We start from the raw sequence: 230,686 nt of genomic DNA on the forward strand, positions 1-230,686 counted from the left end.
GTGGTAAATCGTGGTTAGATATAAGCACAGGTATGCCACGTTTTTTTGAAGTAATCGCGGCTAACTCAGCGAGCCGCTCCTGAGAGTCTTGACCAAAGCTCTTCGAGGCATAGCTGGTAAATGCTGCTGTTTTGCTAATGGGCGCGTATGGGGGATCACAATAAATCACGTTACCACGTCGAGCTCTAGTAAAGACTTGCTCAAAGGGCAGGCATGTAAAGGTCGCCTTCTGTGACTTTTCAGAAAAAATAAACATCTCATTTTCAGGGAAATATGGCTTTTTATATCGTCCGAACGGTACATTAAATCGTCCTTGCAGGCTATATCTGCAAAGCCCGTTGTAGCCATGACGATTTAAATATAAAAATAGAATCGCCCTGTAATACTCATCTTTTGTTTGGTTGAATTCTTCCCGCAGTGCGTAATACATCGCTTCTTGATTCCGTTCAGCACAAAAAAACGCTCTTGCGTCATTAATCAATGCATCTGGTTGAGCTTTCAAGAAGTTATATAGATTTATAAGATCAGGATTAATATCGTTTAACAGATAGCGTTTATACTGTGTGTTTAAAAAAACAGAACCTGCACCAACGAAAGGCTCAATAAGTTTGTTGGCCTGAGGTAATCTGGCTTGAATATGTTCAACCAAGCTGTATTTGCCACCGGCCCACTTCAAAAATGCCCGGTTTTTCTTTTGCATCATGCTTAAACGTTACTACCTACTGGGAATGAAGACGGTGGTTACTCCTAACGTCGCCATTCTAGGCACTGCTGGGGAAGGGGTACCTTGAAGTTAACGATACAATTCAAAGCGTCACCACACTAAACGTAGATTGTAACTTTCATCGGTAAGCTGAACAACCAACAAGTGAAGTTAGATAATAAAATTGTACAGAGAGACTCACTATTTACGCGTATTGTGTCTTGAGCGTATTGATTTTTACTATGCTCTTTGTTCCGCTCAGCTTCTTTAAATTACTAAACCACGCTTAGGGCCTTTTAGCTTTCAAGCCTACTTAGTTCTGCGATAATTTGTTTGCCACTCTTAATGAATACGGCACTTTTGCCAGGAAAGTCTGGTAAAGATTTAATCGCAGCTCGTGCGTCAGCGCTACTTTTGAAGGTCTGATTGTACACAACGACATACCATTGCCCACCATAGCGCTCAGTTTCATATATACGCGTTGAAAGCGTTAAGTTATGGTCATTCAAGTATTGGGTGAGTACCGCTTTATTTTTCATGGCGATTAATTGAATTGTAAACTCTTGCGCATTAATCCAATTTTGTTCAGTAGAAGGCGGCGGGACGCTTTCATTTTCGCTGTCAAACGTATCAACGTTATTTGTTTTTTCGGTATTGCTCTGAGCTAAAGAGTTAACCTCTGAATCTAAAAGTGGCTTTTGCGCTATAGGTTGAGTTTCGCTATTTACGTTGTTAGCTGGTAAAGCAGATATAGCTGATTGCCAGTCCGTCACTAATGCACCTGATGTATTATTCTGTGTCGATTCGTCTTGCACTGCGATGCTGGTGTCGTCAGACTGAACTATTGATGTAGACGGTTCCTTATAATCTTGGACAATTTCTATGTTGCTGAGTAGCGAGCGTTGTCGTGACTGATTTTCCGGCAAACCCTCAGTGTCATTAGCCACGCTTTCATAGGCAGAGCCCGGAACCAGCAAATCTTCAGAAGGCGTTGCGTTGGTTACCTCTAAAGGTTGGAATAAAGGCGATAGCCTATCGCCATATTGCCAGTAAATAAGACCAGCAAAGGTAGAGATAAAAACGAGTGCTACCAAGACATACAACGATCTGCTTTTTAGTAAGTTTCTTGATGAAGTCCCACTGTTTAGCTTTCTTTTATCAAGATGTGCTTGAAATGCTTCTCGGCGAGACGCGATCATTTTATCTAAGTCGGACTGGATGACTGGCGCAGCATTCATTACAGACTGACTGCTTATAATAAGTGGGGTTTCTGTATTTTTGGCCGGTAGCCACTGCTTGGCGTTTTCGGCCCAAGCGGTGTTAGCAAAAAGCAAAACATTGAGGTGCTGTTTATTTCCCGCGAACCGACTTTGAAGAACAAGATCCCATAGTTCCTGCAGGATGATATCTGGCAAGTTGTGCGCTTGTGTTATAGCAATAAGAATTGGCCCGTTGTGGTTGTTCAGTTCACTGAGCAGTTCGTTTAAAGGACGAACGAAGCTTCCGACCACTTGTCCGAGCAACTGTCTGCAAAGCTGGCGACGGTAGTCTGACAGATCCATCTCATCTTGCGCTGCTACATAGGCAATTTCGGTGTCATCATGCTGCTGAAAAACGAACGCTTCGAGTGTTTTTTGTTGTTCAGCTATTGAATCTCCACTGACAAAAATCAGTTGAGAAGAATAATTTACCAGATATTCTAAACGTTCATGCAGTTCGTTGCGCACTATAGCCGCCCTATTTACCAGCCTCAGAGAAGATAAAATTAGCCTACCGGTTGAATTGGCTAACGGTCATCATCTATTTTCTGTTGATTTTGCTCTACAGATGAAGCATTAAGCGGGTAAAAAACTCAGGAGAGTATGTGCGTCAGTATGTCGTCAGTTACTTCTTTAGTAACGACAGCGCTTCCAATACCCTGTGGAATAACAAAGCGAATACTGCCTGCTTCCACCTTTTTGTCTCGCTTCATATGCTTAACATAATCGTCTTTGCTCATCGAAGATGGCCCTTCGATAGGTAAGTCAAATGCTTCACATAGCTGAGTAACACGACGGGTTTCCGACGCTGATTGCCACGCTAGTGCTTCTGCTACTTTACAAGCAATTATAGTACCAGCTGCAACAGCTTCACCATGTAGCCAATTGCCATATCCCTGCTCGGCTTCAATGGCATGGCCAAATGTATGACCGAGATTTAGAATTGCGCGCAAACCGCCTTCACGTTCATCCTTCGCTACTACTTCGGCTTTAATTTCACAGCATCGAAAGATTGTTTGAGACAGAACGTGCTCATCTAAAGACTTCAATGCGGTTACGTTTCGTTCAAGCCATGTGAAAAACGTCTCGTCATAAATAACGCCATATTTGATGACTTCTGCCATCCCAGCAGCGAATTCGCGAGAAGGAAGCGAAGAGAGCGACTTGGTATCTATTGCCACATACACAGGCTGATAGAAAGCGCCTATCATATTCTTGCCAAGCGGGTGGTTTACAGCCGTTTTTCCACCTACAGATGAGTCCACTTGAGATAGTAGTGTGGTAGGCACCTGAATGAATGGTACACCGCGTTGATATGTTGATGCGACAAATCCTGTTAGGTCTCCAATGACGCCTCCACCCAAAGCAATGAGTGTTGTATCTCGTGCAGCGTTTAGCTCCAACAATCGCGTCATTACAACTTCAAATTGTTCAAGATTTTTGTACTGTTCGCCATCAGGTAGGATGATTGACTCAACGTGAACGTTACCACAAGCCGCAATGGCTGTTTCTAGGTAAAGTGGAGCAACGGTTTCGTTTGTGACTATAACCGCAAGCGGCCCCTTGATATAGGGCTTGAAAAGGCCAGCTTGCGACAGCAAGCCAGGTTCGATATCAATAGGGTAGCTACGGTCTCCAAGATCCACGGTTAAGGTTGACATGGGCGCAGCTACTCCTGTTGATTGATGGATTTATAAACCGATTTTACTGATTATTTGACTTGCCACTGCTCTTGCAGATTGGTCGTCTGTGTCAACAACATAGTCAGCAACTTCTTCGTAAAGAGGATTGCGCATTTCAGCAAGCTCTCTAAGTACTTTTTCCGGGTCTTCATTTTGCAGTAAAGGACGGCGTTTATCGCGTTGTGTACGAGCCACTTGCTTGTCGATCGTTGTTTGCAAATAAACCACGATACCTCGTGCAGATAGACGATTACGTACAGCCTTAGTTACAATCGAGCCACCACCTGTTGCAAGCACAATTCCCTGTTTATCGGTCAGGTCATTAATGACTTGCTCTTCGCGTTTACGGAAACCATCTTCCCCTTCCAGATCAAAGATCCAGGCGATATCAGCTCCTGTGCGGCGCTCTATTTCCTGATCAGAGTCAAAAAAGTCTAAGTGAAGTTCGTCTGCCAGATGTCTACCGATGGTACTTTTGCCAGCACCCATTGGGCCAACTAAAAAGATATTACGTTTTTCAGCCATATTTGCTTATATCACAACTTAATCATGTTAGGGGCAGTGCACTGTTGCCTTACCAGCCTACCCATTGACTCGTGCCTATTTAGTGTCCAATAAGCACCACTCCTTTAACCTCGCTAAAATTTCGAGGCGGGGATTATCTCAGTTTCATATAAGGCGTTGCAAGTCTTGTAACCAACAAATAGCCGATCCCTTCAAATTTAGTTACAAAATTATCAGCAAGAATAAAAAAAACGCGCATAAATGCGCGTTTTTTGTCAGTTTTAAAAACCAATTAAAGTTTTTCTGTCACTATCTTAGGCGTAACGAATATAAGTAGTTCTCTTTTTTCCTGTAGTTGAGACGTGTTTCTAAACAACGCGCCTACCACTGGAAGGTCTCCAAATAATGGTACTTTAGATACACCATCAGAACTCGTTTGTTGGAATATGCCTCCCAATACGATAGTTGCCCCGTTTTCAACCAGAACTTGCGTTTTGATCTCTTGGGTATCAATCGCAACGGCTTCACCTGTTGATGTGCTTACAGTTTCACCCCGCGTATCCTGCGTAACGATTAAGTCTAAAATTATGCGGTTATCAGGCGTTATGTGTGGCGTCACTTTCAGTGAAAGAACGGCTTTTTTGAACGTAACAGCAGTAGCACCACTTGATGCTGCTTGTACGAAAGGAATTTCCGTACCTTGTTCAATGTAAGCTTCGTGTTGGTTGGCCACAGTAATACGTGGACTGGCAATAATTTCACCTTTGTTCTCTGCTTCAAGCGCGGATAATTCTAAATCTAAAATGGTACCGTCAATCAAGCTAGCAAGTTGAAATCCAATGGTACCGGCTGCGCCAGATACCGGTAGGTTTACATTTAAGCGCTGGTCGATTGGTGGCACTACCCCACCGGCAATGGTGTTCGCTCCTTCAATTGTACCTGAAACACCGTTGTCATTTTGGCGGTCACTAAAGCCCCAACGAATACCAAGTTGCTCGTCAACATTGTCAAGGACAGTTACCATACGACTTTCAATAAGGACTTGTTTGACAGGGATATCAAGCACCTTAATCATTTTACGCGCTTCGTCTATCGACGCCAGTGTGTCTCGTATGATTAACGTATTTGTTCTCTCATCTACGGTTACACCGCCTCGGTCAGACAAGATACCGCCTTCAGGTGATTTTAGAATAGCGGCAAGTGACGAAGCCTTGGCATAATTAACCGCAATATCAACAGTTTGAAGGGGAGCTAACTCAGAAACTTGCTGTTGTGATTGTAAAGCTTGAGCCTCACGCGCTGATAATTCTTCAGCGGGTGCAATCAGCAAAATATTACCTTCTAGTCGCTTATCGAGGCCTTTGACCCTAAGGATCATATCAAGCGCTTGGTCCCAAGGTACGCCGGTTAGGCTAATCGTTACGTTGCCTGACACTGTATCTGTGGTCACTAGGTTAAAGCCGTTTACCTGTGCGATTAGCTGAAGTACCTGTCGTACAGGTACGTCTTGAAAGTCTAATGCAATAGGTTCACCGGTGTAGCGTTTTTCATTTTCGATAGACTCTTGCTGTTGCTCAGTCATAGGTTTTACTTGTAAGCGCAAAACATTATCTACAATGGATTTTTCTACTACGACTCTACCTGAGTAATTTACTTCTACTCGTGCATCCGTCTTTTTCTGAAAGGTCTCTATTGTTGAGACAACCGTTCCAAAATTAGCAACATTAAGTTCGACGAGTTGGTCCTCTGCTAACTGCGTGTCCTCAATCGTGGCGACAAGCTTTCCCTGAGACTCGATCATCTGGACTTTCGGAGGCGCTCCTTCAAAAGTAATGAGTGTTACGGCTGTGTCTTTGCCAGCGAGCGTGAAATCGATATTCGTAATGGTCGACATGATAGGCTGCATCACTGCACTTTTCTCTGGATCGACCAACGTAGCTTCCTGCTCTTGTGCCTTCAATGGTGATGCCATGACGGCAACAGACAAGACGGTGGTAGCGGCAGCAAGCCAATACCATTTTGGCACTTTACGATTCAGAGATTTGTTAAATATGTATCGTTCAGCCATGTTTACTCTCCCGCCTTAGATGCTGTATTCATTGTTGTTGTTTTCCTTTGCCAGCAGCCTGCACCATCTGGTAATAATTGCCTTATAGTAATTGAATCTGTATTAACCTGCGTAATAGTTCCATAAAACACGCCAATTCTGCTCCCTGTTTTGGCCTTGTGTAAAATCCCGTCGTTGCTTTGAATCAACGCCCACTTTTGGCCTTTAATTTCTATATTACCCATCAATTCTAACGCATCTAATCCATAAGCCTCTAATGGCTCTTTTGCTCTTTCAAAATTTGGCTCAGAGCAATTCTCTATCCGAGGCTTTTTCAAAGGCGCTGCTGCACCTTCAGGAAATTTAAACGGGCTTTTAATATTGCTCGCAGTATACGCAAAAGGAGGCTGAGCTTTAAACTCTTCGTATGGCTCGATTTGCGGCTGCGCACGACTTTTTACATCCTGCGTGTAAGCTTGTAAATCATCTAGCTGCGGTGTGCAACCAGCTACTACGATAAGTGAGATTAGAGAAAGTGACTGACGTATCATTAGTTACCCTCCGTTAGAATAGAGGTATTTTCAGAACGATACGTTTTCGCTTGTAGCCTAAGCGATAACTCTCCGTTTGAACGCTCAATTTCGAAGTCATGGAGTGTAACGATTCGAGGCAAAGCCGCGATTTTAGAAGTAAACTCACCAAAGCTGTGATAGCCCCCACTTACTTCCATCTGAATAGGTAGTTCAGTGTAGAACTCTTTGGGAATTTCTTTTTCCCAATTGAGTAGCCTGAATGTTAATCCCGCTGAAGTCCCTACGTAGGTGATATCGTCTAGCAGGCCTGGCGTTTCATTGCTTGTAGGCAAGCTTCTTAACATCGATGAAAAGTCTTTCTTAATTTGCTCGAGTTGCTCTTCATAGGCTTTAAGGTTTGCTGCAATTCGATACTTTGCCTCAAACTGCAATTTAAGATCGCCTTCCTTCTTTTGAACAGATTCAAGTACCGGTAGTTTCGGATTAACTAAGCTGTAGTAACTCAACGCGCCCACAACAATTGATACAAAAATAGCCACAACAATACGAATTTCGTTTGGCCAAATTGCAATCTGTTCGAAGTCTAATTCATTTAATTCTTTTAGTTTTGTTACATCAAATTTCATAGCGCCTAGACTCCATTACCAGGCTCATTAACAGGAGCAATATTGGGGTTGATAGAAAACGTCAGTGTGAAGCTACTAATTGCTATTGCGTTCGTGTTATCCGATTTTATTGTAGATAACTCAGCGGCGACAAACGTATCAGAATCTTCCAGCGCACGCATAAAGTCGGACAGTCTGTTATTAGAGTCGCTCGTACCGTCAATGCTAATGCGGTTGCCTGTTCGACGCATACTTTCGAATGTTACTCCTGCTGGAACGATAGACGCCAGTCTATCAAAAACGATCGGTGCTACGTTTCTATTGGCCTGAAGTTGTTCTATCAATGACATCCGTTGTTCGAGAGCATTCTTACTCTCTTTAATCTTTTTGATTTCGCCAATTTCAGCATCTAACGCTGCAATCTGCTCTTCAAGGAACTTATTACGTGAGTTTTGGTTTTCAATTTGCTGAGTAAAAGCCTGCGCAATAAACCAAAATACAAGTCCTACAATCACAGCTAGAGCAACTAAGCCCAATAGGTACTGTTTCTTCTGATGTTGACGTTGTTGTTCACGCCAAGGTAAGAGATTTATATGTGCCATGGTATAAAACTCCTGCTTGCTAACCCTGCGGCTATTGTTAGCTGCGGCGCAATCTTATTTAGCTTAGCTACGTCAAGCTTAGGGTTGATTGACATTCCTCTAAACGGATTGAAACTGGTGACGTTCAACCCTAAGTCCTGGTTAAGAATATCAACGAGGGGGGCAATGTTTGCAGCACCACCACTTAGCAATATCTCGGTAGGGCGGTCGGCGTGTGTTGTACTCATGTACATCTGTAATGCTCTATTAATGCTTTGCTGGAGATTAGAGGCAAACATTGGAAGCGTATCTTCCACCCAATTACCTGGCAGCGTCCCTTCCATTAACTGACGTTCAGCAGTCTCACGCTCTATCATGTGAATGGCACTGATATCGCTGACCAGATTATTCAGTCCGAAAGAATGTTCTTTGGTGTAAATGGTATCGCCATTTTTTACAACACAAATCTGAAGCAGCGACGCACCAACGTTGATACAACAAACTGGCTTATCTTTGTCGCTATTTGAATGGAAAAAGTCAATGGAATTACCTAACGCATAGTTTTCCATGTCAACGATTTTGGGTTCAAAATTCGCCTCCCTTGTTAATAGCAAGCGACTATCGACAAGATCTTTATGTGCTGCTGTGAGCAACACGTTCATTTTGCCTGTATGCGTTTTGCTGGGGCCCAACTTTTCGAAGTCTAAATACACTTCTTCAATTGGATAAGGGATCAAGCTATCCGCTTCTATTTCAATCTGACTTTCCAGATCGTAGTCGTTTGGCTCGGGATCCATATATACTATTTTGCTTATTACTGAAGTCCCTGCTACAGCAATGTTTGCAAGCTTTGTTTTCGTTTTCAGTGCTTTGCGTATTTTTTTCAAAGCGACACTAATTGACTCGTAGTCTTTGATGTCACGCTCTGAAAATGCAATCTTACTAATCGGTTCACAGGCATACCCCTGAAGTACGAACCCATCCTTAGTTTGCTCTAGCCACACCGCTTTTATTTGACGCGTGCCTATATCTAAGCCCACAATGGGCGGCAGCTTTTTCTTAAACAGCGATTTCATTTGCTATTGTCCAGTTTCAAAGGTAGTTGCTCTAAAGTACAATGTTACTGTAATACGTTTATGCGTATGGTTCTATAGATAACACATACGTATAAAAAATGAGATAAATCATACGTATAAATTTTACATCAAATCAACAATTTTCTTGGTATTTGCTACAGTGAAGTACATCAAACCACTCATTTTACTTGTTTTTCTATCGGGACTTATCGGTAGTGCGGCATTGGTAGGTATTTATTTTTATATAAAACCAGATCTTCCAAGCGTTACTGTTCTTAAAGATGTGCGCCTGCAAACACCTATGCAAATTTACACCAGCGATGGCAAGCTCATCTCGCAATATGGTGTAAAACGACGCATTCCAGTCCAGCTTGATGATGTACCACAAGCGCTCATTGATGCAATACTTGCTACCGAAGATAGTCGCTTTTATGAGCATAACGGTATTGACCCAATAGGTATAGCCCGCGCTGCGGTAAGTCTAATTTTAACTGGAGAAAAACGTCAGGGGGCAAGTACGCTTACTATGCAGCTCGCCCGAGGTTTCTTTTTAACACGCGAAAAAACTTACGTTAGAAAAATAAAAGAGATTTTTATTGCGCTTCATATGGAGCAGGAGCTGAGTAAGCAGGAAATTCTAGAACTTTATCTTAATAAAATTGAGCTAGGGCATCGAGCTTTTGGATTTGGCGCAGCGTCTCAGGTTTATTACGGTAAATCACTGAATGAATTGAATTTAGCGCAAATTGCAACCATTGCCGGGTTACCCAAGGCACCATCGGTGTTGAATCCTATCAGTGGACCAGAGAGATCGGTCGAACGTCGGCGCGTGGTCCTGCTTCGTATGCTGGATGAAAAATACATTACAAAAGCACAGTTTGACGAAGCAGCCAGCGCGCCCGTTACCGCCAGAAAACACGGCGCCGAAATTGAAGTCGATGCACCTTACTTGGCAGATACTATTTATAACGAGATGGTAGAAATTTATGGTAAGGAAGAAGCTGAGACGGGAGGGTATCAAGTCTACGCTACTGCGTCTTCACAGTTGCAACTAGCCGCGCAGCAAGCGGTAGTGAGAAATCTTCACGATTATGATGAGCGTCACGGCTACAAAGGGCCACTGGGATATTTATGGAATATACCCGTGGTCGATAAAAAGGCGGACGCTTCTGCAGCGCCTAAGTTAACACTAGACACCAACGGTCGCGAACAGCGAGATGATTGGGATAGTGCATCAATACAAAGTATATTACGCGAAATCCCACACATTAAACCGCTGTTACCCTCGGTTGTGATGAAGGTAAACGAAAAGTCGATAAATGTATTATCAGTAGATGGGATAACGCGTGAAATAGATTGGGATGGCCTCGATTGGGCGCGTTCGTATATTACCGATTTTCGTCAAGGCAACGACCCAAAGACAGCGTCAGATATAACGCAAGAGGGGGCCGTTGTATATATTCGCGAGCAGGAAGGTGCTTGGCGACTATCACAACTTCCAGAAGTAAGTGGCGCTTTAATTGCCGTTAACCCCAAAAATGGTGCAGTAGAGGCCGTAGTGGGTGGATACAGTTTTTACCAAAGTCAGTTCAATCGAGCTACGCAAGCTAAAAGGCAAGTGGGGTCAAATATTAAACCTTTCGTTTACTCCGCAGCGCTAGACAGTGGTTACACCCTAGCCTCAATCATTAACGATGCCCCAATTAATCAATGGAATGCTGCTACTGGTGTGGCATGGAGACCGCAAAATTCACCGGCTGAATACGACGGTCCAATTCGAATGCGTAAAGCGCTTGGTAAATCAAAAAACGTGGTATCGGTTCGCTTGCTTCGCGGTGTAGGCCTTAGAGAAACGGCTGATTATTTAACCCGTTTTGGATTTAACGAAGACGACATTCCGCTAGATGAAACCGTTTCCCTCGGTTCGAGTTCTCATACGCCGCTTGAAGTGGCCAGAGGTATGTCGGTCATCGCCAACGGTGGCTATCTTGTAAATCCTCACTTTATCAGCAAGGTGCTTGATGAAAACGGCGATGAACTTTGGAAAGCAAACCCTGTTTGGGCTTGTAATCGTTGTGAAAATAATGGCGATCCGGAAATATACCCTGAAGACGAAGAAGCAGATATCGAAGCGTTACTTGCCGCAGAACTGAATCAAGACATTTTACTTGGCGATGTTGGCGACAATAATGAAAGCGCAGAAAAGGTGATAGCACCGCAGGTCATTACTGCACAAAATGCTTTTCTTGTGTCAGAAATGATGCGCACCGCTGTAAGAGCTAACGGGAATTGGAACAATAAAACCTATTGGTTAGGAACGGGCTGGCGTGCCAGAAATATTCTTCAACGAACCGATATTGCAGGCAAAACTGGTACAACTAATGACTCAAGAGATACCTGGTTCAGTGGATTCCATAAGGATATCGTGACTACAGTATGGGTTGGTTTTGACAATATGAGCAGGCAGCTTGGCCGCGCAACGCGAAACCAGAATTTAATAAATAAGGATCCAGAGAAGTTTAACTGGATAGGTAATGCGCTAATTGGTACTGAAGACGGCGCTAAAGCTGCAGGTCCAGCATGGATCAGATTTATGCAATTTGCCTTGAAAGACAAACCTCATTCACCTATGCCCGTTCCGGAAAATATAGTGCGGGTTCGCATTGATCGTACCAGTGGAAAGTTGACCAGACGAACAGACCATACGACACTATTTGAATACTTCCTGCAAGGAACCGAGCCAACGACTTATGTACGAGACGACGAAATAGTTGACCCGGCCGTGCAGGAGACAACGACGGCGCCAGAGCCAGAAGAAATATTCTAATTAAAAAGGTACATCAAAGATGTGCCGCTTCAGGCTTTCGGCGATGTATTTGCCTGAACATATTATCGGAAAACCAATGTCAGAAGATTCACAGCGATATCTTTATATTCCTCATGCCGGCCCTTCATTGCTGGAAACGCCCTTGCTAAATAAAGGTAGTGCTTTCACTGCCAGAGAGCGCGCCGCGTTTAACTTGACGGGTTTAGTGCCGCCTAGGTACGAGACCATTGAAGAGCAAGTCGAGCGCGCTTATATGCAATACAGCAGCTTTGATGAAGCCCTAAATAAGCATATCTATCTGCGCGCCATTCAAGACAACAACGAAACCTTGTTCTACCGTCTTATTCAAAAGCATATTGATGAAATGATGCCTATCATCTACACCCCTACGGTAGGTGATGCATGTGAGCAGTTTTCTGATATCTATCGCAGTTCCCGTGGTTTGTTTGTGTCGTATGAAGAACGTCACCAGCTTGACGATATCGTTCGCAATGCAACGAAGCGCAAAGTGAAAGTGATTGTTGTGACTGACGGTGAACGCATTTTAGGTTTGGGCGACCAAGGTATTGGCGGAATGGGTATTCCTATCGGTAAACTTTCGCTATATACCGCATGTGGCGGTATCAGCCCAGCCTACACGCTACCCGTTATGTTAGACGTAGGTACTAACAACGAGAAGTTACTAAACGACCCAATGTACATGGGCGCGCGCCATCCACGTATTGAACAGGACGAATACGATGAATTCGTCGATATGTTTATTAACGCAGTAAAGCGTCGCTGGCCTGATGTCATGATTCAGTTTGAAGATTTTGCGCAGCCAAACGCTATGCCGCTATTAAACCGCTACCGTGACAATGTGTGCTGTTTTAATGACGATATACAAGGCACCGCTGCTGTAACCCTTGGGACTATTTTAGCGGCGTGTAAAACTAAACAGCAAAAGCTACGCGACATGAAAGTTGTGTTTGTAGGTGCAGGATCTGCAGGCTGTGGTATTGCTGAAATGCTTATCCAACAAATGGTGTTTGAGGGTCTAACTGACGAACAAGCGCGTAAGCAAGTGTTTATGATTGACCGGTTTGGTTTGGTAACTGAGGGCATGGAAGGATTGCGCGACTTCCAGCAAAAGCTTCAACAGAAAAATGTAGACCTGAGTGATTGGACGTTCAGTGGAGATTACGCGTCGCTGTTAGATGTGATGCATTGTGCACAGCCAGACGTGCTTATTGGTGTTTCAGGCCAGCCAGGTTTGTTCACCGAACAAGTTATTCGAGCTATGAAGCAAGGCTGTGAGTTGCCCATTATATTCCCGTTAAGTAATCCTTCGCGCCAAGTTGAAGCCCGTCCAGAGCAAGTGATTGAGTGGACGGAAGGTAAGGTAATTATTGCCACAGGTAGCCCGTTCAAACCTGTAGAATACGATGGCAAAATATTTCCAATCGCACAATGCAACAACTCTTACATCTTCCCTGGTATTGGTCTTGGTGTAGTTGCATCAAAAGCCAAGCTAATCAGTGATGAAATGTTGATGGCTGCAAGCAATGCACTGGCCTCAGCGTCGCCATTAGTCAACACTGGACAAGGTTCATTGTTGCCACCACTGTCTGCTATTGCTGAAATTAGCCGAGAAATCGCTTTTGAAGTGGGTAGAGTTGCTATGGAGCAAGGGCTAGCCCTTGAGATGTCTGACGACGCACTGCGCGCCAGCATTGAGCGTAACTTCTGGAAAGCGGAGTATCGCCCTTACAAGCGAGTAAGCATCTAGTATCATTTAACGTTATAAAAAGCAGGCTTAGCCTGCTTTTTTGTACTTGTGAACAATGCTTTTACCATGACCTGCAACGCAAAAGCCAAAAGTAAGCAATCGTCTAACTGCTCGTAATTCATCCATTTCGCGACCGCACTCCAAACAAATGTAAAATGGTGTTGCCTATGCGCAACATTTCCTGTGTTTAGCTCACATATTTTTTGATGGGTTAGTGTCTAACCTATTGTTATTTATTGATTAATTGTAGTTGGCACAATGATTGATACACCTCCCTGTAGCAACAATAAGGAGCAAGGGGTGGTATTGATGATAACGTTCAAAAACAAGGTAAGTCCTTCACGCGCGCGAATTGTAAAGCGCTCATTCTCTACGTCATTAGTTATGGCCGCTCTTGCAACACTCTCAGCTTGCGATTCACCTAATGTGGATGATGCAGTACAAGGTGAAAAGACTGCTAAAACGGCTGCTAGTACAGTCTCAGAAAGCCCAATGGATGAACAAAGTGAAATGTTGGCATTTGGATGAATCCGACGTACTTGATGCCTACTGCGAGGTTGGGCAATACGTGGCAAATCTTTTTACACACTATCGATTCTGCCACGGTTATTTCTGACGAAAAGCTTTTTGGCAACTATCGTATAGTTTCAGTTTGCGGGCAAAGGACTGCTCGCCTTTTATTCCATAAAGTCGCGCTGTACAGAAAGCTGAGGCGCGGCTTTTTTATGTCAATAAACGTATATCGCCGTTTATTAGTCGACACCGTTGAGCTATAAGTCTTTAAAAGCTGTTCTTAGTAGCTATGTATTGCACTAACCTTAACGATAAAGTCATTTAAAGGAATTGCTATGTCGACAGAAAGTAACTACACACCACCAGAAGTTTGGACTCAAGCTGAAGATGATGGCAACAAGTGGGCCAGCATTAATCGTCCTGTGTCAGGCGCTACCCATGAGAAGGCTCGTCCTAATGGTGAACATGGTTTGCAGCTATACTCGTTAGCTACGCCTAATGGTCAGAAAGTTACCATCATGCTTGAAGAGTTGCTGGCTGCTGGCGTGAGCGAAGCAGAATACGACGCTTGGCTGGTTAACATTGGTGAGGGAGACCAGTTTTCTTCTGGGTTTGTTGACGTTAATCCGAATAGTAAAATTCCTGCTATGGTCGACACGACCACGTCGCCAGAAACCAAGCTATTCGAGTCGGGGTCAATTTTAGTTTACCTGGCGGAAAAATTCGGTAAATTCATTCCACAAGACGCTCATGCCAAGGCGGAATGTTTCAACTGGCTGTTCTGGCAGGTGGGGTCAGCGCCTTACTTAGGCGGTGGTTTTGGGCACTTCTACAGTTATGCGCCTTACCCAATGGAATATCCTATCAACCGCTTTACCATGGAAACTAAGCGTCAGCTAGATGTGCTAGACAAGCACCTAGCAAACAACGAGTACATTGCAGGTAGCGAGTACAGTATCGCTGACATGGCTATTTGGCCATGGTACGGCAACTTGGTGCTAGGTAATTTATACGACGCAGCCACTTTCCTTCAGGTGCACGAGTACACCAATTTAGTCCGTTGGGCTAAGCAACTAGAGCAGCGAGAAGGGGTTAAACGAGGCCGTATCGTTAACAAAACCTGGGGCGACGACGGCCAGTTAGAAAACCGCCACACAGCAAAAGATATCGACAACGCACTCGCCAAGGTTTGATTATAAGAGGGAACTAGTCTTTATTTCCCTTGAAAGCCGGAAGTATACGCTGTGGGGGTAACGTTATCGCGTTTACCCCTCATCTTTTGATGTTGAGTTAGATAAGCTCTGCCACACTCTTCAAATAGGCGTGTTGAAGTGGAGTGAAATCCCACTCGCTTAAAGCCTCATTAAATTCAAAGTTGCCCACGCGGCCTCGCCAGCGTTCGTTGGGTACTGCAGACCACCTTTTCATATACACCAGCTTTCCATGAAGGCAGTGAAGCACTTCAAGCTGCGGTTTTTCGTGTGTGCCGTAAAATACGCTCTCTGAAACCGTGGCGCCTTCTTCACAATCTTGGTTAAAAAACACAAAGCCGCGATAGCTTCCATCTTCTGTGATGGTAATAAGCGATGCATATTCTTTGCTTTCGGACACTTTCCGTAGCGCAGGCAAATAACCTTCAACTCGTTTTATCTGAAGCCCTTGTGATTTGTTATGCCACTGCCATCCTGAACTTCCCATAAAAGTAAGTTCGTTATTCTTACTGTTGATTCGGCTTAATTTGGCAAACGTATTCCACGACGCAACAAGAATTATGCACAACATCATAAAACCAGAAATGAAAATAATCGGTTTAGTCATTATACAAACCTAAGTCGTTTTCGAGTTTTCATCTTTTTGTTTACGAGTTATGACGCATGCTAGACCTTCATTGCAAAAAAGTAATACGCAGTGTCTCGCTTCAATAGCGAGCTCTTATTTGCACCTCATTGATGTAATTAGTCCTGATACTAATAATCTGCTGCAACCAATAAATGATCGAGTTTGATTTGAAATCACGATTATAACTATCTATTTTGTTCGCTTTAATTGGTATTAAGAATCAGCGAATATATTTCTAAACAGAAAACGTGATTAAAGATTCTTAGTTAATCACGCGTGTAACGCACAGTTTTAGTAAAGCTAACACTGTGACAGAGAGACAGACTAGAAGGAATTCGCAATGAGTAAGTGTCCATTTTCAGGTACAGCTATCAACCCCACCACGCTAACATCTAGCAATGGTGCGCCCGTTGCTAATGACAATCAAAGTCGAACCGCAGGACCACGTGGCCCCGTTACTTTCGACAACTACTATTTGTTCGAGAAGCTTGCGCACTTTAACCGCGAGCGAATTCCAGAGCGCGTAGTTCACGCCAGAGGCAGCGCAGCATATGGTACTTTCACGCTAACTAAAAGTTTGTCTGATTATACTATTGCTGACTTCTTGCAAAAAGAAGGGCAAAAAACCGATGTGTTCTTGCGATTTTCTACTGTAGGTGGCGGTCAAGACTCAAGCGATTACGCTCGTGACCCTCGTGGTTTTTCGGTGAAGTTTTACACTGAACAAGGTAACTGGGATATGGTTGGAAACAATACACCCGTATTCTTCTTGCGAGACGGCATTAAATTCCCTGACTTTATACACAGCCAGAAAAAGAACCCACGTACTAACTTGCCTGACCCGCAAGCGGTTTATGAGTTTTGGGCAAACAACCCACAGTCGCTACACCAGTCAACGATTTTGATGTCTGACCGTGGTATCCCGTATTCATACCGTCATGTGAATGGCTATAGCTCACATACTTTAAGCTTTTGGAACAATGCCGGTGAGCGATATTGGGTAAAGTGGCACTTTAAAACTAACCAAGGTATCAAAACGCTTACTAACGAAGAAGCAGCGAAAATGCCTGCCTATGGTGCCCAACAAGATCTTGTTGATAGTATTGATAACGGCAATTTTCCATCGTGGACAGTGAACGTGCAGATTATGACCGAAGAGGAAGCACGTAATTATCGTATCAATCCGTTTGATCTTACCAAGGTATGGCCGCACAGCGACTTTCCGTTAATTGAAGTAGGACAGTTGGAGTTAAACCGTAATGTTGATAACTACTTTGCAGAAACTGAGCAAGCCGCGTTCGCGCCGAGCAATTTGGTACCGGGTATTGGTGCGTCGCCAGACAGAATGCTTCAAGCGCGACTCATTGCATATCAAGATGCTCACAGATACCGTATTGGAGCCAACTACAATCAGATACCGGTAAACGCACCACGTTGTCCCGTACACAATTACCAGCGAGATGGCGCTTTTGCAGGGGTTAACCCAGCACTTGCAGGAAGTGGAGCTAACTTCTATCCAAACAACCGTGCTCGCATTGGTGAGCCTGCTGAAATGCCAGAGGTACAAGAGCCACCAATGCCTTTAGAGCAAGATGCATGGTTAGATATTTACGATAACCGTGATGAAGACAACTACTCACAAGCTGGTGACTTATACCGCATTATGAGTGAAGACCAAAAGCAGCAGTTGGTGAATAATATTGCTGACGGCCTAAGCCAAGCAACGCAAGACGTGCAAGAAGCGATGTTCGTGCAATACGATCTAGCCGACAGCGACTACGGTGCTCGTGTTAGAAAGGCGGTCGCCAGCAAATAAAGAACATGGGGGGCAGAGTATTTTATTAAAATATACTCTGCCTTCTTTTTTTACTGGGTAGCGACTAGGGCGTAAACGTGCAAGCGAATGGCCTGAAGTGCGCGTTCTTTCCAATTGTTCCAAGTAATACGGTTGCTAATTTCGTGCTGATTCAACGTAATATAACCATGATTTAGCGCCCATACCTGCATAGCTACATCTTGCTTTTCTTCAACAGACAGGTCTTTTTTAATTAACGCAGCGGTAAGCTTAGTTAGCGTGATAAAGGCTTTTTCACCTGCCTCGATAGCTTCATCTGATGGCGTATAGTCTTTCAAATTAGAAGCAAAAATTAGTCGATAATGGGCTGCATGAGTTTCTGAAAACGTTAAAATACGCTCGCAGCCATTAATCACTTTTTCTGCCGCAGTATTACCGTCGGCTGCCAACATTTCACGCTCTACTAGTTCGAAACCTTCGATGTAAAGCGCATCTAAAATACCCTGCTTACCTTTGAAGTGGCTATAGATGCCAATCGTTGACATACCTGCACCGTCAGCAATGGCGCGCACGCTAAGTGCATTCGTTCCGCCTTTCAAAAACAGCGCTGAGGCAGCGTCTAAGATCTTTTGTCGCGTATCTTTTTTCATTTACACATCATTTACATGTTGCGCTATATAACACCGTTATGTAAAGTGGTTTTATAACGCCGTTATATCTCTTGGTTTAACACTTAACCTGCCTGCCCGCAGGTTATTCATAAGGACACTATATATGAAAACTGAGCAATTAACCTGCGATTATTTGATTGTAGGCGCTGGCGCGGTCGGGATGGCATTCGCCGATGTACTGCTTCACGAAACAAATGCTAACATTCTGATTGTAGATAAAAATGCGAAGCCTGGCGGGCATTGGAACTATGCCTACCCCTTCGTCACCCTTCACCAGCCGTCAGCTTTTTATGGCGTGTGCTCAAAAGAGTTAAATCGTGGCGTTATTGATAAAACAGGATTGAATGAAGGCTTGATGGGATTAGCTTCAGGCCAAGAAGTTAGCGCGTATTTCGATGCGGTAATGAACGAAACCTTTTTGCCTTCAAATCGAGTGCAGTATTACCCGCTTTGCGAATACAAAGGAAATAAACAATTTATTTCCACCTTAAATGGCAAGCAGTATAACGTGACTGTGAACAAGAAAATTGTTGATGCCACTTATCTAAATACCAATATTCCGCTTACCCATACTCCAAGTTTTACTCGCGACAACAATGTTGCATTTACGCCAGTTAATACCGTGGTTGAAAATATTGAAGGCTTTGATAACTACGTGGTGGTCGGCGGTGGTAAAACAGGTATTGATACCTGCCTATGGCTGCTCGAAAACCATGTGGCCCCAAAAAACATCCACTGGGTGGTATCCCGAGATGCATGGTTACTTAACCGTAAAAATACCCAGCCTTTGGACGACTTCTTCTTCGATTCTATTGGGGCACAAGCAAATCAAATGGAAGCTATCGCTGCGTCAAGTTCCATCGAGGATATGTTCGACAAATTGGAAGAGCGGGGCGTTTTACTGCGTATTGATAAAAAAGTAAGACCCAGTATGTTTCACGGGGCAACGGTGAGCAAATTAGAGCTTAAAGCCTTACAAACGCTGCCATCTGTCGTTAGACAAGGTCGTGTTAAACATATCAGCCGCGAAGAACTGTGTTTTGAAAGTACAACATGGAAAATGCCAGATAACGCGTTGGTTATTGACTGCTCAGCTTCTGCACTGACTAACCTAGAGATGAAAGCGGTGTTCGATGGTGACACCATCACCCCTCAAACAGTGCGCGCTTATCAACCTGTTTTTAGTGCTGCACTTATTGCCCACGTTGAGGCTGCTTACAGCGATGAACAACAAAAGCAGATGCTGACACAAGTGGTCCCGCTGCCTAATCGCGACGTCGACTGGTTGCCAATGACCGCAGCCATGTTACGAAATATGCAAATTTGGGGTGAAGACCCAGCGCTTAAAGCGTGGATCTACCACTGTCGATTAGATGGCTTTTCAAAAATAGTACACGGCGTGGCAAAAGACGATATGCAAAAAATGCAGGTGTTAGGGCGATTGAAAGAGGCAGCGGCACCGGCCATGCAAAAGCTGATGACTTATATACAGGGCTTAAAAGCGAGCGGACAACTTTAATAGGTTAAACATAACGATGAAACAGTTTCAAATAGATAAAACGAACCCAAACTGCTTTCGAATAACGCAAGCAGAAGGTAGCCCCGATAACGCGCGAATAGAGGGTACTGAAAACACAAAAAGCCTAGTGATCAAAATTGAAAGGTTCGCGTTTACTGCCAATAACCTCACCTATTATATGGTGGGTGACAAGCTTGGTTATTGGCAGTTTTTTCCACCGATTAACACCAGCAGTAATGAAAATTGGGGTGTTATTCCGGTATGGGGTGTGGGCCAGGTAATAAGCTCTAATAATGATTCGGTAGAAGTTGGCAGTCGTTTTTTAGGTTATTTCCCGCCCGCTGAGTATCTGGTTATGGCCAACACAACGGTAACAAACAACAATTTAATAGACTGTAGCCCTCATCGTTTGAAGTTGCCCCAAGGGTACAATGTCTACCGACCACTTCCCGTAATAGCGGCCGATGCTAACGCTGAAGTTATCGCCAAGCAACACGAACAAGAAAACTTTCAGATGTTGTTGTGGCCGCTTTATGCAACGTCCTACTGTTTGTCGGAAGTGGTCGAATCCATACCCGCTTCAGCGCGAGAACAGTTGCTGGTGCTAAGTGCTTCAAGCAAAACCAGTTTAGGGCTTGCTTTTGCGTTAAAAGAAGCTGGTATTAGCGCGATAGGCGTCACGTCAGATAAGCATGTCGCACCCCTCAAAGGGTTAGATGTTTACAGCGCTGTTATTAGTTATGAACAGCTGGACATGTTGCAACTGAAAGGCACCGTTGTGGTCGACATGTCAGGTAATGCTCAGGTCAAAGCATCAATCAAGCATAGACTTGGTGAACACCTAACCAGATACATCAACGTTGGGCTTACTCACTGGCAGGACATTGAGCTATCAGGCGATGAGGAGTTTTTCTTTGCTCCTGCTCATATACAGCAGCGTATGTCTGAGATTGGGGCTGCTGAGTATCAGAAGTTAAGTAGCGGGTTTGTAGCAAAAGCCATTGCATGGAGCGCCGGTTGGCTAAACGTTAAAGAGCGTGAAGGGCTAAGCGCGCTACAAGATGACTTTAGCCAACATCAACAAGGTCATATTCCTTCAAATGAAGGAAGAATATACACACTTGCTTAGCGCGTAACCAGAGCACCCGTATCGAGTTCGAGCGCTTTGATATAAGCGCTCGTTCGAAGGTGATATCACACGTATTGATTAAAGTAATCGGTGACTTTAGGCCATAGATGTTGACATTTCCGTGAGAAAAACTTCATGTGGCCGATTTCTTTGACGTTGTTGGCCTGCGGGTCTAGCTCCTCCACCTCAGCTTTCATATTGGGGAAAACGCTAATCATATCGTGAACGTTATGAATATTAGCAATATCGTCGTCGTTGGCGAGTAACCACTTAGAAGGTATCTGAATGGTATCGTAGTGATGCTGGTTAATATCACTGCCAAAGCCAGTTTTTACGTAGCCTTTACCGTTACACCATTTCTGCCATTGGCGCGCCACTTTTTTAGGTAGTGGTTCGCCCATGCCTACCCACTGAGACTTAGTATGGCCAAACAATAAATTACTCACGGGAATATAGAAATTCATAAAGAAATGCGCTTTAAGCAGATAGCTTTTACGCATGTTTCTGAGGCTACCTGATGAACTGCCAAAATTACAAAAAGCAGTGAGGTCGTGTACGTTATACATCAACCCCAATAGCTGACCTCCCGCACTATGACCAACAAGAAAATAGGGCACATTAGGGAAGTGAATCTTTAGTGTCTCGAGCACCGCTGGCATATCTTGTTCGCCCCAGGTTACGAGTGATGCGTCACTTTGCTTAACGCTGCCGTTGACCGACCCGCCAATGCCACGGTTATCGAACGTGATAACGCCAAATCCTTGCTCACTCAAGTAAGTGGCAAATGCGCTATAGAATTGGCGTTTTATACCTGTTGCTGGGCCAATCATAATTGCTGCTTTAGCGGGGCGGACAGGAGAGTAAAGGGAAGCGGCAAGCGGTGTACTATCAGCACAAGTAACAGTGATATCTTTAACACTCGTACTTTTTAGGGAGTCGTGTTGCTTTATTTTGCTCGACATTGGTGATCTCGAAAACTCATCTGGTCTAACCAGTAAACCTTCTGCACCAATAAAATGCAATATCCTGACTATTTATTTTGTTGATAGTTAGTCCTGAGTGATAAGTGATAAGTGACGCGCAAATGCTACTGCTTAGCTGGGATGGTAAGCCATAGCATTCGCGCTAAAACGAAATTTTCTACACCGCCAAGGTAAATACTTTAGAATTGCGCTGGAAGTTATACAGCTCTTTCTTTACGGCAGGTAGCGCACTAATGTCTGCAGGTTCAAACCCTTGCTCTAAAAACCAGTGTGCGGTAACCGTGGTCAGTACAAAAATACTGTTAATACCGGCTTCTTTAGCACGCGCTCGTACTTCATCTAGAATCCGTTCGCCACGGTTTTTGCCGCGATAATCTTGATGGGTTGCCACGCAGGCTAACTCGGCACAGCCGTCTTCAGGGTATAAATACAAGGCTGCGCAGGCGATGATCATGCCGTCACGCACTATCACAATAAACTGGTTAATTTCGTTCTCTAAACGCTCTCTAGAGCGCTTAACTAACACGCCGCTTTCTTCTAGCGGTTTTATTAGCTTTAAGATCCCTCCCACATCTTCGATAGTCGCTGCACGCAGTTGTTCGTAATGGTGTTCCATTACAAGCGAACCCGTACCGTCACGGGTGAACAGCTCTTGAAGCAATGCGCCGTCCTTTTCAAAGCTGATGCAGTGAGCACGGGGCACACCGGCAGCTACGCTGGTGGTAAGAGCGCTTAACACCGTATCTTCGGTGGTAATGTCGCCTGCCATCATCAACTGTTCTAACTGAGGGCGTTCAATGGTGCGAAGTAAACGACCTTCGCGGTTATATACGCCATCAAAGTTCGAAAATACGATAAGTTTGTCAGCTTTAAGGGCTATAGCCGCCTGCGTAGCTACATCTTCGTGAGACAAGTTAAATACTTCACCTGTTGATGAATAGCCCATAGGCGATAGCAACACAATTGAGCCATCGTTTAAATGATCGTTAATGCCGGTGGTATCAATACGACGCACTAACCCGGTGTTTTCAAAATCAACGCCGCCTCGCACGCCCATTGGTTTTGCAACGACTAAGTTGCCCGAACACACGCGTATTTGCGAGCCGTGCATAGGTGAGTTGGGAAGCCCCATGGTAAGCAGAGCTTCTACTTGTGAGCGCACCGAGCCTGCGGCATCTTTTACGCACTCAAGAGTCTGTTTATCGGTAATGCGTACACCGCTTTCAAAGCGGCCTTCAATATTGCGAAGGGCAACGCGCTGATCTATCTGCGGGCGGGCACCGTGCACCACGACCACGCGCACGCCCAAGCTGTTAAGCAGGGCAATGTCGTGAATAATATTAGGGAAATTAGGATGCTCAATGGCTTCGCCACCGAACATCAACACAAAGGTTTTCCCTTGATGAGCATTAATATAAGGCAGTGAACTGCGAAACAGTTTTATGCCGTCATGATGCGCTAGTACCATCTAAGCAGTTCCTTGTCCTACCCTTGCTTATCCAAATCTTCCAACTCTTGATACAGTGCTTTAGTAACTGTTTCTTTGCTGGTTCCACCAAGGATATTGCGCTGGTTTACACCGTATTCCAATTGAAGTACTGGATAAACGTCGTCTTCAATTTTGTCGCAAATAGCCTGCATGTCGCTGAGTGGCAAATCTTCAATGGCGCAGCCTTTGTCGATGGCCTGAAGCACAACGCGTCCTGCAATATCGTGACCTGTTCTAAACGGTACACCTTTTCCTACCAGATAATCGGCAAGCTCAGTGGCGTTAGAGAACCCTTGGGTTGCCGCAACACGACAGCGCTCTTCGTTTAGCTGCAGTGAGTCAAGCACTTCGCTAGCAATGCACAAGCAAATGTGCCACTGATTTACCGTATCGATAGCGCCCTCTTTGTCTTCTTGCATATCTTTATTGTACGCAAGTGGAAGGCCCTTCATGGTAACTAACAGCGCTTGCAAAGAACCAAATACACGACCACATTTGCCGCGCATTAATTCAAGCGCATCAGGGTTTTTCTTCTGCGGCATAAGCGACGAACCAGAAGTTACGCTATCGCCTAACTGCAGGAATCCGGCTTCGCCAGAGTTATAAAAAATCATGTCTTCGGCAAGACGTGACAAGTGCATCATGCTAGTGCTGGCTACAAATAAAAGCTCTAGCACAAAGTCTCTGTCCGACACAGCGTCAAGGCTGTTAAGGCAGGGAGAGTCAAAGCCCAGTTCTTCAGCAATGGCATGACGGTCTACAGGGAAAGTCGTACCTGCCAATGCGCCAGAACCTAAAGGGCACTGATTCATGCGTACTTTTAAGTCATCTAAACGACTTAAATCACGCTTTAGCATTTCAACGTAAGCCAAGCACCAGTGTGCAAAGTGAATAGGCTGTGCACGCTGTAAGTGGGTGTAACCTGGAATAATGGCTTCTTGATGACGGCTTGCGGCATTAAGAAGCGATTTGATCACACCTAAAACATCAGCACGAAGTGAGGCAATATGTTCTCGTACCCACAGGCGAAAGTCAGTAGCCACCTGGTCGTTACGGCTACGACCTGTGTGTAGTTTACGGCCAATATCGCCAAGCTTTTCAATAAGCGCAGCTTCTACAAAGCTGTGAATATCTTCTTCGCTCGATGCGTTAAAGTCTAATTCTCCAGCATCGGCTTTCGCTTTTAACTTGCTAAGTGCTGCTTCAAGCTGAGCTTGTTCGTCAGCAGTTAGTACGCCTGCCTTTTGCAGCGCACGCGACCAGCTGATAGAGCCTTGAATATCTTGGCTTGCCATAACTTGGTCAAACGGCAGTGAGTCGTTAACCTGTTTAAACATACTACTTGCACCGGACTCAAACCGGCCACCCCACAACGCCATGCGATGCTCCTTAAATACTGTTTGTTGCCTTTGATACCTGCGCGTAGCTGCTAAAAGCTACGCGCGGTATACAATTAACCTTGATTTTTTAGTGCTTCAATACGACTTGAAAGACTGAATAGGCGGATAAAGCCCTCAGCGTGCTTCTGGTCGTAAACATCGTCTGCACCAAAGGTAGCAAAGTCTTCAGAGTAAAGGCTGTTGGGCGATTTACGCTGGGTAACCGTAGCTTGGCCTTTATAAAGCTTAACCACTATCTCGCCTGTCACTTTCTTAGCAAAAGACGCTGCACCAGCAAGCAGTGCATCGTTAAGGGCAGTAAACCAACGACCATCGTACATAACATGTGAGAACTCAAGACCAATCTGCTCACGGTATTTAAGCGCAGCTTTATCTAGCACCATAGTTTCTAGTGCTTTGTACGCTTTAAGCAGTACGGTGCCTCCTGGCGTTTCATAACAGCCACGAGACTTCATACCTACAAGGCGGTTTTCAACAATGTCGATACGTCCAACACCGTGTGCCGCGGCTACAGTATTAAGTTTAACTAGCGCTTGATAAGGCGAGAGTGCTTCACCATCAACGTGGGTCAGTTTACCTTCGTTGAACGACAGGGTTACGCGCTCAGGTGTGTCAGGTGCATCTTCAGGATCAACGGTCATGGTCCACACTTGCTTGGTAGGCTCTTGCCATGGATCTTCTAGCTCGCCGCCCTCGTGTGAGATGTGCCATGCGTTTGCATCACGGCTGTAAATTTTGGTTGCTGACGCTGTGGTTGGAATATTGCGCTCTGCTAGATAAGCCAATAGGTCTTCACGGCTTACCATATCCCACTCACGCCATGGCGCAATAACCGTAAGATCAGGGGCTAGAGCAGCAAAGGTACTTTCAAAGCGTACCTGGTCGTTACCTTTACCCGTACAGCCGTGGCATAGTGCGTCGGCACCTACTTTACGCGCAATCTCAACTTGCGCTTTGGCGATAACCGGACGTGCCATTGACGTACCCAGTAGATATTCACCTTCGTAAACCGCACCGGTAGTGATAGTTGGGAAGATATATTCGCTTACGAACTCTTCTTTCAAATCAACAATGTGGCATTCGCTTGCGCCAGATGCGATAGCTTTTTCATGAAGGCCTTCTAGTTCTTCATCACCTTGACCCACATCTGCTGCAAACGCGACAACTTCACAGCCATAGTTTTCTTTAAGCCATGGAATGATGGCTGATGTATCAAGCCCGCCTGAATAGGCCAGCACGATTTTTTTAACGTTTTGCATCTAAATAATCCTTCTAAGCGTCTTTTTAAGCGTCTTTTTAAGCGTTAAGTAATTGAGTAAGAATGGCGTTTTGGCCATGCATTCTATTTTCGGCTTGCTGCATTAATAGCGATTTATCGCTATCAATCAACGAGCCCGTAATTTCTAAATCGCGATGGGCAGGTTGGCAGTGCATAACGTAGCTAGCACCGGTTGCTTCCATCAACGCTTCGTTCACCTGATAAGGCATGAACTTTTCTTTAATCACTTCAAGTGGCGTCTCGTCACCCATTGAAAGCCATGTATCTGCATAGATAACGTCTGCACCGTTAGCAGCACTAAGCTCTGTGCTTTCAACAATCGATACACCCGTTTTCTCGGTAATTGCTTTCGCTTGCGCCACAATTTCAGGTGCCGCTTCGTGACCCTCTGGCGTAACTACAACTTGGTTGCAACCTAAAAGCGCCCCAACTATTAACAGAGAATGGGTTACATTGTTTCCGTCGCCCACATAAGCCATGGTAAGACCTTCGGTTTTGCCGAAGCGTTCAAACATAGTAAGGTAATCAGCAAGGCCTTGGCACGGATGATATTTATCACACAATGCATTGATAACAGGCACATTTGCAGCCTTAGAAAAGGTTTCTAGCGTCTCGTGAGAAAATACACGAGCGACTATGGCGTCAGCCCAGCATGCAAGGTTAGCAGCAGTGTCTACTGCGTCTTCACGGCCGGCTAATTTGCCCGACTGTACATCTAAATACACCATGTGGCCGCCAAGCTTGTTAATACCAATATCGAAGCTTACACGGGTTCGCAATGACGGCTTTTCAAACAGGGCAACAATTGATTTCCCCGCTAGCACGTTGCTGTAACTTGCTGGGGCTTGTTTAATTTCTACAGCCAATTGCAGCAAGTTTTTCATTGCGTCGGGTGTCCAGTCTGCAAAGGTAAGTAGGTCCTGTTTCATTGTACTTCTCCGGCATTGCCTTTTGTAAAATCGGTGTGGGGTAAGTCAGCGTTTGTTGACGGTGTATTTGTCAGCGCTGCGGGCAGAATTTGTGTACCCGTTTTTTTATTTAAGATGTCGTTGATGTCGGCGGCCCAGCTTGCGATATAAACCGCGCGGCCTAAATTCTCTGCAGACGCTAGTGCCGCATCTACTTTCACTTTCATTCCGTCGGTGATAACGCCTTCATCTGCGTACGTCGATATACTTGCTGCGTTAAGTTCGCTAATTAGCAATTTGTTGCCGTCTAGCACACCGTCAACATTGGAAAGGAGTAAAAGTTCAGCGTTAAGAAGCTCGGCAATAACCGTAGCCGCTTGGTCGGCATTGACATTCAGCAATCGGCCTTGTGGGCTTGAGCCAATTGAGCTAATGACAGGAAGGGTTGACTGCGCCAAAACGTTTTTTAAAAACGAAGCGTCTGCCGTTGATGGCACGCCAACGGCGCCATACTGGTCTGCCAGTGGCTCGCACACCACCATATTGCCGTCTAATAACGATAAGCCAACTGGCGTAATACCAGCAGCAAGCGCCGCAGCGCAAAGCTGTTTATTAGCAGAGCCCGCTAGCGCCCCGCAGATATAAGGCATGTGCTCGTCGGGCGTAACACGTAGACCATCAATTTTTGTGCTTTGAAGGCCAAGGCTCGCCATCAGTGTTTCCACTAACGGGCCGCCCCCATGTACTACCACAACCGGGCGTGTTGCTTGAACGTCTTTTACGCTTAGAAATAAGCGCGTCATTGCCGCCGCATCATCAAGTAATGCACCGCCAACTTTAATTACAATTGGTGAAACACTCATAGTACTAACCCTGTCTCTACTGGCTGTTTCGTCATTATGTTTAGGCACTGTATAGCTTGAGAAGCAGCGCCCTTCATTACGTTGTCGATTGCAGCGGTAATCACTGCGTATCCAGATGCCTCATCTAACTTCCAGTGAAGATCAACAAATGGGGTATGAGCAACGTCGTCAATTTTTGGAAAACTCTTGCGCAAACGCACAATGGGTTTATCAGCATAGGCGCCAGTGTACGCTTGTTCAAGTTGCGCGCTGGTGGTACCAGCTTTTACCTTAACGGTTACTGTGGCCAATATCCCACGTTTAAAATTACCTAAGTGCGGCGTAAAGATAACAGGCGTGCCTAGATACGCTTCAATTTCAGGCGTATGGCGATGACCAAGTACGCCATATGCTTGAAGACTGACCTCAAAAAAGCTGGTGGTTAGGCTAGCTTTTCTACCAGCACCGGAAACACCCGACACGGCATTAATTACAGGGCGTACGCTCTCATCAAGTAGGTTATTTGCAGCAAGTGGTTTAAGTGCGCTAAGACTCGCAGTGGGGTAGCAACCAGGCACAGCAATAACATCAGCACTGGCAATTTGCGCTTCGTGCCATTCGGCAAGGCCGTAAACAGCTTGGGCTAGGCTTTGCTTTTGCGTATGGGGGAAGCCGTAGAACTGTTCAAAAACGTCGGTATCTTTAAGTCTGAAGGCCCCCGATAAATCGAGTACTTTGGCTTTGCCTGAGGACAAGATAGGCATCCAGTCGTGGCTTGCTTCGTGAGGTGTGGCAAGAAAAATAAAATCGACGCCATTAGCCATCTCTTCTAGCGCTGCGTCTGATATAGGTGTGAGCGTAGCGTCTACGTGAGCTAAAGTGCCGTGAAGTTCTGCAATACCTTTTCCCGCATCGCTACTATTCTGTGATACGTAAGTACCTGCCAAAACTAGTTTAGGGTGTTGAATAACCAACTGAACCAATTGTGCCCCTGTGTAACCACTGGCACCAATAATTGAAACGCTATACATAATTTAAAAATTCAATAAAAGGAGAAAAAAATCACTTTTTACCTTTGTAAACTGGTTTGGCGAAAATCCATGCCTAACCGCGACCACATTACAAAGGTAAAAAGTGTGCTACCGAATAAGCATAGATGTGCACACGCATCGTCGTGCGCTATGCAAGGTGTAGCCAGCCAGGGGAGAGGTAAACTCTTTATCGTTGTCAGTGATTGAACCAACAACGCGAGTTGGTTGTGTCATCATCAATTCCTATCATGTTTCAACCCTAATTTTAGGGTTAGATGCCTTAACCGAGGACTAGTGTATCCTTTCTGAATTATTATGCAATAATAATGTATAAATATTTTTTTGTTGTCGTTACTGATTGCGAATAATTCAGATTGCAAATAATATCGGTGTAGTTATGACAATATGTTGACAAGCGATAAAATAAAACTGAATAGTTATGTTAAGTGCTTATTAATATCACTTTTTCAAATTAGCCGCTTTTTATGCCTGATGAGCAATAAAAGGTATACGATTTTAAAAAATCGACAAAAATTGCTGTATTGAATGATATTTAGTGCTTAATCTAAGTTGAAAATAGAGTGCATTTGATAATTGGGATGGACCAGGAATTGGATAAATGAGCAGGCTTACCTTAGCGTTAGTAGCGCACGACCATAAAAAACCGGAGTTGCTAGCATGGGTGAAGCAGCATATTGACGTACTTAAACAATGCAATTTAGTAGGAACGGGAACAACAGGTGGTTTGATTGCCTCTGAAACTGGATTAGACGTCACACGGTATAAAAGCGGTCCGCTTGGCGGGGATCAACAGATAGGCGCGCTTATTGCCGAAAACAAGCTAGACGCGCTATTCTTTTTTTGGGATCCGTTAAACCCTGCACCTCACGACCCTGATGTAAAAGCGCTGCTGCGTTTATGTTCAGTGTGGAATGTGCCAGTAGCGTGTACTCCAGCAACAGCAGATTTAGTCATAACATCTCCGCTTTTCTTGTCACCGGATTACAAGCCAGTCAAACCAACGTTTGAATAAAAAAGGCTGGTTGGGACCAGCCTTATCACTATATTGAAATTTTGATTTCCATTACGAGCGGAATAATTCACGTAGCTTTCGTCTCTCTTCGCGCTGTGCGCTTAACTTTGCTTGCTGCTCGGTTGTGAGCACTGCAAACATTGCTTGGCGATGCATCGCTTTTTGTACGCCTGCATTAACAAGGTCGCTTTTGTATTGAGCAACAAGTGCGCTCCATGTTTCTTCTGAGAAAGACGCACTTCTAATTAATTCACGTTGGGCGTCCCTGAAGCTATGTAACACTTCTCTATTCACTTTAGCGATCTCCTTGAACGATTCGCGAAGCTCAGCAAGGCTTGTTTTCTGAGCGTCGGTTAGCTCAATACCCCTAAATGGTATGCCGTCATGTTCATGGCGCAGTCTGTCTCCTACACCATGATCGCGAGACCTTTTACCTTTTGCCTCTCCATGGTTTGCCACTCGAACGCTTTTCTTCTCAAGCGCGTCGCGACGTTTGTCGCGCCTCATTTCTCTTTTATATTCTCTTTTCGACTCGCGTGCTAGTACGGTTGCTTGTTGCTCTGCATTAAGCACGTTGAAGATATTGTGGCGAAGTTCAGCCAGAGCAAATTGTTTTGACTCGCGTTCTTCAAGTTGCGATTGAACAAATGCGGTAATTTGATCTTCAGAAGCGGTTTCAAAGTCAAAGTCTGGTTTTTCGCGACTCGCACTAGCTAAGCTAGGGTTAGCGCTTTTGAACGCACTTATGAATGTTCTAATTTCTCCAAGTTGAGCATCACTTAGGCTCAAGCCACGAAGATGTTTAACAATTTCTTTTACCGGTTGCTGGTGACGCATTTCTGGGCCTGAAGGCTTTGCGTTAGAAACGCCGCTGATACTCATTGCCGCTACTGTTACACTTGCTATTAAAAACCTTTTCATTGTCGTCTCCTGTTTAATCGGACAAGACTAGATTAGCGAATACACAGATAAAAGCAGTCAAGAGAACGTAAAGCTTATGTAAAGGCCGAACTCAACAAAGAATGTAAAGGTCTGAGAAGTTATAGTACGTGTTTATTGTTTAGTAGAAACCGCTAAAGATTGTTCACAATATATTTGAGCGTGGCGACATTTGGCATAAGGCATTAAGATGAATTTAGCCGTAAAAGAGTGTAAAACCATGAGTTCTGATTTCCATTTGCAGTCAATACTGATTATTGATGATGATATTGAATTAACAGAAATGCTCTCTGCTTACCTCACCAGCATGGGCTACCAAGTGACCGTAAAGAATGACGGTGAAGCAGGCCTAAGCGAAGCATTGTCGGGTAACCATTATGATCTGGTTCTTCTCGATGTAATGATGCCAAAACTCGATGGATTTGATGTACTGAAGAAACTTCGTGCAAGCCACAGTACGCCAGTACTTATGCTTACCGCACGCGGTGACGACTACGACCGCATTCTTGGCCTTGAAATGGGAGCGGATGACTACCTTCCGAAGCCCTTTAACCATCGTGAACTGGTTGCGCGCATTAAAGCTATTGTACGCAGGCACAACATAGCCACTTCAGGTGGTGCAGTTGAGCAAGATTTACGTGTTGAAAATGTTCACCTTAGCCCAAGTAGTCAAGTTGCAAAAATTGACGATATCCCACTTACACTTACTTCAACGGAATTTTTAATCTTACGCTTATTGATGCTTCACGCTGGTCATCGTGTCACCAAAGAAGAAATTAGCCTCAAAGTACTTGGAAAACCTCTTCAAGCTTTTGACAGAAGTATAGATATGCACGTGAGTAATCTTCGCAAAAAAATAGCTGAAATAACAATAAATGAAAAAATTAAAACCATCCGTGGTGTTGGCTACATGCTAATGATGAGTGCTGCAAAATAATGATGATTCTACGCCGGTTAAATCCTACTCGAGCCATCGTAGGGCGCCTTTTTTTATGGTTTTGGGCAACGTTTATCGTTACGGCTTTACTTGCTATCTGGGGAAGCCGTCTGTTTTTTGAAGATCTGCAGGTAGTTGAAATAAAGCCCATGGAACTGAAAAACCTTCAGGCGGTTGCGCAGCGGCTTACGAGGGAGAGGTTTATAAGGTTCCCTCTAGAAGACGCATTAAGGCGAAATTCACGAGGGATTAGGGGACGCTTAATAGCCGTGAATGTCAGTACAGGCACCGTCATTTCATACAATGGCCCGCCGCTTCGCGAGAATGAGAAGCGAGACTTGCTAAGGCTAGTAAATCAACAAGCACCAATAGGTATAAAGCGCGGCGCGTTGAAGTTAATTGGGCCAGTTTTCTTCGAGAAGCAAAATCAGCAATACGCATTATTTAGTGCGAAGCTGGATATGTCAGAGAAGCAAACCCCACCGGTACTTTTATTTCTTTGCATTGCACTGATAACCACTGTACTGCTCAGTTGGCTGTTTGCCCGCTCTTTAACAAAACCGCTTTTGCAAATTCAAAGCTCTGCAAAAAGGTTGGCAGAAGGAGAGTGGCAAACCAGAGTCAATATTGGTTCAAAGAGGCACGATGAGCTCGGTCAATTAGCTCGGGACTTCAATGTTATGGCAGCACAGCTAGAGAATATGTGGGGAGCGCAGAAAAGGTTACTTGCGGATGTTTCACATGAACTGCGCTCACCCCTAACACGACTGCAAATGGCATTGGGACTTGCCTACCAACAAAATGTGGACATTAATACGCTCGAGCGCGTGGAACGCGAAGCTGAAAGGATGGAAGCACTCATATCACAGCTATTAACGCTCAGTAGAGCTGAAGCGGGCAGCGCTAACATTAAGGCATGCTCGCTGTCTCAGATTCTTGATGATGTATTCAAAGATGCAAATTTTGAAGCAGCTACCTGCAGCAAACAATTACAAATAGAAACCGTGCCACAAAAGACCGTATTGGCTGACGGTATTATGCTTTGTAGAGCCGTTGAAAACGTACTTAGAAATGCTATACGGCACAGTCGCTTGTTAACTAAAGTCAGTTTTGGTGAGGATGAAGCCACGTGGTTTATTCGTATAGTTGATGATGGGGAGGGGTTGAGCCTTGATGAATGTAAGCGTATTTTCTCGCCGTTTTATAGGGCGTCACTGGCAAGAGAGCGTACGTCGGGTGGTGTAGGACTCGGTTTATCCATTGCAAAAGCTGCGGTTGAGTTGCATCATGGACGCATCGATGCTGTGCCCATCTCTGGCAGTGGGTTGCAAGTTACGCTAATTTTTCCAAAAGAATTGAGCAGCGCCCCTTAAATGGGCACCTAGGTAACCTGTGAAGCAGTAGAAGTAATAAAGCGAGTAGACAGTTGAAAGGTGATCTATGGACTGGACGTTGACGTCTGAACAAAACTTGGCATCTACGTTTGCCACTGAGATAAATCCATTTTGGCAGCGCTCTGTTAGTCAGGGTGAGTTTATTGGGAAAGATGATATAACCGTACGCTATGCATATTGTATCCCAGAGACGCCGCGTTCAACCATAGTTATAAGTTCAGGTCGAATTGAGTCGTATTTAAAGTACAAAGAGCTCATCTTTGACATGTTCAATAACGGTTTTGCTGTTTTTATCCTTGATCACCGAGGTCAGGGTTTATCCGGAAGAATGACGCATGATCGTCAACATGGTTATGTCGCCGATTTTAGCGATTATGTTGACGATCTCGTAACCTTTGTCGAAACAATTGTAAAACCGCGTCAACAAGGCGATTTACAGCTTGTGTGTCACTCAATGGGAGGCGCAATTGGCGCTTTGACCTTACTTCGACGCCCCCATCTTTTTACAAAGGCTATTTTCGCTTCACCGATGTTTGGAATAAAACCATCTTTGCCTAATTGGCTGGCAAACGGTCTTATTCGAACTGGGCTAGCCGTCAACAGGATGAAGAAAAAGGAATCTGGATATTTTTTCGGACAAACACCCTACATTGCGTTTCCTTACTCGTTAAATAAGTTAACACACAGCAAAGTCAGGTATGCGTTATTTAGAGAGTTGTACGATGAAGAGCAAGATATTCAGCTTGGCGGTGTGACGACAGAATGGTTACGTGCGGCACACGAGGCCATGAATACCATAGAGGATAGTGCCGGCGGCATATTAACACATTCGCTTGTTTTGAGTGCGGATGACGACACCATTGTTGATAACAAGCGCCAGCGAGTAGTCGCCAAAAGAATGGCAAACGCAACATTAGAAATTATACCGCGCGCTTATCATGAGCTATTTACTGAATCTGACGAAATTCGAGATCGTAGCCTAAAGCGCATGTTTGATTTTTTAACAGAAAATTGAGCGTACACGACAAAGCCGCAAGGTGTAAAATGCCCCAAAATTAGCACAGTAGGTAAACCGAGAGCATGCTAGATATTGTACTTTATCAGCCTGAAATTCCGCCCAATACGGGCAATATCATTCGTTTATGCGCAAATAGTGGTTTTACGCTCCATTTAATAGAGCCACTAGGCTTTGAGTGGGACGACAAACGGGTACGCCGAGCAGGCTTAGATTATCATGAGTTTGCTCACGTTAAGCGCCATGCAAACTTAGAAGCCTACCTTGAGGATGCGAAGCCGAACCGAGTATTTGCTTGTACAACAAAAGGCAAAGCGTTTCATAGTGATGTGTCTTATCAAAAAGGTGACGCCCTCATATTTGGCCCAGAAACCCGTGGTTTACCCGATGAATATATTCAGTCACTGCCGCCAGAACAGCGGGTTCGTATTCCTATGCTACCAGACAGCCGAAGTATGAATTTGTCAAACGCCGTTTCGGTATTTGTGTACGAAAGTTGGCGTCAATTTGGCTACGAAGGTGCGAGGTAGCAAAACGCGGACAAAAGCCACCGGAAGAATCTCTATCTTAAAAAGCCCTGTTAACAGGGCTTTTTTATGCCAATTGTAAAGAAAGCGTAAAGCGTATCTGAGTCAGTTTTCGTTCAGCTTCACTCATTAATATAGCCTGTGAACATGCACGAATGAGTTAGGAGTAGCATTATGAAACGTATAACATTGACTATTATTACCGGCGTTTGCTTGATGGTTGCAGGCCAGGCTAGCGCGCATTCAGGTCACCATTCTCACGCTAAAAAAGGTGCGAATAATACGGTAACTGTTATTACGCAACCTGCTCGTCCGCTAATTGACGTAGCCATACGCGTTCCTAAAATTGGACTATTCGTTAACGTGTTGCCAGGTGCACATAGGGTTGAAGTGGTCGATAACAACCGTTTTTACGTTGCGAATGGCCATTATTATCGAAAGCAGGGTAATCGCTATGTTGTCGTTGACTCCCCTTACAAGAAGGTGAAAAAAGTGAAGCGTATTCATGACAATTACCGAGGCAACCAAAAAGTGGTAGTGGTTAGGGAAGGGCGCTAGTTGCTAAGTAAAATAAAAGAAGCGTAATATGATTACGCTTCTTTTTTGAGGTCTCGGCCAAGTAGGGCCAACGCCGCCTCTTTGGGGGATTTCCCGTGGTAGAGAACCGCGTAGATTTGCTCGCAAATAGGCATTTCAACGCCTACTTTCTTAGATAATATGTGTACTTCTTCAGTATTGCGATATCCCTCAACCACTTGTCCGATTTCTTCAATAGCCACATCGACACTCTTGCCTTGACCCAAAGCCAGTCCAAAGCGACGATTGCGCGATTGATTGTCTGTACAAGTTAGAACTAAATCGCCAAGACCCGCCATGCCCATAAAGGTTTCTGGATTTGCACCCAGCTTCACGCCCAACCGGGTAAGCTCTGCTAAACCTCGGGTGATCAGCGCCGTTCGCGCGTTTGCACCAAAGCCAAGGCCATCGGCCAAGCCCGCGCCAATTGCAATAACGTTTTTCACCGCGCCACCAAGCTGTACACCAGTAAAGTCCGAGTTTTTGTATACCCGAAAAGACTTCGCACAATGAAGCTTTGCTGCAAACTCATCACTTAAGCTATCGTCGGTAGAAGATAATGAAATCGCAGTAGGTAGCCCCGCTACCATTTCTTTCGCAAAAGTGGGGCCGGACAAAACAGCCAAAGGATAATGAGTCCCTAAAATTTCTTCCGCCACATCGCGAAGCAAACGGCCGGTTTTAGGCTCTAGCCCTTTAGTGGCCCAGATAACGCGCTGGTGCGGTTTTAGCAATGGCTTTAAGCTATGAAGCATCGCCGCAAATGCATGACTAGGTACAACAACCAAAATGTCTTGGCTTGAAGACACCACCTCATCCAAATTCGCATTAACGGCTAGGGGAGCTGGAAATGTTGCGCCGGGAAGATAACGTGCATTTTCACGACTTGCCTGCATTTCAGCAATATGCTTTTCATCGCGGCCCCACAGTAGCGTTGAATTACCGTTTCGAGCAAGACAAAAAGCGAGGGCGGTGCCGTAAGACCCCGCCCCTAATACCGAAACAGACGTTGAAACCGAGTTCGACTTCATGTCTTCGTGTTTCATACTCACCTAATTAGGCGTCCATTTTGGGTGCTTCGCCCTGTGCTTGTTGAGCGCGTTTTTGCACGTAAGCTGCAAAAATAGCATCGAAGTTTACAGGCGCTAGATTAAGTGGAGGGAACGTACCACGGTTAACTAAGTTCGAAATTGCTTCACGCGCATATGGGAAAAGCATGTTTGGGCAGAACGAGCCCAATGTATGTGCCTTGTTCTGGTCTGGCATGTCGCCAATTGCGAAAATACCGGCTTGTTGCACTTCACACAGGAATGCAGTTTCTTCACCAAGTGTTGCTGTAACGGTAACCGAAAGCACTACTTCAAAAACATTTTCTTCCAGCTTGTTCGTGCTAGTGTCGATGTCTAACTTAATTTCAGGCTTCCACTCTTTGGTGAAGATTGCTGGTGCGTTTGGAGATTCAAAAGAGATATCTTTTGTGTAAATGCGCTGAATATTAAACTGCGCTGTTTGCGGTGCCTGAGTACCTGCTGCTTCGTTGTTATTTGTCTGATTCTCGTCAGCCATGATCTATCCTATTTATATTTAATTGTCGTTTTAATGTGATGTAGTGCGTTGCTGTATGCGCTGACGCTTATGCTAAACCCAACAATGGATTGAGTTTGTTCTGTGCTTCTAAAGCCATCATATCGTCACAGCCACCAATGTGCTGATCATCAATGAAAATTTGCGGTACAGTCCAGCCGCCGTTTGCGCGTTCGATCATTTCGTCGCGCAGCTCAGGCTTAACATCTATTGGGTATTCAATAAATTCCACACCTTTTTGTGACAACAGTGCCTTGGCACGATGGCAGTATGGGCAATGCCCTTTGGTGTAAAGTTCTACTTTGCTCATAAAGGTTACCTGCTATTTAGAGACGGGAAGGCTAGCGCTTTGCCACGCGTTCATTCCGCCTTTTAATACATTCACATTCGCGAAGCCGTCTTTAAGCATCGCATTTGCTGTACCACGAGCCTGATTACCCATAGCGCATACTACGATAATGGGTTTGTCTTTACTGTTTTCAAGCTTCTTGAAGTTTTTCTCGCGTACTTCTTCAGGCTTAATTTGTCTGGCACCTAAAATGTGGCCTGCTTTAAAGTCTTTTGCAGGACGCATATCTAACACTATGGCATCGCTTTTGTTCATGAGTAGCGTTGCTTCGTGTGTGCTCAACTCTTTTACTGAAGATGTCCATGCACTGATATAACTAAATATCAACATGGCAACCAGCGCAACCCAAATACCAGCAAGCACAATATTGTTGCCAGCAAATTCTATTAGTTGATCCATTACCTCTAACCCTGTCTACAGACCGTAAAATGAGTGCAAAGTATATAGAAAAATGGGCGAGAAACCAGCCTACCTTCAAGTTATACCAGTGGGCATGGATAATTGCCCATTAAGAACGTAATTGTGTACGCCTACTGGTAATAGCAAAGAAATGGAGACAACGTTTCTACGGTTAATACTTTAGATGACTGATATTACGAATAAATTGCACTGGGCATATAATCGGCCGTCAGATACACTGAAACGTGTTATAAATGGTGCTAATGCAATACGGTACGCTTACACCTAAACATAGAGGTTTCGAGAATACGTTATGTCTGTACGATTATTTCTTTCAATCATTCGCTTTTTGGTAGCGATGACTATTTTTATGATTGAAAGCAATGCCTTTGCGCAAGACAATGCCCCGAATGCGCAAATAGAAAAATTGGCTGAGCTACAGGCTGAATTACGTGCAAGGCAGCAAGTATTAGAAAATAGTAAGGCCAGTGCGCAAGAGTTAGAAGATGTACTTAAAGCGTCTGAATTGGAAATAGCGAAAGTTGCGAAGGCATTAGCTATCACTCGCCAAGAGCTGCAGAACATTGAAAAAGAACAAGCTACGCTAGAAGGCGAGCAGGAAACCCTCAAAGCGGCTATTCGCAACCAGCAGTCACTGTTATCTACGCAATTAAAAAGTGCCTTCATGGCCGGTCACTATGATTATGCAAAATTGTTGTTTTATCAAAACGATGCGAATACGTTTGAGCGTGTGATCACGTACTATCAATACGTTGCAAAAGCGCGTCAGCAAGAAATTGAAAGTTTTAAAAACAATGTGTCACGCTTAGAAGAAGTGAATGCCGAGTTGAGTGAAAAAGCGCAGTCTTTGTCTGCGCTAAAGCGAGAGCAGGAAGGGCAGCGAGCGGTGTTGATTACAAGACAGGACGACCGCAAATCGACACTTAAAAAAATTACAAAGACAATAGCGACAGAAAGCCAGCGGATAGCCTCTTTAAGAGCAGATGAAAAAGCGCTCAAGAATGCTATCGAAGCTGCTCGCCTTGCAGCTGAAAGAGCAGCCAGACAAGCTACTGTCGAAATGGTAGGGCTGTCAAAACTAAGGGGTAAACTCGCTGCACCGGTTAAAGGAAGAATACGTAAACTCTTTGGTAAACGTCGGCAGGGCCAAGTGTCTTGGAAAGGTGTAATTATTGATGCTGCTGAAGGCGAGCCCGTGAATACAATCGCCCCTGGTAAAGTACTATATGCCGATTGGCTTAGAGGGTTTGGTTTAGTCGCCATCGTTGATCATGGAGATGGGTATATGAGCGTATACGGTCACAATCAAGCGCTTTTAAAGCAGGCTGGCGATGAGGTAAAAGAAGCAGAACGTATCGCGCTAGTCGGGCGAAGCGGTGGACAAGAATATCCTAACCTTTATTTCGAAATAAGACATAAAGGTAAAGCATTAAATCCTTCAGCATGGATAAATTAAACGTAGGTATAACAATATACCGGTTGAAAGCAAATCATTAGTTGGTATGCTATTCGCTGCGCTTTACTTGCAAAAAAACAATAAAAAATGGACTAGCCCAGATGCGCCTGCGTCTTTTGACAATCTTTTTCAGTTTTTGGCTTATTGGACTTCTGCCAAGTGCAGTATTAGCAAAGGCCAACCTCATTATAATTTTAGATGACCTAGGATATCGGCCGTCTGACATTGCCGCTTTCTCGCTTCCCAAAGAAGTCGCTTTCTCGATACTACCCCAAACACCGCTTGCTGCAAAAATTGCAAAACGTGCAGACCGTGAGGGTAGGTCGGTAATGTTACACATGCCTATGCAGGCCAAAAGTGGCCTCAAGTTAGGCCCCCTTGGGCTCACTACAGATATGTACAAGGGTGAAATCACTCACACAGTAAAAGCGGCGCTTCGCAGCGTGCCTAACGCCGTTGGATTGAATAACCATATGGGCAGTGCGTTTACATTGCAGGAAGAGGCAATGGAAGTGCTGATGGAGGAAGTAAAACGTCAAGGCTTGTTTTATATAGACAGTCGCACTACGGTGTTAAGTAAAGGTGAAGCTGTAGCCAAGCGACTTGGTGTGCCTAATGCGAGCCGACACATCTTTCTTGATCATGAACTAACAGAATCATTTCTTTCAAAGCAGTTTGAACGAATGAAACATATAGCTAAACGAAACGGCGTGGCCGTGGCCATTGGCCATCCGCACCCAATGACTGTTAATTTTCTTAAAAAGCATCTTCTAACGCTCGAGAAAGAGGAATTTAACCTTATGTCGTTAGATGAATATTTCTCTTACGCCCCTAAAGTAGCGAAGCGGAAAGAAGATGCACTACAAATAGCGGAATTTGGTCGCGTTACTACACATCAACAAAGCACAGCCCTTGAGGAACCTAAGAGTAATGTGTTGATGAACGCGGTTGCAAGCAGCAAAATGACAGAAGTTGCTTTGAATGATGAGTGACAGGCATAAGCTAGCTGTACGTTAGTTCTTTTCGGTCAGTCTTTAGTCTATTTTCATCTCAATAAGATCAAAATTTAATGTGGGAACGTTTTCTAATTCGCATAGTCTGTTATAATATAACGTCTCTGACGCAAGTAGCATGATACAAACGAGTAGAAAAAGGTAACATTAAAGTAATGACGCCAATTGACGAGAACCCAACAAAACTAGACAAACTTGGCATTTGGGTGTCGAGCTTGTGCGCGTTGCATTGCCTCGCGTTGCCTGTTTTGGTGCCTTTACTACCGCTAATTGGTTCTAGTTTCTTTGCACAGGCGTGGTTTGAAAGAACAATTCTCACCTTCTCATTAATTGTAGGTGCAGTTGCACTGGTTAGCGGCGCAATTCGTTATCATGGCAAATACTATCCTCTTGCACTGCTGTTTTCAGGCGGTGCAATCTATTGGCACAAAGATATTTTTGGGCATCACTACGAACCTTTTACCATTGCAATCGGTGCAGCGCTTATTGTAGCTGGTCACTGGGTTAACATGCGTTTATGCAGACAGTGTAAGTGTTGCAAAAATACAGTGTTCTCAGAGCATCTATCTACTGAATTTAAATAGTGATAGAACCGTATATAAAAAAGCGAGCCAGTGGCTCGTTTTTTTATATGTGATATTTCTTCAACACAGTGTTTTTTGATAAAACGCTGTTTAATCCGATAGCACACGAAGCGCAACATCAGGCACATTTGTAAATATGCCATTCACGCCCCACGCTTTTAGCATAAGCATGTCTCTAGGCTCATCTACTGTATAAACGAATACGTCGAATCCATCTTGCTGTGACGTTTGAACAAATTGCTTATCAACGGCGTCTAAAGCAATATTTACAGAGTAAGCGCCAAGTGTTTTTGCACTAGCCGTGCAGTCTAGTTCATAGCTTGCAGTCAGGGCGCCAATCTTTATATCGGGCCACTGGTTTGAGATAGCCTTGAGCCAATGATGATTAAACGAAGAGATAAGCAGCTTATCGATATTAATACCGCTGTGTTGCACCGCATTTTTGACCTCTTTCACCCAACTATCAATGTTGTTTAAGTGCTTTATTTCGATGTTACACCACTTATTTTTTGGCACACAACTAAGCGTTTCGTTGAGGGTGGGTATACGTTCTCCATCGCCGATGTTCATTGTTTTTAAGGAATGCCATGGTGTGTCTAGCAAAAAGCCAGTTTCTCGTGCTCTGCGCGCAAGCGTTCTATCGTGAAAAACAATAATGCCACTTTCGTGTTGATAAGTATCAAACTCAACGCCGTCAGCGTTTTGTTCGAAAGCCAGTTTAAACGCCTTCACTGTGTTTTCTGGGGCGGCTTTGCTAGCGCCTCGGTGAGCAAAAATGAGCATAGACATTTCTTCCTTAAAGATCACAGTACGCGTTAATCTTCGTTTGCGCTATGTAACTTATGCGTGTTGAGCGTTTCATAAACTGATGCTGAGGTAATAAGAATTCCACCGAGTAATGCACTTAACCCGGGTTTTTCGTTGAGCAAAATAATAGCGAGGAAAACACCGTACAATGGCTGCATGCAGGCAATAAGCGAAAACGTTTTTGCCCTAAGGTGTCGTAGGCTTGCGGCAATGAGCGCGTGAGGAAGTGCAGTAAATACAGTGCCTAAAAGCAATAGCATAAGCCAAGCGCTTGAAGACGCAGCTACTATTTCTGCACTGCCTATCGGCAGCATTAAAATGCTGATAACCAGGGTTTGCCACGCCATGGCCTGCGCACCACTGTAGTGTTTAAAGTGCTTGCGGTGGATAAGGTTTCTAAACGAATACAAGATGGCAGATGCAATACCAATAAGGACACCAAGGGTAATGTCATTTTCTAGCGACGTTTCAGGCACAATTAAGTAAACGCCAATAACCACGGTAAGGGTAGATACGATGTCCTGCCAAACTAATCTTACTCTTTCGAAAAAAGGTTCGATAAGCACTGTAATTACAGGAAAGGTAAAAAGGGCAATCATCCCCACAGATACCCCTGCATATTGCATGGCGGCAAAGTAGGTAACCCAATGCAGCGCCATCAATACGCCTAAGCCTAAGGCAACGCCATAGTCTTTTTTGGAATTCAACTTTATTTTGTTTTTTGCCAACTTCAAAAAGGCGAATAATGCTATGCAGGCAAATACCGAGCGAACCAGCGTTATATCGCTGGCACTCAGTGGTACAAGCCGAGAGAAAAGAGCAGTACCACCCAGTAAAATTACCGTGAAATGAAGTGAGATCAGGCTTTTTTTAACAGCATCCATAAATTAGCTGTCAGCGTCCTCTGTTTTGGTCTCGCTCTTCTCATCACTCATCGTTTCATTCGCCACTGGCATATCTTCGCCAGAAGGCTGTGTCGTTGATTTAAGCGCCATAGGCTCGCCAAGACGAGTGACCATGCCAGGGGCCAGGTCTTCAAAATCAATTGCATCTTGTTCGAAACATACCACAATGGTAGAGCCTAGCTTAAAGCGGCCAAGTTCAGCGCCTTTTTCCAAGAAAACCGCTGCTTCGCTATCTTTTTCATATGACCAGTGCTGAACATTTTTACCCGCAGGAGGCGTTACTGTGCCTGCCCAGACGGTCTCGATACTTGCCACTATGGTAGCGCCAACGAGCACCATCGCCATTTTGCCAACAGGCGTGTCAAACAGCGCCACAACACGTTCGTTGCGTGCAAACAGACCTGGAATGTTTTGTGCGGTAAGCGGGTTCACTGAAAATAGTTCGCCTGGCACATACAGCATATCGGTAAGCGTGCCCTCAACTGGCATGTGAATTCTGTGATAATCCCGTGGAGCAAGATAGATAGTCGCGAATTTACCATTTTTGAATGGCGCAGCTACCTCAGGCTTACCACCTAATAATGTGGTAAGGCTAAAGTCATGGCCCTTCGCCTGAAAAATACTGTCGCTATGAATGTCGCCAAACTGACTTACCGTACCGTCAACAGCATGGATAAGTACGTTGTCGCTCTGATCTATGGTACGTGCTTCTGGCTTGAGCGGGCGCGTAAAAAACGTATTAAAGCTTCTGTAATGCTCTGGCTTTTCATGCAATGCTTCGGTCATATCAACGTTATATTGCTTGATAAATAGCTTGATGAAAAAGGTGGTAACGCTACCCATTTCTGCTTCCGCAAGTTTTCCCACAAGGCGTGAAAGCAGGTGTTTTGGTGTAACGTACTGTAAATTAACTTTAAGCCAATCTAACACAAAATATCTCCGTTTCTTTTGTGCAAGCAGTAATGCATTGCACCAATAGCGTTATTGTATCGTAAGTCGTGATACTAAGAGCAACTTTAGGGTTATGAATGCTTACACAAAAGCATAAGCACAACATTAACTTTGTTTACGGTTGTAAAGGAAAAATGTTTATGCACCAGGCGGAAGACTATGACTGGGGCGCTGTTCTTCCATGGTGGTTAAAATTCGGTGGTAGCTTTCGAAGCGTTCAGCGCTGATTTTCCCTTCTTCTACGGCTTCTTTTAACAAACATCCTGGGTCGTTAAGGTGTTTGCAGTCTCTGAATTTACAGCCGCCTAGGTAATCTCTAAATTCTATAAAGCCCCATGTAATTCGTTCGGTAGGAATGTGCCACAAGCCAAATTCACGTACTCCAGGAGAATCAATTAAATCACCGCCGGCCGGCAAGTGAAGCAATTTAGCCGCTGTAGTCGTATGTTGGCCCAGTCCGGAGTTATCCGAAATATCACCGGTTAATTCATCGGCGTCGGGGAGAACTTGATTAATTAAGCTTGATTTGCCTACACCCGACTGCCCTACGAAAACGCTGATGCTATCGTTGAGGTATTCATTGAGCTTGCTAATGCCTTCACCGGTTTTGCAACTGGTGAAGAGCACTTCGTAGCCCAAGTTCTCGTATGTTTTAAGCTGCTCTGCTACGTTTGCGCGTTCCTCTTCACTGAGCAACTCTACTTTGTTGAGGACAATCAGAGGCGTGATGCCTATGTCTTCACAGGCCACGAGATAACGATCGATAATATTTAGTGAGAGGGTCGGTAATATAGCGCTAACTACAATAATGCGGTCAATATTCGCGGCGATAGGCTTTATACCGTCGTAATAATCTGGGCGAGTTAGGACAGAGTGCCTGTCTTTTACAATTTCAATAACCCCACTTACACCTGACTCAGCGTCATCCCCTTTACTGAAAAACACTTTGTCGCCACACACCACAGAGTCTACTGTGCGGCGAATGTGACAGCGAGATACCGCACCGTTTGCGTCTTCAACGTCTGCGTGTTTACCAAAGCGGCCGATTACCGTGCCGCTTTCTAGCGTGCTTTCATCAAGGTTCGCCGCGCCCTTTGAGGCGTGCTTTTCACGCAAGCGTTTGCTTCTATTAGCTGCCACTTGTCGTTTCTGTCGTTGTGTAAGTTTTGGTTTTTTCGCCACGATTCTTTTCTAGTTTCACGTATACTATGTCAATAATACCGTTTGTAGGGCATGGTTGCCATGTCTGTAGCGCAAAGAGGAAAGTAATGAGTAAACACGACAGCAACCTTGTCTGGATAGACATGGAAATGACGGGGTTAGATCCTGAAACTTGTGTAGTAATGGAAATTGCAACCATTGTTACTGATGCACAGCTAAATATTTTGGCTGAAGGCCCCGTAATAGCGGTACATCAAAGTGACGACGTATTAGATAATATGGACGAGTGGTGCACTCGCGTGCACGGTGAAAGTGGTTTAACTGCGCGCTGCCGAGAGAGTAAAATAAGCATAGAAGAGGCTTCTGCACAAACTATTGCTTTTTTAGAACAATGGGTAGATGCAGGAAAATCACCACTGTGTGGAAACACTATTGGGCAAGACAGACGCTTCATGGTGAAGTACATGCCCGAACTTGAAGCGTACTTCCACTATAGAAATATTGATGTAAGTACAATAAAAGAACTAACGCGCCGCTGGAAGCCTGAAATTTTAGACGGCTTCGAAAAGAAAGGCGTACACCTGGCGTTAGATGATATTCGCGAGTCTATTGAAGAAATGCGCTATTATCGTGAGAAAGTGTTTACGATTTAGGCGTTCGGTCCAAGAGGTACAAAAAAAGTAGAATTAATGGTTGCGTTACCCCAAAATTTTTGTAAAATGCGCACCACTTCAAACGAAGTACCTCTTTTGTTGCGGGAATAGCTCAGTTGGTAGAGCACGACCTTGCCAAGGTCGGGGTCGCGAGTTCGAATCTCGTTTCCCGCTCCAAATTTTAAAGCTGATAGTAAACTTTACTTTCAGTGGGCGTGAAAAGCGCGACCCCTAGTGGGCCCGCGACCGAGTGTCGGCCAGTTGGCGAATCTCGTTATCGATGCGACCCCTTAAAGGGCCCGCGACCGAGTGTCGGCCAGTTGGCGAATCTCGTTTCCCGCTCCAAATTTTTCATACACCTCGAAAATCAAAGCTTATCTAGTTTTTAAGTGCGACCCCTTAAAGGGCCCGCGACCGAGTGTCGGCCATTGCTTCGCAACGAGTCAGCAGATGTATCGATGCGACCCCTTAATGGGCCCGCGACCGAGTGTCGGCCATTGCTTCACAACGAGAATAAATCTGTTTCCCGCTCCAAATTTTCAAACATCACGAAAATCTAAACATTAGCAGATGTGTCGATGCGACCCCTTGATGGGGCCGCGACGGGATGTGAGTTCTCGCTTTGTAAGAAAATTCTAAATTGCTTGGACAAAAATCTAGTGAAAACTGATTACTTTTCCTAGAAAATGATTCTATTGCGTCAGTAACTTGTCCAATCGTGTAAAAAGAGCGTTCAAGTTTAGCTTCAAAATTTGCAGTAAGGCTTCATATGTCATCAGACAACACAGTTTCAATTTATAACCAAGCAAGTTTATTGGTTCAGAAGGCAGACTATGCAAATGCGCTCAAGTTAATTTATCCGACCGTAAAATCACATCCCACTTTTTTTAAGGGATGGTTGCTTTTCAGTAGGTGCTTGTATGCGATTGGTCATGTCAAAGAGGCCGTAGATATTGCGCTAAATGCGGAAAATGTCGACCCAATGAAAAGGGAATTTGAGCAAATATCATTGCTCATGGAGCAGCAGGATTATAGTGCTGCTGAACAAATAGCATTGCAAATGTTGAAGGAATTTGGGCCACATCCGAAAGCATATTTCACGTTAGGTCGTATTTTTTTACAAGTAAATCTGCCAGAAGAGGGAATAGAGGTTTTAGAGCAAGCGGTGGAACATTTACCCAGTAACCTGTCTATTCGCAAGCTTCTTTCCGATGGTTACGCCAGTGCTGGGCAGTATCGCAATACGATTGAATCTCTGAAAACATTAACAACATTGGATGAATGTTTTGATACGCTTTGGTTATTGATAACGCACCTATTAAAGTACGGTCAATATGAGGATATTGAGCAGTATTGCCAACGCGCGTTAAACCATGCGGCAGGTGACGCCGAAAAAGTCAGTCAGATAAATTTAGTTTATGGTCAGATGCTGCGCATTGTGGGGCAGCGAGACAAGAGTATAGCAACAATAAAACGCAGCCTTGAGAGTAATCCACAGAATATGGAAGCGTGGTGGGCGCTGGCAGACTTCAAAAATTACCCCTTCAATGAGGGGGAAATGCAAAAGTTAAATGCCTTAACGCGCAGCAACCCGCCAAGTTTATCTACTAGTCCGCTTTATTTTGCCCTCGCCAAAATGCGTGAAACTCAGGTAATGCCAGAGCAATCAATATCAGACTACCGTGTTGCCAACGCATGTAAATCCGCGGGGCATTTTAAAGTCGAGTCTTTAAAGCGTGAATATGAACAACGGCAAGCGGCGTACACCGCTAAAGCTTTACAACTGCAAGCGCCTATCCAAAACGATTCGCCAACCCCTATTTTTATAGTTGGGTTGCCCCGTTCGGGCTCCACGCTTTTAGAACAAATGTTGGCAACGCACAGTAAAATAGACGGCACTATGGAGCAACCGACGCTTCCAGATGTTGAAGCGGCAGCTCAGCGCTATGCATTGAAGCAATATGGCGTAAGTTTGACACAGGCACTAGAGCGCTTTACCCCTGATGAGTTGTCGATGTTTAAAGAGCAATACCTTCGCGAAAGTGCAATTTTTCGCTCGGGAACAGCCCCATTTTTTATTGATAAACAACTTTTCAACCACCGATTAGTGGGGTTTATTCATAAAATACTGCCTGAAGCCGTTATTATTGACGTTCGTCGCGATCCTTTTGACTGTGCAATCAGCTTATTTAAACAGTATTTTCCATCAGGTGTTGAGTTTAGCTATGATTTTCAAGATATCGGCACGACGTATAATGCTTATACCGCACTCATGGATTATTGGCATTGCGCCTTACCTAACCGTGTACTGACTGTACATTATGAGGCGTTGGTGTCAGAGCCGGAAAAAGAACTCACAAAAATATTCAATCACATTGGCCTGCATTACGAAAATGAGTGCCTCCAGTTTAGTCACACCAAACGGCCCATTCATACCGCGAGCAGTGAGCAAGTGCGCGAACCGCTCAATACTAACGCTATTGGGAGATGGAGCGACTACGAGCTTTACATCGACAAATCGTTCTTAACTGAGACTTAAATTAATCTTAAGTTTGTCTTAACTAAATTGGCAGAGAATCTTTAATAGTTGCAGTTATTCGCATATTATTGGTGCAACGGCTGCACACCAATAGTGCAGTGCGACCAGATGTTTGTGCCCGCATTTCTGAAAAATTGGCTAAAACGCCAGATAATTAAACTAATTGACTATGCTGGTACAGACTGTGCTGTGATACAACAGTAAAGGTAAAGATCCAACCAACAACTAACAATAAAAAGTTGAGGAAATCCCATGGGTAAGCACACACACCCACATACAATGAAACGCTCCATTATTTCGCTTTGCATCACTACAGCGCTTGGTTTGAGCTATAGCTCAAATGCAGCCGCGCAAGAAGCAGAAAGTGAGGAATTGAAGGAAGTTGAAGTTATCGACATTACGGGGTCTCGCATTCCGACAGATCCTAACGTATTGTCTTCAGTTCCTGTTCAATCATTGAACTCAAAAGATATTGCCATGTCGGGTGAACTCAACCTGGCTGATGTTGTGAATGACATACCCGCGTTGATATCGTCATTAACAGCGGAAAATACCGATACAGGCTCGAACTCGTTGAACCTTCGTGGTTTGGGCGCTGACCGCACGCTAACCCTCGTCAATGGCCGTCGTCATGTGGCAGGTTTTAGGGGCTCTCAAGCTGTTGATATTGGTACTATCCCAAGAGCTCTCGTAGAGCGTGTTGAGGTTACGACCGGTGGTGCATCAGCCGTTTATGGTGCGGATGCGGTTACTGGTGTAGTTAACTTTATTCTTAAAGACGATTTTGAAGGCGTTCAAATTAATGCAACTGGTGCTGTGCCAGAACAGTCTGGCGGTAGTTCTTTTGCACTTGATGGCGCGTTCGGTAAAAACTTTGATGACGACAAAGGAAATATCGTATTAACGCTGTCTGTTGAGCATGAAGAAGAACTGCTTCACGGTGACAGAGACTGGTCTAGAAACAATGGTATTTCTTCTATTGTTCCAACAAGCCCAGATGATCCAACCAGAATACTAGCAAGCGATGTGAGATACTGGCTAACATCTAACGAGGGGTCTATTGCGCCAACGTTTGGCGGTCGTGAGACTACTTATGTCGATATCAACAATAACGGCATTGCGGATTGTCAGGAGTCACGTGGTGGACAAACGGGTTTCTTAGCGGGTTGTTGGATAACAAATCCTGATGGAACGGTAAGTGTAAACCAAGATGGCCCAATTTATGACGGTCTTTTAAGTAGCGGTGGCAACGGCGGTAAATTCAACTTTGACAACGATACGCTTATGCCGAATACCGACAAGTTTATCTTAAACTTAAACGGTAACTACCAGCTTACTGACGAATTAAATGCGTTTTTCGAAGCAAAATACGTAAGAGCAGAGACCAGCTTCTTTGCTGAGTATGATTCATACTATGACACGCTATTTATCATGCCAGATAACCCGTTTATTCCTGAGCAGTTACAGCCCGTTGTTGACCAAACTGGTGGGCTTCTTTTAACTCAGGACGCAATAGGTTGGGACCAAGACGAAACAAACTATACACGTGAAACGCAGCGCTTCGTGGGTGGTTTTACTTGGGATTACGCTTACGATCACTCACTTGAGTTTGCTGTGAACCACGGCCGTTTCACCAATAAAACGGAATACTCAGCCCAATACACAGACCGTATTTTCGCGGCCATCGACTCGACCGTAGATGAGAATGGAAATGCAGTATGTCGCTCTGACCTTGACCCATCTGCCGCTTACGAAATCGACTATTTCTTGTTTAACCAGAATTACGCGAATGGCGCGTTCTCTAGTGACAGATATTACACCTTCACGCCAGGTGATGGTCAGTGTGCACCGTTGAATCCATTTGGTACATTTGCAGCGAGTAAAGAAGCGCAAGACTTTATTACTGCAAGACTACAAGACGAGCTAACTGTAGAACAAACTGTGGTTACATTAACCGCGGTTGGTCAGTTCGATGTATTAGATAGTGTGTTGGACGGCTCACTTGGCTATGCGACTGGCCTAGAATATCGCGAAGAATCGAGCGATAACAGATTGGATCCTATTTCGCGGGGCGTACTACCTGAAGGCACGCCATTCACAGCAGGACAGTTAGTGAATGAGGTGTCTCCTTGGTTAAATATCTTAACGGGTATCGATAACGTTCAGCAGTTCAATAGTGGCGGTGAGTATGATGTTGTTGATGCATTCTTAGAAGTGCGTTTACCCATCTTCCTAGACAGAGAGTTCGCTTATGAATTCACCGTAGACGGTGCGATACGTGTAGCTGACTATTCAACGCTTGGCCAAACGACGACTTGGAAATTAGGTTTCTCATATAGCCCAATTGAAGACTTAAATGTTCGCGGTACTTTGTCTGAAGCGGTTAGGGCACCAAATATCACTGAGTTATTCAGCCCTCAATTACCTATCACGGTTAACCTGAATGTCGACCCTTGTGACCCTCAAAATATCAATGCGGGTACGTCATCGCGTCAGGGAAACTGTGTAGCAGATTTGCAGGCCAATGGTATCCCAGTAGAAGAAATTCTTGATGCCAACGGCAACTATATTTGGGAAAACCCACTGACTGCGCGCTTCTCGGGAACGTCTGGTGGTAACCCAGAGTTGGATGTTGAAACTGCTGAAACGGTAACCATTGGTACGGTTTACAGACCTTCTTTCATTGAAGGGCTAACGGTGACGGTGGATTACTGGAGCGTTGAAATTGAGGATGCAATTTCAGCGGTTGGGTCTGCGGACATTCTTAACGGATGTTATGACTCGGCCAATTTCCCAAATCTTGGTTTTTGTGACCAGTTCACTCGACGCGCTGATGGTGGTCTTAACAGCCTAACAACGGGTGAGATCAACTTTGCACGCGTGGAAGCTGAAGGTATCGACTTCTCTGTTAATTATGTATTTAGCATTGATGAAAATGACTTTGGGATAAGCGTTGTAGGAACACGCCAAAATACCCTAGATCGCTTCTTTAACCCAACGGATCCGTCGGACGTTGATGTTGGTCTTGAAGAAATTCAGTCTCCGAAAACCGCAGGCAATATTGAGTTGAGCTGGAGCCGTGGCGATTTGTCAATGGCATTCCAAACAACCTACCAAAGCCGTCAGGCTTATGGAGAGGTTGAAAACTCACTGGGTCTAGGTGATGCAAACCAAATCTATGGTACTGGCAGTGGCTTCTTTGGCAGCACAGTTATTCACGATTTGAATGCAAGCTATCAAGTGGATGACTCATTGTCAGTATTCGGTGGTATTAACAACCTTACCGACGAAATACCGTTTGCTACAGAAGAAGCTTGGCCTACAGGTCCACGAGGCCGGACATTCTTCTTCGGCGTAAACTACACAATGTAAATTTACCGGTAATTAATAGACCCTACGTTTAGCGTAGGGCAAGTCAACAAGGGGTTGGTCACCAATGCGGTGTCAACCTCTTTTATTTTTTGTACTACAACCTTTCAGCCGAATTGATACGAAGCATATCAAGCGGGCGCAACCGATTTTCCCCTCTTCTGTTGCACTTGCGTACGTTTCACTTTATGTTACTGGTCTAACCAGAGCTTTCAAAGCAAGCCACCCACATATTGGTTGCTAAAGGCTAAAACTTGTCAATGAGCGTGAAAATTATGTCAAAGAACTACGTACTCAGTACATATAATAAATTCCTGAAACTGCCCTTTGGGAAGAAATTATTCAGTTGGTATTCGGCACGTAGGGCACCCTATTTTTCGACGGTGTCACCACTTATAACAGACATTAGACCCAACTATTGCGAAGTGTTAATTAACAAACGCAAGGCTGTAGAAAATCATATTGGAACTGTACATGTGATTGCAATTTGTAATGGGCTAGAAATGGCCATGGGCTTTATGTGTGAAGCATCAATACCTAAAAACCTTAGGTGGATCCCGAAAGGTATGGAGGTGAAGTATCCGGCAAAAGCAGACTCTAACATCCGCTGTGTTGCTGAAGTACCTGATGATGCATGGAAACCGGGCGATTTACCCATATCGGTTAAAGCATACAACAGCGAGGGTACCATTGTTGTCGACGGAACGATCACTGTATGGGTGAGTGAAAAACGTTAGTGCGTGTTAGTTGGAATAAAGCCCGAATGAGTATCTCGGGCTTTTCATAACGGGCTATTTAGAAAGCGTAGCGCAGATTAAGGCCCATAAAGTCGATATCATCCCACAACTCGTAAGTTGCGCCTAACGCAACATCGTCAGTTACGTAATAATACGCCGATGCGCCGAATGCTGTCTCTGAGTCGTCATCGATATCGATATAGCCGATTTGCGCACTAACCTCTAGCTGGTCTACAACCATAGAACGAACACCAACCGCTGCACCAAATCCATTTTCGTCGTTGGAGTCGGATTGACCTTGTGCTGAAGCTGTTGCCTCCAAGTTTTCAAACGTTACTTGTGCAAAAATATCAGTTGTGTTTGTTATCGCGTATTTGTAACCGATACCTGCTGACAATTGTGATAACTCGATGTCTACACGTATATTGGAAATCTTTTCTTCTTCACTCACGTCACGGTAACGACCAGTTAGGTAAAAATTGTCGCCGAGTGATTTTAGAACCGCAGCGCCAAAACCTGAAGGCGAGCTGTCATCTGCGTCTAAGTCTGCTTGAACATAGCCCGCTTCAACAACATCCCATTTTGGACCATACCCGTTAATGTTATCAGCTAGCGCAGGTGATATAACGGCAAAAAGTGAAGCGACCGACAGTGTGATTTTATTTCTACGTTTCATTTATACATCCTTTTATATTTTAAAAGCACAAAAATAGTGCGGCGCGAAAGATATCACTACTTACTACTTTGGTCTATATCTCCGTCCGCATGAGTGTTATTAGCGCGCGAAATGACACGTAGCAACGCGTGGTTAAACAAGGAAGTTCTACAAAGAAAAGTGCTAAAGATTAAAGATTGTCTATTGCAATACTTTATGTTTGACAGTGGTAAAAAACCAAACTAATTATATCGTGTTGATCAATAAACACGCTGTCTGGTCAATCTGGTTCCTTTAGATGTTTGTGTCTTATTTTTACATGATAAATTCGTAGTGAAAGAGGTTTGGATGTCTGTTATTACCAAAGAGCAAGTTGCAAGAAAGCCGTTCATGGATAAGAAAAACTATCCCTATGGGTTCGCTCGTTCGGGGGACTTTTCAATTAATGAAAGTAAACTTTTACAACAACACGGCAGTTTGTTTGCCGCGCTTGTCGATGGCAAACTTGCCCCGGAAACTGACGAAGAGCAGATGTATTTAGAATCGGCGTTAGGTCACAGAGAGCCAAGTACGCCACAGGAAAAGGCGTGGCTAAAATATCAAGCTAGAATCAATCGCCCAAAAACTGCCAGTATTTATGGGTCTAAAAAAGCGGCTGTTGAAGACGTAGATGATGATGACGAATTAAGTGACAACAGCGATCTCGATATCAGTCTTGAAGACGATTAGAATCTGTTGGCTTGTGCAGCCTGAATCAGATTAGGGCTACAAAATTCGTTTAATAGAAAAGGTTGCAATTGCAATAGTACCCAAGGCGTAGTTGCATCCTAAATATTGTTAAATCAATGTAAATTTTCATCCTATAAATCTCGAAAAATACGCCAAAGTCGAAATATTTATCCTAATTATTGTGAATATGGGGATATATATCTCACTTTTACGCAATTTAGTGTTTTATCTTCCTAACTCCTTAGTTATAGTCGGGGCTAAGTCAACGAAAGCTGACAAACCCCCAACCTATTACAGGAGAAAGCACTGTGAAAATGATGTCGGGCGCAGCCATGGTGGTTGAAGCGCTAAAAGATGTAGGAGTGACACATGTGTTCGGTTACCCAGGTGGTGCCGTACTAGACATTTATGATGCGCTGTTTGCGCAAGATGATGTCAAACACGTCCTCGTACGTCATGAACAGGCAGCCGCGCACATGGCGGATGGGTATGCACGTTCAACAGGCAAAACCGGCACAGTGCTCGTCACATCAGGTCCAGGCGCTACGAATACTATTACGGGTATTGCTACCGCCTACATGGACTCTATTCCGATGGTTGTATTATCGGGACAGGTGCCGTCGAAGCATATTGGTGAAGACGCATTCCAAGAAACTGATATGGTAGGGTGTTCGCGTCCTATCGTTAAGCACAGCTTTTTGGTAAAGCGCGCGGTTGACATACCAGAAGCAATTGCTAAAGCCTATTACATTGCAAATACAGGGCGTCCTGGCCCGGTGGTTGTAGATTTGCCAAAAGATATCGTGAACGTAGCAGAAGAACACCCATATGTGTTCCCAACTGACGTAACCATGCGTTCTTACAATCCAACTGAGAAAGGCCACCCTAAGCAGGTTAAAAAAGCGGTTGAGTCGCTACTTAAAGCGGAGCGTCCGGTACTATACGTAGGTGGTGGTGCTGTAGCTTGCGAGGCGTCAGCAAAAGTTATTGAATTAGCAGAAAAGCTTAATGCGCCCGTAACCTGCACGCTAATGGGCCTTGGCGCTATGCCGGGTACACACAAGCAATTTATCGGCATGTTAGGTATGCATGGTACGCTTGAAGCGAACAAGACCATGCATAATGCCGACTGCATCATTGCACTAGGTGCACGTTTTGACGACCGTGTTACCAATAACGTTGATAAGTTCTGCCCTCATGCAGACATTATTCACGTTGATATTGACCCTGCGTCAATCTCAAAAACGGTAAATGCACATATCCCTGTTGTTGGTTCGGTAGATAAAGTACTTGATCAAATTTTAAGCCAGGTAAACAAAAAAGATTTATCAGGCCAGAGCGAAAAGCTTACCGATTGGTGGCAGCAAATTGAAACATGGCGTTCTCGCGAGTGCTTAAACTACGCACAAGGCGAAGAAGTTATTAAGCCTCAGCGTGTTATCGAAGCTTTGTACAAACACACAGACGGTAAAGCCTACGTAAGTTCTGACGTTGGTCAGCACCAAATGTTTGCTGCGCTTTATTATCCGTATGATAAACCGCGCCAGTGGATTAACTCAGGTGGCCTTGGCACCATGGGCTTTGGTTTACCAGCTGCAATGGGCGTGCAGTTTGCGCACCCGGGCTCAACCTCTGTGGTAGTAACCGGTGATGGCAGTATTCAAATGAATATTCAAGAGCTATCTACCTGCTTGCAGTACAACTTGCCTATTAAGATTATTTCATTGAATAACCGTGCGTTAGGTATGGTTCGTCAATGGCAGGATATGATTTACAAAGGACGTCACTCACACTCTTACATGGATTCAATGCCTGACTTTGTGAAGTTGGCAGAAGCTTACGGACACGTAGGTATTAAAGTAGACAAGCTTCACGAGCTAGACGCAGCAATGGAGAAATGTTTCAGCTACACAGATCGCTTAGTGTTTATGGACATAGCAGTAGACCAAAATGAACACGTATATCCTATGCAAATTAAATATGGCGCGATGGATGACATGCGCTTAAGCAAGACGGAGCGAACCTGATGAAACGTATTATCTCTGTATTAATGGAAAACGCCCCTGGCGCACTATCTCGTATTGTTGGTGTATTTTCACAGCGTGGTTATAACGTTGACTCACTATGTGTGGCGCCAACCGACGATGCAAGTCTTTCACGCTTAACAATCATCACACATGGTGACGATAAAGTTATAGAGCAAATCACCAAGCAAGTGAATAAGCTTATAGATGTGCTAAAAGTGGTCGACCTTACTGAGGGTACGCACATTGAGCGCGAATTAATGCTGATTAAAGTTGCTACGCGCACTGAATCAGTGCGTGCTGAAGTGAAGCGGAACTCTGATATTTTTCGTGCGCGCATTGTGGATGTGAATGTAAACAATTACACCATTGAAATTACAGGCACCACAGACAAACTTGATGCATTTGCAACGACGATGGGGCAGTGTGCTGAAATTATCGAGTCATCACGTACCGGCGTGTGTGGTCTGGCTAGAGGTGATAGGGCACTTCGCCCTTGAGTTGCGTGAACATCGACTCTATACATCGTAGTTAATAAACGAAAAAGGGCGCTTGCGCCCTTTTCTTGTATAAGAGCAATTAGTGCGATGCAAAGCTTGTCGTGCAGGTTTAGTTATTCAAACGTGCCTTTGACCAAAGCCGTGCCATCCTGAACCATCTGCTTACCTCTAGCGATAACGTGCACGATATTTAGCGTAGTCTTTTCACACAGCACTATATCGGCGTCACAGCCAACTTTTATTTTTCCCTTGTGATGTAGCTTGAGTCTTTTGGCAGGGGTACTACTGACAACAGCAATAGCATTCTCTAGTGATACATTGTGTTGTAATACCAGTGCTTTAAATGCGTCAAATAAACTGCCTACTTTACCCACTTCTAAGCCCACAAGCTGGCCATTATCATCGAATACTGGAAGGCTAGCGTTTCCGTCTGAACTCATACTTAAACAGCTTGCAGGTACACCCTGATTGAGGCAATAGGCCACGGCTTCCGCTGCAGGTATTTCACCGTCTTCAATAAATTGCTCGTTGGTGCTGGTGGTCATATCAATAACGCCGCCTTTTTGCGTCCAAGCAATGCCTGCATCTAGTAAACTCTGGTTTCTATTGATGTGAGTGGGATAAAACTGACTTGCCGGAATATCTGTATTATCAACCACATCATGTAATACAGAAAGATGGCGCTTTCCCTCGCCAGTATGAATGTAAACGATACCTGCTTTGCCAGAAATCATGCCACCAGTTCGAGCTTGTGCTGCAACTTCTGCAAGCGCCTGAACAGTCGGTTCTGCAGCTCTATGATCAGCAATAGCGACTTCTCCGACCCCAATTATGCAGTCGATTAGTACAACATCGTCAGTGACGTTGCCTGTAATGGTTCGGGCTGGCAGGTGATAGGAGCCAGTGTAACAATACGCGCTGATCCCCTCTATGTTTAGGCTTTTTGTCTTAGCCACCAAATCAGGAAGCGTTCGCGTAGTTGCATCGGTACCTAACGCACCGATGACGGTTGTTACTCCGTGTAAACTTGCATCAGTTAGCGACATTTGTGGCGTACGAGTGTGAAAGCCACCCTCGCCGCCGCCACCAGAAATATGCACTAAGCTGTCAACAAGGCCTGGAACTGCAATCAAATTACTACCGTCGATAATGTTTAGAGAAGGCGAATGCATCGAAATGTTGGCAGCAATATGTGCAACAGCGTTGTTGGCAATAAGAATGTCGACCGTGCCTTTAGGTGAAGGCGAGTAGCATTCTACATTTTTGATAAGCGTTAGCATTTAAGAGAAACCTATTAATACGGCGGTGATAACAGTGAGCGACGCAAGTGTGAAAAGTCCGGCGCAAAACTTTGCGATAAATTTTACCCATGTTGTCCAACTTACGCCAGCCACACCTAAACAGCCTATCAGCGAAGCAGAAGTTGGAATAATTAAATTAGTCAAGCCATCACCTAGCTGAAAGGCTAGCACCGCAACTTGGCGAGTCACGCCTACAAGATCTGATAACGGGGCCATTAAAGGCATGGTGATCGCAGCCTGTCCAGAACCAGAGGCAATAAAGAAATTAAAAATGCTTTGAAACAACAGCATGAGCCAAGCGCTCATTACAGCACCGGTTTGTGCTAATGCGCTACCAGTGTGATGTAGCAAGGTGTTTAGCACAGAAGGTGAAGTCACTTCGTCACCGCCAAGCACTAATACAATGCCTTTGGCCATACCTACAATGAGGGCTGCAGGCAGCAGCGATTGTGCACCGCTAACAAACGCCGCACTAATATCGTTTAAGCACATACGCTTGCCAATCCATGCGATGGCACCAATGAGGATCCCCATACAAAAAAACTGTGAGGCAATTTGTGGGATGTAATAAGCATGAATAATCACCCCCCACATTACCCAGCAGATACAGGCAAAGAAGGCGACAAGTATAAATTTGTCTGTAACAGAAAATTGCGGCTCAGTGAGCTTATTTGTTGATGCGGTAATTGCCTCGGATTCCAACGAAGACACTTGGTTACTATTTTTTAGCTGTTTTGCATAACGCAAAGTGAAGATTAAGCCAAAAGCGGTAAAGAGGGCCCATATGGCCATGCGAAAATATTGGCCCGACATTAGCGGCACCTCGGCAATGCCTTGTGCTATGGCCACAGAAAACGGGTTCATCCAGCTTGTAGCAAAGCCGATTTGCGTTGCCACATAAGTGACAAGCACCGCCATGATGCCGTTATAGCCCATGGCGGTCATTAGTGGCACTAACACAATACAAAATGCAATGGCTTCCTCACCCATTCCAAAAACCGCCCCACCTAATGAGAAAAGCAAGAATAAAGCTGGGAGCAAAAGGTTATCGGCGTGTTGGTAGCGTTTTATCAACGCCATAATACCGTTGTTGATAGCGCCTGTTTGCATCACTATGCCGAAGGCGCCGCCAACGATAAGAATAAAAGCGATAACACCAACTGCAGCACCCCATTTGTCGCCCGAGACCATGCCATCAAAGGCATAGTTAGCTATTCCCGTTTTGTTGCCTGTGCCATCGAATAACATAAAGCCATGGCTTTCTTCTGCATATCTGAAGCTATCGGCATCGAGCACGGTTTTAATGTTGCCGTCTGGTGTGGTGATATTTTTTGTTTCAAAGGTACCAGCAGGAACAAGCCAAGACACTAGCCCTGCAAGCAGTATTACAAAGAATAAGATGACGAATGCATCAGGCATTCGCGATGTTGAAGGTGAATGTTGCAACCTTACCTCCGAAAGTGAAGAGGGCTCAACGCCCTCTATCGTCACTTAGTGAAAATAGTAACTAAACGCAAGTGTGTAGCGCGTACCAAACGGGTCGTGGTTAAAGGCATCAAAACCTCTACCAGAGCCATAAGCCGTAGGGGCATCTCGGTCAAAAACGTTATCAACAGTAAGGCGCAAGTCAGCATTCTCAAAGTAATAGCCAGCGCTGAGTGTTACGGTAGTCCAGCTGCTTACATCGCGGGTATCATTTTCATCTTCAATGGCGCCCAATTCGATTAACTCATCGATTTCTCTGCTGCGTAAACGAATGATATCGTCGTCATAGCTGCTAGTATAGAAAAGGTAAGCACCTACGTACCAATCCTCTTGAACATAGAAAAGTTCGGCTGTAGCAACGGTTTCAGGGTAAAGGAACGTGCCCGCTAATGATTCAATTTCATCAGAGCCTGGCCTATTTCGGTCGTAGGTTAGGTAGTGAGTGCCAGAAAACCCTAGCTCCAACGTGCCACTATCTAACTGAAAGTCGTGGTCTATGTCCCAGTCGATACCCTCGAGTTCTTGAGTGCCCGTATTATCAAGCAATAAAATATGATCTCTAAACAGCGGTAACTCATCAAAGCGGGGGGCGTCAAATTCCACCCAAGCATTAAGAATTTCAGTTAAGTTAGCGCCCTCATCCTCAATGGTATTCCCTGCGTTATCGGTAACCAAACATAGGTCTTTCAAGTACGAAATGCCTACCTCACCCTCATCCAACACACCGCAATGGCGAAGTGAAGCATCGGTAATAGCACGATCTAAAACCCCCGTCATATTGGTATCAACAATGTCTTCGTGATCGAAAGTCCAGTAATCAATCGTAATCGTGGTGTTGTCAGTTGGGCTATAGGCAAAACCAAAAGAGTACGTTTCTGACTCTTCAGCGCGCAAAGCAGGGTTACCAAGCTCAAGTACGTTATTGCCGCGAACGCTGCCTTGCCCTTCGCAATACAAATCAGCAACGGCGTCGTTCACTGAACAGTCGAAAGACGCGCGAGTCGTTCGCAGCTGCACGCCTGCTTGAGTCAGAGAGGGAGCACGGAATGCTGTTGACCACGAACCGCGAAGTACTAAGTCATCAATTGGGCGGTAGGTGAAGCCCACTTTTGGATTAAACGTGCTGCCAAAATCGTTGTAATCGTCGAAACGGCCGGCAAGACTAATATCAAATTGATTGGTAACAGGAATAAAGAGCTCGGCAAAAATGCCCATCTGATTTCTGTCTGCCGCAGAGGCACTTGAACCGAATCCAAAAACATCGACAAGAAAGCTATTTTCCGCTCTCGCTTGTGAGTCTAAAGACGGCAAGTCAGTGATTTCTTCCCGTCTGAATTCAACCCCAGCAGCTAGCAACACAGCATTGCCATTCCACTGCGCTATTTCACCGTTAATTTTGGCATCTAGGCCGAACATTTCGCTGGTTCCATCACGAGTGGGGCGTGCTTGTGTTAGGCCCAAGATAGCGTCGTTTTGCGCATCGCCTACTAGAAAAGGGTTATAGGCAGATAACAGTGCGCCGTTGCCACAGCTTAAAATATCGTTTGTGCTGTCATACTGCGCAATCTCAACCGTATCACAGAGCTCTCCGTGAACGGCAGCTGTGTAGAGATAGCGGTTGTAGATACCTTGTGTAGCCACCTGTTCAGACTCACTGCGAGAATAAAGGGCGCCAGCTTCCCATTCCCACTCACCAAAGTACCCTTGTAAGGATGAAACTAGGCGGATAGCATCAGTTTCTATTTCGACGGTACGTGGGGATACAAATCGAGCATCGTATTGAAGACCTTCAAGTTCTCGACCTGCAACAGTATCAAAAGAGCTTAAGTACAAGTTGTTAATAATTGCGTTACGGGCCTCGTCCTCGAGTACGTTAAGAGCATTGGGCTCTATCCATGCTCCTTCTTCATCGTTTACCTGATTAATCGGTGATGGTGTTGAGAATGACGTTGATTTGGTATGCGAGGCAAGAAGATCTGTCCGCCACGTAATGTCGTTACCTTGGTAGGTATAAGTGAAGCCTCCTGACAAGGTTTCTAGTGGCGTTTCGAAATAGTCATCTTCATTGGCATAGTATGCACAAATTTCCTCATCGAGCTCCGTTATTGTGAGCTCATTAGGACAGTTAGGCGCAGGCATTTCATAGCGGTCTAGTGTGCTATCAAAGTAAATGTTGGGCTGCCCCTTGGCAAGATATGAGTAACTACTTTCTAAAACAGGATCGCGCGTTTGGGAAAAGTCGGTTGCCCTTATCGCTTTTCTGTCGAAGTAGTCGAAAAACGCCGTTAAATTACTGCCGTTATCAAAATTTTTACCCCACAGCATTTGAGCATTGAAGGCACCATGGTCGTTGCTGTTGGTGGTGTTCTCGTAATTAGTTTGAAGCTCTAAGCCTTCATAATCGTTTTTGAGAATATAGTTGATAACACCTGCAACGGCGTCTGCACCATAAATCGCAGATGCACCCGTCGCTAGTACCTCTACGCGCTCTACTGCTGAGGCAGGAATGCTATTGATATCAACAAAATTTTCAGTGCCAGAAGCAAATGAGCTTGCTGCAATTCTGCGTCCGTTCACAAGCGTTAATGTTGAAGAGGGCCCAATGCCTCGAAGTGATGCCGCCGCTTGACCAGGTGGTGTAGAGGTAGACGTTGCCCCACTTTGAGTGGTGTCAAATGTACCAACGCCACCACGGGTTTGCGTTACCGTGCGCATTAGCTCAGAAATGGTAGATGCGCCTGTGCGTGCAATATCTTCTGACGTTAATATGGTAAGCGGTTGTGCGCCTTCCATATCTGCGCCGCGGATATTGCTGCCGGTAACTTGTATACGCTCTACAATTTCTTCTTCGCTTACTTCTTGTGCAGATAAAGCCTGAGAAAATATGCCGCCAAATATGCAAAGTGAAAGGTAGCTTAGCGTGCCAACAGACACACCTGTTTTGTGATGTAACGTTGATGTTTTCATTATTGTGATCCCTGTAACGCGCACGATCTATTGCCGCTTTTCGCGCGATTCAACACTTGTTTAGATATAAATTTGCTGCAAGACGCAGCGTGACCGCTTCAATGAATTGAAGGGCGAGAGCGTTACTCGTCGAACCACTCCGACAAGTAAAAATTTTGATAGCGATAGTTGCCTAGGTTGGCAGCTTTCTTAATCATTTATAAAAACCAGTGTTGTGACGATTTATGCATTTCGTCTGGGTAAGAATTTGCTGTACGACACTTACTTTGCCGTTGACATTGATTATTAGTTAACACTACCGTGAATAAAAGTCAATCAATAAAATATTCCGTTGGTTCAAATGAAAGTAATTTTTTTATACACTTTTTTTAACTGTTTCAAGAATAGATTGAAAACACTACTTCAATTGCTTTTCTTTTTTTATGTTGCTGTATTTTCAGTGTTTTGTTTTGCTTCTCCGAACCTGGTTTTGGCGGGAGGAGCATTAAAAACATGTTCAAGTATGTCTAATCAAAACTGCACGTCCCCGTCGACCTTTTCGTCGGGAAAAGCGGTGATTCTGTATGAATTAAATCAACAGTCACTGCTCAGGTATCAAGAGTTAGCGAACCAATACTCACAAAATAAAGATTTTTTATATTCATATTTGGTGAATATTAATTCATCTGAGGGTGACCGGCTTTATACAAAGAATGCGCTGCTAGATGCCCTCAATGATGTTGGCTTCTCAGACAGCAATATTCGTTCTCTTTCAGACACTGATTACTTCATTTTGTTAGATGCGCTAGAAGCGCAGCAAGTAGACGAGCAAGGTAATCGATTACAAGAGCAAGTGTCGTTGGCAGATACAAAAGCTGGGGCGTCAGTTGATATCTATACTGCGTTTATTGAAGCTGCCCATGCGAAACGACAAGCCAAAATTGCGGAGAAAGAGAACGCTGATACAACTGCTCGAACGATCATAGGTATTGTAACGGCATCGTCACGCGATCCATTTGAAGCGGTAGACTTCTACAAAGGCGTTTTTCAACAACCCAACGTAGAAGTCATTTGGCTTCCGTTAACTCCCGCTTTTCAACAGGCCGTTTATGTTAAAGAGTTGGGAGGTCAAAGTTGTAACAACCTCGCGTTTTTCAGGGCGCAGCATTCGCTGTTTGATAAAGAGAGGTTATATCCGGAGCGTACGAGCAAACAACGCTCATGGTGTGAAGATAACCAGCTGGCGGTGAATACACTATCTCGCCTTGACGGTCTTTTCTTTAACGGTGGAGACCAAAGTAAAACACTGGCAGCACTAAGTACACCTACAGGAAGCCCCAGCGATTTTCTTAAAACGTTACGTGAACGGTGGAGGGACGATCAGCTAGTTGTAGGTGGGACCAGTGCAGGAACAGCCGTGCAGGCTGGTGGATACAAAAACCATCGGCCTGTCCCTATGTTAACAAGCGGCGATTCGAAAGGGGTTTTATCCGGCGGTGTATATGGTGTTAATCCTACATCACAACGCTGCGAGGCTGGCGCTCAATGTGAAAATCGCCTTATCGATGGTGCAATGACCATTAAACCGGCAGGTGGCTTAGGACTTTTCAATTGGGGCTTACTTGATACTCATTTTTCGGAACGCGATCGTGAAGCCCGTCTTATCGCTGCGACAGCGTCTAGTGGACAATCATTTGGTTTCGGTATAGATGAAACTACAGCATTGATTGTCGATGCGAAAGCGCCCTTTGAAGACGCGTCTTTTAGCGTAGTTGGGGAAGGCGGAGTATTCATTGTAGATATGAGCTACGGCAAAGAAGACATCTCACATTCATCTAAAGGCCTCAAACGTATTATTGCAGGTGAAGCGAGTTATTTACCAAGCGGCACGTCTGGAAAGATTACATCGGGTGAATTGAAACTCATACTCGAACCATCAGAAAAGCTTACTACGTTCAAGCGCAGTGAGCGGGGCAGGTGGCGACTTGAGTCGCAAGATCTATGTCGCTCAAAAGACACGATTCGCTGGCAGGACAGTGGAAATACACATGTGTTGCAATCATCAGAAGCATCACGTTTTCATAACCTGCGTTATTGCGCTTATAGCAGGGTTCCGTTTGTAATTTACGAGTAGACTGTGCTTAGGTATCTCGCCCATAATAAGCCTCCACGCGCAAGGCTATGCCATAAGAGGTTTTGAAGTCCTCTTCTCGTAGCCATAACACGAAGGGCTCTACTTCAAAGAAAAGCCAGTCGCGTAACATATTGTTTCGCCATCTAAATCCGCCATAGACTTCTTCTACGCGATAATTGGGCTGGCTTAACCCTTCCACCATGAGGTGAGGTATAACAGCGTTATGCTTGTCAACTGAAAACAAGTGGTGGACTTCGTGGCGCCACAACCAGTCGTTAGTATCATCGCGAAAGTAAAAGCGGTTGTTTTGCCGGACGAGGTGCTTTTTGTTAATTTCATACTGGAGTGCTAAACCAAGTTCGGCACCCAACCTATCTCGCGTGTAGTAGTAGAGTTCAGCGTCATAAAGCATGGCCCACTGTTTAGAAAAAGCAAAAGCATCTCTGTATCGGGTCATGGCATATAATTGGTCACGACGTCCTGCACCAATTCTAAACGAGTAGTGGGAATCTTGCTCTGGGCGAAACCGCAGCGCAATAGTCGTTCTGTCTCGGTCGTTATTACCAGTATCTCTAGCTGCACGTATGGTATTGTTCTGCGCTTCGTCTTCATTATCGCTTAAAAGTAGGTCAACGCGTTCTTTCAGTGCAGGCAGGCGTACTCGAATGCGAAAGCGTAAATCAGTATCAGACAGCATGCCGCTCCTTGGCTCCCAAGCAAGTTGAATACGGCCCTCTGCCCTGGCTTCTTTGTGTTCTAGCGTATCTGCATCTTCATCGCGTTCAAACAAGCCATCAAGTTGCTTCACCGTAAAGTCCATCGTATCGGTAAAGCTACGCTGCCAAATGTCGAACCATTGTTGGTCGTGCGACGATGTGTAAGGCTGTACGTTATCTTCAAATGCATCATCCCGCATGCGCGTGGCGTCCTGCGGGTCTTCAATGCGATGATAAGCTGCACTTCCACTTGTCGTATTTACGGGTAGGTTCACCGAGGCATAGTTTATATTCAGCGTTGTGGGAACAGTGAGAAATAAATGACAATAAACAGCGGTAAAGCATAGCATTGCTCACTAACTCCTTGTAAAAACGTGAATAGTTGTATTAAACAACGGTTTGCTAATTAGATACACAGAGCATGGATTGTCATCAGTAAAACGTCAATCTTTATTCATTGGGACAAATATTCAGGTGAAAGCATCAGCGGGCAATGGCATACTGTACGTGAGGATGTTACGGAGATTAATTTTATGGGTGGTATTAGTATTTGGCAGCTGCTGATCATACTAGTAATCGTAGTACTATTGTTCGGTACAAAACGACTCAAAGGTATTGGTACTGATTTAGGCGGTGCGATTAAAGGTTTTAAAAAAGCAGTAACCGAAGAAGAGAAAGACGCAGACTTTGACCAAAGCAAGCGAGTTGAAGAAAAGTCAGCGGCAGAGCCTGTTTCAACTAAGACACAGAGCGACGTTAAAGAAAAATCCTAATGTTCGATATTGGCTTTTGGGAGTTATTGGTTATTGGTGTTCTGGCACTCCTAATTTTAGGGCCGGAAAGGTTACCTGGTGCCATGCGCTCAACAATAAATACAATCCGCAGTGTGCGCAACGTAGCGACAGGCTTCAAGCAAGAAGTAGAGCATCAGTTGCGCGTACACGAATTGCATGAGAATTTAAAAAAAGCCGAACAACAAGGGCTTAAAGATCTTTCACCCGAGCTCGAACAAAGCGTTGATGAGCTTAAAAAAGCCGCTGAGTCGGTTCAAGAACCTTACAAAAAACAATAGATGTCTGACGCTAACAACTTAATATCTCACTTAATCGAACTGCGTAGCCGTATACTCAAAGCGTTATTGAGTGTGCTTGTTGTGTTTATGTGTTTGGCGGCGTTTGCGCAGGACCTTTATCAATTGTTGGCAATGCCACTACTTGAATCACTGCCTGAAAATGCATCAATGATTGCTACAGATGTTGCGTCTCCTTTTTTCGCCCCTTTCAAATTAACGCTTGTACTGTCATTTTTTATTGCAATTCCCTATGTGCTTTACCAAGTGTGGGGGTTCGTTGCGCCCGGGCTTTATCGCAATGAAAAAAGGCTAGTTGCACCGCTGTTATTCTCAAGTACGTTGTTGTTCTACGCCGGTATGGCCTTCGCATACTTTGTAGTATTTCCCATTGCGTTTGCGTTTTTTACCAGTGTTGCGCCCGAGGGTGTTACGGTTAGCACAGATATATCAAGCTACCTTAACTTTGTGCTCAAGCTCTTTTTTGCTTTTGGGGTATCGTTTGAAATTCCCATCGCAATCATTCTTATGTGTTGGACGGGCATTACCGACGCGAAATCGTTAAGAGCAAAGCGCCCTTATGTCGTGGTGGGCGCATTTGTTGTGGGAATGTTACTGACACCTCCAGATGTTATTTCGCAAACACTGTTAGCGATTCCAATGTGGATCCTGTTTGAGATAGGTGTGATTGTCGGGGGGCTTTATGCAGGTAGAAAACCACGCGACGATGACGAGTCTGAAGACGCGGAAGATGCCAACGCAAGTAAGTAAAGGACGGGTTATGACGTTACGCACACTAATGATTGCTATGTTGATGTCTTTGTTGGGGCTGAACAAGGCTTATTCTCAATCTCTGCACGATGCGGTAGAAGATTGTCGAGAGATTGTTGATGATACCCAACGTTTGGCGTGTTTCGATAAAATGGCAAAAAATGTCGAACGTTATACCCATGCTGCGCCCATAGCGACAACTGAGAAACAAGGCCTGAAGTCTGAGGTTGCTTTATCTCGCGACGTTGAAAAGGCGCCGATAACCCAACGTAAGGTGGAACAGCCAAGCGTTGAATTTGGTTTAGAAGGGCGACGAGATCGAGAAAATTACATCGATGAGAAGTCGCTTATCATCACGTCGATATCTCAGACAGTCCGCGGCAAAAATAGGTTCACGTTTAACGACAACTCGGTATGGCAACAAACCGATAATAAGTTTCTCAAGCTTAGCGTGGGGCAAAAAGTGCAAATTGAACGGGGTATACTGGGCGCTTTTTATTTAGGTGTAGAGGGGCTTAATAAGCGCCTTAAAGTAAAGCGGCTAAAATAAATGCCTTGGTTCGATGCAGGCGTAAATCTTCTCGACAAACGTTTTGACGCTAATGACATAATCGCTCGGGCAAAAGAAAATGGTGTAGATAAGCTCTGTATCATCACAACACACCCTGACGAGTGGAGTGAGGCAGAAGCCCTGTATCAAAGGTTTCCAGATAGCTGCTGCTATACAATTGGCGTACATCCTCACAACGCAAAAGTGGTAAACGCAGAACATTATTCACTTTTGGAAAAATTTGCGCAAAAGCCAGGTTGTGTAGCAATTGGCGAATGTGGCCTTGATTTTAATCGCGACTTTTCACCGAGAGACACTCAAAAGCAGGTTTTTGAGGCACAGCTGATTATAGCGAAAGCGCTTGATTTACCCGTATTCCTTCACGAAAGAGATGCGTTTAACGACCAGATCCAGCTTTTAGAAAAATACAGATCCTGTATTAGAGGGGGAATAGCGCATTGTTTTACAGGCAATGAAGCGCAGGTAAAAGCCTATCTATCGCTGGGCCTATATATTGGTGTTACAGGCTGGGTTTGTGATGAAAAAAGAGGTGAGGCACTTCGAGGTGCTGTAAAACAAATACCTCTGGACAAAATTATACTGGAAACAGATGCGCCTTATCTCTTCCCCAAAACCCTCAAGCCAAGAAAGCGCAATAACGAGCCGGCGTATCTACCACATATCGCTGAGCAATTAAGCAATTATTTAAACGTCGACAATGATAAATTACAGTCAAGCAGTTATGCTAATACTTGCAAGTTGTTTTGTATTGAATAGGACCGTATGCAAATAAATTCTAATGCAATACGAAGGTACGACATAGGGCTTATCGCCACTACACTTATTGCTGTTTTTGCATTCATTATCGTTATTGTTAATCTCTCGCCGGTTGCTGAATCGGCCCCACGCTACTCTCAGCTTAAGTACTTGAAAAACGAAAAGGGCAATGATTATAACTTCAATAATATTGCGCAGGTGCCGGCGTCGGAATGGTCAACAATATCGGCGCCCGTTAATTTAGGTATGGACGGTGATGTGCAGTGGTTCTCGCTTGTCATTGCCCCTACACAAAGTGATGAAAGTAGGTTTATTCTTCATATCGACTACCCGTTACTTGATACGTTAGACGTGGGCGTTTTTCAACTTACGGGGAGCAAACCTACGGCGTTATATTCAGCGGGAGATGGCCAGTCTTTGTCAGAAAGGCCAATCTTGCATGCTAAACCCCTTTTCCCATTGCCAAATAGTGCCGAATCTCAACGTGTTTTTATCAAAGTAGAGACGTCCGGCACGGTTCGCTTACCTATAAGAATTTGGGAAGAAAAAGAATTTATTGTTTACACCTCAAGCCGCAACGTTGCCTTAGGCATATTTTTCGGCATCCTTATAGCTATGGGGATAAGCAATGCATTTCTCACTGTAACAGCACGCAAACTATCGTTTTTATTTTATTCTGGTTACGTTTTTTCTTTAGCATTGACGCTAATCACATTGCATGGTTATGGCTTTGCGTATCTATGGAAAGATAACATTTGGTTTCAAAGTAAAGCCGTGGTCGTATTTGCCAACGCCACTATAATGTTTGCCTCCCTATTTACCCGAAGTCTTTTGCCTGTAAGGGAGCACAGTACTAAGCTTGACCGCATATCCAAAGGAATTAGCTGGGTTTGTGGCGCCTCCATCATAGTGGGTATGGCGGTGCCATACTATGTGATGATTAAATTATTCCTAGTTCTACTCAGCTTGATAGTTATTTTTACACTCGGCCTTGGGTTATGGCTAGCAACCCGTGGAGTGGTGGTTGCGCGATACTTTTCTGTTGCTTGGGGGTTTCTCCTTGTTAGTGGATTAACGGCGAGTTTAGATAACGTGAACCTTATTCAATTACCCATTGGTTCGAATAACTTACTCATCGTGGGTGGCGCTGTTGAAACGATAATTTTGGCGTTGATCCTCGCTATCAGCTATAGCCACAGTCGTGACGATTTGATCGAAGCGCAGCAATTTGCATTAGACCAAGAGATGCAGGCAAATATCGCAAAGGAAAACTTGCTAGAAGTACAAAAGCGTTATCAAGATGATTTGGAGTATAAAGTAGAGGAGCGCACGCTCGAACTCGAAATTACGTTAAGAGAGCTATCAGAGGTAAACCAAGAGTTAGAGCGATTAAATGCAATCGACCCGCTTACTGGTGTATATAACCGACGACACTTCGATAAACGTTTGCGCTCCGAGGGGCGAAGAAGCCGTCGTGAACAAACACCGCTTTCACTTATCTTAATGGACATAGATCACTTTAAAAACATTAATGACACGTATGGCCATGACGGGGGCGATGCGTGTCTTATACATATCGCACAACTGTTCCAAAAGCACATCCACCGACCAACTGATGATGTGTGTCGTATAGGTGGTGAAGAATTTGCTATCATTTTGCCTAACACCGACCTAAGCGGTGCGTATCACGTGGCACAGACTATCCGAGAGGCTCTTGAGGGTGCACCGCTTAACTATGAGGGCCAGAACATTGATCTTACAGCGAGTGCGGGTGTATCCAGCACTATAATTGAAAACGAAGATCACGCGCAATTGTTGTTAAGACACGCAGATGCATTGCTTTATGAAGCAAAAGCAGGTGGGCGTAATAACGTGAAATATAAAACTTTACAGGAATATATATGACATCTTCTCCATTCCCTTTGCGCCGGATGCGCCGACTCAGAGCAAACGAAACGCTGCGAGGGCTTGTAACTGAAAATGTTCTTACAACTGATGACCTAATTTATCCCGTATTTGTGCTTCCTGGCGAGAACGCAAGGGAGTCAGTACCCTCTATGCCAGGTGTAGATAGGCTGTCTATCGATTTGCTAATACAAGAAACAGAAAAGTGGGTAGATTTGGGGATTAAAACGCTCGCACTGTTCCCCGTTACGCCAATGGATAAAAAGTCAGAGTGTGCAAGCGAGGCGTTCAACCCAAATGGCCTAGCTCAAGAAGCGATGAAAGCACTTAAAAAGGCGTATCCAGACGTTATGTTAATGTCGGATGTAGCACTCGATCCTTTCACATCACATGGACAAGATGGTCTTCTTAACGAAGATGGATACGTGATGAACGATGAAACGGTAGAGGTGCTGATTAAGCAAGCGTTATCTCACGCTGAAGCGGGCGCAGACATTGTTGCGCCTTCCGATATGATGGATGGCCGAATTGGCAAAATAAGGGAAGCACTTGAAAAAGCAGGGCATATTAATACATGTATAATGGCGTACTCAGCAAAGTATGCATCTGCCTATTACGGCCCATTTCGCGACGCGGTTGGTTCGGCAGCTAATATAAAGGGCGGCAACAAAAAAAGCTATCAGATGAACCCTGCAAATACGGACGAAGCATTACATGAAATTGCGTTGGACTTAGAAGAAGGCGCTGACATGGTAATGGTCAAGCCAGGCATGCCTTACCTTGACGTTGTTAGACGTTGTAAAGAGACGTTTAACGTACCGACGTTTGCGTATCAGGTAAGCGGTGAATACGCCATGCACCAAGCGGCGTTTGCAAACGGATGGCTTGAGGAAGATGCGGTTATCCTTGAGTCGTTATTAGCATTTAAGCGCGCAGGAGCTGACGGTATTTTAACTTATTTTGCACCTAAGGCAGCTGCACTGCTGCAAAATTAATAGCGGTGCAGTCTTAGCTATTCGCAAATGAGCTCAAAGCCAGCCTTATGCTGAAGCCAACATTCGTTTGCAAGTTCTGCGTTAATCAGAGGGTGTGCTTTTAGCCAGCCCTCTGGGAAGCGCAAAGTCCATTTATCCTCTTCACATAATAAGCGCAATTCCGGGATGTGTTTGTTTTGTCGACGAAGACAAAGCACAACTGATAGGCGCAAAATACGCAGCAGTCCTTTGAGCATTGGCTGATAGTCTGCATGGTATTTATCGAAGTTTTTAGTATTGATGTTCAGGCGATGTTGAGCTACCAGGTCACGTATAGCAGTGCGCTGAAGCCGAGTAAAGCCCGGAAGATCAATATGGCTAAGCAGATATTCGCCATGCTCATGGTGGCGTTTGTACTCGATATGTAATCCTATTTCGTGGAGCTGAGATGCCGCACCCAAAATAGTTTCTGTATCAAGATGGCAGATATTTTGCTGAGCACATAGCTGATGACATAGCAAAGACGCAACCTGTTTCACTGTGTTGGCATGACTCGTATCAATATGATAACGATGTTTAGTTTGATTAAGTGTCTGTTGACGTCGGTCGTTCTCGGTCACATTATCTAACATGCCATAAATGAGGCCTTCTCGAAGCGCGCCACCAGAAATATTCATGTGCTGAATGTTAAATGCTTCAAATAACGCAATTAAAATAGCAAGCCCTGAGGGGAATATTGCTTTGCGACTTTCTTCAAGACCATCAATGTCGAGTGACTGCATAGTTGAGCACTCAATACACTGCTTTTCCAAGTGGTAAAGGTAATCGATGCGAATGGCATCACTTATTCCTTGGGCAACCAGTATTTCGGTAATCGCTTGAGGTGTACCCGAGGCACCAAGGCAATTATCCCAGTCAAAACACAAAAACGCGTCAGCTACATTAGCGATAAGCGCATGGGCCGCTTGCTTCGCTTTGTCGAAGTTATCTTGCGTTATGTCGCCATCTTGAAAGTAACGTTCCATGAAGGTTACGCAGCCCATATCTAAACTTTTTAGATGGATTGGCTGCATATCGTTACCGATAATGATTTCAGTGCTGGCCCCGCCAATATCAATAACTAAGCTATTCCCTTGATTAGCCGACGTATATGCAACACCTAGATAGATCTGCCTAGCTTCTTCCTCGCCACTAATAACATCTAATTTATGATTGAGTACTTGTTCGGCTTTGCGAATGAATACATGTGCGTTAGTTGCTAGGCGCAACGTCGCGGTAGCAACTATTCTTATATTGGAAGGAGGAATGTCTTGCAAACGTTCCGAAAATACTTGCAGGCAGTTCCAGCCGCGCTCCATGCTGTTCTCATCAAGCGCAAAATTTTCATCTAACCCTGCGGCTAGGCGCACTTTTTGTTTAATTTTTCCTATTATTTGCACACTACCATTGACGACGTGAACAATAACCATATGGAAGCTGTTTGAGCCTAAGTCTACGGCGGCATAGTACTCGCCGTAGGTCTGTGCATCGTGCTGAAGTTCTGCCTGCATAAATTCTCGATTCTCAATTACTGCGCTTACGCTTTATTACCACGCTGCTGTGGTTTACCGCGACCTCTTCCGTTGCCGCCTCGTCGAGAACTGTTGCGGTTGTTTGGTGCGCGTCGTCTGCGCGGTCTTGGTGGTGTTACATCATCAAGAAGTGCACTTCGGTCGTAATCGGTAACTGGGATAGCCTTTTGAATGTACTGCTCTATTGCGGGTAAGTTTAACGCATATTTTTCACAGGCAAAACTGATTGCAACACCACTTTGCCCTGCGCGGCCGGTACGTCCAATTCGGTGTACGTAGTCTTCAGCGTCGTCAGGTAGATCGTAATTAAATACGTGGGTAACAGCATCAATATGAAGACCGCGCGCGGCAACGTCAGTTGCTACCAGAACGTCTACGTTGCCGTTAGTAAAGTCTTCTAAGATCCCTAGGCGTTTCTTCTGCGGTACATCACCGCTGAGTAAGCCTACGCGGTGCCCGTCAGCAGTAAGCCAGTCGGTGACTTTTTCGCAGCTATTTTTTGTATTAGCAAAAACAATCGCTTTTTCTGGCCACTCTTCTTCAAGTAGCGTAAGAAGCAGTAGCATTTTGTCATCATCAGACGGATAGAACAGCTCTTGAGAAACGCGTGTTGCTGTAGTTTGTTCTGGAGCAACCTGTACATGTGTAGGGTTATTCATGTGTTCGTAGGCAAGCTCTTGTACGCGATAGCTAAGTGTCGCAGAAAATAGCATGCTTAGGCGCTCGCTTGCTGGCGGCATACGACGAAACAAGAAGCGGATATCTTTAATGAAGCCTAAATCGAACATACGGTCGGCTTCATCGAGCACGGCAACCTGAATATTATTCAGTGTAAACACATTCTGCTTATAGTAATCGAGAATGCGTCCTGTCGTACCAATTATAATATCTACCCCTTCTTCCAACGTTTCACGTTGACTTTGATAACCTTCGCCCCCATAAATCAACCCAAGCGACAATCCAGTATGCTCACTAAGCAGTTTGGCGTCGTTGTAGATTTGTACGGCGAGCTCTCTGGTCGGCGCCATTATAATAGCGCGAGGGCCATTTGATTTGCTGTTATCTGCATTTTCTGCTTTGCTTAGCAAATAGTGAAATGTAGCCACCAAAAAGGCAATGGTTTTACCGGTCCCGGTTTGTGCCTGACCCGCAATGTCGTGCCCCTCTAGTAAAGGGGGCAGTGCAAGTGCTTGAATTGGTGTACAATGTGAAAAATTAGCTGCCGCCAAGGCGTCAACAACCTTGCCGTTAATCGGCAAATCGGAAAAGTGAGTATCAGTTAAGTGAGTAGGCATAGCTTATAGCTTATCGGTGCTTGCATTAAAAAACAGTTTCTATATAACACTTATGGTCGTGCTGAGACAAATCAGCGGCAGACCAATAATGGAGAAAAGAATGAGCGACAAAATTATCCAGTTATCTGACGATAAATTCGAGGCAGATGTTATCAATGCTGAAGGTCCTGTACTGGTTGACTTCTGGGCCGAATGGTGTGGCCCGTGTAAAATGATCGCCCCAATCTTGGAAGAAGTAGCGACCGAGTTTGATGGCAAGTTAACAGTTGGCAAGTTGAATGTCGATGAAAATAACGAAACTCCACCGAAATATGGTATTCGTGGTATTCCAACATTGCTACTTTTCAAAAACGGAAACGTTGCGGCAACTAAAGTAGGTGCGCTATCTAAAACGCAGCTAACAGAGTTCCTTAACGAAAACCTTTAAGTAAAAATTACTATTTAAAAAAACCGGTGCTTTCGTTAGTACCGGTTTTTTGTTTTTACAGTTCTATTGATTGTTTCCGGCAGCGCTAGCGATAAATATTTAACATTTGAGTAGTAAAAGGCTGGACGTTGGTTAAATATAGTGCTAACTTTTGATTAGCGCTCACCCGAGCAGCATTCTGCTTACGTCCACATCCGGGCGAAATCAAATCTAAACTAGAACAGAGTGACTATTAGTCCTGTAAGCGAAGTTCAAGCACAAAGACCCACCAGTATGAATTTAACTGAATTAAAGAACAAACCAATTAGCGAGTTGGTTGCCCTGGCCGAAGAAATGGGCCTGGAAAACATGGCACGCGCCAGAAAACAAGACATCATTTTCTCTATACTGAAAACACACGCGAAAAGCGGTGAAGATATTTTCGGGGATGGAGTTTTAGAAATATTGCAGGACGGCTTTGGCTTTTTGCGTTCAGCTGACTCTTCGTATCTTGCAGGTCCAGATGATATTTACGTCTCTCCTAGTCAGATTCGTCGCTTTAACTTGCGCACGGGTGATACCATTGCTGGAAAAATACGCCCTCCGAAAGACAGCGAGCGTTATTTTGCCCTTTTAAAAATTCGCGAAGTAAACTTCGACAAGCCTGAAAACTCACGCAACAAAATCCTTTTTGAGAACCTTACACCGCTGCACGCGGCAGACCGCTTACGCATGGAGCGTGGCAATGGTTCGACAGAAGATATTACCGCACGTGTGCTCGACCTTGCGTCGCCAATTGGTAAAGGCCAGCGTGGTCTTATTGTTGCACCGCCAAAAGCGGGTAAAACTCTTCTTCTTCAGAATATCGCACAGTCAATCGCCGCTAATCACCCAGAATGTGAATTAATGGTGTTGCTTATTGATGAACGCCCAGAAGAAGTAACTGAAATGCACCGCCTTGTGCAAGGCGAGGTCGTCGCTTCAACCTTTGACGAGCCAGCTAGCCGTCACGTTCAGGTTGCTGAAATGGTTATCGAGAAAGCCAAGCGCCTTGTAGAGCACAAAAAAGACGTAGTTATCTTGCTGGACTCAATTACACGTCTTGCTCGTGCGTACAACACGGTCATCCCGTCATCGGGCAAGGTGCTTACTGGTGGTGTTGATGCGAATGCTCTGCACAAACCAAAGCGATTCTTTGGTGCGGCGCGTAATGTAGAAGAGGGTGGTAGTTTAACTATTATCGCAACTGCGCTAATCGACACCGGCTCTAAAATGGACGAAGTTATCTACGAAGAGTTTAAAGGTACGGGTAACATGGAACTACACCTTAACCGTAAAATTGCGGAAAAGCGTGTGTTCCCAGCAATCGACTTTAACCGCTCAGGCACTCGCCGTGAAGAATTACTTACTGCCCAGGACGAACTACAGAAAATGTGGATCCTTCGCAAAATCGTTCATGAGATGTCAGAGATTGACGCGATGGACTTCTTGATAAGTAAACTGTCGATGACAAAAACGAACGATGAGTTTTTTGATGCCATGCGTCGTCAAAAAAGTTAATCAATGTATCGTTAAAAAGACCTGCCTACTGGCAGGTTTTTTTTTGGCCCACGTTTTTACATTTCTTTGACAGATTATATTTCGTAGCAGATGTCTTATCTGCAAATTTAGTTTAGTCTAAATTACACCGGACCCTTCCATAACAACAAGAGAGCGACTATGAAACGAAAAATGCTATCCCTCCTGCTATCTATCGCCTGTGTTCCTTTTGGCTTTGCGAAAGTCGATGTCGATGCTATGGCAGATAATGTCGAGAGTGACGTGATAAAGTGGCGTCACCACTTCCATGAATTTCCTGAGTTATCTAATAGAGAAGTCAATACGGCGAAGTATATTGCTGACTATCTCACTAGCCTTGGGTTAGATGTTCAAACCGGCATCGCTAAAACGGGGGTAGTTGCAATTTTAGATTCAGGCAAACCCGGGCCGGTGGTTGCGCTTCGTGCTGATATGGATGGGTTACCTGTTAAAGAGCAAAATGACTTGGCATATCGTTCAACTCAGGTCGGCGAATACAATGGTAACGAAGTACCAGTGATGCACGCATGTGGCCATGACACGCATATGGCAATGCTCATGGGCGCAGCAAAGATCTTAACCGACATAAAAAGTGAGTTAAAAGGTAAAGTTAAGTTTATCTTCCAGCCTGCTGAAGAAGGGGCGCCAGCTGGTGAGGTCGGCGGAGCAGAGGTTATGGTCAAGGAAGGCGTGCTTCGCAATCCTGACGTTGATGCTATATTTGGTTTACACATAAATGCTAACACAGATGTTGGCAAGGTACGCTATAACTCAGGCGGGACTATGGCCGCTGTCGACCCCTTTAAGATAGTGATTAACGGAAAGCAGGCGCACGGTGCTTATCCCTGGAAAAGTGTTGACCCTGTTGTCACTGCCGCACAAATGATCATGTCTATACAAACTATCGTTAGCCGCGAACTTAAGCTTATCGATGACGCCGCAGTAGTGTCTATTGGTTCCATTCATGGAGGAAATCGTTCGAACATTATTCCTAGTGAAGTTGAAATGGTTGGCACTATTCGAACCCTTAATAAAGCGGCGCGTGAGCATATTTACGAGTCACTACCGCGCAAGGTAAACGCCATAGCCCAAAGCATGGGGGCTGAAGCAGAGCTTACTTTGCCTTTAGACTACTCCTATCCGATCACCTATAACGATCCGGAATTAACAGCGCAGATGCTCCCAACAATCCAGCGAACAGCCGGAATACAAAATACGCTGCTATCGAAACCGGTCACTGGTGCCGAGGACTTTTCATTTTTCCAAGAGCAAGTCCCGGGCCTTTATGTGTGGGTAGGTGGTAAACCGTTAGACGTATCTGAAGAAGATAGCCCCGCTCATCACACGCCGGAGTTCTATGTAGACGATTCGGGTATGAAGCTTGGCGTGAAGTTGTTAACTAATTTTACGTTAGATTACATGGCACAACATTAGCAGCATTGTTCTCGTTAGCTGCATAGATACACTCTTTTGTTGCTGTTAAGTACGATGAGTAAATGGCGGCATAGTTGCCGCCATTTAACAGGGGTTTAGCGAAAACTCGTAGACGAGCTAGTCAACCGTATTACCGGTAAACTTACTCGCATTTGCAGCGACCTTGTGGTCTTTCTTATTATCACTGACGAGTCTTAACACAATGAAACCTAAAGTCGCAGAAACCAGAGAGCCTGCTAGAATGCCTACTCGCTCATCGAAAATTTGATTAATTCCCGTTTGTGCAAACGCCAGGCCCCCAATAAACAAGCTCATAGTGAAACCCACACCACAAAGCAGAGCACAACCATAAATATGCTTAAAATTTAGATCTTCCGGCAGTGTGGCTAATTTAAGCTTAACCATCAGGTAGCAGAAGCCAAATACACCTAGTTGTTTTCCAACGACTAGGCCTAAGAAGATACCAAATGTTACGGGGTGAAAAATCCCCTCGGGGCTTATATTACCGAAGCTAATGCCAGCATTCGCGAAAGCGAAAAGTGGCAATATGGCAAAGCTTACAGAGCTATTTAAACTATGTTCGAGACGGGTAACTGGTGAATACGAAGGATCTTTATCGTCTCTCATTGGTATGAAACCCGCCAGCACCACACCTGCTAGTGTGGCGTGGACACCTGATTTTAGCATGGCTACCCAAAGTACTATACCAACCAATATATAGGCTGGAATATCCACAACGTTCCGCTTGTTCATTTGCCACAACAATGCCAAACAGCTCGCTGCAATAATAAGCGCACCAGCGGTAATGTTCTCTGTGTAGAACAGGGCGATAATGACGATCGCTCCAATGTCATCAATAATTGCAAGTGTGACAAGAAATATTTTCAAACTGGTGGGTACACGACTTCCTAGAAGCGCTAGTATACCTAGCGCAAATGCAATATCAGTGGCGGCAGGAATAGCCCATCCTGCTATCGCTACGGGGTTGTCCCAGTTAATACCAACGTAGATTAGCGCGGGTATGATCATACCCCCTATGGCGCCGGCGGTAGGCAACACAATATCCTTAGGGTTTGCAAGCTCTCCTTCACATACTTCACGCTTTAGCTCTAAGCCGACGTGAAAGAAAAAAATGGCCATTAGACCATCGTTTATCCAAAGTAAAAGAGGCTTATCAATGATAAACGAGCCTGCGGAAATCTGTACGGGCATACTGATAAGTTTGTCATACAAAGTATCAAGGGGAGAATTTGCAATTATGAGTGCAAGTAACGTGGCAACCATAAGTAATATGCCGGGTGCCGCTTCTCTGTTTAGAAAATCAGACACCACATCGTGAACTTCTTCAATAACTTCATCGATGACATCGGGTTCATGCTGTTTAGACATTGGATAACCTCTTGTCTTTTACGCAACGAGGAGTGAAAGAGGCCGGTATACACACTCTAGGATTTAGCCCCCGTTTACGTACTATTCAGTAGATTAATTAAAGTTAATACGGCGCTAAATTTGAATATAGATCACCTCCTACGGAGAACGGAGATTTACGATTAGCCTAAGTCACGCTATACGCTATCGAGCCATTAGCGGTGGGATTTTAAACGCTTTTACGCTACAATCGCCGCCTTTCAAAGGTTGTCCACTTTACCTACCCGAGGATCTCTAGATGGCAAAAGTCGCGATTGTGATGGGTTCAACTTCAGACTGGCCTACAATGCAGCAGGCCGCAAAAATGCTGAAGTCGTTTGGTGTTGAATTTGAAGCTAAGGTGGTGTCGGCGCACCGTACACCAAACTTGCTAGTCGATTTTGCAGAAAGTGCTGCTGATGAAGGTTTTAGCGCTATTATCGCAGGTGCCGGTGGCGCCGCACACTTACCAGGTATGATTGCTGCCCACACACACTTACCCGTGTTTGGCTGCCCGGTTAAATCAAAAGCGCTTAACGGTTTAGACTCGCTGCTTTCTATTGTTCAAATGCCGAAGGGCGTTGCGGTCGGTACACTAGCGATAGGAGAGGCTGGTGCAGCAAATGCGGGTCTTCTAGCGGCTCAAGTAGTTGCGTTGCAAGACGAGCGCGTACGCGATGCCGTAATTGCATTTAGAAAAGCACAAACAGATACCGTTTTGGCATCAAGCAATACCTTGGAGCTAGACGAATGAGAGTTGTAGTTTACGGCGCAGGACAACTTGCACAAATGATGTACTTAGCGGGAAGTCCCTTAGGTATCGAAGTTCAGGCTGTGGACGTAAGCAACGAAACCGTTGTACATCCCGTAAGTAAAACACCACTAGACTTATCACTAGAACAAGCGTTAGAAAGTGCAGATGCATTAACTGTCGAGTTTGAACATGTACCAGAGCGGCTGTTAGAAGACGCTGCAAGAACCAATAAATTGATGCCTAATTTTGACAGCATTCTGGTGGGGGCAGATCGCGTTCGCGAGAAAAAGCTGCTTGAGAGTATGCAAGTTGCAAACTGTGAGCACAAAATCGTTACCGAACTTTCCCAGTTAGACGACTGTGTAGCGCAACTTGGTGATAAACTTATCTTAAAAGCCAGCCGTGATGGCTATGACGGTTACGGTCAGTGGCGTTTAACTGATAAAACTGACTTACCCGAGTTAAAAAATGCGCTTCAAGGGTTAGATTTAAAGGCTGTTCCGTTAGTCGTCGAAAAAATGGTCGCTTTCGATAGAGAGTTGTCGTTAATAGGTGTGCGCAATGCGAATGGTGACGTAAGAACCTATCCGCTTGCCGAAAACCTGCATCACCAAGGCCAGCTTCATGTGTCGGTGGCGCCAGCCACTCACGTTGACAACGCACTTCAGACTCAAGCCCAGGATATTTTTACGAAACTGGCGACCGGTATGGACTATGTTGGTGTACTAGCCGTAGAACTATTTCAAGTGGGTGATAAACTGCTTGTCAATGAACTTGCTCCGCGCGTACATAATTCTGGTCATTGGAGCCAATCTGGCGCCGTCACTAGTCAGTTTGAAAATCACTTGCGTGCAGTATGCGGCTTACCTCTTGGCGATACATCAGCTATTGGCCCCAGCGCGATGGTAAATATTATTGGCTGCAGCAGCTTTTCACGGGATTTGTTGAGTATTGATGGCAGTCATCTTCACTGGTATGGCAAGTCAGTTCGTGAAAAACGTAAGATGGGGCATATCAATGTCACGACTAATAGCTACGAAAGCCTAGGTGAAAAGCTTATGGCACTGAGCAATTATTTACCACTTGAGTACTTTCCGAAATTAATTAGCGAAGCAACGCGATTAAAGGGTTGACACCCTCAAGTTTATCGCTAGAATACGCATCCGCTGTCTAGGCAGCGGTTTTTAAAGTGTGCCGACTTAGCTCAGTTGGTAGAGCAACTGACTTGTAATCAGTAGGTCGCCAGTTCGATTCCGGCAGTCGGCACCATCTCTCTTTTTTCCTATGCCAAACTTACGTACACTTGCTATCGAGTACTTTTTCGGAGCAGACTGTATGTCATCTTTTGTCAAACCGCTACAACCTCTAGTTTTCGTCACCGGCTTATTTCTTATAGGCGTGTCTTGCCTTGCAACTGTGCATGCTGACGAGCACGGAAATCACCAAAAGCACGAAAAACACCACGAACATGCCAGCAAGCAATCGGATATTATGGTAATGAACGGCTACGCCAGAGCAACCTTTGCGTTGGCAAAAACCGGCGCAGTTTACTTTACTCTGCATAACCACAGTGACGTCGATAAAACATTGGTTTCTGTCTCAGTATCCAGCGATATAGCTAGCGAAGCGCAAATCCATACAACGGTTATGGAAGACGATGTCATGAAAATGCGTGAGCTCACTGACGGTGTCATCATAAAAGCAGACGAGATGGTGTCGTTTGAATCAGGCGGCCGCCACGTCATGTTGATGGGATTGAACAAGGGGCTAGAAGAGGATGGAGAGATAGCACTAACCCTCAAGTTTAGCGATGCGAGTGAACTGCAGGTAACTCTGCCGGTTAAAAAAGAAGCCGGCGAAAGTCACCATAATCACCATTAATATGGGGCTAGGTCAGGACGCAGAGAGTCATCAATGAATACGATGCACTCAATCAATTAAACCGTTAATCTGAATCAACACTTCTGTAGTATTATTATCCTATATTATTTAAACCCATGTTTTTCATCTACCATAAGTGGACTGATGAAAAATTCAAAAACGGTTTTAACGTTAAGGAGTGTGACATGAGCAAGATTGATATTGGTATTTCTGAGAGCGATCGTAACGCAGTAGCAGAAGGCCTAAAGAAGCTGTTGGCCGACTCTTATACATTGTACCTTCAAACGCATAATTTTCACTGGAATGTGGAAGGCCCACAGTTTCGAGAATTGCATTTGATGTTTGAAGAGCACTACACTGAACTTGCCGAGGCCGTAGACGAAATTGCAGAGCGTATTCGTACTCTAGGTGTTGCGGCTCCAGGCACATATAAGTCGTTCGCTGAGCTTAGTTCAATTGAAGAAGTGGAAGGCGTGCCAGAGGCAACAGAAATGGTTAGGCTGCTAACACATGGTCATGAGCAAGTAGTGAAAACTTGCCGTGAATCGCTAAAACTAGCGCAAGACGCTGACGATGAATCATCTGCAGCATTAATTGGTGATCGTATGCGCGTTCACGAAAAAACTGCGTGGATGCTTCGCGCAACTTTACCAAAGTAAATTGATTATTTGCACGTCGCTTAAGTAAACGTGTTAACTACGATTGAACCTAGGCTTAATCGACAAATCATTTTTATCGCATAAGCGAGTAAGTTAATCATAAAGGGTACAGCAGCGCTGTGCCCTTTTTTGTATACTGTGTTCAACTAGAATAATAAAAGAAGCCTGTGTGGCAGGAGCACAGCTTCTTTACACGAGGCTCCTAGTGATGAAACCATCCAACATATTATCTGTACCTTTCAAACCTATTAGTGCGATAGCACAGTCGATTGCTTGTGTAATGGCGCTAACAGTGAGCCAATCTGCTTTGGCGCATGGCGATCACAAGCATGATGAAGCTCACGAAATCACCGACAACGACATAACCGTAACTACGCTGGCTGAAGGGCTGGCACATCCATGGGGTATGGCATTTTTGCCAAATGGTGACCTGTTGGTAACGGAACGTGCAGGAGGCATTCAGCGTTTATCAAAAGATGGCACCTTATCTGGGCGCTTAAGCAATGTACCTGAAGTTGTTGCGCAGAACCAAGGTGGAATGCTGGACATCGCTATCGACCCAGATTTTGCCAGTAACAATACTATTTACTTCTGTTATAGCAAAAAAAGTGATGTAGAGGGAAAACCGGGCAGTAGTAGCAGTGTTGCAAAGGCTCAGCTCAATAGCTCAGGCCTTGAAAATGTTGATGTTATTTTTAGTGCCGATTCTATTGTCGATAACGGCTTTCACTTTGGGTGTCGTTTAACGTTTGATGCTGACAAGCATTTGTACGTCACAATGGGCGACCGCTACAAGTACATGAAAGAAGCGCAGAACACCGACAACCACTTTGGTAAAATTGTGCGCATAAACCGCGACGGCAGCGCGGTAGCAGATAACCCTTTCATTAGCGGCAAAGCCCCTGAGATATTCAGCTATGGTCACCGAAATGTGCAAGGTGTAACTATTCATCCTGAAACTGGAGCTGTATGGGCGATGGAGCACGGACCGAAAGGTGGAGATGAAATCAATATCCTTGAGCGTGGCGCTAACTACGGCTGGCCGGTAATTACCTACGGTGTTGACTACAGTGGCGACATTATCAGTGACAAAACCCACATGGAAGGCATGAAGCAGCCATGGGTTTATTGGGACCCTTCTATCGCCCCAAGCGGACTAGCGTTTTACAAAGGCGATATGTTTAAAGAATGGAACGGTGATGTATTAGTGGGCTCACTTAAGTTCACGCATCTTCGTCGCATAAAGGTTGAAGATGGTAAGCCCGTTGAACAGTTTGAATATGTTCGCGACAATCACGATCGGATCCGCGATGTTGAAGTTGCTCCAGACGGTGCTATTTATCTATTAACTGATGCACCTAACGGTAAAGTGCTAAAGCTGACCAAGTAGCGTCAAACCAAAAATAAAAAAGGCGCCGTAGGCGCCTTTTTCAATAGTTAATAGATTGCGTGTATTTTCAACGTATTATTCACTATCGTCTTTCTTGTAACGTTCAAACCACGCCACAATATTACCTACTTTCTGGATCAGGCGTGAAGGACGACTGGCGATCCCATGAGAAGCACCTGGAATTCTTACCATAGCCGCATCTATGCCTTGTAATTTCAATGCTTGATAATACTGTTCCGTTTCACTGATCGGCGTGCGATGGTCTGCTTCACCAGTAAGCAACATGGTAGGCGTTTTCACGTTTCCAACCAAGCTTAGTGGGCTGCGCTGCCAAAGTTTATCAGCAATAGTCCAAGGCATACCTTCCATCCAATACTGGCTAAAGTACGGGTATGCGTCTGCGGTCAATGTGAAGCTCATCCAGTTAATAACGGGCTTTGCAACAACAGCGGCGCGAAAGCGGTTTGTTTTACCAATTGACCACGCAGTAAGCGTGCCGCCCCCCGAGCCCCCGGTTATGAACAGGTTTTCAGTATCAACATAGCCTTTTTCTAATATGGTGTCGACTACGTCCATTAGGTCGTTATAGTCTTCTGATGGGTAATTGTGATGGATCAAATTACCGAAATCTTCACCGTAGGAACTGCTGCCTCTTGGATTAGACCAAACCACAACGTACCCCTGTGCGGCCATAAGTTGTATTTCCATTGCGAAGTGGGGGCCGTAGGCGGCATGAGGTCCGCCATGAATTTCTAATATTAGCGGATACTTTTTATTCCTATCAAAACCGGGGGGCAAAGCAACCCATGCGTCTATCGCACGCTCGTCCACACTCGACACAACCGCTAGGTCTTGTACTTGCGCTAAAGTTTTATGACCCAGCGCATCGCGATTTAAATCGGTAAGTTGTTTATCCTCTTTACCTTTTCTGTAAAGTGCGAGGTCGCCAGGCATTGTGCGTCCAGCCGTGGTATATATAACGTGTCCGCTTTGACTCATCGTAAAATCGCCTGACGTGTAAGGACGTCCAAGAGCTTGTCCACCAAGCGTTACATCCATAGGCTTTACATTGCCTTTCAGACCGACCATGGCAAGCTTCGTCTCGCCGTGATCAAGGTATGAGAAGACCAACCCGCGACTGTCTTGACGCCATATAAATTTACCTAGGTTTCTATCTAACGATGTTGTTAAACGGGTAATTTTTCCGCTTTCAAGCTCCAGTATTGTCAAATCGCTATTTTGATAAGAGAGTTTTCTATCATCTAGCTGAGTAAACGCGAGGTATTTGCCGTCAGGGCTCAAAGTGGGTTTGCTCTCCGCTCCTTCAATATCGGTGACTTGTTCAATAGCTGCCGTATCAACGTGTACCTTAAAGATGTCGCTGAACGTTGGGTGCAGCGCATAGTCTTCGCGGTTCGGGGTGGCAAAATAAATCCAGCTGCTGTCGCGAGAAAAAGAAAGGGTACCGCCGCTAGGGAATTTTCCTGTTGTTAATTGACGAGGCGTGCCGCCTTCAACGGGTAATACAAAGATTTGATCGAAACCTTCGCTTAAGTACCCCCTGCCGTCGCCTCTATACTGTACGGCATCAATGTATGCGCCCTGCTTGGCCCACCGTGCGCCTTTAGGCTTCTTTGGCATGCCAGTGAATAAGGGCTTTTCCTTAACTTGCACAAATTGTGTAAACGCCAAGGTTTTGCTGTCGTTGGACCATGTTAATTGACGAGGTGTTGCGCTGGTATTGGTTAAACGCACAGACTGCATAGTGTCCAAATAGTAAAGGTATATTTGTGCGCGACCATTCAACGATTTCGTGTAAGCCACCATTTTTCCGTTTGGAGAGAGAGTAGCTTGTGACACGTTTTCATCTAAATCTATGAAGGGGCGATGCTCGCCTGACTTTACATTTACCTGCCATAGTCTGCTTTGCCTACTATCGGTCATAATATCCATACTCTGACGAGCATAGATAACGGTGTCTTTATCAATAAACTGCGGATTAGCAACAAATTCGAGGTTAAAAGTATCCTCGTAGGTGAGCGAATTTGGCTCTGATACATTTGCAGGCTGGGCATTGGCATGGTTTAACCCTAAACCTAACACTAACAGCGACAATGCTGTCGAACTATTAAATAAGCCCTTGCGCATGGGACGTGAAGCGAAACGAGACGCAAACATGTTTGTTCCTTTTATTTTTTGCGCTAAGCGCAATAGGTAGAATGTTCGCTATCAAGCGTTTAACGTAAACCTTAACGAAAATGTAGCAAGCTGCGAACGTTCTTCTAACCATATCGCTTTCATTTCTTTTATGTAAAGCATGTGCGGTGAAGAGGCTGGATTGGTCGTTAAAAGCGCACATCTCAACATTTATCGCATTACTGCCCCTCGCATGTAGCGCATGAGTGCTGTCGAAATGAACGTAGGGCTGGGCGCCAATTAATCTTTGAGCACTTTATTCGCCTTTAAGACTAATTTTCCCGACAAGAATATCTTTGAACATGACCCAGTCGCCCATCAAGCTGTAAAGCGGGTGTTTAAACGTCGCAGGGCGATTTTTTTCAAAAAAGAAATGACCAACCCAAGCGAAGCCATACCCGACAAGCGGAATAAACCATAGTAGCGTCCAGCTAGCCAAAAATATGGCTAGCGCTATAACCCCGAGTACCAACCAAGAACCGATAAAATGAAGCGTGCGGCATTTGCTATCTCTGTGTTCATTTAAATAAAACGGGTAAAACTCTTTGAATGAAGCAAAATGAGTATCAGCACTGGCTTGTTCAGACATAAATACCTCTCGGCTAAAATCTTATAGTTTGCAGGAGCGAAGTAGCATAATTTAGGTTATTTACATAACATTAACACTTTGCTCTGCATTAAATTGTCGCGAATACGACAAAAAAAGAATGATTTTTTACACGAAGATGTAGACTGGCTGAAACTGGACAAAAGATAAGATTAACCGGTGACCCAGCGCAAGACCAAAGGAGAAAGATGGCCGATGTTAACCTTGTAATTTAAAGCCGCCTGCCCCATATTCCTCTCAGTATAAGAAATTTAAGGCCTGCGTTATGGAAAATATCGTTGCAAATAGTCAAGCAACCATCGTAGATATTACGGTAGAAAACTTTCAGCAAATCATAGTCGAAGCATCGCAAGACAAAGTAGTACTCATTGATTTTTGGGCTGATTGGTGCGAACCCTGTAAAGACCTTATGCCCATATTAGAAAAGCTGGCGGGGGAATTTAGCCAGCATCTAATTTTGGCTAAAGTAGACTGCGAAGCGCAGCAAGAAGTGGCTGCACAGTTTGGTATTAGAAGCCTGCCAACGGTAATGGTTGTGCAAAACGGCCAGCCTGTTGATGGTTTTGCTGGCGTGCAACCAGAGCAGCAAATTCGCGAAATGCTCGCTAAATATTTGCCCAACCCAGAAGATGATTTACTAGCTACTGCGGGTAAAGCAATTCAGCAAGGTGAGTATGCAGAGGCATTACCTGCGGCAAAAGAGGCCCTTGCTCTTAATCCTGACAATATAAACGCTAAATATATGCTTATCGATTGCTATATTGAGACGGGTTCTATCGATATGGCAAAGGCTTTACTGGAAGAAATTAAGCTGGTGGACCAAGACTCGCGTTACAAGAGTTTGGTAGGCAAAGTTGAATTGGCAGAACAAGCCGCAGACACCCCGGAAATTCGTCAGCTTCAAGCAGCAGTAGAAGCGAACCCAGATGATTTGCAGCTTAAAGTGGATTTAGCGGTACAGCTGCAGCAAGCCAACAAAGCACAAGATGCACTCGAACTTCTCTATAGTGTACTAAAGAAAGAACTTGGGTTTGGCGATGCTAGAAAGCTAATGATGGATATGATGAATGCATTGGCCGATGGTGATCCGCTCAAATCAGAGTACCGAAGGAAGGTCTACAGCCTACTTTATTAGGCAATAGGTTATCACAGGGTTGCAAGGTACAATGCCGTTGCGACCCTCTTACTGGCCTTTCGAAAGTATTGGAGAAAAGCCTTGTTGGTCGAGCCAATTCAAGGCATCAAAATATTTTTCAAAATATTCTCTCTCATAATTATCAGTGTCGAGCGCTTTCATGTGTCCTGGGTGCGTTCTTTCAAGTTGTGCACGCTTTACCATGCCGCTGTCTAATACATAAGCCGACCGGCAAAGCCCTTTACCGATATTTACTTTTATAGCATCGGCAAGACAACGTTGGCACTCTGGTGTTGATAAAACCCAACGGCGACCATCCATCAACGCCGCCCATGGCTTTCCTTCAAATCTCTCAATTAAGCTATGCATTTCTTCAACGAAGAACTCAGTGGTTTTTATATTCCACGCGCCCGTAGCGTAAACTTCAAGAACATTACCTGAAATATCAATGGAGAAATTTCCATACTTTGGAAAACGCATACAAGTCCTGTAAGTACGAAGGTGTACAATATCGTATGTTAATTTATACGCAAAGCAATATTGTATAGCAGTTTTATGGGTTGTGTAAGCACAATATGGTATAAAAAAATATACTCATATAGTGTTGGTGGCCAGAACTATTTACACCCTAGACAACCCTTTTTTGGTCTATCTCAAGGGTAGGATCATGCTTAAAAATTGCAAGTTTGCTAATGTTACGCGGACTATCAAATGGCATAAGAGTGGCAACAATGGCTTACCAAACATTGTACAAAGGCTTTTTAACTGCAAGCCGGGGGAAGCAGCACTACGCGTGTCACAGCCATTATTTTTGGCCAGACTGTACACGCGAGGCAATGCTTAACTACTGGGATGACAGCGCTAAGTATGTTGACGAAAAATGGGGATTCTTTTTTCAAACGTTGGTGCCAGAGCTACAGCAGCGTATTAGCAACATACTTAACACCGGTGCGCCACAGCAAATCGTTTTTGCGCCTAATACACACGAGCTGCTGTATCGTATAATGAGCTGCATTGAGAGCGCTGCACCATATAAAGTCGTGTCGACAGATAGCGAGTTTCACAGTTTTCAGCGCCAAGCGAGTAGGCTGCAAGAGCAGGGTGCGATAGAACTTATTACCGTACCTACAAAACCCTACAATACGTTTGCGTCGCGCTTTAAGGCAGCAATTGCGGAACATGATCCAGAGCTAGTTTTTTTTAGTCAGGTATTTTTTAATTCTGGATACGTGGTGAACCATGTTACAGATATCGTAAACAGCGTAACAAACGATAATACCCTTATTGTGGTTGATGGCTACCACGGCTTTATGGCAAAGCCCACTGACTTAGCGCCGGTTGCACATCGTATTTTCTATCTTTCAGGCAGTTATAAATATGCCCAGGCAGGAGAGGGCGCATGTTTTGCGCATGTACCAGTGGGCTGTGAGCTAAGACCGGTATATACAGGCTGGTTTGCAGAGTTTGGCGAGCTAGATAAGCCTCGCAAAGTAGGCGGCAAAGAGGGCGTTCAATATAGTTTAGATGGAATGCGCTTTGCCGGTGCGACCATGGATTTTACTGCGCTCTACAGACTAAGAGCCGTGCTTCGTATGTTCGACGACAATGGCATTGATGTAGCCACTATCAACGATTACGTAATGGGCATGCAGCGCACATTTCTAGAGAAACTTGCTACCTGCAACCATCCCTTGTTAAATGAAAAACATCTAGCAGTAAGTGATGAAGCAAACCGAGGGCACTTCCTTACCTTTGAATTAGAAAGTGCCGATGAAACAAAAGCCCTTGCGTCAGCGCTCAAAGAACACCATATTCTTACCGATTTTAGGGGAAATTGCTTACGGTTTGGTTTCGGTTTGTACCACACCCCAGAGTATATTGATTTAACCGCGCTGAAACAGAAAGCGTAAATCGTTGCGCTAAGACTACGCAAATATTAACGTCACACTTATTTAAGGATAGTGTTATGGAGTGGCTATTACCCGCTTTCGCTTTGGTACTTATTATAGAGGGAATAGGGCCGCTTCTTTTTCCAAATAAATGGCGCAACTATTTACTTCAGATAAGCCAGCAGCCTAGCAATCAACTGCGCCAAATTGGCGGAACCCTTGTGATTATAGGTGCACTACTGCTGTTTTATTTCAGCTGAGTTAGCGTCCAGAACTAGGTATTAAGAGGCATTAAGTGGCGTGAAAACGAACCTCACCAAACGCTGCCACACGCTTTACCATAATACATAGTACGAAAAGGAGTATGACTTTACCGTTGACTAAAAAGTGTGCGCTTTAGCCTGTATTCAACATTCAGAGGTATATTTTCAGCCCTTTGAATACCTCATAAGCTTTTAAGCGTCCAATGCCCGCGAATAATAGTAAAACATTATATAAATGGGCGCAGTGCAGACTGGGGTAGACCGTCTGTTCAGCTTTTATTCCAGGTAATGTTTAGAAAGCTTTAAAAATTAGCGTCTTAGAAAGTACGTTTCGAAAAGTACAAAGCCAAGCCTTATTTCAAAAAGGCTCGAGCGGCAGTGGGGCATCTTTGTGATTTCAAAAATAAAAATAAAATAGTCGTATTTTTGTTCGAAAAAGAGATGATCCTTGCCCTAGAATTTTGTAGAATCCCCGCCTAATTTTCTTACACATATGATTCATGGCAAAGAACGTTGTGGTACTCGGCACTCAATGGGGTGACGAGGGTAAAGGCAAGGTCGTAGACCTACTCACTGATCGCGCAAAATATGTTGTTCGCTACCAAGGCGGGCACAATGCAGGTCACACTCTAGTAATCGACGGTGAAAAAACCGTACTTCACTTAATCCCATCAGGCATCCTACGCGATAATGTTACCTGTATTATTGGTAACGGTGTTGTGCTTAGCCCAGACGCACTAATGAAAGAAATGACTATGCTTGAAGAGCGTGGTGTTCCAGTGCGCGAGCGATTAAAGATTAGTGAAGCTTGTCCGCTTATTCTTCCTTATCACATTGCACTAGACGTAGCGCGCGAAAAAGCCCGTGGCGCAAAAGCAATTGGTACAACCGGTCGTGGTATCGGTCCAGCGTACGAAGATAAAGTAGCCCGTCGTGGATTACGCGTTGGCGATTTATTTAATGCTGAAGACTTCGCAGCAAAGCTGAAAGAAGTGTTAGACGTGCATAACTTCACGCTTACACAATACTATGGCGAAGAAGCAGTAGACTTTGATGAAACCTTAAAAGGTGCAATGGAAGTTGCTGATATTCTAAAAGCAATGGTTGTTGATGTAACTGACGAACTAGACAAAGCACACAATGCTGGCTTGCCTATTATGTTTGAAGGCGCACAAGGTACTCTTCTTGACATCGATCACGGTACTTATCCTTATGTGACGTCGTCAAACACTACCGTTGGTGGTGTAGCAACGGGTGCTGGCTTTGGCCCACTTAAGCTAGATTACGTACTGGGTATTGTTAAAGCATACACTACGCGTGTAGGCTCAGGTCCTTTCCCTACTGAACTAGAATGTGAAGTAGGCCAACACTTAGGTGTTAAAGGTCACGAGTTTGGCGCAACCACCGGTCGTAAGCGCCGTACAGGTTGGTTCGATGCGGTTGCAATGAAACGCGCAGTACAAATCAACTCTATTACAGGCTTCTGCTTAACTAAGCTTGACGTACTAGACGGTCTTGAAAGCCTTCAAATTTGTGTAGGCTACAAAGATGCAGACGGTAACGTGAAAGACGTTCCTCCTATGGCGGCTGACGGTTACGAAAAAGTGACGCCAGTATATGAAGAAATGCCGGGTTGGACAGACAACACCTTTGGTGTAACTGAGTTTGAAGCGCTTCCACAAGCAGCGAAAAACTACATTAAGCGTCTTGAAGAGCTAACGGGTGTGCCAGTTGACATCGTTTCAACAGGCCCTGACAGAAACGAAACTATCGTTTTGCGCAGCCCATACGACGCGTAATAGTTACATATTAAATACGTTTGAAAGCCCAGTGTTTACTGGGCTTTTTTTGTTGCACACAAACTTTACCTCTTTTTCACTTGCCTTTATCACGCGTCATTTTTTAGCACCTGCATTTTATTCCTATAAGTCCTACGTTTAGGGCCTAAAACGCAATCGCATTAAACATTAATTAACAATTTAGTTGCGTTGTCTTCGAACATCCCTATTAATATAAGATAGTATCAGTTAATTATTGTGCTGCTTTGCCCCACAACATGTTTAAGACGATCCATAGAATAGTTGTAGTGGGTGTTATGCTTTCGGAGCCTTTTTATGCCAAATAGACCTTCTCTTCACGCAGTGGAAACAGGCGTGTGTTTCGTTGACGTTGTTCACAAACTTAACGACAGTTTCGATTCAGGGAAAACCCAGTCCCTGGAATGGCGCAAAAGCCAGTTAAAGGCGCTAGAAACCTTATTGAAAGATAACCAGCACGACATTTTACAGGCCCTTAAAAATGACTTGGGCAAATGTAAGACCGAAGCCATGGTGGCCGAACAAGGGTTTCTGCTATCTGATATCAAGCATACGCTCAAGCATTTGGATAAATGGGCAAAGCCGCGCAAAGTATCTACGCCCATGGTGGCATGGCCGGGCAAAAGCTTTCGCAAGCCCGAGCCGCTTGGCACTGTGCTTATTATCGGAGCGTGGAATTATCCGCTCCAGTTATTGCTTGCCCCCTATATCGCCGCTATAGCAGCGGGCAACTGTGCGGTATTGAAGCCCTCTGAACTGGCTGAAGAAACCTCGTCGCTGGTGGCTAAGCTTATTCCCCAATATATGGATACTTCATGCGTTGCCGTAATAGAAGGCGGTAAAGATGAAGCCACGGCGCTACTTGCTTGCAAATGGGACCATATTTTTTATACCGGTGGTGAAGTGGTAGGCAAAATTGTCATGAGCGCCGCGGCCAAACATCTAACGCCAGTAACCCTTGAGCTTGGCGGTAAGAGTCCTTGCTTTGTTGATAAAAACACAAACCTTGCTGTCACCGCGCGCCGTTTAGTGTGGGGTAAATGGATGAATGCAGGCCAAACTTGTATTGCGCCAGACTATGTCATTGTAGAAAAAGGCTTTGAGCAAAAGCTTATTGGTGCAGTTAAGAAAGAGCTGAAAAAGCAATACGGCAAAGTGCCCTTATCGTCACGAGACTACGGTAATATCGTTAATCATCGACACTTAAAGCGCCTTGAAAGTTACCTCGAAAATGTCAACGTGGTGTATGGCGGCGAGCTAGATGAATCTCGTCCCGCAATGGCGCCCACCCTTGTACTGGAGCCATCGCTAGATAGCCCGCTAATGAAAGAAGAGATTTTCGGCCCTATTCTACCTATTATCACTGTCGACAATATGGAGGCGGGTATTAAGTTTGTGAACAGCAGGCCTAAGCCACTCGCACTTTATGCATTTAGTGATAAGGACGATGTGCTTGATAATATTATCAGCAAAACCAGTTCAGGCAGTGTGTGTACTAACGACACTATGCTGTTTATGACTAACCCTGAGTTGCCGTTTGGTGGCGTAGGAAGTAGCGGCATGGGTAGCTATCATGGCCAAGCAGGTTTTGATACATTCAGCCATATTAAAACGGTAATGAAACGTTCATTCGCCCTTGACGTGTTCTTTCGTTATGCGCCGTTTTCTAAGTTTAAGCTGTCGTTGCTTAAGAAGTTTTTATAACAGGAGTTTTCATGGTTCAACCTTTTCATCTTGCCATTCCGGTCACTAATTTAATCGACGCAGAAGCGTTCTACGGTAAGTTGTTGGGTTGTGAAAAGGGCCGCAGTGATACCCAGTGGATAGATTGGAACTTCTTCGGCCATCAATTAGTGACCCATTGTGTAGAGGCTATGCCGTCGCCGCCTGCCTATAACGGGGTAGACGACCATGCTGTGCCGGTGCCGCACTTTGGCGTTGTGCTAACCATGGACGATTGGCAAGCACTGGCAAGTAAACTAAAGGCTGCCGATACCGAGTTTGTTATCGCACCTTATATTCGTTTTAAAGGTAAGCCGGGTGAACAAGCCACCATGTTTTTCAAAGACCCTTTCGGCAACGCGTTAGAGTTCAAAGCGTTCGCCGATATTTCTCAGCTTTTCGCTTCATAATAATGGGGGCCGTTGCTCTTTGCTGTATATCAAAGCGCTGCCTGATACTAGGCTAGCGCCTCTTCTTTTTCGGTTTGAAGCGCTTATATAAAAGCGCAACACCGGTAAGGGTGAATAAAAAGGCGCTGCCCGAAAACGCAATTAACCACGGCGTGTTAAAGTTACTCCTATCTTTATAATCCATTATGTGCAGCATCCACATGAAATCGAACAGCCGCCATGTGTCGGTACGCACGCGCACAACGCTGCCTGTGTTTGGGTCGATATAAAACCGCGAATTAAGGTCGTCATCGAAATTTACCTGCCATAATGGCGCAGACAGGTTCTGCACCTCTTGAGGTAACACGCTTAATAGCTTGGCCTCATCAATATCGCCAGTGCCTGCGTATTGCCCTTTTGCTGCTTCACGAATAGCGATCTCTGGCATGGTTTGCAAAGCTTCACCTGTTAATGCGCTGTAGCGATAGGCAATGTTGTCATCCACGACATGATAAACAGGAATAGCATCAAGCGTGTGTGGGATAGCATGGCCTACTTCATTTATGCGATGGGTGAGTGAAAGTACGGCAGCGCTGCTGTGGTGGCGCAAAATATCAGAAGGAGTAACGGAAGCGCTGTGCCATGATGTGGTTACCCTGTTCCTTAAATGGTTCCCTCTTACTTCATCGATAGGTAACCACGCCATAACCAGACCACTTAAGAACCATAGACCAATTTGAATGAACAGTATTAAGCCTAGGTAGTTGTGCGCCTTGCGCATAAATTTCATCATCAGGTTTTTTGGTTTTATTATCAAAAGGCTATAACATCAGAAAACAATAACCGAGTAAACCGAAGAAGAGGGTAGTTTTGAATAAAGCATTAGTGCTGGTAGACGTACAAAACGTGTATTACACCTGCCGTCAGGCGTACAAACGTAACTTTAATTACAACCAGTTCTGGCGTGAGCTTACCTACAACTTAGACATAGTACAGGCTTTTGCCTACGCCATAGACAGGGGGGACAGCAAGCAACGTGAATTTCAAAACATTCTTCGTGCTATTGGGTTTGAAGTAAAGTTAAAGCCTTTTATTCAGCGCGCTGACGGCTCGGCGAAAGGCGACTGGGATGTAGGTATAACGGTAGATGCACTTGAACACGCCGACGATGTTGATGAGATCATTTTGGTGTCGGGCGACGGCGATTTCGATATTCTTGTAGACGCCCTTAAAGCAAGAGGGAAAACCGTAACGGTGTACGGCGTTCCTGCATTAACGGCTGAAAGTATTCAAAAAGTGGCGTCTAAGTACGTGCCTATCGACGCCACGGTGTTGCTGTAGTTTTCAGCTTTTACCTTGTTCAAGGCTGGACTAGTAACGCTGAGCCTCTATAGAGCTACTAATCGTGCTCAGCTAACAGCCCTGTACTAATACGGTTGTACTAGGCTTTTACCCCGGCCGCTTTTTTCAGATGCGGCTTCTACACCCTCTTTAGTGCGCTTAATTAAATGCACATCACCAAAGCGACGGTTATCTATGATATAGCCCATTGCTTTCAGCTCATTTACCGTTGCCTCTGTAAAGCCGTCGTGCATACGAATAGTGTCTTTGGGCAATAGCTGGTGATGAAAACGTGGTGCGTTCACGGCTTCTTCAGCGCTCATATCGTAAAGCAGTGCATTCAATAGCGACTGTGTGACCGACGAAATAATGGTAGTGCCGCCAGGAGAGCCTGTTACCAGAACCACTTGGTCGTCTTTAGTGACCAGCGTTGGTGTCATAGAAGACAGCATGCGCTTGTAAGGTTCAATAGCATTCGCTTCACCACCCACTGCGCCAAAGAAGTTAGGCACGCCAGGCTTGGCACTAAAGTCGTCCATTTCATCATTCAACAAAAAGCCAGCACCAGTCACAACAACACCGCTACCAAACGTAAGGTTGATGGTCGTTGTATTGGCAACCGCGTTACCCCATCTGTCCATAATGGAGAAGTGTGTAGTATCTTCGCTTTCTTTTAAACCAGGCTTAACGCTTGGGGTATCAGAAATGCTGGTAGGCTGAATATCTGCTGCGCGTTGAGTAATATAGTTAGCGTCAGTAAGCGCTTTTACCGGAACACTAACAAAGTCAGGATCGCCCATGTATTCAGCGCGATCGGCAAACACGCGCTTGCCTATTTCAGACATAACATGAATATATTCGGTGCTGTTTTGCGCTGGCAGGTCGTGCGTTTCGTCATAGGCTTCTAGCATGCCAATCCACTGGGCAACGGCAACACCACCAGAGCTTGGAGGAGGTGCGGTCACCAGCTCATAACCTTGCCAGTTTAGGTGTAGCGGTTTGCGCCACACGGCTTTGTAAGCTTGCAAATCTTCATAGGTAATAAGGCCGCCGTTTTGCTGCATAAAATCAACAATATGCTTTGCTACATCGCCTTTATAAAAGCCATCCTTTCCCTGTTGCTGAATAGCTTTAAGCGTTTTCGCTAGCTCTGGCTGTTTGAAGGTAGTGCCTGCTTTGGCGTGTGCAAAATACTCGCTAAAGTTGTTATTGATACCTGCTTTTTTGGTACGTTCAATATAGCGTCTAATGTTATTAGCCAGCTTCTCGTGAACCACAAAACCTTGCTCGGCCAAATCAACCGCTGGTGCGAGTAGACGCTCCCAATCCAATGTGCCGTATTTTTTGTGCGCGGCCCACATGCCGGCAACGGTACCGGGAATGCCAGACGCTTTAGCGCCAAACAATGACTCATATGGCTTTACGTTACCTTGCTCGTCAAGATACATATCCCGATGCGCATTTTCAGGTGCCATTTCGCGGTAATCAAGAAAGTCGGTGCTATCTTCGAACTTTATTGTCATAAAGCCACCACCGCCTACGTTGCCCGCCTCTGGCAGTGTCACGGCCAACACAAATTGGGCCGTAATGGCAGCATCAATAGCGTTGCCGCCTTCTTGAAGCACCTGCATTGCGGCATCTGCACTGTAGCTGTCAGGCATGGCAACGGCCTGTTGGCTAAGCCCTACTGTATTGTTGCTAGCACTATCAACAGGTGGAGTTGGCGCATTGGAGCATGCTGCCACCACTGAGATAAATGCTACGATTAATGTGATAAAGCCGACGTTAGCTGTCCGTTTTTTCATTTTAAAACTCCTTGCTACAGCGTTGCTTTTTCTTTGCGACCAGCAACTGACTATCAATAAGCTTCAATCAAGTTATAAACCAGGCGTTTAGCCAAGCATGACCAAGCTTGCTACGAAATAGGCAATAAGCGTAAGTGCACCTGCAAATAATGCATAGGGAAACTGGGTTTTAACGTGGGTTAATACGTCAGTACCCGCTGCTAATGAAGATACGGCAGTCGTGTCGGAAATGGGCGAACAGTGATCGCCAAATATACCGCCACCTAAAATAGCGCCAATAACCAGTGAAGGGGGTAACCCTAAACTTTGGATCAGCGGTACCCCTATGGGGATAAGAATGGCGAATGTCCCCCATGACGTGCCTGTGGTAAAAGACATGATTGCGCCTGCAATAAACAACATGGGAACAATCAGTACTAAAGGAAGGTACTCTCCCACTATGCCTGCGACAAAAACACCTGTTCCAAGCTCCTTAAGGCTATTGCCTAACGTCAAAGACAATAACACTATGGTGACCAGAGGAAGAAGTTCACCCATCCCTTTAAAACCAATTTCTACCGCTTCCTTGTGGGTAAAACGTTTGTGGATCAAGAGCAGACCATAGGCAATGGCAGTGGCTAAAGCCGTAGCATAAAGTACAGACTTGCTGCCGCTGCCTTCAGACAATACGCCATTACCCGTCCAGAACATAAAGCCAATCATGCTTAGTACCATTATTATTAGCGGTACTAACATGAAACGAGCCTTGGTGGCAGGTTCAGTAGTTTGGTTAACCTCTACATGCGTGAGCGCTTTTTCTTCTTCAGCCATGGGGCCGTGCACTTTGTCGGCAGAAATAGTATAGGCCACAATGAGTAAGGTGAAGATCGCGTAAAAGTTAAAAAAGACGCTGCCCCATAAAATTGAGGCCGACGAAGCTGGTAGCTCGTAGGCATCGAGCAGGCTGAGTATAAATGCCCCCCAGCCGTTCAATAAAATCAAAATACAAACGGGCGCGCTGGTGGAGTCGATGATGTAGGCTAAGCGCGCGCGACTCATGCCGAAACGGTCAAACAGACCTCTGGCGAATATGCCGGCAGTGAGCACACTTAAGTTTGATTCTATGAATACCGCGATACCAGTAAACATGGTCAAGCCGCCAACTTGTTTGCGGCTTTTCGCTACCCCTTTGTTTACAAAAAAGTTGACCGTTGCCGTTACTCCGCCAGAGTCACGTATAAATGCGAGCAACGCGCCTACAAGCACGGAGAAAATAAGTACTCTTGTATTGCCTGGGCTTGCAGCGGTATCAACCACGCGTTCTATAGCATTTATGGGCGCCATATAGGTTGTAGCGATATCAGCATTGACCAAAATTAAGGCCTCCGCGCAGAGCACCGCCAGTGCCAAAGCGAGGATAACTTCTTTTTTCCAAAAAACGACGGCAATAGCCACAAGAGGGGGGATGACTGACATCCAATCCATACTTATTTCCAACTTAAAATTTATAGGTGCCTAGGGCCTGTAAACCTTCGGTTTTGTAACTAGGCTTTTACTTGCATTGCAGGCATGTCTATTTGCGAAACAGGAACGCTAAAATTACACATAAAAAGACGTGTAATTGTATTTCATATTGGCAAACACACCGCTTTAATTTGTGATAGCGTACCGTATTGTGCTTCGTGTTACCAAGGATTAGATAAACATTGTTCTTTCAGCATATTATTTATAAAAAGCGCGCTTCTTTAATGGCTCTAAACCTCATTTTTCCAGGTATTTTTATCTTAATAAGTACCTCTTTGTTCACGGCAGGCGCAATTGCACAACCTGCAAATGAAAAGCCTTCGGATAACATTAAGCCCAGTGCTAGTGCTGAAACTATTCACGCTGTAAAAGACATGCTCGGGCAGAAGATTATTTTGGATTTTCGCTACTTTTGTGAAGACAATACGCCGTCATCGCGCTGCCGTACGCCTATGACCGTAATTCCACCGTCGCTTTTAAATGTGCTCAGTACGCACAACATCGGCGGTGTTATTTTGTTTTCAGAGAATATTCAAAATACCGAGCAGTTAATTAGGCTTAACTACACCATGCAGCAGCATATGGTAAAAGCCGATCGGCAGCCTTTGTTTATTGCGGTCGATCAAGAAGGGGGAAGGGTAGCAAGGTTGCCTTCAGATATGCTTACGCCCTTTGCGGGTAATATGGCTATTGGTGCTACCTTTCATCAACGGGGCAGCGCATTTGCGCAAAGTGTGGCAGCGCATATTGGGCAAACGCTTTTACCGCTGGGGATAAACACCAACTTTGCGCCGTCGGTTGATGTGAATAGCGAGCCAAAGAACCCAGTTATAAACATTAGAAGCTTTTCGGAAAACCCAGAGCAGGTAGCCGCACTCGGGCAGACATTTGTCAGTGCTATGCAAAGTACAGGCGTAATGAGTGCTATCAAACATTTTCCAGGTCATGGTGATACTCATGTAGACAGCCACAGTGGCCTGCCGCGAGTAAAGCATAGCAAAGCGCAAGCTATGGCGGGCGACATCCTTCCTTTTGCGAATATTATTAATAGTGCAACGCCTCCAGCAATGGTAATGAGTGCACACATTCAGTACCCGTCTCTAGACGACACCACCATTATTGATAAGCATGGTAAGTCGCAAATTGTTCCTGCTACTTTGTCGAAGAAGATATTAAGTAATTTGCTTCGCAACCAATTGGGGTACCAAGGCCTTATCGTTACCGACGCGTTAGACATGGCTGGTATTACTCAGTTTTTCTCCCATGAAGAAGCGTTAGTCAGTGCATTTAGCGCAGGCGCTGACATCGCGCTTATGCCCTTTACCATAAGAACCAAAGACGACATAAAAAAGTTCGCGTCACTTTTGGATAATGCAGCAAATCGAATGTCAGAAAGCGCTTTCTTGAGAGCGTCTCATAACCGTATTGTTAAGGCAAAACAACGCTTTGCGCTACAGGAGTTTGCTTCTAAACCCATTACTTGGTGGCTTGATGAAGCAAAAGAAAATGCGTTAATAAGTAACCCCAACAGTTTGAATAACAGAGGGGAGCAAATTGAAAAAGCCCTTTCTAGAGCGTCAATTTCATTACTATTCGGAAAGGAAAAACTGCCGATAACGTCAAGTCGCTGGTTTGCGCTTATGCCAGATGCCGCTAGGTGCTTAGCATTTGAAGCTGCGCTAGCTGGTGCTAACACTAAAACCACCAACGAGCCTTTGGAATTTGCTTGCTTGCCGTTAACTGCATTGCCGAAAGCTCAATTAGCAATGAACTTACTAAAACAAGCTGATGTGCTGGTGGTTGGAAACATTAGTCCACTTCATGCGAACTATGAGCTAGGTGGACTTGATTTACCTGAACATGTAAAGCAACGCGCAAACGAAACTGATGTGATGGCATTCAGTAAAAAGATAATGGCTGCGGCGAAAGCACAGCATAAAACCGTGGTCTTTGCACCACTGCGAATGCCATATAAAGCGCAGGACGTGAAAGAGCTAGCTGATGTAGCTATAGCTACATTTAGTTATGCAGTGAATATTCCATCGCAGAGTAAGAGAGAAAATCAGCGGGTTACCAGTTATGGTCTTGATGCGTTAGTTAATGTGTTACTTGGCAACACGGTTGCTGAGGGGCGTTCACCCGTTTTGTTGAAATAGGTGGCCACAAGAAAGCAGAGGCCGAAACCAAAGATTTTACCCATTTAAGTGCGAACTAAGAGTCAAGCAAAAAGCCATTTTAAAAGGAGTTATCGTGAATACAACAAACACATCAGGCGCTACGCAAGCCTCATTAGTTGATGCAGTGTTAAACTTGCTACTTCCATTTGCGCCACTTCTTATCGCAATTGTAATGGTAATAGGCACGCTCATCGCATTGCACTACCTTCTGCTAGCTAAGCAGAGCCATCTTACCAGTGAGCAGAAATTACCGCGTCAAGTAGGAATGTTGGTACTTACTATCATTGGAGCGGTTGTAATAGCGATGACTCTACCGGTAAGTGAAAGCACAAGAAACCAAGTTATCGCGCTTATTGGTGTACTTATATCAGGCGTGATTGCCTTTTCTTCTACCACCATGGTGGGGAATTTGATGGCCGGGATCGTACTTCGAGTAAACCGCCCGTTTAAAGTGGGTGACTTTATCAAGGTAGAAGGCTACAGCGGTCGTGTTACCGAAATGGGCTTGCTTGATGTTGAACTTCAAACCGAGAGCAGAGAGCTGATTGCCTTTGCCAATACGCTAATGGTTAACTCACCCGTATCTGTAACCCGAGCGTCTGGCGCAATTGTTAGTGTGGATATCAGCTTAGGCTACGATATTCATCACAGCATTATTGAAAAGCATTTACTTGTTGCTGCTGATAATGCCCAGCTGTCAGAGCCATTTGTACAAGTGGTGGGGCTAGGCGATTTTTCAGTAAGCTATCGTATTTCAGGTCTCCTCACCGAAGTTAAAAGCTTGCTGAGTGCGCGTTCACGGCTTCACAAAGCCGTACTCGACGCTTTGCATAATGCCGATATTGAAATTGTTTCTCCTAGCTTTATGAATCAACGCCCCCAACCCGACGGTTTGAAGATGATAGCTAAATCGCCTGGTTACACTAAACAAGAAGAAGCATCGCCTGAAGACGTTATTTTTGATAAAGCCGAAGAGGCCGAGCAAAAAGAAAAAAGTAAAGAAATGCTGATGCAGACGATTGCCGATATTGATGCAAAAATTGCAGAGAGTGGTGATGAAAACAGAGACGAGCTTAAACATCAAAAAGCTACCGCTGAAGCTCAGCTCGCCGCTTTGGTAAAAACAAAAAATGAAGAAGGTTAGTTTTCACTAACTTTTTTGGCTTACATTGCATTTGGGCTTGTGTGGGTGTGAGTGTTTACTTACATGTTATCTAGTAAGTTTGGACCGCTAACGCTTCCTCCACATTTACCTCAGTAAAACACCTTAAATCCTCAAGGCTAAAGGCGTTTATCTGTACATCAATCCGCGTCTTCATAAAGCAAATATGCCTTTCGTTTTTCTCTAAATTTCTCTAAATCTTTCTGCCAGCTTTGGCGAATTTCTGCAGGCGTTTTGCCAGTCTGAATTTGAGCTCGCAGCGTATCAGTCCCTGCCAATTTGTCAAAAAAGTCAGGGCGAGTAAAGAAGGTTTCCTCAGAGCCACCACTAGCGTTGACCCCTTCGTTATATTCAGAGAAACGAGAATAGGCATCTATCAATGTAGCGATATCTAAGCCACTAATTGGTGAGCGCTTGTGAGTTGTTTGCTTAGAGTCAGAGCCTTCCAAGATCGTAGGATCAGCATAAGAAAAGACATGTGCACTTAGCAGAGAGCCTTCATGTTTAGGGTGGAGCGCTGCACTATTAGCTTTTACCGGTATTGCGGTTTTACCGAACTCAACAAAAGGGTGACCAATAAGCTGGAAAGGAGAGTCAGTACCGCGACCTATACTCACGTCGGTGCCCTCAAAAAAACACAGCGTTGGGTATAAGCGTATAGATAAATCGTTTGGGAGGTTAGGGCTAGGCGCTACGGGCAATGAATAATGTGCAGTGCGCTGATAGTTCTGCACTGGGACAACGGTAAGCTTAGCGTTGTTATAATTGCTTGCGTCAATATCTAACCACTGTTCCCCCACAATCATTTGAGCAAGTTCGCCTAAAGTCATACCGTGTAAAACGGGAATAGGATGCATGCCAATGAACGACGAAAATTCAGCTTGCAGTACTGGCCCGTCAACATAACTACCGTTAGGGTTTGGCCTATCCAACACGATAACGTCGATATCGTGCGCAAAGGCCGCTTCCAACACATAGTGCAAGGTGCTTAAGTAGGTGTAAAAGCGTACGCCTACATCCTGAATATCGAAAACAATCACATCGATGCCTTCCAACATGTCGGGGGTAGGCTTTTTGGTTGCGCCGTAAAGGGAGTAAATAGGTATACCGGTTTTAGCATCAATATTGCTATCAACCTTTTCGCCGGCGCCTTTGTCTCCTCTAAATCCGTGCTCCGGCGACATGATACTTACAACGTTAACACTGCGTTGAAGTAGGGCATCAAGCAGATGTTGATTGCGCTGGCTTGTCTTTATCTTAGCTAACCGCGCTTTAGGCCTGTTGCTTGATTCGTATTTTTCAGGCTCAACCGTGCTAGAAGGCAATGCGCTGTGGCTCGAAACCAACGCGCTTTGGTTTACCACTAAACTAACTCGTTTTCCTGCTAGCAAGGGCAAGTATTTCGTATAGCGTTCAGCGCCTACAGTAATCTGTTTGGTGCTTGATACGGGCTGCTTAGTCCCTAGTGTAGGCTGCTTCGCTTTGCCATCCGTATCACTTGTATATACATGTGAAGACAAGCTTTGCTGTGCACAGCCGTTAAGCGATAAGCTAATTAGAGCTAGAGAGAGTAGTGCAATGAATGCGCTCGTCGTTAGGCATCTAAAAACCTTGTTCACTTTGACCGAAGTTAAAACCTTCATAGCATTAGTTTACCGTGGTTATTCGCTTTTATTTGCAGCGGCACGTAAATACCCACCGTTAGCATCTAACTGAGCGGCAGCCTGTTCGGCAGTTTGCCCTGTTAATACCATTAAAATAGCAACTTTAGCTTTGTTATTACACGCGCCAAGCGCTGCTAAAGCGGCTTTCTCACTGCAGTCTGTAGCCTGCATAACAATGCGAAGCGCACGGGCTTTTAGTTTTTCGTTGGTGGCATTCACATCTACCATTAAGTTTTGATAGGTCTTCCCCAGTTTAATCATTGCGCTGGTGCTAATCATATTAAGAATTAGTTTTTGCGCCGTACCCGACTTCATGCGCGTACTGCCAGTAAGTGCCTCAGGCCCAACAACTGGGCATATAGCTACATCCGCATGGGTAAAAATAGCGGCGTTAGGGCTACATGCAATAGCGGCGGTAAAACAGCCAAGCGAACTGGCATATTCCAGTGCGCCACTTACATAGGGCGTGCGCCCGCTTGCTGAAATACCAATAACGGTATCGTTGTGGTTTAAAGACAGCGCTTCAAGATCAGCACGCCCCGCGTCGACGTCATCTTCTGCACCTTCTACGGCGTGCTGAATGGCTTTTTCACCGCCAGCTATTACACCAATAACCAGTTCATCAGGCACACTAAACGTAGGGCGGCACTCTACCGCATCAAGTATGCCCAGCCTGCCGCTAGTCCCCGCGCCTATATAAATAAGCCTGCCGCCATTTTTAATGCTAATGGTTGCGCCATCTACCGCTTTCGCTATTTGCGGAATTTGCGAGGTAACTGCGTTAGCCACTTTTGCGTCTTCGTTGTTAATGCGGGTAAGAATGCCTTCGGTGCTTAGCGTGTCTATATCAAGGGTGTCTGGGTTTCTGCCTTCTGACACAATTTTATTCAGTGACTGGGCTAATTCGTTAACGGTGGGTTTATTTCCTGCCGCTTGATTGTCAGTAGTGACGTTATTTTTAATACTGGCGCTTGTGGATGATTCTGAAGTAGAAGGATTGTGCGAAGACATTGAAAACCTTGGGGCAACGAAATTGTGATAATGAGCTAGCGCAAAGCATAACGGTATTTTATGCCATAAGAAACCTTGCGTTAGATGGTACGTTTTTCATTATTAATCCTGCGCAGCTAATACGCTTCTCGTGGTACACTTTGACTTTCGATATTCTTTCTCATTAAACATTTAAGGAACGTGTTTTTCTGTGAGCCGACAAACGCAAGCTATCATTCATGCTGACGCCCTTTTACATAACTTTAAAGCCCTTGCTGCTTTAGCGCCCTCAAGCGAGTCTATGGCGGTAGTAAAGGCCGATGCTTATGGTCATGGAGCAGTAAATGTAGCGCGCATTCTTCAGCATGTTTCTTCGCGTTTTGCCGTAGCCATAATTGAAGAAGCCATTGCGCTTCGCGACGCGGGAATTACTGCGCCTATTGTGGTGTTAGAAGGGGCACATCAGGCAAAAGAATGCCAAATGGCGTTTCAGCATAACTGTATATTAGTTATGCACTGCGAAGAACAGCTTACGTGGTTAGAAAGCTGCCCCGAACAGCAGCGCCCGCACATTTGGCTAAAAGTGGATAGCGGCATGCACCGATTGGGTTTTGCCCTTTCCGATATCGAAGGGATTGCTGCTAAGTACAATCATTTACTTAGCGAGCAAACGGTTATTGCTACGCACTTTGCGTGCGCTGACGATGTAGATAATAACTTTACCAACACGCAAATCGATGCGTTTAATCAAGTAGCGAGTAAATTGGGCTTGCCAACCAGCGTGGCTAATTCTCCCGCCACGGTAAACTGGCCCGTAAGTCGAAACGCTTGGAACCGTTTAGGTGTGGGGGTTTACGGCGGTGCCGTTTCTACCTCTCAAAATATCGATGTTGAAATCTACCCTGCCATGACACTTCGTTCCAGCGTATTAGCGGTACGAAGCATACCAGCAGGCGAGGGAATTGGTTATGGTCAAACCTGGGTAGCAGATAAGCCTAGCAAAATTGCAACCGTAGGCATTGGCTATGCCGATGGTTATCCGAGGCACTGCAAAAACGGTACACCGGTAATGATCAGAGGTAAGCGTGCTTATTTGGCTGGCCGCGTGTCTATGGACATGATCACTATCGATGTAAGCCATATCGAGAATGTCGCAGTGGGTGACGAAGTTGAGTTATGGGGGCAGAATGTGTCGATTCAGGAAGTTGCAGCCAATGCCGACACTATTGACTACGAATTAATGACACGCGTTTCTCAACGCGTACCGCGTATTGTTAAATATCTCTAGTTTTCAAAGTGGTACCAATCTCACGCGTCTATATAAGTTTTAATGACCTACTATTCATTAAAAAAATGAGACTTTTCCCCCCATTTTGGGCCTATACTGTGAGAGCTTGGTTGCGGGATTGCGGTGAATGTTTCGCCTCCAACTGTGCTGAGCAACAACTCATAAGTGAGGTTTGTATGCGTACTTCGTTTTCTCGTCCAAGAGTAAATCGTGGAGTAGTAAGTCGACCGTCAAGACCTGTTCAGAAGAAGCAATAGGTTTGTAGTAGGCGTCTAGTAATACAAATAAAAGATACAAGAAAGCCCGGTTAGGTTGTACCTAGCCGGGCTTTTTATTTCATACTGATACCCTTCATGGCACGGTGTTAAACACCCCGTTCACCAACTTAGCCGTTTTGTGCGCGAAGCTCGCTGTCTAGGCACTGTTCTAGACTGCTGTCGGTGCGGCTTTCCCTGTGATTCCCATCAGTGTTGTTTGGCTCAGCATCTGCCTCTTTTAATGCAGATTCGCCTTGCACAGGGAAGTAGCGCTCTGGTCTATGGTTAAGCGAAATAACCATGTTCAAACAAAATGCCGCTAGAATTGAAATTAGCACTAAAGGCCAGGCTATAAAAAACAGCGCACTAAGCAATATACAGCTATCTACAGTTAACTGGAACGTACCGGCTCTAATATTGAAACGCTGTTGTAAGTAGAATGCCATAATGCCAACACCGCCAAGGCTTGAGCTATGACGAAACATCATTAGCATACCTACACCAATTAAAATACCGCCAAATACCGCTGCAAAAAACGGGTTTACGTGGCTAATATCCACAAACGCTGGAATTTGCTCGGTGAGTATAGAAACCGTGGTAACGGATATAAAGGTGTTAATGGTGAAACGCTTGCTAATTTGCGTCCAAGCTAGGGTGTAAAACGGTAAATTAATCAGGAAGAATAATAAGCCGAAATCCAAGTCAAAAGCATAGGTTCCCAGTAGCGCTAAACCTGCTGCTCCCCCAACCATTAAATCTTGAGACTGAAATAAGTATACGCCAAAAGCAACAAACAAGCCGGCGCTTATCAGGGCAAAAACGTCCTCGATGACACTGTGTTTTGTTGTTTGCATGAAAATCAATTTGCGTTAAGAAGACACAGCGTAATTATACGTTTACAGCACATTAGGATACAGCGAGATAAAAAGTTAAGTTGGCGTACTAAATGGAAGAGGGTAAGTCTGCCTTTACGACTTTTAGCGCAGCGGTGAATAGGGTGTTGCGTCAATGTAAACGTTGCACCAAGCTGGTTCAGGCCAAGTGCCATGGGCAGCGTTTCTCACAATGCAGATTTACTCGACAATAGAAAACACCACGATATCTTGTTTATTGAATTCTACGCTGCATTTCATAATGCCTAAATGTAGAGGGCTATATGCTTCGATTTTGCTGCCATTTGCCACGAACTCAGTATCCCATAGCAATAAATTGGCAGTATCAAGTTGACGTTCAACACTTTTCTTTGAAACACCCGGCGTAAAATTATCGCAAAGAATGATGACTTCGCGCCTTGCCTCTATCCAATAAAATGTAATGGTGATTAACAGTGCTATCGCCGCTATTGCAACAACATCAGCAATAATGGAACGTTTCATGGCCTGCACGTGTTTACCTCTCCTTCTTTAAATTTTTCGCTTTACTCTTTGAAGCAAGACTGGCCTGTGCGGCAACGCGAACTTATTATAAAGTGCAACTAGGTAGTTTGGATCAAATCCCATTTATTGCCAAACTTATCTTTAAAGATGGCGACCGTGCCGTATATTTCTTCGCGCGGAGTTTCCAAAAACAGTACGCCCTTACTTTGCATGGCGTCAAAATCGCGCCAAAAGTCATCGGTATTTAAAATTAAAAATACTTTATCGGCGGCTTGGCTGCCAATGAGTGCCATTTCTGTGTCATTTTTTGCTTGCGCCAACAACAAGCTAGTAGCACTGTGTGGTGGGGTTACTAGAACAAAACGCGAGTTTTCGCCGGTTACTTTGTCTTCGGTTAGCGTAAAGTTTAAAACCGTGGTGAAGTATTCAATTGCGCTATCGTAGTCGTCTACAAAAAAAGTAATGGCAGAAAGGTTATGCGTCATAAATCAGGTTCACGTTATAAAGTTAAGCTATGTTTACTGCGCATACTACCTAAAAGCTAACTGTGCTGAAATGCGGGTTGTCAGTTATTGCATGTAACTGAGCGATTTCATTAAGCGCAATTTTTTGCGTAGTGCCGTTAATGAACATCTCTATACACTCTACGGGCACGTTGCTACTTTTATCTATAACTGTTGTTAGTGCCTTGCCGCTTTTCATTTCGCCGTCTTTTAACACTGCACTCACTTCAAGGTTATACATACAGGCAATCTCGATATAGTCGTAAAGCTGGCACGCAATGTTCATAAAACCCCCATTTTCTCACTGTGATGAAATAAAAATGCTGTTTAATTTTTAGATAGGACCTGCCGCTCACAGCAAAAATTTCTGCGTCTACCGTGCATACATCGCGCTTCACTTTTCACAGCAAACGGCCAATGTTTAAATGCTGCTGCCTGTCAGGGGCTGCTATATATACGAGGAGCAACTTAAAGGTTAGGCCTTATCAAATGATCTTTTTTTAAGGTTTACTCAGTATTGTTAGTACTGAAGGATTTATTTTGGTGCGCGATACACCCAAGCGTTTACACGCCCCTTTAATTCATTAGAGGCTAATTTTAGCAAAGGGTTCCCGCCAGAAATTCAATACAGGAACAGTAATGATTAAGCTACTATCCGCATTTTCTTTAGTTTCAATAGCCGCTGGTATGCCAAGCTACGCTAACGCCGACGAACTTCCTTTTAATTTGAGCGGCCATGTTAGGGTGAATTACGGGCATCAAGACTGGCAAATTCCTGAGTTTAGAGATGGCTTCGAGTTCGAATCATTCAAACTTGGCGTATCAGGTGAGTCGGACCAATTTAGTTATAAAGCAGAATACCGTTGGTACGAAAATACTGACTTCGATACCATTCGATTTGCTGACTTGACCTATCACTTCGATGATCAAACCGAGATTACAGCAGGTATTACCCAGACCCCGTTTGGCCTGCAACCCTTTGCCAGTAATAACTTCTGGTTTTCAGTTAACTATTATCTTGGTTTCGAAGATGACTATGACGCAGGGGTAAAAATAAACCACGACTGGGGCAACTGGGATTTTCAAGCCGCTTACTTTATGAATGACGAATACAATGATGCCGCTGAATTTGGGCGCTATTCGTTTGACGTGGCAGACGACGGCGAATATCGCAATAAAGAAGATGGCCAGTACAACGTACGTGCAAACTATTCAGCAAACTTTATTCGTGGTGGCACTACCGATATTGGTGTGTCTTATCAATATGGCAATATTTTAAACCTTGATACGCTAGATGATGGTGATATGAACGCTTATGCGGTTCACATGCGACATACGCAAGGCGACCTAAAGGTCGAACTGCAGTATATCGATTATGAATATGAACTGGCTGTGCCTGACGGGCAGTCAGACGATCGTATAGCACTATCCTCCTTCACCTTTCCATTTCTTGCTGCTGCTGATGGTAAAACTTATTCAGCAAACCTTGTTTATTCAGTGCCATACGAGTTTAGTCATATTGAATCACTTACCTGTTATTCAGAGTATAGCGTGGCAAAAGGAGAGGGGAGTGAAGGGAAAAACTCTTCGCAATGGATAAACGGTTGCAGCTTTGGCTGGGATAAACTTTTTGTATATGTAGATAGTATCCAAGGCAAAAATATGTGGTTTTCAGGAGGCCCTGGCGTTGGGCTAGATTTAGGTGGTAGACAAGAAACTACCCATCGTTTGAACATCAACCTTGGCATTTACTTCTAATTACTCACAGGACTTTGACATGCGATCACTACTTATAGCGACATTTATATTAGCGCTAATTCCAATGCAAAGTTTTGCCCATGCATGGATGAAACTGCGAATAGCGACCACCGAATATGCGCCTTACACATCAACTGATATGCAGCATGATGGCTATATAAACCACATAATTGCTGATGCATTTCGAGAAACGGGCGTTATCGTTGAATTTGTTTCTCTACCTTGGGAAGAAGCGTTAGATGCAACGCTTAGGGGAGAATACGACGCGCTTTCGTATGGAAATTTTGTGCGCGCAAGGGAAAGTGAATTCTTCCACAGCGCCCCCATCAGTGCTGAAAACCTGGTTTTTTATGTGAATTCTGAAAAAGGGCCAGACACCTGGTCAGATCTTACCGACTTTAAAGACGTTAAAATGGGTATTACCGAGGGCTACTTATACAATGATGAGCTTGCTGCACACATTAAGGCAAACAATAACGTTGTTGAGAACGCGACTGACAAAGACAATCTGCAAGCACTGATTAACGGCAACATTGATGTATTCCCTATCGATGAATTAACCGGATGGTACCTACTGCAGCGCGATTTCACTAGGGCCGAGCGTAACGACGTCATGCCTATCACGCCTTTCATCTCAACAGTGACAACGCATTTGTTAGTGCCAAAAGGGCAAAGCGATAGTCAGCTTATTTTGTCTTTATTCAACAAGGGGTTGGAAGAGCTAACGCTAGACGGAAAGCTAACGCGTTTTAAGCGTTTGCTTAAAGAAGGCTATTATCAACATCCCAAGAAGAAAGTGAATTTTGACCGGCGTTAGTTCGCAACAAAAGCGCGAAGAGCAATGAAACCGCCTTAAGGCCACTTAGCAATAATCCAATATTTAAACTAAAAGGGCAGTGCTATAACGAAAATAACCTATATACTTCAATGCACTTTTTATTGTTGTATGGGTTTATAATGCACCGCCCGCTATTTGTGCGCCCTTTAGTGAGTCAAAACCTTCTTGCTTTGCTCAGCAGATTAATTCTGTTGACGCTTATTGCTGTAAGTACGCTGGCCAGTGCAGCCCATGATGAAGTGACGCTTGATGTATCAGGCTCGTTTAGAGTACGTTACGAATCGCTGAACAATCCGATATTTCCTTCTTACTCAAATGCGCGAGAACAAAGTAATCAGCGTCTTTCGACACGATTAATTGTAAGCTCGACGCTGCATTACCGAAATGTCGCGGCTACGGTAGAAGTGCGTGACTCGCGAGTGTTTCTCGATGAAAACGATCCAACGTTGACGGCCAATCAGGTTAATACCCTGGAGCCAACGCAGTTTTTTATTGCCTACCAACCGGCGAATTTGCAAGGGCTTTTCACAGTAAATGAGATAAAAGTTGGGCGAATGGAGCTTGACTACGGCAGTCGCAGATTACTAGCAAAGACTGCCTATCGTAATGCCACTAATACCTACGACGGTATGGTGGTTGAGGCACGGGTTGCTGATTGGCAAGTTCACGGCATTTATGTGCTGCCCGTATCTCGCTTTCCTTCTGACAGCGCGCGCCTTGACGCGAACAAACGTGCGTTTGATAGAAGCTATAGCGACAGAAAATTTTTTGGTTTTTATGCCGCGTCAAACGACAACAACATTAAGCTGCAGAGCTATTGGTTAAAAGAAAACGATGCTAAAGCGCTTGCCACCAAAAACCGTGATCTTTACACACTTAGTGTGGACTATACCCAGCCTTTCGATAATGGCGTAATAACGAATATAGAGGTGGTGGGGCAAACGGGCACTTCTTATCAAACCGCGTCTGCTGACGATATAAACGAAAAAGACGTTCGTGCGTACATGATGTTTGGCTACGTAGGAAAACAGATTACAGACAATACGTTTCTTCGCGCAGAAGTTGATTATATCAGTGGTGACAACGACAGTAGCGACAACACAATCTCTGACTTTGATAGCTTATATGGTGTGCGGCGTTTTGATTTTGGCCCCACCGATGTATATCAAGCTGTGCCACGCAGAAACCTAAAGACTATTGGGCTTCGAAGTGTGTCTAAATCTTCAAAAACACACAATATTATGCTGGGTTACAAAGCAATGTGGTATCAAAAAGCGCCACAAGATGTGGATAGCTTTATTGGTCATCAAGTTGAAGCACGCTGGCGTTATCAAGTTAGGCCAGAACTGCGATTAGTGTTAGGTGGAGCCTACCTTAAAAAAGGTGACGGTTTTGCTCGAGGTGACTACAGCGATAACAGTGCCTTTTTATTTACCGGTGCGTTGTATACCTTTTAAAAAAGGAAGGAATTACGCTGCGGCAGACTGGGTGCAAATGCTTACATCACAAGCTTTGCAGATGAGCATGTACTCTCTTTTCTGTTTATTACATTACTGATATGGTTAACGGCTAATTTGAAATGCCCATTTAGAGGTTGCCTTGTCGTATTCAGCAGAAACATCGTTCTTTGCCCGTTGTATTGCACTATTAAAGTTACTCGGTCCCGGCGTGCTTATGGCAACCGCGGCGGTAGGCGGTAGTCATTTAGTGGCATCAACACAAGCTGGGGCGAAGTTTGGCTGGCAGCTGGCGCTACTTATATTAGTAGTTAACCTACTCAAGTATCCGTTTTTCAGGGCAGGTGTTAGCTATACCATCAGCACCAAACAAACCCTCCAGCAAGGTTACTTAGGAATGGGAAAGCGGTATTTGGCTATTGCTTTGGGCTTGAATTCCGTTGCATCGGTGGTCAATGCAGCTGCGCTGCTGTTGTTTGCTGCAAGCCTATTGTCGTACTTTATCCCTTTTAACATTGCTATAACGTTATCAGCGTCGGTGGTATTGGCACTTATTTTAATCATTTTATTAGCTGGGCATTTTGAAGGGTTAGACAATATTGCCAAAGGCATCATGGCCGTGCTTGTGATCGCAACTGTTGCCGTTTTCATAGTGGCACTTAGCAATTATTCTGTTTCACCAGCACCTGCTGTGGCTGCGCCTTCACCGTGGACGCTCGCCACGTTAGGCTTTTTAGTCGTAACGATGGGGTGGATGCCCGCGCCAATCGAAATATCGTCGATTACCTCACTTTGGCTAAAGCGTCAATGTAAGGGCCAAGCCGTAACGCCAAAGTCCGCGCTTTTCGATTTTAATTTAGGTTATGCAGTGACTGTGTTACTCGCATTGCTGTTTTTGGGCTTAGGCGCACTAATTTTATATGGCAGTGGTACAGAACTGAATACTAGTGGTATCGGCTTCTCTCATCAGCTAATTAGTATGTACTCATCAACCATTGGGCAGTGGGCCCACTGGCTTATTGCACTGGTTGCGTTTCTATGTATATTTGGATCGGCGCTCACCGTTTACGATGGCTACGCTCGTGTCGTCGCTGAAGCAATAGCGCTGCTTTTTAACAAAGATAAAAACGCAAGAAATACGCTAGTCACTCCTGTGCTATTGTTTATGGCAGTGGCGAGTTTTATCATTGTGTTATTCTTTAAGTCTGCGCTATTGGCAATGCTTGGTTTTGCCATGACGCTTGCCTTTGTGACTACTCCAATGTTTGCCTGGCTCAATCATAAGCTTGTTGCGCAAACGCAACTCCATCCGGATGCTTCTCCTAATTTTGCGATAAAACTATTAAGTTATGTTGGCTTAGCATATCTATTTGGGTTTCTTTTTGTTTTCGTATGGTGGAAGTGGTTCCTGTAATACTTTGTTATATGTTGATGTAGTCAATTAGTGTAAAGCGGTATGGCTGATTCAAACTAAAGGGAAATATTAATCTATACTAAGAGGCAGATCTGTCATGGAGCACGCTACTTGTTTTCTACCTACAATGCATTGATGCCTGTTAAGAAACTCATAATCTTTGCTACCTATATTTTGTTAATTACCACCGTTGGCCTATCTGTGGCAGGATGTTCAAAAAGTGCTGAGCGCGTGGCGGTATGGCAAAATGCATATGATATCGAGCGTGAATTGTATTTACTGGGGCAACAAGACGACCCTCGCGAAATTTACAGGCGTTTACAAGGCATTAAGCAGCAAGCCTCTATGCAACTTTCTCAACTTCGAGAGCGTGGTCGACGCGATCCTTTACTGGTTGAATGGTTGGAATCTCTAACAATTAGTTTGTCTATGGCCCCTTTGTATAGTGATAAAATAGCAACCTGTGATATTTGGAAAGCTGCTATGGAAAAAGCGTGGGGAGTAAGCGTTAGTCAGTTCAACGAACGAGCAAAACTCGTTTGGCGGGTAATGGTGGCTACCTGCAACGCACGAGTTCGCTCCTTATAACTCAATAACCTTGTTAAACGTAAACAGGGCGAGTTGCGGTAAGGCTAGCGACCTTATCCCTGATATTCTGCACAACGTTGTCGTCTTCAGGCGTTGTTAATACATCGCAAATCCAGTGAGCTAATTGCGAACAGTCGTCTTCGCTAAAATTACGAGAGGTTACTGCTGGGGTACCAATGCGAATGCCGCTTGTCACAAATGGCGATTGAGGATCGTTAGGAACGGTATTCTTATTGACCGTTATATTTACACGGTTTAATAGAGCGTCAGCTTCTTTTCCCGTCATTCCTTTGCTTACCAAGCTTAATAGAAACATGTGGTTGTCGGTACCGTTAGATACTACCTCAAACCCTCGCTTCATAAATACATCAGCCATTACACGCGCGTTTGTTATTACTTGCTTCTGGTAAATTTTGAACTCAGAAGACATTGCTTCTTTAAAAGCAACGGCTTTAGCCGCTATAACGTGCATAAGTGGGCCGCCCTGAATCCCCGGGAAAATAAGAGAATTAAACTTTTTTTCAAGCTCAGGGTTAGACTTACACATAATAAGTCCGCCACGGGGGCCGCGCAGCGTTTTATGAGTCGTAGTAGTAACAACGTGTGCGGCGTTAATTGGTGATGGGTAGAGCCCCGCTGCAACTAGGCCAGCAACGTGTGCCATATCTACGAGCAAATACGCACCCACGCTATCGGCTATCTCTCTAAACTTCTGCCAGTCAACCACGCGAGAATATGCGGAAAAGCCTGCAACTATCATTTTTGGGCGATGTTCTTTTGCAAGTGCTTCTACTTGTGCGTAATCAATTTCCCCTGTCTCTGTGTTCAGTCCGTATTGGATGGCGTTGTAAAGCTTGCCGGAGAAATTAGGTTTTGCGCCATGGGTTAAGTGGCCGCCATGGTCAAGACTTAAGCCCAAAATGGTGTCGCCAGGGCTTAACAATGCCATGTAAACAGCAGTATTTGCTTGAGACCCAGAATGCGGTTGCACGTTAACATAATCAGCTTCAAACAGTGCTTTAGCTCTGTCGATAGCTAGCTGCTCTATTTTATCTACAGCTTCACATCCGCCGTAATAGCGTTTTCCCGGATAACCTTCAGCATACTTATTTGTTAATTGACTACCTTGTGCTTGCATAACCGCTTTGCTGGTGTAGTTTTCTGATGCTATGAGTTCAATATGATGCTCTTGCCGTTTATCTTCTTGCAAAATTAATTCAGCAATAGCGGGATCTTGCTTATGCAAGCGTTCATTAAGGGGGGACATAATGGCTCCTTGGTTTCATCGTTGTATGCTTGATACTAGATTTGAGTAAAGAATAAATAAAATTAATAAAAAATATGGCATTATAATTTTATTAAATGAGTGAGGCGGTATAGTGAGGCGATAATTACCGCTGTTTGGCCAAATTAGTAGTCAAAATAAAGAACGCCACAACGTTTCACCCGTAAAGCGAAATAGTTTGGGGTTATTGAAACGTGGAGTTGAGACAACGACGGTGTAATGCAAAGTAATGAAGAATTTGTCGATAGATTTTTTGCGTTCGTTTGTGCTTATTGCTCAAACGGGGAGCTATACTCAGTGTGCCGAGCAACTGCAGCGCACTCAACCTGCTATTAGTTTACAGATTAAAAAATTAGAAGAAATAATAGGAGAAAAGCTGTTTTCGCGAGAGCACAACCGCTTAACTCTAACGGGGGCGGGCAGTCGGCTTCTGTCATATGGTGAACAAATAGTTGCCCTAAACGACCAAGCGATGGCTGAGTTTGGAAAGCCTCAAGTATCAGGAAATATTAAGCTGGGCATTCCGAGCGAGTTTAGCACAACGCTTATGCCTAAAATCATACGACGATTTACCCAAACGTACCCTGAAATATCGTTAGAAGTACACTGCGCATTAAGTAAGGATCTCCTAAGCGAGCCACTTAAACATCAATTCGACCTTATTCTTTCTTTGCAAGAAACGCCCGATCCTCAGCAGGACGGCTATATTATTTCAGATCAGCTTGTTTGGGTTGGAAGTCAGCGGTTTGTTAATAGTGTGCCTGCAAAACTCCCGATAATAGCAGCTCCTGCGCCATGTATTTACCGGAAACGAGCGACCAGTCTACTCTCAGCCATCAAAAAGCCTTGGCAAGTGGTTTATACCATTGCTGATCTGAATGGCATTCAAACAGCAATCAATGAAGGGCTGGGTATAACCGTATTGGCAAAAAGTTCTGTACCTTCTGGGTTACACATATTGGCTAACTCAGAAAGCTTACCTGAGTTGGGCCACATAGGCGTGTGTCTGGTAAATCCTCAAAACGTGTCTTCGCAAGCTATCAGTTTATTAACAGAAACGATTACGAACGAAGTGGCTAACTTCTAAAAGGTACAATGTAAATGAACGGAGGGCATGCAAGGCGTGCCGGCTCCGACACGCCTTGCTTATAGACTAGGCCTTTTTGACAAATTTTGCGGTTAGCATCATTTCACCGGCGCCATCTACTTTACAATCAAGCTGGTGGTCTTTGGCATCTTTAACATGGCGAATAGTTGCTTTGGTGCCAATTTTTAGCACCAGCGAACTGCCTTTTACTTTCAAGTCTTTAGCCAGCGTGATCTTATCACCGGCCACTAATGGCGTACCGTTATAGTCTTTTGCAGAGACTTCCTCTTCTACCTCGTTCGGGTTCCATTCGTGTCCACATTCGGGGCATATAAGTAAAGATTGGTCTTCGTATACATAGTCTGATTGACAATGCGGGCAAGGAGGTAGCGACATTTAAAATTCTCTTTAAAGTTATGAGGTTTGCGAATGGATCAGGTAGAAACTGTTGCGGTTAATTGCTTTACTACCAACAAAAAACGGTTCCTACATAACCTTCCGCCCAGCGACGTAGTAGCCTTTAATGTAATTCAACATTGGCTTGTCTTAAGCTTCTGAAGGAGCACGGCGACTAACCCGCATATTTTTACATGAACCAAAGAAAAAAGTAATAACCAAAACATGCCATCTGGTGCACTTGGCTGAGGTGACCCTGTGCCGCTGCAGCAGAAATTGTCTACACGCTTTTTGAACCTATTCTTACTACCACTATTAAGTATATAAGCCAGATTACAAACGATGAAGCCAGTAGCCAATTAGCGTGCCAAACTACGCTAATTTCTCCTGTCCGAAAAACGGAAATTACAAGAGAAGCTGCACCTTGTAAAAGGATTAAAAGCCCTAAGGACTGCAAATATAGCCTAAGCGGATACATGAGCTTTTGACTTGTTATTCTATAGAATTCTTGTTGAATAAATTGCTTCATTATTTAACTTCTTCGATAAGTGGACAGGTGCAACAGTTTAACCATTTCTATTTTGTTAGGTTTTTCTATGTTTCAGTTACACCAGTTTCGTCGCAGTGTTGCCCATTGGTATATGTTTTTATTTTTCAAGGCGTTAAGTTCGCTTAACGTTTATTCGCTAATACTTTTTTTTTTACCTGCCTCCCAATACCAGAGAAGCACTTTTAGGGAAATGTTTTTTGAAATACGTCGCCATCAATATACACACGACTACCGTCGTTATAGGGGTGAGAAGCCAGTATATAGGGTATGCGATAGTACTAAAAAAGTGAGTATAAACAAACCAAAAGAGCAATATCAGTGGGCCGTGAGCAAGAAAAGTAAAGAAGCTGCAGTGACTGTATTTATACAAATATTCATATACCTTTGAGTGTTGTATCAACGATAGTGCAGGCCACACCATAAAAGGCGACACCAATCGAAGTAATTCTCTATTTTCAATTTTATATGTGACTACGAAAAGACAAAGCGCTACAAAGGCGGTAGCTAGCCAAACGGCATATTTGTCTAGTGCCGTTAAATCCCAATTCTTGATGGCGGCCAGCCCGCCTATGTAAAAACTAACCAACATACTGTTTCTGAGCACAATATCGCCATCTAGGTTAAAGAAATATATACCTGATATCAGCGCTAGACCGAGATAGGGGGCGCGGTTCAGCACAAACCCAAACAATGGTGCTAAAAGAGAAACGGCAAATAAGTCTCTGAGAAAGTTTAACGGGTAATTTACCGGCGAGCTGAAAAGGCCAGTTAACGCGTCAATCCAATTTATTGGTTCAATTGGATATAATTGCGCCGAAAAGTTGTGTGAAAGTAAGTTGTGTTTCTGTGACAAATAGATAATAAAAACAAGGGGAAGGTTCCAAAGTAAAAGCGGTATCAATACAGACTTAGCTTTCTTTTGAACAAGATTTAAGGGCGTAAGATAGAGGCGTGAGCGAAAAACTAAATAACCTGAAATGACCGTCAACACGGGCACTGTCGCTCTAAAAATGCCATGTGAAAAAAAGGCTTTCACATACTCAAAAGCAGTTTCTACCTCGCGCAGTGGTTGGTATTCGGGTAAATGTAAGACAATAATGCCTATTACCATGAAATATCTAGTGGCCCAAATACGCTTACTTAACTCACTTTTCAATGGTATCTCCACTTTTCAATTAAATTGAATCCTATCCAGCTGCACCTACAAAGTGAAGGGGCTTCAAGCGAGTGCTCAACGCCAAAAATTGCAAAGCTTGTTTCTTTTTTTGTATCACACTTTTATCGTGTTTTTGCATACTTTCGTTTTATGCCGTATCTATTCTCGGTCGAGAAGAGCAAGCGTGCTTTGATCAAAGCGTATTTGCATTGGCGTGTTTTGTTCATCCCAAGCGCCAATATGAATATGAGGGTTCCTGCTGTAACCATTGTTACCTACTTTAGCGACAGTTGTTCCTTGTCTTACGGTTTCACCTTCTTTAACTGTTACGTCTCTAACGTGCGCTAACAATACCGATGAACCATTTTTGGTTTTAAAGGTTATCGAGCTTGCTCTCCCGGGCGTCATAATGCCCGGCTGATTGGTGATTGGGTTAATGTAGATTTTTGTGACTATACAATCACAGGGGGCAAGCACGTCTTTTTGAAAACCAAACCAATCTTCGTTTTTGAAGCCGCTATTTGTATACGTTCTTTGAAATAGCCTTTTGTCGTCTTCATACCAGCCTCCTATAACACAATCTGTACCTAGGGCGTCGCCAGCATAGTTGAATTGTCCGTCCCAATGCTCTGTACAAGAGAATGTTTCTTTATGAATAGCGTGAATTTTTATCGCCTCGTGTGCCGAAGTGGCAAAAGGAATTATGGTCGCTAACAGTAGTAATTTTATGTAAAACCCCATTCTTCTTGTCCTTAAGTGTCTTTCTCTCATAATGCAAAGTAATTGGCGCCGTGAGATATCAGCAATCACAAATGTGCAAAATAGCCATAGCGTTCTATCTAGACTAAATCTCAAGCAGTAAAGCCCTTGATATTTCAGTTTTCGCTTTATGTCTGCGTAATTAACCTAAGCTCCAAAAGTGAACAAATCAAATAGCTAACAAGGCCAAAAGCATTGCAATTAAAAAGCTAAACTAGCCCAGTAGTTTGGTTAAAAAATACGTGCCCTGTTCACTTAAAAGCCAAATAAACACAGCAATATTGATACAAACCGTCACCCAATATGTTGTCTTAAATGCTTCCTTGCTTGATTTATGCTTCAACGTATTTTGTGCATAAAAAGCGCCGGGCCAACCGCCTACCAAGCTTATCAAATGTAAATGGCTTTCGGGTGTCCGCCAGCTGCCATTCTGCGCAGATGACTTATCAATGGCATAAAAAATATAGGCAACAACGCTTGCTGCAATATAAACAAAAATAACCTCTACGGGGATTTGTTTTAGTAGCGTTGTTGTAATCAAAACCAGCCAAAAAGACGCTGAAATTACAGAGCCTAACTTACGCGACCGCCGAGGAGTAGTGGATCTCAACCTGCGCTCGCGCGCGAATCTTATGTTTAACGCTTTAAACTTACCTTTAGCATCTTTGACTTGTTCATAGACAATGATGTCGCCCTCGACAGGCCTTCTAGAGGGCTTATGAAACGACTTAATATGAACAAATGATCGATTTCCACCTCCATTGGGCTCTACAAATCCGAATCCTTTATCGTCGTTCCAATTTTTTATTCTTCCTTGAAACCGCAATTAACTAATCCTTCTTAAATAGATGCTGCTTAAATTGGCTGTAACACTCACTTACCGTCTGATCGTTTGTCTGCCTATAAAATTGGGCTGCAAATTTTAAGAATTACAGCTTGAACGGCGTTAAACGGGCTTATTCAGTAAAAAAAGTACCAACGCTTTATACTCTTGCATTGTCTTAATGTTCTTCGTTTCCGGCTTGTATTTTCCGTTTATTATTAAAGTAGGTACGCCCGTAAACCCTTGACTTCTTATTTCCTTCGTATTTTTTTGCATCATTTTAGCTTTTGCATTAACAGAGAAGCTCGAAAATATTTTATCGAATTTTTCGGCGTTCACATTGTTAACTAAAAACAAATTTTTAATGTCTTTTTCGTTGCTAAAATCTGCTTTATTTACGTGGATATATTTGAAAATTGCGGGAACAAGTTGTTCTTCAACCTTCAGGTACTCAGCAGTTATTAGCGCTTTGGTTAATAAATTTTCAATATCAGGCTTTCTACCAGGCATACCGTCCACGTGATTTTTCTTAAATACGGCATCGTCGGGAAGAGCGGCTTTAAGCTCATTCATAAAGCCTTCTTGTCTGTAACAAGCAGGACAATAGAACGAGAAAAACTCTGTTATTTCTTTTGATGTGCTAGGCTCTCCCTCTATTTTTACGTAGTGATCTCCCTCAGAAAATTGTTGGGCGTCAACCGTAAAACAAAAAAGCAATGACACAATAACCATTATTAACTTTTGATGCATAGTACTTCCTTTTTTTAGTCCATTTTGTGCTATTAGTGCTGGAGCGAGCGGATTGAAATCGCAATGAGTTGCGCAGTACATTCGCGAAGCCCCTCGAAACCACAGGTGGTAAATAGTTGTTTTTTGGTCGTTACCCTGCCAAGTAAAGTGAGAACACAAACAACCACAAGACTTGAAAACCGTAGCTAAGCCTCTGGTGTATACCAAGGTTCGACTTGTTTTTAAACGCATTTGCCAACGTGTATGAAAAAACAATGCAGCCTGAAATACACGCGACCGAAAAGGCACGTAACCATATAGGATACGCGTCTTCGAACGCGGCGATTGCTGGCGCAATTAACAAAGACAGCAACATAACTACACCAGCCAACGAGTGAATCTTACAACTATTTGATGGGGTTTGTGTGAACGGATCGCTGTCCATTGGATAAGCGCCGGCAACCCAGGTGCCCAGACCGTGAGCGACAATCATAATTCCTATAAATAACTCGCCCATAGAAAGTGAGTTTATCAATACATTAATGCCAAAGGCGCAGAATAGCGCACCCAATGGATAGTTGTTAATTAATGGGGAGAGTCTTTGAGTGGGGCTGTTAAAGGCGCCTAACTCGCTACAGAATTGCGTTTTGTGGCAATAGTTGGGATAAAAAAGCGAAGCAATATAAATACCGATAACTATCCATACCGATGCAATTGCGCCTGTGTAGGCAAAAAAGGGTTCCAACTGGCATTCCTCCGTGTCAATTAAATCACAACGCTTAAAAACAATTCATGGGCAGCTTAATATCAGGCCTCCCAGCTTTTTACACCAACATAAGCAGCAAAACTATGCCAGTAGCTGCAGCTATACCAGCAAAAAACACATGATCCTTGGCGTTTCTATGTAACGGTGTAGTAGGGTATCTGCCGAAAGTTATGATTTTTAGCGAGATATAACCTAAACCGTAAACAACTCCTTCAATAATAATCTGCTGAACAACAAAGCGGATAAAACTGACGGTAAACCTAAATATTGGTTCTATTAATTCTTCCATTTTTGCTTCTACATCTCAGAAATACACGCCCATACGCAATAATTAACAAACTCACGGTAGAATGAAGCGATGTTATCGTTTGATTACGGCTTTAATTAACTTGCTCAGTGCTTAACATTTTACTCACTTCACAGACATGCCGTACGCGTCTGCGACTATTTTTTTATATTCATCCAATGGAGGAAGGCCAACTTCAGCCCGTCTTTTGTCAACATGCTCTTCGTCAAAAATAGGGTCAAAAACCAGCTCGCCATCTAAAATGTTTAACTGGGTACCATATAGCTGTAGTTTGTTTTGATGAACAAGGACCCTATCTTGTAACAGAGCGAATTCTTGCCCTGACACACCTTCCCCATTCAAAAACGATCGTTTTAAGTGAGGAAGCATAGCTTCCTGAAATTTTAAATCTGATGAATGTTGCACAATTAAAAATGCCGCTGATACGCCGCTTCTACCCACTAAATTCTCATTAACCCATGCGTGTTGCTCAATGATTTCTTTGAGCCTTTTTGTATTTTTCGCATCAATGAGACGCAATTTTTCGAGTAACTCAGGGGGTGGGGCGTTCCACCCTATCTTCGCTATGTCATTTCTTATGCTTTGGTCTGACTGCGCCATCGACACAAGTTCATGCTGCAGCTGGATATTTGACGCAGCTAAGCTATTGAATGAAAAAAGTACAAGGAATAAGAGAGTACGCATTTATACAGTATTTTTTGTTATGCAATATTTTACTCTGAAAATATTGTCCTATTGCTATAAAAAATGGCCCGTAAAATCAAAGGGCCTCATAAAGGCCCTAAAATGGCCACTGGTGGAGCCGTCGCGCATGAGTTACTCAGGCGTAGATGTGTATTTATGTTCACAAGACACGACGGCAGCGCACAACCCACTAAAAGCCAGAACAAAAATAGAAGTGAATATACCCCATAAGGCGAAAAGCAACGATGGCAATGTGGTTCCCGGCGCTGACATGGTCCCGTTGATACCACCGAAGTTCATCGTTCTGGGTTGGTCTAATATAACGCCGAATGCACCGACAACTATTGAGAATATTATTAATACAAGGCCTAAAAAGCCTAAACATCGCGCTGCAAATAGTAAGAGTTTCAGGTTTGTAGTCTGCAATTTTGAGTAAGGATAAAGCTTCATAAGTCTCCTTTTGAGCTGTGCGTATAGCAAAGTAATCGTTCGTTATACTGGTTTTAAACAGCGTTCAGTACCAACAAGCTATGTTATAAACGGTGTAAAAAATAACGGGAGTGTGTTTATTCGTTTTACGCTAAAGCACCGTTTAACAGCATACCCGGCATGAAAAAATAAAAGGCCCAGAAGCCTGAACTAGTGAATAACAACGCAACTGCACAGAACGACGCTTGTAAGAAAAACACGGAAGGTTTAGCGCAAGCGCTATGTTTTAAAGCAATACATGAAGTGCTTAAACAGGCTTTCACATTTTGATATTTGCTAGACACCCAACTAAGAAATGGCGCTATGCTGGCAAATACCAAAGCAAAAGCGACGTCTATACCACCTAGTTGAACGAGGAAGGCAATCTCTGGCAAAAGCGCTGCCGCAACAACCAGGGAAACCCCTATAACGGCGCGTTGTAAATTGGTGAGTTCATTCCATGATTTCATAATATTCCTTCTATAACGCACTACTCGAAAAACAAGCAGCAATCTCTTGGTACATTATCAAGCAGAGCACAAAAAGCCTATACATTTTTTAGTGAATTACGTGAACAGTTTTATTGGCTTTTCACAGCACTATGTCCAAATTCGGCCATGTTTTTAACCAGCCTTTAGATGTTACTCGTTGTAAAAAAACGTCTTGTGAACGTTGGGGATTAAATGTAATACAGCCTTTTAACAACGAGTCAAAGCCAAAAGCAGCGACGCACTCATACTTATTCGATTGTAATTGACGAATGGCAACTGCCGTTTCCTTTTCTGGCCAGTAGCGCATTGCATCTATTGTGCTCTGATAGGGTTTATCACCGTTACGCTCATGCATCTTCGCTTGATTACGAACCTGCCAATTGAGGGTGGGCATGCGGGCTTTAAGTAGTGATTCGTATTCTAAAAAGGCTTGAGAGCTAGACTCTGTGGGGTCGAAATAAATGACATCTACGTCATTTAACACAGTGGGGGTTTTATAACTGTGTATTGCGTCCCAAACTACGTTTCGAACAAAACCGGCAGCAATATAGCACTGCGGCAAGTTGAGTTTATATACTTGAGAAAGCGCTTCTACTCTAATTGGATCTTGCTTTATAAGGTTTACAATTTTGTTCATTTTAGACCCGTGGCATAACGCTTTATTGTGGACAGTAGCGCGTTGCTACAATCGAAAGGCGAACCAAGCCAGCTTTATCAATCGTTTACTGCAACTTGTCTATTTTAGTTGCTGTTAATGCGAACGTGACAATTCTGCTGTTATCTCACTGCTCTTAGCCACGTCAAACGCTGTTTTTCCTTGGTTGTTTTTGAGTGATACATCTGCACCATTGGCAAGCAAATAACGCAAATTTTCAAGCTTGCCTAAGTAGGCTGCGTCGATTAGTGGTGTATCTCCGTTATTATTAGCTATATTCACATCGGCTCCATTTGAAACCAGTAGTTTAACTAATTCAAAGTTGTTTGTGCTCCATCCCGCAATAATCAGCGCTGTATCTCCTGCCATGGTTTGAATATCAAGGTTGGCGCCTTGGTCTATGAGTAATTTAGCCCCGTTCAGTAAATAAGCCTCTTTTCTGAAATTAGAAATAAACAAGGGGAGAACAATGCTATTTGAGTCATGGATTTTTTTACTGTTTGTTGCTAAATCCAGCAGCATCTGAAAATATTCTTTCCTTTTCATTGCTAGCGCAAACGCAAATAGTGAATCGTTATTGATGCGAACATCTTCGAAATTTGCACCATATTTAATCAGGGATCTTGCCAACTCAACGCGGTTTAACATCACAGATTGATAGAAAGCTTCGGTAATAATCTCTTTTTTGTGCAGTACCGACTCGGTTACTGCATTGTTCAATGCTTCGAGATCATTATCTACTATTGCGTTAATAACTGGATGACTAGGGGGTACAGCCGGCTTAGCATTATTTATAACGCTTTGTAACCAAGAGTAAATTGAAGAGACTCTTGTGTAATATTCTCCTACACCATAGTGACCTTCAGCAAAGCCGTGTCCGTCTTGATAAGAACTTATTCCAATAACTACCGGTTTGTTATTAACAATTAGAAATGCTGGGCCACCACTATCTCCTCGTGAACTTATCCCTTCGTACTTGGTCGCTTCCCCAGGGCTATTAAAGATAAATTCAAGCACATTTTCATTCGCGCTAGCTACGGTATTTGTTGCGCCTCGCTGCTTAGCATCATCGCGAATTAAGCCATCCCGACCGTTGCCAAAAGTGCCTCTACCTACAAAAATAACTTGCTGTCCTACTTCGTTTCTTTTCCGGTTTAGGATAGCTGGTTTACCGTGTGCTATTGGGTCTTTAAGTTGCACCAGTGCTGCATCGAAAACTTCATCATTTATCCGGTTAAATCTAGGGTGAATAAAGATATTTTCTACTCGATAAATATAGTCGTCATGTCGAGCCGAAAAAACCTCCTCTTCTTTTCCTTCTACGCAATGTGCCGCTGTTAACAACCAACTCTTATCAATCAATGTTGCGGCGCAACCTGCTATGTAAGCTACAGAGCCAGAATATTCATCGCCAAGTGCTACATACTTTTTATCCTCTACATCATGCCTTATCACTATTCCATTAGCGGTTGAGGTTGTTATGAGCGCGGCTAACAAAATGATTGTATTGCGTATCAAAATCAGTATCCCTATTTCCTGAAGGTTGAACGTATATAAGACTGTAATGGAAAGCTATTCAGCGCTGGCATGTGAACTTAATTTCAAGTTAAAACCCAAGGTCACATGGTTGCGCATCTCAAAAAACGAGCTGATGTTTGCTACAAGTTACTTTTTGCTTTACTTATTGCAGCTTGAAGAGCGGGGTTAACGGGTAGCCGTTTAAAAGGGCTGATATTTGCGCCACCAGTATTTCCAGCAGGAACTAACCCTATGGCTGTTTTTGTTGCAGCACCGAGTATACGAATAATTTGGCCTATGGCCTCTTTGATGTTTTGTTGATCTAGCGCCCATAAGAACATTAAACAATGAACTCGTACATGCCACCATGTAGATTCTTGCCCTAAAACGTGGGCGTTTTCCAAATGAATGAAAGCCTCCGTTGGTTTGTTTGCCAACGCTAAATTTTTTGCATTTGCTATTTCTGCCTTCACGAAGGGGGCAATGTTTTTAGAAAATTTACTGATCATATTGTTATCCCTTTCAAAACGCTTAAGACTTTTCAGAGTTGTGTGAATTGAGCGAAGCACAAACGCAAGGCAGTGGTTTTATGCTTGTTTACGCCATTTTTTACATACTATACGGTTAAAATGAAAGCAAAAACAAATGCGACAAAAAATGACACTAACGTTGCTTTTAGCGTTAAAGGGGGAAATTTATCTCTCATCATGCATAAAAATGTTGGCGCTTTATCAATTGAAGACGCGTCTTTTTCAATAAGCTCGTGTGCCTGAATATCAAAAGCAGAGCATATTGACATGATTGATTCGGGTGACGCGCTCCCCGATTTCTCGATGCGTTGGACTGTTCTTAAACTGATCCCTGCAACTTCCGCGAGATGTGATTGACTCCACGCCTTAGACTCTCTTAATTGCTTCAATCTTTGAATGTTTAATTGCATTTCCATACTGACTTCCTCAATGATAATTTCTTAAATAATTATCGTGATAAAGCCCCTACGTTGATACGTCATCCATATGACATTGAGTGACAAAGTCGCGCCAAGCGAGTTAAGTACTATGTTAATTGTTTTGCGTTAAAGTCAATAAAGACAGCACCTGTAGCGTATTGTTAAGCGCCGTTATCATGCCGGTGTTTCTTAATAGATTTGGAAATGGCGTTTGTTTTTTCTCTGGAGCGTCTGTGGCACGCTTTTCTATCGTCAGAATGGCCTGACGAACAGTTAGAACCTTCTCCTTTTATAATAGCTGAGGTGGTGTTGTAGATGGCGTCTACACCATCGTTCGGTGTGTTAATAGTGCCGCAGCCACCAAGGCTGAGTAAAAGAAAAAGTGCTGTTGAGTATTTCACTAAGCTAAATCCTTTTTTATAAGCTAACTTTCAGAATATGCTTTCCATTCGAATCATGGTTCTAAATTTATACTTCTCTTTTGAATATTGCTAGCACCTAGGTTGATGCGCCCTATGCCAAATTTGTATCTGGTGCAAAAAAACGTTTCCATCCCGGTTGACGTAGCGCATTCAAGTATTTATCTCAATTTAAATCATCAAGCTTGCCATCAAAAAGCAAGGTCAGTAGGGCAATTTACTCAGAGAAACATGAGGCGGTTTATCTGTTAAGCGTTTTTTATGCCGTTCCACTATAATTAGTAAACCCTCTCATTGGCGCTCTGTTCGTTCCTTTACAGCAGACGCTAATAAAGAAATAGAAGCCGCATAGGTGAAGAAGAAAAGAAAATACCCAATGGCCAAGCAAATTACCCCGAACACACTGCTTTCAATTGAAATGCTGTATATCAAATAAACTGATATGGGTAATGGATAAATCGAAACAGGTTTGGTTTTAACGTAAGTGACCAGCTTATTTCTTATGACGGGGGCGGCTAAAACCACAATAGGAATGAACAGCAATCCTACGAATAAAATATCTATCTTCATACCACACCTTGCTCAAAATTGGGTAATGCAGCCAATTTATGAACCCATTGAAGTTGAGACTCACAATAAATATTGATTGCTGGTTTAATTTCCGGAGCCTTATCTATTGACCCTAGGTATAAAATTTTAAGGCCAGCAAGTTTAGAATTTTGATTATAAATCGGCGTGCCGCAATGCTCACAGAAACTTTTAGAAGCGTTTTCTGACACTTGCACAGTTTTCAATGAGCCACTTTTCAAAATAAAAGCTTCACTGGTAACAACGGTATATGTTGAAAATGCACTTCCATTCATTTTGCGGCAAAGATTGCAGTGGCAATTAACAATAACGCTAATTTCATCCGACGAGCTAAACCGAACGCTTTGACAGTGACAACTTCCTTCCATGAATTATCCTTTTAGAGAAACAAACGGTGTAACACTCAACTACAGGGCGATAGCACATGGGCTAAATGTTGGGACAAAGTGATACCGCCCATGTGTTTGTGTTCCGCTGAACGAAGTGAGCACCAACAGTTGTTTGTAATCGTTAGTTTGTTATAACTTCCACTTGGGTTTTTGATGTAGCTGCGAGCTCGATTACTTCGCCATAGGTTAAGCCATCAAGCTTTTTGCTTAGTATATCGTAGTTCATACCTGACATCGCAGGGTCGTCAATCATATCGTATACACTATTAACATCAGAAAACTGGATAGCTAGCAAAGCCATCAAAAATTCCTGCTTTTTATTTCTTGGCAGTTTTTTTAAGAGCGTATTGATATCACTTTGAATAGACTTACTGCTGTTACCATTAAACACAAAATTGTCTGGAACACTGGTACAACCAAATGAAATTAGTAGAGCGAGGGCTAAAACGAACTTTTTCATAAACATCCTTTTAAATATAACGCCCTGTTCATGGGCTGAAAAATGCGTAGCTAAAATGTGTAGCGAAGCGAAACTAAGCTAGACTTTAGCAGTTCCGCTTGAACTGATTTTTATAACGATTTTTCAATAGGCTTTGAAATTTCTTGCCCACCAAGTATAAAAGCTAACATAAACGCTAACTCATCTATTAGCCATAAATTAGCTAATCCTGTCAGGAGTAATACCACTATTAAGGCAAAGCCAGGCATGAGAAATGTGAGAAAACTATCTTTTCTTTGGCTTGGAAAAAGGGATAAGTATAAAAAAGCTAATGCAACGCCACAAAAGGCTGATAGTAAATAAGGCATTAAGTTAATAGGGGTTATCTCAATTTCTGAATACAAGCCACGCATGAAAAAAAGCGTCAATGCCGTTACGACTGAGATTATAATTGTTGATTTTATATTTTTCGGTGTAAGAAGCATCGTGAATTTCCTTTTCGGTATAATGCTAAGCTAACGGGCACCTTACTTTATTTCACTTTTGCCTAGGGCGTAAATAAAACCGCGTTTATCGGTTGGTGAAACAAGAACGACGTTACCGTTACCATAGGTTATTAATAACCTATCCAAAGATAATGCTGCTGCGGATGCTAGTAGACGAGAAGGTTTTACCGACTTGATTTCGTCTAGTGGAATACTCCAACGGAACGGTCCGCAAGTGATTTTTAAAGATTCCTGGTTAACTTTAAACCGAAGTGACACTAAAAGCCAAATTGGAAAGAAGAAGCCAATTAACAATAGTAATATAGCAAGAAATAGCGACTCTGTTGATGTGGACTCGCTTAATATACGAAAAACTCCATAAAGACATATGACGCTGGCAAAATAAGTTATACCGACTATCCAGTTGCCCCTCTTCGATTTAAATTCCTTCATCTAATCTCTAAGTAGAATATAGCTTACCAATAACGGACGCAGGCACGTGAGGCATAATAGCGGAGCCGCCCCCCGTGTGTCTGCGCCCCAGCGTACGAAGTGAACGAGTTAATTGGGCTGTTAGCTGCCAGTTTCATTTTGACTATGTTTGATGTTTTTCTGTGCAATATTGCTAGCTAAGTAAAATATAACACTAAACATAACCAAGGAAAGCAACATGGGAGCGACAATTGACGGGCCTATGTTTCCTAAGACTCCAAAAATCGAAAAAATGGCAAGGAAGATAAACCCTGTGCGGACATGTGACTTTAGTGAAACGTTGGGGGTTGAACTGGCAGAGAAATACCATTTAAAACCGCAATAAATAATACTAAATACTGCGACTAAGTTAGCGATGAAGGAAATAGGCTTTAATATATCTATGAGTAAACTAATAGCGGAAATAAACACCGAACAAGCTAATAAAGCTAACATGAATTTGTTGGGGTTAGTGTCTGCAACTTGCGCAGACGTGTTAACGTTTAAGCTCTCTAGCGAGATTTGAAAAGTCGCAGCTAAGCATACTTTTGTTTCCATTGATGCTTTGCTTTCAGATTCTACACGTTGAATTGTGCGCAAACTTAAGCCAGCCGCGTTAGCTAGTTGTTCCTGAGACCAACCAGACTTTTTTCTTAGTGCTTTTACAACAGTTGAATTAATCATTAATTCTTTTTCCATTTTTTGTTTCCTCTGAATTTATGTAGAGGAATTAAATATCCAATATTTGTTGCATTAATCTACGACAGTTACCCGCCATGGTATGCCAGATAGCCGCCAAATGCTGTGGCAGCTAACGCTCAGCCTTGATGCCTAATATACTAGCGAAGCGAGGAAGCTCATGTATTCGTGCCCCAACGAACGCAGTGAGTGCCAATAATTGGTTGTTAGGCAAGTACCTAGAGCATACTCGAAATTTGTTTGCATATAGATACGTCATTAGCCCTAGCACTACTATATTTTTCTCCATTGTTTCTGAAAATTAACTTACAGCTTTGGCTTCTGCCATCCGGAGCGAAAGTTGATTTTGGATTATTCAATACTATGCGCTTATTTGCAGGGTACACATAAGTTAATTCGATAGTTCCATTCCCCTTGTTATTAAGGGCGTAAAAAACGTCAAGATATTGTGTGTAGCCATAGTAAGTAAAAAATATAGGTGCCACAGGACAAAACAAAATTATTTTATATAAGCGTAAAGCTGTATCGTATTTAATCTTATAAATTAGGCCAATAACAAGACTAAAAAATGCCGCTGCAATGGAGACATTTTTGATGACCTCAAAATGGAAGAGAGGTATAGCGGGATCTGTTAATGTGATATCCATGACAAGTGTCTAACTTTTCAATAACGGGGGCAGGCACATAGTGCATAATGGCGAAACCGCCCAGCGTGTATGCGTCCCAGCGAGCGCTAATTCGTTTGTTATATTCCAGCCATGCTTTGCAATGCGCATCTGTATGCGTATACTTGGTTGTGAGATTAGTTGGAGTGATACAATGCAAGATTTATATGACGTCCATGCCCCCAAGAAAGCGACAAATCTAAGCTTAAATAGCGACTTATTGCAAAAAGCTCGAAGTTTAAAAGTTAACCTGTCTGCGACCTTAGAGCAAGCACTTAGGGACAAGCTAAAAAGTATTGAAGCGGAGAAATGGAAAAAAGAAAACAAAGCTGCCATAGCTGCATATAACGAGTTTGTTGCTGAGAACGGCTGTATAGGTGATGAATACAGGAACTTCTAATGGCGCAATTTGATGTTTACAGAAACCCAAGCAAGAAAACTGATAAAGCTTACCCTTTTCTTGTTGATGTTCAAAACTCTGTAATTGACCAATTGGTAACAAGGCTGGTTGTACCGTTAACAACTAGCAATACTAAAAACAGTTTTTACATGAAGAAGCTGACGCCGGAAATAGAATTCGAGGGCACTACATATTTATTTCTAGCACAACAACTTAGTTCCATACCCGAAGACGTGCTCAACGAACGCATTGGTTCGTTGGAGCAATCCAGAGAACTGCTGATAGATGCAATAGACTTCGCTATCACTGGAATATAACACCCGCATAAAGGGCGATAACGCATGGGCTAAAATAGGAACGAAGTGAACCAGCCCATGTGTTAGCGTTCCAGCGAGCTTGCGAGCGATTTAATGCGTTTGTTATAAGCCGCCCCGCTCCCAAGCTAATACTGACTTTACGACAGGTTTAAAACCCGCCCGACAATAAAACTGCGAAGCTGAGTCCGTACTTAAAGTGAACTTGTTTACTGCAGTCAACTCAGGTGCATCAAGCAATGCCGTTAACAATGAACTACCAATTCCGGTATTTCGCAGACCATTTAAAGTAAAGAAGTCCATGATGTACGCATGAGTACAATAGTCTGTTACAACCCTTGCAAATGCAACCTGACATCCCTTTGAATAAGCTGCAATACAAAAGGAGTTTTGGATAGTGTTAACCACAGTTTCTAAAGAACGGCCTTTCGCCCAATACGAATCTTGAGACAAGAAACGATGAATTAACTCAACGTCGAGCTTCGTTTTATCAGATGAGATTTCAATTTCCATAGCTCAACTCTGGTAAGGCTTATAACTTTTCAATAACGGGCGCAGGCACGTAGGGCATAATGGCGAAGCGGCCCACATGTTTGCATCCCAGCCCGCGCAGCGGGCGAACTTGATTTGTTTGTTATATGCAAAAATACAGTCAATTGCTAGTAGTTGATTGGGCATCGTTTTTTACGACTAGAACAATTAAAAATATGAGTGCTACAGGCGGCAATAGTGCAGTGAAGAACGCGATGACCGCTGTAAGAATAGGTGTTTGAGTTTTTCTTTTACCCAAATAGTAACCAAGTACAGCCATTATAACTGCCAGAACAATAACAACTTGGCCGAAGAGTGTTGCATTTATATTCATTGTACAAATTCCTTTTGCATATAACGCTAAGCTTTGGGGCGCTAGCGTGTGGGCTATAATCCGAACGAAGTGAGTTAGCCCGCATGGTAGTGTCCCAGTGACCGGAGGGATTGGCTTGAGCGTCTTGTTAGCCGCGTTCGTGCCAATACCCTGGTTTTCGGTGGTTTTGCATAATAGCTACCACACTAATTTACTTGTTTTCGATAATTTTATAAATAATAGAGTATGGAACCTGCTTAAGACAAAGCGTAGATGAGTTTGCCCCATTTTTGTCCATGCCAATGGCAAAGAGCTAACTGAATCGATGGCTTCCTTGAGTTCTTGAGTAAATTCGTGACCCAAACCCAATGACTGTTCTTTATACCAATTAAACGACTCTTTTATTTCCCTTTTAACCTCTGGGTGAAAGGAAACAGGCAGCATCTTTTAATTAAGATCCTTTTCTATCTCTTCCCAACTGATGCTTTTTACCGCACCAGACTATAGCTCTGCGCTGCGAGATTCCGAAAGTTTTACCCAGTCCGATTCCACATCGCTATCAACCTTGATATCCATAGCCGTTAAAAGACAGTGGGCAGCAAGTGATTTCTCTTTAGTACTGAGTTGCTCGATATTTTCAAGCATCACTTTCAATGCATCAGACATAAAGTAACTCCCATTGGGTATGATTTGATATTACCACTAAAAAAAAGAAGTGAAAGGCTGGATTTACAAGTAGCGGCTAACACCCGCATAAAGGGCGATAACACGTGGGCTAAAATCGGAGCGAAGCGACTGAGCCCACGTGTTATTGTCCCAGCGAGCTTGCGAGCGATTTAATACGTTTGTGATGCGTCAACGCCGACGATACAGAATATCGAGTGAGCCTTTAATCCAAACTTCCTTGAAGTCTGAACCAACCTCGAATGTACTAAAATGTGATTTTGATACATCAAGTTTAACAGGCTCATCTGAGTTGGGAAGTAGAACGTAAACATAATAGCTTGTTCCGCCTTTAGTACTTTTATATGTGTCCAGCTCGACAACTTTACCTGAAAGAAAAGCTTCTTCTTGGCTTCCAACTAAAGCGTTAAATAAAAGAACATAACCACCGCTAAATAATAACAATAAGGCTGCAACCATTGATGTCCATGCAACGCCTTTAAGTTTACCAGTTTTGCGTCGAAATTCTGGTAATCTAAAAAAATAGATGTATAAAGATCCGCAAAATATTGGAATGGACAAATATTTAAACGCCCAATGATATGGCGCATTTAGAACGGTGTCATACAAGTACGTTGGTATGACGCCTCCAATTGCAGATAACATGAAAAGCCAGCTTCCATACTTTTTTAGGTAGAACTCCAAAGTTACTCCTTTGACGCATAACGCTAAGCTTTGGGGCGCTAACATGGGGGCATAATAGCGAAGCGGCCCCGTGTATGCGTCCCAGTGAACGGCTTGAGCGCCAACAGCGTTTTGTTATATTTTCGTTTCTGGTGTTACTTGTAGCTTATAAACTTTCAGTCCTTCTTGGCCAATTTCGATAGTGGCTTGCTCATTAGCCTGGACAGTAAGCACAGGGCGAGCTTCCTCGCTAAATGCACCTTCAGAGTATGTATAATAAACAGTAGAGAGTTTTACTTTTCCATTTTCAATGCTTGGTGTAATTTCATACTTTACTTCATTGTCAATCTGGGCGGAAAAGCCCTCAGACAGTTCCCCATGCAACACTACCGGCTTTATAAGTTCACCGTTAATAAACATATCTAGTTTTAACGTGATGCTTTCGCTCGCGTTCGCAGTTGAAGCCAATACAAGCAAACCAGTAAAAATAGTACGCTTTAGATTTTTCATAACACTTCCTTAAACATTATTGTGTAAACAACCTAGAGAAAATATAACGCCCCATCGAGCGAGGCGAGAGCCTTAAGTGGCTTGTTATACATTACTGACTAACAAAAAAAATCATTCTTCCAGCACTTTTAGGATCTTAAGTGCTAGGGTTTTATTGGAAGTAGATAGCTGCCTGTAAGTCGAAACTAATTTTAGCTCATCGTTTGTTAGCGAAATTTCCGCTCGAAAATTGGATTCTTCAACGCCAGATTCTAACCAAAATGGGTCAACATTAAGAGACCTTGCTATTGATAGAAGATATGACGTATTTTGGGTTTCGCCATTCTCAATACTAGCGAGCGCCTGTTGACTAGTGCCAATGAGTTCAGCGAGTTGAACCTGGGTTAACTGACATCGTTTCCTGACTTCCCGAATCCTTTCTCCAATAGACATCCATATTCTCCAAAAATGTATAACGGCCCGCATAACGGGCAAAATACGTAGGCTACAATACCAAGCGAAGCGAAGGGAGCCTACGTGTTTATGTCCCTAGCGAGCGCCAGCGACCGAGTTAATGCGTTTGTTAGTTGCCGTAAATTCAATGGGCGTGCTAACATTTGTGTGTACATTTCATAAGGAGTTTACCATGGATACCCGTATTCAGTTTAGAGTAGATGAAGAAACTAAACGGCTAGCTCAGATAATGGCCGAAAGCCAAGGACGCACTTTAAGTGACGCTTGTAGAGAGCTTACGGAAGAACTCGCTGAACAGCAACGAAAAATAATGAATCATGATCAGTGGCTTACTGAAGAGGTTAATGCTGCGTTCAGTAAATTAGAGAGTGGGCAAAGTAAATTTGTCAGTCATGAAGAAGCGAACTTGGACATGGAAGCTCGAAAAATGAAAATTAGGAATAAAGCCAAAAAATGATCTTATGGGAAAAAAGTTCGTTGGACGATCGTGAGGCTATTTTCGAGTTTTTATACGAATTTAACCCATTAGCAGCAGAAAAAACTGATGCAATAATTGAGAAGAAAGTTGAAAACTTGAACCAGCAACCTCTTATGGGAGTGGAGAGAGAGGGTATACCGGGAAGACTGTTAATAATTCCAGAGGTTTCAATGATTGTTTCATATTTTATAAAAGACGACATTATTCACATTCTTCGAGTTTTACACCAAAAGCAAAAATTTCCTGTAGGCAGCTAACGCTAAGCTAACGGGCAGTGACGTAGCGGCATAATCGGGAAGCGCCGCTGCGTTACTGTCCCAGTGAACGAAGTGAACGTGTTAAGCGCCTTGTTATACAACTCACTACTCCTGCCCTATGGGTTCCTTAAACTGCACTTTGATTGGCTTGAAAAAAGAATAAAGCCAAAGTCCGAGCACAGTAAAAAACCAAATGAAACAGGCAGAGAAGAATCCAGCCACGGGACCAATTAGAAAACTATAAAACAGTCCTTCTACTCCAGTACGATATACTCCATTCCACTCGACAGTTTCTGCGCCAAATAAAGCTGCGATACCGCACAAAATTGCAAAAATACTAACCCCAAAAGTAAAACCAATGGCAAGTAATTTGAATAAAGACTTTTTTGAAATTTTTTTTGCTGTAATTTCCATTCTATAAATATCTCCATTGAGTTGTATAACGTCCCAGTGCGCCCTGGCGCGCGACATAATTTGCTTGTTATGTGCATTGCTCAAATGGAACTCGCGCCGCTCTAATACTTCCATCTGTTCTAAACCCACAAAAACTGTTCAAACTACATTCGAATATTACACGTCTGATGCGTGTTGTTCCTATGCACACTTCAAACTCTGACCCCAGTTGAATAACTTTAGTTATTTTCGACTTGTCTATAAATAAACGCTCTACAGGAGAAGAGTCAGTTGGGCCAACGATAATCCCTTTATCCAAGGCATTTAAAAGCTTTTCACAGTCGCTCGTTGTGCATAGGTCATTCTCTGATGCAAAAATGCCCAAAGAAAAAAGTATAGAAAAAATAAATAATTTCAAAGTTTTCATTTGCACATAACGCCCGCATAATGGGCGGTTAATTGCTGGCTATAATTTGCGAGTAACGAGCACAGCCAGCAAGTAACCGTCCCAGTGAGCGAAGCGAACGAATTGAAGCGTTTGTTATATTTATCTACAACTCCCATCATTTAAAGTCTCTACGTTTGAGTTAAAGGTTTCTAGACGTCCAGTGAATTCATGTGATGGCACAATTTCAGTTCTAAGTATTTCTCTTAGTTTTTCTCCATCTTTATGACTAGGCATAGCTTTGAAAGAATTAACTTTCTCAAGGGCATTTTTGAATTCCGGATATTTAAGACTTAGGTCTTCCTTTACCTCAGGGCTCAAATCAACCCATTGGTTTATAGCTTTCTGTCGTTGGATCTTTTCAGGGCTAGTCTTTAAATAGATACTAAAAGCCACAAACCTTTGTCTTATGAGTGCTAGCTGTTGCTTTTTGTTGCGTTCAGCAACATCAGATAGTTCAGGAAATTTAGAAACAATAAGTTCGGTAAAATCTTTTTGCCACTCAACTTGAAGATTGGCGTAAGTTTCAAATCTTTGATACAAACAATCATTAGCAAATACTTGGGTAGTGTAAGCAATGAAGAATAAAAGAAGACCAAAAAATTTCATACGAACTCCCCAATTAATATAACGCTAAGCTAAGGGGCGCGAATGTGCGGCGATAATGGCGAAGCCGCCGCGCGTTTGCGTCCGAGCGACCGAAGGGAGTGGTCTTTAGCGCTTTGTTATAAGCAGAGCCAGTTCCTTTGGTCTTTTTAAAAACTGTTGAAGCCAGCATACGATTGATTGTTAACACAGACAAGAAAAACGACTGTGCATTGATGTTTTTGATTTGACTGAAGCTAGCCTCCATTTGAACTGTATAACGCATTGGCGCTGGTTGACGTTGAATAATAACTTGGCGATAAAGCGCCTAATGAGCAACCTTTGAATTGAGAGCGGCGGATTTAAACCTACCACAAGCCAGAGCGATGCTAATGAAAACAGGTGAGGGTAGTTTTACGGAGATTTTTATAAAGCCAAACGGAGTTTAGGCTGACGCCTTATAACTTTTAAATAAGGGGCGCAGGCATGTGGGCTATAATGCGAAGCCGCGCTGCGTTTGTGTCCCAGTGACCGAAGGGAGCGTGTTAAGCGCCTTGTTAGAACTCATTTCTTGGACGAGCTCCTAGCCTTTATCAAAGCATACAAACAATACCCAATTACAAACAAATCTACTCCCAATAGGAAAAGAAACATGTTCGGGGAAGAATGATAGCTGTATGAGTTACCACGACGGCCGCTAATAGTGCCCGAGTATACTGCATTAAATGCCAGCCAAGTGAAAAATAAAGCGATTATAATCAGTAAGAATTGGCTCGTCGGACTTACTTCTTTTTCTAATTTGTTTGCATCCGTTTGCGTATTGAATGTTTCCGAGTTATTCCTTTGGGAAAGCTGTTGTTGAATTAGTTTTGTGCGTTCAGGGTAAGCCTCTTTATCTATAGACTCCAAAGCTTCGCGTAAGTCACGAATAGAGTATCTCGAATAGTCCGGTTCCATTGGAAATTTCCTGTGAGTTCTAACGCCGCACTAAGCGGCAAAAATCAGTTGGTTATACTTTGTGAGGCACGAACAAAAGCAACTGTTTTTTGTCCGTTTAAGTGCCTTGTTAGGTTTTTTTTACCGACTTTAAGTGTTCATGTATTTTTTTACCTACTTCTAAGTGGTAAGTGATCACACTATTTACCCAAGACAATGCCTTAACCTCAATATCTTGTTGAGTGCTTGAAAAGTAATCTCTACCTAGGTATCTATGAGGTTGACCATTATCGAAACAATCTCGCGAATATTGAGCAGAGTAATAGAGAGGTAGATCGTTTATCTCTTTATGACCAATGCCCACAAATATTTTTTCGAGTTCAAGAGCTGAAGTTGAATGAATTAAGTCATTTCTAAACTGAATCAATTCAGGTAGTTCGATTGCAGTAGATTGTAGCGTAACGATATCTTGAATAAATTTACTAGGGAAGTATATAGGGGAGAGCTTCCTTACTTCGTGGTGCTGTTTATCTCTAGCGCCTTTAAAAGACAATTTTTCAGGCTTAATTGAGTTAATATATTGTATTAACTTTGCAGATAAATCTAATGAAGAGCACAACGAGATCACTAAGGATGTTATTTCTGTTGCTACTCGGTATGAGTTTTGACCGCTATGGACTATTTCTGAAACATTAAGCTGGTGTAAAGCTGTATGAGATTCATTGATGCAATCACGTTGGGCTACTAATAAATTTGAATAGCCTGTAATAGCGCGATTTAACAGAGACATAATGTCACTGCATATTCTAGAAACCTGACTTTTTATTAAAAATACGGTTAAGTCATTTTCGTTCAATGGACTCCCTTCATTAGAGCAAGCCTCTTTGAACTGGTTATGTATTGATTCGAAAATCTCTTTAGAACCCTCACCATGACCGCATTCACTATACGCTAAAGGAAATAGTCCCATAAGTGAATGAAATCGTTCTTTTTCTTCAGGAGCCAAAATAGAATTTAAAAAAGAGTAATTAATATGAGCTATGTAGTAATACTCAAGGTCTTGCCATTGAAAATCTGAAAGATCAGGGAATTGATTAGTGACACCCAAAGTCACCAATTTTTGAAGATTCCAATTATTTTTTAGGGTTTCATTTAGTTTATCTTCAGTTGTTTCAAAAGGCATAGAACAAGTACCCAATATATCTTCAACTACATACCGATCTTTGCTGATATTCCTGACGAAAAGGCCTTTTGATGTAAAGTAATTCATTATTTAAATTTAATTTCCAATTGTGGCAAATATAGGGGGAAAACCTAACACCCACATAAGGGGCAGTAATACGTGGGCTAAAATCCGAGCGAAGCGACAGAGCCCATGTGTTACTGTCCCAGCGAGCCTGCGAGCGACTTAATGTGATTGTTATAACCGTGGCCAACTTTGAGTGAATTCACTGATAATTCCATTTGCGACCTTGTCATAACCTCTATTTAGAATTCCCCAAGACAATGGTGCTAAATTGTCGGCTTTTGTAGGTTCACCAAGTACAGCTAAACACGCTGCTAGTTGCAATTTTATTGACGGGAATCGCCCAACATTTGAACTATAGTATTTTTCTGAAAGTGCGAAAGATCCATTATCTTCTGAAATGTACTGGAGTAACTCAGGTTCATTTATTGTATGTAAATATTCTTTGAGTTGGTCAAGATCACATAACTTCTGTGAATTATTCAAACTAAATCCTCTAAAGATTATAACACCCGCATAACGGGCAAAAATATGTAGTCTAGAATACAAGGAGCGCCAGCGACTGCGTTAATGCGTTTGTTATGAGCCTAATCGCTGGATCGTCCTTTTACAGCAATTAGAACAGCATAGATAATACTTGCCACTGAAATCATGAGCACAACCACTGACTCAGAAATTTGAGCACTGCAAAATTGCCGCATAACGTGCCATACAATCAAAGCAAGCCAAATCAATACTGTAAAGTCACTTAGGGCAATAGTAACCTTGCTAACGGAGTAATTTCTTGCCGACAACCATGATGTACCTTTACATTTGCTTTCTCGCTTTGTAAAAAGAGAACCTGTTACTTCATCCTCTAGATCTGCGACTATTAATTCCCAATTTTCCTGCCAGCGCTTACTGCCACGATTAACAAGTGCCCACGCGAAAGAGCAAACAAAACCGAAACAAGCGATTACAACGGACAGGCCTGAGCTAGCTTTAATTAAGGAAGCATAACCAACAAAAGATGAAGCAATAAACCCCCAGAAAAACACCGACCTCTTCCAGAACAATTCAATTTCAAAGTTTCTTGTCGCAAGAGCAACTTCAAATGCTTTATCTTGTGTTTTTTTATCGTCACTCATATCGACTTCCATCCATGATCTCAAGAGGCTTATAACTTCCAAATATGGGGCGCAAACACGTGTGCAATAATGGCGAAGCCGCGCACGTGTTTGCGTCCCAGCGAGCGGCAGCGAGTGACATAATTTGTTTGTTATGCCTCGATGATGCCGTGCTCAATAAGGTACTCAATTCCTTTTGCGGTGATTACATAGCGCGCAATAAGGTCTCTTTCTAGCATTGCTTCTTTAATAGCTGTATTTAAGTAGCGCTCTAATGTAAGTCGATGCATGGAGGAATATTGCATCAGGTCTTTGATTGTAACATGCTGATTGGCTGTTGAATTAAAAGCATCTGAAACAGTTTTCATAGTCTCTTTCAGTCCATCTGATACACGATCTGGTTTTGATTGTTCGAGAGGCTTAAATGGATTTGAGCCAATTTCTGGTTTTTCGAACAGAGGGGAGTTCAACAATGTTCTTAAAAGTTCATCAAGGCTATATTCAACATCTTTATCTTTTGAAAAATCTATATATAACTTGGAACCCATAAATGTTGGTACAGACTTTTGAGGGTTCTCTCTGATTATAGGAATAACCTTACTGCTATCGATCGTTTTTAATAGGGAAGATGTCATAATCATTTTTTCATAACCAACTCCACCTTGGCCCGCATTCGCTTTTTCCACGTAACGTTCGGAGCAAATCATTAGCGCAAAGTCTGAGCTTGCCAATTCAGTTTCCATAAAGTGAGGCAGATCGTTTCCAGGCTTCAAGTCCCACTGATCAAGAACCGCATCGACACCGCGCTGCCTAAGTGTAGTTGCGAACGACAGCACCCACTCTTTATGCTGCGCAGAGTCATGAGAGTAAGAGATAAAAACTCTAGGAGGCTTCATTAATATTTATTTCCTTTAGGTCTGAAATTAATGCATAACGCTAAGCTAAGGGGCCGAAATGCGGCGCTATAATGCCGAAGGCGCGCCGCGTTTTGGTCCCAGTGACCGAAGGGAACGACTTTAGCGTTTTGTTATGTGCCACCAAGTTAATTAAAACAACGAAATAGTTAGCAAAACGTTAAACAAATTGTGACCAAAATGCATTGCAAAACCAACTAGAATTGCTGTTCCGGTTGAAATTTTTTTCCATTGTAAAAAAGCTAAAGAAAAAACGAAAAATGGCCACAGTACAATAACTCCGTGTAGTGGTGAGCGCAATGCATGAAGCAAGGCCCACAATAGACTAGATGCGAGAACTATGTATTCTTTTGAACGGAATACTTTACTTAGAATCGATATGCCAATGGCAAGTAGCAATGTTTCTATTATGGGGGCAATAAGAACTATGCCGAAGAAAAGATTTAAAAAATCGTAGGAATATTCTGGTTTTTTAGATTCTGGAAAAAGATTTGAAAGAAGTATACTCAGCAATAATGCTGGAATTGCCGTAATTACGACAGATTTTAAGACATAAGTGGTTTTAGCCTGAGATACGTCTAGTAAAAATTTAAATGGAAAAAGAGCAACAATTTTTTCCTTAAATATCATGAAACTTCCCTACTGCCTAGCAGCACATAACGCCCTGTTAATAGGCGGATTACGCTTGGCTATAATTAGCGACGAAGGAGCACAAGCCAAGCGTTATACGTCCTTTTAAACAGCTTGTTATGAAACTTTTTCTGTCGCGCTATAACCTTCTTTAAAGCCACTTATAAAATCAGGACCAGCCAAGCCGAGAAGTAAACAAAGGGATGATGCTAACATTATGTTGCGGTTATTTTTTTTGTAACCGATAGTCATTAATACAACAAAAAGAATAAGCGAAACAACTTCTAAATAGTACATTTTAGTTCCTTTAATTAATTTAGATAAACTACTTTGAGTTTCATAACGCCCTGCTTAGGGGCGGAAACACATGGGCTAAAATTTAGGAGCGAAGCGACGCAGCCCATGTGTTTGCGTCCCAGCGAGCCTGCGAGCGACTACAGCAGATTGTTAGGTGAACACTCATTTACGACCGCCAAGCCCAAATCTATGTTAGCAACAATATACCCATATTCTTTTTTGGACAAATTGCCGGTTCTGTATTGCGTTTTGGCTGATTCGTGATCCCATGCCTCTCCGCATTTTGCCTCTGGTATTTTGAGGTCTAGGGTAAGTAGATATTGTTGATCTGAATCGATTGTATGACCTTTTGGGGTAGAGCTTTTTGCGCAAAGGCTTAATGCGTACTCGACTGCAAATTTGTCTACGCTGGGTAATCCAACAAATTCTACATCACAGGCTAACACTCTCTTGCCTGAAGTTTCGGTGTAATACAGTTTCCCAGTTGTGCATGCCGACGATAAAAAGAGCGCTACAAAAATTATTAAAAACCTATGAATCAAAAGATTTCCCTGTTCACCTAACGCTAAGCTTTGGGGCGCTAGCACGTGGGCTAAAATCCGAGCGAAGCGAGCAAGCCCACGTGTTAGCGTCCCAGCGACCGAAGGGAGTGCCAACAGCGTTTTGTTAGGCGTACAAAGGAAAGTACGCAGCTTTGCTGCCACCACTAGCCAAATAGACCGCGTTTTTAAATTATTGAAATTAAGATAAAACAACCCTGTGCGAAATGCCAGATGTTAACGACATTGCTGGATAAAAGAGCGAGTTAAAAAAGCTGATGATGCAGAGTGTTGGGGTTGCGAAGTTGATGAAAAGGGCGTTGCTAAAGCCATTGAAGCAACCGAAAAAGTAAGCCGTAAAGACAACCTAGCGAAACAACCTTGATACTGGAATGTCACGCCTGAACCCACTTTTTAAAGCTGTAAGTAAATGACGCCTAACTTCCGTTTAAGGGGCACAAATGCATGGGCTACAATGCGAAGCAGCCCATGTGTTTGTGTCCCAGTGTGCGATAGCACACGGCTTGAAACGTTTGTTATACGTTTTCATTGATCTTCCTTTAGAGCTAGTATTTGTTTTAGGTATTCAGTTCTTTGAATTGCGGCATTTCCGGTTATAAAAATATTGGCAGCCAATAGAAGGGCAATGTAGGTATTGTTAAGCGGATTACCGATAAAGTTTGTTGCAAAAATACAAGCGATTACTAGCAGAAAAGCAATTCCGGGAATGTAATAAACTTTAGAGTATTTACTTTCCAACTCTTGAATTTTGTTTATGTTTTGAAGCTTTAACTTAGCGTCAATATTTTCCATTTATTTATTCCTTTGGGCCCACCCAGACGTATAACTTCCCACTAAGGGGCGATAATACATGGGCTAAAATTAGGAACGAAGTGACGCAGCCCATGTGTTAGCGTCCCAGCGAGCGAAGCGAGAGCCTTAAGTGGCTTGTTATACATACACTACTCGGTTATCTCTGAGAATCGACCGGGAGATCCTGAACTAGGCGATGTTCCTGCAAATCCCAAATCTACAGTATGGTTTGTAAGACCAAACTGCTGACGAATTCTTGAAGCTGCGTCTTGTAACTTAACTTGCTGGGCATGTACCAACGTATCCGAAGTCTTTTTCAATACTGCATCCGCAATATCATGCAAACCTTCACTTCTAAGGGTTTCAATCAGAGCTGACTTTAATTTTTCCACCTGAACTCTCCATGTATGTATAACGCTAAGCTTTGGGGCGCTAGCACGTGGGCTAAAATCCGAACGAAGTGAGTCAGCCCACGTGTTAGCGTCCCAGCGACCGGAGGGAGTGCCAACAGCGTTTTGTTAGGCGTACAAAGAAACGTACGCAGCTTTGCTGCCACCACTAGCCGATACGGCCACTTATTTAAATTATTGAATTTAAGATAAAACAACCCTGTGCGAAATGCCAGATGTTAACGGTAATGCTGGATAAAAGAACGAGTTTAGAAGACTGGTGATGGTAAATGTTGGCGTTGCGGTGTTTATGAAAAGCACGTTGCTAAAGCCGTTGAAACTACCGAAAAAGTAAGCTGTAAAGACAACCTAGCGAAACAACCTTGATGCTGGAATGTCACGTCTGAAGCCACATTTTAATGCTGTAAGTAAATGACGCCTAACGCCCTAATTTGGTGTCACAAACCGTGGGCTATACTGCGAAGCAGAGCCCGCGTGTTTGTGTCCCCAACATTAGATTGTTAGGTGCTCTCTTTGCATTTACTTACTTGGACAATTAAAAAACTAGATAAAAACAATAAAACTATACCAAGCGAGATAATTTGCCAATTAATATGAAGCAGGTCTAGACTATACCTGTATGAGGCATAACGAGTACCATCTTCATTATAAATTGGGGACGCCAACCATCGGTAAACTCGAAATAGCTCTTTATATGTGCCAGCTAACAAAAAGCAAACGCCAGCTAAAAATGAAAATCTACAGAACCAAATAACTAACTGTAGTTGTGGATGAGTTACTTTACTGAAAGGTAACACAATCAATTATCCTCCTTGAACCTAACGCTAAGCTAAGGGGCGCGAATGTGCGGCGATAATGGCGAAGCCGCCGCGCGTTTGCGTCCCAGCGAACGAAGTGAGTGGCTTAAGCGTTTTGTTATATGCCATGCTGAGAAGTGCTACGCATTAGATTGCTGTTTCAATGGGGCCAATAGCAAATAGAAGACCCATGCAAACCAAGAGATGAAGATGACTGCTAGTATCCATGCAACTTTTTCTCCTCCATGGGTTCTGTCTGATTTAGCAATCATTATGAGGGGGATGACCCAAAATAAAGCGAGTATTAGAAAAGAAAATAAAACAGATATACCCATGACTCTTCCTTGTTCTACTGTGTAAATCTTCGATTTCCACTTAGCATAAAATTAAATCTAAAAAATGTCATTTATCTTTGACTATATAGAGGCATATAACAATTTAATGTACGGAAAAAATCCTTTATGCAACGTGGATAAAATCCGTATATCACTTTAGTAATTGTTTAACTTTCGCACGTTATGTTATCTACATCAATATCCTGCACTTTGTATCTGAAAGCACTGTACTAAAGTACCGAATGTTTCCTCTTTATTTTACGGTGCACCAAAAAGTTGTAATGCTGTGTTTTTATACAAATTAAAAGTGTCAGCAAGTGAAATCAATGTTCATGCAAATGGTGGTTGAGCATATGCGTAATCGTCGCTATGCCAAACGCACGATAGAGCTTTATAGCAAATGGATAGTGAGCTTTATCCGTTTTAACGGTAATAGGCACCCATCAGAGATGGGGGATAAAAACGTAGAGTTGTTTTTATCTTATTTGGTCAATAAAAAAGACGTCGCTCCCGCTACACAAGCGAGTGCGCTTAATGCATTGGCTTTTCTGTACCGTGATATTTTGGAATGTCCACTGTCATTAGAGCTAGACTTTGTTTCAAGTCGAAGGCAGGCCAAGTTGCCTGTTGTACTAACCCAAGAAGAAGTTGTTTCTCTTTTCGAACAAATTCCTGCAAACCTTAAATTGCCTATATCTTTGTTATACGGCAGTGGGTTAAGACTGATGGAAGCCGTGAGGCTACGAGTTAAAGACATTGATTTTGACTACAACGCTATTCGCATTTGGGATGGGAAAGGCGGTAAGCATCGCATTGTTACGTTGGCTGCGGAACTAAAGCCGGGTCTTACGCGGCAAATCGCTATGGTGGAAAACTTCTTGGCGGCTGATTTAGAAAACCCCAAATATGCAGGCGTTTATCTACCTCACCGATTACGTTTGAAATACAAAAACGCGCCCAGAGAGTTAGGCTGGCATTATTTATTTCCCTCTTCTCGATTATCTGTCGATCCTGAAAGCAAAACAGTACGACGACATCATATTGATGAATCAAATATACAAAAAGCAATCCGAAATACAGCTAAAGCCTGTGACATCAAAAAGAAAGTTACGCCTCACACACTGCGTCATTCCTTTGCCACGCATTTGCTGCAATCGGGCGCTGATATTAGAACGGTGCAAACGCAATTAGGGCATTCAGATGTAAAGACCACGCAAATTTATACTCACGTGCTTCAGCAAGGTGCGCAGGGTGTGGTAAGTCCTTTATCTCGTGTTTTGAAGTAATCTGAAAAGTAATTAAGAGTAACAAAAAAGGGCCCGAAGGCCCTTTTCAATATTTAGCTTTAAAAGCGCATATTCAAACGCTTATACACGCTCAAATACAGTAGCAATACCTTGGCCTAAACCAATACACATAGTCGCTAAGCCTAGGCTTACGTCTTGCGATTCCATTAGGTTAATAAGCGTACCCGAGATACGTGAACCAGAACAACCTAGTGGGTGACCAAGTGCAATTGCACCACCGTTAAGGTTAATCTTAGTATCTAGGTGGTCCATCCAACCTAGTTGCTTAATGCACGATAGTGCCTGTGCCGCGAACGCTTCGTTAAACTCAGCAAGTTCAATATCGTCCATAGTAAGGCCAGCGCGCTTAAGGGCTTTTTGTGTTGCTGGCACTGGGCCGTAACCCATAATTGCTGCATCACAACCAGCTACTGCCATCGAGCGAATTTTCGCACGTGGCGTTAGGCCAAGCTCTTTCGCACGGTCTGCCGACATAAGCAGCATAGCCGACGCACCGTCAGACAGCGCAGAAGATGTACCCGCAGTAACCGTACCGTTTACTGGGTCGAACACAGGGCGAAGTGCCGCCATGCTCTCAGCTGTGCTCTCTGGGCGAACTACTTCATCGTAGTCAATTAGCTTTAATACGCCGTTTGCGTCGTGACCTTCAACAGGCACAATCTCGTTAGCCCAGCGGCCTTCAAGGTGTGCTTTGTGCGCTAGCTGGTGCGAACGCGCACCAAATGCGTCTTGTTGCTCACGAGTAATACCGTTTTGACGGCCAAGTAGCTCGGCAGTCATACCCATCATGCCCGACGCTTTCGCCGTGTACTTAGCAAGGCCAGGGTGGAAGTCGATGTTGTAGTTCATCGGTACGTGACCCATGTGCTCAACACCACCAATCATGTAAATGTCACCACGGCCGCTCATGATGCCGCTTGTTGCATCGTGAAGGGCTTGCATTGATGAACCACATAAACGGTTTACCGTTACCGCGCCAGTTGTGCGTGGAATTTGTGTTAATAGTTGCGCGTTACGTGCAACGTTGAAGCCTTGTTCTTTAGTTTGCTGAACACAGCCCCAAATGATGTCTTCAATTTCCGCTGGGTTTACGCCAGGGTTACGCTCTAGTAGCGCGGTCATTAGTGCTGCAGAAAGGTCTTCTGCACGCACATTTCTGAAAACACCGTTTTTTGAACGACCCATTGGGGTACGTACGCAATCGATTACGACCACTTCTTTCATTAGTTTTTCCTCCGGGTCTTATGCGAAATAGGATTTACCAGAAGCGGCCATTTCACGAACGCCGTCTGAGATCTGATAAATAGGACCAAGTTCAGCGTACTTGTCTGCCATCGCAACAAAGTTCGCCAAGCCAATGGTTTCAATCCAACGGAAAATACCACCGCGGAATGGAGGGAAACCTAAGCCGTAAAGTAGCGCCATATCTGCTTCAGCTGCGCTATCTACAATGCCTTCTTCTAGGCAGCGAATTGCTTCGTTTGCCATAGGGATCATAAGGCGTGCAATAATGTCGTCAGCTTCAAAATCTGTCTTCTCAGCTACGTGAGGTGCCATTAGTGCATATGCTTCTTCAGCAGGTGTTTTCTTAGGCTTACCGCGCTTATCAACACCGTAGTTGTAGAAACCTTTACCGTTCTTCTGACCTAAACGCTCTTCTTTATAGAACAGTGTTACAGGGTCGTTGTCTAGGCGAGCCATACGCTCTGGAATACCCGCTGCCATTACGTCTGCTGCGTGATCGCCCGTGTCGATACCCACAACGTCCATTAGGTAAGCCGGGCCCATAGGCCAGCCGAAGATTTTTTCCATTACTTTATCAACCGCAACAAAGTCAGCACCGTCGATAAGAAGCTTACTGAAGCCTGCAAAGTATGGGAACAATACGCGGTTTACCAAGAACCCTGGGCAGTCGTTAACCACAATCGGGGTTTTACCCATTTTAAGGGTAGCGGCTACTACTGCATTGATGGTTTCTTCAGAGGTTTTTTCGCCACGAATAATTTCAACTAGCGGCATGCGGTGCACTGGGTTAAAGAAGTGCATACCACAGAAACGCTCTGGCTTGTCTAGGCTTTCAGCTAGCTGGTTGATAGAGATAGTAGAAGTGTTTGAAGTGATGATAGCGTCGTCAGCTACATTGTCTTCTACTTCTTTAAGCACAATACCTTTTACCTTCGGGTTTTCTACAACCGCTTCAATAACAAGGTCTGCATCTTTAAGTGTGCTGTACTCAAGGGTAGGCGTGATTGCGTTAAGTGTTTGCGCCATTTTGGTCGCATCAACTTTACCGCGCTTCATGCCTTTACCAAGAATTTTGGCTGCTTCTGAAAGACCAAGGTCTAGTGCACCTTGATTAATGTCTTTCATGACTACCGGTGTGCCTTTCACAGCGCTTTGGTATGCAATACCGCCGCCCATGATACCTGCACCTAGTACAGCGTTAAGCTTAGATTGCTTAGTAGCTGCTTTCGCTTGCTTCTTACCTTTACTCTTAACTAGCTGGTCGGCAAGGAAGATACCAATTTGTGCTTTTGCTGCGTCGGTTTTCGCAAGTGCCACAAAGCCTTCGTTTTCAAGCTTAAGTGCGCCGTCACGGTCTAGGCCCGCTGCTTTTTGAACAGTCTCAACCATTTTGTGCGGTGCTGGGTAATGCTTACCTGCTTGGGCAAATACCATGGCTTGAGCAGTGCTGAAGCTCATCATCGCTTCGTTTTTGTTTAGCTGTAGCGGGGCTTTCTTAACCGCACGACGTGCTTGCCAGTCAAACTTGCCTTCTGCTGCGTCTTTCACCATTGAAAGCGCGCCTTCAACAAGTGCTTCTGGTGCTACAACAGCATCAACTGCGCCTTCAGCAAGGGCTTTCGCGCCTTTTCTGTCACGGCCAGTGGTCATCCACTCAAGCGCGTTATCTGCACCAATTAGACGAGGTAGACGAACCGTACCACCAAAACCAGGCATAAGGCCTAGCTTAACTTCTGGCAAACCAATTGAAGCGGTAGTGTCTGCAATACGCATGTCACACGCCAATGCCATTTCACAGCCGCCGCCAAGCGCGAAGCCGTTAATTGCAGCAATGGTAGGGAAAGGTAGGTCTTCGAAGCGGTCGAATACTTGTGACGTATTGGCAACCCACTGTAGTACTTCGGCATCGTCCATGGCGAATAGGCCAGTGAACTCGGTGATATCTGCACCTACGATAAATGCAGGTTTTGCGCTGCGTACTACTAAGCCTTTAACATCGCCTTTAGCAAGTAGGGCTTGAGTTGCTTCGTCAAGTTCGCTCACCGTTTGGCGGTCGAACTTGTTTACTGAACCTTGGGCGTCGAATACCAGCTCAGCAAAGCCGTCATCTAACAGGCTGACGGAAAGACTTTTGCCTGTGTATATCATTATCATCTCCTTCGGCATTGGCCAGGATGTTAGTGAAGTAATCCAACTAAAAAGAAGGGGCGTATGCATTCACTAACGCGTTAGGGTGGCTAGATTCTTTACAAAGCCACACAAAATTTCAACAAAAAATCAAACAAGCGTTTCAATTTGTCTAAGGTAGTGGTCCGATGACTTAAATTCAAGTGCAAATATCGAATTCAAGCTTCATTTCGGCATGGGTGGTTGTATAATGAGCGTTATTGACGTAAAGCGCCAATCCAGCATAAGAATAATCTACAATCACGTCGTCTATGTGTGTAAAGCATAGCTAACGACAGCTGGCACAACATCTTATTTGGCAAGGAGCCAGACTGAAAGTTTCACTTTGTTTTTTATAAAGTGCAGTGGCTCAGTCGCAATGCTGCTTTTCAGCAACATTTTATAATCAGCTCGGTTTGGCCTTAAAGCCAGCGCGTAGCAGCGCTAAAAAGCAGAGCAGGGTAGGAGTTTTATTGTGTCTGGTTTTCATATTAGTTCGTGGTTAGAACAGCATCTATCGGTAAACAAAAACAGTATTGTTTCCGTGTTGGTATCGTTAGTTGGCGCATTTTTTTGTTCTGCTGCCGGTGCTACGCAGCACTTAACGTTGCCTACCGACATTTTTGAAAAAGAACGTGCTCGTTATCTAGAGGTTGAAAAAAAACTGCAAACGTATTCTACACGCAGTGTGCAACATCTCGACAACGACATCCACGAGCTTGCTAATTACCCACTTTACCCCTATTTACTGCGGCTTAAGCTAGAGCGCACAATGTCATTGAAAACAAAGCGCGATGTAGAGCAGTTTCTCAATGATTTTAGCGGCCAACCTGTAAGCTACGGTGTGCGTTATAAATGGTTAAACTACCTGGCGAAGAATAACTTTCGCGATACATTTTTAGCCAGTTATCGACCAGGTATGGGGGCTAGGCTTACTTGTATCGCTCTGAATTATCGCTTGAAAGAAGGCGAAGATGAGAAAGTAATTTTACCCGAGGTTGATGCATTATGGCTTAATGGGCAGTCTCAACCAGACGAATGCGACCCACTTTTTGCTAAATGGAAAAAAGCGGGTTTGATGACGTCTGAAATGGTCATTAAGCGTATTGAAATTGCTGCAAAAGAGGGTAACCGAGGCATCATTTCCTACCTTAAACGCCAATTACCTCGTGAGCAGCAGTATTTAGCTGATGCGTGGCTGTCGGTAACACGAGACGCGAGCCGAGTCAGTAAATCTGCCCTTTTTCCTTTGAAAAGCACAGCACACGAAGCTGAGGTGATTGTTTGGGCAATTAAAAAGTTGGCGTGGCGTAACCCAGATTTAGCGGCAAAGGTATTTACTCGATATCACGCAAAAAACGTGTTCTCAAAAGCACAACTTCACGATATGAAAAGAGCAATTGCGCTCAGCTATACGTTAGATCGTCTTCCTCAGGCTGATCATTGGCTTGAACTGGCAGATGTAGATGGCGCAAGTGAAGATGTAAAGTTCTGGCATATTTCTCATTTATTGCGAAAGAAACAATGGCAGCAAGTAATAGATGTGATTGACAACGCGCCAGACGAATTGAGGCGTGAAGAAAGCTATCGCTATTGGAAAGCTCGCGCCCTAGAGGCCCTAGGTCAAACAATGCAAGCAACCGTGCTATATAAAGCGCTGGCTCAAGAACGGCATTATTATGGCTTTATGGCGAGTGCGCAAATAGGTGAAATACCATCGTTAGCACATGCGCCCGCGCCCCGCGATACGGCAGCCATTGCCAGTGTAGCAAAAACACCAGCTACCATGCGCGCAGTTGAGTTTTTTAGACTAGATAGAGCTACTGAAGCGCGCCGAGAGTGGTTTTACCTTCTGTCACACTTACCAGAATCGAAAGTTACCGATGCGGGCATTTTGGCCTACGAGTGGGGGCTTTACGACCAAGCAATTACCAGCTTTGCGCAAAGTGGCTATTGGGACGATGTAGAGCGTCGATTCCCGCTCGCATTTAGCGATGTTTTTAGCGAAAAGTCACAAGCCTATAGCATTTCCAAATCTTTAGCCATGGCCATTGCTCGTCGCGAGAGTTCGTTTAGAAGCGACGCTATTTCATCGGTTGGAGCCACAGGGTTAATGCAGCTTATGCCGGGTACCGCACAGTATGTGGCGAAACGAAAAGTGAGCCGCAATACACTGTTTAAGGTTGACGATAACGTTGAGTATGGCGTGCAGTATCTGCGCTATCTTATGGATAAACTTAATAACAATCCGGTTTTGGTGTCTGCATCATACAATGCAGGGTGGCGAAAGGTATTAGAGTGGCTGCCAGAAAACGACGCGTTGCCAGTGGATATATGGATAGAAAATATTCCATATAAAGAAACCCGTGCCTATGTGAAAGCGGTGATGGCATATCAACACATTTACGATCAACAGTTAGGAGGGGAAGACAATATCTTTCCACAATTAACGCAAGATGTTATTCCATCAGTTGATGCCGTTAGCACCCATCCTGTTACGGGGTTAATACAGCTGGCTCCTCGTTAAGTTGACAGAGAAAAATCGGTAAAAGTGAGGCTTGCATGCAGAAGGCACAAGCCTCGTGATACACTGGCAAAAAGGCAAACCATCTAACACGTTCAAACACAAGAGGGGCTATGTCGCAACATAAAGCAACCTATCAACAGCATATCGAAGAGCTTCAAGCTCGCACTCGCGAAGCATTGCAGCGAGAAGGGCTAGACGGACTCGTGATCCATTCGGGGCAAGGCAAACGCCTTTTCTTAGACGATAATCATTATCCGTTTAAGGTTAATCCTCAGTTTAAGGCCTGGGTTCCGGTAGTTGATAACCCTAACTGCTGGTTGGTAGTCAATGGGGTAGATAAACCTACACTTATTTTTTATCGCCCAGAAGACTTTTGGCATAAAGTGCCGCCAGAGCCAAACGATTTTTGGACCGATAGTTTTGACATTAAGCTATTGCAACAGGCAGATGCTGTAGAGAAGCTATTACCTTACGATAAAAGCCGTTTTGCCTATGTGGGAGAATATATTGAAGTCGCGAAGGCGTTGGGTTTCGACAACGTCAATCCAGACAGAGTATTACACTATCTTCACTATCAACGCGCTTATAAAACCGACTACGAGCTAGATTGCATGCGTAAGGCTAATAAATTAGCCGTTGCTGGGCACAAGGCCGCCGAGCAAGCTTTCCGTGAAGGTAAAAGTGAATTTGACATAAACCTTGCCTATGCATCTGCATGTAGACAGGGTGATAACGATGTGCCCTATACCAGCATTGTAGCGCTCAATGAGCATGCTTCTATTTTGCATTACATGCAGTGCGACAACGTAGCGCCTACACAGTCGCGTTCGTTTTTGATTGACGCCGGAGCAAATTATCACGGCTATGCGGCTGATATTACGCGAACTTACAGTCAACAGTCTGGCAATGCAGCCATGTTTAGTGATCTGATACAGGCCGTAGACAAGGTAACGTTAACGTTAATCGATGCTTTGAAGCCGGGAGTGGCCTATTCCGATATTCACTTAATGGCACATGACGGTATTGCACAAATTCTTCACGATACTGGCATGGTCAACCTAACGCCATCTGAAATTGTTGAAATGGGGATTACGCGTACGTTCTTCCCACACGGTATTGGTCACTTTCTAGGGTTACAAGTACACGATGTAGGTGGATTGGTCGCTGACGATAGAGGTACACCAAAGCCAGCGCCTGATGATCATCCATTTTTACGCTGTACACGCGCCGTAGAAGCTCGTCAGGTATTTACTATCGAGCCTGGTTTATATTTTATAGACAGTCTACTCCGCGATCTTAAAGCAACACCGGCGTCTAAGTACATTAACTGGGATACTATCGATGCATATCGACCTTTTGGCGGGATCCGCATTGAAGACAATATTATTGTGCATCGTGATAAAAACGAGAATATGACCCGAGATTTAGGTCTTAACTAAATAAATTGCGTATCTGGTTGAGCCAGACCATAAGTGATTTCGTTTTTAACTTATAAAAAAGAGCAGCATCCAGCTGCTCTTTTTGTTTGGTATATGGGCAAACCGAATGCGATATTTATTGTAAATAAGAAAGGAGTCGTTATGCCACACGGTGACATTGTAGGTTTATTGATAATGGCAACATTGGCTGGCCTTGCTATGCCGGCCGGCGCTATTTTAGCAACTTACCAAGGTATTCAGCCAAAATGGTTAGAAAAAGAGTTGCGTCATGGCATTCTCGCGTTGGGGGCTGGTGCACTTATTTCGGCAGTAGGCCTTGTGCTTGTGCCGGAAGGGATAAAAGACGTAACACTCTTTGCTGCCACCACATGCTTTGTTGGCGGTGCCTTAGCATTTATGGCACTAGATGTTTATTTAGCTAAAAAGAAGACTGCAGGTAGCCAGTTAGCTGCTATGCTCAGTGATTTTGTGCCCGAATCAATTGCCCTTGGCACAACGGCGGCATTGGGTGGAGGTACTATGTTATTAGGCGTATTAATTGCGGTACAAAATCTACCCGAAGGGTTTAATGCTTACAGAGAAATGTTGCCTAAGAATAAGCAGCGCAGCACCAAACTCATTGTTGTTTTTGTATTGATGGCGTTACTTGGCCCTTTGTTCAGTATGTTAGGGTTTTTCTATCTTGCACAGTTTCCTGTTGTGATGAGCGGTATCATGCTGTTTGCCGCAGGTGGTATTCTTTATTCGGTATTTCAGGATATTGCCCCGCAAATTCGAATGAAAAATCATTGGCTTCCACCTCTTGGCGGTATTCTTGGTTTCTTAGTAGGTATGGTTGGTTTCATGCTAGAAGGCTAGGGTTTTAGCAGTGAGCCTTTCTGCCTGGCTGTGCTTAAGCAATAAACAGGCGCGTTGTAACACGCCTTTTTGCAATTTTTAATGGTAGTTAGGTCTGCTTACTTTCTGTGTATCTTAGCAGCGGGCCTTCTGCCATCTAAACAACGTACTAGCTTGTTCGTTCTATTGAGATATGTGCCAGCGCAATTAACGCTTCTTTGTATTTAGAATCTTCAATAACGTTTAAGCTATCGATAGCCATTTGAACTTCTTTCTGGGCACATTTACGCGTGTAGTCCAACGCGCCAGTTTCTTCCATAATGCCTTGAATTCGCGTTAGATGCGCCAGCCCATTACTCTGTTCAATCGCCTCTTGAATAAGTGCTTTATCGTCGTCATTTCTCGCGTGCCACATCGCGTAAAGCAGCGGCAGCGTAGGCTTACCCTCAGCTAAATCATCACCGGCATTCTTGCCCATTTCTTCACTATCAGCCATGTAGTCAAGGATATCGTCGGCTAATTGAAAAGCCGTGCCTAAGTGCTTTCCATATTCTTGCATGGCGTGTTCAATGTCTTTATTTTGGTCGGTTAGTACTGCTGCTAGCTGTGTTGCAGCCTCGAACAAACGGGCAGTTTTACCGTAAATAACATCAAAGTAACGAGCTTCGGTTGTGCTAGGATCGTTACAATTCATCAACTGCAACACTTCACCTTCAGCAATTTGGTTTGTGGCTTCCGACAGTATTTCCATAACGCGCATGCGTTTAAGGCTTACCATCATTTGGAAAGAGCGGGTGTAAAGAAAGTCGCCCACTAACACCGATGCTTGATTACCAAAAATAGCGTTAGCGGTTTCTCTGCCTCTGCGCATGGTCGATTCATCGACCACGTCGTCATGTAGAAGCGTAGCGGTATGAATGAACTCTACAATAGCTGCAAGGGTGTGATGGTCGTTGTTATCAATGCCCATCGCCCGCGCACTTAACACGGTAAGAAGTGGGCGCAAGCGCTTGCCGCCACTGTTTACAATGTAAAAACCTAGCTGATTGATAAGTGCAACGTCAGAATCGACTTGTTGCTGAATCAGTTGGTTAACCGCCTGCATATCATCATTCGACAGGTTGCGGATTTGATCAATATCCATAGGCATGGCAATAAATACTTACTCGTTACGTCTTAGGCAATTGTTGGTGGCGATTGTACCCTAATCAACAGCACTATCCACCAAATTGTCTTAAAAAATGACGGCTTATCGTTTTTATGAGTGTTTGGCACGATACGTTAAGCACAATTAAAAGTTAAAGTGCCAACGTAAACTCCTGAACGTGGCGTGGTTTGTTTTTTCACTCTTCCGTGGATTGTGATTATAGGTATTATTTCCACTTTTTCCTGCAAAAGTCTTATTTTTCCAAGTTTAATGTAAGAACACATTGTTCATGAACGGCATTATGCGCTCGAATTTGTGTTTTCACGGTCTATGCGAAACGGCGTTGGTGTTGTTAACTACGGCAATACTTACGGACAAGTTATCGCGCTTATAAATTATGCGCCAGTCGTCTAGCACGACAACATTAACGCTAGAACAGCGATGAATGTAAGCGATCAATCTGCGATCGCAGCGCGATCTTAACGGTAAGATCCGTTCTTCTTTCAAGCCAAATTTTTCCATATCTGGCCACGTCCATAGCATAATTTTTACAAAGGCATGCGTCTGCGTTGTTGCTGTTTTATAGAAAAAAGTTGATATTTTTCACAGGTTTTTGTGCATTTGAAGCTGCATCAAATGAGCAATTGGGGCATAATTCTCTCCATGTTGGAAAAATAATCATTTTTTCTGCGAATCGGGCTTGTGATTTACGGATGTTTCACGTACAATTCGCGCCCTGTTTTTTGAATTGAAGCGTCAGTGGACGCAGAGCGGAGTTAACTATGTACGCGGTTTTCCAAAGTGGCGGTAAACAACACCGTGTGGCCGAAGGCCAAACCGTTCGTCTTGAAAAAATCGAAGTAGCCCCAGGCGAAACGGTTGAATTTGACAAAGTTTTAATGGTAAGCAACGGTGACGACGTAAAAATCGGCACACCAATCGTTGCTGGTGGTAAGGTGACAGCTGAGGTTGTTACACACGGTCGTGGCGATAAAGTAAAAATCGTTAAGTTCCGTCGTCGTAAGCACTCTCGTAAGCAAGCGGGTCACCGTCAGTGGTTCACAGAAGTGAAAATCACTGGTATCAACGCATAATAGGAGCACGAACACATGGCACACAAAAAAGCTGGTGGTAGTACCAAAAACGGTCGTGATTCAGAAAGTAAACGCCTAGGTGTTAAGCGCTTTGGCGGTGAATCTGTTCTTGCTGGTAACATCATTGTTCGTCAACGTGGTACTCGTTTCCACGCTGGTGACAACATGGGTATCGGTAAAGACCACACGTTGTTTGCACTAAAAGACGGTAAAGTTCAGTTCGACGTTAAAGGACCGAAGAACCGTAAATTTGTGAGCATCGTAGCTGAGTAAGCGCGAAAGCTTCTCGCCGAACAGGCTTAGAAAAACCCCGCGCTTGCGGGGTTTTTTGTTTTGTGAAACCTTTCATTCTTTTTCTGCTCTTATTTTACAGCGTTCAAGTTCTAGAAAGGACAAGCGCTAGGCAAGGTTTTACTTCTCGTTTTTTAGAATGCTAAGCAGACATAAAAGCGCCGATGGACAAATTGGTGTAAACTTAGTATTCGCGTCTTTAAAGTTAACAACCCACGGCATAACAGCCCGGAGTGATAAATGAAATTTGTAGATGAAGCTGAAATTCGCGTTGAAGCCGGTGACGGCGGCAACGGTACGATTGGCTTTAGAAGGGAAAAATACGTACCTAAAGGTGGCCCAGACGGCGGCGACGGCGGTGACGGCGGCAGTGTATTTTTACAAGCCGATGAAAACCTAAATACATTGATCGATTATCGCTTCGAGCGTTTTCACCGTGCAGAGCGCGGCCAGAATGGGCAAGGCGGCAACTGTATCGGTAAGAAAGGCAAAGACCTTACTGTAATGGTGCCTGTGGGAACTCGTGCAACAGATAGCGATACGGGTGAAGTGCTAGGCGACTTAACCCGTCATGGTCAAAAGCTCAAAGTTGCTCAAGGTGGTTTCCACGGTTTAGGTAATGCTCGCTTTAAAAGCAGTACGAACCGAGCTCCACGTCAAAAAACCAATGGTACGCCAGGTGAAATTCGCAACCTTAAGCTAGAGCTTATGCTTCTGGCTGATGTTGGCTTACTTGGTATGCCTAACGCAGGTAAATCAACCTTTATTCGTTCTGTATCGGCCGCCAAACCAAAAGTGGCTGATTATCCGTTTACAACGCTTGTGCCTAACTTAGGCGTGGTTCGTCAAGACTCACAGCGCAGCTTTGTTGTTGCAGACATTCCTGGTCTGATTGAAGGCGCTGCTGATGGCGCTGGCTTAGGTATTCGCTTCTTAAAGCACTTAGAGCGCTGCCGTATCTTGCTTCACGTGGTAGATATTTTCCCAGTTGATGAAACCGATCCAGCCGAGCACGCAAAAGCGATCATTGAAGAGCTGGAAAAATACAGCCCTAAGTTGGCAGAAAAGCCTCGTTGGTTGGTATTCAATAAAGTCGATTTGCTGCTTGAAGAAGAAGCCGAAGAGCGCTGCCAGCATGTTATTGATGCATTAGAGTGGGAAGGCCCAGTTTATCAAATATCTGCGTTCCAAAAGATGAACCTTGATCCTTTGTGTAACGACATTATGGACTTTATCGAAACCCTTCCAGCAGAACTGGAAGAGGAAGAAGAAAAGAAAGAAGTAGAATTCAAGTGGGACACTTACCACAAGAACACACTTGAAGCCCATGATGAATTCGAAGATGGCTTAGGTGATGATCTCGATGACGACGACTGGGACGAAGACGATTACGACGTGGAAGTTGAGTATCGTCGTTGAGAAACAATCGCTGAGAAACAGTCGTTGAGAAACAATCGCTGAAAGGTATTGGTTCAAAAGCGTTCATTATGAATTGCTAAAAACACAAAAAGCTCGCACGTTGTTTAGACTACGTGCGAGCTTTTTTAATGTAGGCTTGCCATTTTTACACAGCGAAGGGCAGCGGTATCGTGTTATTCGAGACATTTTTAGACGCGTTTATCACCGCGTGCGCTTTGTCTACTATGGCATTTCTGTGATGAGTCAGCTTCAGGTGAAAGTAAATCTCATCAAGTAAGCTGGTTAAGCCCATAATTTTTTTAACCATTATACTGTTTTCACCGCCGTCAACTTCAAGCAATATAACGGCGATATCGAATGCGCAACCAAGGTAGGGGATAGCGTCACTTAACTGTCCTCCCTGCATCAACATAGTACCTTGCATTTCGTCTCTTGCCATAACGTGTAGCGCTTGCTCTGGATTGCTATAAACCCAGTCTGCGTGTTTGGGGCATAAGTAATTTATAAGCATCGTTGCCACCTCCTTTTCCTACACTAAAATATCCTCCACTTAATTGCAAATGGCAATTGTTATCATTTACTTTGTTGGTGTTGTGACGCTTTTCCCTTTCGATGTTGGTATACTCCTTAGACCAAAATAAAACTCAGCCTTAAGGTGTAAAAATGAAAATAGCGATGATTGCTGCAATGGCAAAAAACAGAATTATAGGTGCCGACAACGATATGCCGTGGCATTTGCCTGCTGACTTAAAGCATTTTAAAGCTATCACCTTGGGCAAGGCGGTCATAATGGGCCGCAAAACTTATGAATCTATAGGTAGGGCGCTTCCGGGGAGGCCGAATATTGTGATCACGAGTAATGAAGATTACAGCTTATCTGACGCTACTGTGGTTGACTCGCCAGAATCGGCATTTGAGGTCGCAAAGGTATTAAGCAATAAAAGTGGCGAGAATGACGAAGTAATGATCATTGGTGGCGGCACTATCTATCAGTCATTTTTAGATAAAGCGGATACTTTGTATCTTACGCATATCGATCTGACCGTTGATGGGGATACCAAATTTCCAGACTTTAATGCGGACGGGAAGTGGAATGAAGTGTTTAGAGAAGCACATAACGCCGATGAAAAGAACGCGCATGCTTATACCTTCGTTACGCTTGTAAGAAATAAACAAGTCTAAAGGCTAGAAATCGCGAAGCTCTTCAAACTGAGAATAAAAAATGCCAGCATTGAAACGCTTGTTTAAGAGCGTTGCAACACTGGCATTTTAGCTTTGTTTAGCAATGTTCGCGGTAGCTATTTCATTTGGTCGAACAAGTTCTCTAATGAAAGACCTTGATGACCCAACATATCGCGAAGGCGGCGAAGTGCTTCCACTTGAATTTGACGAACACGCTCACGTGTTAAACCAATTTCCGCACCCACATCTTCAAGGGTTGAAGGTTCATACCCCATAAGACCAAAACGGCGAGCAAGTACTTCGCGCTGCTTGGGGTTTAATTCTTCAAGCCAGCTCACTATATTACTTTTGATATCCGAGTCTTGTAAGCTCTCTTCAGGGCTAAACTCTTTCTCATCAGCAATAATATCGAGAAGGGCTTTGTCGTTTTCTCCACCAATGGGGGTATCAACAGATGTGATACGCTCATTTAGGCGAAGCATCTTAGTGACGTCTTCAACTGGTTTATCTAGCGCAGCTGCAATTTCTTCTGCAGTGGGCTCATGGTCAAGCTTTTGTGAAAGCTCGCGCGATGCGCGTAAATACACATTCAACTCTTTTACTACATGAATAGGCAAACGAATGGTACGTGTTTGGTTCATGATAGCGCGTTCGATGGTTTGTCTTATCCACCACGTGGCATATGTTGAAAAGCGGAACCCGCGTTCAGGATCAAACTTTTCTACGGCGCGAATTAGGCCCAAATTACCTTCTTCAATAAGGTCTAATAGTGCTAAACCACGGTTGTTGTAACGGCGTGCAATTTTCACAACAAGGCGAAGATTGCTCACAATCATACGTTTACGAGAGGCTTCACAGCCTTTCAGTGAACGGCGTGCAAAATAAACTTCCTCTTCTGCGGTAAGCAGTGGTGAAAAACCAATTTCACCCAAGTACAGTTGCGTTGCGTCTAAGTTTTTTGGTTGGTCATCCTGACTGAAAATTGCATCATCATTTTCCAGTTCGGCGTCGTTTTCTAAGGTCTCGTCAGCTTTCATATCGGCTGGCATGTCGATGACATCTAAGTCATCTTGCTGTTTTGATTCCAAGGCTTTATTTGACTTACCCATCATGAATCTCCTGCTACAAGGTTTACCTTATGACGTTTCTCCTTTGTCTTTTCTTATTATTATTTATTTTTATTATCTTAATGTTGGCAGGTATTTCATGGGGTCTAAAGATTTCCCTCTATACCTAACTTCAAAGTGAAGTTTTACCGAATTCGTTCCGCTGTCACCCATGGTCGCTATTTGCTGCCCGGCAGATACCCATTCTCGCTCTTTTACTAAAATGGTATCGTTGTATGCGTAGGCGCTTAAAAATGTGTCGGTATGTTTGATGATAACCAAGTTACCATAACCCCGAAGTGCGTTACCCGAGTAAACAACTTTTCCGTCTGCTGCCGCTATTACCTTACTGCCTCTAGCACCAGCAATGTCTATTCCTTTGTTGCCAGACTCTGCCTTGTTGAAGGTTGCAACAACTTTACCTTCTGCAGGCCATAGCCACTTATCGACTTTGTCAGGAAATCCTTTATTCGTCGCAGTTTTGACGCTTTGTGACGATTTCTTGACATACCTATCTTTTTGTGGCTTAACAACTTTTTCACTTTCACGATACGCCTGTGACTTGGGCCGGTCAATCAAACTTTTGTCTACCGATGGTGAGGTCGGATCTGTTGACTGCTTGGTCACGTGAGAGGAAGGGGCGGGTGTTTTGATGGGCTCAGGTTTAGGGGTTACACGCAGTACTTGGCCCGGTTGAATAACGTAAGGGGCTGATAAATCGTTATATTCTGCTAAGTCTCTATAGTCATTACCAGTATACCAAGCCACTGCATAAAGGGTGTCGCCACGCTGTACGGTATAGGTTTTTTTCGTATATTCTTCACTGCCATCATTAACTTGACTATTCAACAGTAATACTGGCGCAGGCGCGCTTCTTCCCGCACATCCTGATAATGTGGCGATAATACATAGACTGGCTGTTAAATAAACTGTGCGCTGAAGCATGTCATCGCAGTATTAAGTATGTTACAAACGCAAGTAGCACAACAAGCCACCCTAATACCTCAACATATTGCCTAAGTTTTTGCTCCATTGCTGATCCTCCCCATCGCATAAGCCCTGCAACTAAGAAAAATCGCGCACCGCGTCCTACCGCTGAAGCAAGTAAGAAAGGAAGGAACGCCATCTGCAAAAAACCGGCACTAACGGTGAATAGCTTATATGGAATGGGTGAGAAACCAGCGAGAAACACTACCCAAACACCATATTCAGTAAACCAGCGTATTACGGTTTCAATCTTATGTGAGTAGCCCCAGCTTTCAATCAATGGTGAAAGCCACGCGTCGAACACAAAAAAGCCAAGCCAATACCCCGCGATGCCTCCTAACACAGAAGCAACGGTGGTTATAAGTGCAAACTGCCATGCCCTACGTGGCTGAGAAAGGGCCATCGGTGCGAGCATTACGTCGGGAGGGATAGGAAAGAATACAGACTCCGAGAAACTTAACCCACCGAGAAATTTAGTTGCGTGACGATGCTTCGCCCAGCGTAACGCCATGTCATAGCAAGCCTCAAAAAGCCTCACATTATTTCTCCTGCAACGAGGGGAACGAATCGGACTGACTCGATGGTCGATGTTTTTAGTTCTCCATCAACCCTATCAATACACAGTAGCGATTGCTGTTCATTGCCTACAGGAATAATTAAACGTCCACCTTCTTTGAGCTGATCGCATAAATCTTGCGGAAGGCTGGCAGCGGCAGCGGTAACAATGATGGCATCGTAAGGCCCTTTTGACAGCCATCCCTTCCAGCCATCACCATGCTTCATTGCAATATTGTGTAAATCTAACTGATTCATTCGGCGCTTGGCTTGAAATTGCAATGACTTAATGCGCTCAACGCTGAAAACCTTGTTAAACAATTGAGCGAGTATCGCTGTCTGATAGCCGGACCCTGTGCCGATTTCCAGCACTTTCTCTGGCTTATTTGGGCTAGCTAACAGCAGCTCCGTCATTTTAGCCACAATGTATGGCTGTGAAATAGTCTGTCCTTGGCCAATAGGTAGCGCTGTATTTTGATAAGCTTTATGTTTTAGCGCATCTGGCAAAAAGCTTTCTCTTGGTGTACCAGCAATTGCGTTAAGCACAGCTTGTGAACGTATTCCTTCGTCATAAAGCAATTGCGCTAACGCGTCTCCTTTTCTAGAAGCTCTCATAGTGTTGCGTACTTTCCTATATTCTTATAAACGGCTACGCGGTGTTGTTTTAATACGAGCTTACGCCGTGGTCATTATTAAACCCGATTGATCGGGGAAAGTGTTTCTATGCATTCCCTTAACACTGAAGTAGCAAAACATCCGCTCGGCAGTGAGAATGAAATAGTAAATGTATCACCCTTACTCAGCCATTCAAGCTGTGACGGCCAAATTTTTATTGCTCGTCGTTCCTGCTCGAAGCCGCTTTGGCTAAGGAAGTCAACAACTTCACTGTGCTCTGATGCCACGCTTTGTTCTAGAGAAAGTGCGTCGTTTTGCGTTGCTAATTCGCCTTTCCCCCAAAGCGGTGCAGAGGGGCTTAGGTCGCTTTGTTCATAGCGTGTCTGCGTGGTTGAGCCGGTTCGTTCTTGCTCTTGTGCATTGTTAATAAAAAAACTATTCGAGCCGGTTAATATAAGCGCATCGCCGTTAAGTACTTGGTCAAATTGGGCAGTGGATAAGCGCCTTGAAAGCACTTCATTAAACATCCAACTGCGCAAAGCTGACAATGCCATAGAACGTTTATTTCTATGCCTTATTGTTTCTCCATTAACCATGCGCTCAGCCATGACAAGATTACCGCCGCGCTGAACTTCTCCCATATCGTTAAGCCTCATAACACCAAATCGTTGTTCTCCATAATAATTTGGTACGCCTTTACGTGCGATTTCTTGAAGTCTTTCTTCAATGGCTTCGGGGTGAAGTACCTGTCTAAGCGTAATAGTAAAGTGATTACCCTTCAGTTGCCCTGTTCTGAGCTTTTTATTGTGACGAGACTGTTTAAGTATCCGTACCCCATCGAGCTCAAAATTACTAAAGTCGAAGTCTGGTTTACCGGGGGCGTGGATGCCAAACCATTGTTGCGTAACTGCGTACTTATCTTTTCTGCCCGCGTAGGTAATTTGTCGCAACGGCAGATTAACAAAACGGGCAATTTGTTCAGCTACGAAAGCCGTATTATTATTTGTTTTTTCAACAAAAATGAACTGGTGCTCGCCTTCACCGCATGGTTGATATCCTAAATCCTCAACGACAAGGAAATCATCTGCTTGAAACTTAAAAATCCCAGTAGATACGGGTTTCGCGTAGTAATACTGCCAGTGATCAGTGTGTAACGGCTTCATAATTTTTCCAGTAAAACAACGGCGTGAGAGGCAATGCCTTCTTTGCGGCCCGTATAACCTAATTTTTCAGTAGTTGTTGCTTTTACGTTGACGTCGTCAAGCGTTACGTCGCAGTCATGGGCAATGATCTCGCGCATTGCAGAGATGTGCGGCGCCATTTTAGGTGCTTGCGCCACAATGGTCATATCTGCGTTGCTTAAGCGGTAGCCTTTCTCTTTTACTACATTAACTACGTGGCGCAGCAGTACGCGGCTGTCTGCGCCGGCGTAGGCATCATCGGTATCTGGGAAGTGTTTGCCAATATCGCCAAGTGCAGCAGCGCCGAGAAGGGCATCGCAAAGGGCATGGAGCAACACGTCACCGTCGGAATGCGCCAGCAAACCTTGTTTATAATCTATTTTTACGCCACCGATAGTAATGGGGCCGTTGCCACCAAACTTGTGAACGTCAAATCCGTGTCCTATTCGCATTACGGTTTCGCCTTTTAAAAATTATTCGCTTCAATCAGCGTACAGTACATTTCTGTTGTAAATAAAACGAAGCAAGTGGAAGGTCGGCCGGGTGAGTAACTTTTATGTTTGCAGGGCTTCCATTGATCATGGCTACTTTGTAGCCCGCAAGTTCCATTGCCGATGCTTCGTCGGTGATATTTTCGCCCTTCGCTAGTCCTTCGTTTAGAGCCTTACGCAGCAAATCGGCAGGAAACAATTGGGGCGTTAGTGCATGCCAAAGACCCACTCTTTCTTCAGTATGGGCAATAATATTTTTATCATCTGAAGATAACGTGGCATTTAAGCGTTTCATTGTATCTCGCACTGGTGTTGCCAAAATCCCACCTGTTACCGAAGTATCATCAATAACCTGCATCAAATTTGTAATGTCACGCTCATCAACACAGGGGCGCGCGGCGTCGTGCACCAGTGCCCAATCGGTATCGTTAAGTTGTAAAATACCGTTTAATACACTATCTGCACGCTCTTTCCCTCCTTCAATCACACTAACCGGCTTGCGATGAAGCCCAAGCGTTTCAAAAAAAACATCGTCTTTACTGATTGCCACAATAACGCTATCGATAAGCGGGTGAGAAATGAGAGAGTCAATGGTGTGTTCCAGAATGGTTTTGCCATTAATTTTTAAATATTGTTTTGGGCGGTCGGCTTGCATCCGACTCCCCACGCCAGCAGCCGGCACAATTGCAACAACGCGGGGTTTAGAGATAGTTTTCATTTAGATTCTGCGGGTAAAATACGGTAAAAAGTTTCGCCTTTTTTTATTAATCCTAGCTCGTTTCTGGCCCTTTCTTCGATGGCTTCTAAACCAATTTTTAAATCGTTTATATCGGCTTTTAATAGGGCGTTCCGCTGGGCTAAATTGGCATTTTGTAGAGCTTGAGTATGCACTTCTTGTTTACGATTGTAGTAATCAGGGATACTGTTTTTTCCAAACCAAAGACGGTATTGCAACAGCCCTAGCAGTACTATCAAAATGATGGGAAGCCATTTATTTTGTAACACAGGTTTACCTACCCTTGGTTTCATGAAAAACACAGAGGTGTGAACCCCTGTGCCCCTATTATGCCGTGAAGCTACGCCTAATCAAAGGCGCTTTATTCTCCTTGTCCAAATTTCCCTTTTAATTTATCAAGAAGCTTGTTTTTTTGCTGCTCAACCATGTTGTTCAACTGTGCCTGCATTAATTCTTGAAGGGCTTCATTGTCGCCTTGGGCGGCACTAATCATGCTATTAACGTCAACAATTTCGCTCGACAATAACGATTGTTGCTCACTTACCATGCTATTGAGCTTGGCGTTAAGCTCGTCTAATTTTTCTTTTTGACTTTCCGTTAGCTGTGAGAGCGCTGCACTTGCAAGTTTGTTGTCTAAATCAGATTTCAGGTTGAAGCTTGGATTTGATAAGGTGCCATCAAGCAGCATTTCCATGTTCAGGCTAGTGAGTGTTTGCAGTGCTTTTGCTATTGCACTGGTAACATCACTCGTGCCAGTCGCCTCCATTACCAACTGTTGTAAGTCTATATCGCCAGATCCTGTTAGCATATTGTCGGTAATTTTCATTGAGCCTGAGGTTTTCATTAGCGCTGTTTTTAAAACCGCGTTTAATGACGCATTGTCGCTAAATGAAATGTCTGACATATTCACGCCAGCTAATTTCCACACTTGGCTGGCATCGACACCGCTGCTATCAATCCAAAATTCACCGCTTGAGGTAAACGACTTTAGTAAATCTCCTGCTGCTTCTATTGTAAAGGTGGTCGGCTTGCCAAAAACATCATGCACATTTGTAATATTGTTCCAATTACTACTAATCGATTCGTCCTTCCACTTAACAGACACATTTGCTTCTTTAATCAGTATTGAAGGAATGTCGGCAGGCGCTTCACTTTTTTCTTCGCCCTGTATAAGCGGCATAACAATTTGCATTGCTGACATCAGGTATTCAGTGTATTCGGCCGCTTTGTCGCCAAAAACGAAGTAAGTAACCTTCGAGAGTGCGTCTTGATCACCGGCAATCACGCCTTTGAGCAAGTTGAAATCCTCTTGAGGTGCGCTTTTCAGAGCTTGAATACTTTCACTTAGGGCTTTTCTCGCACTATCTGCTTTTGCAGTGAAGCCGTTTATCAACGCTTTGTCGGCTTGCATTTCATCTTTTAGTTTTTCAAACGCCGTTTTAGCCTGAACTAGCGCTTGAGGATCCTTAAAATTCGTTTCTTTTAACTGCGCAATTTGTGTTTTGTAAAAGCTAATTCGCTCTTTATTAGGTAATGACTCGTACTCTTTTTTCAAATCTTGACTAACCGTACTATAAGCTTGTTGTGCTTGCTCTATTGCTGCGCTTGTCTTTAACGGGTTACGTGCGAGTAACTCATCAACGCTTGGTATGGCTTCTTTCGCCTTAGATTTAATGTCGTCGTAGGATAGGGCGCGTTTGGGTTCGCGATACACCTCTCCCGGCGCGGCGCGTTTAGTATCGAATTGCACATTTAGTAAATTAAGATTATTTACTACAATTTGGTCATTTAGTAGGGGTTTTAGCGCCACGTCAGCGTTGGCTTCTGCCACGAAAACTTGATTATAAGCAGGCTTCGTCGGATTTGTTAGTTCAATCCCTTTCAAGGTCACGGTAGTTGGGAATAATGAATGGTCAAAGTCATTAATGTTAACCTCTGCACCATATGACTCTCCCAGCTTCGCCTCTAGAACAGTTTTAATAATAGTGTTGGCAAATAAAAAATACGCTACAAACAACAGTACAAAAATTCCAATGATCCATTTTAAAATAGACATGCCCTTTGACGCATTTTTCATATTCAACTCCTTGATACATTAATTGCTGTATTCCGACCCGGTTCTGTCTTTCTTACTAAAACTATTCCGTAGCAAGATCAACAACTATAACTTTTAAGCACCCGATGTTAGTTACTCGCTTTCGAGTGTAATGCACTGGGGATTAATCTTCCATAAGCGCGTTTTATCCTTTCCACCAATTATCTATGCGATGTAACGGTTTTATGCCCTGAGTTTAAATATCCACATACAAATAGGGCCTTCAAATTGAAGGCCCTGTGCAAAACAGTAAAGTGCGGCATGTCACTCTAATTTAAATCGATTTGCTATTTCTGTTATCGCCAAGCAACTCGCTCTTAGAGCTTGACTTGCAGACGCCAACTCATCAGCAGTACGTAGGCTATTATCCGCTGCGCCAGAGAGTGCATTAATGCGCACATTGACTTCATTCGCAGCTTCGGCTTGCTGTTCGGTTGCACGAGCAATCTCGCTACTCATACCTGATATTTCCGTCATGAGCCTGTCGGCTTCTTGTAAGTTTTGATTGGCCTCGATAGCGTTATCAACGGTTTTTGTAGATGCCTGTTGACTCACTTTAACTGCATCAACCGCGTTTTTAGCGTTGCTCTGAAGCTTTTCAATCATGGCCTGAATTTCATCAGTGCTTTGGCCTGTGCGACTTGCCAATGTGCGTACTTCATCTGCAACAACAGCAAACCCTCTGCCTTGCTCTCCTGCTCTTGCTGCCTCGATAGCGGCATTGAGTGCCAATAAATTGGTCTGTTCGGCAATGCCTCGAATCACATCTAAAACCGCCCCAATACTGTCGGTTTGTGCCGCAAGTTCTGTTACAACGGCACTCACGCTTTCAATATCAGACGTAAGAGAGCGTATATCGCTCACTGTGTTTTCAACAACGGTTGTGCCATTTTGAACATTAGTTCTTGCGCTGGTCGTACTTTTTTCTGCAGAGTCTGCGTTACTGCTCACATCATTAATTTGCGTGGTCATTTCTTCCATCGCAGCGGCTACTTGCAGCATATTTTCGTTTTGTGTTTGAGCTTGTGTGTTGCTGTTTTTACTTGAATTTTCAACAAGCTCTGCCTGCTGAGATAGGGTGTTGATGTTGCTGCGGATCCCAATCAAAGAATGACGCATTTTTTCGGTATATTGATTAAAGTACCTAGCTAAACGCGTGACTTCGTCTTGCCCTGTCTCTGGCAAAAAGCGGGTCAAATCACCTTCACCTTGGGAAATATCCTTCATCCGTTCGGTAACTTCTTGAACCGGCTTCACAATACTGCCGCCGATCACGTAAATTAAAAACACTACCAGGATGATACTGATTACACAAAACACGATAATGAGATTTCTTAAATGCGCGTATTCAGCATCTAGATTAGTAAGATATATCCCTGACCCTACTGTCCAGCCCCAAGGTTTGAATTCTTTCACGTAGGAAATTTTCTCAGTAGGTACTTCTTCGCCAGGAAGCGGCCAAACATAGTCGACAAATCCGTCTCCCTTGGCTTTAATTTTTTGGGCCATTTCAATAAAAAATGCTTTACCGTTGCCGTCCTTAAACGTACGTAAATCTTGCCCATCAAGTGAAGGCTTTATTGGGTGCATTACCATGGTAGGTGTCTGATCTTGGATCCAAAAATAATTGCTGCCGTCATACCTGAGTGCTTTTACCGATGCCAGCGCAAGCTGTTTCGCTTCGACTTCATCAATATCGCTTCTTTGCGCGAAGCTTCCCAGCATAGTGTGAACGACTTCTACCAAGTGTTGATTTTCATCGTATGATTTTTGTTTTAGTGCTTCGTAATGCCTATTTAGCACCACTGCGGTAAGTACAATGAATAGTAAAGCAACCAGGGCAACAATAACGCCCAGTCGCTGAATAAGGCTGAGTTTTCTTAACCACATAAGGCAATATCCAATTATTTAGTATTCTTGTTTCTAGATAGTGTAGACGCTTTTTCAACTTCTACTTATGTGATTATCGACATCATCAATAAATTCTAAATCACTTAAACGATGACGCGCGCTAGCCAACGCTACCGGTTTAATGGAAGTAGTGTGGATGATTTGAGTTCCCGCAATGCTATGCTCGACGATATATCAGAAATGCCTGGCAACTTCCGCAATACCGTATCTACAAATTGACTGTAATCGTCTAAATCCTTAGCCACAACCTGCAATAAAAAGTCAGCATTTCCCGTAGTGTTATGGCAACTAAGTACGTTGTCGCAATTACTGATAATGGCTTCAAATTCAGCGGTTGTCTTTGTGTCATGAGCAATATAGGTAAGCTGCACAAACGCCAACACGCCGTAGCCCAACTTGCGTTTGTTCAAGTTTGCTTGGTAACTCTCAATGTACCCCTCGCTTTCTAAACGTTTAACACGCCTCCAACAAGGGGTTTCACTCATATTTAGCATTTCAGCCAGCTTGGCGTTTGACAGTTTCCCGTCTTGCTGAAGCAACGCTAAAATTTTCTTATCTACATTATCCATGCTTTTCTTTGCGTCCGGTTTGGCAGATTCTTTCTTTAACTTAGCATTGCTTGAAAGGTTCTTGCAATTTTAGCGGGCCAGGCCAAACAAAAAGCAAGATTATTTCTTAACTATTAGCGTAATCTTAACAACTGTCTTTGGGTGTTTATTAAACATATTTTTAAGGGGCTGTAATTATGAAAGCAGCAGTATTTGAAACGTTTGGCGGAAAATTAAATATTCAGGACGTGAAGAAGCCCACGCCTAAATCTCATGGGGTAGTGATACGTGTAAAGGCTACGGGCGTGTGCCGCAGCGACTGGCATGGCTGGATGGGGCATGACAATGGAATAAGCTTACCTCATGTACCGGGTCATGAATTTGCCGGTGTCGTTGAAACTGTAGGAAGTGATGTAAAGCGATTCAAAGCCGGCGATAAAGTTACGGTTCCTTTCATTAGTGCATGTGGAAGATGTTCAGAATGCTCTTCGGGTAATCATCAGGTATGCGGTAACCAAACACAGCCCGGTTTTACCCACTGGGGCTCGTTTGCAGAATACGTAGAAATTGATTTTGGCGATGTTAACTTGGTTCACCTTCCTGAAGAAATAGACTACGTGACAGCAGCAAGCTTGGGTTGTCGTTTTGCTACATCGTTTCGCGCAGTGGTTGACCAGGGTAAGGTGAGCGCAGGGCAATGGGTTGCTGTTCACGGCTGTGGTGGCGTTGGGCTATCTGCTGTGATGATTGCATCGAGTATTGGCGCAAACGTTATTGCTGTTGATATATCAGATGACGCACTAGCATTGGCGCAAAAGCTGGGCGCTGATGTGGTGATAAACGCTAAGAATGAAAAGGATGTGTCTGCGACAATCAAGCGCCTTTCATTAGGCGGTGCGCATGTGTCAATTGATGCGTTAGGAAATCCCATTACCTGTGTAAATTCAGTAAACAGTCTAAGAAAGCGCGGCAAGCATGTCCAAGTTGGTTTGCTGTTAGCTGAGCAATCGACGCCACCTATTCCTATGGATGCGGTCGTTGCACACGAGCTTGAAGTAATAGGTAGTCACGGTATGCAGGCGTATCGCTACGAGGCCATGTTTGGCATGATCGCAGCGAAAAAACTGAATCCCCAAGCACTCATTGGAAAGATCATTTCACTGGAAGAAGCGCCCAAAGCGCTCGCTGAGATGGACAAATATTCACAACCTGGCGTGACTGTGATTTCTTTTGATGAAAAATGAAAAGCAGTGACGATTCAGCGACATGTAAAATGTCATCTAACGCACTGACTACGTAGCTTGACAGAGAAACTGAAAAACTTTGTGGGTGAGGGCTTGGCAGGGCATTTTTGTGTGCTACCATCCGCGCAAATTTGGTCCTGTCGTGATCTTCATCCAAAAGTATAAAGTTAAAAGAAGTACGACAGGTCAACGCAGGGTTTCGACTTTGCTTGTTATTTAGCCGCTTCCATGTAACCGTGGGCAGTCTTACACGGCGGGAACGCTTTTTATTACAGCTATTTCTATGAAAGGGTTGCAATGCTCATTAACGACACACTTCATACAACTTCACCCCTACGCCAGCGCATAAGAGACTACTATCGCATTAGTGAGTCTGTGGCTGTGGATCAAATCCTTCCTATCGCCGAGGTTAATCCGCGTGCGCGAAGCCGTGCATGGGAACGCGCTCGTAAGATGGTACTTCAAATTCGCCGCGAACAAGAAGGGCACGGTGGTGTTGACGCACTATTAAATGAGTACTCGCTATCTACGGCTGAGGGCGTGGTACTGATGTGCTTGGCTGAAGCCTTGCTGCGTGTGCCAGACAAAGCCACTCAAGATGAGCTTATTCGTGACAAGCTGTCTCAGGGACAATGGACCCCTCACTTGGGGAATTCAGAGTCGTTATTTGTTAACGCATCGGCGTGGGGCTTGTTGTTTACGGGCAACATGGTGAACTATGCTGATAAGCGCAAGAAAGAACAGTTTGGCTTGTTAAAACAAACCCTTGGCCGCTTGGGTGAACCTGTTATTCGCCGCGCTATGAATATTGCTATGCGCGTTATGGGTCGTCAGTTCGTTATGGGCGAAACCATTGAAGACGCGGTAGAACGCGCTAAAGATAAAGAAACCAAAGGATACGTATATTCTTACGACATGCTAGGCGAAGGCGCGCGAACAATGCGTGACGCTGAGCGTTACTACGATGCGTACGTGAAAGCCATTAAAGTTATCGGTAAAGCGGCTAACGGACGTGGGCCTAAGCGTTCACCGGGAATATCGGTAAAGCTTTCTGCTATTCACCCTCGCTTTGAATTTTCCCACCGCGAACGCGCCATGGCTGATATTCCGCCGCGCTTAAAAGCGCTGTGTATGATGGCAAAAGAATACGATATCGGCTTAACGGTAGATGCAGAAGAAGCTGACCGTTTAGAGCTTTCTCTAGACATTATTGAAGCTGTATTTCGCGATGAAGACCTTAACGGTTGGACAGGCTTTGGTCTAGCCGTTCAGGCATACCAAAAACGTGCAATCCACGTTATAGAACACTTACGTGAACTTACTCTAGAAGTAGGCCGCCCACTAATGGTGCGTTTGGTTAAAGGCGCCTATTGGGATACTGAAATTAAACTTACTCAGCAAGCGGGCCTTGAAGAGTTCCCTGTATTTACCCGAAAGTCCTCAACAGATGTGTCATACCACGCCTGTGCGAACCGCTTACTTGAGTATCGCGACACCATTTACCCGCAGTTTGCCACTCACAATGCTTACACCGCGTCTGTCATTGTTGAGCTTGCCGGTGACGACAAAGAAGGTTTTGAATTCCAGTGTCTACATGGAATGGGCGATACCCTATACGATCAGGTGGTAACGCAGGATAAGATCCAGTGCCGTGTTTATGCGCCTGTAGGTGAACACGAAGACTTATTGGCCTATCTAGTACGTCGTCTTCTTGAAAACGGTGCGAACTCGTCGTTTGTAAACGCCATCGTTGATGACGAAAAACCGGTTGAGTCTTTGCTTGAGGATCCGGTAGAAAAAACACAACGCCTGAAAGTACGTTATAACAAGTTGATCAAAACCCCACGTGGGCTGTATGCGCCAGAGCGCGATAACTCGCGTGGTCTGGACCTAACCGACACCAACGCGGTAACGGCGCTTAAACATGAACTTGAACGCTGGCAGGACTACTACAAAGTAACCGGTGAAGTGCCAGAAGGTGCGACAGCGGTACTTAGCCCAACTAACCACAACGACGTGGTAGGGTATCACCATTACGCTACGCCTGATGATATGCGCAAAGCATTAGATGAAGCCGAAGCAGGGTTTGAAGGTTGGTCTAAACGCGATGTTAGCGAGCGCGCTGAAATACTCAATCGAACAGCAGATGCGCTTGAGCGCCACATGGCTGAGCTTATCGCTATCTGTATGCGTGAAGCGGGTAAAGTAGCGCAAGACAGTATTGATGAAGTGCGTGAAGCCGTTGATTTCTGTCGCTACTATGCGGCGCGTGCAGAAGAGCTTGCTGAAGATCAACGCTTACTGCCTCGTGGTGTTGTACTGTGTATCAGTCCGTGGAACTTCCCGCTAGCCATTTTCTTAGGCCAAGTGGCAGCGGCACTTGTAACAGGTAATACGGTTATTGCTAAGCCTGCTGAACAAACCAGCATTATTGCGCAGCGTGCGGTAGATATTATGCACTCGGTAGGCCTGCCAGAAGATGCATTGAAACTTATTGTGTCGCCTGGTAAAGAAGTAGGCGAAACCCTTCTTCCAGACGATCGCATCAAAGCGGTAATGTTCACAGGTTCAACGCAAACCGGTACGTTAATTTCTCAAGTACTTGCAGAACGGGGTGGCGAACAGGTGCCATTGATTGCAGAGACAGGCGGTCAAAACTGTATGATTGTTGATTCAACTGCACTGCCAGAGCAGGTAGTTGACGATGTGATCCATTCAGGTTTCCAAAGTGCCGGTCAGCGCTGTTCAGCGCTTCGCGTTTTATTTGTGCAAGAGGAAATTGCAGACGACCTAATCGAAATGCTAATTGGTGCTATGAAAGAGCTTACCGTTGGCGACCCAACGCAGCTTGCTACCGATGTTGGCCCTGTAATTGACGAGAAGGCGCTCAAGAGCCTGACTGACCATCAACAGTATATGGAAGATAAAGCTAAGCTGCTTTATCGCAACGAAATGCCAGCAGGCTTTGAAGACGGTACTTTCTTTGCGCCGACCTTGTATGAAATCAAGAACATCGATGTGCTTGAAAAAGAAGTGTTCGGCCCAGTGGTGCATATTGTTCGCTTTAAGTCGAAAGACCTTGATAGTGTGCTGGAACAAATCAATGGCACAGGTTACGGCCTCACCATGGGCATTCACTCGCGTATTGAAGAGCGTGCTAATGAACTAGCAGCTAAGAGCCGCGCGGGTAACGTGTACATTAACCGCAACATGATTGGCGCTATTGTTGGCGTTCAGCCTTTTGGCGGACGAGGGCTGTCTGGTACAGGTCCAAAAGCGGGTGGTCCTAACTATCTGCCTCGCTTAATGATGGAACGTGCCACACCTAAGCCATCGCACATTGATGATGTAGACGGTACTGATGCAGCGCTTGTCGGTGATGAACAGATTGCCGAGCGTGCGCACGTAATGATGGATAAAGCGAAAGCGGTAGAAGTGCAGTGGCGTCATACGCCGCTGAATGACCGTATTTCTATGGTACGTCAGCTTCTTGCAAAAATTGCTAAAGTAGACATCGTTGACGAGCTTGCTGATGACTTGAACCGTACGCTTGCGACGGCGCGACAGCAGCTAACCAGCGTTGAACGCAAGCTTGCCAAGCCTCAAACCTTGCCAGGCCCAACAGGTGAATCGAACAAGCTTTACTTAGAGCCTCGCGGAATCTTGGTGTGTTTCGCCGATAAGGAAGTAACCTTCGAATACTGGTTACTGTCTATTGTGACCGCGCTATCAACGGGTAACCCGGTAGTATCAGTTGTGTCTGAAATCTTCTATGAAGAAGCCGTTGAGATTCAAAACAAGTTTGAATCAACTGGCGCACCAAAAGGCTTATTCCAGGTAGCGCGTCTTGCTCATTTAGATACCTTGCTAATGGACGAAGATTTGTCTGGTGTGGTGGTCGACTCTGGTACTGAGCGTACTGCGCGTATTACAGCAATGCTGTCATCTCGCGAAGGGGCTATCTTGCCGGTTATCACAGCTGAATATAACGATAATCTTATTCAGCGTTTGATGACCGAAAAAACCATTAGTATCGACACTACGGCATCGGGTGGTAACACATCGCTGATGACCCTGGTTGAAGACGATGAATAATCAGTAAATGAAAAACAAAAATGGCCAGCGTTAAACCTGGCCATTTTTTTATTGTGTTACTAAAACTCGGTGCCTAGCGCTACATCCACTCGCTGTTTCTACGCTTGCGCTTGGGAAGATAAGTTAACATTACGCCAAGTAAAATACCTACGCCTGCTACCATACCACCACGTGTAAACCAGGTAACCAGCTCATCTTTGTTCGCGCTATCTACTTTGGCGGTAAGACGGATTATTTCAGAGGCTTGTTCTTCGCTGGTGGTTGTAAGCGTTGATACTTGCTGTCGAGCGTCGTTTAGCTGTTGGCGAAGTCTAGCGTTTTCAGACTGCGTAGCTTGCAGCGCGCTCTGACTTTCCGCCAGCTTCTCGCTGACAATTGGCAATTGTTCTGCCTGGGACATGGTGTTTGACACAAATCGGCTTTCTACCCAGCCTTTGCGACCTTCATCGTCGGTAATTTGTGTGAATTCAGCCTCAGTATTTTGTTCTATAACGGTAATCGGCGTTCCCGCCTCAATCGATCCTAATATGCGATAGTTACGGCCAGGCCCAGTATGCATAAAAACAAACAAGTCATCTCTGATATAGTGTGCCGAAGACGCTTCCATTTCTGCCGCATCTTGTAGGGAGAATGCTTGAAAAGAGCACACAAAAAGGGCAGCTGCTAACCACTTTCGAATCATATGAAGTCCAATTTTAGAATTTAAAACATAAAGATGGTATTGGTTGACCGCGACAAAGGCAAGTTTGTTCCAATTAAGGTTGATAAACATGTGTCAAGGTTTACGGATTACCGTTGCGAAAACAAAATGACGAAGGTAAGGTGTGAGCATTCCAAGCTTTGCCTCGCGCAACTATGTCGGTAAAAGAATTGTCGGTAAAAGAATTGTCAGAAAAAAAATTGTCAGAAAAAGAATCGCCAGAAATAGAATTAAAATTTGTCACTGACGATAATGCGCATCAGGCTTTCGAACAAAGCGTGCTTCCTCTTTTTCAAAAACACGATCTTAAAGTGATATCGCATGAAGAAATGCGGTTAGAGAATGACTATTACGACAACGATAAGCGCGATTTTCAACGCCACAAAATGGGCTTTCGAGTCCGTGGAAATAACGGCATATATGAACAAACGCTCAAAACAAACGGCGTTGTCAGCGGAGGGCTTCATCAGCGCAATGAATATAATGTTGCGCTCAACACGGCAACGCCAGATCTGACGCTTTTTGAAGACAAGGTATGGCCACAAGAGTGGAATGTAGCAACCGTCAACACTACACTATCTAAGCAATTTAGTACTCACTTTACGCGTAATGCTTATAAAGTGTCGCTGCCATCAGGGACGGTAGAGATTGTGCTTGATTGTGGCGAGGCAACGACAGATAAAGCATCGTCGCCAATTAATGAAATTGAGCTCGAACTAATGGATGGCGACATTAATAGTCTGTTTTTGTTAGCGGAGCTTATTAATGACAACATGCCGGTACGGCTGAGCGATGTGTCAAAAGCTGCACAAGGCTATCAGTTACTTCATGGTTTCAATGCTAAAGTACGTCCGCTTCCCGACTTTCTCGCGTTAGAAGACACTGTATCAACCGAGGAGGCATTTTGTTTAGCGATGCAAACGGCGCTGTCGCATTGGCAATACCATGAATATGTTTTTTGTGAAAGCGGCTCAATAAAAATGCTCGGTGAAGTTGCAAAAAGTATCCGGTTACTGCTGCAAAGTGTGTCGCTTTATTTACCCGTTTTGCAGTGCCCTGAACTGCTAGAACTCCATAAAAAATTACTTGCACATGCTCAGAAATGGAGCTGGCAAGATGACTTACAAAGCTTACGATATTTGTTGTCTAAGAAAAGTCTTTTTAATAAAACACTGAGCAAACACGCCGCGCTGGTGAGCTATTTACAAGGTAGACAAACAGGCTTAATTCAGGCGCACAAACCAGAAAAGCTGTTTTTTGACAACGATGCGACCGATATTAAGCTTAGCGCAATTCGTCTAATTCAGAATAAGCCATGGCGAAGCGCTTCAACAGGTTTTGATCATCCGGTACTTGACCACGCTAAAGGATGGCTTTCTCAGGGCTGGCAAACGGTGCAGCAAAGCATGCCTCTTAGTAAGACAATGGGACCGGCCAATTATTCAGCGATAGAGATCTTGCTTCGCCAGACGCTGTGGAGTGGATTTTTACTCGGCGATTTGTTTGTTGAAGAGCGAGGTAATTTCAGAGCCCCTTGGTTAGACCTGCTGACGGGAATTGACGAACTTAATGCACTTTTGATGTTAAAACAATCGGTTGACGATGCCGAGTTGGAATCACAAAACGAACTGCGCTCGTGGGCTGCGGAAAAATTATCAACACTTATTCGCGTAATGGAGCGGACCCGAGCGGTCGCTATGCAGCGCGATATTTACTGGTAATATGTGTTGCACTTGTATCAAATGATAACACGCTTGTTTGGACACACCCTGTGATGCCTGACCTCTACAACGGTTTCCTGTACGGCCTGCTTGCATTATATGTAGTATGCGTTGCGAGGCTATTAACTCAAAAAAAGAATAAAGACAGCACTTACTGGCTGACTGGCGCATTTGTCTGCTGGCCACTGTTTATGTTGGATGAATGGCTTAGATTAGGCGAAATCACCGATTTAGCCGAACTTTATGGTATTTCGGAGGTGTTTGCTGTCATTGGTATTACGTGCTGCTACCGAGCCATTAAGCCTATGCTATATGCTAACCCTACAGCGCGAAAGCGCCTTTGGTGGCCGGTATTTGTTACAGTATTGATGCAGCTTACCGTTATTTTTATATCGGTTGAGGATAAACAGCAGTGGTTTGTGGCATCACCGACGGGAGAGCCCTTGGCGTTGTGGCCAGCTTACCTGTCATCCTTACTTACCGGTTTCAGCGTACTGCTCATTGGGATCCTTATTGCTGAACATATTCAAATGTATCATCGTTACTTGCCACAGCAAGCGGTAGATATCAGTCGTTTGAAAATGCCTAAACTCGCTGGCGTTATGGGTGGGCTGGTAGGGCTTGCTTTTTTCAGTATATTGTTGGTAACCGCCGCCACTTTCGGTTTTTTGCCAGTGCCATTTTGGGAGAGTGGACACCACCTTATGCTTGGCACTGGACTGTTGCTAGTGCTGTTTTCTCTTACCTTTGTAAGGCGCACATCTCCGTCACCTCTTGATTATCAAAGATTGGATTTAGAAAAGGCTTCTCCTTATGAAACCAGCAGCATAATATCAAAGGCCGAGCGCTATGCAGTTCAGTCAAAAGCGTTCACAAAAAGCTTTCTTACCATCGACCAGTTTTGTCGAAACGCTGACCTAGACCCCACCTCATTGGCGCTTGCTCTTCAAGTTACCCAAAGAAAAAGTTTTAGGCACTTCATTTTCAGCTATCGGTTAGCGTATGCCAAAGATGTGCTTTTTAAACACGATCCAGCGTTAGAGACGGTCGCAACACAACTTGGTATTCAGTCTGATAAATTTCTCAGCGACCACCTAATAAAGCGCTTTAATGCTCATAAGCCATAGTCCGTACAGCAGAACTCTGTCCTATTTAGTGGATTGCTATACACCTGAAAAGGCATCATAAATAATTTGATGCGTGAAGGATTTTCTTAGATAGAAGCCTCGTGGCCGTGTTTTTATACGCTGTCCTTCGGGCCCCAATGCGTCGGTAAGTGCTTTGCCGTTTGCGGCTTTAGGGCGAATGTGCAGCGCTTCACCTTGACGGGAAGTGATTGCCTCTACGTGCCCTGTTGATATTTGTTCTACCAACTCTTCCCAGTCGTTGCGCAATAATGTGTTTTGATGCTGATTGGGACGCCAATAAAAGCCGGTGGCTATGCGCCGTTCAGGAAGCGGAATAGCTCGGTCCCCTTCAATAGGTAACCAAAGCACCTGTTGTAATTTATTTCGTACGTTCGACGTCTCCCAAGAAACGCCCGGAGGCATTAACAATGGCGCATAACATACATACGTTGTTTCCAGCGGAGCAAAGTGGGTATCTATAGGAATGGTTTTAAGTTCAATTCCTAGTTCCGGAAAGTCTTGCTGAGGCTTAGAGCCTGCACTGGCACCCAGCCACTTTTCAATGAGCATGCCTGGCCATCCTTTATGACGCTGTAAATTAGCGGGCACAGTTATGCCAGCCATTTCAGCGAGCTCGCCTAAGCTTAGGCCGGCTAAGGCATGGCACCGTGCTAAAAGGCGCTCTGGTGACGAAGGAGGGGAAGAGGGAGGCTGCATAAAATGGTTTATTTCCTGTTTGACATACGACAGCGAACATTAAAGCTATGATTGGAGCATAGTTTATGGAAGAATGAAAACATATAACAGTATAGTGTGCCCGGGAGTCTATGTGATAGATGCCGATGGATTCCGTGCGAATGTGGGCATAGTGATTTGCAACAAAATGGGTCAAGTATTTTGGGCAAGACGTTATGGTCAACATTCATGGCAGTTCCCTCAAGGCGGAATTGATGAAGGGGAATCTGCTGAACAAGCTATGTATCGCGAGCTTCACGAAGAAGTAGGGCTGACACCGAAAGATGTCACTATTTTAAGTGTTACCCGTAACTGGCTTAGATATAAATTACCGAAACGATTAATTCGTCAAGGAAGCAACCCTGTTTGTATAGGGCAGAAGCAAAAATGGTTCTTGTTACAACTCGATTGTAACGAGCGAGACGTGAACGTGCTTAAAACAACCCATCCAGAGTTTGATGACTGGCGGTGGGTGAGTTATTGGTATCCTATTCGCAATGTTGTTTCGTTTAAACGCGATGTATATCGCAGGGTAATGAAAGAATTTTCTCCTGTGATAATGTCAGCGCAACAGCGTGTTCAGCATAGGCCAAATGCGGTGCCGAACAGACGTGGTAAAAAGCGGCGTCGTGGTTAAATGACTTGTGCCGCCGCTGTTAATGCTGTGTCAGGGGTACTTATCGATTTTGAGATAGCGTGACAAGAGGCTGCGAGTAGACAAGGAGTAATTTTGAGTACCTCAAGCCACCAAGGCGCCATGTTAACCACACTAAAACGTATTGTGCAGGAGATGAATCAAATCCCTGCGCTCGATACCGCGTTATTTAGATTGGCTTCAAGGGTGAAGCAGACGCTAGATGTCGATTCTTGCTCTATCTATCTTGCAGATTATGACGCTCAAGAGTTTATTTTAAAGGCAACTGATGGCCTCCACCCTGACGCGGTGGAACAGGTGCGCATTGGATTCTCCGAAGGGTTGATTGGGTTAGTTGGGCAACGAGAAGAGCCGCTTAACATCGTTAATGCTCAACAGCATCCAAGGTTTAAGCACTATCCAGAGGTAAAAGAAGAAAGCTATAACGCGTTTCTTGGCACGCCAATAATCAATCAGCGCCGTGTGCTTGGCGTTATCACATTGCAGCAGGCCGAAATGCGACGTTTTAGTGAAGATGAAGAAGCATTTCTGGTTACACTCGCCGCACAGCTTGCGCTCGAAATAACTAATGCCGATATTCGCGGCGCGCTGACGCTGTCGAATTTGCCAGACAATATCGCTCAACAAAAAAATGTTCGCGGTATTGCCGGTTCTCCTGGGCTTGCTATCGGTAAAGGCGTATCGCCCGATAAATCCGTCAATTTAAAAAACTGGGTGGTCAAACGCACACAGTCGCCTGCCGATCAAATTCAACTATACCGAAAAGGCGTCGAGGTCACTCGGGGGCACGTAGATGCGCTTTCAAAGCGATTAGATGATGGTATACCCGATGACGTTAAATCTATTTTTCAACTTTATCATCACCTGTTAGATGCAAACAGCTTAGGACGAGAAGTAGAAGAAAAAATTCGTCAAGGATGGGACGCTGCATCCTCGCTTAAAATGGTGGTTGAGAGTTACGCGGCGCGTTTCCAAGCGATGGACGACCCGTACATGCAGGAAAGAGCGATTGATATCGTTGATCTTTCCGATCGTATTTTGGCAAATATTCTCTTTGAGGCATATGGCCATAATGTTGCCGATAAAGCCGTGGTAGACGCAAGTATTCTCGTTGCAGATGAAGTGTCTGCACCTATGCTCGCTGAATTTCCTCGCGATAAGCTCAAAGGTATTATTTCTGTACGCGGCTCGAATAATTCACACGCCGCAATTCTTGCAAGGGCGATGGGTGTGCCTGCGGTCATGGGGTGTCAGAATGTTACGCCCGCCCTTTTAGAAGACAAAGAAATACTGCTTGATGGTTATTCAGGTGAAGTCATCGTTTCTCCTGACAAAAATATCAAAATTGAATTTATCCAGCTTATTGAAGAAGAGTCGGCAATAGCAGAAAAAATTGATGCAGAGGCAGATAAACCCTGTGAAAGCATTGATGGCTGTAAGATGTCTCTGTATATCAACGCTGGGCTTTCTGCCGAAGTTGAATTGAACGCACAAAATATTGGTGCGGGTGTAGGGCTATATCGAACCGAAATTCCGTTTATGTTGCGCGAGCGCTTTCCTTCCGAACATGAGCAAGTACAACTTTACCGGCAAGTGTTGGAGTCGGCCCCAACGCTGCCAATAACAATGAGAACGCTAGACGTAGGCGGCGACAAACCACTGCCATACTTTCCAATTAATGAAGAGAACCCTTTCTTGGGGTGGCGCGGTATTCGTCTTACCCTTGATCATCCAGAAATATTCTTAGTTCAGGTGCGCGCGATGCTACGCGCTAGCGTTGGTTTAAGTAATTTGCAGATTATGCTGCCCATGATATCGACGGTGGCTGAGGTACAAGAAGCCAAGCGACTTATCAATCAGGCCTTTTATGAAATTTCTGACGAGATAGCCGGCTCTACAGAAGCGCTAATTCGGCCAAAGTTAGGCATTATGTTAGAAGTGCCATCGGTCCTTTATCAACTTCCACAGTTAGCTAAACATGTGGATTTCTTTTCTGTGGGAAGTAACGATTTAACACAGTACCTGCTAGCGGTAGACAGAAATAATACGCGTGTGGCAGGGTTGTATAACAGTTATCATCCTGCCGTATTAGGTGCCTTATATGACGTAATACGTAAAGCTGATCAAAACCAAGTGCCCGTGACTATATGCGGCGAGATTGCAGGTGAACCTGCTGGAGCGCTTTTGCTAATGGGTATGGGTTATCGTCGATTAAGTATGAACGGCTTTAATTTGAGAAAAATAAACTGGCTTATCAGAAAAGTCACGTTGGATGAATGTAAGCAATTACTGTCATTGGCGCTCACCTCTGTTAGTCAAGAAGAAGTCTTTGTGCACTTGAATCAATATCTAGAAACCAAGGGCCTGGGAGGCCTAATCCGGGCAGGTGCATAGGGAATGGATCCATTTGTTGTAATAATTGTAAGCTGTCTAGCTTTAGGCTCTGTTGTTGGTATTCTTGCCGGTATGTTGGGCATCGGTGGTGGTTTAATTATCGTACCGGCGCTATCATACTTACTTATTCACTTTCTGGGCATGACCACCGAAACGGTTATGCCCGTTGCTATCGCCACCTCGTTATCTACCATCATTTTTACGGGAATGTCATCTGCTCGTGCCCATTATCAATTAGGCAATATCCAGTTAAATATTGTACTTTACACGGGGTTGGGTATAGCGTTTGGCGCTTTTGCCGGCGCGCAGGTAGCGAGCCATATTTCAGGTGAACTGCTAAAAAATGTGTTCGCCGTATTAGTCATATTGATTGCGCTACAGATGATATTTGGCAAGCAGAAAGCCTCGAATAATGAAGCATCCAAAGGGGCGCTGGCGGCTGTGGGAGGAGGAGCAGGGCTTCTCAGTGCACTTATGGGTATTGGTGGCGGTGCTTTATTGGTACCCGCACTAGTATGGTTTCGTGTTAATGTACGTGCTGCCATAGGCTGTGCCGCATTTTGCGGGCTTGTTATTGCTGTATTTGGTACCACCAGTTTTGTTGTTACTGGATGGGGTGAGACAGACGTACCAGAATACAGCATGGGCTATGTGTATCTACCTGCAACAGCTGGTATTGTAGCCACGTCTATGTTCACCGCAAATATCGGTGCAAAACTTGGGCAGCGAGTAAATGTTCGCGTATTGAAAGCGATGTTGGCGTGTTTGCTTGTCTTAGTGAGCATCAGAATGATTTTAGGAATTGAATAAAGTAATGGAACAGAGCAGTTATCTGGTATTTCCCAGTATCGACCCCGTTATCTTCAGTATCGGTCCGTTAAGTGTACGCTGGTACGGCTTAATGTATTTAGTGGGCTTTATTGCCGCTTATTTGTTGGCACAAAAGCGCCTTTCACAGACGAACTGGAGCCGAGAGCAGTTAAGCGACCTGCTTTTTTGGAGCTTTGTGGGGGTTATTTTAGGCGGACGCATAGGCTACGTGCTTTTTTATCAGTTTGGCATGTTTCTCGACGACCCTCTGTACCTGTTTAGGATCTGGGCGGGCGGAATGTCTTTCCATGGCGGATTGTTGGGCGTGCTCGCAGCTCTTTTCTGGCGTGCCAAGTGCATGAATACGACTTTCCTTCGTTTAGGTGACTTCGTTGCACCGCTAGTGCCCATAGGCTTGGGGGCAGGTAGGATCGGCAACTTTTTAAACGCTGAATTGTGGGGGCGCAGCACCGACGTACCTTGGGCGGTCATCTTCCCTAACGCGGGTAATGTTCCTCGCCATCCCTCGCAGCTTTATGAGTTTGCGCTAGAAGGCGTATTGCTCTTTATAATCCTTTGGCTTTATTCTGCTAAAAAGCGTCCGGTAGGAGCGGTCAGTGGTTTGTTCTTACTTGGCTACGGGAGTTTCCGATTTATTGTTGAGTATTTCAGAGAGCCCGACGCACATATTGGCTTATATCAAATGGGACTAAGCCAAGGGCAACTTCTTTGTTTACCTATGATAGCTTTAGGAATAGGATTAATAGTCCGTGCTTACATGCGCGGAAAAGACCATGTTGAACAGCAAAAAATATAAGAATAACGATGAAAGAATATCTCGCTCTAATGCGCCATGTACGTGATACGGGTGTGAAAAAGGAAGATCGAACTGGTACAGGTACGTTAAGTGTATTCGGTTATCAGATGCGTTTTAATCTTCAGGAAGGTTTCCCTTTGGTGACAACGAAGAAATGTCACCTTAAATCAATCATTCACGAGCTACTATGGTTTCTTAAGGGCGAAACAAATATCGCTTATTTGAAAGATCACGGTGTGAGTATTTGGGACGAGTGGGCTACCGAAGAAGGCGAGCTTGGCCCTGTTTATGGTCATCAGTGGCGTAGTTGGGATCGCGGTGACGGCACATCGGTAGACCAAATTGCCGAAGTGGTTGAGCAAATCAAAAACAATCCAGACTCTCGCCGACTTATTGTTAGCGGCTGGAACCCTGCGGTACTCCCTGATACTAATTACTCTCCCAAAGAAAATGCAGCGATGGGCAAGCAAGCATTGCCCCCCTGTCATACACTTTTCCAGTTTTACGTATTAGACGGTAAGCTTAGCTGCCAACTTTACCAACGAAGCGGCGACATTTTCTTGGGCGTGCCATTTAACATTGCCAGCTACGCTCTGTTAACCATGATGATGGCCCAAGTATGTGACCTAGAGCCCGGCGATTTCATTCATACGCTAGGCGATGCACATTTGTATTCAAATCATCTTGAGCAAGTAGATTTGCAGCTAAGTCGTGAACCGTTTGCTCGTCCAACCATGGAAATCAATCCAAAGGTTAAGGACATTTTTGGGTTTTCTTATGACGACTTTACGTTGAAAAACTATCAGTCACATCCACACATTAAAGCCCCCGTTGCCATTTAAGGAGTTACCATGAGTACGCCTGTACTTATTTGCGATGACTCTGGCTTCGCACGACGCCAAATGGCCCGAAGCATACCCGACGAGTGGGATGTTGCTATCTCGTTTGCCGAAAACGGCCAGCAAGCACTTGACCTAATTCGTCAAGGGAAGGGCGATGTGGTGTTCCTCGACCTAAATATGCCTGTAATGGATGGTTACCAAACCATGGAGGCGATTCGTCAGAACGATTTACCTTGTCTTGTTATTGTTGTATCGGGCGATGTGCAAGAAAAAGCACGGGAAAGAATGCTAGGACTCGGGGCGCTTGACTTCATTCGTAAGCCTATCGACAACCAGAAGCTCACACATATTCTGTCTTCATATGGACTGTACAACGGCGAAGGTCATGCGTCGGACGAAACGCACTCTGACGCAGCCAATGTAAATATCAGTTTGGCGGACAAGCTCGATGCGTGCAGAGAAATGGTTAATGTTGCCATGGGACGGGCTGGAGAAAACCTTGCCCAGCTTTTGGGCGAGTTTATAGATTTACCTATTCCCAATTTAAATCTAATAGAAAGCAATGAGCTTTCGATGGCGATTGCTGAAATTAATCGAAATGACAGTGTTTCTGCGGTGTCGAAAGGCTTTGTCAGTAATGGGATTAGTGGAGAAGCTATCGTCATTTTCAACGATACAAATTCACAAAATATTGTTGAGTTATTGAAATACCCTACCGATGACGCGTCTGAAAAGTTTGCATTAGAAGCATTAATGGATGTCTCTAATATTCTGATTGGCGCCTGTTTAAATGGGCTGTCAGAGCAGCTTAGGGTGACGTTTAGTCATACCCATCCTGTGCTCCTTGGGCGGCACCAAGGGTTGTCGACGCTCCTAAGTGACAATGTGCAGCAATGGGGTAAATTGATGGCAATTGAGATAGGTTACGCAGTGAAAGCGAAAGATATCGCTTTTGACTTATTGCTGCTCTTTCCTGGCGACGCAATGCATCATATATATACACGCCTTCTAAACGAAGGTACTGAAAGGGGATAAACCATGTTTCAGATTACGCCAGCGGAGGGCGGTACAACCCAAACAGCTTCAGCCGTTATTCCTGACGGCTTACTTGACTCGATCGAAGTAGGCATAGCGGTAATTGATAAAAATTTTAGCGTGGAAATCTGGAACAAATTTCTGGAAAATCATAGTGGAAAACACGCATCTGGCATTGTGGGTGATAGTCTTTTTAAGCATTTTTCGGATATCGACGAAAACTGGTTACGCTCGAAGGTAGAGCCCGTTTTTAATTTGAATAGCCCTGTATTTATAATATGGGAGCAGCGTCCATATTTATTTAAATTTTCCTGCAACAGGCCCGTAACCTGTGCAGCGCAATACATGTATCAAAACGTTACCATGTTTCCAATAGCTAACGCTTCTGGGGAGGTAGAGCGTTTTTGTATGCTGGTTTACGATGTGACAGAACAGGCGCTTGGGAAGCTAGGTATGGCACATCTAAACCAAGAGCTTAAAATTGCGAGTCGTATAGATGGGCTGACGGGGTTGTATAATCGACGGTATTGGCAGGAACGCTTTGATGAAGTGTATAAACTGTGCCAACGGCGTGACAAACCCAGTACTGCGGTTATGTTAGATATCGACCATTTTAAACGTATTAATGACACCTATGGCCATCAAGCTGGCGACAAAGTTATCAAAATGCTTGCCGCTTTAATCAAACGCTGTGTGCGAGAAACCGATTTAGCCGGCCGGTATGGTGGCGAAGAGTTTGCCATTATTTTAACAGACTCCACTGTGGAAAATGCGAAATCAGTGGCTGAGCGTATTAGAGTGCTCGCACAACGCCTAGTGGTGGAGCATGAAGAACAGCAGATTTCTTTTACTGTCAGCCTAGGGTTAGCCCAGTTTGATAAAAAAAGTCAAAGCGCTATGGCTTGGTTAGAAGAAGCGGACCAAGCGCTTTATGAAGCAAAAGAAAATGGCCGCAACCAATCTTGTATTAAATAATAACGGCGCACTAAACGCCTTAAAGTGCCAGTTTTAAGGTGTTTTTCAATTCTTGAAATGTCACTGGCTTTACCAAATGGTACCGGACGCCCGCGTTCAACGATGCAACTTTGTCGTTTCTATGCGCATTGGCGGTAAGCGCAATAATGGGCAAGTCTGGATGTTTTTCTTTCATAATTTTAGCTACGTCTAGGCCACTCATATCAGGCAAGTTGATATCCAGTAAAACACAATCAAACTGTGTCTCATTAGATCTGCTAATGGCATCGTCACCCGTATAGCTTACGGTTACGTCATGACCCATACATTGCAGCATATACTCTACCATTTCTGCGTTAATGGGCTCATCTTCCACTACCAGCACGTGTGATTTGGACACCTCTTTTAATATTCTCATTTTGTTTGTATTGATGTGGTGAAGCGTATCGATGAAACGCTGTCTATCAATGGGTTTAACAAAGCTCTGAAAAATGGGAAGGTCGCTGCTAGCAATGATATTCGCAATATCAGGTGTGGACGACAGCACTACTACCGGTGGCGTTCTTTCTCCATATATAGCATGCAGTGTTTTTACAAGTTCGAGGCCATTCATCCCAGGCATATACAGGTCGGCAATAATGGCATTGAATTGCAAAATGTCTTCATGAAGTGCAAGCAAGCTTGCGCCTGAGGAAAAAGACCGAGCGGCATAACCTTCAGAAGTCACAATTGACTGAAGGTGTAAGCGAGATATTTCAAGGTCATCTACTATCGCGAATTTACCGTTAGAAGGCGTAACTTCGATGCTGGCAGGAGAACTTAACGGTTTAATTGGAATTCGAACAGTGATTTCTGTACCCACGCCTACCGTGCTGTTGACATGAATAGTTCCATCAAGATTATCAATATTATTTTTCACAACACTGAGCCCGATTCCTGCACCAGGGAAACGTTCACCTGAAACATGGTCGCCGCGAAAAAAATTTTCAAACATTTTGGCTTGTGTGGGAGCGTCTATGCCTACTCCGGTGTCGTTTATAACAACTTTTAAGAATATTCGTTTGTCGTTGACCTCAGTAGTGGCATTGATGTCAATAAGCCCTGTGGAGGTAAATTTAACCGCATTATCTAAAATATTCACAATCACTTTAGACACAGCAATAGGATCTGTTTCTACATACTGCGGCACGCTATGGCTACAGTGCATATTAAGTTCAAGTTTCTTATCTTTCACGCGCACCGAAAATGGCGAAATTGATTCATCGAGTAAGCTTATTAAGTCTACGCGCGTAAAGTTCATCTCTTCATGGGTATTGCTCGATAAAATTTCAGTGAGGTTATTTGTCAAATTAAGCAATCTGTAACTGGACTGTTCGGCCTGTTGTAGTAGCCGAGTTCGTTGATTTTCCATATTAGGGATCAGTTCCAGCGCACTGATAATTGCGCTAATGGGCGCGCGGAACTCGTGGCTTATTAACCGTAAAAATTGATTTTGCTTGAGTAGCGCCTTATCGCCTTTTCTGCGAAGTAATCGCGTTTGACCGTTACGTGTTGATTTTGTTAAACGGGGAACAGCGTTACGGTTGAAGGCCGCTATTAACACAGCACTGATGAGCGCCATGAACACAGTTAAGGTGAAAAGTTGTAAACGCAAGGCTAATGTTCCAGCTTGTTCTGCAAGCGTTCTTTTTTCATCATCAATGACAAAAAGCAGCGGCGATAAACTGAATGGAACACTAAAATAATCTATGCGTTTATCAGCAGGAGATAATGCGAGCGTATTGAGTAAATTCAATGTGTCGACATTGATACGGTATGCAGAGTCGGAGGGTAAACCGTTCACGAGAGCCTTAAATTTATCAAGCTCAAGCAAAGAAAGTGTCAATGTTTGGTTGTACTTTTTGTTGAATCTGTCGTTGACCAAAGAAAACGCGTCTCTATAGATAGCCTGAAGAGCAGGCGCTGCATCGGATAAATTGGATGTTATGAGTGTTAAGCGTTTATTTTCGATATCAAGAAGGGCTGAGGAAGCTCTATCTCCGTCGTTTATTTTATCCGTGAACTGAGAAAGCTGATGCGACGTAAAAAATAAACACACGCAGGCGAGTATACCTATGGATACAAATCCAGCCTGAAACCAAGTCGAAGGGGAAATTACCAGGGGCTGTTTAGTGATTACCTTATCTTTCGGCTGACGTTGGTCTTGCAAAGTGCTTCCTTAGCTGTACATTTACTCACCTTTTAAATGTAGATGTTTGCTCCGAGCTTGCAAGGTTCAGTGCGATTTTGTCGCGGCGGTTTCGACGGTTTTAATATGATGTCGTATTGAATACAAAAAAAGTAAACTGGGTATCACCATTAAAGCGGTGAGAATGAAAAACAAGCTCCAGTTTCCCTGCATAGCGTCGACCACGAACCCGCTGCTTGATGCCACTAGTGTTCTCCCGGCTACGCTGAGCGATGCCATAAGCGCATATTGCGTGGCGCTGAATGCGCGATTGCAGAGCAACGAAATAAAGGCAACCATAGCAACCGTGCTCCATGCGCCGGTAAATCCGTCAACTATTACGGTAAATGCTAAAAGTGCTGTAGATGGTCCTGTTTGCGCAATCGCTGCGAAAAGTAAGTTAGAGGCGGCCATCGCAATTCCAGCAACCATTAACCCACGATAAATGCCATAGCGAATGTTGACGACACCACCTAAAAGCGAAAACAAAATGGTTACCCACCAGTTAAGCAATTTGGAATAGGTTGCAATGTCGCTGTTTGAGAACCCCACTTCTTTGTAAAAAACAATACTCATCCTTCCAAGAAATGCTTCGCCTATTTTAAAGAGAAAAATAAATAGTAAAAACGAGACGGCTAATTTAACGCCATTTCGATTAAAAAACTCAGAAAACGGTGCGACGATAGTAGTGTGAAACCAGTGTAGGAGGGCACTGCGACTGCTATTGCTTGTTTCTGTTGATATTTCACTGAGTAGCGCCTCCCTATCTATATCGGGCTCAGTAGCAAAAAGCGTTGAAAACGCGAGAAGCAGCATTATGCCACCTAATAACAAATATATATCAGGCCAAGACCAAGACGTGAGATCGGCCAAAAAGAATGGTATAGCGCCTAGACCACCATAGCCCGTCCACCAGCCTGCGGTTGCAACTGACGACGCAGCTGACATACCGTCACTATCATTTACAGCAATGCAGTCGATTCTGAATCCGTCGATTGCAATATCTTGCGTAGCCGATGCTATTGCAATCAATAACCCAACAAGGGCTACGGTAAATAAGTGATCACTTGCTGTTAATTGAGACATAACAATGCATAACGCCGCTAGGCAAAGTTGCATTGAAAATATCCAACCTTTGCGCAGACCCAAAAAAGGAGGCTTGAGTTTGTCGACGAGGGGAGACCACAAAAAATTAAAGCTGTAAGTAGCGAAAATAATGCCGAACAGACCAATAGCAGAACGAGACAGCCCTTCATCTTTCAGCCAAGCTGATAACACAGAGCTTATCATTATCCAGGGGAAGCCGCTTGAAATGCCAAATAAGAAAATACTGGCAAAGCGTTTGTCGTTGAAGGATTGTAATACAGAAAACAAAAAGACCAGCCCCATGACTGCTGTAAAAGCAATATTGAGCCATTAAAGCTGTAGAATAGCAATATAATTAAGGGCGAATACCCACACAGTCCAGAGGGCAGTGTCCGGCGCCTTCAAGGTATTTGGTACAATTGGTGAGTTCATCTACGAGATACTGGTCGTGTTTAAGCTTCTCTTCACCCCAGTAATGAACTTGGTGCAGCAGGTGCCAGAATACGCGCTCTTTTTGTGTGTAGGGTTGGGTGAGGGTGTAATCAATTTGCCCCCACTCTTCCATACAGTCCCAAAAAAAGAGTTCGAGTTCGTCAATTGGGAGCTCATTTTGCCAGAATGCTCTCAGGTAAAAGCAAAGTTGCTTTGCTTTACTGTCTACAAATTCTTGAACATTCACAAATCAAACAACCATTTTGTGTTCACTAAACGTATTATAGTTCATAACCGTGTGACTGCGTATTCTCAAAGGCTACTTTTACAACTGATATATCCATACCGTTGTTTTGTTTATGTATTTAGCGTAATGCTGATGTTGACGAATTACCAGCCTAAATGACGTGTCCAGCCGAGGATACTGTTTGTAAGCATTTGATTTGAAAAGTTTTTGTTTTTCTGCTTTATACTAAAGGTTAACGTTTTACCTGGAAGTTTAACCTGTCTGTAGTGTAACTTTAGTTCAACTTTTGACCGGTTTTGTCGTTTGTAGTCGGTGCTGCCAGCCCAGTCATTGAAACCTCCTAAGGCAATATCCAAAACCGGATAATCAGATTGTGATATTAATTTTATAACTAAGTTATTGTTTTCTCTCTGTGGCCAAAACGGAGAAATAGCGACTAAGCTGTCAGGTTGAAGAGCTTCCTGAACATTTACCGCATTCATATAGGCCCCAGCGAGCATACCTTGCACAATAACCAGGCGATAACCCTGTCTGTCTTGCAGATAATTGTTCAACGAAGTTATGTGCGACGTAAGTGCCATGGTTACTGAATCAAAGTTATATGCTTGGGTTGAAACATCGCTCTGTGGGTGTACCGGTAACGCATTTTCATTACCTGTATTTTGATCCTGAGTTACCAGATCTGCATCTTTAGAAAGTGTAACAGCCACCGGAAAGTCAAATGGGCTGATGATCACATTCCAACCTTTTTGAGCCAGTTGGTTTGCCATAATATTGGCTTGAGAAATAGTAATGCTTGACGGAAACGGCTCTGAAAAAATGACGGCAGTCCCCAATGAAAGAGGGGTTTGAGATGCAATCTCTATAATTGGGTTTGATGATTCTCCTACCATGAGTGTTTTAACTTCATCTGGAGGGAATGCATGCCTGATATCAGTGTAAAAGTCGCATTGCGCCGCTGGTGTACACAACAAACATGTAAAATATAACAGCGTTACAAATAATCTTGGCAACATGTAAGACTTTTCACCTGAGTTAAATCAAACTACTTCACTAAGAACCCTTCTCTTTTTTACTTATCGGCCGAGTTAAAAATTGCTTAAGCCGCTATTTATTGTCTAGCGTCATACAAGAATAATTTATAACGCAGTTGGGCTGTGTCGACTAAATGGGATAGAGGTCTGAAAATTTAAAACAGTGTTATGTGTAGGGTGAGTGAAGCTTAAGCTCTCAGCATGAAGCTGTAAGCGGGCTGCCATGGATAGCGCCTCTTCATGGGCATAGAGTCTATCCCCTAAAATAGGGTGACCTAGAGCAAGCATATGCACGCGCAGTTGGTGAGAACGACCGGTAATAGGATAAAGAGCAACTAAAGAGTAGGGCAATCCTTTTTCATCTAACGTACGCTCAATGACGTTAAAGTGCGTTACAGCTTTTTTACCCCGCTCGAAGTCAACCATTTGCTTTGGCCTGTTTGGCCAGTCGCAAATAAGGGGGAGGTTAACTTCTCCGCTGTCTTGTTCTACATGCCCATGAACTCGGGCGAAGTAACGTTTTTTAGTTTGCCGAAGCTCAAACTGTTTCGAGATATGGCGATGGCTATCTTTATTGAGCGCCAGCACCAAAATACCTGAAGTCGCCATGTCTAAGCGATGTACTACTGTGGCGGTGGGATAAACACGGTTCACCCGGCTGATCAGCGAGTCGCGGTGTTCTAGTGCTTTGCCCGGAACGCTCAATAGCCCGCTAGGTTTATGCGCAACCACCATGTCCTCATCTTGATACAAAATATCAAGATAAGGTGTCATTGGTGGGTTATAAACAAAACTTGGGTTCGCCATTATGTACTCGTTACTTCACCGTCGCTTTTGAATGTTTAACCTATTAAGGTTATGGGTTATTTACAACAATACGAATGGCGTCCAGCTGAACGTCTGCATCCTGAATAACTTTATCAAGGGCGTTCATTTGCGTTTCGATAAACTCAATTTCGCTGTCACGTACTGCTGGGTTACGCTTTTGAAGATCGCGTAAGCGCTGTATTTCTTCGTTAAGCGTGCTGTGCATACTGTTAAGTGCATCGTGTTGTTTTTGGTTCGCTTGTTGATGGGCCAGCTTACGCGCCTTTTCAATGGCAAGCTCAAGCGGCTGTTGCAAGGCTTTTAAAAGCTGAGCCGAGATCTTACGTCCAATTTTACGCTTAACGTCGAAGCTTAATTCAGACGGATTCCCTTGCGCATCTAAACACACTCGCACCGGTGTTTGAGGTAAAAAACGGCCTAACTGAAGCGCTTTAGGGGCTTGTGCCTGCAGCACAAACAGCGCTTCAACCCAATAAGCGCCTTTTGGCAAAGACGGCTCGGCAATGAAGCCCATGCTGCTTTTTCCGTGTACATCGGTGAGTACTACGTCTATGGCGGTATGCACGAGCGGATGATCCCAACTTAAAAACTGTACGTTTTCCAGCGTGGTGGCAACACGGCGCTTGTAAGTAACCGTCATACCTTCTGGGTCAAGACCTGGAAGCTGGCTCACCATCGACTCGGTTGGCATAAGAATAAAGCAGTCATTGCCTTTTTCATCCTGCTGAACACCAATAGCATCGAATACGCGCCCCATAAAGCGCGACAAATCTTGTTCGCTATCAAGGGTAATGATGTCTTCAAGCAGTTGTTCTACACGGCCCTCTCCCGAAGCATTAAGCTCTAGAAGCCGATCGCGACCGGCTTCTAGCTGCGCTACGAGCTGGCTATTAAGCGTAACACTCATGTTCACTAGCTCGTCACGGGCGCTCATATCGTCAGGGTGCAAGCACGCACCAATAAGCAAAGGCTTAACGTCGTCGAACACGCCAGAGCCAGTCGGACAGGTTTTTTCGAAGGCATTAAGCCCTTCGTGATACCAATCTAGTAATACGTGCTGCGCGGTTTTCGCTAAATACGGCACGTGAATTTGTACGGTCTGGGTTTGGCCAATACGGTCAAGACGACCAATACGTTGTTCAAGCAGGTCTGGCGTAATAGGCAAGTCGAACAATACTAAGTGGTGAGCGAACTGGAAGTTACGGCCTTCGCTGCCTATTTCGCTACACAGTAGAATTTGTGCGCCGTCTTCCTCATCAGCAAAATAATGGGCCGCCTTGTCGCGCTCAACAATGCTCATGCCTTCGTGGAATACACTATGGCGAATACCGGTTTGCGTGCGAATAACCTCACCTAACTCTTGCGCTGTACGGGCGCTTGCGCAAATAAGCAGAATCTTTTCTGGCTTAACGCTTTGCATGAAATCAAGCAGCCATTCAACGCGCGGGTCATGCTTGGTCCAGCTGTTAACCACGCTTGCCATACGTTCAGGATACAGTGAATAGGTTAGGTCGCCGCCGCTCACGGCATCTGAATAAACCTCAGGCAAAGCTAATTCGTACGCGCTTAATTTACGCTCCGGAAAGCCTTCAATATTGGCGCGGCGGTTTCTAAACAACATACGACCTGTACCGTGACAATCAATAAGTTGATGCAGCAGCGCGTGGCGATTTTCCGGCGAGCTTAAATCACCCGCATGTTCCATAACGTCAGGCGCGAATTCAGCGAGTTTGCCGCGCTGTTTGTCGTTAGGCTCGGCGTCTGAAAGTAATGGTGCTACCGCATCGGCCAGTTGGCTGTATTTCGATTCTTCATCTAAAAATGCGTCGTAGCTATGGAAGCGGGCTGGGTCGAGCAGGCGCAAGCGGGCAAAGTGGCTTTCATGACCAAGTTGATCAGGCGTTGCGGTAAGTAATAACACGCCAGGTGTTTGATTGGCTAGCGCTTCCACACACAGGTATTCGGCAGATGGCGATTCGCTTGACCATGCAAGGTGATGGGCTTCATCAACAACCATTAAATCCCATCCTGCAGCTTGAATTTGCTGCTGGCGTTTTTCGCTCTTGCTTAGGAAGTCGATACTGCAAAGTACCAGCTGGTCGTTTTCAAATGGATTCACAGCGCTCGCGTCAGACGTTTCGTCATCGTCTAAGCCTTCACTCTTCTCTATTGCTTCGCAACGACTCTCATCGTAAATGGCAAAAGGAAGGTTAACGCGGCGAAGCATTTCAACAAGCCATTGGTGCATTAGCGAGTCTGGAACCAAAATAAGCACGCGCTCTGCACGGCCAGTTTTAAGCTGCTGGTGAATAATTAACGCGGCTTCAATGGTTTTACCAAGACCTACTTCATCGGCCAGCAATACCCGAGGTGCATGTCTGCCGCCTACCTCTGACGCAATGTGGAGTTGGTGCGGAATAAGCGATATGCGCGCACCTGAAAGGCCAATAGTATTTGAACGCAGGTAATCGTATTGATGATCTAGGGCACGTTCACGCAAGTCGAACCATTTAGGGTTGTCTAGCTGCTGACTAAACAGGCGCTTTTCAGGTTGGTTTAAGCGAATGTGGCTGTCTAGCATGGTTTCAGGTAATCGCGCCTGCGCTTTGGTGTCTTCGCGAAGCCCGTGATAGATAAGCAAGCCTTGGCTCTCTTCTTTTTCAGTAATGGTCATTTCCCAGCCATCTTGGCTTTTGACCGTTTCGCCAATTTCAAAAATTAGTCGCGTAAGCGGCGCATCTTGCTTTGTGTATTTTCGCGCTTCGCCTGTTGCTGGATACAACACTTCTACTGAACGGAAGTCACTACCAATAACGACACCTAACCCCAGCTCTATTTCTGTGTTGCTTAACCAACGCTGACCAACTAAAAATTGACTATCTGAACTCATAAATCACCAACCTGTTTTTCGGGGGGCGGTATTGTACGCATTGCGTTGTCATAAGTCATTAATACTAGACTATTGGTTGCCGATTTTACTATGAGCGCAGTGCGGGAACTACTGCATTTGATACAGCGCTTAAAGGCATTGGTAACTCGGCTTTCGACATAGTTATTGGTACCTTCGTAGAGAGCGCTGATGGCAATTGCTGCAAAGTATTCGGCGCTGCCCTCGTGTAACCAAGACTGCTCGTTGTTTTCTGACACACCTTCGGTACTGCCGGACTGATATAAATGTGCCACTTCGTGAGCAAAGAACCACAGCGTTTGGTTAACAAAGCTGATATGACTGGCTCGTTCGTCTAAGTCATCCCTGTTCCAGTGCATAAATATTTGATTAGGTAGTGTTCCGCCTTGTGTAGAGTGATCATCTACGTTTGCGTATGAGGCGAATAACGTAGGCTTTTCGCCCTTAAGCGGATTAAGGCGTTGGGAGAAAAACGCCATAATATTAGGTATGTCTTGTTCTAGCGAAACGTTCACGCTTTCGGGGAGGCCTTGGTCAATGAGGGCGATGACTTCATCAGTAATAATTGGCTGTTGCTGCCCTACGTACACGACTCTTCCATCATTGTTATCTGTCCACGACACGGTGTTTTTTGCAACATTTCCGTTCAATACAATATGTTCATCACTCGGGACACTGAGTGTCAGCTGCCACGTTTCTTGAGTGCAGGTATTCGCACAAGCAAACAGTCGTCCAGTATGAAAGGCGTTTCCCCCGTCAGAAAAAGGAGAAAATGGTGCGTAATCTTTGCCTAAGTGTTTGTAGGTAGGCGTAAGTAAAAAAGACACCCTAGAAATGGATTTGCCTGACTTCGAGCGCACAACGTCTTGGCGTTTAGCGCGATCAAAAACAATTTCTTTGTCACTATCTTGTGCGAACCAACGTGATGATCTCGATATGTCTGGATTTCTAACAAAAGTCAGCGTTTTAGCGGGCGTGGATAGTGCGTAGGTAACGACCCATCTTTCTAACGCGTCAGTTTTGCTTTTTTCAAGATGAATAAAGACATTGGAAGGTGATGGGGTATGAAGCACTTCGCTATTCGGCTGCGCAATTGCAGGGTTTAAACACACCAGAAGCGCTATAAGCAGTGTTAGAACTGACGTTATTTTTGTATTGTAAAGTCCAATCATCGCTTGTCTTTCCCTGGAAATTAAAAACCTGAACACTCGTAGTCAAGTTTACCTCCACCAGTGCAAAATAAAAAAAGAAAAAACAGTGCTAAAACACCAAAACTGGATTATGGTGGAATTAAGGGTTCGATAATTTAACGAACGAACCTTTGAGGCAGAAAGAGTAGTACTGCTTCTCAGTCGACGCGAGTAGGGGAAGAAGTCCTGTTTCGAGCGGCATTCTCCTACAACCGTAACGGTAGCTTGTTAGCGTGTGCGTTCATAAATGGACAAAGCACCTAGCTTGGCTTTATTGACCGGAGTGAAGGATGCCAAGAAAAAATTCTACTGATACAAAAATTTACGTCCTCGATACCAATATCCTGCTGCACGAACCTCACGCTTTTCTCTCCTTTAAAGAACACGACGTGGTTATTCCAATGACTGTATTGGAAGAGCTCGACTACATCAAAGACAGTAAAAAAGACGTGGCGCGAGACGCACGAGTTTCTATTCGAGCGATGGAGGATTTACTCCATGATGCAACGCCAGAAAATATGCTAGCCGGTGTATCAATGGAAGGGTTAGGGGCTGGACAAACGGCGCCTACAGGTAGCTTGTCTATATTTGCCGACCTTAATATGGTTGAGGCTCAGCAGGTGTTTACCAGCAATGAAAATGACAACCGTATAATCAATGTAGCGCTGCACCTGCAAAAGACCTTCGCGCCGCAAAAAGTGGTGTTGGTCACTAAAGACTTAAACATGCGCCTCAAGGCTAAAGGGGCAGGCCTTGCTCATGTTGAAGACTACCGCACCGACCAGCTAATTACTGACATAAAATATCTATCTCGCGGGTTTCATACCTTTGAAGGAAACTTCTGGGATAATGTAAAAAGTGTAGACAGTCGCACTGAAGGGCGCGACACCATTCACACCATACCAAAATCCATGCTCCCAGAGGCGTATGTGAACGAGTTCTTGCTCGATGAAACAAAACAATTTGCAGGTCTGGTGGAAGAGATTACCAACGATCACCTAGAAGTGCTGGATTTAGGTTACGAGCGCTTAATGGGTCGTCACGCTTGGGGCATTACACCAAAAAATATAGGTCAGGCTATGGCGCTTCATTCGCTGCTCGACCCACACATTGATATGGTTATTCTCACTGGCCCTGCCGGTAGTGGTAAAACGCTACTTGCGTTAGCGGCAGCCCTTGAAATGGTGGTAGAGCGTAACATGTATGACAAAATCATTGTTACGCGAAGCACGCCGGAAATTGCTGAGTCCATAGGCTTTTTGCCGGGAACGGAAGAAGAAAAAATGTTGCCTTGGTTGGCAGCCATTACCGATTCTTTGGAAGTACTCCACAAGCACGACGAAAATACCAAAGGTTCTATGAATTACATCATGGAAAAAGCCAACATTCAGTACAAGTCGGTAAACTTTATGCGAGGTAGAAGTATTCAAAATGCGATTGTGATTTTGGATGAGTCGCAAAACTTAACCGCGTCGCAGCTTAAAACCATTATCACACGCTGCGGTGAAGGAACGAAGCTGATAGTGGGCGGAAACCTTGCGCAGATTGACAGTAACTATCTGAGTGCAGTGACCTCGGGCCTAACTTACTTGGTTGAAAAGTTTAAGGACTTCTCAGGCAGTGCCACCATAAACCTAGATGGTGTAGTAAGAAGCCGTCTTGCAAGCTTTGCTGAAGAGAATTTATAGTGGGCAGCCTTTTCTAAGCCTTTTAATTAAAGCGCCTTTATCGCAAAGGCGCTTTTTGTGTTTTTACTTTACTACTTCCACTTGATAGCGCCCTGTCACAATGTTGCGTTCAGTATCTTCAGATACTTGTCCAAACTCAATAAGTGCCGGGCCCGTTGGATCGTAGAGTATGTAAGTGTCGCCTTCGTACTCTATGGTCCGGTCTTTATCGGAGGGGGTCAGTGCAACACCTACGAGTGCATGGTTAGGTAGATAGACAATAATCATTTTAGTTGAGGGTAAAAAAGCCCTAACCATAGACGATGCCAACACTGCTTTACTGTCACAGTCCCCTAGGTTCTGCATGAGCACACTAATAGGTGGTGCAAAGCCAGAACCATTGCTGACCGTTCTATCTTCTAATGTATCGTATGGAATACTTTGCAGCCAACTTAAAATAAGGGAGAAATACGCTCTTGAATCTGATTCAGGTGCTACTTTTTCATAAAACGCTTGAGATGCCGACAGTAACGAAGTGACTGACTCTGCAGCGTAACGAACATGGTCCGGTTTGATAGCAGGTTGATTAAAGAGCGTTGTAAAACGTTGAAAATAATGCTCATTAAGATATTGATCATACGCTTGTTGGCGCACTGTTTTTAAATTACTCAGGATTGTTTGAACCTTCGTTTCATCGGTCCCTTTTACCTGAATTTCAATGCTGTCTCGTTTGGGTAGGATGTTTATTCTTGCGTCTTTCGGGTCGATTTTTTTAGCTTCCTCCATCAGCGCTACAGTAATATATCGTTGTACTATCAGAGGTTTATAATTTGACTGTTGGGATGGTGCTTCATTAAACGCACTGTCAGGCAGTGTGAAAGAAATGGATTGTTTAGTATTGGTATGATCCATCCATTCGTAATGAAAAAGTACCCCTAAGTCAGTATGCGTCTTTTTATATTTTAGTTGCTCGCTAAAGGCCACCGTTGACAACCCAGCACTCGCCAGTATCAAAAGTAGGGTTACTGCTTTCGCGAATAAAAACACGTAGCGGGTGGGTGAATAGGGACTATTCTTTTGTATTCTTTTACGCACTGGGCGAAACCACAAACTAACCAGTTCAACATATTAACAAGTATGCGTTTCTTCGAGCAAAAAACAAGCAGGTTGGCGGACAACAATATACTTGTTGACGAACAGCCACTGCGTTAGCGATGAAATGTATCTGGACGTATAAGTTGTCTAGCCTTGAAACCAGTTCAATTCATCGTGAAGGCTTACCACACTACCTACAATAATAAGGGTAGGGGGCTGCAACTGCGCTGCTTCTTGCTTAGCAACAATATCTGCTAGGGTGCCGGTTAACACCTGCTGCTTTTCAGTGGTAGCTGACTGAACCAGCGCAATCGGTGTAGAAGCATCTAAACCGTGCTCAATCATCTTTTCACAGATAATAGGAAGCCCTGTTAGCCCCATATAGAACACTGCAGTTTGATTTCGTTGTGCAAGGGCTGGCCAGTTAAGATCGATAGTGCCGTTTTTAAGGTGACCTGTTGCAAACACCACAGATTGTGCGTGGTCGCGGTGAGTTAGGGGAATACCCGCATAGCTAGATGCCCCGCTTGCTGCAGTAATGCCCGGCACAACCTGAAACTCAATACCGTGCTTAATAAGGGTTTGAATTTCTTCTCCACCACGGCCAAATATGAACGGGTCGCCGCCCTTCAGCCGCACTACACGGTTGCCCTTTTTGGCCTCATCAACCATTAGCTGGTTTATGTCGTCCTGAGGAAGTGTGTGATTGCTTTTGGCCTTGCCCACGTAAATCTTCTCAGCGTCCCGGCGCACAAGCTCCAGAATTTGCGGCGATACTAAGCGGTCGTAGACCACCACATCAGCTTTTTGCATTAAGCGCAATGCACGGAAAGTGAGAAGATCGGGGTCGCCAGGGCCGGCCCCCACCAAATACACCTGCCCTTCTACTTTTTTGTCTTCAGCGGCGGCTTGTAGTGCCAACTCAAAAGCCTCATCAGCTTTTTGGTCTTGGCCTTTTTCTACCATTTCCGCGATGTCGCCATCGAGTACATCTTCCCAGAAGTATCGACGAGCGGTAACACCGTTTAGGGTTTGTTTTACTTTATCGCGGAACTTTTCAGAAAACGCACCCAGTCGACTTAAGTTAGCGGGTAGTACAGTCTCTAACTTTTGACGCAAATAACGAAGCAATACAGGCGCTACACCACCACTGCTCATGGCTATAACAATAGGAGAACGGTCAACAATAGAAGGAGTAATAAATTGGCAAAGCGGTGTGTTGTCCACCACGTTTACTAATACTTTATTAGCGCGCGCTAAGTCGTGAATATGTTGATTTACATCGCCTTTGTCGGTGGCAATGAAAACCATGTCTTTATGGGTGAGATCGCTATTTTCAAACTCGCGTTCAATGAGTGTCACTTTCTCATTAAGTGCCAACTGCTTCACCGTATCGCAAACCCAAGGCGCCACCACGGTGATGGTCGCAGGTGTCTTCATTATAAGCTCTAGCTTACGGGCTGCTACTTCACCAGCCCCAACAATCAGGACATGGAGTTTTCTGGCATCTAGAAATAACGGAAAGTAATCCATAAAGGTTTTCTTAGCTTCAAATACAAAAAAAGAACTGACACTATTTTGCGCCAATTCTTTTTAATAAGAAAACAACGAAAACAGCCTTTATATTGCAATTAGTTATATAAAAGCTGAATGTGTTGCTATTTAGTTCTTACGCTTACGGTTTTCGCGATCTCCGCGATTGCCTCGGTCTTCACGGTTGCCGCGAGGTGCTCTGTCACCACGGTTACCACGATCGCCACGACCTTTTGCAGGAGGCGTATCAGACCATTCGCGAATATTCAAACGCTGACCAGCAACACGGGTGCCCTGTAGCGTATCGCGCGTTTCCTTAGGCATGCCGTCAGGAAGGTCTACCGTGCTGAAGTTGTCATAAATTTCGATAGCGCCAATGTGCTTCGAATTTATGTTTGCTTCATTAGCAATAGCGCCAACGATGTTGCCAGGCTTCGCGCCATGTACATGACCTACCTCAATGCGGAAGCGCTGCATGCCTTCTTCAGGTTTGCGGTTACCGCGTGGTACTCGCGGCTTTCTCTCACGACCGTCACGAGAGTTTCTGTCGCGGCTATCACGCTGAGGCTTGCTGTTAATATCTGGTCGATCTGATTCTTTAAGAATTAGCGGCTCATCACCTTGCGCAATTTTAAGCAGTGCTGCCATCAAAACTTCAGGAGACGCTTCGTTTTCTTCTTTAATCATCTCAACGATTGGCATTAATGATTCAATGCTATCGTCTTGCGCTGCTTCGGCAACTGACTGCTTAAAGCGGCTCAAACGGGTTTCATTTATCTCGCTAATTGAAGGAATTGGCATCGCTTCAATAGGTTGCTTAGTGGTTTTCTCAATCGAGAACAACAAGCGCTTTTCACGGTGAGAAATGAACAGGATTGCGTCACCCTGGCGTCCTGCACGACCTGTACGACCAATACGGTGAACGTAAGATTCACTGTCGTACGGGATATCGTAGTTGATAACGTGACTTACACGCTCAACGTCAAGACCACGGGCTACTACGTCAGTAGCGACAAGAATGTCGATCTTACCCTGTTTAAGCTTTTCAACAGTACGTTCACGGGCTGCCTGAGGAATATCACCGTTTAGCGGTTCTACATCGTAACCACGGGCAGACAGTTTATCTGCTAATTCAACAGTAGCGGTTTTCGTACGTACGAAAATGATCATGCCGTCAAACACTTCCACTTCCATGATGCGCGTTAGCGCTTCAAGTTTGTGGTGTGGTGCAATTTGGCAATAGCGCTGGCGAATAGTGCTAGCCGTACTTACCTTTGACGCAATTTTAACGTGCTTAGGGTCTTTTAAGTAACGCTGAGTAATTTTCTTGATTGGACCAGGCATAGTAGCCGAGAACAGCGCGGTTTGACGCTCTTCTGGTGCATGGCTAAGAATAAGTTCAACGTCATCGATAAAGCCCATACGAAGCATTTCGTCAGCTTCGTCTAGTACTAGGAACTTAAGTTCGCTTAAGTCTAGCGTTTTGCGCTTAATATGGTCGATGATACGGCCTGGTGTACCAACAACCACCTGAACGCCACGCTTAAGCTGGCGAATTTGGTTGTCGTACGACTGACCGCCGTATACCGGAAGTACTTTAATTTTTTGACTAAAGCTCGCATAAACCTGAAACGCCTCTGCAACCTGAATAGCTAGTTCACGAGTTGGGGCCAATACCAGTAATTGCGGCTTACGTTCTTCAGGATCGATGTTTGCCAACATAGGCAGGGCAAACGCAGCGGTTTTTCCTGTCCCTGTCTGTGCCTGACCGAGTAAATCGTGCCCTTCAAGTAAAAGAGGAATACTCTCGGCTTGAATAGGAGACGGTTTCTCGTAGCCAACTTTTTCAAGGGCTTGTAAGATAGGTTCTGGTAAATTGAGGTCTTTAAATGTCATGTCGACAGTTGTGGTCATTAAGGATCCTGGTGCATTAAGTAAGGAGGGTGCGGCATACGACTAAACCGTACTTTTGCGGTTTATTATCGCAAGACGCTATACAGCATTTGAATTGCAAAAGAGCAAGGTTCATTGACTTATTTCTAGCGTTTTTCGCGATATGCTTGCCAGCAGTGTTGCAAAAACCGTTATTATATTCGAATAATGACCATGTTGCCACGAAATTGCAGTATTTTGTCGAAATAATAAACAGGAAAAAAGTTGTATTCTATCCCATGGCCAGAATTTTGAGGTAGAGCAAGGAATTACGATGATTAAAACAAATAAACTAATAAAGCGTTCTTCAATATCTGTGCTTCTTTTAAGCGCTTTACTGTCAGGATGCAGTGAAAAGTCCATGGAAAGCCATTTAGCCGATGCACGCAATTACGTATCTCAGCAGCAGTTCGATGCTGCGGTTGTCGAATACAAAAATGCAATACAAAAGTCACCAAATGCGGCGGAGCCAAGGTTCGAACTTGGCAGAATATACATCCAAAATAAAGACTACAACGCTGCAGAAAAGGAATTAAATAAAGCTTTGGAGCTAGGATACCCCGCGAATAATGTCATTCCTTTATTGTCGATAGCATACCAACAATCTGGCGCAGAAAATGCCCTGGCGGGTGTGGATTATCGAGCCGATGGCATGACGGCGGTGGAATCTGCTGAGGTAGGCTTTTATAAATTACAGGCACTTGTTCAACTTGGCAAAGTAGACGATGCGCAAGCGCTCATTGATGATCTTTCTTCTCTTGATACCGAGTCGGTCTATAAGGGATTAATTGAAAGCTACCGTTTTATTATCGATGACGATATCGACAATGCGATAGCGGCAACGGAGACGCTCAGGGCGCGGTCGCCGCTTAACAAAGATGTGCTTCAACAGCTTGCTAAGCTTTACCTTTTAAACAGCGAGCAAGACAAAGCAATCGACATATACAGCGAATATTTAAAAAGCTATCCAGATGATGTAACAAGTAAATTTGCCTATGTTTCATTGTTGATTGAACAGCGTAGCCTAGAGAAAGCCGAGCCTCTCGTAGACCAGTTATTGGCACTTAACGAGAACAACCCGCTACTTAACACGTATAAAGGGATCATCGAATCTGCCCAAGGTAAGTATGCTGAAGCTTTAGGTTATCTTGAACTTGCGATCCAAAATGGGCGAAGCGATCAGGTAGTTCGGCTTGTTGCGGGTTATAGCGCCTATCAAATCCAAGATTTCGAAGCGGCTCAGCGGCATTTAACAATGGTCGCCTCTAGTCTTCCAGATAATCATCCGGGGCTACGCATGCTAGCCGATAGCATGTTGCAGTTAGGTGAGAACGATGAAGCACTTGAAGTACTTAATCGAGTAGAGGGTGAACAAACCGCTGATGCAAGACTGTTTTCTAAAGCAAGCTATCAGCTGCTGCGAGAAGGAAATGAGTTTGGCGCCAGACAAATGGTGGAAAAATCGGAGACCGTGAGTGAATCTGCTGAAGATTTGTCTCGACTAGGTGTTCTTCAGCTTTCGCTTAATGATATTGAAGGTATTGTTAATCTTGAGGAAGCGGTGAACAAAGCGCCGGACTCAGCGACGACACAGTCTACGTTACTGCGCGCGTATGTCGCGACAAATCAATTTGAAAAAGCTAAAGCTGCTGCAATTGAATGGCACGAAAAGGCCCCTGAAACATCTATTCCATTGGTATACCTTGGGAGTATCGCTACCGTTGAGGGAGACTTCGACGCAGCAAACCAGTATCTAGAGCAAGCGAGTCAAAAGCCTGATGCGAATAACGAGGTGACTTACTCAAAAGTAAATTTGCTCGTTGCACAGGGTGAGAAAGCGCGTGCGCTTTCATTATTAGATACATTTATTCAAAAGAATCCAGCGGATGTTCAAGCGTTGACATTATGGTATGGCTTGGCGTCCGAGCAAAAAAATAATTCCGACGTAATTAAACATGTGGAGCGGGAGTTTAACGCCGACCGAGGCAACTTATCATTGCGCATGATGTTAGCAAAAATGTACTCACTTAATGGCGAGTTAGGTAAGTCACTAACTTTACTGGAAGGTGTACAAGGTGATGAAAACTCGCCGTTAGCTTTCTGGAGTTTGAAAGGACAGAGCCTGCTTGCTAGCAACGACGTCAAAAAAGCTAACGCATTCTTTGACCGCTGGTTAACGTTTTACCCACAAGACAAGAACGCGGTATTGGGTAAACTTTTAATCTTAGACTCACAAAATCGTTTCAACGACGCGCTCTCGTTATTAGACAAGGTACTGAAGAGGCGCACAGATGCACAGTTGTCGTTACTGAAAGCCTATTTTCACAGCCGAATTGGGCAGTCGAAGCCTGCTTGGGAAATTGTCAATGCCTCGACAGAGCAAGCTAAGGCTCTTCCATTTGTACGTGGAATTATCGCGCGCTTAAACTTAATAGACAGGAAACCCGAGGCAGCGTTACCACATGCAGAGGCCGCTTATGAGGCGTCTAAAAATACAGATAATGCGCTGTTGTTAATGGCAGTGTATGACGCAACAGAACAAAGAGAAAAGTCGTATTCCTTTATTCAAGAGCATGTGAAAAATAATCCGAATGATATTCAAAGCAGCATGCTACTTGCCGAGCGACAAATAACCGATGATCGTCAGGCGGCTATGGCAACCTACGAAAACGTTCTAGCGAATATGCCTGAGAACTTTGTAGTTTTAAATAACCTTGCCTATTTAGCATTTGAGGAAAATGACCTTATTCGCGCCGAAACGCTGTCAAAAAAGGCGGTTTCACTGCAGCCGAACAACGCAGAAGCGGTAGACACATTAGCACAAATACATATCGCAAAAGGTGAGCTAGAAAGTGCGCTTAAGCTATACGAAAGAATTGCAACCCAACCGATTGCGAATGACGAAGTGTATTTGAATCATGTCGAGCTTCTATTAACCACCGATAAAGTTACTTTAGCGAAACGAAAACTTGCAGAACGTGAGTTAAGCTCTGCAAGTGCTAAGGCCAGGGCAGAGACACTTAAAAAGCAATACGGTATTTAACAAAACACCATAACTAAGATTGAACTTACTACAGTACGATTTTGTACTGTAGTAAGTTGGTATGCCGAGGTTTACTCATGCACGTTGTCACGGCCTTTCTCTAGTGCCCTTTCGTTTATTTGTGCTTTTAGCGCTCGTATTTCTGCCAGCACATCGTTTAGCGTTGGCTCAACATATCCTTGCGCTTTTTGTTCTGCCACAAGCGCGGCTTGTTTTTCTGCACGCGCTTTCTCGTTCTCACGCTCCATCACATTAACAACAATGCCGATAACCATGTTAAGAAATGCAAATGCGGTAAAGAAAATAAACGTAAGGTAGAAAATCCAACTTAAGGAATAAACTTCCTGCGTTTCGTACATTACATCGGTCCAGTCTTCAAAGGTCATTATTCTAAACAGCGTGAGCATAGATATTGTGATGTCGCCCCACAACACAGGATTAATGGTTTCAAAAAGTGTACTGCCAATTGCTGCGTAGATATAAAAAATAATGAACATCAATAACATAACGTAACCGAGTTGCGGCAACGCTTTCACAAGAGAAACTAACAAAATGCGTAATTCGGGAATGATTGAGATCATCCTTAACACCCTAAATACGCGCACCAAGCGGGCAATAAGCGCTAATTCTGTATCATCAGCCGGGATAAGACTTATAACAACAATTAACGTATCAAACCAATTCCAGAAGCTGTTGAAGAAATGACGCTTACGTTGTTCTGCGAGAAATCGAATAGTGATTTCAGTTAAAAAGAACGCACTGATGAACCAATCTAGGAATAAGGTAACGGATGATAGTCCTGCTGGAAGCTCATACGTTTTTGCGCCCACTAAAAGCGCAGATACGATAATGACGCTGACAACAAAGGTTTCAAACCATTTGTTGGCGCGAATTCTTTCAAATTTATTCTGAAGTTCAGAGGCTTGCATTTCTTTTTTCACTCAAGGGTTTAACGTTCGACAAAAAACTTGTCCACTGTTTAGTTGACGCTATACTAAAGTTGTAAGTAACCGCCTTTTCGGACGCGTTCTCAGTTAAAATCAAAAAGGGGCATTATCATGGATGACGAAATACAACTGTTGCAGAGCAAGCTGCAGTCAGTATCTGAGTGTTTAGCCAACTTCACATTCAATAAACAAAATGCAGAGTATTTGCTTAACGAGTATCAGCAGCTTCTCGCTATTCTTAATAAGTATTCGCCCACAAACTAACGACATCCATTTTACCGTAGAAAACAAAAAGGGCAGCATTAATTGCTACCCTTTGCATATCATTTTGCGAGCCGCCCAAAACTGCAAAGGTTCAGGCGCAAACATTCACTAGCTGTTGCCGTCTTTCTCAGCAGGCGTTAAGCCGCGATTGATCATTGCAACGTCTTCGCTTGTTAATGTACCAGCAGCTTGCTTGAGCGTAATAACTGATTGAATAAAGTCATAACGAGCACCCGCTAAGTTGCGCTGTGCATCGAAAAGATTACGCGTGCTGTCTAGAACATCTACAATTGTTCTCGTGCCGACATCAAAACCGGCTTCCGTCGCTTTTAATGCGCTGTCTGCAGAAACGACAGACTGCTCAAGTGCGCGAATAGTCGATATAGATGCTTTTACATTGTTAAACGAACTGCGAACGGACTGTACGGTTTGACGGTACGTCTGCTCGGCAGCTTGGCTTGCTGCAACGTAGTTATATTTTGCTCGTGAGGTCTGTGCGTTAACACTGCCACCCTGATAAATGGGTACGCTCAGTGTGATGCCAATCGACTGGTTATCTAAATAAGGTGTTTCATAACCAAAGGGCGTGGTAGAGCCGTCATCGTTAAGCACTTCAGCGTCTACGTCATCTTTCGACCTGCCGTAGCTACCCGATAGTGACAACGTTGGTAAATGGCCTGTACGTGCAATAGCAATATCTTCTTTTGCAACATCCATTGCTAAACGGTCGACAAGCAGCGACAAATTCTTATCTTGAGCCGTTTTAAGCCAGTTATCCACGGTTTCTGGCACCGGCATAGTGGCCGAGAAGTTTTCAGTGTTTAAACCAAATAACCGGTCGTGGTATTTACCTGTTATTACACGAAGTGCTTCTAGTGCGAATTCAAGCTGATTTTTCGCCTGTATTTCTTGAGCAACAGTGCTGTCATAATTTGCCTGAGCTTCGTGAACATCTGTAATGGCCGTCAGTCCAACTTCGAAACGCTGACGGGTTTGTTCAAGCTGTCGTTCAATAGCGCGTTTCTCGGCACCCACAAACTCAACATTGTCACGCGCACGAAGCACGTCGAAATAAGCGGTTACCGTGCGTACTATTACGTCTTGCATACTTGCAGCAAGTTGTGCATCACTTTGCTCTGCAACTTTCTCTGCTCTATTCAACCCTAACCAGTTAGCATGGTCATAAAGCGACATTGATAAAGACAGACCATAATTCAGCGTTGTCACTTCGGTATCGGTAGTGAATACCTGTAGCCCGTTGTCGCCAGCGGCTTGCTGAAAACGTTCAGATTCTGATTGGGTATAACCAACTGAGCCTGAAATTTGAGGCAGCAAACTCGCTCTACTTATGCTTATCCCCTCAAACGCAGCATCACGTTGCGCTTTCGCTTGGTTCACTAATGGGTCGTTAGCCAGTGCTTGTTGATAAACCATCATTAAGTCATCGGCCAGCGCACTAGTTGTCATCGAAACTCCGATAACCAGCGACAGAAGTGTTCGTTTCATGCTTACGTCTTCCTGTTGTGTACAAGTTGTGTCGTCGTAGTCTTGTTGAGACGACTTATTTAAATCAAGTGTATGAAAATTCAACCACAAACCGAAAGTCCAAACTCGTAACAGTATTCGTTTAACTGTAACAGAATATGTGATCTACCCACGCAATTATTATAGTAATAGACGACTTGTAATCTGAGTTTTCCGTTTTATTTTTACATCCTTCGTAGCATTTTTCACGCGTATACACGATAGGTGTGTAAATGTACTATGTATGATAAATCTATTTGAACCATAAGTGTCAGCAAATGAGCAAGGAATTCCTTTCATTTACCTCAAATGACGTCGAAATCTCCGACATCAAGCCAGTTTATCGTGGTTTCTTTACCATGAATCAGTATAAGTTTAAGCACAAGTGTTTTAATGGAGAATGGAGCGATACCGTAACGCGAGAAATTTTCGAGCGCGGTCACGCGGTGGGGGTCTTACCCTACGATCCCATTCTTCAGGAGTTTGTGCTTATTGAGCAAGTAAGAATTGGGGCGTTAGCCACATCTTCAAGCCCTTGGCTAATAGAAATTATTGCCGGCATGATTGATAAAGGTGAAACGCCTGAAGCCGTGTGCCACAGAGAATCAATGGAAGAAGCGGGGATCGAATTACAGAACTTGACCAAGGCGCTAAGCTATTTATCAAGTCCGGGCGGTACCACAGAAAGATTACATATTTTTATAGCGCAAACTAATGCAAGCAAAGCCCAGGGCATACATGGCTTAGAAAGCGAGTCTGAAGATATTAAAGTACACAGGGTAAAAGAAAATACCGCCCTTGAATGGCTTGAAAATGGCCATATAGACAACGCCGCGGCGGTAATTGCGCTACAATGGTTCTTTATGCACAAAACACAACTTATGGAGCAATGGCAGGCATCGTGACTCAACGTAACCAACGAAAATACGTACCCCATCTTCCGTCAATGCAAGCGCTTTGCGAGCTTAACTATTCTTATGTACTGAGAATACTACCTGACTGCGATACGGAGGATTTACGTTATGCATTTTCTATCGGTAAGGGATTGTCATACGAAATTCAGATAGTCGAGTCTGCGCGCTACACCAGTACAATTAACATTAAACAGACGACAAAAGATTTACCCACCTACTTAACTCCAACAATGACGGTGCGCCTTTATCACGATGCCAGAATGGCTGAGGTTATCAATAGTCAAAACACAGGAGCGCTTGAACCGTCATACGAGTATCCGAATTTGAAAATGCGCCAGCGTAACGAAAAGCACATGGTGAATATCTTTTTAGCTGAATGGCTAAACTTCTGTTTGCAACATTCCTCAAACGTTACTTCTGAAGCGTGATAACACTCATTCAGCTAAGTGATTGCCACTTATTAAAAGACAAAGATAAGACGGGATATGCGGGCATCGCGCCTTATTGCTCATTAGCACGCGTGCTTTCAGATATCCAAAATTACGTTGTTCAAGACGTTGCCAATGAGCCCCAGCAGAGAGCAAAGCACCAAGTAGTCGTGCTGGTTACTGGGGATATTAGTGGCGATAATTCCCCTGAGAGCTATCAGTATTTTGTTGCATTGATGGAGCAATATATTACGCCAACAAATATAGAATGGTTTGTGCTGGCGGGAAACCATGACAACAACCCGTACTTCGAAACGTACGTTGGCAGTCGGCACTTACTATGCAATGACTCGTTAATCTTATGCAATTGGCAAATACACGGCATGGATACCCGCGCTACAAGTAATATGCATACGGCAGCGGGGGAAGTAAAAGAAAGCGATATACAGGCGCTAGAGCAATCGTTAACTACGTCACCGCAGACAAATCATCTTGTTGCGCTTCATCATCACATATTGCCGTCAAACAGTTGGATGGATAAGCACTTTCTCACTAATGCTGAGCGTCTTGTATCGTTAGCAGATGATCACCCACAGCTAAGAGCGTTTGTGCATGGTCATGTGCATTCGCCATTGCGACAGTATGTAGGAAAGCATCAAACCCCATCCTATGGAACTCCCTCCACCTGCTGGCAATGGGAAATGCAACATGAATTTGGGGTGAGTTCAGACGCACCGGGCTATCAAGTTTTCAAATTGAACGACGACGGCTCGATGGACGTAAGGGTTATTCGGGTTTAAGTTAATACCTGTTTGTACTCAAATCAAAAAATCACAACCAAGAAAAAAGACCAATATGCAGCATATTTTATACCTTCACGGCTTTCTCAGTTCGCCAAAATCGATAAAGGCGCAGGCCACAAAAGCGTATTTTGAGCAGCACCACTCAAACGTCACCTTACATATTCCAGAGTTGTCTAACTTCCCCAGTAAAGTGGAAGCGCAGCTAATTACACTTATTGAGACTACCCCAGCACTGCGTGAAAATGGGCTGAAACTTATTGGTAGCTCAATGGGAGGGTATCTCTCTACGTATTTGCTTGAAAAGTTTGGTGGCAAAGCTGTGTTAATTAACCCTGCGGTGCGACCCTACGAGCTTTTGCAGGGCTTTATCGGTGCTCATGAAAACCCTTACAGCAAAGAAAAGTTTGAAATAGTAGAAAGTGATATGGGGGTAATCCAAGCATTAGAAGCTTCCTCAATTAAAACGCCAGGCAATTACAAAGTGCTGCTTCAGACCGAGGATGAAACACTGGATTACCGCTTGGCTGCAGAGAAATACGCACAAAGTCATTTGGTTATTGAAGAAGGCGGCGATCACAGCTTTGTAGGTTACGAAAATCACTTGCCTGCTATTGCCGAGTTTTTGCTTAAATAAGCGCATTGCCAGTCTGTACTCGCCCTGCTAACATCAAACGTATGTTGTGTGGCGCTATGCTTACTGAAGTTACTATAGCTATCCTTAGTGCCACGTACCTCTTTCTTTGTCGCTGGCTTAAATAACAACCATAACTATGTCAAATCAATACAATTCAGATGCTATCGAGGTTTTAAACGGCCTTGACCCCGTAAAACGCCGCCCTGGTATGTACACCGACACCACCCGCCCAAATCACTTGGGGCAGGAAGTCATCGATAACAGTGTGGATGAAGCGCTTGCCGGGCACGCCTCTAACATCAAAGTAATTTTGCATGAAGACCAATCGTTAGAAGTTATCGACGATGGTCGTGGTATGCCGGTAGATATTCACCCTGAAGAGGGAATATCGGGCGTTGAGCTTATTCTCTGTAAACTTCACGCGGGTGGTAAGTTTTCAAATAAAAACTATGCCTTCTCTGGTGGTCTTCACGGAGTGGGGATCTCGGTAGTTAACGCGCTTTCAACGCGCGTGGAAGTAACGATTCGACGAGACAGTAACGTATATCAAATTGCCTTTGAAAACGGCGACAAAGTTGAAGACCTACACGTTATTGATACCTGCGGAAAGCGCAATACAGGAACTCGCGTTCATTTCTGGCCTGACCCGCAATACTTCGACTCGGCAAAATTCTCCGCCAGCCGACTTGTACACAACTTGCGTGCAAAAGCGGTGTTAAGCCCAGGCCTGCGCATTCGCTTCGACAATAAGATCACCAAAGAAAGCCAAGAGTGGTATTACGAAGACGGGCTTAAAGACTACCTCTATCAAGCGGTAGAGGAGTTTGAAACCTTACCATCTGATGCGCCATTTGTAGGTACATTCAGCGGCAACACAGAAGCCGCCGATTGGGCCGTAATGTGGTTGCCTGAAGGTGGTGATTTGGTAACGGAAAGCTACGTTAACCTTATTCCTACAGCGCAAGGCGGAACACACGTTAACGGGCTGCGCCAAGGCTTACTAGAGTCAATGCGCGAATTCTGCGAATTTAGAAACTTAATGCCCCGTGGCGTTAAGTTATCGCCTGATGACATTTGGGACCGCTGTGCCTATATCCTGTCGACTAAGATGCAGGACCCGCAGTTTGCCGGGCAGACTAAAGAACGCCTGTCTTCACGTCAGGCCAGTGCGTTTGTATCAGGCGTGGTGAAAGACGCATTCAGCCTTTGGCTAAACCAGCATACGGAAATTGCCGAAGCCCTTGCTGAAATGTGTATCAACAATGCACAGCGCCGCCTTCGTCAAACCAAAAAGGTTGCCCGTAAAAAGGTTACCCAAGGGCCTGCACTACCCGGTAAACTGACCGACTGCTCATCACAAGATATTTCTTACTCTGAACTGTTTTTAGTAGAGGGTGACTCGGCGGGTGGCTCGGCCAAGCAAGCGCGAGACCGAGAATTTCAGGCCATTATGCCGCTGCGCGGTAAAATCTTAAATAGCTGGGAAGTCGACTCTTCTCAGGTATTGGCATCACAGGAAATTCACGATATTTCAGTTGCGCTAGGTATCGACCCAGATTCGGCGGACCTGTCTGGTTTGCGCTACGGTAAAATATGTATTCTTGCCGATGCTGACTCCGATGGGCTACACATTGCAACGTTACTATGTGCGCTCTTTGTGCGTCATTTCCGAACCTTGGTAGAACAAGGTCATGTGTATGTCGCTATGCCGCCGCTATTTAGAATAGATGTAGGCAAAGAGGTGTATTACGCGCTAGATGAAGGCGAGAAACAGGGCATTCTTGACCGAATTGAAGCGGAAAAGAAACGTGGCAAAGTTAACGTGCAGCGCTTCAAAGGCTTGGGGGAAATGAACCCGCTACAGCTTCGCGAAACCACCATGGACCCGAACACCCGTCGCCTTGTTCAGCTAACCATTGAAGACGCAGAAGAAATGATGGAGTTGATGGACATGTTGCTTGCTAAAAAGCGTTCTGGCGATCGCAAAACATGGCTTGAAAGCAAAGGTAATATGGCTGAAGTGGCGTTGTAGATTGCAGAAGCGCGTCACTATTGTGCTTATTTGTAGAAGCGTGTATTGATAACGCTGCTCAAACAAGTGACCGCTAGGCAAGCAACCTTATCGCTACACGAAACAAAGTAGAAACGCCGAGAAACTATCCTGATACGGAAAGTTCTCGGCGTTTTAGTTTGTGCATCTGCAATAAAATACTGCCACGCATAATTACGCTAGTGCCATTTAAGATAAGCAGCGGCCAGCTTTGGCTTAAGGGCATTGTTAGGCCAAACAATAGAGTGCTAACGTCTTTTATCAATATATTGCGAAACAGCGCAAATGACAGCGAGCCCACTTTTCGTCTGCGCTGCAGTACAAACCACTGGTGCAGTGAACCTTGAAACAAGATAACGGTTACAACCAGCATTAAGGTGTTTGCGCCAAGTTGTGCAAGCGCTGGGAAAGGGCGAAAAGCAATGGAAAGAGTACCACCAATGAGAGCTAGCAAGGCGACTGCGGCAACGTAACCTGAAATTGTAGTACGCCTGTGCTGCCAAATTTTCCAAATGATAATGAGCGTAAGAATGAGCGCCCCAAAACGGGTCCACACCAAATAATGGTTGAAAGGCTCTACCGAAATGCCAAATAGAAAAATAGAGAAAAAGGCAAAATAGCTAGAGCCAAACTGGTTAAGTGACAAACTATAGTTAGCATCGTCACTCTCGCTAGAAACAGGCACTTGAAAGCGCGTCATGGCCTTAATTTGTGACCATAATCCTAACCATGTCAGTAAAAACAGCGCGGCACTGGCAAAGCCTAAAATGTGGTAAAGCACCCAATTTGCTCCACGTTGAAATTGTCCTAATTCGTGAGTGTCCCAGTGTACCACAGCACTGGCACTGTTCTGGCATGTTCTGGTATTGAACTAGCAAGGAGGTTTATTTTGACATTTAACTCAGTATCTTCATCAACCCGCCAGATAGCGGTAAGTGATAAAACCACAACGCTATTATTTGATCACGACGGTACCCTTATTGACTCAGAATCCGTACATTTTGACCTGTGGAAAGACATTTTGTTGGCGTACGATATTGAACTAAGCGAAGGGTTTTATTGTGAAGTGATGGCGGGTATTCCCGTAAAGCAAAATGCTGTGGATCTTGTCGAACATTTTAATATTGATGTAGCGCCGCAGGTGCTAGCAGAGCAAAAACACAAAAGTATTAGCGACTACTTAGATAAACAAGCGTTTCCCTTAATGCCGTTTGCTAAAGAAACCATTGAACATTGTGCACACAAAGGCTACACCATTGGCATTGTGACTGGGGGAAGTAAAAAATCGGTAGAAAAAACCTTGTCTCACTATGGTTTAGGTAATTTTATTTCCTGTGTGGTTGCCGTTGAAGACGTTGAGCACAGTAAGCCTGCGCCTGACTGTTACACTCTTGCGATGGACAAGCTAGAAAAAATACCGGGTGAATGTGTGGCAATTGAAGACACGCAAACCGGCATGACAGCGGCACTTGCTGCAAACATAGCCTGCGTAGTGATACCCACAGATTTGTCGAAGTATCATGACTTGTCTGGCGCCACAGCGCGTTACACAAGTCTGAAAGATTGGGTAGGCAGTGAATTCTCTGTTTAGCTTTTTCGGTGGTGATCAATTACCGACTTGTTGTGCCACTTGTCGCTGGTGGCGCGAAAATAGATAACGTAGTATAACCAGCACTTTAGGGCATAGTGTTGTTTGCCGCACAACGAAGAACACTGAAGGCGCTAACCTATTTTTTTATTAATTGTTATGACAGGTAAAGCTGATTTCTCATGATTTTGCGTAGCGTTAAATGGCTTTTGATTATTATCGCCATTATGGTTGTTTTGCTTGTTGTCGGCGTAGCTAGTGTGACTATTTTAGCTGTACAAAAACAGCCTTTAGTCGCATCGACAGCGCCCACGCAACTAGATGGTGCCGACAGTGTTAACCAGTTGCTTGGGCAGCTGCAGCAAGCCTTTTCTCGGCGAGAAGAAAGTCACGAGGTAACGCTTAGTGAAACGCAAGTGGAAAGCCTTGTGGGCGTGTTGCAGCGAGCATTGCCTGACTTTAAAGGCGTAGTGAGTATCTCGCCATTAGCTGGCACCATCCACATTACCTATGCCATTAAAAACACGGGATATTACGTTAACGCGTCAGCGTTAGTTTTACCTGGTAATAGCCTTCGCATAGAACAAGTTCAAGTTGGCGACTTAACCATTCCCGGGCGTTTTTTACTCGGCTTGCTAGAGCGCACGGTGAATTCTTACACGCAATCAGAAATAGCGACTATTGCACTATCGCGGGTTGAACGTGTGACGATGCAAAGCGGCGAGCTTACTCTTGATATTGGGCGCTTAGATGCACTGCTAAGTGAACTGAATGTCGTTACGTCTAATATGTCTGTAAATAAAGAAACGGCACTGCAACGTTTGTCAGCGTATTATCTTCGCTATCTTTCTGGAAGAGAAATAGCGTTATCAGATGAGCCGGTTTCTCTCATAGAATATTTACGAGAAGGGATGGCGCGAGCTCGTGAACAAAGCCAGACGCCCCAGGATGCCGTTCTGCATAACAAAGCGGTAATTTTTGCATTGGCTGTGTATGTGGGCCATCATCGTGTGGGTACCTTAATCGGCGATATTCAACCGAACTCCGACAGAGCCCTTAAGCCACGTAGAGGCGCTGTGCTTCATCATCGCAATGATTTAGCCCGCCATTTTATTATTTCAGCCGCATTAGAGCTGATGGCCGAGCAAGGTATGTCGTTGGCAATTGGTGAATTTAAAGAGCTTATGGACCGAGGTAATGGTGGCTCTGGCTATAGTTTTGTGGATTTAGCGGCAGACATGTCGGGGACTGAGTTTGCGAAAGTTGCCACCAATCCAAGTACGGCGCTAGATGTGCAAAACACGATAGCCCGTATTCAAAGTGAACTTGAAATTATCCCATCTATAGACGGGCTGCCTGAGGGTTTAAGTAAGCAAGCGTTTACTAACCAATACCAGAAGGTTGACAGCGAGGATTACTTGAAAGAGGTACAGGAAATTAAGCGTAGAATTGGTGCTTTGCCGCTTTATCAAAAATAATCAGTAAGGCGTTGAAGAGTGCGCTGTAAGAAAGCAGAAAATACAATAAAGTCCGCGAATAAAGCGGACTTTCCTTTTCATATCTCTATCTGCGCGTACTAGCTCTTTGACAGTGACTGCTGAAATTGAGCAATGGTGACCAGCGCCAACTCTATTTTCTTTACCAATGGCGCTAGCGCTTTTTTGGCCGCATTGTCATCGAGTTCTTTTAGCGATTGCCAGTCACTTGCAATCTCTTGAACATATGGACCAAAGCGCTTTGCTGATGTGCTAAACCCACTGTCATCTGCGAAAACGGCTGCAAACTTCCCTTTTTGATCGCGCTGTAAACTATCTAGTATTTGGTCGGCATCAACAGCTTTGCGGTGCAGCGTTTGAAGTGTTTCTTGAAGTTGTTGATGGACAGCTTGCATCTCTTGGCTCTGTTGCATGGTCACGCCTTTTGTTTCTAATGTAATCCGGTGCACGTGTTAGCCGCACACTTAATGTTCATATATATTGCGCAGCTATCATTTATGCTACGCCGAATGTATCACGGTAAATAATGATTAAAGTTTCGCCTTTCAAGGCCGATAACCTGAAGTCAGTTGTAAATTACGAAGTCTGCGGGCAATTAAGCCGCTTGCTTTTTATGTAATGGACAACACGCCGTAAGGGTGGGCAATTCTGCCCATTTTTTTACTTTGCTACAAGCAACAAAGGAAAATGGTATGGATCTACAAGGTGCTAGTGCCTCTGGAACGTCCGGTGCGTCACTTGAGTTGGCCTCTCTTAAGTTGGCAAAAAGCCAGCAAGAGCAAGAGGGAAAAGCGTCGCTTCAGCTGCTGGAATCAGCCGCTGACGTACCAAAAGCGTCATCTTCAAACCCCGCGTTAGGCGCCAACATTGATACCTACGCGTAAGTTACGGATGCAAATGTAAGTCGATAGGCGTTTTGCCGGGTTGACCGCCAATTTCTCTCACCAGTTTTGGCACCAAGAAGCCCGGCAGGCGCTTTATCGCTTCTTCCATAATTGTGCGCCCTTCATAATCACTCACATAAAAATGACTCGCACCCTGCACTTTATCTAGCACGTGTAAGTAATAGGGCAGAACACCAGCCTCAAACAAGGCTTCACTTAAATCACTAATTGCATCACCGGAATCGTTCACACCTTTTAGCAATACCGACTGATTAAGTAGGGTTACACCTCTTTCTCGTAATGTGTTTAATCGAGATTTTAGTGTTTCTGACATCTCGTTCGCGTGGTTTGCATGCAGCACCAACACTTTTTGAAGCGGCAATGCGGTAAACCACTCAACAAAGTCATGGCTAATTCTCTCTGGCAGTACTACCGGCAAGCGACTATGAATACGTAGGCGCTTTATATGGGAGATAGCGGCAATTTCACTGGCTAACCACGACAAATGATCATCTTTTGCCATCAGTGGGTCGCCACCTGAAAAAATTACCTCATTGATTTTGCGATTATTTTGAAGGTAGTCGAGCACATCAAGCCATTGATGCTTACTTACTGCATTGTCGGCGTAGGGGAAATGGCGGCGAAAACAGTAACGGCAGTTTACCGCGCAACCGGTGCGAACCATCAATAACACGCGAGAATCGTATTTATGCAATATGCCTTTGCCTGCGGTGTCGTGCTCGTCGAGTGGATCTTCGCTATAACCTGGTGATGTTAGAAACTCGTCGCTTAACGGCATAACTTGCAAAAAAAGAGGATCGTTAGGGTTGCCCTTTTCCATTAAGTCCACAAAATGTCGTGGCACACGCATAGGAAAAAGTCGACGTGCTTTAATGTGTTGAGCGTATTTTTCTTGGTCTAAACCTAAGTGTTGTAACAGCTTTGCAGGATCAGTAAAGCTACTTGCCAATTCTTTTTGCCAGTTATGCTCTACAGAAATCGGTTTTTTAGGTATTATTTGTTCCACGAAACTTTTTGTACCTTATGTTTAGACAGAGGAATTATGGCTAATTACAGCACTAACGAGTTCAAAGGCGGCCTGAAAATCATGCTGGACGGCGAACCTTGCAACATTCTAGAAAACGAATACGTAAAGCCGGGTAAGGGCCAAGCGTTTAATCGCGTAAAAATCCGCAAGCTTATTTCAGGTAAAGTTTTAGAAAAAACTTTCCGCTCAGGTGAATCAGTAGAAGGCGCAGACGTAATGGATACGGAACTTGCCTACTTATACACCGACGGCGAATTCTACCACTTTATGAACAACGATACATTCGAACAAATCGCTGCAGACGAAAAAGCAGTGGGCGAGAATAAAAAGTGGTTGGTAGAAAACGACGTTTGTACTATTACATTGTGGAACGGTTCACCTATCACAGTAACGCCACCAAACTTTGTTGAGCTAGAAATCACGGAAACTGATCCTGGCCTTAAAGGTGATACAGCGGGTACTGGCGGTAAGCCAGCAACGCTTAGCACTGGTGCAGTTGTCCGCGTTCCTCTATTCGTTCAAACAGGCGAAGTTATCCGTGTAGATACGCGCTCTGGCGAATACGTGTCTCGCGCACAAAAATAATATCTGAGTTTACGTGTAAAGCCGGTGCCTTTGTGTGCCGGCTTTTTGTTTTAGCTATTCTTCTTAGGTTTGAATACATGCAATCTTGGCAGCCTACTACCACTTATGAAGCCCGTGTTGCGCGAGCAGAATTACTCAGAACAATCCGTGAGTTTTTTTACGCAAGAAACGTGTTAGAGGTTGATACGCCTTTACTTTCAAACGGCACGGTCACCGATGAGCATTTAGATGCGTTTGACACGCAATTCAACTTTGCCTCATCCGGTAAGCCTACGACGCTGTATCTTCAAACTTCCCCTGAATATGCCATGAAGCGTTTATTATGTGCTGACAGCGGGAGTATTTATCAAGTATGTAAAGCGTTTCGCCACGAAGGAGAAGGGCGTTGGCATAACCCAGAGTTCACTATGCTAGAGTGGTATCGCCTAGGCTTTGATCACTTCGCGTTAATGGACGAGGTTGACGCCTTACTGCAAGAAACGTTAAACACTGCCTCTGCCGATAAAATGACGTATCAGCAAGCCTTTCAAACCTATTTGAATATTGATCCGCTAAATGCTGATGACAATGTTTTACTAAAGGCAATGAAAGAGCAAGGCGTAGATATTGATGCGCCGCAACATCTAAGCCATGACAGCAAATTACAGTTGCTGTTCAGTTATGCTATTGAGCCTCAAATTGGTAACGAAAAACCGTGTTTCATTTACAACTTTCCCGCGTCTCAAGCGGCGCTTGCCAAGCTAAGCTCCTCTGATGAACGGGTTGCTGAACGCTTTGAGGTGTATTACCAAGGCGCTGAACTTGCTAACGGGTTTCATGAGTTAAGTGCAGCAAAAGAGCAGCGTGAGCGTTTTGAAACGGACAACGAAAAACGCAAAGAAACGGGGTTACCCCAAAAGCCCATTGATGAAAACTTTCTAAGTGCACTTAACGCAGGCTTACCAGCGTGTGCGGGCGTGGCGCTGGGCATCGACCGATTACTTATGCTTAAAACCAATGCATCGCACATACAAGAGGTGATCAACTTCACGGTAAGCAGAGCTTAGAGACGTTTAATGGGGCAGAAAAGCGAAGGCTTTGCACCTAAATAGTTACAAAACATTAAATTAGCGTAGATAAGGCGTAACTTACATTGGCCTGCGGTTGACATGAGCACGGCAATGCTGAAAAATGTTATAACATCACTAGATAATGTTATAACATCCTCAGAGGAATACCCATGAAAATGCGTTCGCTGCTAAGTTTGTCCATAGCAGGGCTGTTAAGTGCGCCTGTGTATGCCACCACAGTAACGGGAAAAGTCACCGACACGGCAGGGCAACCTGTCGCAGGGGCTGAAGTAAAAATTGAAGGCAGCCGCCGCGTGGCTTACACCGATGTAAACGGTGTGTACCGCTTCGACGATGTAAAGCAGCCACATATTCATTTACATGTTTATTCTTCTAACTACATTCATGGCGATAACGACTTAGGCGACGTTAATACCGACCAAAAAGTCGACTTTGTCTTAAAGCCAGCATCCGTTGAAAATATTGTGGTTACCGCCAACGCGCTTCAATCATCGGTACTCGAATCGGTTACGCCAGTGACGGTTATCGGAGCTGACAAGCTACGCAAAATTGAAGCACCAACCTTAGGTGAAACTCTCAAAAATGCGCCCGGTGTACACAGTACCTATTTTGGCCCAGTTTCAAGTAGCCCAATTATTCGTGGTAACGATGGTCCGCGTGTCAAGATTGTTCAAAACGGTTTAGATGTTTCTGACGTATCTCGCGTTGGTCCAGATCATAACGTAGCGGCTACCCTTTCAAGCGCAACCCAAGTTGAAGTGTTGCGCGGCCCAGCAACGCTTCAATACGGCAGTGGCGCTATTGGTGGTGTGGTGAACGTGGTTGACAAACGTATTCCTCAGTATCAGATAGACGGCGTAGAAGGTGAAGCTGAAACTAGCTACAGCACGGTGAATAATGGTTCTTATACCCGTGCTGATGTAACGGGTGGTAGCGGTAATATCGTATGGCATGTAGATGGCTTTTATCGCGACACAGACAACGCGGATATTCCGGGCTTTGCGTCTATCGAACCCGATGACGATGAGCCTAACGGTGAATTAGAAAGCAGCGCGATGGAAACTCGCAATATTGTTGCAGGTCTTTCTTACGTGGCAGAAGAAGGCTACTTCGGTTTTGCTGTAGAGCAGCTTGACAACGAATATGGCGTACCTGGTCATAGTCATGCTCATGGTGAAGAAGAGCACCATGAAGATCACGACGAAGAGCATGAGGGTGAAGAGCACGATCATGAAGAGCATGGTCATGACGAGCACGGTGAAGAAGGTGTGTTACTTGATGTGGATATGACTCGCTATCAAGCAGCAGGTGAATGGCACTCTCCAGTACGTGGGCTGACAAACCTCAAGTTTGCAGCAGCCTACACCGATTACAAACATGCTGAAATTGAAGACGGCGAGCCAGGTACGGTTTTTACTAATGAATCGAGCGATATCCGTCTATCTGCTTATCATGAAGAAGTGAATGGCTGGCATGGCGTATTCGGCCTACAGTTTAATCATAGTGATTATAACGCTGTGGGTGAGGAAGCCTTTACTCCGGCTAATACTACATCAAGCTACGCACTTTATATTGTAGAGCAAAAAAATGTAGGCGATGTGACGTTTGAGCTTGGCGGCCGACTTGAGCGTACCACCTTGGACGCTGACGCCAGCGAAGTGGAACTTGAGGTTTTACATGAAGAGCATGAAGGCGAGGAACACGAAGGCGAAGAGCACGACGAGGAGCATGAAGGTGAAGAACATGAAGAGCATGCTGTTGCTTTCAACTTCCCTGACTACGATTTTACCAGCTTATCGCTTTCAGCGGGCGCTAACTGGGAATACCAGGAAGGTCATTCAATTGCTGTGACCTTATCACGCAGCGAACGCGCGCCTAGCCAGCAAGAACTTTTCTCTGCAGGCCAGCATTTAGCAACGCAAAGCTACGAGGTGGGTTTAGTATTTGATATGGATGAAGAAGGCCATATTGAAGAAACGCTTAAAGGCGTAAAAGAAGAAGTCAGTACCAATCTTGACATTACGTTTCGTAAATATACCGGCAGTTGGGGCTACAGCGCGTCTTTCTTCTACAATCAAGCTGACGACTATATCTTCCAAACAAGCACTGGCTTAATTGCGCTTGGTGAGCACGAAGAACATGATGAGCACGAAGAAGAAGGATTAGAGAGCGAGCATGAAGAGCATGGACATGATGAGCACGGCGATGAAGAAGGTTTGCCAATCTATTATTTCCAGCAGGCTGACGCCGACATCTGGGGCTTCGAAGCGGAGACTTACGTTGATTTAACAGACACGCTGCGCTTAACTGTATTTGGTGACTATATTCGTGCAGAGATAGAAGATGACAATCTTCCGCGCACACCGCCAATGCGTTTTGGTAGTGAACTAAGCTACGTGAACGATGGTTTGAGCGCTGACGTGGGCTTTACGTGGTACGACGACCAGGAGGACGTTGCATCATTTGAGACTACAACAGATGGCTATACGCTAGTTAACGCGAGCGTACAATATGAGTTTGGCACACAGGGCATTGAATGGGTAGTGTTTGCTCGTGGTGAAAACCTAACTGACGAAGAAGCCCGTGTTCATACATCTTTCTTAAAAGACCAAGCACCGCTTCCAGGTAGAAACTTTACTATGGGTGTGAGAGCGTTGTTTTAAGCACAAGCTAGAAACATAGCGCGGTTTTAGAAGGCGGTGTAGCAACACCGCCTTTTTTGTTAGTACGAAAATTACCGATGACGCAGCCAAAAAAGGTATTGAATGAGTGATGTTGTAAAGTGGTTAAACAATCTCAATCACAAGCACATGGTATTGGGGTATGGAAGCTTGTTAAGTAAAGACAGCCGAGAACGTTTTTCAAACATTTATACACAATCTATTCCCGTAAATGTGAAGGGGTTTGAACGGGGCTGGATAACCCGTAGTGAGCAAGAGCAACAGACGTACGTGGGGGCTATTCGAAACCGAGATAAACAATTAAACGCACACTTGATCCCCACCGATATCAATCCCGGCTTACAAGAGCGAGAAAAAGATTATCGATTTATACAGGTGGCTCTACACGATATTCATCTTAACCGTTCAACTTCCCTCGCAAGAGAAGAGCAAGTTGCAATTGAAAATGCGCTCGCACCTTTTACGTTTTGGATGTGTGAAACATTGGCTGTTCAACCTGCTTCACACCGTTATCCGGTGCACCAAACGTATATCGACACATGTATTTCAGGGTGCTTGGAACAGGGAGGGGAAGTTGAAGCACAAGCATTTATTGCTCAAACATCGTTCTGGCGACACAATAGAGTGAATGATCGACGTTCACCGAAGTATCCGAGAGCGGCCGTAGTCGATATAGCCAACCAACAAAAAATAGACGAATTGCTGGTAGGCACTGAGTCGATGTAACTACTGCTACAAGACGCAATGATAACGTTGAGAACACTGCCCCTAAGAGGTAACGCCTGTGGCCGAACGGATCGCACATTTAAAAAGTGAAAGACTCTTTCTAAGACCGCTTACCTTTGCTGACAAACACTGGGTCTTAGCGCTTCAGAAAGAGGAAATGTGGTTAAAATTTATTGGCAGCCGAAATGTTAATTCACTCGATGACGCGTGCGATTATATAGCAAGAACTAACGCGCAAAGAGAAGAGTGGGGATACGGTTTGCTTGCTGTTGAGGATAAGCATAACAACATACCGCTCGGTGTTTGCGGTCTGTTTAACCGCTTTGCTTTTGAATGTCCCGATTTGGGTTTTGCTATGCTGCCTCAGGCAAGGGGACAGGGGCTCTGCTATGAAGCGTGCAATGCAGTAATAGGCTGGGCACGCGAAAATGGGTATGCGTTTCTCACTGCAATGACACATCCTAAGAATAAAAAATCTCAGCAATTGTTACTGCGTTTAGGGTTTGAGGACCACGGGTTTTACTTTGATAAAAGCTTTGAACAACAGCGCCTATTTTGGTTGACGCTACACCGACCACGCTGAATAGGTAGGTAACGACGCGCCCGTCGCAACCTACGTTCACGAAGGTAAATTTATAGTGGCGGTAGTACGGTCATTTTTTTTATGATTATCGGCTCAATAGGCACGTTGTTAGCATTTAAGCGAATTGAGTATTCAGTTTCTACCTCTGACATGGCGTCAACAATTTCTTCGCCTTCTACTATGACGCCAAAAACTGCGTAACCCCAGTCTCTTCCCGGATTTAAGCTGCTGTTATCATTCACGTTAAAGAAAAACTGCCGGTTCGCCGTGTGCGGATCATTTTGCCTGGCCATTGCAATGGTATAAAGGTCGTTAGTTAAACCATTACCCGACTCATTGAAGATATCTGGAAAGTTTGACTTGCCGTTGAAGTCGGCGGTATACCCTCCACCTTGCACAACAAATCCTCTCACAATGCGGTGAAAAATAGTGTCTTCATAAGCGCGCTTGTCTACATAGCGCAGAAAATTATTTGCGGTAATGGGCGCCCGTCTTCGGTCTAACTCAACCACGATATCGCCCATAGTGGTTTCAATCTTAACCCGTGGATAGTAGTTATCAGGCTGTACGTGAGAGCCATCGTCTTTTTTTGCCATAACCGCAGAGCTACTGGTTATCAGCATAATAGCGAAAAGAACGGGGAAGAGTAGTCTATTCATAAACGTGCCTTTAAAAGTATTTCTTATTTCGCGCATCTCATTTTAAGCGCTTAACGTTTTGCTGTGCCTAAGATAACGAACTTTTTGTCACTCGCAAGTACCTTTGCGCCGCCAAACAGCTTTTTAAGTTTAATGTGATAGTCGAGGTGTCGGTTTCCTACCACGACCAAGTGACCACTTTTGATAAGCAGTTCACGAGAGTCTGTAAACATTTGCCAGGCAATGTGATCGGTAATGGCGTTTTGCTGATGAAAAGGCGGGTTACACAAAATTTTGGTAACGGCAGGTCTATTTTCACGATTCAAAAGAGTTTCTAAACAGTTACTTGCCACAAATTCGCACTGGTCAATTTTATCCGGAAAGTTGTTTAGTACATTACGTCTGGCACTTTCTAGCGCCATATATGACTCGTCCACGAATATAACTTTGGCATCAGGAGCAAGCGACAGCGCATTTACCCCAAGAACGCCGTTGCCGCAGCCTAAATCTACTACCACGTCATTAGCACTCACCGTCATGTGTTCAAGCATAATGCGTGCGCCGATATCTAGTGATTGTCGGGAGAACGTGTTAGCAAGGTTATCTATGGTAAGTAGTTCACCCGTTGTGCTTTTACACTGCCAACGCGTTGGATAAGGCGAATTAGCGAGTTTGATTGAATTACGAGGGGTGGCAAACACAAGTCGTGATTTCTTTTTGGCAAGAGAAGTCGTGGTGGGACCAATGTATCGCTCAAATAGGTTGAGTACCGATTTGGTAATCGCTTTCACTTTGCCCGTGGCGACAATATGTGTGTCAGGTGTAATATATTTCTGTAAATCAATCAGCTGTTGCTCAAGAAGAGCAAGGGCGCGGGGGACCTTAAGCACTATAAGACTCGGGGCTTGTGCTGGCTCGAACGTTAAGCTTTGCACGCTGGTTAGTGTCTTTAGCGGCGCGCAATGTAGTGCATTTTTGTCATCGGCTGCAGAAATATCTAGTAGCTGGTTGGCTTTCAAATTCTCATGTAACGATCGTAGCGATATGTAGGAGTCAGAAACCCAGTGCGGCGCCAAATGAGAGAACCAGCAACCCAATGCGCCAAAATCATCGTTAAATATCATCACCGCGCCGTCACTATCACCGCGGCCAACGGGAAGCTTCGCGTCACTTATTAACGTCTCAATATGTTCAATGATAAGTTCATCGGCGCTATCCCATGCTTGAAGGCTTACGTGCTGATGTTTCTCGGGATAGCGGATCAGCGAAAACTGTCGGTCGGCAAAAATAAATTCTGTATTCATTGAAGTCTTTTTTAAAGAAAGGCGCAAAGCATTCACATTTGGGAATGCGTTTTTAATTTAAGTACTCAATAGCTATATTAACATATCAATACCATGGCTCTAACCAATTAGGCGTTATTCTAGATTTTGAATGTAATTTAATAAAAGGCCATCTTGCTTACGCTCACAACAATCCACATTTGCAGTACGTACGTAAACAATCGTATAAGCTGTGTTTATTGGTGTTTAATTGGCACCATCAAACTGTTGTTTTAAAAACAATTTTACTCATCTATAAAAGACACATAGTTACGCATGCAATTTTCTCTTTTTGAGACACCAAAAGACCGTATTACACCTTTTAAGCTGCCGCTGTCAGAAGGCGACGTAACTTATTTTCCCAATGCATTATCAAAAAATGACGCAGATCTTTTTTTTACGCAACTGCAGAACGAATTACCCTGGCGACAAGATACGATTAAGTTGTTTGGCAAGCCGGTAAAAATACCTCGTCTTCAAAGCTGGCACGGTGATCCTGCGTGTACTTATACCTATTCAAACCTGACCATGTCGCCGAATCCTTGGACTACAAGTCTTTCCCACATTAAAGATCGTTGTGAAGCGCTATGCGCTTTAAACCACAAATCGACGTTTAACAGTGTACTAGCGAACTGGTATCGAGACGGGCAAGACAGCATGAGTTTTCATTCAGATGATGAACCTGAATTGGGTGTCAACCCCGTTATTGCTTCAGTCACCTTAGGAGAGGCAAGGCCGTTTGTGTTAAAGCACAAAGAAACAAAAGAAAAGTTTACTCAAATCCTTGAGCACGGCAGTTTATTGATAATGGCAGGAACGACACAAAGTCATTATGTACACGGTATTGCTAAGACGGCTAAACCTATTGGTGGTAGAATTAACCTCACATTTCGACATCTTATTCAAAGAGCAAGGTAAGCCAAATGCAAATAAAAGCGTTTCTAGAAACCACAATCGAGTCTGCACTTAGCCCAAGGTATCTCGAAGTCGTTGATGAGAGCTTTATGCACAATGTGCCAGAAGGTGCGCAAAGCCATTTTAAAGTAACGGTAGTGAGTGACGCCTTCGAAGGAAAACGATTAATTGCACGGCACAGAGAAATTAACGGCCTTGCGGCTGAAGTCTTACAGGGACCTGTGCATGCGTTAGCACTTCATACATATACGCCCGACGAGTGGGAAGCACGAGGCGGGCAAACACTCTCATCGCCCCACTGTCTAGGCGGTAGTAAACACGACAAATAGCGTCTTTATTAACTAAATGGAAGTAGAGTTATGACAAGCAGCAAATCGAAAGCCGGCGGTGTGCTTACCCCGTTTTGGGACATTATCAAAACCCCCTCTATTCAGGTTTTATTACTTGGAACCGGGTTCTTGTTAACCATGCTTTTTGTATACATGGGTGTTCTAACAGCGTTCGATAAAGCTGTTTTTAATACGCTAAGCGAATTTGGCAACGTATCAGGCTGGAAGAGTGACGTACTTAGAGATACTACGGCACTAGGCAGCAACACCGTGCTCATTTTTGTTGTGGTATCGGTCGCGGGAGCATTAAATATAGCGGGCGAGAATAAAAAAGCACTCACGTTTGTCGTTGCTGTTGCAGTTGGAATTGCTATGACATTTCTGCTTAAAGCCGGTATTGCGAGACCGCGTCCTTCGTTAGCCCTGCAGCATGTTGACGTGTACACGCAAAGTTTTCCTTCCGCGCACGCTACGCTATCTACACTCGTTTACTTTTATGTGGCCCACTTACTTACGCATCTAGCACGAAGCAAACCTGTTCGAATATGGATATATATTGCCACTACGTTGCTAGTTTTTTGCATTGGTTTAAGCCGAGTTTTGCTTGGCGTACACTGGCCTAGCGATATTATTGCTGGGTGGTTCGCAGGCGGAAGCATGGCCGCGTTTTGCTTCTACATCATAAAATGGAAACGTAGGCTAAGTATTAAAAGCGAAGAGTAAGCGGCCTAACTAATTAACCACAGAACCGCACCGGTTTCCGTTTACATATTCAGGCGGGGTGCTTGTATGCATATAGCGCCCTCTCAAATCATTGTCGAATGATGTAGTTAAAAAGCAGTTAAATTTTGCCCGCTTAGGCATACGTCGTTGTAAATTGTTACAAATTTAGAGGTTACGCCTTTCAAAGGATAGCGTAGCTTAGAAAACACACAATTTTAAGCAGACGGACCAGCAATGCTCTCAATTAGTCATCTTACCAAAACATATTCAAATGGCGTTCGCGCGCTTGACGGTATTAATCTCAATATTCCTAAAGGCATGTTTGGCCTGCTCGGCCCTAATGGTGCGGGCAAGTCGTCTTTGATGAGAACGATTGCTACATTACAAGCACCTGATGAGGGCAGTATTGTTTTCGATGGAACGGACGTGATTGCCAAGCCTAACGAATTGCGTCAGCGGCTGGGATATTTGCCGCAAGATTTTGGTGTGTACCCACGAATAAGCGCGCAAAAGCTGTTAGACCATTTGGCTGTTCTAAAGGGGTTAAGTAACAAAGCGGAGCGCAAAGAAGCTGTGGAAGGGCTATTGGTACATACCAATCTGTGGCAGCATCGAGATAAGGCGGTTAGCGGCTATTCGGGGGGAATGCGTCAGCGTTTCGGTATCGCTCAAGCGCTACTTGGCGATCCCGACTTGATTATTGTGGATGAGCCAACTGCGGGTCTTGATCCTGAAGAACGCAATCGATTTCATAACCTTTTAGTGAGTTTGGGCGAAGAAAAAGTCATTATTCTTTCTACACACATCGTGGATGATGTTTCTGAGCTTTGCCCTAATATGGCAGTGCTCGGGCAGGGACAAATCTTGTTAGAGGGGAACCCTGTTGAACTCACCTATCAGTTAGAAGGGCGTATTTGGTGTAAGCAGGTCAGTGTGGAAGAACTGAAAGAAATTGAGCAACAGTATAGCCTTATTTCTTCTCGTCTTATTGCCGGTAAGCATGTTGTGCACATTATGGCCGATGAAGCGCCAGAAGGCTTTATCGCGGCACCAGCCAACCTTGAAGATGTTTATTTCTCAACGCTTTACAATTCCCGCAAGAGTCCGGCAAAGGCAGCATAAGGAGATACATCATGTTCTGGAAAAGCCTGGCTTTTGAATGGCGCTATTACCTCCGTCAGCCGTCGTTTACGGTAACGACCCTCGTATTTTTTCTGTTGCCATTTCTAGCGACTACCACCGATAACGTGCGCATAGGTGGTGGCGGAAACGTACTTTACAACGGCAGTTATGCGGTTACCCAAACGATGCTAATTATGGGCGTATTTGCCCTTTTCTTGTTGGTGAATTTTATTGCAGGTACCGCGACTCGCAATCACACCACAAAAATGAGTGAGCTCATCTACACGCGCCCCGTAAACCCCATGCAGTATCAGCTGGGGCGTTTTCTCGGTGCAACGCTGGTCACGTTGACGGTGTTCGCGGCGGTGCCGCTGGGTATTTTACTTGGTTCGCTCATGCCTTGGGTTGATCCAGAACGTATTGGGCCAACGGAACTCAGTTATTACTTAACGCCGTTCTTTTACATCATAGTGCCAGGTTTTCTATCATTGGGGATGGTGTTTTTTGCCTTGGCGCAGCGCGTAAAATCAATGATGGCTGCCTACCTTACAGCGCTTGGCGTGTTTATTGTTTACGTTGTGGGAGGCGTTCTCACCAGTGAACCCGAGTACCGTGAAATTGCAGCATTACTGGATCCATTTGGGTTAAGAACGTTTGCTGAGATTAGCCGTTACTGGACTGTATTTGATAAAAATGTCACTGCGATTACGCTAGATGGGGTGTTGTTACAAAACCGCATAATTTGGCTTGGTATTGGCAGTATTATTCTACTGACATTTGGCAGTATCTTTTCGTTTAAGTGGCAGCATGGCTCGAGAAAGGTCAAAGCCAGTAAAGCATCGAAGGTGCCTGCGCCAGAAAACAACCGTATAAACTATAAGGCATCTGGCGATCATCAATGGCATAAGTTTGTCACCAATCTTGGGTTTGAAATGCGCCAAGTGCTGTTTAGCCCGGCGATGATCGTACTGGTATTATTCAGTGTTTTTAATCTTACCTCACTTTACGCCGTCGCATACGGTGGACTTTACGGCACCGACAGCTGGCCGTTAACGCAGAACATGACCAAAGCTATAGTGGATAACTTCGGTCTTACTATGATGATTGTGGTGATTTATTACAGCGGGGAAATCGTCTGGCGTGAACGCGGCAGCGGTATGGGTGACATTATTGAGTCTACGCCTGTTTTTAATGCGGTATTCTGGGTGTCGAAATTGCTATCGATGTGGGCAGTGTTGGCGGTGCTCTATGCTATTGGCATGTTGTTCACAATTTTCTTTCAGATCACTAAAGGGTACACCAATCTAGAGCTTGGGCTTTACTTTAGCGACTTGTTTTACGTTGCCCTATTGCCTTGGATGTGGGTAACAGTATTGGCGTTCTTTATTCAGGTGCTCAGTCCCAATAAATACATGGGGATGCTAATTACCTCTGCTTATTTGATCTCTACGCTTGTGCTCAGCCAGCTTGGCGTTGAGCACAATATGTGGACATTCGGCAATGCACCGCGGGTATTATACTCTGATTTAAATGGATACGGTTGGTTCCTTACTGGTTTCAACTGGTACATGCTTTACTGGGGTGCCCTTAGCTTGGTGCTTTCTGTTATTGGTTACGGTCTTTGGCAGCGCGGCCCTGAAAGTAAACTAAAAGACCGACTCAGGCTGCTGGGTTATCAAATGGGAAACACAGGCAAGGGGCTATTAGCTGCTGGTATTCTTGTGTTCTTGGCGACCGGTGGATATATCCATTACAACACTAAGGTGTTAAATGAGTTTGTGGGGCGGGACGAGGGGCTCGACCTGCGTGCTGAGTATGAGCGTCAATACGTCCAGTACGAAAACGCAAACATTCCGGTGGTAATTAAAGCGAATGCATTAGTAGATATCTTTCCGTCAGAACGTCGAATAGAGGCCACAGCTGAAGTAACAATAAAAAATAAGCGTGAAACCGCTATCAACCGTGTCCTGGTGTCAATTCCTAGTAATACGCCTACATGGCAGGTAGACATTCCTGGCGCAAAAATCACGCAAGTTATAGATGACTTTGATTCAGCTTGGCTAGAATTTGATGAGCCAATGATGCCCGGTGATGAGGTGGCCGGAAGTGTAAGCGTTGTCCGAGAGCACAACGGGTTCAGAGATCGCGGTTTTGACCTTATGGTGGCCGAAAACGGTACGTTTATAAATAATTATGAACTCTTTCCAATTTTCGGTTTTCGGAGCGACCTTTTGATAAGCGATCGTCACGAAAGAAGAAAGCGCGATTTACCTGAAAGGCCGCGAGCGCATAAGCTCGAGGACACCAGTAAGTACAATCAGAGCTTCTTCGGTCCTGGTGTCGATTTTATTGACTTTGAGACAACAATTTCTA

222 protein-coding genes and 2 tRNA genes (2 of these 224 running past the window's edge) are annotated in these 230,686 nt (G+C 44.4%); 102 read left to right on the forward strand and 122 right to left on the reverse strand.

Translation table 11 applies throughout. From position 1 onward, the window contains the following. From BK026_RS16470 to pilM, 9 genes are all read right to left on the reverse strand, one after another. Window positions 1-703 carry the 5' portion of a Dam family site-specific DNA-(adenine-N6)-methyltransferase gene (locus BK026_RS16470; RefSeq protein ID WP_071816811.1) on the reverse strand. 203 nt of this gene lie to the left of the window's left edge, so the window shows 703 of its 906 coding nt (coding positions 1-703); it begins with the start codon at window positions 701-703; its stop codon lies off the left edge, out of view. 296 nt (window positions 704-999) lie between these two features. Further along, a complete protein-coding gene (locus BK026_RS16475; protein WP_071816812.1) occupies window positions 1,000-2,430 on the reverse strand; it encodes an SPOR domain-containing protein in 1,431 nt (476 codons plus the stop codon). A 125-nt stretch (window positions 2,431-2,555) separates the two neighbouring features. After that, window positions 2,556-3,623 (reverse strand): 3-dehydroquinate synthase, encoded by a 1,068-nt coding sequence (aroB, locus tag BK026_RS16480; RefSeq protein ID WP_071816813.1) that lies wholly within the window; start codon window positions 3,621-3,623, stop codon window positions 2,556-2,558. A 30-nt stretch (window positions 3,624-3,653) separates the two neighbouring features. Beyond that, the gene (aroK, locus tag BK026_RS16485; protein WP_071816814.1) at window positions 3,654-4,169 is read right to left on the reverse strand and encodes a shikimate kinase AroK; all 516 of its coding nucleotides are present in this window, start codon (window positions 4,167-4,169) and stop codon (window positions 3,654-3,656) included. Window positions 4,170-4,440: 271 nt separating this feature from the next. Next, window positions 4,441-6,216: a type IV pilus secretin PilQ gene (locus BK026_RS16490; protein WP_071816815.1), complete on the reverse strand. Its 1,776-nt coding sequence runs from the start codon at window positions 6,214-6,216 to the stop codon at window positions 4,441-4,443. 2 nt (window positions 6,217-6,218) lie between these two features. Further along, window positions 6,219-6,746: a pilus assembly protein PilP gene (locus BK026_RS16495; RefSeq protein WP_071816816.1), complete on the reverse strand. Its 528-nt coding sequence runs from the start codon at window positions 6,744-6,746 to the stop codon at window positions 6,219-6,221. Next, complete coding sequence (locus BK026_RS16500) at window positions 6,746-7,354, reverse strand: type 4a pilus biogenesis protein PilO (protein ID WP_071816817.1); 609 nt, start codon at window positions 7,352-7,354, stop codon at window positions 6,746-6,748. The genes BK026_RS16495 and BK026_RS16500 overlap by 1 nt, the downstream gene beginning before the upstream one ends. Before the next feature lie 5 nt (window positions 7,355-7,359). Then, on the reverse strand, window positions 7,360-7,935 hold the full coding sequence (locus tag BK026_RS16505; protein ID WP_071816818.1) for a PilN domain-containing protein: 576 nt from the start codon (window positions 7,933-7,935) through the stop codon (window positions 7,360-7,362). Further along, complete coding sequence (gene pilM, locus BK026_RS16510; RefSeq protein ID WP_071816819.1) at window positions 7,923-8,990, reverse strand: type IV pilus assembly protein PilM; 1,068 nt, start codon at window positions 8,988-8,990, stop codon at window positions 7,923-7,925. The genes BK026_RS16505 and pilM overlap by 13 nt, the downstream gene beginning before the upstream one ends. 160 nt (window positions 8,991-9,150) lie before the next feature. Between pilM and BK026_RS16515 the strand changes: the two genes are divergently transcribed. The 4 genes from BK026_RS16515 (at window position 9,151) to yghU (ending at window position 15,291) form a co-directional block, all read left to right on the forward strand. Next, window positions 9,151-11,817: a penicillin-binding protein 1A gene (locus BK026_RS16515; protein WP_071816820.1), complete on the forward strand. Its 2,667-nt coding sequence runs from the start codon at window positions 9,151-9,153 to the stop codon at window positions 11,815-11,817. Window positions 11,818-11,893: 76 nt separating this feature from the next. Continuing rightward, window positions 11,894-13,585, forward strand: coding sequence for an NAD-dependent malic enzyme (locus tag BK026_RS16520; protein ID WP_071817731.1), 1,692 nt, complete (start codon window positions 11,894-11,896; stop codon window positions 13,583-13,585). 309 nt (window positions 13,586-13,894) lie between these two features. After that, window positions 13,895-14,113 carry a hypothetical protein gene (locus BK026_RS16525; RefSeq protein WP_256253870.1) on the forward strand — a complete coding sequence of 73 codons (219 nt, stop codon included), beginning with the start codon at window positions 13,895-13,897 and terminating at the stop codon, window positions 14,111-14,113. Window positions 14,114-14,433: 320 nt separating this feature from the next. Continuing rightward, window positions 14,434-15,291, forward strand: coding sequence for a glutathione-dependent disulfide-bond oxidoreductase (gene yghU, locus BK026_RS16530; protein ID WP_071816821.1), 858 nt, complete (start codon window positions 14,434-14,436; stop codon window positions 15,289-15,291). 97 nt (window positions 15,292-15,388) lie between these two features. Here the strand turns inward: yghU and BK026_RS16535 are convergent, their stop codons facing one another. Beyond that, a complete protein-coding gene (locus BK026_RS16535; RefSeq protein WP_071816822.1) occupies window positions 15,389-15,916 on the reverse strand; it encodes a hypothetical protein in 528 nt (175 codons plus the stop codon). A 361-nt stretch (window positions 15,917-16,277) separates the two neighbouring features. On the opposite strand from BK026_RS16535, the gene BK026_RS16540 reads away from it, so the two are divergent. Further along, entirely contained in the window at window positions 16,278-17,753 is a 1,476-nt protein-coding gene (locus BK026_RS16540) for a catalase (protein ID WP_177247923.1), read from the forward strand. A 50-nt stretch (window positions 17,754-17,803) separates the two neighbouring features. On the opposite strand, the gene BK026_RS16545 is transcribed toward BK026_RS16540, so the two are convergent. Further along, window positions 17,804-18,382: a TetR/AcrR family transcriptional regulator gene (locus BK026_RS16545; RefSeq protein WP_039219244.1), complete on the reverse strand. Its 579-nt coding sequence runs from the start codon at window positions 18,380-18,382 to the stop codon at window positions 17,804-17,806. A 124-nt stretch (window positions 18,383-18,506) separates the two neighbouring features. Here BK026_RS16545 and BK026_RS16550 point away from each other — a divergent pair, with 124 nt between their 5' ends. Further along, a complete protein-coding gene (locus tag BK026_RS16550; protein ID WP_071816823.1) occupies window positions 18,507-19,922 on the forward strand; it encodes an FAD/NAD(P)-binding protein in 1,416 nt (471 codons plus the stop codon). A 16-nt stretch (window positions 19,923-19,938) separates the two neighbouring features. Beyond that, a complete protein-coding gene (locus BK026_RS16555; protein ID WP_071816824.1) occupies window positions 19,939-21,051 on the forward strand; it encodes a DUF2855 family protein in 1,113 nt (370 codons plus the stop codon). Between the two features lie 65 nt (window positions 21,052-21,116). On the opposite strand, the gene BK026_RS16560 is transcribed toward BK026_RS16555, so the two are convergent. From BK026_RS16560 to BK026_RS19895, 8 genes are all read right to left on the reverse strand, one after another. Continuing rightward, window positions 21,117-22,013: an alpha/beta fold hydrolase gene (locus BK026_RS16560; protein ID WP_071817733.1), complete on the reverse strand. Its 897-nt coding sequence runs from the start codon at window positions 22,011-22,013 to the stop codon at window positions 21,117-21,119. Window positions 22,014-22,191: 178 nt separating this feature from the next. Further along, window positions 22,192-23,502 carry an amino-acid N-acetyltransferase gene (argA, locus tag BK026_RS16565; RefSeq protein ID WP_071816825.1) on the reverse strand — a complete coding sequence of 437 codons (1,311 nt, stop codon included), beginning with the start codon at window positions 23,500-23,502 and terminating at the stop codon, window positions 22,192-22,194. Between the two features lie 17 nt (window positions 23,503-23,519). After that, window positions 23,520-24,902 (reverse strand): argininosuccinate lyase, encoded by a 1,383-nt coding sequence (gene argH / locus BK026_RS16570; protein ID WP_071816826.1) that lies wholly within the window; start codon window positions 24,900-24,902, stop codon window positions 23,520-23,522. A gap of 74 nt (window positions 24,903-24,976) precedes the next feature. Then, on the reverse strand, window positions 24,977-26,182 hold the full coding sequence (locus BK026_RS16575) for an argininosuccinate synthase (protein WP_071816827.1): 1,206 nt from the start codon (window positions 26,180-26,182) through the stop codon (window positions 24,977-24,979). A 37-nt stretch (window positions 26,183-26,219) separates the two neighbouring features. Continuing rightward, window positions 26,220-27,131, reverse strand: coding sequence for an ornithine carbamoyltransferase (locus tag BK026_RS16580; protein WP_071816828.1), 912 nt, complete (start codon window positions 27,129-27,131; stop codon window positions 26,220-26,222). Beyond that, window positions 27,128-27,973 (reverse strand): acetylglutamate kinase, encoded by an 846-nt coding sequence (argB, locus tag BK026_RS16585; protein ID WP_071816829.1) that lies wholly within the window; start codon window positions 27,971-27,973, stop codon window positions 27,128-27,130. The genes BK026_RS16580 and argB overlap by 4 nt, the downstream gene beginning before the upstream one ends. Further along, window positions 27,970-28,983 (reverse strand): N-acetyl-gamma-glutamyl-phosphate reductase, encoded by a 1,014-nt coding sequence (argC, locus tag BK026_RS16590; RefSeq protein ID WP_071816830.1) that lies wholly within the window; start codon window positions 28,981-28,983, stop codon window positions 27,970-27,972. Before argC ends, argB begins: the two co-directional genes overlap by 4 nt. 108 nt (window positions 28,984-29,091) lie before the next feature. Then, window positions 29,092-29,217 carry a hypothetical protein gene (locus tag BK026_RS19895; RefSeq protein ID WP_256253871.1) on the reverse strand — a complete coding sequence of 42 codons (126 nt, stop codon included), beginning with the start codon at window positions 29,215-29,217 and terminating at the stop codon, window positions 29,092-29,094. A gap of 385 nt (window positions 29,218-29,602) precedes the next feature. Between BK026_RS19895 and BK026_RS16595 the strand changes: the two genes are divergently transcribed. Next, window positions 29,603-30,016, forward strand: coding sequence for a methylglyoxal synthase (locus BK026_RS16595; protein WP_071816831.1), 414 nt, complete (start codon window positions 29,603-29,605; stop codon window positions 30,014-30,016). Window positions 30,017-30,067: 51 nt separating this feature from the next. On the opposite strand, the gene BK026_RS16600 is transcribed toward BK026_RS16595, so the two are convergent. Further along, the gene (locus tag BK026_RS16600; protein ID WP_071816832.1) at window positions 30,068-30,937 is read right to left on the reverse strand and encodes a Spy/CpxP family protein refolding chaperone; all 870 of its coding nucleotides are present in this window, start codon (window positions 30,935-30,937) and stop codon (window positions 30,068-30,070) included. A gap of 208 nt (window positions 30,938-31,145) precedes the next feature. On the opposite strand from BK026_RS16600, the gene BK026_RS16605 reads away from it, so the two are divergent. The 5 genes from BK026_RS16605 to BK026_RS16625 all read left to right on the forward strand — a co-directional run bounded on the left by BK026_RS16605 (window position 31,146) and on the right by BK026_RS16625 (window position 35,386). Next, a complete protein-coding gene (locus BK026_RS16605) occupies window positions 31,146-31,892 on the forward strand; it encodes a response regulator transcription factor (protein WP_071816833.1) in 747 nt (248 codons plus the stop codon). Then, the gene (locus BK026_RS16610) at window positions 31,892-33,265 is read left to right on the forward strand and encodes an ATP-binding protein (protein ID WP_256253873.1); all 1,374 of its coding nucleotides are present in this window, start codon (window positions 31,892-31,894) and stop codon (window positions 33,263-33,265) included. The genes BK026_RS16605 and BK026_RS16610 overlap by 1 nt, the downstream gene beginning before the upstream one ends. Window positions 33,266-33,332: 67 nt before the next feature. Continuing rightward, window positions 33,333-34,301 carry an alpha/beta fold hydrolase gene (locus BK026_RS16615; protein ID WP_071816835.1) on the forward strand — a complete coding sequence of 323 codons (969 nt, stop codon included), beginning with the start codon at window positions 33,333-33,335 and terminating at the stop codon, window positions 34,299-34,301. Between the two features lie 65 nt (window positions 34,302-34,366). After that, window positions 34,367-34,831, forward strand: coding sequence for a tRNA (uridine(34)/cytosine(34)/5-carboxymethylaminomethyluridine(34)-2'-O)-methyltransferase TrmL (trmL, locus tag BK026_RS16620; RefSeq protein WP_071816836.1), 465 nt, complete (start codon window positions 34,367-34,369; stop codon window positions 34,829-34,831). A gap of 171 nt (window positions 34,832-35,002) precedes the next feature. After that, window positions 35,003-35,386: a DUF6515 family protein gene (locus tag BK026_RS16625; RefSeq protein WP_071816837.1), complete on the forward strand. Its 384-nt coding sequence runs from the start codon at window positions 35,003-35,005 to the stop codon at window positions 35,384-35,386. Between the two features lie 32 nt (window positions 35,387-35,418). On the opposite strand, the gene gpsA is transcribed toward BK026_RS16625, so the two are convergent. The 4 genes from gpsA to BK026_RS16645 form a co-directional block, all read right to left on the reverse strand. Beyond that, the gene (gpsA, locus tag BK026_RS16630) at window positions 35,419-36,450 is read right to left on the reverse strand and encodes an NAD(P)H-dependent glycerol-3-phosphate dehydrogenase (protein ID WP_071816838.1); all 1,032 of its coding nucleotides are present in this window, start codon (window positions 36,448-36,450) and stop codon (window positions 35,419-35,421) included. Between the two features lie 10 nt (window positions 36,451-36,460). Next, window positions 36,461-36,970, reverse strand: coding sequence for a protein-export chaperone SecB (gene secB / locus BK026_RS16635; RefSeq protein ID WP_071816839.1), 510 nt, complete (start codon window positions 36,968-36,970; stop codon window positions 36,461-36,463). 67 nt (window positions 36,971-37,037) lie between these two features. Beyond that, a complete protein-coding gene (gene grxC / locus BK026_RS16640; protein WP_071816840.1) occupies window positions 37,038-37,298 on the reverse strand; it encodes a glutaredoxin 3 in 261 nt (86 codons plus the stop codon). Between the two features lie 12 nt (window positions 37,299-37,310). Next, entirely contained in the window at window positions 37,311-37,736 is a 426-nt protein-coding gene (locus BK026_RS16645) for a rhodanese-like domain-containing protein (RefSeq protein WP_071816841.1), read from the reverse strand. Between the two features lie 313 nt (window positions 37,737-38,049). On the opposite strand from BK026_RS16645, the gene BK026_RS16650 reads away from it, so the two are divergent. From BK026_RS16650 to BK026_RS16660, 3 genes are all read left to right on the forward strand, one after another. Further along, entirely contained in the window at window positions 38,050-39,213 is a 1,164-nt protein-coding gene (locus tag BK026_RS16650) for a murein hydrolase activator EnvC (RefSeq protein WP_071816842.1), read from the forward strand. 101 nt (window positions 39,214-39,314) lie between these two features. Then, entirely contained in the window at window positions 39,315-40,205 is an 891-nt protein-coding gene (locus BK026_RS16655) for a divergent polysaccharide deacetylase family protein (RefSeq protein WP_071816843.1), read from the forward strand. 176 nt (window positions 40,206-40,381) lie between these two features. Continuing rightward, a complete protein-coding gene (locus tag BK026_RS16660; protein ID WP_071816844.1) occupies window positions 40,382-40,810 on the forward strand; it encodes a MerC domain-containing protein in 429 nt (142 codons plus the stop codon). A gap of 90 nt (window positions 40,811-40,900) precedes the next feature. On the opposite strand, the gene BK026_RS16665 is transcribed toward BK026_RS16660, so the two are convergent. From BK026_RS16665 to rsgA, 4 genes are all read right to left on the reverse strand, one after another. After that, complete coding sequence (locus BK026_RS16665; protein WP_071817734.1) at window positions 40,901-41,593, reverse strand: glycerophosphodiester phosphodiesterase; 693 nt, start codon at window positions 41,591-41,593, stop codon at window positions 40,901-40,903. A gap of 32 nt (window positions 41,594-41,625) precedes the next feature. Then, complete coding sequence (locus BK026_RS16670; RefSeq protein WP_071816845.1) at window positions 41,626-42,501, reverse strand: DMT family transporter; 876 nt, start codon at window positions 42,499-42,501, stop codon at window positions 41,626-41,628. A 3-nt stretch (window positions 42,502-42,504) separates the two neighbouring features. After that, window positions 42,505-43,452, reverse strand: coding sequence for an archaetidylserine decarboxylase (gene asd / locus BK026_RS16675; protein WP_071816846.1), 948 nt, complete (start codon window positions 43,450-43,452; stop codon window positions 42,505-42,507). A gap of 159 nt (window positions 43,453-43,611) precedes the next feature. Further along, window positions 43,612-44,655 (reverse strand): small ribosomal subunit biogenesis GTPase RsgA, encoded by a 1,044-nt coding sequence (rsgA, locus tag BK026_RS16680; protein ID WP_071816847.1) that lies wholly within the window; start codon window positions 44,653-44,655, stop codon window positions 43,612-43,614. A gap of 86 nt (window positions 44,656-44,741) precedes the next feature. Between rsgA and orn the strand changes: the two genes are divergently transcribed. From orn to BK026_RS16705, 5 genes are all read left to right on the forward strand, one after another. Beyond that, window positions 44,742-45,287, forward strand: a complete 546-nt coding sequence (gene orn, locus BK026_RS16685; protein ID WP_071816848.1) for an oligoribonuclease — start codon at window positions 44,742-44,744, stop codon at window positions 45,285-45,287. A 101-nt stretch (window positions 45,288-45,388) separates the two neighbouring features. Then, window positions 45,389-45,464, forward strand: a tRNA-Gly gene (locus tag BK026_RS16690). 592 nt (window positions 45,465-46,056) lie between these two features. After that, window positions 46,057-47,826: a tetratricopeptide repeat-containing sulfotransferase family protein gene (locus tag BK026_RS16695; protein WP_071816849.1), complete on the forward strand. Its 1,770-nt coding sequence runs from the start codon at window positions 46,057-46,059 to the stop codon at window positions 47,824-47,826. A 252-nt stretch (window positions 47,827-48,078) separates the two neighbouring features. Beyond that, on the forward strand, window positions 48,079-51,198 hold the full coding sequence (locus BK026_RS16700; protein WP_071816850.1) for a TonB-dependent receptor domain-containing protein: 3,120 nt from the start codon (window positions 48,079-48,081) through the stop codon (window positions 51,196-51,198). A gap of 272 nt (window positions 51,199-51,470) precedes the next feature. Beyond that, a complete protein-coding gene (locus BK026_RS16705) occupies window positions 51,471-51,932 on the forward strand; it encodes a hotdog fold domain-containing protein (RefSeq protein ID WP_071817735.1) in 462 nt (153 codons plus the stop codon). Window positions 51,933-51,990: 58 nt separating this feature from the next. Here the strand turns inward: BK026_RS16705 and BK026_RS16710 are convergent, their stop codons facing one another. Then, a complete protein-coding gene (locus BK026_RS16710) occupies window positions 51,991-52,608 on the reverse strand; it encodes an outer membrane beta-barrel protein (RefSeq protein ID WP_071816851.1) in 618 nt (205 codons plus the stop codon). A 327-nt stretch (window positions 52,609-52,935) separates the two neighbouring features. Here BK026_RS16710 and maoP point away from each other — a divergent pair, with 327 nt between their 5' ends. The 3 genes from maoP (at window position 52,936) to ilvN (ending at window position 55,840) form a co-directional block, all read left to right on the forward strand. Beyond that, on the forward strand, window positions 52,936-53,316 hold the full coding sequence (gene maoP / locus BK026_RS16715; RefSeq protein ID WP_071816852.1) for a DUF413 domain-containing protein: 381 nt from the start codon (window positions 52,936-52,938) through the stop codon (window positions 53,314-53,316). 308 nt (window positions 53,317-53,624) lie between these two features. After that, complete coding sequence (locus BK026_RS16720; protein ID WP_071816853.1) at window positions 53,625-55,343, forward strand: acetolactate synthase 3 large subunit; 1,719 nt, start codon at window positions 53,625-53,627, stop codon at window positions 55,341-55,343. Further along, window positions 55,343-55,840, forward strand: coding sequence for an acetolactate synthase small subunit (gene ilvN, locus BK026_RS16725; protein WP_014975513.1), 498 nt, complete (start codon window positions 55,343-55,345; stop codon window positions 55,838-55,840). The genes BK026_RS16720 and ilvN overlap by 1 nt, the downstream gene beginning before the upstream one ends. Before the next feature lie 113 nt (window positions 55,841-55,953). Here ilvN and iadA read toward each other — a convergent pair whose 3' ends face one another. From iadA to BK026_RS16740, 3 genes are all read right to left on the reverse strand, one after another. Next, window positions 55,954-57,120, reverse strand: coding sequence for a beta-aspartyl-peptidase (gene iadA / locus BK026_RS16730; RefSeq protein ID WP_071816854.1), 1,167 nt, complete (start codon window positions 57,118-57,120; stop codon window positions 55,954-55,956). Further along, entirely contained in the window at window positions 57,121-58,560 is a 1,440-nt protein-coding gene (gene yfcC, locus BK026_RS16735) for a putative basic amino acid antiporter YfcC (RefSeq protein WP_071816855.1), read from the reverse strand. 72 nt (window positions 58,561-58,632) lie between these two features. Beyond that, the gene (locus BK026_RS16740) at window positions 58,633-61,593 is read right to left on the reverse strand and encodes a TonB-dependent receptor domain-containing protein (RefSeq protein WP_071816856.1); all 2,961 of its coding nucleotides are present in this window, start codon (window positions 61,591-61,593) and stop codon (window positions 58,633-58,635) included. Between the two features lie 502 nt (window positions 61,594-62,095). Here BK026_RS16740 and BK026_RS16745 point away from each other — a divergent pair. Beyond that, window positions 62,096-63,706, forward strand: a complete 1,611-nt coding sequence (locus BK026_RS16745; protein ID WP_256253875.1) for a cyanophycinase — start codon at window positions 62,096-62,098, stop codon at window positions 63,704-63,706. A 7-nt stretch (window positions 63,707-63,713) separates the two neighbouring features. On the opposite strand, the gene BK026_RS16750 is transcribed toward BK026_RS16745, so the two are convergent. After that, window positions 63,714-64,772, reverse strand: a complete 1,059-nt coding sequence (locus BK026_RS16750) for a hypothetical protein (protein WP_071816858.1) — start codon at window positions 64,770-64,772, stop codon at window positions 63,714-63,716. A gap of 183 nt (window positions 64,773-64,955) precedes the next feature. On the opposite strand from BK026_RS16750, the gene tatA reads away from it, so the two are divergent. Genes tatA through hemB form a run of 7 tightly spaced genes read left to right on the forward strand, consistent with a single transcriptional unit; the run spans window position 64,956 to window position 70,489 of the window. Next, the gene (gene tatA, locus BK026_RS16755; protein ID WP_071816859.1) at window positions 64,956-65,195 is read left to right on the forward strand and encodes a Sec-independent protein translocase subunit TatA; all 240 of its coding nucleotides are present in this window, start codon (window positions 64,956-64,958) and stop codon (window positions 65,193-65,195) included. Continuing rightward, complete coding sequence (gene tatB, locus BK026_RS16760; protein WP_014948087.1) at window positions 65,195-65,494, forward strand: Sec-independent protein translocase protein TatB; 300 nt, start codon at window positions 65,195-65,197, stop codon at window positions 65,492-65,494. Before tatA ends, tatB begins: the two co-directional genes overlap by 1 nt. Then, entirely contained in the window at window positions 65,495-66,262 is a 768-nt protein-coding gene (gene tatC, locus BK026_RS16765; RefSeq protein ID WP_071816860.1) for a twin-arginine translocase subunit TatC, read from the forward strand. Window positions 66,263-66,272: 10 nt separating this feature from the next. Further along, complete coding sequence (locus tag BK026_RS16770; protein ID WP_071816861.1) at window positions 66,273-66,812, forward strand: hypothetical protein; 540 nt, start codon at window positions 66,273-66,275, stop codon at window positions 66,810-66,812. Beyond that, window positions 66,813-67,589: a TatD family hydrolase gene (locus BK026_RS16775; RefSeq protein ID WP_071816862.1), complete on the forward strand. Its 777-nt coding sequence runs from the start codon at window positions 66,813-66,815 to the stop codon at window positions 67,587-67,589. Between the two features lie 6 nt (window positions 67,590-67,595). Then, complete coding sequence (locus BK026_RS16780) at window positions 67,596-69,494, forward strand: diguanylate cyclase (protein ID WP_071816863.1); 1,899 nt, start codon at window positions 67,596-67,598, stop codon at window positions 69,492-69,494. Further along, complete coding sequence (hemB, locus tag BK026_RS16785) at window positions 69,491-70,489, forward strand: porphobilinogen synthase (protein ID WP_071816864.1); 999 nt, start codon at window positions 69,491-69,493, stop codon at window positions 70,487-70,489. The genes BK026_RS16780 and hemB overlap by 4 nt, the downstream gene beginning before the upstream one ends. Window positions 70,490-70,506: 17 nt before the next feature. On the opposite strand, the gene BK026_RS16790 is transcribed toward hemB, so the two are convergent. Both BK026_RS16790 and rhlB read right to left on the reverse strand, forming a co-directional pair. Next, window positions 70,507-72,018 (reverse strand): guanosine-5'-triphosphate,3'-diphosphate pyrophosphatase, encoded by a 1,512-nt coding sequence (locus tag BK026_RS16790; RefSeq protein ID WP_071816865.1) that lies wholly within the window; start codon window positions 72,016-72,018, stop codon window positions 70,507-70,509. A gap of 26 nt (window positions 72,019-72,044) precedes the next feature. After that, window positions 72,045-73,334, reverse strand: coding sequence for an ATP-dependent RNA helicase RhlB (gene rhlB / locus BK026_RS16795; protein ID WP_071816866.1), 1,290 nt, complete (start codon window positions 73,332-73,334; stop codon window positions 72,045-72,047). A gap of 100 nt (window positions 73,335-73,434) precedes the next feature. Between rhlB and trxA (BK026_RS16800) the strand changes: the two genes are divergently transcribed. The 3 genes from trxA (BK026_RS16800) (at window position 73,435) to BK026_RS16810 (ending at window position 76,752) form a co-directional block, all read left to right on the forward strand. After that, window positions 73,435-73,761 carry a thioredoxin TrxA gene (gene trxA / locus BK026_RS16800; protein WP_071817736.1) on the forward strand — a complete coding sequence of 109 codons (327 nt, stop codon included), beginning with the start codon at window positions 73,435-73,437 and terminating at the stop codon, window positions 73,759-73,761. A 273-nt stretch (window positions 73,762-74,034) separates the two neighbouring features. Then, complete coding sequence (gene rho / locus BK026_RS16805; protein ID WP_083575108.1) at window positions 74,035-75,300, forward strand: transcription termination factor Rho; 1,266 nt, start codon at window positions 74,035-74,037, stop codon at window positions 75,298-75,300. A gap of 159 nt (window positions 75,301-75,459) precedes the next feature. After that, entirely contained in the window at window positions 75,460-76,752 is a 1,293-nt protein-coding gene (locus BK026_RS16810) for an amidohydrolase (RefSeq protein ID WP_071816867.1), read from the forward strand. 117 nt (window positions 76,753-76,869) lie between these two features. On the opposite strand, the gene nhaA is transcribed toward BK026_RS16810, so the two are convergent. Continuing rightward, a complete protein-coding gene (gene nhaA / locus BK026_RS16815; RefSeq protein ID WP_071816868.1) occupies window positions 76,870-78,141 on the reverse strand; it encodes a Na+/H+ antiporter NhaA in 1,272 nt (423 codons plus the stop codon). Window positions 78,142-78,418: 277 nt separating this feature from the next. Here nhaA and purE point away from each other — a divergent pair, with 277 nt between their 5' ends. The 6 genes from purE to BK026_RS16845 all read left to right on the forward strand — a co-directional run bounded on the left by purE (window position 78,419) and on the right by BK026_RS16845 (window position 82,843). Further along, window positions 78,419-78,913 (forward strand): 5-(carboxyamino)imidazole ribonucleotide mutase, encoded by a 495-nt coding sequence (purE, locus tag BK026_RS16820; RefSeq protein WP_071816869.1) that lies wholly within the window; start codon window positions 78,419-78,421, stop codon window positions 78,911-78,913. Continuing rightward, window positions 78,910-80,046, forward strand: coding sequence for a 5-(carboxyamino)imidazole ribonucleotide synthase (locus BK026_RS16825; RefSeq protein ID WP_071816870.1), 1,137 nt, complete (start codon window positions 78,910-78,912; stop codon window positions 80,044-80,046). Before purE ends, BK026_RS16825 begins: the two co-directional genes overlap by 4 nt. A gap of 60 nt (window positions 80,047-80,106) precedes the next feature. Next, window positions 80,107-80,182, forward strand: a tRNA-Thr gene (locus tag BK026_RS16830). Window positions 80,183-80,248: 66 nt separating this feature from the next. After that, the gene (locus BK026_RS16835) at window positions 80,249-80,794 is read left to right on the forward strand and encodes a copper chaperone PCu(A)C (protein WP_071816871.1); all 546 of its coding nucleotides are present in this window, start codon (window positions 80,249-80,251) and stop codon (window positions 80,792-80,794) included. Between the two features lie 185 nt (window positions 80,795-80,979). Beyond that, a complete protein-coding gene (locus BK026_RS16840) occupies window positions 80,980-81,453 on the forward strand; it encodes a Dps family protein (protein WP_014948101.1) in 474 nt (157 codons plus the stop codon). A gap of 208 nt (window positions 81,454-81,661) precedes the next feature. After that, the gene (locus BK026_RS16845) at window positions 81,662-82,843 is read left to right on the forward strand and encodes a PQQ-dependent sugar dehydrogenase (RefSeq protein ID WP_071816872.1); all 1,182 of its coding nucleotides are present in this window, start codon (window positions 81,662-81,664) and stop codon (window positions 82,841-82,843) included. A gap of 75 nt (window positions 82,844-82,918) precedes the next feature. Here BK026_RS16845 and BK026_RS16850 read toward each other — a convergent pair whose 3' ends face one another. Together BK026_RS16850 and BK026_RS16855 are read right to left on the reverse strand one after the other, a co-directional pair. Continuing rightward, window positions 82,919-85,021, reverse strand: coding sequence for a S9 family peptidase (locus BK026_RS16850; protein ID WP_083575184.1), 2,103 nt, complete (start codon window positions 85,019-85,021; stop codon window positions 82,919-82,921). A gap of 274 nt (window positions 85,022-85,295) precedes the next feature. Then, the gene (locus BK026_RS16855) at window positions 85,296-85,628 is read right to left on the reverse strand and encodes a DUF962 domain-containing protein (RefSeq protein ID WP_071816873.1); all 333 of its coding nucleotides are present in this window, start codon (window positions 85,626-85,628) and stop codon (window positions 85,296-85,298) included. A 283-nt stretch (window positions 85,629-85,911) separates the two neighbouring features. On the opposite strand from BK026_RS16855, the gene trxA (BK026_RS16860) reads away from it, so the two are divergent. Beyond that, complete coding sequence (gene trxA / locus BK026_RS16860) at window positions 85,912-86,781, forward strand: thioredoxin (protein ID WP_071816874.1); 870 nt, start codon at window positions 85,912-85,914, stop codon at window positions 86,779-86,781. 48 nt (window positions 86,782-86,829) lie between these two features. On the opposite strand, the gene BK026_RS16865 is transcribed toward trxA (BK026_RS16860), so the two are convergent. Continuing rightward, on the reverse strand, window positions 86,830-87,261 hold the full coding sequence (locus BK026_RS16865) for a hypothetical protein (protein ID WP_071816875.1): 432 nt from the start codon (window positions 87,259-87,261) through the stop codon (window positions 86,830-86,832). A gap of 251 nt (window positions 87,262-87,512) precedes the next feature. On the opposite strand from BK026_RS16865, the gene BK026_RS16870 reads away from it, so the two are divergent. The 5 genes from BK026_RS16870 to BK026_RS16890 all read left to right on the forward strand — a co-directional run bounded on the left by BK026_RS16870 (window position 87,513) and on the right by BK026_RS16890 (window position 92,882). Next, window positions 87,513-88,691 (forward strand): aminotransferase class V-fold PLP-dependent enzyme, encoded by a 1,179-nt coding sequence (locus BK026_RS16870; protein WP_071816876.1) that lies wholly within the window; start codon window positions 87,513-87,515, stop codon window positions 88,689-88,691. A 56-nt stretch (window positions 88,692-88,747) separates the two neighbouring features. Further along, entirely contained in the window at window positions 88,748-88,930 is a 183-nt protein-coding gene (locus BK026_RS16875; RefSeq protein WP_071816877.1) for a DUF2065 domain-containing protein, read from the forward strand. 503 nt (window positions 88,931-89,433) lie between these two features. Then, window positions 89,434-90,732 (forward strand): adenylosuccinate synthase, encoded by a 1,299-nt coding sequence (locus BK026_RS16880; protein ID WP_014948109.1) that lies wholly within the window; start codon window positions 89,434-89,436, stop codon window positions 90,730-90,732. Window positions 90,733-91,047: 315 nt separating this feature from the next. Beyond that, a complete protein-coding gene (locus BK026_RS16885) occupies window positions 91,048-92,454 on the forward strand; it encodes an aldehyde dehydrogenase family protein (RefSeq protein WP_071816878.1) in 1,407 nt (468 codons plus the stop codon). 11 nt (window positions 92,455-92,465) lie between these two features. After that, window positions 92,466-92,882, forward strand: coding sequence for a VOC family protein (locus BK026_RS16890; protein WP_039219344.1), 417 nt, complete (start codon window positions 92,466-92,468; stop codon window positions 92,880-92,882). Window positions 92,883-92,934: 52 nt separating this feature from the next. On the opposite strand, the gene BK026_RS16895 is transcribed toward BK026_RS16890, so the two are convergent. Further along, the gene (locus BK026_RS16895; RefSeq protein WP_256253876.1) at window positions 92,935-93,642 is read right to left on the reverse strand and encodes a PepSY domain-containing protein; all 708 of its coding nucleotides are present in this window, start codon (window positions 93,640-93,642) and stop codon (window positions 92,935-92,937) included. A gap of 89 nt (window positions 93,643-93,731) precedes the next feature. Here BK026_RS16895 and BK026_RS16900 point away from each other — a divergent pair, with 89 nt between their 5' ends. Next, window positions 93,732-94,202 carry an NYN domain-containing protein gene (locus BK026_RS16900; protein ID WP_071816880.1) on the forward strand — a complete coding sequence of 157 codons (471 nt, stop codon included), beginning with the start codon at window positions 93,732-93,734 and terminating at the stop codon, window positions 94,200-94,202. Window positions 94,203-94,288: 86 nt separating this feature from the next. Here the strand turns inward: BK026_RS16900 and ggt are convergent, their stop codons facing one another. Then, the gene (ggt, locus tag BK026_RS16905; RefSeq protein ID WP_071816881.1) at window positions 94,289-96,007 is read right to left on the reverse strand and encodes a gamma-glutamyltransferase; all 1,719 of its coding nucleotides are present in this window, start codon (window positions 96,005-96,007) and stop codon (window positions 94,289-94,291) included. Window positions 96,008-96,094: 87 nt separating this feature from the next. Further along, window positions 96,095-97,471: a Na+/H+ antiporter NhaC family protein gene (locus tag BK026_RS16910; RefSeq protein ID WP_071816882.1), complete on the reverse strand. Its 1,377-nt coding sequence runs from the start codon at window positions 97,469-97,471 to the stop codon at window positions 96,095-96,097. 263 nt (window positions 97,472-97,734) lie between these two features. Here BK026_RS16910 and BK026_RS16915 point away from each other — a divergent pair, with 263 nt between their 5' ends. Together BK026_RS16915 and BK026_RS16920 are read left to right on the forward strand one after the other, a co-directional pair. After that, window positions 97,735-99,666 carry a glycoside hydrolase family 3 N-terminal domain-containing protein gene (locus tag BK026_RS16915; RefSeq protein ID WP_256253877.1) on the forward strand — a complete coding sequence of 644 codons (1,932 nt, stop codon included), beginning with the start codon at window positions 97,735-97,737 and terminating at the stop codon, window positions 99,664-99,666. A 94-nt stretch (window positions 99,667-99,760) separates the two neighbouring features. Beyond that, window positions 99,761-100,831 carry a mechanosensitive ion channel family protein gene (locus tag BK026_RS16920; protein ID WP_071816883.1) on the forward strand — a complete coding sequence of 357 codons (1,071 nt, stop codon included), beginning with the start codon at window positions 99,761-99,763 and terminating at the stop codon, window positions 100,829-100,831. Window positions 100,832-100,989: 158 nt separating this feature from the next. On the opposite strand, the gene BK026_RS16925 is transcribed toward BK026_RS16920, so the two are convergent. Further along, the gene (locus tag BK026_RS16925; RefSeq protein ID WP_071816884.1) at window positions 100,990-102,492 is read right to left on the reverse strand and encodes an exo-beta-N-acetylmuramidase NamZ domain-containing protein; all 1,503 of its coding nucleotides are present in this window, start codon (window positions 102,490-102,492) and stop codon (window positions 100,990-100,992) included. 18 nt (window positions 102,493-102,510) lie between these two features. After that, a complete protein-coding gene (gene murQ, locus BK026_RS16930; protein ID WP_083575111.1) occupies window positions 102,511-103,524 on the reverse strand; it encodes an N-acetylmuramic acid 6-phosphate etherase in 1,014 nt (337 codons plus the stop codon). A gap of 190 nt (window positions 103,525-103,714) precedes the next feature. Here murQ and alr point away from each other — a divergent pair, with 190 nt between their 5' ends. Continuing rightward, a complete protein-coding gene (gene alr, locus BK026_RS16935; protein WP_071816885.1) occupies window positions 103,715-104,791 on the forward strand; it encodes an alanine racemase in 1,077 nt (358 codons plus the stop codon). Between the two features lie 385 nt (window positions 104,792-105,176). On the opposite strand, the gene BK026_RS16940 is transcribed toward alr, so the two are convergent. The 4 genes from BK026_RS16940 to BK026_RS16955 all read right to left on the reverse strand — a co-directional run bounded on the left by BK026_RS16940 (window position 105,177) and on the right by BK026_RS16955 (window position 107,213). Next, window positions 105,177-105,902 carry a YitT family protein gene (locus BK026_RS16940; protein WP_071816886.1) on the reverse strand — a complete coding sequence of 242 codons (726 nt, stop codon included), beginning with the start codon at window positions 105,900-105,902 and terminating at the stop codon, window positions 105,177-105,179. 219 nt (window positions 105,903-106,121) lie between these two features. Next, window positions 106,122-106,433: a hypothetical protein gene (locus BK026_RS16945; protein WP_071816887.1), complete on the reverse strand. Its 312-nt coding sequence runs from the start codon at window positions 106,431-106,433 to the stop codon at window positions 106,122-106,124. A gap of 89 nt (window positions 106,434-106,522) precedes the next feature. After that, window positions 106,523-106,909 (reverse strand): VOC family protein, encoded by a 387-nt coding sequence (locus BK026_RS16950; protein ID WP_071816888.1) that lies wholly within the window; start codon window positions 106,907-106,909, stop codon window positions 106,523-106,525. 49 nt (window positions 106,910-106,958) lie between these two features. Beyond that, a complete protein-coding gene (locus BK026_RS16955) occupies window positions 106,959-107,213 on the reverse strand; it encodes a Rho-binding antiterminator (protein WP_071816889.1) in 255 nt (84 codons plus the stop codon). 353 nt (window positions 107,214-107,566) lie between these two features. On the opposite strand from BK026_RS16955, the gene BK026_RS16960 reads away from it, so the two are divergent. The 5 genes from BK026_RS16960 (at window position 107,567) to BK026_RS16980 (ending at window position 112,982) form a co-directional block, all read left to right on the forward strand. After that, window positions 107,567-108,685: a porin gene (locus tag BK026_RS16960; protein ID WP_071816890.1), complete on the forward strand. Its 1,119-nt coding sequence runs from the start codon at window positions 107,567-107,569 to the stop codon at window positions 108,683-108,685. 19 nt (window positions 108,686-108,704) lie between these two features. After that, the gene (locus BK026_RS16965) at window positions 108,705-109,502 is read left to right on the forward strand and encodes an ABC transporter substrate-binding protein (protein ID WP_071816891.1); all 798 of its coding nucleotides are present in this window, start codon (window positions 108,705-108,707) and stop codon (window positions 109,500-109,502) included. 140 nt (window positions 109,503-109,642) lie between these two features. Further along, the gene (locus BK026_RS16970; RefSeq protein WP_071817741.1) at window positions 109,643-110,980 is read left to right on the forward strand and encodes an alginate export family protein; all 1,338 of its coding nucleotides are present in this window, start codon (window positions 109,643-109,645) and stop codon (window positions 110,978-110,980) included. A gap of 142 nt (window positions 110,981-111,122) precedes the next feature. Further along, window positions 111,123-112,394: an NRAMP family divalent metal transporter gene (locus BK026_RS16975; RefSeq protein ID WP_071816892.1), complete on the forward strand. Its 1,272-nt coding sequence runs from the start codon at window positions 111,123-111,125 to the stop codon at window positions 112,392-112,394. A 111-nt stretch (window positions 112,395-112,505) separates the two neighbouring features. Beyond that, window positions 112,506-112,982 (forward strand): hypothetical protein, encoded by a 477-nt coding sequence (locus tag BK026_RS16980; protein WP_256253880.1) that lies wholly within the window; start codon window positions 112,506-112,508, stop codon window positions 112,980-112,982. Window positions 112,983-112,995: 13 nt separating this feature from the next. Here BK026_RS16980 and glyA read toward each other — a convergent pair whose 3' ends face one another. After that, complete coding sequence (gene glyA, locus BK026_RS16985; protein ID WP_071816894.1) at window positions 112,996-114,249, reverse strand: serine hydroxymethyltransferase; 1,254 nt, start codon at window positions 114,247-114,249, stop codon at window positions 112,996-112,998. A gap of 247 nt (window positions 114,250-114,496) precedes the next feature. Here glyA and BK026_RS16990 point away from each other — a divergent pair, with 247 nt between their 5' ends. Further along, the gene (locus BK026_RS16990; protein WP_071816895.1) at window positions 114,497-115,354 is read left to right on the forward strand and encodes a LysR family transcriptional regulator; all 858 of its coding nucleotides are present in this window, start codon (window positions 114,497-114,499) and stop codon (window positions 115,352-115,354) included. Window positions 115,355-115,420: 66 nt separating this feature from the next. Here BK026_RS16990 and BK026_RS16995 read toward each other — a convergent pair whose 3' ends face one another. The 8 genes from BK026_RS16995 to BK026_RS17030 form a co-directional block, all read right to left on the reverse strand. After that, complete coding sequence (locus BK026_RS16995; protein ID WP_071816896.1) at window positions 115,421-115,750, reverse strand: zinc ribbon domain-containing protein YjdM; 330 nt, start codon at window positions 115,748-115,750, stop codon at window positions 115,421-115,423. Window positions 115,751-116,451: 701 nt separating this feature from the next. After that, on the reverse strand, window positions 116,452-117,456 hold the full coding sequence (locus BK026_RS17000) for an acyltransferase (protein WP_143142138.1): 1,005 nt from the start codon (window positions 117,454-117,456) through the stop codon (window positions 116,452-116,454). Between the two features lie 159 nt (window positions 117,457-117,615). Beyond that, window positions 117,616-118,197: a M23 family metallopeptidase gene (locus BK026_RS17005; protein ID WP_071816898.1), complete on the reverse strand. Its 582-nt coding sequence runs from the start codon at window positions 118,195-118,197 to the stop codon at window positions 117,616-117,618. Between the two features lie 232 nt (window positions 118,198-118,429). Continuing rightward, window positions 118,430-119,041 carry a DUF1294 domain-containing protein gene (locus BK026_RS17010; RefSeq protein ID WP_071816899.1) on the reverse strand — a complete coding sequence of 204 codons (612 nt, stop codon included), beginning with the start codon at window positions 119,039-119,041 and terminating at the stop codon, window positions 118,430-118,432. Between the two features lie 120 nt (window positions 119,042-119,161). Further along, complete coding sequence (locus BK026_RS17015; RefSeq protein WP_071816900.1) at window positions 119,162-119,788, reverse strand: thiol:disulfide interchange protein DsbA/DsbL; 627 nt, start codon at window positions 119,786-119,788, stop codon at window positions 119,162-119,164. Window positions 119,789-119,918: 130 nt separating this feature from the next. Then, window positions 119,919-120,512 (reverse strand): DUF998 domain-containing protein, encoded by a 594-nt coding sequence (locus BK026_RS17020; RefSeq protein ID WP_071816901.1) that lies wholly within the window; start codon window positions 120,510-120,512, stop codon window positions 119,919-119,921. A gap of 79 nt (window positions 120,513-120,591) precedes the next feature. Further along, window positions 120,592-120,822, reverse strand: coding sequence for a hypothetical protein (locus BK026_RS17025; RefSeq protein ID WP_071816902.1), 231 nt, complete (start codon window positions 120,820-120,822; stop codon window positions 120,592-120,594). A 123-nt stretch (window positions 120,823-120,945) separates the two neighbouring features. Next, entirely contained in the window at window positions 120,946-121,524 is a 579-nt protein-coding gene (locus BK026_RS17030) for a DUF6624 domain-containing protein (protein ID WP_071816903.1), read from the reverse strand. Window positions 121,525-121,651: 127 nt separating this feature from the next. On the opposite strand from BK026_RS17030, the gene BK026_RS19715 reads away from it, so the two are divergent. Continuing rightward, entirely contained in the window at window positions 121,652-121,960 is a 309-nt protein-coding gene (locus BK026_RS19715; RefSeq protein ID WP_177247924.1) for a hypothetical protein, read from the forward strand. Window positions 121,961-122,099: 139 nt separating this feature from the next. Here the strand turns inward: BK026_RS19715 and BK026_RS17040 are convergent, their stop codons facing one another. The 13 genes from BK026_RS17040 to BK026_RS19720 form a co-directional block, all read right to left on the reverse strand. Then, window positions 122,100-122,462, reverse strand: coding sequence for a hypothetical protein (locus BK026_RS17040; protein ID WP_071816905.1), 363 nt, complete (start codon window positions 122,460-122,462; stop codon window positions 122,100-122,102). 121 nt (window positions 122,463-122,583) lie between these two features. Further along, a complete protein-coding gene (locus BK026_RS17045; protein WP_071816906.1) occupies window positions 122,584-123,120 on the reverse strand; it encodes a nucleotidyltransferase family protein in 537 nt (178 codons plus the stop codon). 114 nt (window positions 123,121-123,234) lie between these two features. Then, the gene (locus tag BK026_RS17050; protein ID WP_071816907.1) at window positions 123,235-124,656 is read right to left on the reverse strand and encodes a trypsin-like serine protease; all 1,422 of its coding nucleotides are present in this window, start codon (window positions 124,654-124,656) and stop codon (window positions 123,235-123,237) included. 140 nt (window positions 124,657-124,796) lie between these two features. Continuing rightward, a complete protein-coding gene (locus tag BK026_RS17055) occupies window positions 124,797-125,165 on the reverse strand; it encodes a DUF3703 domain-containing protein (protein ID WP_071816908.1) in 369 nt (122 codons plus the stop codon). Between the two features lie 107 nt (window positions 125,166-125,272). Continuing rightward, window positions 125,273-125,602 (reverse strand): helix-turn-helix domain-containing protein, encoded by a 330-nt coding sequence (locus tag BK026_RS17060; RefSeq protein WP_071816909.1) that lies wholly within the window; start codon window positions 125,600-125,602, stop codon window positions 125,273-125,275. A gap of 164 nt (window positions 125,603-125,766) precedes the next feature. After that, window positions 125,767-126,006 carry a hypothetical protein gene (locus tag BK026_RS17065; RefSeq protein WP_071816910.1) on the reverse strand — a complete coding sequence of 80 codons (240 nt, stop codon included), beginning with the start codon at window positions 126,004-126,006 and terminating at the stop codon, window positions 125,767-125,769. A 309-nt stretch (window positions 126,007-126,315) separates the two neighbouring features. Continuing rightward, on the reverse strand, window positions 126,316-126,594 hold the full coding sequence (locus BK026_RS17070) for a hypothetical protein (protein WP_071816911.1): 279 nt from the start codon (window positions 126,592-126,594) through the stop codon (window positions 126,316-126,318). Further along, on the reverse strand, window positions 126,591-126,980 hold the full coding sequence (locus BK026_RS17075; protein ID WP_071816912.1) for a GFA family protein: 390 nt from the start codon (window positions 126,978-126,980) through the stop codon (window positions 126,591-126,593). Before BK026_RS17075 ends, BK026_RS17070 begins: the two co-directional genes overlap by 4 nt. Before the next feature lie 142 nt (window positions 126,981-127,122). After that, window positions 127,123-127,461 (reverse strand): DUF6694 family lipoprotein, encoded by a 339-nt coding sequence (locus BK026_RS17080; RefSeq protein WP_071816913.1) that lies wholly within the window; start codon window positions 127,459-127,461, stop codon window positions 127,123-127,125. A gap of 110 nt (window positions 127,462-127,571) precedes the next feature. Then, a complete protein-coding gene (locus BK026_RS17085; RefSeq protein WP_071816914.1) occupies window positions 127,572-127,925 on the reverse strand; it encodes a hypothetical protein in 354 nt (117 codons plus the stop codon). 42 nt (window positions 127,926-127,967) lie between these two features. Beyond that, complete coding sequence (locus tag BK026_RS19975; protein WP_071816915.1) at window positions 127,968-128,378, reverse strand: PH domain-containing protein; 411 nt, start codon at window positions 128,376-128,378, stop codon at window positions 127,968-127,970. 120 nt (window positions 128,379-128,498) lie between these two features. Next, window positions 128,499-129,095 (reverse strand): helix-turn-helix domain-containing protein, encoded by a 597-nt coding sequence (locus BK026_RS17095; protein ID WP_071816916.1) that lies wholly within the window; start codon window positions 129,093-129,095, stop codon window positions 128,499-128,501. 218 nt (window positions 129,096-129,313) lie between these two features. Then, a complete protein-coding gene (locus BK026_RS19720) occupies window positions 129,314-129,742 on the reverse strand; it encodes a hypothetical protein (RefSeq protein ID WP_071816917.1) in 429 nt (142 codons plus the stop codon). A gap of 172 nt (window positions 129,743-129,914) precedes the next feature. Here BK026_RS19720 and BK026_RS17105 point away from each other — a divergent pair, with 172 nt between their 5' ends. Both BK026_RS17105 and BK026_RS17110 read left to right on the forward strand, forming a co-directional pair. Continuing rightward, window positions 129,915-130,160, forward strand: a complete 246-nt coding sequence (locus BK026_RS17105) for a type II toxin-antitoxin system CcdA family antitoxin (protein ID WP_071817742.1) — start codon at window positions 129,915-129,917, stop codon at window positions 130,158-130,160. Further along, complete coding sequence (locus BK026_RS17110; RefSeq protein WP_071816918.1) at window positions 130,160-130,477, forward strand: CcdB family protein; 318 nt, start codon at window positions 130,160-130,162, stop codon at window positions 130,475-130,477. The genes BK026_RS17105 and BK026_RS17110 overlap by 1 nt, the downstream gene beginning before the upstream one ends. Before the next feature lie 102 nt (window positions 130,478-130,579). Here the strand turns inward: BK026_RS17110 and BK026_RS17115 are convergent, their stop codons facing one another. From BK026_RS17115 to BK026_RS17145, 6 genes are all read right to left on the reverse strand, one after another. Continuing rightward, window positions 130,580-130,987, reverse strand: a complete 408-nt coding sequence (locus BK026_RS17115; RefSeq protein WP_071816919.1) for a GNAT family N-acetyltransferase — start codon at window positions 130,985-130,987, stop codon at window positions 130,580-130,582. A 139-nt stretch (window positions 130,988-131,126) separates the two neighbouring features. Then, window positions 131,127-131,339 (reverse strand): hypothetical protein, encoded by a 213-nt coding sequence (locus BK026_RS17120; RefSeq protein ID WP_071816920.1) that lies wholly within the window; start codon window positions 131,337-131,339, stop codon window positions 131,127-131,129. A 480-nt stretch (window positions 131,340-131,819) separates the two neighbouring features. Beyond that, the gene (locus BK026_RS17130; protein WP_071816921.1) at window positions 131,820-131,984 is read right to left on the reverse strand and encodes an addiction module antitoxin RelB; all 165 of its coding nucleotides are present in this window, start codon (window positions 131,982-131,984) and stop codon (window positions 131,820-131,822) included. 189 nt (window positions 131,985-132,173) lie between these two features. Further along, window positions 132,174-132,647, reverse strand: coding sequence for a hypothetical protein (locus BK026_RS17135; RefSeq protein ID WP_143142141.1), 474 nt, complete (start codon window positions 132,645-132,647; stop codon window positions 132,174-132,176). Window positions 132,648-132,800: 153 nt separating this feature from the next. Further along, window positions 132,801-133,175 (reverse strand): hypothetical protein, encoded by a 375-nt coding sequence (locus BK026_RS17140; RefSeq protein WP_071816923.1) that lies wholly within the window; start codon window positions 133,173-133,175, stop codon window positions 132,801-132,803. Window positions 133,176-133,286: 111 nt separating this feature from the next. Then, on the reverse strand, window positions 133,287-133,607 hold the full coding sequence (locus tag BK026_RS17145; protein ID WP_071816924.1) for a helix-turn-helix domain-containing protein: 321 nt from the start codon (window positions 133,605-133,607) through the stop codon (window positions 133,287-133,289). Window positions 133,608-133,800: 193 nt separating this feature from the next. Between BK026_RS17145 and BK026_RS17150 the strand changes: the two genes are divergently transcribed. Further along, window positions 133,801-134,085, forward strand: a complete 285-nt coding sequence (locus BK026_RS17150) for a damage-inducible protein J (RefSeq protein WP_071816925.1) — start codon at window positions 133,801-133,803, stop codon at window positions 134,083-134,085. Further along, the gene (locus BK026_RS17155) at window positions 134,082-134,363 is read left to right on the forward strand and encodes a type II toxin-antitoxin system mRNA interferase toxin, RelE/StbE family (protein ID WP_071816926.1); all 282 of its coding nucleotides are present in this window, start codon (window positions 134,082-134,084) and stop codon (window positions 134,361-134,363) included. Before BK026_RS17150 ends, BK026_RS17155 begins: the two co-directional genes overlap by 4 nt. A 105-nt stretch (window positions 134,364-134,468) precedes the next feature. Here BK026_RS17155 and BK026_RS17160 read toward each other — a convergent pair whose 3' ends face one another. From BK026_RS17160 to BK026_RS17230, 12 genes are all read right to left on the reverse strand, one after another. Then, the gene (locus BK026_RS17160; RefSeq protein WP_218163408.1) at window positions 134,469-134,891 is read right to left on the reverse strand and encodes a hypothetical protein; all 423 of its coding nucleotides are present in this window, start codon (window positions 134,889-134,891) and stop codon (window positions 134,469-134,471) included. 412 nt (window positions 134,892-135,303) lie between these two features. Next, entirely contained in the window at window positions 135,304-135,810 is a 507-nt protein-coding gene (locus tag BK026_RS17170; protein ID WP_071816928.1) for a hypothetical protein, read from the reverse strand. Window positions 135,811-136,852: 1,042 nt separating this feature from the next. After that, on the reverse strand, window positions 136,853-137,905 hold the full coding sequence (locus BK026_RS17185) for a hypothetical protein (RefSeq protein WP_143142142.1): 1,053 nt from the start codon (window positions 137,903-137,905) through the stop codon (window positions 136,853-136,855). A 237-nt stretch (window positions 137,906-138,142) separates the two neighbouring features. Beyond that, window positions 138,143-138,454, reverse strand: a complete 312-nt coding sequence (locus tag BK026_RS17190; RefSeq protein ID WP_143142143.1) for a hypothetical protein — start codon at window positions 138,452-138,454, stop codon at window positions 138,143-138,145. A 101-nt stretch (window positions 138,455-138,555) separates the two neighbouring features. Beyond that, complete coding sequence (locus BK026_RS17195) at window positions 138,556-139,095, reverse strand: hypothetical protein (protein ID WP_071816933.1); 540 nt, start codon at window positions 139,093-139,095, stop codon at window positions 138,556-138,558. 131 nt (window positions 139,096-139,226) lie between these two features. Next, window positions 139,227-139,970, reverse strand: a complete 744-nt coding sequence (locus tag BK026_RS17200; protein ID WP_071816934.1) for a toll/interleukin-1 receptor domain-containing protein — start codon at window positions 139,968-139,970, stop codon at window positions 139,227-139,229. A gap of 150 nt (window positions 139,971-140,120) precedes the next feature. Next, entirely contained in the window at window positions 140,121-140,618 is a 498-nt protein-coding gene (locus BK026_RS17205; RefSeq protein ID WP_071816935.1) for a hypothetical protein, read from the reverse strand. A gap of 117 nt (window positions 140,619-140,735) precedes the next feature. Further along, window positions 140,736-140,915 (reverse strand): hypothetical protein, encoded by a 180-nt coding sequence (locus tag BK026_RS17210; RefSeq protein WP_071816936.1) that lies wholly within the window; start codon window positions 140,913-140,915, stop codon window positions 140,736-140,738. Between the two features lie 137 nt (window positions 140,916-141,052). Further along, a complete protein-coding gene (locus BK026_RS17215) occupies window positions 141,053-141,619 on the reverse strand; it encodes a hypothetical protein (RefSeq protein WP_256253883.1) in 567 nt (188 codons plus the stop codon). A gap of 381 nt (window positions 141,620-142,000) precedes the next feature. Then, window positions 142,001-142,267, reverse strand: coding sequence for a hypothetical protein (locus tag BK026_RS17220; protein WP_071816937.1), 267 nt, complete (start codon window positions 142,265-142,267; stop codon window positions 142,001-142,003). A gap of 149 nt (window positions 142,268-142,416) precedes the next feature. Next, window positions 142,417-142,659 carry a hypothetical protein gene (locus tag BK026_RS17225; protein WP_071816938.1) on the reverse strand — a complete coding sequence of 81 codons (243 nt, stop codon included), beginning with the start codon at window positions 142,657-142,659 and terminating at the stop codon, window positions 142,417-142,419. Between the two features lie 955 nt (window positions 142,660-143,614). Next, the gene (locus tag BK026_RS17230; RefSeq protein ID WP_071816939.1) at window positions 143,615-143,809 is read right to left on the reverse strand and encodes a PLDc N-terminal domain-containing protein; all 195 of its coding nucleotides are present in this window, start codon (window positions 143,807-143,809) and stop codon (window positions 143,615-143,617) included. 326 nt (window positions 143,810-144,135) lie between these two features. Here BK026_RS17230 and BK026_RS17235 point away from each other — a divergent pair, with 326 nt between their 5' ends. Then, the gene (locus BK026_RS17235) at window positions 144,136-145,095 is read left to right on the forward strand and encodes an integron integrase (RefSeq protein WP_071816940.1); all 960 of its coding nucleotides are present in this window, start codon (window positions 144,136-144,138) and stop codon (window positions 145,093-145,095) included. 81 nt (window positions 145,096-145,176) lie between these two features. Here the strand turns inward: BK026_RS17235 and fadA are convergent, their stop codons facing one another. Then, window positions 145,177-146,340 carry an acetyl-CoA C-acyltransferase FadA gene (gene fadA, locus BK026_RS17240; RefSeq protein ID WP_071816941.1) on the reverse strand — a complete coding sequence of 388 codons (1,164 nt, stop codon included), beginning with the start codon at window positions 146,338-146,340 and terminating at the stop codon, window positions 145,177-145,179. Between the two features lie 18 nt (window positions 146,341-146,358). Then, window positions 146,359-148,509 (reverse strand): fatty acid oxidation complex subunit alpha FadB, encoded by a 2,151-nt coding sequence (gene fadB, locus BK026_RS17245; RefSeq protein ID WP_071816942.1) that lies wholly within the window; start codon window positions 148,507-148,509, stop codon window positions 146,359-146,361. A 493-nt stretch (window positions 148,510-149,002) separates the two neighbouring features. On the opposite strand from fadB, the gene BK026_RS17250 reads away from it, so the two are divergent. From BK026_RS17250 to BK026_RS17260, 3 genes are all read left to right on the forward strand, one after another. Then, complete coding sequence (locus tag BK026_RS17250; protein WP_071816943.1) at window positions 149,003-151,054, forward strand: transglycosylase SLT domain-containing protein; 2,052 nt, start codon at window positions 149,003-149,005, stop codon at window positions 151,052-151,054. Between the two features lie 110 nt (window positions 151,055-151,164). Continuing rightward, window positions 151,165-152,493, forward strand: a complete 1,329-nt coding sequence (gene pepQ / locus BK026_RS17255; protein ID WP_071816944.1) for a Xaa-Pro dipeptidase — start codon at window positions 151,165-151,167, stop codon at window positions 152,491-152,493. Between the two features lie 141 nt (window positions 152,494-152,634). Then, window positions 152,635-153,351 (forward strand): ZIP family metal transporter, encoded by a 717-nt coding sequence (locus BK026_RS17260; protein ID WP_071817745.1) that lies wholly within the window; start codon window positions 152,635-152,637, stop codon window positions 153,349-153,351. Between the two features lie 148 nt (window positions 153,352-153,499). On the opposite strand, the gene ispB is transcribed toward BK026_RS17260, so the two are convergent. Beyond that, complete coding sequence (ispB, locus tag BK026_RS17265; protein WP_071816945.1) at window positions 153,500-154,474, reverse strand: octaprenyl diphosphate synthase; 975 nt, start codon at window positions 154,472-154,474, stop codon at window positions 153,500-153,502. Between the two features lie 785 nt (window positions 154,475-155,259). Between ispB and rplU the strand changes: the two genes are divergently transcribed. From rplU to cgtA, 3 genes are all read left to right on the forward strand, one after another. Then, window positions 155,260-155,571 carry a 50S ribosomal protein L21 gene (gene rplU / locus BK026_RS17275; protein WP_012517169.1) on the forward strand — a complete coding sequence of 104 codons (312 nt, stop codon included), beginning with the start codon at window positions 155,260-155,262 and terminating at the stop codon, window positions 155,569-155,571. A 15-nt stretch (window positions 155,572-155,586) separates the two neighbouring features. Next, complete coding sequence (gene rpmA, locus BK026_RS17280; protein WP_012517170.1) at window positions 155,587-155,844, forward strand: 50S ribosomal protein L27; 258 nt, start codon at window positions 155,587-155,589, stop codon at window positions 155,842-155,844. A 258-nt stretch (window positions 155,845-156,102) separates the two neighbouring features. Beyond that, window positions 156,103-157,281, forward strand: coding sequence for an Obg family GTPase CgtA (cgtA, locus tag BK026_RS17285; protein ID WP_071816947.1), 1,179 nt, complete (start codon window positions 156,103-156,105; stop codon window positions 157,279-157,281). Between the two features lie 145 nt (window positions 157,282-157,426). On the opposite strand, the gene BK026_RS17290 is transcribed toward cgtA, so the two are convergent. After that, window positions 157,427-157,792, reverse strand: coding sequence for a hypothetical protein (locus BK026_RS17290; RefSeq protein ID WP_071816948.1), 366 nt, complete (start codon window positions 157,790-157,792; stop codon window positions 157,427-157,429). 164 nt (window positions 157,793-157,956) lie between these two features. Between BK026_RS17290 and folA the strand changes: the two genes are divergently transcribed. Next, window positions 157,957-158,463, forward strand: coding sequence for a type 3 dihydrofolate reductase (folA, locus tag BK026_RS17295; RefSeq protein WP_083575185.1), 507 nt, complete (start codon window positions 157,957-157,959; stop codon window positions 158,461-158,463). Between the two features lie 116 nt (window positions 158,464-158,579). Here the strand turns inward: folA and rpoS are convergent, their stop codons facing one another. The 11 genes from rpoS to BK026_RS17350 form a co-directional block, all read right to left on the reverse strand. Beyond that, window positions 158,580-159,572 (reverse strand): RNA polymerase sigma factor RpoS, encoded by a 993-nt coding sequence (rpoS, locus tag BK026_RS17300; RefSeq protein WP_071817746.1) that lies wholly within the window; start codon window positions 159,570-159,572, stop codon window positions 158,580-158,582. 72 nt (window positions 159,573-159,644) lie between these two features. Then, window positions 159,645-160,514 (reverse strand): peptidoglycan DD-metalloendopeptidase family protein, encoded by an 870-nt coding sequence (locus tag BK026_RS17305; protein ID WP_071816950.1) that lies wholly within the window; start codon window positions 160,512-160,514, stop codon window positions 159,645-159,647. A 1-nt stretch (window position 160,515) separates the two neighbouring features. Further along, complete coding sequence (locus tag BK026_RS17310) at window positions 160,516-161,094, reverse strand: YqaA family protein (RefSeq protein WP_071816951.1); 579 nt, start codon at window positions 161,092-161,094, stop codon at window positions 160,516-160,518. Next, window positions 161,091-161,726, reverse strand: a complete 636-nt coding sequence (locus BK026_RS17315; RefSeq protein WP_071816952.1) for a protein-L-isoaspartate(D-aspartate) O-methyltransferase — start codon at window positions 161,724-161,726, stop codon at window positions 161,091-161,093. The genes BK026_RS17310 and BK026_RS17315 overlap by 4 nt, the downstream gene beginning before the upstream one ends. Window positions 161,727-161,803: 77 nt before the next feature. Further along, window positions 161,804-162,889: a tRNA pseudouridine(13) synthase TruD gene (gene truD, locus BK026_RS17320; protein ID WP_071816953.1), complete on the reverse strand. Its 1,086-nt coding sequence runs from the start codon at window positions 162,887-162,889 to the stop codon at window positions 161,804-161,806. Continuing rightward, window positions 162,886-163,359 (reverse strand): 2-C-methyl-D-erythritol 2,4-cyclodiphosphate synthase, encoded by a 474-nt coding sequence (ispF, locus tag BK026_RS17325; RefSeq protein WP_071816954.1) that lies wholly within the window; start codon window positions 163,357-163,359, stop codon window positions 162,886-162,888. Before ispF ends, truD begins: the two co-directional genes overlap by 4 nt. A gap of 34 nt (window positions 163,360-163,393) precedes the next feature. Then, window positions 163,394-164,107, reverse strand: a complete 714-nt coding sequence (ispD, locus tag BK026_RS17330; RefSeq protein WP_083575186.1) for a 2-C-methyl-D-erythritol 4-phosphate cytidylyltransferase — start codon at window positions 164,105-164,107, stop codon at window positions 163,394-163,396. Between the two features lie 5 nt (window positions 164,108-164,112). Next, window positions 164,113-164,403, reverse strand: coding sequence for a cell division protein FtsB (gene ftsB / locus BK026_RS17335; RefSeq protein WP_083575187.1), 291 nt, complete (start codon window positions 164,401-164,403; stop codon window positions 164,113-164,115). A gap of 92 nt (window positions 164,404-164,495) precedes the next feature. Then, the gene (locus BK026_RS17340) at window positions 164,496-166,211 is read right to left on the reverse strand and encodes a TIGR03545 family protein (RefSeq protein WP_071816957.1); all 1,716 of its coding nucleotides are present in this window, start codon (window positions 166,209-166,211) and stop codon (window positions 164,496-164,498) included. Window positions 166,212-166,493: 282 nt separating this feature from the next. Beyond that, window positions 166,494-168,119 (reverse strand): methyl-accepting chemotaxis protein, encoded by a 1,626-nt coding sequence (locus BK026_RS17345; RefSeq protein WP_071816958.1) that lies wholly within the window; start codon window positions 168,117-168,119, stop codon window positions 166,494-166,496. Window positions 168,120-168,250: 131 nt separating this feature from the next. Further along, window positions 168,251-168,709, reverse strand: a complete 459-nt coding sequence (locus BK026_RS17350; RefSeq protein WP_071816959.1) for an Lrp/AsnC family transcriptional regulator — start codon at window positions 168,707-168,709, stop codon at window positions 168,251-168,253. Between the two features lie 176 nt (window positions 168,710-168,885). On the opposite strand from BK026_RS17350, the gene BK026_RS17355 reads away from it, so the two are divergent. Next, window positions 168,886-169,932, forward strand: a complete 1,047-nt coding sequence (locus BK026_RS17355) for a zinc-dependent alcohol dehydrogenase family protein (protein ID WP_071816960.1) — start codon at window positions 168,886-168,888, stop codon at window positions 169,930-169,932. 297 nt (window positions 169,933-170,229) lie between these two features. Then, complete coding sequence (gene putA / locus BK026_RS17365) at window positions 170,230-174,027, forward strand: bifunctional proline dehydrogenase/L-glutamate gamma-semialdehyde dehydrogenase PutA (RefSeq protein ID WP_071816961.1); 3,798 nt, start codon at window positions 170,230-170,232, stop codon at window positions 174,025-174,027. Between the two features lie 79 nt (window positions 174,028-174,106). Here the strand turns inward: putA and BK026_RS17370 are convergent, their stop codons facing one another. Continuing rightward, window positions 174,107-174,709 carry a TIGR04211 family SH3 domain-containing protein gene (locus BK026_RS17370; RefSeq protein WP_256253886.1) on the reverse strand — a complete coding sequence of 201 codons (603 nt, stop codon included), beginning with the start codon at window positions 174,707-174,709 and terminating at the stop codon, window positions 174,107-174,109. Window positions 174,710-174,882: 173 nt separating this feature from the next. Between BK026_RS17370 and BK026_RS17375 the strand changes: the two genes are divergently transcribed. After that, entirely contained in the window at window positions 174,883-176,448 is a 1,566-nt protein-coding gene (locus BK026_RS17375) for an inorganic triphosphatase (protein WP_083575116.1), read from the forward strand. Between the two features lie 53 nt (window positions 176,449-176,501). Next, window positions 176,502-177,575: a DNA mismatch repair protein gene (locus BK026_RS17380; RefSeq protein ID WP_071816962.1), complete on the forward strand. Its 1,074-nt coding sequence runs from the start codon at window positions 176,502-176,504 to the stop codon at window positions 177,573-177,575. Between the two features lie 36 nt (window positions 177,576-177,611). Here BK026_RS17380 and mutH read toward each other — a convergent pair whose 3' ends face one another. Beyond that, window positions 177,612-178,292, reverse strand: a complete 681-nt coding sequence (mutH, locus tag BK026_RS17385) for a DNA mismatch repair endonuclease MutH (RefSeq protein WP_071816963.1) — start codon at window positions 178,290-178,292, stop codon at window positions 177,612-177,614. A gap of 112 nt (window positions 178,293-178,404) precedes the next feature. Here mutH and rppH point away from each other — a divergent pair, with 112 nt between their 5' ends. The 7 genes from rppH to BK026_RS17420 all read left to right on the forward strand — a co-directional run bounded on the left by rppH (window position 178,405) and on the right by BK026_RS17420 (window position 185,838). Further along, the gene (gene rppH / locus BK026_RS17390; protein WP_071816964.1) at window positions 178,405-178,947 is read left to right on the forward strand and encodes an RNA pyrophosphohydrolase; all 543 of its coding nucleotides are present in this window, start codon (window positions 178,405-178,407) and stop codon (window positions 178,945-178,947) included. Window positions 178,948-179,067: 120 nt separating this feature from the next. Then, window positions 179,068-181,359 carry a phosphoenolpyruvate--protein phosphotransferase gene (ptsP, locus tag BK026_RS17395; RefSeq protein ID WP_071816965.1) on the forward strand — a complete coding sequence of 764 codons (2,292 nt, stop codon included), beginning with the start codon at window positions 179,068-179,070 and terminating at the stop codon, window positions 181,357-181,359. Window positions 181,360-181,362: 3 nt separating this feature from the next. Continuing rightward, window positions 181,363-182,169 (forward strand): sulfite exporter TauE/SafE family protein, encoded by an 807-nt coding sequence (locus BK026_RS17400; protein ID WP_071816966.1) that lies wholly within the window; start codon window positions 181,363-181,365, stop codon window positions 182,167-182,169. A gap of 4 nt (window positions 182,170-182,173) precedes the next feature. After that, window positions 182,174-182,986, forward strand: a complete 813-nt coding sequence (gene lgt, locus BK026_RS17405; protein ID WP_071816967.1) for a prolipoprotein diacylglyceryl transferase — start codon at window positions 182,174-182,176, stop codon at window positions 182,984-182,986. 8 nt (window positions 182,987-182,994) lie between these two features. Next, the gene (locus tag BK026_RS17410) at window positions 182,995-183,828 is read left to right on the forward strand and encodes a thymidylate synthase (RefSeq protein WP_071816968.1); all 834 of its coding nucleotides are present in this window, start codon (window positions 182,995-182,997) and stop codon (window positions 183,826-183,828) included. Between the two features lie 9 nt (window positions 183,829-183,837). After that, window positions 183,838-184,863, forward strand: coding sequence for a response regulator (locus BK026_RS17415; protein ID WP_071816969.1), 1,026 nt, complete (start codon window positions 183,838-183,840; stop codon window positions 184,861-184,863). A gap of 3 nt (window positions 184,864-184,866) precedes the next feature. Next, window positions 184,867-185,838, forward strand: a complete 972-nt coding sequence (locus tag BK026_RS17420; RefSeq protein WP_083575117.1) for a GGDEF domain-containing protein — start codon at window positions 184,867-184,869, stop codon at window positions 185,836-185,838. Between the two features lie 19 nt (window positions 185,839-185,857). Here BK026_RS17420 and BK026_RS17425 read toward each other — a convergent pair whose 3' ends face one another. The 7 genes from BK026_RS17425 to BK026_RS17455 form a co-directional block, all read right to left on the reverse strand. Then, on the reverse strand, window positions 185,858-188,026 hold the full coding sequence (locus BK026_RS17425; RefSeq protein ID WP_071816970.1) for a response regulator: 2,169 nt from the start codon (window positions 188,024-188,026) through the stop codon (window positions 185,858-185,860). A gap of 66 nt (window positions 188,027-188,092) precedes the next feature. Beyond that, window positions 188,093-189,433 (reverse strand): MFS transporter, encoded by a 1,341-nt coding sequence (locus tag BK026_RS17430; RefSeq protein ID WP_071816971.1) that lies wholly within the window; start codon window positions 189,431-189,433, stop codon window positions 188,093-188,095. A gap of 52 nt (window positions 189,434-189,485) precedes the next feature. Continuing rightward, window positions 189,486-189,809, reverse strand: coding sequence for a hypothetical protein (locus BK026_RS17435; protein ID WP_071816972.1), 324 nt, complete (start codon window positions 189,807-189,809; stop codon window positions 189,486-189,488). A gap of 143 nt (window positions 189,810-189,952) precedes the next feature. Continuing rightward, the gene (locus BK026_RS17440) at window positions 189,953-190,825 is read right to left on the reverse strand and encodes a DUF3530 family protein (protein ID WP_071816973.1); all 873 of its coding nucleotides are present in this window, start codon (window positions 190,823-190,825) and stop codon (window positions 189,953-189,955) included. A 123-nt stretch (window positions 190,826-190,948) separates the two neighbouring features. After that, complete coding sequence (rluA, locus tag BK026_RS17445) at window positions 190,949-191,650, reverse strand: bifunctional tRNA pseudouridine(32) synthase/23S rRNA pseudouridine(746) synthase RluA (protein WP_071816974.1); 702 nt, start codon at window positions 191,648-191,650, stop codon at window positions 190,949-190,951. Between the two features lie 49 nt (window positions 191,651-191,699). Then, window positions 191,700-194,561 carry an RNA polymerase-associated protein RapA gene (gene rapA, locus BK026_RS17450; protein WP_071816975.1) on the reverse strand — a complete coding sequence of 954 codons (2,862 nt, stop codon included), beginning with the start codon at window positions 194,559-194,561 and terminating at the stop codon, window positions 191,700-191,702. After that, window positions 194,558-195,751, reverse strand: a complete 1,194-nt coding sequence (locus BK026_RS17455; protein WP_256253890.1) for a hypothetical protein — start codon at window positions 195,749-195,751, stop codon at window positions 194,558-194,560. Before BK026_RS17455 ends, rapA begins: the two co-directional genes overlap by 4 nt. A 308-nt stretch (window positions 195,752-196,059) precedes the next feature. On the opposite strand from BK026_RS17455, the gene BK026_RS17460 reads away from it, so the two are divergent. Then, a complete protein-coding gene (locus BK026_RS17460; RefSeq protein ID WP_071816976.1) occupies window positions 196,060-197,457 on the forward strand; it encodes a PhoH family protein in 1,398 nt (465 codons plus the stop codon). A 63-nt stretch (window positions 197,458-197,520) separates the two neighbouring features. On the opposite strand, the gene BK026_RS17465 is transcribed toward BK026_RS17460, so the two are convergent. From BK026_RS17465 to BK026_RS17475, 3 genes are all read right to left on the reverse strand, one after another. Next, window positions 197,521-198,531, reverse strand: coding sequence for a hypothetical protein (locus BK026_RS17465; protein ID WP_256253891.1), 1,011 nt, complete (start codon window positions 198,529-198,531; stop codon window positions 197,521-197,523). Between the two features lie 147 nt (window positions 198,532-198,678). Beyond that, the gene (gene cysG / locus BK026_RS17470) at window positions 198,679-200,064 is read right to left on the reverse strand and encodes a siroheme synthase CysG (protein WP_071817751.1); all 1,386 of its coding nucleotides are present in this window, start codon (window positions 200,062-200,064) and stop codon (window positions 198,679-198,681) included. 129 nt (window positions 200,065-200,193) lie between these two features. Next, window positions 200,194-201,978 (reverse strand): DEAD/DEAH box helicase, encoded by a 1,785-nt coding sequence (locus BK026_RS17475; protein ID WP_071816977.1) that lies wholly within the window; start codon window positions 201,976-201,978, stop codon window positions 200,194-200,196. Between the two features lie 292 nt (window positions 201,979-202,270). Here BK026_RS17475 and prsT point away from each other — a divergent pair, with 292 nt between their 5' ends. Next, window positions 202,271-205,039 (forward strand): XrtA/PEP-CTERM system TPR-repeat protein PrsT, encoded by a 2,769-nt coding sequence (gene prsT / locus BK026_RS17480; RefSeq protein WP_071816978.1) that lies wholly within the window; start codon window positions 202,271-202,273, stop codon window positions 205,037-205,039. A 71-nt stretch (window positions 205,040-205,110) separates the two neighbouring features. On the opposite strand, the gene BK026_RS17485 is transcribed toward prsT, so the two are convergent. After that, window positions 205,111-205,968: an ion transporter gene (locus BK026_RS17485; protein ID WP_071816979.1), complete on the reverse strand. Its 858-nt coding sequence runs from the start codon at window positions 205,966-205,968 to the stop codon at window positions 205,111-205,113. 129 nt (window positions 205,969-206,097) lie between these two features. On the opposite strand from BK026_RS17485, the gene BK026_RS19725 reads away from it, so the two are divergent. Next, window positions 206,098-206,250: a hypothetical protein gene (locus BK026_RS19725; protein WP_177247927.1), complete on the forward strand. Its 153-nt coding sequence runs from the start codon at window positions 206,098-206,100 to the stop codon at window positions 206,248-206,250. Between the two features lie 108 nt (window positions 206,251-206,358). Here the strand turns inward: BK026_RS19725 and tolC are convergent, their stop codons facing one another. Next, on the reverse strand, window positions 206,359-207,756 hold the full coding sequence (gene tolC / locus BK026_RS17490; RefSeq protein ID WP_071817752.1) for an outer membrane channel protein TolC: 1,398 nt from the start codon (window positions 207,754-207,756) through the stop codon (window positions 206,359-206,361). Between the two features lie 296 nt (window positions 207,757-208,052). Between tolC and nudF the strand changes: the two genes are divergently transcribed. The 5 genes from nudF to parE all read left to right on the forward strand — a co-directional run bounded on the left by nudF (window position 208,053) and on the right by parE (window position 212,585). Then, complete coding sequence (gene nudF, locus BK026_RS17495) at window positions 208,053-208,679, forward strand: ADP-ribose diphosphatase (RefSeq protein WP_071816980.1); 627 nt, start codon at window positions 208,053-208,055, stop codon at window positions 208,677-208,679. 41 nt (window positions 208,680-208,720) lie between these two features. Next, on the forward strand, window positions 208,721-209,116 hold the full coding sequence (locus BK026_RS17500; protein WP_177247945.1) for a DUF1249 domain-containing protein: 396 nt from the start codon (window positions 208,721-208,723) through the stop codon (window positions 209,114-209,116). Continuing rightward, a complete protein-coding gene (locus tag BK026_RS17505) occupies window positions 209,113-209,916 on the forward strand; it encodes a metallophosphoesterase (RefSeq protein ID WP_071816982.1) in 804 nt (267 codons plus the stop codon). Before BK026_RS17500 ends, BK026_RS17505 begins: the two co-directional genes overlap by 4 nt. A gap of 55 nt (window positions 209,917-209,971) precedes the next feature. Further along, window positions 209,972-210,553 (forward strand): YqiA/YcfP family alpha/beta fold hydrolase, encoded by a 582-nt coding sequence (locus BK026_RS17510; protein WP_071816983.1) that lies wholly within the window; start codon window positions 209,972-209,974, stop codon window positions 210,551-210,553. 136 nt (window positions 210,554-210,689) lie between these two features. Further along, complete coding sequence (gene parE / locus BK026_RS17515; protein WP_071816984.1) at window positions 210,690-212,585, forward strand: DNA topoisomerase IV subunit B; 1,896 nt, start codon at window positions 210,690-210,692, stop codon at window positions 212,583-212,585. Between the two features lie 124 nt (window positions 212,586-212,709). On the opposite strand, the gene BK026_RS17520 is transcribed toward parE, so the two are convergent. Beyond that, the gene (locus BK026_RS17520; protein ID WP_071816985.1) at window positions 212,710-213,384 is read right to left on the reverse strand and encodes a hypothetical protein; all 675 of its coding nucleotides are present in this window, start codon (window positions 213,382-213,384) and stop codon (window positions 212,710-212,712) included. A gap of 108 nt (window positions 213,385-213,492) precedes the next feature. Here BK026_RS17520 and BK026_RS17525 point away from each other — a divergent pair, with 108 nt between their 5' ends. Then, window positions 213,493-214,194, forward strand: a complete 702-nt coding sequence (locus tag BK026_RS17525; RefSeq protein ID WP_071816986.1) for an HAD family phosphatase — start codon at window positions 213,493-213,495, stop codon at window positions 214,192-214,194. A gap of 179 nt (window positions 214,195-214,373) precedes the next feature. After that, a complete protein-coding gene (locus BK026_RS17530; RefSeq protein WP_071816987.1) occupies window positions 214,374-215,669 on the forward strand; it encodes a hypothetical protein in 1,296 nt (431 codons plus the stop codon). A 98-nt stretch (window positions 215,670-215,767) separates the two neighbouring features. Here BK026_RS17530 and BK026_RS17535 read toward each other — a convergent pair whose 3' ends face one another. After that, the gene (locus BK026_RS17535) at window positions 215,768-216,100 is read right to left on the reverse strand and encodes a hypothetical protein (protein WP_083575119.1); all 333 of its coding nucleotides are present in this window, start codon (window positions 216,098-216,100) and stop codon (window positions 215,768-215,770) included. Window positions 216,101-216,379: 279 nt separating this feature from the next. On the opposite strand from BK026_RS17535, the gene BK026_RS17540 reads away from it, so the two are divergent. Continuing rightward, complete coding sequence (locus BK026_RS17540) at window positions 216,380-216,571, forward strand: hypothetical protein (protein WP_071817754.1); 192 nt, start codon at window positions 216,380-216,382, stop codon at window positions 216,569-216,571. Window position 216,572: 1 nt separating this feature from the next. Here the strand turns inward: BK026_RS17540 and epmB are convergent, their stop codons facing one another. Further along, entirely contained in the window at window positions 216,573-217,598 is a 1,026-nt protein-coding gene (gene epmB / locus BK026_RS17545; RefSeq protein ID WP_071816988.1) for an EF-P beta-lysylation protein EpmB, read from the reverse strand. A 36-nt stretch (window positions 217,599-217,634) separates the two neighbouring features. Here epmB and efp point away from each other — a divergent pair, with 36 nt between their 5' ends. From efp to BK026_RS17570, 5 genes are all read left to right on the forward strand, one after another. Beyond that, window positions 217,635-218,204, forward strand: a complete 570-nt coding sequence (efp, locus tag BK026_RS17550; protein ID WP_014975647.1) for an elongation factor P — start codon at window positions 217,635-217,637, stop codon at window positions 218,202-218,204. 56 nt (window positions 218,205-218,260) lie between these two features. Further along, window positions 218,261-219,250 carry an elongation factor P--(R)-beta-lysine ligase gene (epmA, locus tag BK026_RS17555; protein ID WP_256253946.1) on the forward strand — a complete coding sequence of 330 codons (990 nt, stop codon included), beginning with the start codon at window positions 218,261-218,263 and terminating at the stop codon, window positions 219,248-219,250. A gap of 173 nt (window positions 219,251-219,423) precedes the next feature. Next, window positions 219,424-221,937, forward strand: coding sequence for a TonB-dependent receptor (locus BK026_RS17560; protein ID WP_071816990.1), 2,514 nt, complete (start codon window positions 219,424-219,426; stop codon window positions 221,935-221,937). 102 nt (window positions 221,938-222,039) lie between these two features. After that, window positions 222,040-222,681, forward strand: a complete 642-nt coding sequence (locus BK026_RS17565; protein WP_071816991.1) for a gamma-glutamylcyclotransferase — start codon at window positions 222,040-222,042, stop codon at window positions 222,679-222,681. Window positions 222,682-222,739: 58 nt separating this feature from the next. Then, the gene (locus BK026_RS17570; RefSeq protein ID WP_071816992.1) at window positions 222,740-223,264 is read left to right on the forward strand and encodes a GNAT family N-acetyltransferase; all 525 of its coding nucleotides are present in this window, start codon (window positions 222,740-222,742) and stop codon (window positions 223,262-223,264) included. Window positions 223,265-223,314: 50 nt separating this feature from the next. Here the strand turns inward: BK026_RS17570 and BK026_RS17575 are convergent, their stop codons facing one another. Both BK026_RS17575 and BK026_RS17580 read right to left on the reverse strand, forming a co-directional pair. Then, window positions 223,315-223,923: a peptidylprolyl isomerase gene (locus tag BK026_RS17575; RefSeq protein WP_071817755.1), complete on the reverse strand. Its 609-nt coding sequence runs from the start codon at window positions 223,921-223,923 to the stop codon at window positions 223,315-223,317. Between the two features lie 50 nt (window positions 223,924-223,973). Next, window positions 223,974-225,206, reverse strand: a complete 1,233-nt coding sequence (locus BK026_RS17580) for a methyltransferase (protein WP_071817756.1) — start codon at window positions 225,204-225,206, stop codon at window positions 223,974-223,976. A gap of 294 nt (window positions 225,207-225,500) precedes the next feature. Here BK026_RS17580 and BK026_RS17585 point away from each other — a divergent pair, with 294 nt between their 5' ends. The 5 genes from BK026_RS17585 to BK026_RS17605 all read left to right on the forward strand — a co-directional run. Beyond that, window positions 225,501-226,142 carry an alpha-ketoglutarate-dependent dioxygenase AlkB gene (locus BK026_RS17585; RefSeq protein ID WP_071816993.1) on the forward strand — a complete coding sequence of 214 codons (642 nt, stop codon included), beginning with the start codon at window positions 225,501-225,503 and terminating at the stop codon, window positions 226,140-226,142. A 5-nt stretch (window positions 226,143-226,147) separates the two neighbouring features. Continuing rightward, window positions 226,148-226,468: a BolA family transcriptional regulator gene (locus BK026_RS17590; protein WP_071816994.1), complete on the forward strand. Its 321-nt coding sequence runs from the start codon at window positions 226,148-226,150 to the stop codon at window positions 226,466-226,468. Window positions 226,469-226,498: 30 nt separating this feature from the next. Continuing rightward, on the forward strand, window positions 226,499-227,191 hold the full coding sequence (locus BK026_RS17595; RefSeq protein WP_071816995.1) for a phosphatase PAP2 family protein: 693 nt from the start codon (window positions 226,499-226,501) through the stop codon (window positions 227,189-227,191). A gap of 234 nt (window positions 227,192-227,425) precedes the next feature. Continuing rightward, on the forward strand, window positions 227,426-228,313 hold the full coding sequence (locus BK026_RS17600) for an ABC transporter ATP-binding protein (protein WP_071816996.1): 888 nt from the start codon (window positions 227,426-227,428) through the stop codon (window positions 228,311-228,313). 11 nt (window positions 228,314-228,324) lie between these two features. Continuing rightward, window positions 228,325-230,686, forward strand: the 5' portion of a protein-coding gene (locus BK026_RS17605) for a M1 family aminopeptidase (protein WP_071816997.1). 1,193 nt of this gene lie beyond the right edge of the window; the window shows 2,362 of its 3,555 coding nt (coding positions 1-2,362); the start codon lies at window positions 228,325-228,327; its stop codon lies beyond the right edge, outside the window.

Source organism: Alteromonas sp. V450 (assembly GCF_001885075.1).
GTDB lineage: Bacteria > Pseudomonadota > Gammaproteobacteria > Enterobacterales > Alteromonadaceae > Alteromonas.

Bases quoted from the DNA above. Each gene is read 5' to 3' on its own strand.
- aroB (WP_071816813.1), bottom strand. From the start codon at position 3,623: ATGTCAACCTTAACCGTGGATCTTGGAGACCGTAGCTACCCTATTGAT.
- aroK (WP_071816814.1), bottom strand. From the start codon at position 4,169: ATGGCTGAAAAACGTAATATCTTTTTAGTTGGCCCAATGGGTGCTGGC.
- BK026_RS16490 (WP_071816815.1), bottom strand. From the start codon at position 6,216: ATGGCTGAACGATACATATTTAACAAATCTCTGAATCGTAAAGTGCCA.
- BK026_RS16495 (WP_071816816.1), bottom strand. From the start codon at position 6,746: ATGATACGTCAGTCACTTTCTCTAATCTCACTTATCGTAGTAGCTGGT.
- BK026_RS16500 (WP_071816817.1), bottom strand. From the start codon at position 7,354: ATGAAATTTGATGTAACAAAACTAAAAGAATTAAATGAATTAGACTTC.
- BK026_RS16505 (WP_071816818.1), bottom strand. From the start codon at position 7,935: ATGGCACATATAAATCTCTTACCTTGGCGTGAACAACAACGTCAACAT.
- pilM (WP_071816819.1), bottom strand. From the start codon at position 8,990: ATGAAATCGCTGTTTAAGAAAAAGCTGCCGCCCATTGTGGGCTTAGAT.
- BK026_RS16520 (WP_071817731.1), top strand. From the start codon at position 11,894: ATGTCAGAAGATTCACAGCGATATCTTTATATTCCTCATGCCGGCCCT.
- BK026_RS16525 (WP_256253870.1), top strand. From the start codon at position 13,895: ATGATAACGTTCAAAAACAAGGTAAGTCCTTCACGCGCGCGAATTGTA.
- yghU (WP_071816821.1), top strand. From the start codon at position 14,434: ATGTCGACAGAAAGTAACTACACACCACCAGAAGTTTGGACTCAAGCT.
- BK026_RS16535 (WP_071816822.1), bottom strand. From the start codon at position 15,916: ATGACTAAACCGATTATTTTCATTTCTGGTTTTATGATGTTGTGCATA.
- BK026_RS16540 (WP_177247923.1), top strand. From the start codon at position 16,278: ATGAGTAAGTGTCCATTTTCAGGTACAGCTATCAACCCCACCACGCTA.
- BK026_RS16545 (WP_039219244.1), bottom strand. From the start codon at position 18,382: ATGAAAAAAGATACGCGACAAAAGATCTTAGACGCTGCCTCAGCGCTG.
- BK026_RS16550 (WP_071816823.1), top strand. From the start codon at position 18,507: ATGAAAACTGAGCAATTAACCTGCGATTATTTGATTGTAGGCGCTGGC.
- BK026_RS16555 (WP_071816824.1), top strand. From the start codon at position 19,939: ATGAAACAGTTTCAAATAGATAAAACGAACCCAAACTGCTTTCGAATA.
- BK026_RS16560 (WP_071817733.1), bottom strand. From the start codon at position 22,013: ATGTCGAGCAAAATAAAGCAACACGACTCCCTAAAAAGTACGAGTGTT.
- argA (WP_071816825.1), bottom strand. From the start codon at position 23,502: ATGGTACTAGCGCATCATGACGGCATAAAACTGTTTCGCAGTTCACTG.
- argH (WP_071816826.1), bottom strand. From the start codon at position 24,902: ATGGCGTTGTGGGGTGGCCGGTTTGAGTCCGGTGCAAGTAGTATGTTT.
- BK026_RS16575 (WP_071816827.1), bottom strand. From the start codon at position 26,182: ATGCAAAACGTTAAAAAAATCGTGCTGGCCTATTCAGGCGGGCTTGAT.
- BK026_RS16580 (WP_071816828.1), bottom strand. From the start codon at position 27,131: ATGAAACAGGACCTACTTACCTTTGCAGACTGGACACCCGACGCAATG.
- argB (WP_071816829.1), bottom strand. From the start codon at position 27,973: ATGAGTGTTTCACCAATTGTAATTAAAGTTGGCGGTGCATTACTTGAT.
- argC (WP_071816830.1), bottom strand. From the start codon at position 28,983: ATGTATAGCGTTTCAATTATTGGTGCCAGTGGTTACACAGGGGCACAA.
- BK026_RS19895 (WP_256253871.1), bottom strand. From the start codon at position 29,217: ATGACACAACCAACTCGCGTTGTTGGTTCAATCACTGACAACGATAAA.
- BK026_RS16595 (WP_071816831.1), top strand. From the start codon at position 29,603: ATGAGCAGGCTTACCTTAGCGTTAGTAGCGCACGACCATAAAAAACCG.
- BK026_RS16600 (WP_071816832.1), bottom strand. From the start codon at position 30,937: ATGAAAAGGTTTTTAATAGCAAGTGTAACAGTAGCGGCAATGAGTATC.
- BK026_RS16605 (WP_071816833.1), top strand. From the start codon at position 31,146: ATGAATTTAGCCGTAAAAGAGTGTAAAACCATGAGTTCTGATTTCCAT.
- BK026_RS16610 (WP_256253873.1), top strand. From the start codon at position 31,892: ATGATGATTCTACGCCGGTTAAATCCTACTCGAGCCATCGTAGGGCGC.
- BK026_RS16615 (WP_071816835.1), top strand. From the start codon at position 33,333: ATGGACTGGACGTTGACGTCTGAACAAAACTTGGCATCTACGTTTGCC.
- trmL (WP_071816836.1), top strand. From the start codon at position 34,367: ATGCTAGATATTGTACTTTATCAGCCTGAAATTCCGCCCAATACGGGC.
- BK026_RS16625 (WP_071816837.1), top strand. From the start codon at position 35,003: ATGAAACGTATAACATTGACTATTATTACCGGCGTTTGCTTGATGGTT.
- gpsA (WP_071816838.1), bottom strand. From the start codon at position 36,450: ATGAAACACGAAGACATGAAGTCGAACTCGGTTTCAACGTCTGTTTCG.
- secB (WP_071816839.1), bottom strand. From the start codon at position 36,970: ATGGCTGACGAGAATCAGACAAATAACAACGAAGCAGCAGGTACTCAG.
- grxC (WP_071816840.1), bottom strand. From the start codon at position 37,298: ATGAGCAAAGTAGAACTTTACACCAAAGGGCATTGCCCATACTGCCAT.
- BK026_RS16645 (WP_071816841.1), bottom strand. From the start codon at position 37,736: ATGGATCAACTAATAGAATTTGCTGGCAACAATATTGTGCTTGCTGGT.
- BK026_RS16650 (WP_071816842.1), top strand. From the start codon at position 38,050: ATGTCTGTACGATTATTTCTTTCAATCATTCGCTTTTTGGTAGCGATG.
- BK026_RS16655 (WP_071816843.1), top strand. From the start codon at position 39,315: ATGCGCCTGCGTCTTTTGACAATCTTTTTCAGTTTTTGGCTTATTGGA.
- BK026_RS16660 (WP_071816844.1), top strand. From the start codon at position 40,382: ATGACGCCAATTGACGAGAACCCAACAAAACTAGACAAACTTGGCATT.
- BK026_RS16665 (WP_071817734.1), bottom strand. From the start codon at position 41,593: ATGCTCATTTTTGCTCACCGAGGCGCTAGCAAAGCCGCCCCAGAAAAC.
- BK026_RS16670 (WP_071816845.1), bottom strand. From the start codon at position 42,501: ATGGATGCTGTTAAAAAAAGCCTGATCTCACTTCATTTCACGGTAATT.
- orn (WP_071816848.1), top strand. From the start codon at position 44,742: ATGAGTAAACACGACAGCAACCTTGTCTGGATAGACATGGAAATGACG.
- BK026_RS16695 (WP_071816849.1), top strand. From the start codon at position 46,057: ATGTCATCAGACAACACAGTTTCAATTTATAACCAAGCAAGTTTATTG.
- BK026_RS16700 (WP_071816850.1), top strand. From the start codon at position 48,079: ATGGGTAAGCACACACACCCACATACAATGAAACGCTCCATTATTTCG.
- BK026_RS16705 (WP_071817735.1), top strand. From the start codon at position 51,471: ATGTCAAAGAACTACGTACTCAGTACATATAATAAATTCCTGAAACTG.
- BK026_RS16710 (WP_071816851.1), bottom strand. From the start codon at position 52,608: ATGAAACGTAGAAATAAAATCACACTGTCGGTCGCTTCACTTTTTGCC.
- maoP (WP_071816852.1), top strand. From the start codon at position 52,936: ATGTCTGTTATTACCAAAGAGCAAGTTGCAAGAAAGCCGTTCATGGAT.
- ilvN (WP_014975513.1), top strand. From the start codon at position 55,343: ATGAAACGTATTATCTCTGTATTAATGGAAAACGCCCCTGGCGCACTA.
- iadA (WP_071816854.1), bottom strand. From the start codon at position 57,120: ATGCTAACGCTTATCAAAAATGTAGAATGCTACTCGCCTTCACCTAAA.
- yfcC (WP_071816855.1), bottom strand. From the start codon at position 58,560: ATGCCTGATGCATTCGTCATCTTATTCTTTGTAATACTGCTTGCAGGG.
- BK026_RS16740 (WP_071816856.1), bottom strand. From the start codon at position 61,593: ATGAAAACATCAACGTTACATCACAAAACAGGTGTGTCTGTTGGCACG.
- BK026_RS16745 (WP_256253875.1), top strand. From the start codon at position 62,096: ATGTCTAATCAAAACTGCACGTCCCCGTCGACCTTTTCGTCGGGAAAA.
- BK026_RS16750 (WP_071816858.1), bottom strand. From the start codon at position 64,772: ATGCTATGCTTTACCGCTGTTTATTGTCATTTATTTCTCACTGTTCCC.
- tatA (WP_071816859.1), top strand. From the start codon at position 64,956: ATGGGTGGTATTAGTATTTGGCAGCTGCTGATCATACTAGTAATCGTA.
- tatB (WP_014948087.1), top strand. From the start codon at position 65,195: ATGTTCGATATTGGCTTTTGGGAGTTATTGGTTATTGGTGTTCTGGCA.
- tatC (WP_071816860.1), top strand. From the start codon at position 65,495: ATGTCTGACGCTAACAACTTAATATCTCACTTAATCGAACTGCGTAGC.
- BK026_RS16770 (WP_071816861.1), top strand. From the start codon at position 66,273: ATGACGTTACGCACACTAATGATTGCTATGTTGATGTCTTTGTTGGGG.
- BK026_RS16775 (WP_071816862.1), top strand. From the start codon at position 66,813: ATGCCTTGGTTCGATGCAGGCGTAAATCTTCTCGACAAACGTTTTGAC.
- BK026_RS16780 (WP_071816863.1), top strand. From the start codon at position 67,596: ATGCAAATAAATTCTAATGCAATACGAAGGTACGACATAGGGCTTATC.
- hemB (WP_071816864.1), top strand. From the start codon at position 69,491: ATGACATCTTCTCCATTCCCTTTGCGCCGGATGCGCCGACTCAGAGCA.
- BK026_RS16790 (WP_071816865.1), bottom strand. From the start codon at position 72,018: ATGCAGGCAGAACTTCAGCACGATGCACAGACCTACGGCGAGTACTAT.
- rhlB (WP_071816866.1), bottom strand. From the start codon at position 73,334: ATGCCTACTCACTTAACTGATACTCACTTTTCCGATTTGCCGATTAAC.
- trxA (WP_071817736.1), top strand. From the start codon at position 73,435: ATGAGCGACAAAATTATCCAGTTATCTGACGATAAATTCGAGGCAGAT.
- rho (WP_083575108.1), top strand. From the start codon at position 74,035: ATGAATTTAACTGAATTAAAGAACAAACCAATTAGCGAGTTGGTTGCC.
- BK026_RS16810 (WP_071816867.1), top strand. From the start codon at position 75,460: ATGAAACGAAAAATGCTATCCCTCCTGCTATCTATCGCCTGTGTTCCT.
- nhaA (WP_071816868.1), bottom strand. From the start codon at position 78,141: ATGTCTAAACAGCATGAACCCGATGTCATCGATGAAGTTATTGAAGAA.
- purE (WP_071816869.1), top strand. From the start codon at position 78,419: ATGGCAAAAGTCGCGATTGTGATGGGTTCAACTTCAGACTGGCCTACA.
- BK026_RS16825 (WP_071816870.1), top strand. From the start codon at position 78,910: ATGAGAGTTGTAGTTTACGGCGCAGGACAACTTGCACAAATGATGTAC.
- BK026_RS16835 (WP_071816871.1), top strand. From the start codon at position 80,249: ATGTCATCTTTTGTCAAACCGCTACAACCTCTAGTTTTCGTCACCGGC.
- BK026_RS16840 (WP_014948101.1), top strand. From the start codon at position 80,980: ATGAGCAAGATTGATATTGGTATTTCTGAGAGCGATCGTAACGCAGTA.
- BK026_RS16845 (WP_071816872.1), top strand. From the start codon at position 81,662: ATGAAACCATCCAACATATTATCTGTACCTTTCAAACCTATTAGTGCG.
- BK026_RS16850 (WP_083575184.1), bottom strand. From the start codon at position 85,021: ATGTTTGCGTCTCGTTTCGCTTCACGTCCCATGCGCAAGGGCTTATTT.
- BK026_RS16855 (WP_071816873.1), bottom strand. From the start codon at position 85,628: ATGTCTGAACAAGCCAGTGCTGATACTCATTTTGCTTCATTCAAAGAG.
- trxA (WP_071816874.1), top strand. From the start codon at position 85,912: ATGGAAAATATCGTTGCAAATAGTCAAGCAACCATCGTAGATATTACG.
- BK026_RS16865 (WP_071816875.1), bottom strand. From the start codon at position 87,261: ATGCGTTTTCCAAAGTATGGAAATTTCTCCATTGATATTTCAGGTAAT.
- BK026_RS16870 (WP_071816876.1), top strand. From the start codon at position 87,513: ATGGCTTACCAAACATTGTACAAAGGCTTTTTAACTGCAAGCCGGGGG.
- BK026_RS16875 (WP_071816877.1), top strand. From the start codon at position 88,748: ATGGAGTGGCTATTACCCGCTTTCGCTTTGGTACTTATTATAGAGGGA.
- BK026_RS16880 (WP_014948109.1), top strand. From the start codon at position 89,434: ATGGCAAAGAACGTTGTGGTACTCGGCACTCAATGGGGTGACGAGGGT.
- BK026_RS16885 (WP_071816878.1), top strand. From the start codon at position 91,048: ATGCCAAATAGACCTTCTCTTCACGCAGTGGAAACAGGCGTGTGTTTC.
- BK026_RS16890 (WP_039219344.1), top strand. From the start codon at position 92,466: ATGGTTCAACCTTTTCATCTTGCCATTCCGGTCACTAATTTAATCGAC.
- BK026_RS16895 (WP_256253876.1), bottom strand. From the start codon at position 93,642: ATGCGCAAGGCGCACAACTACCTAGGCTTAATACTGTTCATTCAAATT.
- ggt (WP_071816881.1), bottom strand. From the start codon at position 96,007: ATGAAAAAACGGACAGCTAACGTCGGCTTTATCACATTAATCGTAGCA.
- BK026_RS16910 (WP_071816882.1), bottom strand. From the start codon at position 97,471: ATGGATTGGATGTCAGTCATCCCCCCTCTTGTGGCTATTGCCGTCGTT.
- BK026_RS16915 (WP_256253877.1), top strand. From the start codon at position 97,735: ATGGCTCTAAACCTCATTTTTCCAGGTATTTTTATCTTAATAAGTACC.
- BK026_RS16925 (WP_071816884.1), bottom strand. From the start codon at position 102,492: ATGAAGGTTTTAACTTCGGTCAAAGTGAACAAGGTTTTTAGATGCCTA.
- murQ (WP_083575111.1), bottom strand. From the start codon at position 103,524: ATGTCTTCGCACAATCCTTCTACTTCAGAATCATCCACAAGCGCCAGT.
- BK026_RS16940 (WP_071816886.1), bottom strand. From the start codon at position 105,902: ATGCAAACAACAAAACACAGTGTCATCGAGGACGTTTTTGCCCTGATA.
- BK026_RS16950 (WP_071816888.1), bottom strand. From the start codon at position 106,909: ATGACGCATAACCTTTCTGCCATTACTTTTTTTGTAGACGACTACGAT.
- BK026_RS16955 (WP_071816889.1), bottom strand. From the start codon at position 107,213: ATGAACATTGCGTGCCAGCTTTACGACTATATCGAGATTGCCTGTATG.
- BK026_RS16960 (WP_071816890.1), top strand. From the start codon at position 107,567: ATGATTAAGCTACTATCCGCATTTTCTTTAGTTTCAATAGCCGCTGGT.
- BK026_RS16965 (WP_071816891.1), top strand. From the start codon at position 108,705: ATGCGATCACTACTTATAGCGACATTTATATTAGCGCTAATTCCAATG.
- BK026_RS16970 (WP_071817741.1), top strand. From the start codon at position 109,643: ATGCACCGCCCGCTATTTGTGCGCCCTTTAGTGAGTCAAAACCTTCTT.
- glyA (WP_071816894.1), bottom strand. From the start codon at position 114,249: ATGTCCCCCCTTAATGAACGCTTGCATAAGCAAGATCCCGCTATTGCT.
- BK026_RS16990 (WP_071816895.1), top strand. From the start codon at position 114,497: ATGAAGAATTTGTCGATAGATTTTTTGCGTTCGTTTGTGCTTATTGCT.
- BK026_RS16995 (WP_071816896.1), bottom strand. From the start codon at position 115,750: ATGTCGCTACCTCCTTGCCCGCATTGTCAATCAGACTATGTATACGAA.
- BK026_RS17005 (WP_071816898.1), bottom strand. From the start codon at position 118,197: ATGGGGTTTTACATAAAATTACTACTGTTAGCGACCATAATTCCTTTT.
- BK026_RS17015 (WP_071816900.1), bottom strand. From the start codon at position 119,788: ATGCATCAAAAGTTAATAATGGTTATTGTGTCATTGCTTTTTTGTTTT.
- BK026_RS17025 (WP_071816902.1), bottom strand. From the start codon at position 120,822: ATGGAAGAATTAATAGAACCAATATTTAGGTTTACCGTCAGTTTTATC.
- BK026_RS17030 (WP_071816903.1), bottom strand. From the start codon at position 121,524: ATGCGTACTCTCTTATTCCTTGTACTTTTTTCATTCAATAGCTTAGCT.
- BK026_RS19715 (WP_177247924.1), top strand. From the start codon at position 121,652: ATGAGTTACTCAGGCGTAGATGTGTATTTATGTTCACAAGACACGACG.
- BK026_RS17040 (WP_071816905.1), bottom strand. From the start codon at position 122,462: ATGAAATCATGGAATGAACTCACCAATTTACAACGCGCCGTTATAGGG.
- BK026_RS17045 (WP_071816906.1), bottom strand. From the start codon at position 123,120: ATGAACAAAATTGTAAACCTTATAAAGCAAGATCCAATTAGAGTAGAA.
- BK026_RS17055 (WP_071816908.1), bottom strand. From the start codon at position 125,165: ATGATCAGTAAATTTTCTAAAAACATTGCCCCCTTCGTGAAGGCAGAA.
- BK026_RS17060 (WP_071816909.1), bottom strand. From the start codon at position 125,602: ATGGAAATGCAATTAAACATTCAAAGATTGAAGCAATTAAGAGAGTCT.
- BK026_RS17070 (WP_071816911.1), bottom strand. From the start codon at position 126,594: ATGAAGATAGATATTTTATTCGTAGGATTGCTGTTCATTCCTATTGTG.
- BK026_RS17075 (WP_071816912.1), bottom strand. From the start codon at position 126,980: ATGGAAGGAAGTTGTCACTGTCAAAGCGTTCGGTTTAGCTCGTCGGAT.
- BK026_RS17080 (WP_071816913.1), bottom strand. From the start codon at position 127,461: ATGAAAAAGTTCGTTTTAGCCCTCGCTCTACTAATTTCATTTGGTTGT.
- BK026_RS17085 (WP_071816914.1), bottom strand. From the start codon at position 127,925: ATGCTTCTTACACCGAAAAATATAAAATCAACAATTATAATCTCAGTC.
- BK026_RS19975 (WP_071816915.1), bottom strand. From the start codon at position 128,378: ATGAAGGAATTTAAATCGAAGAGGGGCAACTGGATAGTCGGTATAACT.
- BK026_RS17095 (WP_071816916.1), bottom strand. From the start codon at position 129,095: ATGGAAAAAGAATTAATGATTAATTCAACTGTTGTAAAAGCACTAAGA.
- BK026_RS19720 (WP_071816917.1), bottom strand. From the start codon at position 129,742: ATGGATATCACATTAACAGATCCCGCTATACCTCTCTTCCATTTTGAG.
- BK026_RS17105 (WP_071817742.1), top strand. From the start codon at position 129,915: ATGCAAGATTTATATGACGTCCATGCCCCCAAGAAAGCGACAAATCTA.
- BK026_RS17110 (WP_071816918.1), top strand. From the start codon at position 130,160: ATGGCGCAATTTGATGTTTACAGAAACCCAAGCAAGAAAACTGATAAA.
- BK026_RS17115 (WP_071816919.1), bottom strand. From the start codon at position 130,987: ATGGAAATTGAAATCTCATCTGATAAAACGAAGCTCGACGTTGAGTTA.
- BK026_RS17120 (WP_071816920.1), bottom strand. From the start codon at position 131,339: ATGAATATAAATGCAACACTCTTCGGCCAAGTTGTTATTGTTCTGGCA.
- BK026_RS17130 (WP_071816921.1), bottom strand. From the start codon at position 131,984: ATGTCTGATGCATTGAAAGTGATGCTTGAAAATATCGAGCAACTCAGT.
- BK026_RS17135 (WP_143142141.1), bottom strand. From the start codon at position 132,647: ATGTTATCTGCAATTGGAGGCGTCATACCAACGTACTTGTATGACACC.
- BK026_RS17140 (WP_071816923.1), bottom strand. From the start codon at position 133,175: ATGAAAAATCTAAAGCGTACTATTTTTACTGGTTTGCTTGTATTGGCT.
- BK026_RS17145 (WP_071816924.1), bottom strand. From the start codon at position 133,607: ATGTCTATTGGAGAAAGGATTCGGGAAGTCAGGAAACGATGTCAGTTA.
- BK026_RS17150 (WP_071816925.1), top strand. From the start codon at position 133,801: ATGGATACCCGTATTCAGTTTAGAGTAGATGAAGAAACTAAACGGCTA.
- BK026_RS17155 (WP_071816926.1), top strand. From the start codon at position 134,082: ATGATCTTATGGGAAAAAAGTTCGTTGGACGATCGTGAGGCTATTTTC.
- BK026_RS17160 (WP_218163408.1), bottom strand. From the start codon at position 134,891: ATGGAAGTATTAGAGCGGCGCGAGTTCCATTTGAGCAATGCACATAAC.
- BK026_RS17170 (WP_071816928.1), bottom strand. From the start codon at position 135,810: ATGAAATTTTTTGGTCTTCTTTTATTCTTCATTGCTTACACTACCCAA.
- BK026_RS17185 (WP_143142142.1), bottom strand. From the start codon at position 137,905: ATGCCTTTTGAAACAACTGAAGATAAACTAAATGAAACCCTAAAAAAT.
- BK026_RS17195 (WP_071816933.1), bottom strand. From the start codon at position 139,095: ATGAGTGACGATAAAAAAACACAAGATAAAGCATTTGAAGTTGCTCTT.
- BK026_RS17200 (WP_071816934.1), bottom strand. From the start codon at position 139,970: ATGAAGCCTCCTAGAGTTTTTATCTCTTACTCTCATGACTCTGCGCAG.
- BK026_RS17205 (WP_071816935.1), bottom strand. From the start codon at position 140,618: ATGATATTTAAGGAAAAAATTGTTGCTCTTTTTCCATTTAAATTTTTA.
- BK026_RS17210 (WP_071816936.1), bottom strand. From the start codon at position 140,915: ATGTACTATTTAGAAGTTGTTTCGCTTATTCTTTTTGTTGTATTAATG.
- BK026_RS17220 (WP_071816937.1), bottom strand. From the start codon at position 142,267: ATGGAAAATATTGACGCTAAGTTAAAGCTTCAAAACATAAACAAAATT.
- BK026_RS17230 (WP_071816939.1), bottom strand. From the start codon at position 143,809: ATGGGTATATCTGTTTTATTTTCTTTTCTAATACTCGCTTTATTTTGG.
- BK026_RS17235 (WP_071816940.1), top strand. From the start codon at position 144,136: ATGTTCATGCAAATGGTGGTTGAGCATATGCGTAATCGTCGCTATGCC.
- fadA (WP_071816941.1), bottom strand. From the start codon at position 146,340: ATGAAAGAAGTGGTCGTAATCGATTGCGTACGTACCCCAATGGGTCGT.
- fadB (WP_071816942.1), bottom strand. From the start codon at position 148,509: ATGATATACACAGGCAAAAGTCTTTCCGTCAGCCTGTTAGATGACGGC.
- pepQ (WP_071816944.1), top strand. From the start codon at position 151,165: ATGTCGCAACATAAAGCAACCTATCAACAGCATATCGAAGAGCTTCAA.
- BK026_RS17260 (WP_071817745.1), top strand. From the start codon at position 152,635: ATGCCACACGGTGACATTGTAGGTTTATTGATAATGGCAACATTGGCT.
- ispB (WP_071816945.1), bottom strand. From the start codon at position 154,474: ATGGATATTGATCAAATCCGCAACCTGTCGAATGATGATATGCAGGCG.
- rplU (WP_012517169.1), top strand. From the start codon at position 155,260: ATGTACGCGGTTTTCCAAAGTGGCGGTAAACAACACCGTGTGGCCGAA.
- rpmA (WP_012517170.1), top strand. From the start codon at position 155,587: ATGGCACACAAAAAAGCTGGTGGTAGTACCAAAAACGGTCGTGATTCA.
- cgtA (WP_071816947.1), top strand. From the start codon at position 156,103: ATGAAATTTGTAGATGAAGCTGAAATTCGCGTTGAAGCCGGTGACGGC.
- BK026_RS17290 (WP_071816948.1), bottom strand. From the start codon at position 157,792: ATGCTTATAAATTACTTATGCCCCAAACACGCAGACTGGGTTTATAGC.
- folA (WP_083575185.1), top strand. From the start codon at position 157,957: ATGATTGCTGCAATGGCAAAAAACAGAATTATAGGTGCCGACAACGAT.
- rpoS (WP_071817746.1), bottom strand. From the start codon at position 159,572: ATGGGTAAGTCAAATAAAGCCTTGGAATCAAAACAGCAAGATGACTTA.
- BK026_RS17305 (WP_071816950.1), bottom strand. From the start codon at position 160,514: ATGCTTCAGCGCACAGTTTATTTAACAGCCAGTCTATGTATTATCGCC.
- BK026_RS17315 (WP_071816952.1), bottom strand. From the start codon at position 161,726: ATGAGAGCTTCTAGAAAAGGAGACGCGTTAGCGCAATTGCTTTATGAC.
- truD (WP_071816953.1), bottom strand. From the start codon at position 162,889: ATGAAGCCGTTACACACTGATCACTGGCAGTATTACTACGCGAAACCC.
- ispF (WP_071816954.1), bottom strand. From the start codon at position 163,359: ATGCGAATAGGACACGGATTTGACGTTCACAAGTTTGGTGGCAACGGC.
- BK026_RS17340 (WP_071816957.1), bottom strand. From the start codon at position 166,211: ATGAAAAATGCGTCAAAGGGCATGTCTATTTTAAAATGGATCATTGGA.
- BK026_RS17345 (WP_071816958.1), bottom strand. From the start codon at position 168,119: ATGTGGTTAAGAAAACTCAGCCTTATTCAGCGACTGGGCGTTATTGTT.
- BK026_RS17350 (WP_071816959.1), bottom strand. From the start codon at position 168,709: ATGGATAATGTAGATAAGAAAATTTTAGCGTTGCTTCAGCAAGACGGG.
- BK026_RS17355 (WP_071816960.1), top strand. From the start codon at position 168,886: ATGAAAGCAGCAGTATTTGAAACGTTTGGCGGAAAATTAAATATTCAG.
- putA (WP_071816961.1), top strand. From the start codon at position 170,230: ATGCTCATTAACGACACACTTCATACAACTTCACCCCTACGCCAGCGC.
- BK026_RS17370 (WP_256253886.1), bottom strand. From the start codon at position 174,709: ATGATTCGAAAGTGGTTAGCAGCTGCCCTTTTTGTGTGCTCTTTTCAA.
- BK026_RS17375 (WP_083575116.1), top strand. From the start codon at position 174,883: ATGTCGGTAAAAGAATTGTCGGTAAAAGAATTGTCAGAAAAAAAATTG.
- BK026_RS17380 (WP_071816962.1), top strand. From the start codon at position 176,502: ATGCCTGACCTCTACAACGGTTTCCTGTACGGCCTGCTTGCATTATAT.
- mutH (WP_071816963.1), bottom strand. From the start codon at position 178,292: ATGCAGCCTCCCTCTTCCCCTCCTTCGTCACCAGAGCGCCTTTTAGCA.
- ptsP (WP_071816965.1), top strand. From the start codon at position 179,068: ATGTTAACCACACTAAAACGTATTGTGCAGGAGATGAATCAAATCCCT.
- BK026_RS17400 (WP_071816966.1), top strand. From the start codon at position 181,363: ATGGATCCATTTGTTGTAATAATTGTAAGCTGTCTAGCTTTAGGCTCT.
- lgt (WP_071816967.1), top strand. From the start codon at position 182,174: ATGGAACAGAGCAGTTATCTGGTATTTCCCAGTATCGACCCCGTTATC.
- BK026_RS17410 (WP_071816968.1), top strand. From the start codon at position 182,995: ATGAAAGAATATCTCGCTCTAATGCGCCATGTACGTGATACGGGTGTG.
- BK026_RS17415 (WP_071816969.1), top strand. From the start codon at position 183,838: ATGAGTACGCCTGTACTTATTTGCGATGACTCTGGCTTCGCACGACGC.
- BK026_RS17420 (WP_083575117.1), top strand. From the start codon at position 184,867: ATGTTTCAGATTACGCCAGCGGAGGGCGGTACAACCCAAACAGCTTCA.
- BK026_RS17430 (WP_071816971.1), bottom strand. From the start codon at position 189,433: ATGGGGCTGGTCTTTTTGTTTTCTGTATTACAATCCTTCAACGACAAA.
- BK026_RS17440 (WP_071816973.1), bottom strand. From the start codon at position 190,825: ATGTTGCCAAGATTATTTGTAACGCTGTTATATTTTACATGTTTGTTG.
- rluA (WP_071816974.1), bottom strand. From the start codon at position 191,650: ATGGCGAACCCAAGTTTTGTTTATAACCCACCAATGACACCTTATCTT.
- rapA (WP_071816975.1), bottom strand. From the start codon at position 194,561: ATGAGTTCAGATAGTCAATTTTTAGTTGGTCAGCGTTGGTTAAGCAAC.
- BK026_RS17455 (WP_256253890.1), bottom strand. From the start codon at position 195,751: ATGATTGGACTTTACAATACAAAAATAACGTCAGTTCTAACACTGCTT.
- BK026_RS17460 (WP_071816976.1), top strand. From the start codon at position 196,060: ATGCCAAGAAAAAATTCTACTGATACAAAAATTTACGTCCTCGATACC.
- cysG (WP_071817751.1), bottom strand. From the start codon at position 200,064: ATGGATTACTTTCCGTTATTTCTAGATGCCAGAAAACTCCATGTCCTG.
- BK026_RS17475 (WP_071816977.1), bottom strand. From the start codon at position 201,978: ATGACCACAACTGTCGACATGACATTTAAAGACCTCAATTTACCAGAA.
- prsT (WP_071816978.1), top strand. From the start codon at position 202,271: ATGATTAAAACAAATAAACTAATAAAGCGTTCTTCAATATCTGTGCTT.
- BK026_RS17485 (WP_071816979.1), bottom strand. From the start codon at position 205,968: ATGCAAGCCTCTGAACTTCAGAATAAATTTGAAAGAATTCGCGCCAAC.
- BK026_RS19725 (WP_177247927.1), top strand. From the start codon at position 206,098: ATGGATGACGAAATACAACTGTTGCAGAGCAAGCTGCAGTCAGTATCT.
- tolC (WP_071817752.1), bottom strand. From the start codon at position 207,756: ATGAAACGAACACTTCTGTCGCTGGTTATCGGAGTTTCGATGACAACT.
- nudF (WP_071816980.1), top strand. From the start codon at position 208,053: ATGAGCAAGGAATTCCTTTCATTTACCTCAAATGACGTCGAAATCTCC.
- BK026_RS17500 (WP_177247945.1), top strand. From the start codon at position 208,721: ATGCAAGCGCTTTGCGAGCTTAACTATTCTTATGTACTGAGAATACTA.
- BK026_RS17510 (WP_071816983.1), top strand. From the start codon at position 209,972: ATGCAGCATATTTTATACCTTCACGGCTTTCTCAGTTCGCCAAAATCG.
- parE (WP_071816984.1), top strand. From the start codon at position 210,690: ATGTCAAATCAATACAATTCAGATGCTATCGAGGTTTTAAACGGCCTT.
- BK026_RS17530 (WP_071816987.1), top strand. From the start codon at position 214,374: ATGATTTTGCGTAGCGTTAAATGGCTTTTGATTATTATCGCCATTATG.
- BK026_RS17535 (WP_083575119.1), bottom strand. From the start codon at position 216,100: ATGCAACAGAGCCAAGAGATGCAAGCTGTCCATCAACAACTTCAAGAA.
- BK026_RS17540 (WP_071817754.1), top strand. From the start codon at position 216,380: ATGGATCTACAAGGTGCTAGTGCCTCTGGAACGTCCGGTGCGTCACTT.
- efp (WP_014975647.1), top strand. From the start codon at position 217,635: ATGGCTAATTACAGCACTAACGAGTTCAAAGGCGGCCTGAAAATCATG.
- BK026_RS17560 (WP_071816990.1), top strand. From the start codon at position 219,424: ATGAAAATGCGTTCGCTGCTAAGTTTGTCCATAGCAGGGCTGTTAAGT.
- BK026_RS17565 (WP_071816991.1), top strand. From the start codon at position 222,040: ATGAGTGATGTTGTAAAGTGGTTAAACAATCTCAATCACAAGCACATG.
- BK026_RS17575 (WP_071817755.1), bottom strand. From the start codon at position 223,923: ATGAATAGACTACTCTTCCCCGTTCTTTTCGCTATTATGCTGATAACC.
- BK026_RS17580 (WP_071817756.1), bottom strand. From the start codon at position 225,206: ATGAATACAGAATTTATTTTTGCCGACCGACAGTTTTCGCTGATCCGC.
- BK026_RS17585 (WP_071816993.1), top strand. From the start codon at position 225,501: ATGCAATTTTCTCTTTTTGAGACACCAAAAGACCGTATTACACCTTTT.
- BK026_RS17590 (WP_071816994.1), top strand. From the start codon at position 226,148: ATGCAAATAAAAGCGTTTCTAGAAACCACAATCGAGTCTGCACTTAGC.
- BK026_RS17595 (WP_071816995.1), top strand. From the start codon at position 226,499: ATGACAAGCAGCAAATCGAAAGCCGGCGGTGTGCTTACCCCGTTTTGG.
- BK026_RS17600 (WP_071816996.1), top strand. From the start codon at position 227,426: ATGCTCTCAATTAGTCATCTTACCAAAACATATTCAAATGGCGTTCGC.